Raw genomic sequence first — 230686 nt, 5'->3', positions numbered from 1 at the left:
CGCCCAGCGCGAGATGATCTATGTCGACGCCACCTGTCCGCTAGTGTCTAAGGTGCATGTCGAGGCGCAGCGCCACGCCGATGCCGGGCTGCAGATGATCATGATCGGTCACAAAGGCCACCCCGAAACCATCGGCACCATGGGACAACTGCCTGAAGGCGAGGTGCTGCTGGTTGAAACGGTTGAGGACGTGTCGCAGGTTGCTGTGCGGGATCCCGATAAACTGGCTTTTGTCACCCAAACCACTCTGTCGGTGGATGACACAAAGGATATCATTGCAGCGTTAGAAGCCCGGTTCCCCGCCATCGTTGGGCCGCATAAAGAAGATATCTGCTATGCAACCACCAACCGGCAAGAAGCGGTAAAAGCGGTTGCGCCGAAATCCGATGCGCTGCTGGTGGTCGGAGCGCCGAATTCGTCAAACTCGCGCCGTCTGGTCGAGGTCGCCTCACGTGCGGGCTGCAATTATGCACAGCTTGTCCAACGCGCGACTGAGATCGATTGGCGGGCGCTGGAGGGTATCGCGAGCGTTGCGGTTACTGCAGGGGCCTCGGCCCCCGAAGTATTAGTGAACGAGGTTATCGAAGCCTTCCGCGACCATTATGACGTGACGGTCGAGCTGGTCGAAACCGCGACAGAAAACGTAGAGTTCAAAGTGCCGCGTGTTCTGCGGGTGCCTGCATGACTCAGGACAAACGCACGATTGACGCCTACACTGCGCGGGTCGCCGATTATCTGAAAATCCCCCTGCCCCCCGAACAGCTTGAGGCCCGGCAGGCCTTTGCGGATGCGGTCGAGGCGGGCGGATATGTATTGGATCTGGGCTCGGGGCCCGGATCGGACAGCGCGTTTTTGATGCGCCAAGGGCTAAAGGTGCGGGCGCTGGATGCCACGCCGACCTTTGTCGAACACGCACGCGACAATGGCGTCGATGCCTATCTGGGCACTTTCGATGACGTCACCGAAGCCAAGGAATATGACGGCGTTTATGCCAGCTTTTCGCTACTGCACGCGCCCCGATCCGATTTCCCGCGTCATCTAAGCGCGATCCACAAGGCACTGAAATCCGGCGGTCAGTTGTTTCTGGGCATGAAGCTTGGAACGGGTGAGCATCGCGACGATATTAACCGCTATTATACCTATTATACTCAGCCCGAGATAGAAGAGGCTCTGACCACGGCCGGGTTCACCATCGACCGCACCGTGCAGGGGATCGGCAAAGGTCTCGCCGGGTCTTATGACGGGTTCATTCTGGTGTTTGCCCATGCCTGATTTGTTTGCCTATACCGATGGCGCCTGTTCCGGCAATCCCGGCCCCGGTGGTTGGGGCGTGCTGCTACGCGCGATGGATGGTGATACCGTTCTGAAAGAGCGCGAATTGAACGGCGGAGAGGCCGAGACCACCAACAACCGGATGGAACTGTTGGCTGCGATCAGCGCGCTGGAAACGCTAGAGCGAGCATCTGTGATCACCATCGTCACCGACAGCGCCTATGTAAAAAATGGCGTCACCGGCTGGATTTTCGGTTGGAAGCGAAACGGCTGGAAGACCTCGAACAAGAAGCCGGTCAAGAATGTTGATCTGTGGCAGCGGTTGGATGAGGCGCAAGAGCGGCATCAGGTGACTTGGGAATGGGTCAAGGGCCACGCAGGCCACCCCGAGAATGAGCGCGCGGATGAACTGGCGCGTGCGGGCATGGCACCGTTTAAACCCAAAAAGGCGCAGGCGTGAGCGGGCTTGCCCTGCTGGATTATGCCTCGGTTCTGGTCTTTGCGCTGACCGGGGCCTTGGTCGCCAGCCGGGCGCAGCTGGATCTGGTGGGGTTTGCCTTCATCGCCTGCCTGACAGCGGTGGGCGGCGGCACGGTGCGCGACCTGCTGCTGGATCGACATCCCGTGTTTTGGGTCGGGCAACCCGACTATATCCTGATTGTCTGCGGCGCCGCAGTGCTGGTGTTCTTTACCGCACATCTGGTTGAAAGCCGGTATAATTGGCTGATTTGGCTGGACAGCTTTGCCCTGTCCATCGCGGTGGCTGCAGGCACGGGCGCGGCCCTGTCGCTGGGACAGGCCGGCGTCATTGTGGTGCTGATGGGTGTGACCACCGGTTGCCTCGGCGGGCTGATGCGCGATGTGGTCTGCAATGAGGTGCCGCTGGTGCTGAAACAGGGTCAGCTTTATGTTTCCTGCGCCTTTGCCGGTGCCCTGACAGCGGTATTGGCGGCTCAGCTTGGGTTAACCGGCCTGCCGGCATTGGGGCTATGCGCCTTGGTCTGCTGGTCGCTGCGGGCCGGATCGCTGCTGTTCGGTTGGCAGTTGCCGGTTTACAAGGCCCGACCGCCTCGGCAATAGGATACAAACAGACACGAGAACGCTATGACCCCCCGACTTTCATTTCTTGCGGCAACGCTGCTGCTGGCGGCTTGTGCAGATCACTACACCCCGGTCACATTCAGGACCGAAGGGGATCAGATCGTGGCGTCTGGCACGATCGACCACACAACGCTCAGCGCATTTGAAGAGGTGATGGACGAAAACCCCGGGATCAAGACACTGGTGCTGCAAAATATCGAAGGCTCGGTCGATGATGACTCAAATGTGGTCTTCAGCCGCGTGGTGCGCGAGGAAGGGTTCAATACGGTCGTTCCATCAAACGGTTTGGTCGCCTCTGGCGGAACTGACCTGTTTCTGGCCGGTAACCGGCGGGTGCTGGAACCCGGCGCCTGTGTGGGGGTTCACAGTTGGGGTGGTGGAGGTTACGTGGCCGCGGAACTGCCCGAAGGTCATCCTGAACATGACCGGTATCTTGATTATTTCGCAGATATCGGCGTCGACCCGGACTTCTACTGGTTCACGCTGGATGCCGCATCCGAGGATGAAATGCACTGGATGACCGCATCCGAGGCGAACCGGTACGACATGACAACGAGCGCGGCCCCAAGACTTGGGACCGCCGCAATCTGCGATGAGCGCTAGCGCGTCAGCAGCCGTGCGCCGATCTCTTTGACGAATTTCGCCGCCACCATGGCGGTCATTCCATAGGGGTCGCGATGCGGGTTTAACTCGACAATATCCGCGCCGACCAGTTGACCCTTGAACCGATGGATCAGGTCGATCACCTCACGCGTGCTAAGACCGCCGGGTTCGTGATGCGAAACGCCCGGAGCAAAGGCCGGGTCCAGCGCATCTAGGTCCAGTGACAGGTAAACCGGTCCGTCAAAGCTGATCTCAAGCTCGGGGTGCCAGTTGCGCATGTCGATCACCTCGACCCCGAACTTATCGGCCTGTTGCTGCTGATGCGCGTTCATTGTGCGGATGCCAACCTGCACCAAACGGTTGATCTTGCCGGTCTCCATCACCCGGGCAAACGGGCAGCCATGGCCCAGCGGACCAATCTGCTGACTGTCATAGAGGTCAGGGTGGCTGTCGATATGCAGGATATTCAACCCCTCATACCGATCCGCATGCGCCTTGATCAGCGGGTACGCAACCGAATGATCGCCGCCCAGTGACAACAACCGCGCGCCGCTTTCGATCCGGGTAGCCGCGCCTGCTTCGATCCTGTCGATAGGCTTCTGCCCCATCATCTCGAACACATCCAGATCGCCGGTGTCTTTGAAGCGGTCGGTTGCGCCCAGATCGGTGCCATCCTCAGCCGTTAGATTCGCCGCACCGGAATGCAACGCCTCGCGGATGCGACCCGGCGCAAAGGCGGGGCCTTGCAGGAACGAGGAATGCAGGTCCAGCGGCACCCCCATTAGGGCGACGTCACCGGTGGTCGGATCATGGGACATGAGGAACCTTTCGACAAAGTGTTGCCGGACACTGGTCGAAGATATGGGTGTGGGTCAAGCGGTCAGCGGCGGATATATATCTGCCAGATCCAGATCACTAAAAGCGCCCCCAGAACGGCCCCGATAAACCCAGAGAGCCATCCCATCACGGTGATGAGCGTGCGTAGGACCAAGCCGCCCACCAAAGCGCCGACGATGCCGATCAGCATGGTGGTTGGAATATCCGCCTCGATCCGCATCAGGCGGGTGGCGAGGAAACCTGCGGCGGCTCCGACGATGATCAGGGCGATGATCGGCATGTCATTTCCTCCAATGGGTGGGCACGATGATCAACGCACCGATCGATGACAACACCGCGTCCAGCCCCGGCGGGCCAAAGCTGATGCCGAACATGATGCGAACGAAATAGAACAGGAACGCACCACCCACGCAGATGATGATCGATTGCAGATAGCCGTTATGTGTAAAGCCGGTCTGTTCAGACAGATAGCCAACAATCCCGGCAATCACGACCGTGCCCATCATGATCATGAACATTTAGGCTTACTCCGATGACAGGCGGGTGCCGACCGGGATGGGCCAGCCCCGCAGAAAGGTTTCCCTATCCTGCGCGCCCTTGCCTGCCCTTTGCAAGCGCAGCAGCTCAACCACGCCTTCACCACAGGCCACGCGCAGGTGGTCATCCAGCACCTCACCCGGTACGCCCTGCCCTTCGGCCAGCCGGGAGGCGAGGAGTTTGATCCGGTCGCCCCCGACCTCGGTCCAAGCGCCCGGGAACGGGGAGAGACCGCGGATTTTTCTGTCGACTTCGGATGCGGGGGCCGACCAATCGATCCGCGCCTCGGCTTTGTCGATCTTGGCGGCGTAGGTCACGCCCTCTTCGGGCTGCGGGTCAGGTGTAAGGCTTGGCAGCTTGTTCAGTGCCTCATCGATCAGCGCCGCACCCATGTCCGACAGACGATCATGCAGCTGGGCCGTGGTTTCCTCGATCCCGATATCGGTGGCTTCGCGCAGCAGAACGGGCCCTGTGTCCAGCCCGGCCTCCATCTGCATGATGCAGATACCGGTCTGCGCGTCACCCGCCATGATCGCGCGATGGATCGGGGCGGCCCCGCGCCAGCGCGGCAGCAGGCTGGCGTGGATGTTCAAGCAGCCGTGGGTGGGTGCATCAAGGATCGGCTGTGGCAGGATCAGGCCATAAGCCACGACTACCGCCACATCAGCGTTCAACGCTGCAAATCTATCCTGTTCTTCGGGCGTTTTCAGCGAGGTCGGATGGCGCACCTCCAGTCCCAGCGCCTCGGCCCTTGCATGGACCGGAGTCGGGCGGTCTTTCTTACCGCGACCAGCGGGGCGTGGCGGTTGGCAATAGACGGCGGCGATTTCGTGTCTTGCCTTGACGAGTGCGTTTAGGACGGGGACCGAGAAATCGGGGGTTCCCATGAAGATTATGCGCATCGTCGGCTCCGGAGGTGTTGGGGTGCCGGGCTGAAGCCCGGCCTACGTTGATTTTCGCGCCTTGCGCAGCAGCATGTCGCGTTTAACCTTGCTGAGCCGGTCGAAATACATCCGCCCGTTCAGGTGGTCGATCTGGTGCTGCACGCTGGTGGCCTCAATGCCGACGAAATCGCGGCGGTCGATCTGGCCCTGTTCGTTGAGGAATTTCACCGTTACCGCGCGGGGGCGTTTCACCTTGGCGGACACGCCGGGCAGGTTCGGGCTGGCCTCGTCATGCTCGCGCAGTTCGACCGAGCTGTGCAGGATCTCGGGATTGGCCAGCCGCACGGCTTTGCCCCGCTGGGTCGAACCATCCACGACTGCCAGACGCAGCATCACCCCGATCTGAGGCGCGGCGAGACCGACACCCGGCATCGCCTCCATCGTGTCGATCATGTCGACCCAGATGGCGCGGATGTCATCGGTGATTTCAGAGACTTCTTCAGCCTTGGTGCGCAGGCGCTTGTCGGGCCACGGTAGGCAGGTCCGCACCGTCATGTGCGGGCCTTTTCGCGCTTGAGCTTCTGCATTTTGCGCGTGATCATCTGGCGTTTGAGCGGCTTGAGATAATCGATGAACAGCTTGCCGTTCAGATGGTCGATCTCGTGCTGAACACAGGTCGCCCAGAGATTATCAAAGGTTTCCTGCTGCAGATTGCCATCGCGATCCAGCCAGGTGACATCCACAGTCTTAGGACGGGTCACTTCGGCATATTGCTCGGGGATCGACAGGCAGCCTTCTTCGTAGACGTTCGTTTCGTCCGAAGACGCAATGACCTCGGGGTTGAACATCACCAGCGGGCGCGGGGCTTCGCCTTCTTCCTTGACGCAATCCACCACGATCAACCGGTCCAACACGCCGATCTGCGGTGCCGCAAGGCCAATACCGGGCGCGTCATACATCGTCTCCAGCATGTCATCAGCCAGTTTGCGCAGTTCGTCGGTGATGTCGGCCACCGGCGCGCAGACCTTTTTCAGGCGGGGATCGGGATGGATCAGGATATTGCGTTTCATGAGGCTGATTTAGGCCATCGCGCCCGCCACCGCAACGGCCCCCTTGCACATGGCGGATTTGAGGTTAGCTTCGCCTCGACAGATGGAGATGACATGACTTTCAACGACCTGATCGACCGCCGGGGCACCAACTCTTCAAAATGGGACAAGATGGAGCAGCTCTATGGTGTCTCGCCCGAGGATGGGCTGGCCATGTGGACGGCTGATTCCGACTATGCCACCGCCCCTTGCGTGATCGAAGCAGTACGCAAGGCCGCCGATCATGGCGCGTTTGGTTATTCGTGGATGCACCCGGAGTATCTGAACGCGATTCAGTGGTGGATGAAGACCCGCCACAATTGGGAGATCGATACCGATTGGGTGCTGACCTCACAGGGTCTGGGCAATGCGATTGCCCTGTGTCTGGATGTCTGGAGCGAGCCGGGTGATGGCGTCGTTATATTCACGCCCGTTTATCATGAGTTTGCCCATAAGGTGAATAAATCCGGCCGTCGCGTGGTTGAATGCCCTCTAGTACGTGACGGCGACAGCTATGCGCTTGATCTGGACGATGCGCAGTCGCGGCTGGACGGTTCGGAAAAGCTGCTGTTGTGGTGCTCGCCGCAGAACCCTTCGGGCCGGGTCTGGACACCGGAGGAACTGCGTGCTGTGGCGGCGTTTGCCGAACGTAATGGACTGATCCTGGTATCGGATGAGATTCACCACGATCTGGTTTATCCGGGCAATACCTTCGTGCCGATGGATGTGGCCGCGCCGGATGCGCGTCCCTGGACCGTGACTCTGACCGCGGCGTCGAAGACATTCAATATCGCGGGCCAGCGCACCGGTAACATGATCATTCCCGACGCCAAGCTGCGGGCAGAGATGCGACACCGGATCACCACTCTGGACTATGATCCAAGTGCGCTGGGGGTGGTGATGATCACCGCCGCTTATTCTCCGGAAGGGGCGAAATGGGTCGATGAACAGGTCGCCCATCTGGATGCCAACAGAAAACTGTTCGATGCCACCATCGCCGAGATTCCGGGCCTGTGGTCGATGCCGCTGCAGGCGACATACCTGGCCTGGGTCGATTTCTCGGGCACCGGGATGAGCCATGATGAATTTGTCCGCCGTCTGCGCGAGGACGCTCGGATCGCGACATCTTCAGGTCCCGGTTTCGGGTCGGGCGGGGAAACCTTTGAACGGTTCAATCTGGCCACCCAACGCGCGCGGGTGGAAGAGGCTTGCGCCCGTCTCAAACGCGCCTTTGGCGATTTGCAATAACCCTGTCTGAAAACAATCGGAGGCAAATCATGCCCAACCAACTCTTTGCGCTTCCGGACATCCCGAGCATCCCGGTAGAAGGGGAGCAGACGACCTATCCGATCGGGCGGATTTTCTGCGTGGGCCGCAATTATGCCGCCCACGCCGCTGAAATGGGGCATGAGGTGGATCGTCAGGCGCCATTCTATTTCACCAAATCCGCGCCCAACGCGGTTTTGACAGGTGCACATGAGCCTTATCCTGCGGGAACCGAGAATTATCATCACGAAATGGAACTGGCCGTTGCAATCGGCAAACCGGTCTTCCAGGCCACGGCTGCACAGGCCCATGCGGCGATCTTTGGCTACGGGTGCGCTTTGGACATGACGCGCCGCGACCTGCAGATCCGAGAGCGCAACAAACAGCGCCCCTGGGATCTGGGCAAGGATGTGGAAAGCGGCGCGGTCTTCGCCGCGCTGACCCGCGCCGATCATTGGAGCCCATCGGATGACAAGCGCATCTATCTCAGCGTCAATGGGCAGGTGAAACAGGACGCCACCTTATCCGAGCTGGTTTGGAAGATTGATGAGCTGATCTGCCATCTATCCGGTTTCTATCATTTGCGCCCCGGCGATCTGATCCTGACCGGCACACCCGCTGGGGTCGGGCCCGTGGCCGCCGGAGACCGAATCGAAGGCGGCATCGATGGTCTGTCCCCCGTGCACCTGACCCTGACGGCCCACGACTAATCGTCCGGCCCGATACCTGAGAATCTTGTGGCACCATTGCCGCCCGAGCGCCGACGGCGCTTCGGTGCCACAGGTCAATTGTTGAGCGTGTCAGTCGCGGTTTTCAAGCAACGCGATCGGAGCATCCGGCGCGCGGTAGAAATCCAGCGGGGCCTTGTCGGCTGCCACAGTGCTGCGCTTGAACTCATAGCGCATCTCACCCACCGCTTCTTCATCTGCGATGATCAGGCACTGATACATGTGATTGGCACCGTCATAGATATCGACGAGCCCACGCAGGCGTGGTGTGGTTTCGGCCTCGACGGTGAAACCATCCTTCCACAATGTGAGAATCTTGAAGCTATTGTCGCCAAACTCCACCCGCAAACGGCTGGATTTCTTCAATGTAGCGATTCGGGCGGCATCCAATTCAGCGCGAATTTCCTTAGAAACATAGGTACTCATAATAAACTTCCCCCAGAACTTTCTTTATTGTGGACCAGCTTGTGTAAAAATCCAGTGAACTGTCTCACTTGGACCCGAGATTTACGATCTGTTGCGCAGGTGTCCCGATGACACTGTGCGCGGATGCAGGTCAGTTGCGCGCGCGGTGAAATAGGAACCTGAGCCGCAACAGCCTATCTTTGTCTCAAACGCAATGCGGAGGAATGACGATGGGCCTGCTTGTCGACGGCGTTTGGCATGACACCTGGTATGACACCAAATCCACTGGCGGGGCGTTCAAACGTTCGGCCGCACAGTTTCGCAACTGGATCACCGCCGATGGGGCACCTGGTCCCTCGGGGCGTGGCGGTTTCGAGGCGGAGAGCGGGCGATATCATCTGTATGTCTCTCACGCCTGCCCCTGGGCGCATCGCACGCTGATCTTTCGCGAGTTGAAGGGGTTGCGAGAACACATCTCAGTCTCGGTGGTACATCCGGATATGCTGGATAAAGGTTGGACCTTTGAAACAGACGACCATGGAGCGACAGGAGACAAACTGTTCGGACATGACTTTGCCCATCAGATCTATACCCGTGCCGACCCCAACTATTCAGGCCGCGTGACGGTGCCGATCCTGTGGGACAAAGTGGAAAAGACCATCGTCTCGAACGAAAGCTCGGAAATAATCCGAATGTTCAATTCGGCTTTCAACGAGATCACCGGCAACACCGACGACTACTGGCCCGAGGCGATGCGGGACGAGATCGAAGAGGTCAACGCGCGCATCTATTCCGATGTAAATAATGGGGTGTACAAATGCGGCTTCGCCACCTCGCAAGAGGCGTATGACGCGGCCATTGACCCTCTGTTCGACACGCTGGATTGGCTTGAGGATCGTCTGTCACGCAACCGCTATCTGATGGGTGACCGCGTGACCGAGGCCGATTGGCGCTTGTTCACCACGCTGATCCGGTTCGACCCGGTTTATCACCTGCATTTCAAATGCAACAAACGGCGGCTGGTGGATTACCCGAACCTCTGGGCCTTTACCCGCGAGCTGTATCAGTGGCCCGGCGTGGCCGAGACGGTGAACATGAACCACATTGTGCGCCACTATCACTACAGCCACGATAGCATCAATCCGCATCGGATCATTCCGGTGAACCCAGAGCTGGATTATTTAGAACCCCATGGACGGGATCAGCGCCCGGCGGCGTAGTGCTCGACCATTGCTGCCAGATCCTCGGGCGGGGTGGAGCTTTGCACATAGGCGCAGGCATTCGCACTATGGGCAAAGATGGACCCGTCCGAGAAGAATGTGGTGTTGGTGACAAAGATCACCCGCGCCTCGGGCCTGCGATAGCTTGCAAAATCGGCAACTGCCAAGGCGCTGCCGGTTTCCAAAACCAGATCCAACACGATGATATCGAAGGCTGTGCCATAGAGCGCCAATATTGCAGCCTCTTGCGTCTCAACCAAAGTGACCTCGGCCTCCTGCCTTTGCAGATGCCGTTGCCAGACCCGACCTAGATCGGGGTTACTCTCAACAATCAGTACTTTCATTTGCAACAACCTCGGCACGTGATAAGGGTGAGTGGTGCCGACCCCTGTTGTCCGTGATCACGCGATTTCCTTAACAAAGTGTTAACAGCGCCCGCACAGGGCCATGAACTGGCGGATTCGCTTGTATGAGCGGCAAAAATCCGCTTGAAGCATACGAAATAGGCGATTCCGGCTGGGGCTGATGGTTGGACAGAATGACAGATTGAACCCTCGGGCCGCGCGCGATCATGGCGGGGGTCTGGATGGCGCGATGGCCCGGTTCGGGGGCGTTCGCACGGACTGGATCGACCTGTCAACGGGGATCAACCCGCACGCTTATCTGGTCTCGGGCCTGCAGCAGTCGGACTGGATGGAACTGCCCGATCATGGCGCGTTCGAACGCCTGTCGGACGCGGCGCGGGAGTTTTGGAACGTGCCGGATGGGGCCGAGATTCTGCCCTCTCCCGGCGCTTCAGCGGTGATTGCCCGCTTGCCCGCGTTGGCCAAAGCGGGCCGCGTGCAGATCACGATGCCAACCTATAACGAACATGCCGCCGCGTTCACCGCGCAGGGCTGGACGGTGCACGAGACCGGCCCCACCGAGGCGCGCGTCATCGTGCACCCCAACAATCCCGATGGGCGCATCTGGCAAGAGACGGATGTCGACGCCCTGCTGACTGTGATTGACGAAAGCTTCTGTGACGTCACCCCCGACGCTTCGCTGATCCATCTGGCTGAACGGCCCGGCATCGTGGTGTTGAAGAGTTTCGGCAAGTTTTGGGGGCTGGCCGGGTTGCGGCTGGGTTTTGCGATCGGCCATCCCGATCTGATTGCACGATTGAATGACCTGACCGGACCCTGGGCGGTTTCCGGCCCGGCGCTGCGGATCGGTACGCAAGCGCTGCGCGATGTAAAATGGGCCGATGAAACCCGCAAGCGTCTGGCAAATGACGCAACCCGGCTGGATCAGCTTGTAACGGCCCAAGGTGCGCGGTTGATCGGTGGGACCAGCCTGTTCCGCCTCTATGAAGTAGACGATGCCACCGCATGGCAGGACCGGCTGGCACGGGCGCATATCTGGAGCCGTATATTCCCCTATTCCAGAACCTACTTGCGCCTTGGATTACCGCCAGCAGACGGCTGGGCCCGTTTGGAAGCAGCGCTGTGAGCACCGCGTTTCTATTGGTCTGCGCCTTGTGTCTGGACGCCGCACTGGGTGAGCCGGATTGGCTGTGGTCGCGGATTCGCCACCCTGCCGTGTTGATGGGCAACGCGATTGGCTGGCTAGACAACCGGCTGAACCTTGGTGCGTATCGCCGCCTCAAAGGGTTTGCGACGGTACTCATCCTGGTTGTGGCGGCACTCATCCTTGGCCGGTTGCTGGCACTGCTTGGTCCGATCGTCGAGATCGTGGTCTGCGCCATCCTTCTGGCACAGAAATCCCTGATCACCCATGTTCGCGCAGTTGGCGAAGGCCTGTTGACCTCGCTTGCCGAAGGGCGCGCTCAGGTCGCCATGATCGTCTCGCGCGATACGCGGGACATGACCGAGGCGCAGGTGGCGCGCTCGGCCATCGAAAGCGCAGCCGAAAACCTGAGCGACGGGGTGATTGCCCCAGCCTTCTGGTTTCTAGTCGGGGGTCTGCCGGGGCTGCTGGTCTACAAGGTCGTCAACACCGCCGACAGTATGATCGGCTATCGCAACGACAAGTACCGCGCCTTCGGTTGGGCAGCGGCGCGGCTGGACGATCTGCTGAACCTTGTCCCGGCACGCCTGACGTTTGTATTGATCGTGGCGCTGTCCGGCCAATGGTCGTGCTGGGGAGAAATGGTAGAGGATGCAAGCCGCCATATCTCACCCAACGCAGGCTGGCCCGAGGCCGCGATGGCGCGCGCGCTGGATATCGCGCTGGCCGGGCCGCGCAGCTATGACGGGCAGATGCGGGATCTCGCCTGGGTGAACGGGAATGCCCGGCAAGATATCGACGCGGCAGAGGTTTTTCGCGCATCCAGCATGCTCTGGCAGGTTTGGGGGCTTGCGCTTGGGCTCGTGTCGGTGTGGGTTGGTTTCAACTTCATATTCTGACGGATCAGCCTTATGCGTTTCCTTTCCGGCCTTATTGCCGCCGCCCTCTTCGCCTCGCCTGCACTCGCCCAATGCGGCGGTGGGTTCAATACCTTCGTCAAAGGGCTGAAAGCCGAAGCCATTCAGCAGGGTTTCGACAAGTCCACCGTTGACAGCTTCTTCAACGGCGTGCGGCAGGACGGAGCCGTTCTGAAAGCCGACCGCGCGCAGGGCGTATTCCAAAAACCCTTCATCGACTTCTCGCGCCGCCTGATCTCGCAAAACCGGATCGACCGGGGCAAGGCCATGTCAGAGAAGTACGATGCCGTATTTGACCGGATTGAGCGTGAATACGGCATTTCGCGAGGTGTGCTGCTAGCGTTCTGGGCTTTTGAGACCGACTACGGCGCGTTTCAGGGTGATTTCAACACCCGAAACGCGCTGGTGACGCTTGCCCATGACTGCCGCCGCCCCGAGCTGTTCCGGCCGCAAATCTTCGCTGCCATCGAGCTGTATCAACAAGGCAATTTCGACCCGACCCGCACCACCGGCGCATGGGCGGGCGAGATTGGCATGGTGCAGATGCTGCCGCGCGACATTTTGGAAAACGGCGTGGATGGGGACGGAGATGGCAAGGTTTCGCTAAAAACCTCGGCGCCGGATGCACTGATGTCCGGGGCCAAGATGCTGTCACACCTGGGTTGGCAACCGGGTCAGCCATGGCTGCAGCAGGTCACCGTGCCCGCGCAAATGGACTGGTCTCTCTCTGGCCTTGGCAAGCCCCGCTCGGTGTCCGAATGGCAGGCGATGGGCGTGCAGGCGCGCAGCGGGTCGTTGGCAAATCTGCCTGCCTCGCTGATCCTGCCACAGGGACACAAAGGTCCTGTGTTCCTCGCTTATCCGAATTTCGATGTCTATTTCGAATGGAACCAGAGCTTCGTTTACGTCCTGACCGCCGCCTACTTCGGCACAAGACTGGAAGGCGCGCAGATCTACGACGCAGGCAACCCCGCACCGGCGCTGACGGGCGCGCAGATGAAGCAGTTGCAGACAAAACTGCAGGCACGGGGGCACGACGTGGGCAAGATCGACGGCATCCTTGGGGCCGGAACACGCGCAGCGGTGCAGGCCGAACAGGTACGACTAGGTCTACCGGCCGATGCCTGGCCAACGACACAGCTGTTGAACCAGCTATGAGGATCAGCGCCTAGGCGACCTTTGCCGGTTCACGTTTCACTGACGGATCAAACGCATGGATCGATACCACAGAGCCTTCTGTGACGATGGCGGTATTGGGTTGTACTTCAACCCAGCCGTCACTGTCTGCATCAAGCGGTTCGGACGATATCACTATCCCGTCTTCGGAGGTCCGGTAGTGCAGACTGGGTGCATAACGATCAGACGCATAGCGCGCCGCAAATACACGCTTGCCATCTGACCAGCACGCCGCAAACCGCATATAGGGCAACGACCCGCATTGTCGGGACAGCGCTTCCACCCGCCCCACGGCCCGTGCCATTGCGCCGATCGGGTTTGAATCCAGACCTTCACCATGAGCAATCAGAAAGATCGCCTCGCTTTCCGTGGCACCCATTCGGTGCCCGTACAAATGTGCCGGGATCATTGAGTCGAGCTCTTGCCGGATTTGGTCATGCCCACCAGCCTGGCCATTATGCATGAAGCTCCATTTGCCAACACCGAACGGGTGGCAATTGTTACGCGAAGTCGCGGTGCCAGTCGACGCTCGCACATGGGCCAGAAACAGTCGTGATCGTGTGTGATGTGCCAGTTGTTTGAGATTTGCATCGGACCATGCGGGATGAATATCCTTGTAGAAACAGGGCGTTTCGCGATCAGAATACCAGGCCAAGCCAAACCCGTCGGCATTGATCGGTGTCTTCCCTATCAATGCGTTGCGGCTTTGAATGACCAGCGATTGCTCCTGCTCTTGAATCAACTCATCCAGATATCGCTGTTCCCCAACCCAAGCTAAAAAACGGCACATTTTGTGAACCCCATAAAATCTATTGATCTGGAGCATTCTACAACTTCAACAGCTAAAAATTATCCCGTTCTTCACCCTATGCGATCATAAATTCTATCGATATGTCGCTTTGGCTGGAAAAAATAGATCATTTACTCGCTCTTGATCGGATAGCGGTCACCTTTCTCGTCGATCAGGATCAACCGTTCCCCACTGCGAACATACAGATCGCAACGGCTGAATCCGTTGCGATAGGCGATGCAGACGCTGCCATCCTGGGCGATGGAATACGTGCCAAAGGCGGAATCTCCGCTGGCGTAGGTGTAGGAATAGGCCCCTCCGGCCGAAAATTTGGACTGGCCGTCGTCGTAGAAAGTTAATGTGCGACCTGCCAGCGCCTCAAGTTCCTGAGGTGACAATGGGATGTCGCCGGGCTTGGTGGGCCAGTCGGCAGCCCAGAGGGGATTTGCCGCCAGCAATGCGAGAATGAAGTATCGGATCATGATGCCAGCCTAACCTGATATGCGGGCGATGGCTCATAACGTTGCGGTGATCGTTCAGGCGACCATCTGCTCGGCCTTTTTCAGATCGACCGAGACCAGCTGACTGACGCCCTGTTCCTGCATCGTCACGCCGAACAGCCGGTCCATCCGTGCCATGGTCACCGCGTGGTGGGTGATGATCAGGAAGCGCGTATCGGTCTGACGGCACATTTCGTCCAGCAAGTCGCAGAAGCGGGTGACGTTAGCGTCATCCAGCGGCGCGTCGACCTCGTCAAGCACACAGATCGGGGCCGGGTTTGCGAGGAAGACGCCAAAAATCAGCGCGGTCGCCGTCAAAGTCTGCTCCCCACCCGATAACAAGCTGAGGGTCGAGAGTTTCTTGCCCGGCGGTTGGCACATGATCTCAAGACCCGCATCCAGCGGGTCGTCGCTTTCAACCATGACCAGATTTGCCTCACCGCCACCGAAGAGGTGCTTGAACAGCATGGCGAAGTTCGAGTTCACCTGTTCAAACGCGGTCAGCAGACGTTCGCGGCCTTCGCGGTTAAGGCTGGCGATGCCGCTGCGCAGGGCTTTGATCGCCTCTTCCAGATCAGCCTTTTCACCGTTCAGCGTGTCAAACTCTTCCTGAACTTCCTTGCTATCCTCTTCGGCACGCAGGTTCACAGCGCCCATGGCGTCGCGCTGGCGTTTGTGGCGATTGACCTCGGCCTCAAGCGCGTCGGCGGCGGGCATCTGATCGGGGTTGGTGTCGAGCTGGTTCAGCAACTGGTTTGGTGTCAGTTGCTGATCCTCGGCAATCCGCTCCGCCGCTGCGACCACACTCTCCTTGGCCGCATCACAACGCGCCTCTGCCGCCGCACGGGTCTCGCGCGCTTCGGAGGCCAGACGTTCGGCCTCGCGCTCGGCAATAACCACCTCGCGCTGCGCTGTCTCGGCTTCCGCCAGCTTGTCAGCGGCCTCGGCCCGGCGAGCTTCGGCAGTTTCGATCAACTCGTTCAATTCTTCCCGAGCCTCGGCGATTTCGCCGGGAGCGGCCATTGCTTCGGACAGCTCCTCTTCCGAGCTTTCCTTGCGCTCGGCCAGTTCGGAAATCCGCTTCTCGGCCGTCTCCAAACGGTGCCGCCAACCGCTGAGGTCCTTGGTGACCTCCTGCGAACGCCGGGTCCGAGCCTCACCTTCACGACGCAACTCGTCATGGGTCGAGCGGTGGGTCAGCATGGTGATCCTTGCCGCCTCGACCGTCTGTTTGATGTCCTCGACCTGCGCGCGGGCGCTGTCTAGGTCACCCAGTCCGGTCAGCGCGCCCTCAGCCTCGCGCAGTTGCGCGCGGGCAGACATTGCATCTTCCTTATGGCGGTCAACAGCCAGTGTTAGTGTTTCCAGCTTGCCCTGTGCCAGATTGCGATCCGCCTCAGCTCGGCTGAGCTGACGTGCGGATTCGGCCATGCGCTGATCAGCGGATCGACGGGCCTCGCGGGCGCGACGGTCGGCTTCGGTGACGTCGGCCAGTTGCTGGGACAGCGCCTCATGCGCGGCACGGGCACCATCGGCTTGCGCCTCGGTGCGGGTCAGTTCCTGCTTCAGCGCTTCCAGCTTGTTCAGCTGTTCCAGCCGCAGGGCGGCGGCGCTTGGCGCGTCCTCGGCCCATGCGCGGAACCCGTCCCAGCGCCACAGATCGCCCGAGCGCGAGACCAGCCGTTGCCCGGGCTTCAGCGAGGCCTGGAGCCGCGCGCCTTGATCAGCATCGACCAGACCGATCTGCGCGATCCGGCGGCTGAGCCGGTCGGGACCGGACACATGCAAGGCCAGAGGCTCTGCTCCGTCCGGCAAGGCTTGATCGCTGTCATAGCCCGCCACCTGCACCCAACCTGAAGGCCCGTCACCTTCGACCAACGGAGCACGCAGATCGTCAGCCAGTGCTGCCCCCAGCGCTTTTTCATATCCCGTTTTCACACGCAACAAATCCAGCACCTGCCCACCTTCAGCCGTGTCGCGTTCGACGAGTTTCGCCAGAGCGGTAGTCTCGGCCCGGATCGCACCCAGCTCACCCTCGGCCTCGGAGCGTTGCGCGCGCGCCTCGGCTTCACGGGCCTGCGTGTCGTTGCGCAGCTCGTCAGCAGCAGCCAGCGCTTCTTCGGCGGCCTCGGCGGCTTCGCGCGCTTCTTCTTCGCCCTCCTGCGCCGTCTCGAATGCCTCACTGGCACGGGTCAGCGCATTGCGTGCCTCGTCCGCGGCGGCGCGGGCCTTTTCCTCTTCACCCTCGGAACGGGCAAGTGTCTTGCGACTGTCCTCGACCAGACGCTGCGCCGATTGGTGGCGGGCCACCAGACGCGCCATGTCTTCGGTTTCCTGCGACAGGTGATCTTCGCGATCCTGCAGAACCGAGGCGGCCTCGCGGGCTATTTCCGCAGCCTCGGCGACCTTCTCGTCATAACCCTCGGCGGCTTTGGCAAGCTCGCGGGCCTCCCATTCCAGCCGTTCGATCATCTCGCCCGCATCGCGGTTCAGGCCGGATTCGCGTTCGATGTCGTTCCCCAACTGCTGGATTCGGTTGGTCAGAGTCTCGATCGTCTGGCGCGCGCGGGTTTCCTGATCCGAGAGCTGATCGCGCTGCACCTGCTGACGTTGCAGGACGGCGGCGGCGATGGCCTCTTCCTCGCGCAGGGGGGGAAGAGTTTCCTCGATTTCGGCGCGTTTCGCGGCGGCTTCGCGGGCGGCAGCCTCGGCGCGGGAGGCTTCAGTGATCCGGTCTCGCAACTTTTCCTCGGCCTGTTGGCGGGCCATGTCGGCCTCTTTCCAGCGACGATAGAGCAGCATCCCTTCGGCTTGACGCAGCTGTTCGCCAATCTCGCGGTAGCGCGCGGCCTGACGGGCCTGCCGGGCGAGTTGCGCCAACTGGCCGCCCAACTGTTCCAGCACGTCATCGACGCGAGTCAGATTAGCCTCAGTGCCTTTGAGTTTCAGCTCGGCCTCGTGGCGACGTTGATAGAGGCCTGAGATGCCCGCAGCCTCTTCCAGAATGCGGCGGCGCGCGCGAGGCTTGGCGTTGATCAGCTCAGCAATACGGTTCTGCCCCACCAGCGCAGGCGAATGCGCCCCGGTCGAAGCGTCGGCGAACAGCATCTGCACGTCGCGGGCGCGGACATCCTTGCCGTTGGTCTTATAGGCGCTGCCCACGTCGCGGGTGATGCGGCGGACAATCTCCAACTGGTCGCTGTCATTGAAGCCGGATGGCGCCAGACGTTCCGAGTTATCCATGGTCAGGATCACCTCGGCAAAGTTCCTTGCGGGCCGGGTCGCCGCGCCCGCAAAGATCACATCCTCCATCGCCCCGCCGCGCATGGATTTGGGGCGGTTTTCGCCCATCACCCAGCGCAGAGCTTCAAGAAGGTTGGATTTGCCACAGCCATTGGGACCGACGACTCCGGTCAACCCGTCCGCGATGATCAGATCGGTCGGGTCCACGAAGCTTTTGAAGCCGGTCAGTTTGAGTTTGCTAAAGCGCAATGGCTGCTCTTGGTGTGATTCCTATGGTTAGGAAGTCTGCGCAACGGATGGGGGAGGTGTCAACGTGATTGCGCAGGATATGGGATGATTGGCCGAGTTATCCACAATATCTTGGCAAGACTACGCAGGGTTTCGCGTATCTCAATACGGCGAGCATTCGAAGACCTGATATCCGTAATCTTCGTAATAGCCATAATCGACGCATTCATAAGGACGGCGAAGGAGCGCTCCGAAAATCAGCTTTTCCCCCAGTTCCTGGTCGCAGCCCAGAACGCCCACAGTGACCGCCGCATCGCCCAGAACGTCCAGAAGCGGACAGCCCGAGACCTGCGCCATCGCCAGCGCGGCCCGATCGCGGATCGGACCAAGGCGCGGGGCGTATTGCGGGTTCACGCGGACGGCTTCGGCCAGTTCGTTGCGGACGCGGACGTCAAACACGCTGCCATTTACCGAGATGCGCGTCGCGGGCAACTCGCGAAAATAAGGCGTGCCGCCCGAACAGGCAGCCAGAAGCAGGAAGGCAAGCAGACGGATCATACACCCGTTCTTGCGGCAATATGGTTAATGATTCCTTTCCCAGATCAGGCGCGCATCACCTCTCCCAACCGGCGAATACCTTCGCGGATCGTATCCTCATCGGAATTGGAAAAGCTCAGCCGGATCGTGTTGGCACCGGTGTCATCAGGGTAGAACGCCTGACCCGGGACAAAGGCCAACTTGACGGTTTCAAGCGCCCGGACCAGCAGGTCGGCCCCGTTCACCTCTTTGGGCAACGTGACCCAGATGAACATACCGCCTTCGGGTCGGGTCCATTCCACACCATCGGGCATATGCTGGGCCAACGCCTCCAACATCGCATCGCGGCGGGCGGCATAGGTGCGGCGCAACATCGGAACGTGGCTTTCGAAACAATCCCGCGCCACCTGATACACAGCCATCTGGTTGATGGTCGAGGAATGCAGATCAGCGGCCTGCTTCAACAACACCAGTTGCGATATTACCGGTTTGGCAGCCACGACCCAACCGACGCGCAATCCGGGCGACAGGGTTTTCGAAAAGCTGCCGCAATAGATCGTTCGGCAGGCCTCAATCGAGCCTTTGCGGGCCTGTTCCAGCGCCATGATTGGGGGGATCGGGTCGCCATCATAGCGCAGCGCCTGATAGGCCCCATCCTCGATCACAGCACAGTCTAATTCCTCGGCCAGATCCAACAGCGCTTCCCTGCCCCGCAGGTCGACGGTCTCACCCGTCGGGTTGGCGAAATCAGCGGAGAGATAAGCGAACTTGATCGGACTGCCATCCGCCGCTTCTCGGTACTCAGCCGCGCCACGATTGCCGTTGACACTGAGCTGGTCGAAGCGCGGCTCATAAGCGTCAAAGGCATTCAGCGCGCCCAGATAGGTGGGCCAGCCGACCAGCGCGGTATCGCCCGGCGATAGAAACAGCTTACCCAGATAATCCAGCGCCTGCTGAGAACCGGAGGTGATCAGGATGTTATCGATGTCGCACTCCACACCTATCCCGCGCATGTAGCCAACCAGCCAATGGCGCAAGGGCGCATAGCCCTCGCTGACAGAGTATTGCAAGGCCTGAGCCTGTTGATCCGGGCCTAGCGCGTTCTGGAACGCCTCGGCAAAGGCCTCAGCCGGGAACAGGTTCGGGTCAGGGATACCACCTGCGAACGAAATGATACCGGGCTCGCCGAGAAGCTTCAGCAATTCGCGGATTTCGGATGCTTTCATTCGGGATGCGCGGGTGGCGTAGAGCTGATCCATCGTTGCGGGCCTCCTCCGCCCTTAGGTCGCAGACTAGGCAATGCACCTCTTATGTCAATAATACTGACCCAATATTTCAGCCTCTGTGAGCGACTTGAACGCGCCCCGTAATCGTGGTCAAGTGAGTTGACCAATTTCAGATGTTAGCCGGATGCCTTTTCAAAAAGTTCAGACCGAAAAACTGTCTCTGGCTGTGGTGCGCCAGATTGAGTTGTTGATCTTGCGCGGCATCCTGCGCCCCGGCGAGCGCCTACCCTCGGAAAGGGAACTGGCCGAGCGAATGGGCGTGTCGCGCCCTTCGCTGCGCGAGGCGATCGCTGATCTGCAGGATCAGGGATTGCTGACCGCCAAGGCCGGGTCAGGCATCTATGTGGCCGAGGTTCTGGGCTCGGCCTTCTCGCCCGCTTTGATCCGGTTGTTCGGCAATCACGACGAGGCGGTGTTCGACTATCTTTCGTTCCGGCGCGATATGGAGGGGCTAGCCGCCGAGCGCGCCGCGCGGATGGGATCGGACAGCGATCTGAAAGTGGTGCAGACCATACTAGACAAGATGGAAACTGCCCACGCGCGTAACGCTGCCGAAGAAGAGGCGCATCTGGACGCCCAGTTTCACATGGCCATCATCGAAGCCAGCCATAACGTGGTGATGCTGCACATGATGCGGTCGATGTTCGATCTGCTGCGACAGGGCGTATTCTACAACCGCCGGATCATGTTCCAGCAGCGCGCCACCCGCGATGCCATTCTGGATCAGCACCGCGCCATCAACGTCGCCCTACAAGACCGCGACCCAAAGGGGGCGCGCCGGGCGGTCGAGGACCATCTGAATTTTGTCAAAGGTTGCATGGCCGATCAGCAGAAGGCCCTGCACAATGAAGAAATCGCGCAGCAGCGACTGAAGCACGAGACCGGCGAGGTCTAATGTTTATAGGACATTTACCGGGCGCCTACTTGATCTTCCGAACGACCGCACCGAACCTGGGCAAGCTTGCATTTACAGCTGCGATGATCGGAGCCGTGGCGCCAGACATAGACATATTCTGGTTTTATCTTATCGATGATCGCGGGCACCATCATCATTCCTACCTGACGCACCGACCAATCATCTGGGCGAGCATTCTGCTTTTAGGTCTCCTGATCCGGCAATGGCGTCTACAAATCGGAACCTTTCTGACCTTCCTGGGCGCAGGCGGGTTAGTTCACATGTTATTGGATTCGATCACGGGTGAGGTTGCGTGGCTCTGGCCGTTCTCCGACGCAACGCATCCGCTGGTCGTAGTGCAAGCGACGCACTCTCATTGGATATTGTCTTTTCTCAACCATTGGACTTTCAAGGTTGAGATCCTGATTACCGTGATCGCTCTAATTGTTTTTGTCGTGACCTGGCGCAGATCAAAGCGCAGTCCCTAGCAACAAAATAAAAAAACCCGAGCGCTACGCGGCCCTCGGGTTTTTCAATTCATATGATCCGGGCGATCAGTGGAGCTTTTCACCCACATCCGCGATGGATGCGTCGATAAGCTTGTTCGCCTGCGTGGCGGTCATTTGCTTGGCTAGAACGGCTTTCGCTGCGGAAACTGCAACGGTGACGGCCTGATCGCGAACTTCCTTGACTGCTGAGGCCTCAGCCGATGCGATCTGATCCTGTGCAGCCGCCAGACGGCGTGCAATGGATTTCTCCAGATCGACCTTGGCTTGCTCAGCGGCCAATGCCGCGTCCTGCTTCGCCGCTTCGACGATGGCGTCGGCCTGTGTCTGCACCTCGCGTTGCTTGCGCTCATACGAGGCTAGCAGGCTACGCGCTTCTTCATGCAGGGCACGTGCTTCGTCCAGTTCGGACTGGATGCCTTCGGCACGTTTGTCCAATGCACCACCGATCATGCCGGGGACCTTGAAGTAGAACAGGACCGCGATGAAAACGATGAAGCCCAGCAGGACCACAAAATCGGTGTTACCAAGCGAAAAGAACGGTCCGCTTGCAGCCAGCGCAGGGCTGGCGGCACCAACGGTCAGGATAAGGGCAAGAGTGTTCCGCATGTCACTTATCCTTTCGTCTGCGCGTCTACTGCACTGTTGATGGCTTTGGCATCCGCCTCGCCGCCCAGTGCGGTGACCAGTTCAGCCGCCGTATCCTTGGCAACCACTTGAATGCTTTCCAGCGCACCGGCACGGATTTCGGCAATCGCCTTTTCCGATTCAGCCGCCTTTGCAGCGATTTCCGCGTCCGCCTTGGCAATCGCATCATCCAAACCAGACTGGATTTCCGCGCGCGCTTCCGCTGCGATACGCTGTGCCTCAGAACGGGCATCGGCCAGCGCCTTGTTATAGGCCTCTTCGGCCTCGACCGCTTTGGCCTTCAGATCTTCGGCCGCAGCCAGGTCATTTGTAATGGTCCCCTGACGCTCCGCCAGGATTGCCGCGATGCGCGGCAGGGCCACGCGGGACAGGACCAGAAAGATGACGACCAGCGTAATGACCAGCCAGAAAATCTGGTTGGGGAACCAATCGAAGCAGAGCTGCGGCATCCCGATGGCAGAGCCATAGGAGTCGACGCACGAGCCGGCTACTTCTTCGGCAATAGGTTCTGTCGCCATGATATCCTCCGTCGGAACGTAGTCTTTACAACAGATGGGCCGCTATGGCTTGGGCCCATCTGCGCGTAAGGATCAGGTTCCGCAGATTATACGGCGAACATCAGCAGCAGCGAGACCAGGAATGCGAAGATCCCCAGGGCTTCTGCGAACGCGATACCGATGAACAGGGTTGCAGTCTGCGATGCAGCTGCCGAAGGATTGCGCAGGGCGCCGGCCAGGAAGTTGCCTGCAACGTTGCCCACCCCGATTGCGGCTGCGCCGGAACCGATTGCTGCCAGGCCTGCGCCGATGTGTGCGAGATCGCCTTCCATGATGTGTCTCCTTACGAATTGGAAGTTTCGATGTTGGGTGTTCGGACCTTAGTGCGACGGATGCAGTGCATCTTTCAGATAAACACAGGTCAGAATGGTGAATACGTAGGCCTGAATGAAGGCCACCAGGACCTCAAGACCATACATTGCTGTAATCGCAAGAACCGACACGGGCGAGATCACGGCAATCGCGGCGAAGCCTGCGAAAACCTTGATAACCGCGTGGCCAGCCATGACGTTACCAGCAAGACGAATAGAGTGGCTGACGGGGCGTACAAAGTACGAAATCAGCTCGATGATCGCCAGGATCGGACGCAGCGCCAAAGGCGCGCTGGAGACCCAGAACAGACCGAGGAACCCTGCACCGTTCTTGACAAAACCCAGAATGGTCACGGTCAGGAACACGGCCAAAGCCAGCGGGATGGTGACTGCAAAATGCGATGTGGTGGTGAACGAGGTCGGGATCAGGCCCAAGAAGTTCGCGGTTACGATGAACATGAACAAGGTCATGACATAGGGGAAGAACTTGACGCCTTCCTTGCCGCAAATGTCTTCAAGCATCTTGTAGATGAAGCCATAGGCCAGTTCTGCAATCGACTGCATGCGGCTTGGGACGATCGCGCGCTTGGACGTTGGCAGAACCAACAGAGCCACCACGGCCAATACGGCAAAGAACAGCCACAGAGTCACATTGGTGACCGTGAACATGCCAACCGCACCGTCGCCGAACAACGGCTTGACGATGAACTGGTCCATCGGGTGGAATACCAGGCTGCTGCCTTCTGCTGCGGTGGTCTCGGTCGCCACGTTCAGTCCCTCTCGTCCTTCTCGGCCGCATTTGCAGCCGTTTGTTTCTCTTGAACCTCTTTCGCGCTGCGGAGCATAACCTTCACGCCCGCGACAAGGCCCAGCAATGTAAATAGCACCAGAAAGATCGGGGTCGTCCCGAGCAGGCTATCAAGCCCGTATCCGATGCCAAATCCGATCCCCAGACCGGATACCATTTCGATGACCATCCTCCAGGCAAGCTCACCCCCGGACACGTCAGCATCTGCGCGAGGCTTGGGCGCTTTGGCCTTTTTTGCCGCGTCGATCTTGGCCTCCAGCTGCGCCATACGCTGCTTTTGGTCATCATCGGTCACGGGCGTTTCCCTCGCACAGTCTTGGGTAGGGTGCTAAGGGTCTGAGGGCGCAGAGTCAACGCTGTTAACCGCCCGCCCAAAACATCGTTAACAAATTGATTTATATAATATTAATCTAACTTCACTCAAATCATCCCATTCGTTAAAACAGGCCAAACGGGCGAATTGGGCGAATTCTGCATATTCAACCTTTCGGTTGATCTTTTCCAACTGCATCCCGCTGCCTGCGCCTGACGATCCGCCCGTCGATAAGCAAAAGCCCGACAAGAATTGCCCCCATGCCCAACAGGTGCTCGGGCCGAAGCGTCTCATTCAGCACCCATGTTCCCAGCACCAGCGCAGAGACCGGAGCGATCAGGGTGACCGTCGATATATTCGTTGGACCCACTTTGGGAAGAAGCCAGTAGAATGCGATAAAGGCTGCGGAGGTCAGTACAAAGCCGATCACGGCCAGCGAAGCCCAGGTTTCGATCCGGGTGATATGGGGCACGCCTTCGCGCCACAAGGCTAGCGGAGCTATTGCCAGTGTCGCGCCCGTCAGGGCCAGCGCGACCAGAACAACCGGCGGCATTTCCCGGAAGGCGCGCGCGATGTTGACCGAAAAGGCATAGCAGACAGGGGCGCACAAGGTGAGAAGAATTGCCCAGAACTCGGATTTTGCGCCTGAGTTTAGCACCGGCAACGACAATACTACGATACCCGCAAAACCACAGACCACGCCCAGGGATTTCAATAGGGTCGCCCGCTCTCCTCCGGGCCAGAAATGCGATACAACAACCGCAAAAGCAGGCGTCGTGGCATTCACGATCCCTGCGACACCCGCGCCAATATGCTGTTGACCCAGGGCATAAAAGGCAAATGGAGCTGCATAGCTGAGCACGCCAAATCCCAGCAACCCGGCTGCACGACCGAAGGTCAGATTGACTTGCAAACGGGCGCCCAACACATAGACCCAGCACCCCAACGCACCAAAACCCACCCTCCCCATCGATACCGACAGTGGCCCAAGCTCGCGCAGCAGAATGGCATTGAACATGAATGACATGCCCCAGCCGATGCCAAGTATGCAAATCACTAACCAGTATTTCAGTGCCATTCCCAAACCTTTTTTGTTTGCTGGCACCTTGTCGTTGCAGCGAAAATTGTCAAACCGGTTCTTGCGCTTTAGGAATGAGCCATGTCCAACGACCTCGACACTGTTTTTGCGGCCCTCGGCGACCCAACCCGCCGCACCATCCTTGCGATGCTGCTGGAGGACGATATGGCCGTCACCGACGTGGCTGAACCGTTCGACATGTCATTGGCTGCGATCTCAAAACACTTGGTGATCCTGACCAAGGCTGGGCTGATTTCTCAGGAAAAACGAGGGCGGGTTAAGTGGTGCAAGCTAGAGCCTGACGCTCTGCGTGCGGCGTCGGTCTGGATGCAGGGTTTCGGACAGTTCGAACCGGTCAATCTGGATGCGTTCGAGCGGTTCCTCGAGGTCGAACTGCCCTCGGACGAGGCCTGAGTTTCAACGCACCACAAAAACAGACATACTGGCGTGTTTGGCCAGATAACCGGCATGACTGGAAAAGATATAGTCTGTGATCCTTGGGGCGTGAGTACCTACCACAATCAGATCAGCACCAATATCTTCTGCCGCGCGGGTCAGATCGCCATCGACTTCGGCAGCGACATCGACCGAGTGTATGTTGCGCGTGGCAACCGGAGCGCCGCTTTGTTCTGCAATCTCACTAGCGCAGTCCTGCAGCTTTTGCTCAATTGCGTCTTTCGACAGATTAACATCCCCGAGCTGGGTGCCCGTGACACTTACGACGGTCACTTTGGCGGCTTGCCAACTGGCCAATTGTGCAGCAACTTCAGTCGCCTTCTTGACCTCGGGTGGCAGGTGCAGGTCGACTGGGACCATAATATGTTTGAACATTGCGTCTTCCTCCTCGCCAAAAAGCATAGAGAAATTCGCATATAACCACTTTGACCTGCCTCAAAGGCGCTGGGAGCTGTTAGCCTAACCTTCTCGGCTGTATTCGACCCCGGTCACGACGCCGGTCGCATCGGCCCGGCAAAGCCATGGCGCCTCTGCCCCTGCCACGAAAACACTGGTGACCGAGCCAGTCGGTCCGGATTGCGTCGAGATTGCTTTGACACCACTTGGCCCGGTCCCGGTTTCAGCACCTACCAGAGCCTCGCAGCTTGCCTGCAGGTCAGCCTGCGCGGCGTCGTTCGCTCCTCCGGTTGCACAAGCGGACAAGGCAAACAGCACAGGAACAAGGAGGGTTGATTTCATAGCGAAACTCCGCACTCAAATAGCTCTTAGTACCGGCCAACTTGCCAGACCCGATTCAGAAGGCAAGATTCAATCCATTGTCAGAACAGGTTTGGAAGAAGTGTCTTCTCCCTTCAGCAGCATCAGCAACGCAACGGCTGTCAAAGCCGCTCCGACCAATACCAAGGCCGTTGGTGCAGGGCGCCCGAGCCCGATCTCCCACAAGATGACCCAGCTGGGAATCAGATACGTATAAGCCATGACCTTGGCTGCAGGCAGACACAGCGCCGTAAACTGAACAAGTACAAAGCTGGCCGCCGTCGCGAATAGCGAAATGTAGAGCAGCGTTACCCAGACAATCCTGGGTAGGTTCGCCCAATCGGTCGCGCGGATATCGGACCAGCCCCACAGCGTCAGGATAAGGCACCCGGCCACCAGTGTTCCAAAGGTAAACACTACCGCAGGCTCTCCCCGGTTCAGGCGACGCACCATCGGGGTATAGACGGCGTGGGCAGCGCATCCCCAGAAATAGATGATCTCTCCGCCTCCGATCTCGAAGGCCTGAAAAGCCTGCCAATCAGCCCGGAAGATTACCCAAAGCGCGCCGACTGCGCCAACGGTCAGGGCCAGCGCCATGCGCGCGGTAGTGATCTGACGCAGCAGCACCCAGCCAGCCAGAGCCGACATGACCGGCGTCAAGGTAAATACCGCAGCCGCACTGACCGGTGGCGCGGTTTTGAGGCCGTAGAACATCAAGACGAAATACGACCCAAACAACCCGCCCAGGACCAGATAGCGCCAGGGGGCCTGTGTTGCGCTGCGCGATATGCCTGTTGTGGCAAGGGCGGCGATGCCGATCACCACTGCCGCAATGGCAAAGCGTGCCGCAGTGATTGCCGAGGGCGCGATTTCATTCGCTGCCATTGAACCCAGCGAAAAACTGCCCGCAACCAGGGCAGAAAATGTCAGCATGGCAAGATGGCCGCGCGCTTGTGGTGTCACGGCAGCCAACCTTTGGATTGTTCTTTCAGGAAGGACAAAAACGCCTGGACTTTAGTTGTGCGGTGCAAATCCACATGGGTCACCAGCCACAGCTTGCCCGACCATTCGGGCAGAGGCTCCATCACCTCAACCAGATCGGGGTCGCGCATGGCCTCCCACCGGGCCATGAAACCGATACCGGCCCCGGCCAGAACCGCCTCTCGCATGCAGAAATTGTTGGTGCAGCGGAAGGTGATCGCCTGTTCCGGTGCATTGGCACGCAGCCAGCGGGAAAACGGCGCGCGGCTGTTTTCGTCGTCATTGCCGACGAAGTGGTGATTGGCGAAATCCTCGACGCTCGAAGGTTTACCGTGTCGTGCGATATAGCCTTTGCTCGCGAACAGCCCGACTTCTTGCGCGATGAAAGGCTGCACCACGTTGTCCGGCTGATCCGGTGCGGCCCCTGCGCGAATAGCCACATGCGCTTCGCCATATTCCAGTCGAAACAGGCGGTCGCCGGTCAGATAGCGCACAATCAGACCCGGATGGGCTTGCTGAAATTCGCTCAAGGTCGGCACGATCAAAGGCGCAAGCGAGGCCAGCGAGGTCACCACCAGTTCGCCCGAGACATCATCTCCGCGCCCCTTCATGCGGCCAACCAACTGGTTGAACTGATCTTCGGTCGCCTGCGCGACACGCAACAGATCCTTACCTGCTTCGGTCGGTGTATAGCCGCGCGCATGACGCTGAAACAGTTTGACGCCCAGCCGCGCCTCGATCGCGTCGATATGGCGGATCACGGTGGCGTGGTGTACGCCCAATACATCCGCCGCGCCGCTGACCGTTCCCATGCGCGCCACCTGATAGGCGGTTCTTACTTCATCCCAATTGTCCATTGCATCTATTCCACTGTGCAAATTCTAACAATGCTTGTTGATATATCCGAGTTTTGTTCACATTCGCAACAGCCATATTGGGGCGGCAGAAGCTAATTCCACAGTTTAGGACCTCCGAAATGACCAAAACCATCCTGCACATCGACGCCTCAGCCCGCCGCACCGGTTCAGCCACCCGCGATCTGTCCGAACGCGTGGTTCGCCACCTGAACGCCGGGCGTATTATCCGCCGCGATCTCGCCTCTCCCCTGCCCCTTATCACCGAAGACTGGATCGCTGCCAATTTCACCCCCGCCGATCAGCGCGACGTTGTCCAGCAGGACGTTCTGTCCTTGTCGGACGAGCTGGTGTCGGAACTGCAAAAGGCGGATACCATCGTCATCGGCTTGCCGATCTACAACTTCTCGGTCCCGGCAGCCTTCAAAGCCTGGATTGATCTGGTCGCCCGCGCGGGTCTGACATTCGCCTATTCCGAGGAAGGTCCGAAAGGCCTGCTGGATGGCAAACGCGCCATCCTCGCCGTAGCCTCGGGTGGTACCGCTGTCGGGTCCGAGATTGACTTTGCCACCACCTATGCGCGCCATGTTCTGGGCTTCATCGGCATCCATGATGTGGAGGTCATCGCCGCTGATCGCATGGCACTGGACCCCGAAACAACCCTGTCCAATGCGCAGAAAGCTGTCACTGAACTGGCGGCCTGATTGACCTGACCCCCCTGAACCGTCCAGTCTGCGCCGAGGCAATTCAGCAGACTGGGCGTTTCACATGAAGAAGATTGGAATATTGGGCGGTGTTGGCTGGGCCTCAACCGTCGACTACTACCGAGCGATTGCTGAAGGCGCGGGTCGATATTTCGCTGAACGCGGCCACGGATCGCCGCTGCCCATCCCACCCATGACCATCGAATCCGTCACCCAAGCCAAAACCCGCGCCTTGCGCGGCGTGGCCGGTGATGAGGAAAGCTGGTCCGCCTTCGACGCGGTGTTCCGTGAGGCCCTGCTGACGTTGCAAAACGCAGGCTGTGATTTCGGCATCATCGCCTCAAATACTCCCCATGCGCGTCTTCATGCGATCCGCGAGGGTGTCTCGATGCCCATTCTCAGCATTTTTGACGCAACTGCCGACGCGACCGCCTCGACCGGAGCGACCAAAGCTTTGGTCCTTGGCACGACAGTCACCATGCAAGCCCGTAACTACGCCGACCGACTGGCCGCCGAAAACATCACCGCAAACGCCCGCCTGCCCGAGCCCGAGATTGCCGAGATGCAGGCGATGATCGACAGTGATTTCTACGGTGGCGCATCTGACACCGCACATGCGCGCCTGCTGGCGTTCTGCAACAAGCATGCCGCGCCTGGAACTGCGATTTTGTTGGCCTGCACTGAGTTGCCTCTGGCGTTCCCCGACCATCTGGACGATCCGGTGTTCGAGGCGGGTGGCCACTTGTTCATCAACCCGTCTGCCGCCCATGTCGCTGCCGCTTTGAAAGAAGCGCTTGAGGGGTGATCAAGGCAGCCAGGTCACCTCGCATCCGATCTTATCAAAGAACGCCATCAGGTCTTCGCGCGACAAAACAACGGTTCGGTCGTTGACCAAAGGGTGCATGTTGATGACGTCGGCATGCTGCGCGGCGGCGTCCATAAAAAACTTAACGTTGTTCTCAACCCCGTTGATCATCGCCAGCGGGCTGACCGCGCCAGGGCGAATGCCGAGGTTCTGAAACAGCCGATCCGCCGAGCCGAAGGATAAGTTGCCAATCCCCAACTCCGCGCCCAGCGCCTTAAGGTCGATCTCGCGGCTCTGTTCCAGCGTCACCAGATAGTTCCGCTTTTTCTTGTCGCGCAGATACAGGTTCTTAAGCCGCAGCGTGTTTTCGCCCGGCACTATGAACTGGCCCTCGACCCCTTTGGCGTCCTCGACCGTGCGCAGTGGGATATGAGTATGCAACCGATAGGACAGCCCCCACTCATCTAGCTGCGCCAAAAGCGCATCCGAGCTAAGCGGTAATGTATCCTGAAATCCGGATGATGCGTCCATGGGAACCTCCTCGTATAGCGCGCTCATCGCTCAACAGACGGATAAATTCAAGACACGACAGGCGCTGTTTTCGGTGCTAGCGTGCCGCCATGAAAGTCACGCGCAACACTCAGAACCAACTGATCCTGTCGAATACGCCATGGTTCATCGGCATCACGCTGATTTTATTCATTCTGGCATTTGTCGGCGCGGGCGTCTTCATGGCCAGTGAAGGTGGCGAGGGTATCTTGTTCGGCATTTTCTTCGCACTATTCGGCGGGGGGCTGGGGTTTGGCGCCTTCTGCGCTTTCGTCCGGCGTGTGCAGGTCATTCTGGACTGCGATAAGAACAGCATCACTATTCGCAGGCAGTCGGTCTTTGGGTACGAACAAGTGGAGCACGTTCTTTCAAACCTTTCGCACGCGGAAACCGAAAGCACGACCTCACGTAGCGACAATGGCACCTCGACCCTTTATCGCCCTGTCCTGATACTGGATGAAGGCATGAGCGCCGGACGCCATCTCATTGTTGAGGCCTATTCCAGCGGGCGCGGTGCGCATCGGTTGGTGGATGCGGTCAATGACTGGCTTCCAGCACGCAAGGTTGACTCTGCCAGCCAATCGGCCTAAATCGCCGCCAACATCCGGAAGCGTTTGATCTTCCGGTCCCTTGAGTCGTTCAGGGATCGCCCCCCACCAGCGAGTTTCGCCCGTGGGGGCGTTTGTGCATTTAACCGACGCGTCCTATCTAGGGCACGCCACCAGATAACCGGCTAAGGAGGCCGAAGGCATGTTTGAAAATCTATCCGAACGCCTCTCTGGCGTCTTTGACCGGCTGACAAAACAAGGCGCTCTGTCCGAAGAAGACGTCAAAACCGCCCTGCGCGAAGTCCGCGTTGCCCTGCTTGAGGCCGACGTTTCGCTGCCGGTGGCCCGCGAATTTGTCAAGAAAGTACAGGAGCAAGCGACCGGTCAGGCAGTCACCAAGTCGATCACCCCCGGCCAGCAGGTCGTCAAGATCGTGCACGACGCTCTGGTCGACACTCTGCGTGGCGAAGAAGACCCCGGCGCGCTGAAGATCGACAACCCGCCTGCCCCGATTCTGATGGTCGGTCTGCAGGGTTCGGGTAAGACGACCACCACCGGTAAGCTGGCGAAACGCCTGAAAGAGAAAGAGGGCAAGAAGGTCCTGATGGCCTCGCTCGATGTCTATCGCCCGGCGGCAATGGATCAGTTGGCCGTTCTGGGCACGCAGGTCGGCGTCGATACGCTGCCGATCGTACCTGGCCAGAAACCGGTCGACATCGCCAAGCGCGCCAAACAGCAGGCAACGCTGGGCGGCTATGACGTCTACATGCTCGACACCGCGGGCCGTCTGCATATCGACGAAGTCCTGATGGACGAGGTCGAGCAGGTCCGCAACGCGGTTGACCCGCGCGAGACCCTGCTGGTGGTTGACGGTCTGACCGGTCAGGTCGCCGTTGAGGTAGCCGAGGAGTTCGACGCCAAGGTCGGCATCTCAGGCGTGGTCTTGACCCGGATGGACGGCGATGGGCGCGGCGGTGCGGCGCTGTCTATGCGCGCGGTCACCGGCAAGCCCATTCGCTTTGTTGGTCTGGGCGAGAAGATGGACGCGCTCGAAACCTTCGAGCCGGACCGGATCGCCGGTCGTATTCTGGGCATGGGCGACATCGTTGCTCTGGTCGAAAAAGCCCAGGAAACGATGGAGATGGAACAGACCGAGCGCATGATGAAGCGCATGGTCAAAGGTCAGTTCAACATGAACGACCTGAAAATGCAGCTTGAACAGATGATCCAGATGGGCGGCATGCAGGGCATGATGGGCATGATGCCGGGCATGGGCAAAATGGCGAAGCAGATGGATCAGGCCGGTCTGGATGACAAGATCCTGCGCCAGCAGATCGCCATGATCCAATCCATGACCAAACGCGAACGCGCGAACCCGCAACTGCTGCAGGCAAGCCGCAAGAAACGCATCGCGGCGGGTTCGGGGATGGAAGTCAGCGACCTCAACAAACTGCTCAAGATGCACCGGCAGATGTCGGACATGATGAAGAAAATGGGCAAGATGGGCAAAGGCAAGATGCTAAAACAGGCCATGAAAGGCATGTTCGGCAAAGGTGGTCCCTCGCCAGAGGAAATGGCTGCAGGTATGGACCCCAAGGCGCTGGAACAGGCCGCCAAGGCAATGGGCGGCAAAATGCCCGGCGGTCTGCCCGGACTGGGTGGCGGCATGGGTCTGCCCCCGGGGCTAAGTGGTTTTGGTAAGAAAAAGTGACGTCAGCACGCTGCACCCAGCCCCCGTCCGGAAAGGCGGCGATGGCAGCAGCGCAATATCGCGCAGCCCTGCCGGTCATTCAGACCCGGCGGCTGGTTCTGCGCGCGCCTATTCTGGACGACCTGCCGGTATGGACGTCGATCTGCAAGGACAGCTTTGGCGATAGCGAACAGGACGCCTGGACTGAGTTTTCCTACTACACATCGGGCTGGCTTTTGCATGGGCATGGCCTGTTCACGGTCTCGCTAAAGGACGACGATCAGGTCATTGGCTTCGTCATTCTGGGCCTCGAATGGGACGACCACGAGCCCGAGCTTGGCTATATGTTCGGAAGCAAGTTCCGCATGCAAGGTTACGCGACTGAAGCGTGCAGCGCTGTTCGCGATTTTGGCTTCGATCTGCTGGGGACCGGCCGGTTCGTAAGCTATGTTTCGCAGTCCAACACACGTTCGAACGCATTGGCGCAGCGTCTGGGTGCGACTCGCGACGCCGTTGCCGAAAGCGCCATTGGTCCAACACAACATGTCTGGCGGCACGGCGAGGTGGAGGCATGAAATTCGCTCTGCCGATCCCGACGCTCGAAACCGAACGCCTGATCATGCGCGCACCGTCCGAGGCTGACCTGGACGCGGATACGGCGTTCTTTGCCACCGACGCCGCGCGGTTCGTCGGCGGACCGTTGCGCCGGGATGAAGTGTGGCGGGTGTTCGCCTCGCTTCTGGGCCATTGGGCCGTGCGCGGCTATGGCTATTGGAGCGTCGATGAAAAAGACACCGGTACCTATGTTGGCCGTATCGGACTGTGGTTCCCCGAAGGCTGGCCCGAGCCCGAGGTCGGCTGGACCCTGCTGAACCACGCCACCGGCAAAGGATATGCGACCGAGGCCGCTTTGACTGCTCGATCCTATGCCTATGATGTTCTGGGGTGGGCGACCTCGATCTCTCTGATCGATCTGGACAATACCGCCAGCAAGGCCGTGGCCAAGCGGATGGGTGCTCAGTTCGAATATCACTATGAGCACCCTAAATATGGCACTTCGGAAATCTGGCGGCATCCTTCGCCAGGTGATCTGGTCAATGGCGGCGTGGAGGCATACGCATGACCACGTTTACCATCCCCACCGTCGAGACCGAACGACTGATCCTGCGCGCGCCGCACCTGGACGATCTGCCCGCGATGACCAAATTCTTCGCGACCGAGCGCAGCCATATGGTCGGCGGCCCCAAGGACGCGCTGGAAAGCTGGAGCTCTCTGTCGAACCGGTTGGGCCATTGGGCGCTGCGTGGTTATGGCCTGTGGCACCTGACCGAAAAGGCCAGCAGCGCATTTGTCGGCTGGGCCGGCATGATCTACGTCCCCGGTTGGGCCGAACCTGAACTAGGTTGGACGCTGATGGCTGAGGCCGAAGGCAAGGGACTTGGTTTTGAGGCAGCCCAAGCTGCGCGCGACTTTGCGGCGCGGCATCAAGGCCTGAACGGTGTGATTTCATACATCGCTCATGCCAATGACCGCTCGCGCGCTTTGGCCGAACGGCTAGGCGCAACGCTGGAGATTGAAAGGGCCGAGCTACTGGGCAAGCATGCTCAGATCTGGCGCCATCCGCAGATTGATTTGACCACCGAGAGGACCGGCCAATGAACAACCCCGTGACACAAGCTGCCGCGCTGTTGAAGGATCACCGCGAAAGCATCGACCGGTTGGATGCGATCCTTGTCTATACGCTGGGCGAGCGGTTCAAGCACACGCAGGCTGTTGGCAAGCTCAAGGCCGCACACGACCTTCCCCCGTCCGATCCTTCGCGCGAGGCTGCGCAGATCGCACGGTTAGAAGACCTGGCGAAAGAGGCCGATCTGGACCCCGATTTCGCCAAGGCTTTCCTGAATTTCATCATTCAGGAAGTCATCCGACACCATAAGAAACATCAGAACTAACCGGTACCTACGCCGGATACGCCATTCAAAGGAGATACCACCATGGCAATGAAAATTCGTCTCGCCCGCGGCGGCTCGAAAAAGCGTCCCTTCTATCGCATTGTTGCGGCTGACAGCCGTATGCCGCGCGATGGCCGTTTCATCGAGAAACTGGGCACCTACAACCCGCTGCTGCCGAAAGACAGCGAAGAGCGCGTGAAAATGAACATGGAGCGCATCCAGTACTGGCTGGATCAGGGCGCACAGCCCACCGACCGTATCGCACGCATGCTGGAAGCTGCTGGCGCACGCGACAAGGCCGAGCGCAACAACCCCAACAAGGGTACTCCGGGCAAGAAAGCTCAGGAACGCGCAGAAGAAAAAGCGGCCAAAGCTGCTGAGGCGGCTGAAGCTGCTGCTGCACCGGCTGAAGAAGCTGCGGCAGAAGAATAAGCAGGCGGGCGCGTGCGGGATCAGGCTTTTACCGACGATTTTCGCACGCAGTTCGATCTGTTGATGCGGCTCCGGCGCGATGTGCGCCGGTTCCGCATGGACGCGGTAGACGAGGCAGTGCTAATGCGCTGCCTCGACGCGTTTCGACTGGCCCCTTCAGTGGGGCTGAGCGAACCCTGGCGTGTGATCCGCGTCGAAACTCAGGCGGCGCGTGACGCGGCGCTGAAGAATTTCCAAACCGCAAACGAACAGGCGCTGACCGGATATTCCGGCGAAAAGGCGCAGCTGTATAGCCAGTTGAAACTGACCGGGATGAAAGAAGCCCCGGTGCAGCTGGCCGTGTTTTGCGACGATGCCACCGACAAAGGCCAAGGTCTGGGCGCGGGTACTATGCCCGAGATGCGGCGCTATTCTGTGGTCTCTGCCATCACCTTGTTCTGGCTTGCCTTGCGGGCAGAAGGGTTGGGTCTAGGCTGGGTCTCGATCCTAGATCCGGACCAGATGGCACGCGATCTGGATGTGCCCGCGGACTGGCGGCTGATCGGTTATTTCTGTGTTGGCCGACCCGAATGCGTTTCGGATACGCCTGAATTGGAACAGGTCGGCTGGGAAAACCGCAATGACACTTTGCCCATCGAGGTGCGCTAGGCATGTTCGGATTGTTACGGCTTCCCATACTGCTGGCGATCGCCTTTATTGTGGGCGTATTCTTCGAACGCTCGAACCAGCGCGAGGCGTGCGAGGTGATCGGGCAATGGCGGGACGGGCTATGTGTGACGGATGGTCAAAATGAGTGATCTGATTTGCGTGGGCAGTATCGCGGGCTCGTATGGGGTGCGCGGGGAGGTGCGGCTGAAAAGCTTCTGCGCCGTCCCTGAGGATATCGAGGGCTATTCGCCGCTGACCGATGAGGCTGGAAAGGAGCGCTATCCGGTGGTCCTGACCCGCGCAATCAAGAATGGTTTCGCCGCACGGCTGGGTGGGATTGAGTCCAAAGAAGAGGCGGATGCGCTGAACGGTCTGCGCCTCTATGCGCGACGCGATCAATTGCCGTCGCTGCCGGATGATGAGTTCTACCACACCGATCTGATCGGGCTTGAGGTCTATGACACCGGCGGCACCTTGTTGGGCCGGGTGAAGTCAGTTCAGAACCACGGCGCGGCGGACCTGTTGGAACTGCACGGTCCTGGTCTGAAAGCCACCGTGCTGCTGCCCTTCACGCTGGAGTCGGTACCTACAGTTGATCTGGACAAAGGCCGCATCGTTGCTGATCCGCCCGAGGGCCTGCTGTAATGCGCCGTGTGCTGCTGCATCTGGGTCTTCACAAGACCGGGACGACGGCGGTACAGTCCTTTCTGTTCGAAAACCGCTCATTGATCTGGCCGCACCATGCGCTGGTTCTGCCCTACAGAACCCGGAAAACCGGCCTGTCCGAGGCCGCTACGCGCTATTCGGTCTATGGCACACCCGGCGCGATGAGTGATTTCAAGGATCAGATGCGGCACTTTCTGAATTCGCTGGAATTCGGCCAGAAACGCGGGCTGGTCTTGAGCGAAGAAAACTTTTCGGGCCTGCGCCCCAGCCGCAATGTAGCGGTGGGATATGAAGCCGCGCCCGAGCTTGCCTCTTGTCTGGTTGGCCTGATCCGAGACCGGTTCGCTGGCAAAGATGTGCATATCACGCTCTACTACTCACTGCGGCAGCGTGGAAGCTGGCTGCGCAGCCTGTGGGCGCATGATCTGCAGCGCTCGCGCCTGATCCAGGATTTTGAAACCTACCGCGCGCGGCTTGAACCCGTGCCCTCACCCCAGATCGCGGCAGAGGCGGTGCGGGATCGCCTGCCCTCAGTGTCAGTCCGAACCGAATGGCTGGAAGACCTGCAGGGCCTGCGCTATGGACCCGGAAATACCTTTGCCGAATTCCTGGACCTACCCAAGGACAAGGCCGCCGAATTGGTCGGCCCGACCCGATCCAACCCACGACTGCCCGAAGATATCCTGCAGCAGATGTTAGAGATGAACCGCTCGGCTCTGGACGACGCGGCGCTGATCGACCAAAAAGCGGCTCTGGTTCAACGCGTCCAAAATGACCTGATCGGCTTAAGATGACAGAAAAACCTGGAAAGTCCCATGGCCGCAAAGCCATCCGCCCGACGCTGAAGCCGCGCGAGTTGATGACGCCGACGCCCGATCTGCATGGGGTGTGGAAGGCCAAGATCATCACCCTTTTCCCTTCGGCCTTTCCCGGAGTGCTGGGCGAAAGCCTGACCGGCAAGGCTCTGCAGGAAGGGCTGTGGCAATTGGAAACCGTCGATCTGCGCCAGTTCGGGGTTGGCAAGCATCGCAATGTGGATGACACCCCTGCAGGTGGCGGTGCGGGCATGGTCCTGCGTGCCGATGTGCTGGGAGAGGCCATCGAGCACACGATGGCAGGCATCCGGGGCAACTGGCCACTGATCTACCTAAGCCCACGCGGGCGACGGATGGACCAGCAGATGATGCAGAGTCTGGCGCGCTGCGATGGCATGACCTTGCTTTGTGGTCGGTTCGAGGGCGTCGATGAGCGGGTGCTTGAGCATTACGGCGTGCAAGAAGTTTCCTTGGGCGATTTCGTCATGACCGGAGGCGAGATCGCGGCGCAAGCCCTGATCGACGCTACGGTGAGGCTGATCCCTGGCGTTCTGGGTAATCAGGCTTCGGCTGAGGAAGAAAGCTTCTCCTCCGGCCTGCTGGAGCATCCGCAATACACCCGCCCCGCAGACTGGAAAGGCCGTCCGATCCCGGACATTCTGATGTCGGGCCACCACGGTCGCATCGCGGACTGGCGTCATGAGATGTCGGAAGAGATCACCCGCGAACGGCGGCCCGATCTTTGGGATGCATATCAGAAATCCAAGGACAACGACTAAGGCTAGCGGGTCGCTTTCCAGAGCGCCCAAGTCTCAGGCGTACCATTAAAGGTGTTGATGTCGACCTTGCCCTGAACCCCCGGCACCAGACCTGTGCCGGTATACTGCCAGAACCGCCAGATCGCGCTTGGATAAACATTGCGAGGATGTCCGGCGACCGAACGCAGCCAGAACTCGGTCTTGGGCAGCCGGCCAATGTCGGTGTCGCGGTAAAAGTCGACCGTTGTATAGACAATCGGGCGGCGCCCATAATGGCGTTCCAGAATATCCAGGAATTTTTTTGCCTCGGCCCGGACGGTTCGCCCATCGGGGCGCAGGGTGCAGGTTTTGGAATGCGGCGTCCATTCCATGTCCAGCACATGCGGCAGATCGGCCCCTTTGGGCACGTTTTGGATGAACCAACGGGCCTGCTCATGAGCTGGGCGGCAGAAATAGTAATAGTGGTAGGCACCCCAAGGCACACCAGCAGCCTGTGCACCGCGCCGATGTTCTTCAAACATCGGATCGGAGAAATCCCCACCCTCGGTGGCCTTGATGAACGCGAAACTGACACCGGATTTCTGGGCGGTGCGCCAGTCAATCGGCCCCTGCCAGCGCGATACATCAAGCCCGTGCACCGGGTAATGGCCGGGGTGGCGACCCTCCCATTCATGCGGGTCGGCGTCACCAAACGCGGGATAGATGATCGAAGGCGGGGTCGTGTCCGCAAAGGCCTGCGGTTCAACCGCCTGAGGCTGGGGGCCGCGGCGGCCACATGAGAAGAGTGCAAGCGCTATGACGGCCAGCAGGAGTGCTTTGCGCATCTTTTGGTCCTGTATCAAATTTCTGCTCTGATAATTGAACCCAGAATGCCTGATCTGGCCGCCAAGGCAACGATGTATTTGACCGATGGCGAAAACACACCGTCATCCGCAGTGAATCGTGCCAGTTTAGGCTTGATCCCTGCACACAAAGCCCTTAAAGCAGCGCAATCCGGTGCCGCATTACGCGACTCCGGTGTTTTGGTTTGCATCCTGACGTGACGCCCGGCTTTCTTCAGCCCCGGCGCGACAGGGCGGACCGGACCAAAAGGAACATTCGATCTGACCTCTGGCGGGCTGTACGCAGGACCCGGTGAAGACCAAGAGCTCTCAGCCCGTGCCCAAACTTCGTGGACCAACCACGAGCAGATAGGAGTAACTGCGATGGACCTAATCGCACAGCTTGAGGCGGAACAGATTGCCGCCCTGGGGAAAGACATCCCCGATTTCAAAGCCGGTGACACCATTCGTGTCGGCTTTAAAGTGACCGAAGGGTCACGTACCCGTGTGCAGAACTACGAAGGCGTCTGCATCGCACGTAAAGGTGGCAACGGCATCGCCGGTTCGTTCACCGTTCGCAAAATCTCGTTTGGCGAAGGTGTGGAACGTGTGTTCCCGCTGCATTCGACCAACATCGACAGCATCACCGTTGTCCGCCGTGGCCGCGTTCGTCGCGCCAAACTGTACTACCTGCGCTCGCGCCGTGGTAAATCCGCGCGTATCGCAGAGGTCACCAACTACAAGCCCAAGGCTGGCGCCGAGGCGTAAGGAGCGGAAAGATGAAAAAAGACATCCATCCCGATTATCACCTCATCGACGTCAAAATGACCGATGGCACCGTGGTTCAGATGAAATCCACCTGGGGTGCCGAAGGCGACCAGCTGGCCTTGGAAATCGACCCCTCCGTGCACCCCGCATGGACTGGTGGTTCGTCGCGCTTGATGGACGCTGGCGGCCGCGTGTCGAAGTTCAAAAAGAAATACGAAGGTCTGGGCTTCTAATCCCAAACCGCTCGAATTCAAAAGACCGTCCCTTGGGGCGGTCTTTTTTTATTGCAACAGATCAAGATAAAGCCAGCGCGCACCATTAAGTTCTGTCAGGTCAACTATGTGCCTGCCATTTTCATATTGATGCGCCATTGGAGGAAGGGCCCGGCCCGGATCAACGGACCTCAGTTTGAGGTCAGCGGAGGCGGTAATCTGCAAAATGCCCGTAACCGGTTCGACCCGGAAGGCAGCTGATTGAGGTTCGACAGGAACACTTCGCCCTGAAATCGAAATCAAAATCTGACGCGATTGTGCAATGTCATTGCCATCCAGACTTTGAACTGCCACCGCCGCCACGGGTGTCGTGATGTCGAATACAACATTTCTGGTCGTAATTACCTCGTCATGGAAAAAGCCTGCCGCAATCTGACTCTTTCCCGTGTCCACCGTGAACCGGGCATTGCCAAAGTCGCGCTGAAACTCGCCCGTATCTGCGGCAACAACGGTGGCATCCTCTGCCAGATATGATCTGTCAAGATCAAGCGGGCCGTATTCGTCGCGGTTAAATTTGGTCGCCGCGAGCCACGGCAATGCACGAGTCTCGGGCATACATGTTACCACCCTGCTTTGTTCAAACACTGTCCGTATGGCAACTGATGTTTCCGGAGACACCGGACGGCCAAAGAACGTGTCCTCATCCAAGCAAATCGCGTACGTATTCTCGGCTTGCTTGACATGGCCTTCCCGGAACAGAAGGGCTGCGGCGGGCATCATCCATATCATCCCGGGATCTTCGGCCATAGTCCAATTGGTTGGCGATGTAGGTCGGTTCAGAGATTGCTGTGAGTAGCCATAGATCATCATGGCATCCCAGCCTTGATGCGCCGCACTTGTCGCCACACGGAGCGGTGTGATGAACCTATCTTCTGCGGGAAACTCCCCAATGTTCCACTCTGAAACGCTAAGCGGCATACCTTCGACCTGCGCGATCGCGATCCATTCCAAAAAACCACTCTGTTGGCGCGGGTCAAAACCGATTTCACCAACTGCTCCATAACTATGCGCGTCGATTATGGACCCAACGGTCAGCGATGGCAGACCCGCGATTGTCATCCCGCCCCAAAGGCTCGTTGTCGAGATCAGACCTTCAAATCCAGTGTCGCGAACAGCGGGGATCAGTTGTTCGTTAAAACGGCGTTCAAGATCGTTCAGAAAAATCTTTGAGTCGCCGTGCTCCCATGTCCGCCAGGTTTCATCGGGATCAAGCCCGTTGCCGCGCGCAAATTCATCTGCCATAGCCATGAATAGTTCACTATGCATAGGTACATTCTTGTTCGGGAGGAGAGCATTGCCGAAGTGATGCGTAAGGTCGTTTTCGTTCGTCAACATCACGGCGACAACTGCCGGGTCCTCGGCATACGTAAGACCCGTCAAAGAATTTTCGTGGCCCAAATAGGCGTTCTGGAATTCGATCATTCGCGCCTCAATACTGGGCGAGATGTAGTTAAAGCCTCTGACATCGGCAATATCGTCATCCCCAGCAATCTCATCGAACCCGGAAATTCCGTCCTGCTGCGTAAACCTTCGACCTACATGGAGATCAAGCCATACGTAAATTCCTTGCCTCTTGAGCGCTGCAATCCAAGCGTCAAGCCTTTGCATCGACGCTGGGTCGAGGTTAAGCGTATCAGAGGGATCTGATCCGAAGACGTTAGGACCCACCCAATGAGAATCGTGGTGGTGAATTCTGACAAGGTTAATCCCCAACCGCGCCATCCTTTGGGCATGCAGTTCGACTGAATTCAGGTTGGTGTGAAATAACGCATATGCCTGTAGATTAACGCCCCAAAAACGGACTGGCGTCCCATCCTCAAACACCAATGCACCGTCTTGCGCTAGAATTTTTCCGTGAAACCCGGCAGGTTTATGATTGAGCCAACTCAGGTCAGGAGTCGGTGCATAGGACAGCACCCTATCTATTGGCCATTTGTCCGAAGCCGAGGATTCTTGTGCCAAAGTGCATACGGGCAAGGTACACAGTGATAAGAGGACATACAGAAACCGTTTCGTGATACCAAATAGACTCATTAACTTTTCCAATACCAATACATCCACATCATAACCTCAGTTCCGGTAGCCGCTATTCACAAAAGTTGTGCTTCCGGGGTACCAGTTGTGTTTTCGCTATGCTCAACTCAGAGCATGAAGCAAGCCCCAAACCCAGAATCGCACTTGAAACCGTGCGCTATCGGGTCAGGTTTACCGCGCTATGCACAGGCGGAACGGGCCCTCTGAGCAGCAGCAATGCCAGCAGCATCCCAACCAGTGCGACACCGGCAGCGATCAGCATCACACTGTCAAAAGCATCATCCTGAAGATCACGCAGAGCACGTGCCAGTGTTGCGCCAGTATCCGGATCAAGCCCAGCGATAAGCTGCTGTACCTGACTGGCTGTACCATGGGTCAACGCATGAGCCAGATCGGCCCGTTGCTCTGATCCAGCGGGTAATGCGGCGATCACTTCGGACAGTCCCCTACGGGTGGTGATCGCCTCGGCCAGCCCACCGACCACGGCACCAAGGGTCGCACCAAAATAGAGGAACGCGTTCACCACACCCGAACCCTGCCCCATGTGCTCTTCTGGCAACAAGCGCAGCCCGAGACGAGGCAGCAATGAAAACCCGATGCCAAGCCCGGTCCCTATGATCAGCAGCTTCCACCAGATCCCGCCCATGCCGGTCGTGTTCGTAGTCATTGTCAACAGCAAAAAACCACACGCCATGAAACCCATGCCAAGTATCACGGGCCATTGGAAGCTATAGGGTGCCAGAAAGCGCGGCGCGATCACGGACACAACGAACATGCTGAGGCTCAACGGCAGGATCGCCACACCTGCACCGACGGCCGATAAGCCAAATGCATCGGGCGACTGCACAAACACGTTGAAATAGACAAAGAAGCTAAACAGCGCGAAGCCGGTGATGAACATCCCCGCCGCTGCCATGAAATAGCGGGGATGACGGAAATAACGCAGCTCGATCAGAGGGTCTGCGCTTCGGCGCGAGGTGATAATCAACGCAATCACCGCAATCGCTGAAACGCAGAGTGGGATTAGTGTCGAACTGGAGGTCCAGCCCTGGCTTTCGCCATTGCTAAGAGCGAAGGACAGCGGACCGAGCAGCAGGACCAAAGCAACGGCACCAGCCAGATCAAACTTCGCACCAGCAAGCCGCGTGTCAGGGACATAATGTTCCTTGCTCACCCGTAACCCAACCAAAAATGCAACCAGCAGCAGCGCGAGATCGGTGGCAAACACGCCCCGCCAACTGAGGTAATGCGCGAACGCGCCGCCCAAGATCGGACCCACACCGATCGCCAACCCAACGATCGCACCCCAGGCGCCGGTTACGCTGGCCCGCTGATCTTCTGGCGTCGCCGCCGTCAACAATGACAGAGAGGTGCCAAACAACGCCGCAGCCCCTGCGCCCTGAGCCCCTCGGCCTATCAACAACATGGCAGCATCCTGCGAAAACAGCACCAGGGCAGAGCCAAGGGCAAACACAATCATCCCGGCAAAGAATACGCCGACCTTGCCGGTAATATCACCCAGCCGGCTAACGATGGTAACAAGTGTGGCGCTCACCACCGTATAGATTGCCATCACCCATTGCAGGCTGGATGGTGACAGATCAAATTCGGTTTTCAGGTTGGGCAGGATCGTCGCAACGGCGGTCGAATTGAACCCAACCACCATCATGCACAGCGCCGTCATTATGAGAACCAGGCGCCCCCCACCGGAGCCTGAATTGTCATCAGTGACGCTTGCTGGCATCTGTGTACTCCTCCCTCGTTCAGGAATAGCCTGCTGGCCTTCGTGGCGCATAGCTTAGCGCTGTGTTGTTCCTATTATTAAACGGTTTTTCGTTGGTGCGTATAGTTTTTCCGCAAGGCGAGCTTTGCCCACTTCAGACCCAGTAAGACAGTGCCACCGGCAACACCAAAATCGTGGTCAGGGTTGAAACCAGAATGAACCCGGCCACGTCGGGCCCGTATTCCGGTACATGTTGATCAATGAATAGATATGTTGCGACGGAAGACGGCATCAGGCAGCACAGGATCACCGCCCCCCGCTCGGCCCCCGTGAAGTCGAAAGCCCAGACCAGCGCGCTTGCAATCACCATGGCCATCACCAGGTGCAACGCGGTCAGCAATACAGCGCGTCTAAGGCTTGATATCCGCAGCGTCGCAAGCGTGTGCCCCAACGTCAGCAGCATCAGCGGAATCGAGAGACCACCCAGTATGTCAAAGGATTTGGCGACCGGTTGTGGAAGGTTATAGCCCGTGGTCATCAGCACCAGAGACAGCGCTACCGCGTAAATGATCGGAGATGTAGCAAGTTTTCTGGGTGAGAACTCCCCAGCCGGAATCCACATACCGATCGTGAAAATACTGATCAGCACAACAACCACAAATCCCATCGTATAAGCCATGCCGGCATCCCCCAACGCCAGTAAGGTTATGGGAAGACCGATATTGCCGACATTGCCGTGCATAAGCGGCGTTAAAAACGCCCGCGCTGGCAACCGCATCAGCTTGAGCGCGACAAACCCCAACACTCCAAATCCTGCGATCGCCAAAGCGGCTGCTGTCATCACGTCAAGAAACGTGCCGACCGCGATTTTGGTGGTCGACAAGTGCGAGATGATCAAGGTTGGATACCCGACCCTCGATACGATTCCACCAATGACCTTATTGTCGAACGGAGCACGGATTAGTGCCAGACAATAACCGATTCCAGCACAAATCAGGACGGGCAGAACCACGTTCAGGACGTTCAAAAACAGATGGTCCAATTGCTGTCCTTAATCACAATTCCTCGATCCCGACAGTGAAATACGGGCGTCTGTTTGGCAAGGAGTTACCCTAAACCCAACCCATCACGCGTTTTTCCAAAATAGAGCCTGATAAAGCTACTCGGGACGGCCCGAGGTTCTTCCCTTCCACGCTCACACAACATATAGTGGCTGCCACAACGTGTAGATAAACACGGCGGGACTTGGGAATACAGGCATGGCACATATCATCGTGGTCGGGAACGAAAAAGGCGGCGCAGGTAAATCGACCGTGTCAATGCATGTTGCCACTGCCCTGGCCCGACTGGGGCATAAGGTCAGCACGCTTGATCTCGACTTGCGGCAGCGCAGTCTGGGCCGGTATTTCGAGAATCGCCTGAACTTCCTCAACGGCTCGGACCTGTCTCTGCCCAGTCCGCGTCATCACGACCTGCCCGAGATTGACGCCAGCGCGCTGAAACCCGGCGAGAATATATATGACCACCGCCTGTCGGCTGCCGTCGCAGAGCTGGAAAGTGACAGCGATTTTATCCTGATCGATTGCCCCGGATCGCATACGCGCCTCAGCCAGGTGGCCCATTCACTGGCCGATACGCTTGTTACGCCGCTGAACGACAGTTTCATCGATTTCGACCTGCTGGCGCGGATCGATTCCAAGGGTGAGAAAATCCTTGGCCCGTCGGTCTATTCCGAAATGGTTTGGAACGCGCGCCAATTGCGTGCTCAGGCCGGCTTGAAACCGATCGACTGGGTGGTGGTGCGTAACCGGGTCGGGACGCAGCGCATGGTCAATAAGGAAAAGATGCAACGCGCCATCGAGATGCTGTCGCAGCGCATCGGTTTCCGGGTGGCATCTGGTTTCTCTGAACGGGTTATCTTTCGCGAACTTTTTCCGCGCGGGCTAACCCTGCTGGACCTCAAGGATATTGGCGTCAAACAGCTCAATATCTCGAACATCGCTGCGCGGCAGGAATTGCGCGACATGATGAAAGAATTGAACCTGCCGGGGGTTGAGATCGATTTTTAGAGGCTCAACGGTGGTGGAGCCTTCAAAGGTCTAGGGTAGTTCTTGTTGGGCGGGGCTGATTGAGCTTTGCCCGTGATCGCTTCAACGTACTCTGTCTTAATCTTGTAGGTGATTTTCTCTGGGAGTTTTCTTAACTTTCTTTTTACTCTATCGGAACAATTGCTGAACCAGGGTGACATATTGCCTTCGGCTTTGATTTTCAGCTCAACACGAACATAGTGTTTACTAGCCGACATTTTCTCAGCGTTTTTTGCGGCTTTGAAAAAATTGTATAAAGAGGTTTCAAACTTCTCCATAACAGCATTTTTGTTGCGATCCAGCGGCACCAAGTTTTCGGATTTTCCAGACCCACCCAGTTTTTGCGCTAATAAGTGGCCACGAACCCACCGCTGCGAGTTCAGTTCCGCGTAATCCGCAAGTTCAAGTATACCCGTGAGCTTGAGCTCTTTGAGTATGGAATCGACTGATCGCATTCGTTCGATCTTTTTGACATCAAGGCTGGAAACAGCGGCGGTAACATCTGATATCTTGATGAAGTCGCGCACATTCCAGTTTGTATTGAATTCATCAACGATCACACAATCGCTTTTGCTTGCACTCTGCCCTCGATTTAGGCAGGTCGATGTAAGAGTAGCGATCGCGGCTCTGCCACCATAAACCTTATCGCTTGGGGCATAATCCACTGAGAATTTTGGAATTTTTATTGCCATCACTCGTACAGGTTCCCAACTGATCAATACCAAAACTAAAGAGTTGCATTTTTCTAAATTGCGATAGTTCAATGTTGTATCAAGAACTGAAGAAAAGCTCCGTTCCGGTACAATGATAGATTTTCGGTTGCCCCAACGTCAACCAACTCCGCATCGGAAGCCTACACCCGCGATATTTTATCGCCTATCACGATCTAGTTCGCTGCATGGTAGACCGTAAACAGCTCTTTCGGCTCTGCCACACCTCGCAGCATATAGCGCCCAACTGAGATCAGATCCTGATCGCAAGGCTGAGCCGCACGGGCCACATCATCCGAGATCAATATTCGCTGCCCCAACGAACGATGCATCCCGGCGATACGGGATGTCTGATTCACGGTCGGGCCGATGACCGTAAAATCAAGACGGCTGTCGGCACCGATATTGCCATAAAGGATCTCGCCCGCATGCAGGGCCAGCGTGTAGTTCGAAACGGGCTGCCCGCGCTCCTTGCGCAGGCTATTCAGCTCGGCCATACGCTCCTGAAGCATTGTCGCGGCAGCCAGAGCGGCACGGGCGTCGGCATCAATTTCGCCCACATCAAACATCGCCATAACCCCGTCGCCCATAAATTTCAGAATATTACCATCACATTGATGAACCACATCCACCACCGCAGCGAGGTAGTCATTCAGCATGTCGATGACTTCAATCCCCGGAAGCTCTTCCGACAGGCTGGTGAAACCTTCGAGATCGAAATTCCAGATCACCGCATCGATTTGCTGCAAAGACCCCCGGCGGATTTCGCCGGACAGGACCCGCCGCCCGGCATCACGTCCCAGGTAGACACGCATCAAGTCCTTAGACACCCGGGCGTTCGAGGCCGACTTCAAGGCTAAACCCAGATGTGGCAGCGCAGTTTCGATCACTTCCAGATCATCGTCGCCGAACCCTTCGGGCGCGTTGCTGGCCCAGGACATCAGCACGCCATCAATTGACATTTTTGCATCGTGCGGGTTGGTTTGGCTGGGCACGTCAAAGCTAATACCAGTCGCGTAATAGTCCGTGGCACCGTTTTCCCGCAATTCATTCAGCAATGGAAATCGGCTGGGTTCATTCTGATCGACCAGACGTTCGCGGATCGCGTCGACGTCCTCGTTCAGAATGACGTAGAGCGGGCTTTTGGTCCAAACCTCGCTGGGCTCCTCGGAGTATTCGAAAGTTTGGAAATCACCGCCCCGATCCTGATACCAGCTGTATCCAGTGCCACCGTAGACCGGATGCAATGCCGGTTGCGCTGCGTGGAACCGCATCAAAGGCACGCCAAGTTCGAGCAGCTGGTTGCAGTAACCGTCCAGCAGCTCTTCTTTGTCGGCCCCTTCCAAACCTCGGGCAACAAGCCAATCGATCAGATTATGGGATTTTGCCGTTGGGGACTCCGGCTTGGTCATTTCACAGTCCTGTGTTTGTTATGGCGTTGATCTGGGGATCATTGCCCCAGATTACCAGAGTGCTATTCCATTCCAGCTAGACGTCGCAGCATCATGCGCAGCAATGCGGCTTCGCCGGTCGTAAAATGGGCTGCAAGCTTGGCGTCATAATCGCGCGCAATTCCGCGTAGCTCACGATACACATTCTGGCCAGAGGTTGTCAGCGTCAGTCTTTCAACTCTGCGGTCGTTTTCGTCCCGCGTCCGTTTCAGATATCGGCGCTGTTCAAGCTTGCGCACAGCGCGGCTGACTTTGGTCTTATGGATCTTCGCGCGCAAGCCGATTTCCTTGGCCGTCATCTCACCATAATTCCCAAGGTGAAAAAGCACCCGCCATTCGGTACGCAACATCCCATATCGATTCTTGTAGACGCGCTGAAATTCGAGCGAGCTTTCCTCGGCCGCCTGATTCAACAGGAATGGCAGGAAATTTCGCAAATCAAACTCATCTTTTTCGTCATTATTCTGTTGTGTCATCCTTGTTAGTTACAAAATCAACTATTATCCGACAAGCACCAACTTGAAGGAGCGCCCGATGAATCGCCCCACCGATCCGCATAAGATGACCCAAGCTAGCACCCCTGTCGGAACCCATCCCGGCTATATGCCCGGCTTTGGCAATGACTTTGAGACCGAAGCCCTGCCCGGCGCGCTGCCGCAGGGCATGAACAGCCCGCAGAAATGTAACTATGGGTTATATGGTGAACAACTGAGCGGCACCGCCTTCACTGCCAACCCGCCCGAACGCACGTGGTGCTATCGCATCCGGCCATCGGTGAAGCATTCGCATCGGTATGTGAAAATCGACCTGCCTTACTGGAAATCAGCTCCCTGCGTTGATCCGGACGTGATCTCTCTGGGCCAATACCGCTGGGATCCAGTGCCACATTCGGATGAAGGCCTGACCTGGTTGACCGGCATGCGCACCATGACCACGGCCGGGGATGTGAATACCCAAGTTGGCATGGCCAGCCACATCTATCTGGTCACAGAATCGATGGTGGACGAGTACTTTTTCTCGGCAGATTCAGAATTGCTAGTCGTCCCGCAGGAGGGTCGGCTTCGATTTGCCACTGAAATGGGTATCATCGATCTGGAACCGAAGGAGATCGCGATTATCCCACGTGGGCTGCTCTATCGCGTCGAGGTGCTGGAAGGCCCCGCGCGCGGTTTTGTTTGCGAGAATTACGGACAGAAGTTCGAACTACCCGGGCGCGGACCGATTGGGGCCAACTGCATGGCGAACCCACGCGACTTCAAAGCTCCGGTGGCAGCGTTTGAGGATCGCGAGGTGCCCTCGACCGTGACGATCAAATGGTGCGGGCAGTTCCACACCACCAAGATCGGTCACAGCCCGCTGGATGTGGTTGCATGGCATGGCAATTACACGCCTTACAAATACGATCTGAGCACCTATTGCCCGGTCGGAGCGATCCTGTTCGACCATCCCGATCCGTCGATCTTTACCGTCCTCACCGCACCCTCAGGCCAGCCGGGCACTGCCAATATCGACTTTGTGCTGTTCCGCGAGCGCTGGATGGTTATGGAAGACACGTTCCGCCCACCCTGGTATCACAAAAACATCATGTCCGAACTGATGGGCAACATCTACGGTCAGTACGACGCCAAACCGCAAGGGTTCATCCCGGGCGGCATGAGCCTGCATAACATGATGATCCCACACGGGCCCGACAAGGAAGCTTTTGAAAAGGCGTCGAATTCGAACCTCGGCCCGGATAAGTTGGAAAACACCATGTCTTTCATGTTCGAAACCCGCTTCCCGCAGCACCTGACCGGTTTTGCCGCAACCGAGGCCCCGCTGCAGGACGATTACATCGATTGCTGGAGCGACATCGAAAAGAAATTCGACGGAACCCCCGGCAAGAAGTAAGTACCGCTCAAGTCCTAAGATTTTTCGTCGAAAAATCTTGGCCTCGAACAAAGGTTTGGAGACAAGATGCCTTTAATCAAATCCTGGGTCTCATCGGCCAATTCCGCCGATCACCCATTTCCACTGAACAACCTGCCTTATGGCGTATTCTCTACAGAAAGCACCGAGCCCCGCTGTGGGGTGGCTATCGGTGACATGATCTTTGACGTCACCGCCGCCGAGGTCGATGGGCTAATCGCACTCTCGGACGAGCCGCTCTTTGATCTGCCGTTTTGGAATCCGTTGATGGAAGAAGGCCCTGCCGTATGGGCCGCCTTGCGCGACCGCCTGATCGCTCTGCTGGCCGAAGGCTCAGACGCGCAGCACAAGATCGAAGGCCTGCTGATCCCGCAGGACGAGGCCGAGATGCATATGCCCTTTGCCGTCAGCGAATACACCGATTTCTACGCGGGACGCCATCACGCCCAGAACGTAGGCACCATGTTCCGTGGCGCTGAAAATGCGCTGCCACCGAACTGGCTGCACATCCCCATCGGCTATAACGGGCGCGCCTCTTCGGTGGTTGTTTCGGGCACCGATATCCGCCGCCCTTGGGGTCAACTGAAATCCCCCGATCAAGACCTGCCCGCCTTCCTGCCCTGCCGCCGCTTTGATATCGAGCTTGAGATGGGTGCGATCGTCGGCACACCGTCTGACGGCCCGATTTCTGTGCAGGAAGCCGATGACAACATCTTTGGATACGTCCTGCTGAATGACTGGTCCGCGCGCGATATTCAGGCGTGGGAATACCAACCGCTGGGGCCGTTTCAGGCCAAGGCGACAGCGACCTCGATCAGCCCGTGGATCGTGACCAAAGCGGCGCTGGAGCCATTTCGCTGCGACACGTCGGATCGTGAGTTTGCCCTGTTGGATCACCTGAAAGATTGTGGACCGATGCTGTATGACATTGATCTGGCCGTGACCATGGCACCCGAAGGCAAAGACGCCACGACCATCGCGCGGACCAATTACCGCGAGATGTACTACTCGGCGGCACAGCAGTTGGCGCATCACTCGACGTCTGGCTGCCCCATGAACACAGGCGACCTGCTGGGATCCGGCACCATCTCGGGCCCGACCAAACCGGAACGCGGCTCATTACTGGAACTCAGCTGGGGCGGGAAAGAACCACTGAGGCTGGACACCGGCGAAACCCGCAATTTTATCGAAGATGGTGACACCATGACTCTGACCGGCGCGGCCAAGGGCGACGGCTACACCATCGGCTTCGGCGATTGCGTGGGCACTGTGCTGCCAGCGTTAAGCGACCCTTATGCGCGCTGATTGATGTTTGGGCTCGACCATATCCAGATCGCGCTTCCCGAAGGTGGCGAATCCACCGCCCGGAAATTCTGGTGCGATGCTCTGGGGTTGAGCGAACTGCAAAAGCCCGAAGCCCTGCACGCGCGTGGTGGCCTCTGGCTGGCGCTGGGTCAGTGTGAACTTCACTTGGGTGTCGAGAAAGACTTCTCGCCAGCCCGCAAAGCCCATCCGGGTTTCGCCGTCGATGATCTGGATGCGATCGCCGCTCAGATCGAATGTTACGGTCAGAAATTGCGCTGGGACACAACACTAAATGACCGCCGCCGGTTTTTCACCGAAGACCCCTTTGGAAACCGGCTCGAGTTTTTGCAAAAGGATTGAGAGATGGCCAAGGCATTCGCGTCCCAGGGGGACATGTCGGAAAAGAAAATCAGCTTCACCGAGGTGGGCGAAGGGCTTTACGCCTTCACCGCCGAAGGCGACCCAAACTCGGGCGTGATCATCGGCGATGACAGCGTGATGATTGTCGAGGCGCAGGCGACCCCGCATCTGGCCAACAAGGTGATCGAATGCGTGCGCTCGGTCACGGACAAGCCGATCACCCATGTGGCGCTAACGCATTACCACGCAGTTCGTGTGCTCGGCGCCAGCGCTTTTGGCGCGCAGCAAATCCTGATGTCGGACATGGCTCGCGCCATGGTTGTTGAACGGGGCCAGGAGGATTGGGACAGCGAATTCCAACGCTTCCCCCGCCTGTTCGAAGGGCATGAGAGCATCCCGGGCCTCACATGGCCCACCACCACATTCAGCGACACCATGACCGTCTATCTGGGCAACCGCCGGATCGACCTGATGCATCTGGGCCGCGCCCATACGGCAGGCGATATCGTCATCCATGTGCCCGATCAGAATGTCATGTTCACCGGAGACATCGTCGAATACCACTCGGCCTGCTATTGCGGCGACGGGCATTTCAGCGACTGGGGAGATACGCTGGATGAGATCAAGTGGTTTGACGTGGACGCTATCGCTCCGGGACGCGGCGACGCATTGGTCGGTAAGGACATGGTCAATGCGGCCATCGAAAACACCCGCAATTTCGTCGAAAGCACCTATCGCCCGGCGGCCAAGGTCGCGGCGCGCGGTGGCAGCCTGAAAGAAGCATGGGACGCAGTTCGCGCCGAATGCGATCCCAAATTCGCCGATTACGCAATCTACGAACATTGCCTGCCGTTCAACGTGGCCCGCGCCTATGACGAGGCGCGCGGCATCGACACACCCCGTATCTGGACCGCCCAGCGCGATCTGGAGATGTGGGAGGCCCTGCAGGGCTAAGATTTCCGGGCCGAATTTGATCCAGATCGTGGCGGCCCGGATTTGACGGTGAAACTCTAACGCGAGACCTCCGGCGCAACTGTGCCGGAGAACAGATGCGGTGCGCCCGATGCGCCAGAAATGGGAGAGAGAGAGTGAACAAGATCTTTGAAGTTCCACTTTATGCTTACGAGGCCAGCCCGGACCAATCCGCGCCCGCGCCCGTGCGCCACAAGGTCATCGTTGTCGGGGCCGGTCCGGTGGGTCTGGCCGCCGCCATTGATCTGGCCCAGCAAGGCGTCGAGGTGCTGGTGCTGGACGACAATGACAAAGTCAGCTTCGGCAGCCGCGCCATTTGCTTTGCCAAACGCCCGCTGGAAATCCTCGACCGTCTGGGCTGCGGACAGCCGATGGTGGACAAGGGTGTTCTTTGGAATAAGGGCAAAGTGTTCTTCGACGAACGTCAGGTCTATGAGTTCGACCTGCAGCCCGACAGCGGCGATCAGCGCCCGGCCTTCATCAACCTGCAGCAATACTATTTCGAGCAGTTTCTGGTCGACCGCGTGCGCGAATTGCAGGCGCAGGGCGCTCCGATCGAAATCCGCGGCCGCAACAAGGTTGAAGCAGTCGGAACCCACCCTGATCACGTCAAGCTTGAGGTCGAAACGCCCGAGGGTTCGTACACCATCGAGGCGGATTGGGTGATCGCCTGCGACGGCGCGGGCTCACCTATGCGCGCCATGATGGGCAAGGATTTCGTGGGCCGCGTGTTCGAGGACAACTTCCTGATCGCCGATGTGATCATGGAGGCCGATTTCCCCTCGGAACGCTGGTTCTGGTTCGATCCGCCCTTCAACAAAGGCCAATCGGCGCTGCTGCACAAGCAACCCGATGGCGTCTGGCGCATTGATCTACAACTGGGTTGGGATATCGACAAAGAGCGCGAAAAGCGCCCGGAAAACGTAATCCCGCGCCTCAAGGCCATGCTGGGTGAGGACGTTAATTTCGAACTGGAATGGGTCAGCATCTACACCTTCCAGTGCCGCCGGATGGAGCAATTCCGCCACGGCCGAGTGATCTTTGCAGGCGACAGCGCGCATCAGGTCAGCCCGTTTGGTGCACGGGGTGCAAATTCTGGCGTTCAGGACACCGACAACCTGTGCTGGAAGCTGAAACTGGTGATTGACGGCAAAGCGCCAGAGTCGCTGCTGGACAGCTACGATCAGGAACGCATTCACGGCGCGGACGAGAATATCCTGAACTCGACCCGCTCGACCGATTTCATCACCCCGAAATCGCAGATGTCCCGCATCCTGCGCGATGCGGTATTGGACCTGAGTGAACATTATGATTTTGCCCGACCGATGGTGAATTCAGGTCGGCTCAGCGTGCCTTGCGTCTATGATGGCTCGCCACTGAATTCGGCGGACGCGTTGAACGGACCATCGCAGACGCGCCCCGGAGCGTCCTGTCCCGATGCGCCTTTGGGTGATGACTTCCTGCTGCCGAAACTGGCCGGACAGTTCACGCTGTTGACCATCGACGCCGATGCGCCGGATGAGATCGAGGTCGATGGGATCACCGTCAAACGCCTGGCACTCTCGGTCAAAGACGACCCGACCCTGACGCTGAAGCGCCGCTATCTGGGCGATGCGACCGGAGCAGTCTACCTGATCCGTCCCGATCAGCACGTGGCCGCCCGCCGCGACACTTACGAAGAAAACGCATTCCGGCACGCGGTGCGCCGCGCCACAGGCAAGGAGTAAGCGACATGGCTGATCTGATCCTCTCATCCAATCTGACCCAGGCAGACGATTTCTATGCCGATCTAGTGGCCGCCCATGAAGGGCTAGAGAAAGCCGAAAGCGATGCGTTAAACGCGCGCCTTGTGCTGGTTCTGGCAAACCACATCGGCGACAACGCGGTGCTGAAACAGGCGCTGGACGCTGCAGCCCTGAAACAGGAGTAAGCCTCATGAAAATCCATCAAATTCACCACGTCGCCTATCGCTGCAAGGATGCGAAAGAGACGGTGGAATGGTACGGCAAGATGCTGAACATGGACTTCATTCTGGCGATTGCCGAAGACCATGTGCCCTCAACCCACGAGCCCGACCCTTACATGCACCTGTTTCTGGATGCTGGAAACGGAAACGTGCTGGCGTTTTTTGAACTGCCAACCAAGCCGGAGATGGGGCGCGATCCCAACACGCCGATTTGGGTGCAGCACATCGCCTTCAAAGTGAAGGACCGCGATGAGTTGATCGCGTTCAAGGACCATCTCGAAGCCAACGGGGTCGAGGTTCTGGGTGTCACGGATCATTCGATCTTCCATTCGATCTATTTCTTCGATCCGAACGGTCACCGGGTGGAACTGGCTTGCCCCGACCCCGAGGAAGAGGCCATGCTGGCCCGGCTAGATTCGGTGAAGTGGGATATGCTCGAAGAATGGTCGCGCACCAAACGAGCCCCTCAGCATGCCGACTGGCTGCATGCCAAGGAACTAAGCAAAGGCTGACCATCATATGTCCGAAGTGGTTCTGTTTGACTACTGGCGCTCGTCCGCCAGTTACCGGGTGCGGATTGCGCTCAATTTAGCCGGGATCACCTATCGCCCGGTCATCGTTGATCTGGTGAACGGGGCGCATCGCGCCTCGGATCATTTGGAACGCAACCCGCAGGGTCTGATCCCGGTGCTGGATATCGATGGGGTTCGATTGACCCAATCGCTGGCGATCATCGATTATCTGGATGAGACCCGCGACCTGGGCCTGCTGCCAACCGATCCGGCCAAGCGAGCCGCGGCGCGGGCATTGGCGCACAGCATCGCGGTGGATATCCATCCGGTCTGCAACCTGTCGGTTGCCAAACATGCCACCGCGCTTAGCAATGGCGCTGGCGACATGCCCGGCGACTGGATGCGCCACTTCATCCGGCCGGGTCTGCTGGCGTTTGAATCGCTGCTGAGCGGCTTTGATCAATCCCCGTTCTGCACCGGAGACACCCCCGGTCTGGCCGATATCTGCCTGATTCCACAGCTTTATAATGCGCGCCGGTGGGAAGTTGATCTATCCGACATGCCACGCCTGACAGCAGTCGAGGCCGTCTGCGCCGAGCATTCCGCCTTTGCCGCGGCCCATCCCGATCTGCACACTCCGCTCTGAACCGGTGCACAGGGTCTGTTTGGCAGTGTGGGTGCACAAATCCTCGCGCCGCCCTTAGGTTTCTGTACAACGTCAGACGGAGACCCCCATGCCCGAGATCACCGGCTACCACGCCCATGTCTATTTCGACGCCAACACACAGGACACGGCACAGCAAGTGTGCGAAGAAGCCGCGCGCCTGTTTCCCGCCGTGCAGATGGGCCGCATGCATGCGCGCAACGTTGGCCCTCATCCGCGTTGGAGTTGCCAGCTGGGCTTTCCCGCCGAAGCCTTTGATCAGGTCTTTCCCTGGCTGATCCTGAACCGGAAAGGGCTGACCATCTTTACCCATCCAGAAACCGGCGATCACTTGGCCGATCACCGGGATCGCGCCATTTGGATGGGCGAGATGCTGGATCTTGATCTGTCGATCTTCGATTAACCCAGCTCCCGCGCCCGGTCGCGCAAGATGAACTTCTGAATTTTCCCCGTCGACGTTTTCGGCAACGCCCCGAAAACAACCGTCTTGGGCGCTTTGAAGTGGGCCATATGCTCCCGGCAGAAAGTGATGATATCCGCCTCATTCGCCTCTGCCTGCGGTTTCAATTCAACAAATGCGCACGGCGTTTCACCCCATTTCTCATCCGGGCGGGCCACCACCGCTGCCTCCATCACGGCCGGGTGTTTATAAAGCGTGTCTTCGACCTCAACGGATGAGATATTCTCGCCGCCCGAGATGATGATATCCTTGGACCGATCCTTCAGCGCGATGTAGCCATCCGGGTGCATCACGCCCAGATCGCCTGAAGCAAACCAACCGCCTTTGAAGGCCTTGTCCGTCGCCTCGGCGTTCTTGAGATATCCCTTCATGACGATATTGCCCTGCATGAATATCTCGCCCATGGTTTCGCCATCCGAAGGCACGGGCTCCATCGTCTCGGGGTCAGCCACCATCAGGCCGGACAGGGCGACATATTTCACCCCCTGACGCACCTTCAGTGCAGCGCGGTCTTCCGCGCCTTTCTCGTTCCATTCGTCCTTCCACGCACAGACAACGGACGGCCCGTAGGTCTCGGTCAGACCATAGACATGGGTAACCTCGACCCCCATCCCTTCCATCGCTTCGATCACCTTGGCGGGCGGCGGAGCACCAGCGGTCATCGCCCTGATCTGCTGCGTGAAATCCTTGAGGTGATCCGGCGCATTGGCCAGCATATTCAGCACAATCGGCGCACCGCAGAAATGGGTTACGCCCTCTTCCCGGAACGCACGATAGATGGGCTCGTCGCGTACGGCGCGCAGGCAAACGGACGTGCCTGCATTGGCCGCCATCGTCCAGGGAAAGCACCAGCCGTTGCAGTGGAACATCGGCAGCGTCCACAGATAGACCGAATGCTGCGGCATGCCCCATGTCAGGATGTTCGACGTCGCATTCAGCGCCGCGCCGCGGTGGTGATAGACCACGCCTTTGGGGTTTCCGGTGGTGCCGGACGTATAGTTCAGCGTGATCGCGTCCCATTCATCTGCGGGCAAAGACCAATCGAACTCCGGATCGCCCTCGGCCAGCAGCCCCTCATAGGTCAAATCACCCAATCGTTCGCCACCGTCAAAGCTGGCATCTTCGATATCGATCACCAGAATGTCATGATCCACCTGCGTCAGCGCCTTTTTCACGACGCCCGAGAATTCGGGATCAACCAGCAGCACCTTGGTTTCGGCATGGTTCAGAATAAAGGTGATGATCGGCGCATCCAGCCGAGTGTTGATCGCATTCAGCACTGCGCCCGCCATGGGCACGCCAAAATGTGCCTCGTAAAGCTCGGGGATATTGGCCGCGATGATCGAAACAGTGTCGCCCACGCCCACGCCACGCGCAGTCAGCGCGCTGGCCAGTCGTCGGCTGTGCTCATAGGTATCAGCCCAGCTATACCGGCGCTCACCATACACCACGGATGGGTAATCCGGATACACTGCCGCCGTCCGCTCAAGATAGCTGAGCGGAGACAGAGGTGTGAAATTCGCAGGGGTTTTTTCCAGATGTTGCTGGTAGATTGGTGTGGCTGTCATCCGGCGATCCTCCCAAACTCGACAGATTGGCGTATTGAGCACAAAGTTTACGTCATAACAAACCCGTATTAATACGCGTTTCTGGTACACTGGAGATATCCTATGGGCTAATCTGGCCCTACTTCACGCGCACCATTCGCGTTGATCTGCAGTATCACGTCACTTTGCGCCCACAGGGATGCTCTGATTCCCGTGCGCCCTATTTTGAAAGGACATGTCATGGACGGCACGTTCAACGAAAACGATCTTTCCCGCGTTGTCGAAGCTGACCGCGCCCACATCTGGCATCACCTGATCCAGCATAAGCCTTTTGAGACCAATGACCCCCGTATCATTGTCGAAGGCAAGGGGATGCGCGTTTGGGACCAGAAGGGCAAGGAGCATCTGGATGCTGTCTCTGGCGGGGTCTGGACTGTCAACGTTGGCTATGGCCGCGAATCCATCTGTAAGGCGGTTTATGACCAGCTGATGAAGCTGTGCTATTTCGCCAATACCGCAGGCTCGATCCCCGGTTCGAATTTCGCGGAAATGCTGATCGACAAGATGCCGGGCATGAGCCGCGTGTACTACACCAACTCGGGCTCCGAGGCGAACGAGAAGGCGTTCAAGATGATCCGCCAGATCGCGCACAAGAAGTACGGCGGCAAGAAGACCAAAATCCTGTATCGAGACCGCGACTACCACGGCTCGACCCTGGCGACGATGTCAGCAGGCGGTCAGGACGAGCGCACCGCGCAATACGGCCCCTTTGCACCCGATTTTGTGCGCGTTCCGCATTGCATGGAATACCGCAAGCACGAGCTGGACGGCGCACCGGAAGAGAACTTTGGTGAATGGGCTGCCAACCAGATCGAAGAGGTCATCCTGCGCGAAGGCCCCGACACCGTTGGCGCCCTGTGCCTTGAGCCGGTGACCGCAGGCGGTGGCGTCATCGAAGCGCCCGAAGGCTATTGGCCCCGCGTGCAGGAAATCTGCAAGAAATACGACGTGCTGCTGCACATTGACGAGGTTGTCTGCGGCGTTGGCCGGACCGGCACTTGGTTCGGGTACCAGCAATACGGCATCAAACCTGACTTCGTGACCATGGCCAAGGGCGTTGCCTCGGGTTATGCCGCGATTGCCTGCATGGTAACCACCGAGGAAGTCTTTGACATGTTCAAGGACGACGCGTCAGACCCGATGAGCTATTTCCGCGATATCTCGACCTTTGGCGGATGCACCGCGGGTCCGGCTGCGGCGGTTGAGAACATGCGCATCATTCAGGACGAAAACCTGCTGCAGAACTGCATCGACATGGGCGACCGCATGATGGGCAACCTGCAGGCACTGATGGAAAAGCACAAGGTTATCGGCGACGTGCGTGGCAAAGGCCTGTTCCTGGGTGCCGAACTGGTCGCGGATCGCGGTTCCAAAGAGCCGGTGGACGAAAAGCAGGCACAGGCCGTCGTGGCTGACTGTATGGCGCAGGGTGTTATCATCGGTGTTACCAACCGTTCGATCCCCAGCCGCAACAACACGCTGTGCTTCTCGCCAGCGCTGATCGCAACAGCGGACGATATCGACCAGATCACAGACGCCGTAGACGGCGCGTTGGGGCGTGTCTTCGGCTGATCCTACAATACAGGCTACCCACTAGAGCACCGAAACCCGCCAAACTTTGGCGGGTTTCTTTTTCGGACATCTCCGTGGGTGAAGGCCGCTTGGGTCGGTGTAGAGCATCGACACAATTCTCGATTTAGCCAATACGTTTTCCGGTAGTATTGATTGAGCGCTTCAAGCCCAACTGAAACTGTCGTCAGACCAACCCGCCTGATTGCCCGCTATCCGGACAAGGTGTGCTTTCAATGCGATTGCGCGAAAGGTTGTTTCTTGAGACTTTACAAACCGGCTGTTCCATCCTATCGCAAACCTACGCAGGGGAGTCCCGCCCAAGGGACTGAGAGGCTGATTGGGTGAGAACCCGGTGATGCGACCCTTTGAACCTGACCCAGTTGACACTGGCGTAGGAAGCTAAGGTCGCACAGCCCATTCTGGCTTGCGCAACCGGAACACAAGGCACGTTTTGCCTTTGCCTCCTCCCAAACTCTTCTGGTGTCTTTTTGAGACCTGAGCTTGAGGAGCGCCAAAGTGAACGTACCAAACCCAAAAATTACCACCGATGAAATGCCCGCATCGCGCAAAATCTACGTCGCTGGCGAGTTGCATTCCGACATCCGCGTACCGATGCGCGAAATTTCGACTCATCCGACAGCCGGTGAAGCTCCGCTGCCTGTCTATGACAGTTCAGGCCCTTACAGCGATCCGAGAGTGCTGACGGACATTAGGCAGGGTCTAGCACCAGTGCGCGCCGAATGGATCAAGGCGCGCGGTGATGTCGAAAAATATGAAGGGCGCGAGATCACTGATGCCGATAACGGCTTTGTTCACAAGGACAAGCTGACACCTGAATTTCCAGTCAAGACACGACCGCTGCGTGGTAAGGATGGGTTGGCTCCGACTCAATTGGCCTATGCACGGGCCGGGATCGTCACCCCAGAAATGGAGTTTGCGGCGATTCGCGAAAACCAGCTGCGCGAAACGTCTCCTTGCCATCGGGACGGGAACGATTTTGGGGCCAATATCCCCGACTATGTGACGCCTGAATTTGTCCGCTCTGAAATTGCCGCAGGGCGTGCGATCATCCCGGCCAATATCAACCACCCAGAAACCGAACCGATGATCATCGGTCGAAACTTTCTGGTAAAGGTGAATGCCAATATGGGAACGTCCGCCGTGACCTCCAGCATGGAGGAAGAGGTCGACAAGATGGTCTGGGCCATCCGCTGGGGTGCCGATACGGTTATGGATCTCTCAACCGGGCGCAACATCCATAACACCCGCGAATGGATCATTCGCAATTCCCCAGTGCCGATCGGGACTGTCCCGATGTATCAGGCGCTGGAAAAGGTGAACGGTATTGCCGAGGATCTGACCTGGGAAGTCTTTCGCGATACTCTGATCGAGCAGGCCGAACAGGGCGTGGACTATTTCACCATCCACGCGGGTGTACGCCTGCATATGGTCCCCATGACGGTCAACCGTGTGACTGGCATTGTCTCGCGCGGCGGCTCGATCATGGCCAAGTGGTGCCTGCATCACCACAAGGAGTCGTTTCTTTATGAACACTTCGAAGAGATTTGCGACATCTGCCGTCAGTATGATGTTGCCTTCAGCTTGGGTGACGGGTTGCGCCCTGGCTCGATCGCCGACGCCAATGATGAGGCGCAATTTGCTGAGCTAGAGACCTTGGGTGAGCTGACGAAAATCGCCTGGGCCAAAGACTGCCAGGTGATGATCGAAGGGCCGGGCCATGTGGCCATGCACAAGATCAAGGAGAACATGGATAAGCAGTTGGAATGCTGCCACGAAGCGCCTTTCTATACGCTTGGGCCGCTTACCACCGATATCGCGCCGGGTTATGATCACATCACGAGCGGTATTGGCGCTGCGATGATCGGTTGGTTCGGTTGCGCCATGCTATGCTACGTCACGCCCAAAGAGCATCTGGGCCTACCAGACCGCGATGACGTCAAAACTGGAGTGATCACATACAAAATCGCCGCGCATGCTGCCGATCTGGCCAAAGGGCTGCCTGGCGCACAGCGACGCGATGATGCGCTAAGCCGGGCGCGGTTCGAATTCCGCTGGGAGGACCAGTTCAACCTGTCGCTTGATCCTGACACTGCACGCGATTTTCATGACCAGACCTTGCCCAAACAGGCCCACAAAGTAGCGCATTTCTGCTCCATGTGCGGGCCTAAGTTCTGCTCGATGCGGATTTCCCATGACATCCGTGCCGAAGCGCAAAGAGAGGGGATGGTGGCCATGGCTGCAAAATACCGCGAGGGGGGCGATCTTTATATGCCCGTCGAGGAACCGAGCGAATGATTACCATCGCGGGGGCCGGTCTCGCCGGCCTCACCTCAGCCTTGGAGCTTGCGCGGGCGGGGGTCCGGGTACGCGTGTACGAAGCCGGTACCGAGATCGGAGATGGGAGCGTTTCTCGGTTCGCCGGTGGCATGTTGGCTCCGTGGTGCGAACGTGAAAATGCCGAGGAAGAAGTAATCACTCTTGGTGCGGGGGCGGCTGATTGGTGGGCGGACATCACAGCCGTCACCCGTCTTGGTACGTTGGTGGTCGCCCCGGCCCGCGACGGGGCAGAGTTGACGCGCTTTGCCCGGCGCACCTTCGGGTATCGTGAGATGGACGTCGCTGACATCAGCGCCTTGGAACCGTCTTTAGCAGGCCGGTTTTCGCGCGGGTTGTTTTATGAATTCGAGGCCCACCTCGATCCGCAACGCGCCCTGCGGGATCTGGCCAAGGCAGCGCAGGCTCTGGGTGTTGAGATCCTCCTTGGAACCAAAGCACCGGGGCATGTCGATCTGGATTGCACAGGTATTCAAGCCGCTCTGTCCGATCTGCGCCCTGTGCGCGGTGAAATGGCGATACTGCATTGCCCGGAGGTCACGATCAGCCGAACCATCCGCCTATTGCATCCGCGCATTCCGCTCTACCTCGTCCCGCGTAGAGACAACCACTATATGATCGGCGGCACAATGATCGAAAGCTCGTCCGAGCGTCCGGTAACCCTGCGTTCGCTTTCCGAACTATTTGCTGCGGCATTTGCCATCCACCCTGGTTTCGCCGAAGCCAGCGTCATAGAGACCGGTAGCGGGTTACGCCCGACCTTTCCCGACAACCTTCCTCGCCTTGTTCAGTGTGGCGACACTCTGCATCTGAACGGTCTTTATCGTCACGGCTTCCTTCTGGCCCCGGCAATGGCGGCCAGGGTGGTCCAACATCTCATTCCGGAGACGACACATGCACATCACAGTGAATGCCAAAGCGCATGAAGTATCGGCCGAAACGCTGGACGCGGCGCTTGTCGAGCTTGGCTTTATCAGTCCCGCCATTGCAACGGCGCTAAATGGCCAGTTTGTACCGGCGTCTGCGCGTAGCGTAACCGTGTTGAACATAGGCGACCGGCTGGAAGTTTTGGCCCCGATGCAAGGGGGCTGACATGAAAATCTACGATGTCGATATTTCGGTGCCTATGTTTCTAGGCACTGCGCAATACCCATCTCCCGCAATTCTGCACCAAGCGATCCGCGCCAGTGGTTGCGAGGTGGTCACTGTCAGCCTGCGTCGCGAAACAGCGGATGGGACAGGTGCAGGGTTCTGGGACATGCTACGCGCAACGGGTGCCCACATCCTGCCCAACACTGCCGGGTGCCATTCGGTGCAAGAGGCCGTGACAACCGCACAAATGGCTCGTGAACTTTTTGCAACCGATTGGATCAAGCTGGAGGTGATTGGCCACGCGGATAATCTTCAGCCGGATGTCTTCGCCTTGGTCGAAGCCGCACGTATTCTGACGACCGATGGTTTCAAAGTTTTCCCATACATGACGGATGACCTGATTGTGGGTGAGAAGCTGCTGGAAGCGGGATGCGAAGTCCTAATGCCTTGGGGAGCGCCCATCGGTTCAGGCCAAGGGTTGCGCACGCCTGATGCTTTGCGGACGATGCGTGCGCATTTTCCGGATGTTCCTCTGATCGTCGATGCCGGAATCGGACGGCCCTCTGATGCGGTACAGGCCATGGAATTGGGTATGGATGCGATCCTGCTCAATACCGCGGTGGCCAAGGCGGGCGATCCCGTCGGCATGGCACGAGCCATGGCCCTGGCGGTCGAGGCCGGGCGTGCGGGTTTTATCTCTGATCCAATTGATCGGAGAGATGTGGCCGTGCCTTCCACTCCCGTACTCGGCCTCGCGGAGTTGATGTGATGGAACGGTTCTATCTGATCACCGGCCATGTGGGGCGGTTGGAACTGTTGGTGCCTCAGGGCGTGAAGCTTGTGCAATTGCGCATCAAGGATATGCCAGAGCCCGAAGTTCGTTGTCAGATCGCCCGAGCCCGCGACATCTGTGCCGTCCATCAAGCCCAACTTGTGGTGAATGACTACTGGCAGGTGGCCTTGGATCTCAATTGTAACTTTGTCCACCTAGGGCAGGAGGATATGGACACTGCCGATTTTGCAGCCCTTCGTCGTGCGGGCGTGCGTATTGGACTCTCCACTCATGACGAAGCCGAACTTGACCGTGCCTTATCCTCCGATCCAGCGTATGTGGCGCTTGGCCCGGTCTATTCGACACTACTGAAAAAAATGAAATGGAAGCCGCAGGGATTGGACCGTGTGACCCGATGGAAAACAAGGGCCGGAACCGTCCCGTTAGTCGCAATTGGCGGGTTGACCCCAGAGCGTGCGCCCGGTGTTTTTGCCGCCGGTGCGGATAGTGCCGCGGTGGTGACAGACATTCAACAGGCCGCCGACCCCGAAGCCCGCACGCGCGAATGGTTGCGGGTGTGCAGCACATGAGCAGGTATGCCCGCCAGATGCAGTTGCCCGAAATCGGCGAGGCCGGTCAGTCCAGATTGGGCAAAGCCCATGTCGCGGTCGTCGGGGCTGGCGGGTTAGGCTGCCCTGTCCTGCAATACTTAGTCGGTGCAGGAATTGAGAAGATTTCGATACTTGACCCGGATGAGGTCGAGGAAAGCAACCTGCACCGCCAACCTCTTTATGGCATGCCGGATATCGGCAAGCCTAAAGCACTTGCCGCACGCGATGCTCTGCGCGCGCTCAATCCACAGGTGGAAGTTTCAGCAAATGTAGAGTCGATCGGCCCAACTAGAGCACCAGAGATCGCAGCCAAGGCGGATCTCGTGATCGACGCGGCGGACAGTTTCGCGGCCTCATATATCTTGTCAGATGCCTGTCTGGCTGAAGATACGCCGCTCGTCTCAGCAAGCGTTCTGGGGCAAACCGGATATGTCGGCGGGTTTTGCGGGGGCGCACCGTCTCTACGTGCCGTGTTCCCTGAATTGCCCGCAACCGGAGCGACCTGCGCAACTGCAGGTGTGCTGGGGCCCGTGGTAGGCGTCATCGGCGCATTGCAGGCACAGATCGCGATCAAAGTCCTTTTGGGTGCACAGCCAGCATTAGGGCAGATGATAACAGCAGATCTTTCTGGAATGCATTTTGGTGGGTTCAGCTTTCTGGGTAACCCAGAACCTGAAACTGCAATCCCTTTCATCGCAGAACCGATGTTGCAATGTTCTGACCTGATCATTGAACTGAGGAGCCATCACGAAGCACCTAAGAAAATCCGCCCAGAAGCTGAGCGCATTTCCGAAGCCGAGTTGCGCAATCAGTTTCCGTTTTCAAGGCAAAGGGTAGTCTTGTGCTGCCAAAGCGGATTGCGAGCTTGGCGGGCGGCAAAAGGCTTGCAGGCGCAGGGTGAAACCAACCTCGCTTTGTTGGCTGCGAGGGCCAGCAAATGAAGCCGATCATGATAATCGGCGGAACCGACAGTAGCGGGGGCGCAGGCCTGATCCGAGATGCCTGGGTGGCCCAAAAACTTGGATGTCAGGTCCTTCCCATTGTCACGGCGGTGACCGCTCAATCAGATGATATGGTGTTCAATACCCAGCTCATATCGACGGAAATGATCGCCAGCCAGATCAAAGCCGCATTGGCCACAACCGCTCCTGCTGCCATCAAGATCGGCATGCTTGGCAATGAAGAAATTGCTGATGCGGTTGGCAACGCCATCCAAAGGCAATCGTGCCCCATAGTCCTGGACCCGGTGCTAAAATCCAGCTCGGGGCGTCAGCTCATGTTGGGTCAGTTTCCCAGAACGTTGCTGTCGCAGGCCCAGCTTGTCACCCCGAACCTACTCGAAGCGGCAGCGCTCTCAGGATATCCCGTGGCGGAGACCGACGACCAGATCGCGGCGCAGGCAGATTGGTTTTTGTCCCAAGGAGCGCAGGCCGTGTTGATCAAGGGAGGCCATGCATCGGGTGAAACCTCCGACGATCATCTGTACACACTTACAGAGCAGAATATACTGACGGCACCGAGGCTAGAAGTAGCAACGATGCGCGGCACAGGCTGCGCAATGGCCACGGCGATCGCCTGCGGCCTGATCCAGTGGAACGATCTTATTTTAGCATGCAAGAGGGCAAAATCTTTCGTCCATAACTACCTCCGCGAGGCAATCAACATCTGATATCGTCGATACCAGTTTTGCCAAAACTGACATTCGGCCTCGACACTGCACCAGTCACTTTGGAGCTCATTCCCAAATTTTGTTGCTGCTGTGTAGGCGGGCTTTCGATCATCTGAAATAAGATAGAAATCGAATCCAGTCGAAGCCCAATAGCTACGCATCTGCTGGACAGGCCCGACCGGCAGAACTACCGTAGCGGCAAAATGATCCAACAGGAGGATTCACTCGGATGTCCAAGACACTCACGATCGCGGCAAGTACGGTTCTGTTTCTCTCGACGGCAGCATATGCGCAGGACCAATGCGCCGCTGGCAAGACACTGACAGACGGCAAATTCACCATCGCAACAGGCAACCCTGCCTATTACCCTTGGGTACTTGATGACGCGCCCGAAAGTGGCGAGGGGTTCGAGGCAGCCGTTGCTTATGCCGTGGCTGAAGAAATGGGGTTCGCAGCTGATGATGTCGTTTGGGTCCGCTCGTCCTTCGACGAGGCGATCCAGCCTGGCGCCAAGGAATTCGACGTCAACATGCAGCAATATTCGATCACGCCCGAACGGGATCAGGTGGTTGATTTCTCTGCCCCTTACTACACCGCCCCGATGGCGGTTCTAGTCAGCCCCAATTCAACCGAAACTGCCCCAACGCTCGAAGCGTTGAAAGGTCTGCAATGGGGGGCTGTTGGGTCCACCACGGCGGTTCCGAAACTGGCCAGCATCATCCAGCCCGACAGCGATCCGCTGCTGTATGGCGACAATGCGGATGTGAACGCCGCGATGACGGCCAACCAGATCGATGCGGCGCTGTTCGATCTGCCCACCGCCCTGTTCCTCAGCGCGGTGATGATCGAAGGCTCGAAAGTCATCGGTCAGTTCCCGGCGGATGAAAATGACAATCCCGATCATTTCGGCATGCTGATGGAAGAAGGCAACCCGCTAAAAGCCTGCGTGGACGAGGCGCTGGCAGCACTCGCAGCAAACGGCAAATTGGCCGAGATCGAAGCCGTATGGCTGCAGGACACCACCGGTGTCCCTCTGATCAAGTAACATGGCAGATCACAAGGCGGCGGGGATGACCCGCCGCGAACGGTACGAGGCGCACCAACGGCGCAGGTCGTTGGTGATCGCCACGATAAGTACGGTCACAGTTGTGGCCGCGATTTACTTTCTGGTGCCGTTGGCGCCGGGCTGGTCGAAGGTTCAGCAGAGCTTTTTCAACGGCGAGACATTGGTCAAAACCTTCCCGAAACTGCTTGAGGCGTTTCGGATCAACGTGATGATCTTTTTGTGGTCCGCACCGGCCATCGCGGTGCTTGGGCTGCTGATCGCATTGGCGCGGGATGCCAAATCCCCCGCCCTGTTTCCTCTGCGCATCTTTGGCGCGGCGTTCACCGACATTTTCCGCGGCGTGCCAGTGATCCTGACGGTCTATCTGATCGGCTTCGGTATTCCGGGGCTAGGCCTGCCGCGTCCATGGAATTCGCCTTACATCTGGGGCTCGCTGGCGCTGATCCTTACCTATTCGGCCTATGTGGCCGAAATCTTCCGTTCCGGCATCGACAGCGTTCATCACAGCCAGCGCGCCGCAGCTTTGTCGCTGGGCCTGTCAGAGCGGCAAGTGATGCGCGACGTGGTGTTGCCGCAGGCCATCCGCAACGTGGTGCCATCACAGATGAACATGCTGATTGCTCTGCAAAAGGACGTCTCGCTGCTCAGCTTCATCGGTCCGGTCGAAATCTTCCGTCAGGCCGGGGTGTTCAAATCACTGCTGGCGAATTTCACCCCTTATGTGGGGGCCGCGATTATCTTCCTGATCGTCACCATTCCGGCCACCCGCTATGCCGATCACCTGATGGCCCGCCAAATGCGAGAGAGGCGCTGATGCCAAAACTGGAACTTCAGGGCGTGGTCAAGCGCTTTGGCGACCGTACAGTCTGTGACGGGATCAACCTGACCGTGGATGAGGGCCAGATGGTCTGCCTGATCGGCGCGTCCGGGTCGGGAAAATCCACCCTGTTGCGCTGCATCAACCTGCTGGAACCCATCGAGGACGGTGCGATCTTTCTGGATGGCGAGGATATCTCGATCCCCGGTCTGAACCCGCAATCGGTTCGCGCCCGCATCGGGATCGTTTTTCAAAGCTTCAACCTGTTTCCGCATATGACCGCGCTGGAAAATGTCATGCTCGCCCCCCGCCGGGTGCGTGGGCTGACGCGCGCCGAATTGCAGCCCGAGGTCGAGACGCTGTTCAGCCGGTTCGGGCTGGCCGACCGGATGCACAACTATCCCGACCAGCTGTCGGGCGGTCAGCAGCAGCGCGTCGCCATCGTGCGCGCCTTGGCCATGCAGCCCGAGGTCATGCTGTTTGATGAGATCACATCGGCCCTCGACCCGCAACTGGTGGGCGAGGTGCTGGATGTTCTGCTGATGCTGAAGAAACAGGGCATGACGATGGTGATGGCCACGCATGAAATGGGCTTTGCCCGCGAGGCCGCCGACAAGATCTGTTTCCTCGACAGCGGTCGGATCATTGAAGAAGGCCCGCCCGAGGCGGTGTTTGACCACCCTTCGCACCAGACCACGCAGGCCTTTCTGGCGCGGGCGCTGAAGTAAGCGCCCCGGCTCTGAAACCCTGACGATCTGGCCCTCAAGGACTCGACTCATTGAGGGTCAAGAACATATAAGAACAAATGTAGAACATTTGGGGGGTTTATATGTTCGGCGGGATGCAGCGCCGCATCGTTTCACTCTGGTTTCCCCGGCTGGCAAGCGACCGGGCTTTGCGCCTGCGCCCGGTCGATGGCCCGTTTGTTCTGACGCTGAAACAGAATAATGCAAACCGGGTGTATTGCCTGAACACGCAGGCACAGCGGCAAGGCCTGCACAGCGGCATGCCCTATTCCGATGCCCGCGCCTTTTGCCCCGATCTGCAAAGTCACCCCGCCGACCCGCAAGGGGATCAGCGGTTTCTGCACGCCCTGCGCCGCTGGGCCACGCGCTATTGCCCCTGGGTCGGGCTCGAGGGTGAGGATGGGTTGGTTCTGGACATCACAGGATCGGCTCATCTTGCGGGCGGGGAAGAGATGATGCTGACCGACATGCGCAGGCGTCTGGCCCGCGCCGGGCTGGCGGTTCAGATCGGTCTGGCCCCAACACGCGGCGCGGCCTGGGCCCTGGCGCATTACGGCGAAGGGGTCGCGATCCAGGATACGCTAAAAGCGATCCGCACCTTGCCGGTGGCGGCGCTGCGGCTGGATGAGGACACCTCGGTCGCGCTGCAACGGCTAGGCCTGCGCCGGATTGGCGAGCTGGCGCAAACCCCGCGCGCGCCACTGACACGCCGCTTTGGCCCCGAGGTGCTGATGCGTCTGGATCAGGCACTGGGGGACCAACCCGAACAGATCACACCGCTGGCCAATCCGCCCCATTACGGCGTGCGCATGACTCTGCCCGAGCCCATTGGGCTGCTGTCCGACATGATGGCCGGGGCGGAACGGCTGCTGGAACGGCTCTGCGACAAGCTGAAAGCGCAGGAAATGGGCGCGCGCAAGCTGTGCATGACCTTGCGCCGGGTGGATCAGGACCACCAGCAGGTCGAGCTGCGGCTGGCCCGCCCTCTGCGTGACCCGTACCGCATCCTGCCCCTGTTCGAACGCGGGCTGGCCGAGGTGGATGCAGGCTTTGGCGTCGATCAGCTGCGGCTCGAGGCCACGCTGGTGGAACCCCTGCCCGTGCGCCAGATCAGCCGCGCCGCAAGCCGGGACAAAGATCAGTTGGACGACCTGATCACCCGCATCGGCACCCGCATCGGGCTGGAACAAATCCACCGCCTGCTGCCCGCGCAAAGCCATATCCCCGAACGCAGCTTTATCATCTCGCCCGCCGCCTATTCCGACCCTGCAGGCGGGTGGGTCGCCCTGCGTCCGCGCCCCCTGCAGCTGTTTCCGCCGGAACCCATCACCGGATCGGGCCCGCACCCGCCGCGCTGCTTTCGCTGGCGGCGGATGTCGCTGACCACAGGCCGCTCAACCGGCCCCGAACGCATCTGCCCTGAATGGTGGCTGGAAGATGAGAACTGGCGCACGGGCTTGCGCGATTACTGGCAGGTTGAAACCCGGCAGGGGCGACGGTTGTGGCTGTATTACACGCCGCAAAATCCGGGATGGTTCGTGCATGGGGAATTCGCATGAGCAAACCGAACCCGCCCAGCTCACACGCGCAGGACCCCGGCTATGCCGAGCTGGGCGTAACCACCAATTTCACCTTCCTGACCGGAGCCTCACACCCAGAAGAGCTGGTGACCCGCGCGGCAGAGCTGGGCCTGAAGGCCATCGCGATCACCGACCGGAACTCTCTGGCCGGGGTGGTCCGGGGCTGGAGCGCATTGAAAGAGCTGCGGCGCGAGGCGGAAGGCGCGGTTCAAATCCGCTCGCAACACCGGCTCGATTCCTCGTCCCGGCAAGAGGTCGGGCATGTGCAGCCGATCGATAAACCGGATGTGCCCGCCCTGCCTAAGCTGATCGTTGGCTGCCGTCTGGTTCTGCGCGACAGCGCGGTGCACTGGCTGGCCCTGCCCCGCGACCGCGCAGCCTATCAGCGACTGACCCGCCTGCTGACGCTGGGCAAACGACGGGCCGAGAAAGGCGACTGTCATCTAGACCTGAAGGACATGCTGGGGGCCTGTCAGGGGATGATCCTGATCGCGCTGCCTCAGGCAGGGTTGAAACAGGCCATCCCAGATATTCAGACCGTCCGGCGGCAATTCCCCAATGCGGTGTTTCTGGGGGCGGTGCCGCGCTATGACGGCAGTGACCGGGCCTATCTGGCGGCCTGTGCGCAGGCAGCTCTGCGAGCCTCGGCCCCGATGGTGGCGGTGGGCGATGTGCTGATGCACCGTGGCTACCGTCGCCAATTGGCCGATGTGCTGACCTGTATGCGCGAGCACATCACGATTGACCAGATCGGCACCCGCGCCCTGCCCAATGCCGAACGGCGGCTGAAAGGCTATGCGGATATGGCCCGGCTGTTTCAGGACCACCCCGGCGCGCTGCGCCGCACGCTGGAAATCGCCGACCGCTGCAGCTTTGACTTAACTGAGTTGTCTTATGAATACCCCGACGAGATCGCCAGTACCGAAACCCCGCTGGCGCGATTGGAACGTTTGGCCCGCGAGGGGCTGAAACGACGCTATCCCGATGGGCCGTCTGAGAGGGCCATCAGCCTGATGAAAAAGGAACTGGCCCTGGTCGCCGATCTGGATTTCCCGGCCTATTTCCTGACCGTGCATGACATTGTGCAATTCGCCCGCTCGCAGGGCATTCTGTGTCAGGGGCGCGGCTCGGCCGCCAATTCGATCCTGTGTTATCTGCTGGGCATCACCGATGTCAGCCCCGACATGATCGCCATGGTGTTCGAGCGTTTTGTCTCGAAATACCGGGGCGAGCCGCCGGATATCGACGTGGATTTCGAACACGAGCGGCGCGAAGAGGTGATCCAGTGGATTTACGAGAAATATGGCCGCCACCGCGCGGGCCTCTGTGCCACGGTCATCCATTTCCGATCCCGCGCGGCAATCCGCGAAGTGGGCAAGGTGATGGGGCTGTCTCAGGACGTCACCGCAGGCCTGTCCGGCCAGATCTGGGGGATGAGCAATGGCGGCGTTGATGCTGAGAGGTTGCAGGAACTGGGTCTCGACCTCAAAGACCGGCGCCTGATGCAGACGGTTCGCCTGATTGGCGAGATCATCGGCTTCCCGCGCCATCTGTCGCAGCATGTGGGCGGGTTTGTCATCACCAAAGGGCGGCTGGATGAGCTCTGCCCGATCGAAAACGCCGCGATGGAAGACCGCACCGTGATCGAGTGGGACAAGGACGACATCGACGCGCTTGGCATTCTAAAGGTGGATATATTGGGGCTGGGGATGCTCAGCTGCATCCGCAAGGCGTTTGACCTGATGCAGCAGCATGACGGCGAAACCCTCAGCATCGCCACCGTCCCGCAAGAGGATACGGCGACCTATGACATGCTCTGCGCCGCTGATGCGGTGGGTGTGTTTCAGGTCGAAAGCCGGGCGCAGATGAATTTCCTGCCCCGGATGAGGCCACGCGAATTCTACGATCTGGTGATCGAGGTTGCCATCGTCCGCCCCGGCCCCATTCAGGGCGATATGGTGCAGCCCTATATCCGGCGGCGCAACGGGCTGGAAAAATCCGAACCCTTCGGCCCCGCTTTGGAAGAGGTGACGCGGCGCACGCTGGGCGTGCCGCTGTTTCAGGAACAGGCCCTGCAAATCGCCGTGGTAGGCGCAGGTTTTTCGGCGGAAGAGGCTGACCATCTGCGCCGCTCCTTGGCCTCGTTCCGGCGCATGGGGACGATTGGCACATATCGTGACAAGTTCATCGCGGGGATGCTGAACAATGGCTATACGCCCGAGGTCGCCGACCGCTGCTTTGGCCAGATCGAAGGCTTTGCCGATTACGGCTTTCCCGAAAGCCACGCGGCGGCTTTTGCCATGCTGGCCTATGTCTCGGCCTGGATGAAATGCCACCACCCGGCGATCTTTGCCTGTGCGTTGCTGAACTCGCAGCCCATGGGGTTTTATGCCCCCGCCCAGATCGTGCGAGACGCGCGCGAGCACGGGGTTGAGATCCGCCCGGTCTGCGTTAACACCTCGACCTGGGACAATCTGCTGGAACGCCGCGCCGACGGGGCGCTGGCCCTGCGGCTGGGTTTTCGCCAGATCAAAGGGTTCAAGCAGGAGGATGCGGATTGGATCGTGGCCGCGCGGGGTAATGGGTATCCGGACCCCGAAACGCTGTGGTTGCGGGCCGGGCTGCGCCCCGATGTTCTGACGCGTCTGGCCGAGGCGGATGCGTTCTCCGGCATGGACCTGACCCGGCGCGACGCCCTGTGGCATGTCAAAGCCATCCGCAGCCGAACCGCTCTGCCGCTGTTCAATGACCCCATCGATGGCGAAAGCATCAACGAGCCACAGGTGAACCTGCCGGTCATGCATCTGGGCGAGGAAGTGGTCGAAGACTATGTCTCGACTCGCCTGACCCTACGTTCACACCCGATGGAGCTGTTGCGCCCGTCCATCCCCGGCCTTGTGCCCCATGCCACGCTGCAGGACATCCCGCTGGGCCGCTACAGCGTGTGCGGGCTGGTGATCACACGCCAACGGCCGGGAACCGCCTCGGGCGTGATCTTTCTGACGCTTGAGGATGAAACCGGCGTCAGCAATGTGGTTGTCTGGCCCAAGGTCTATGAACGGTTTCGCCGCATCGTGATGGGAGGGCGCCTGTTGCAGGTCCGCGGGTATCTGCAGCGCGAGGGGATCGTCGTGCATCTGATCGCGCAAGAGATCACCGATATGTCGCACAAACTGTCCGAGCTTGGGCATCCTCTAGACGAGGCCATCGGCATCACCCAACCGCAAGCTGATGACACCCCGCGCCCCCGGCAGAACGGCCCAAGCGCCCGCCATCCGCGTGAACAGGCCAAACGGCTGTTTCCAAGCCGGGATTTTCACTAGAACCCGCACCGCCATAAGGCCAGTTTCAAAGAAACATCCGGCTAACGTGATCCGACCGCCTCTTTCCCTTGCCCTTGCCCGTAATATGTTGCACCACACACGGGTTCAAACCCGGTGAACGGGCCAAAGGATAAGGACAAGGCGCATGGCTGACGGATCGATCGACATCAACGCAAAACCCACCGAGGACATTTCGGTTCGCGAGGTGTTTGGCATTGACAGCGATATGGCAGTCAAAGGCTTTGCCGAGCGCAGCGACCGCGTGCCGGTCATCGACCCGACCTACAAGTTCGACCCCGAAACCACATTGGCGATTCTTGCCGGCTTTACCCATAACCGCCGGGTGATGATTCAGGGCTATCACGGCACCGGTAAGTCGACCCATATCGAACAGGTCGCCGCGCGTCTGAACTGGCCCGCCGTTCGTGTAAACCTCGACAGCCATATCAGCCGGATCGACCTGATCGGTAAGGATGCGATCAAGCTGCGCGACGGCAAGCAGGTCACCGAGTTCCACGAAGGCATCCTGCCCTGGGCCCTGCGCAACCCGGTTGCCATCGTGTTCGACGAATACGATGCAGGCCGTGCGGATGTGATGTTCGTGATCCAACGCGTGCTCGAGCATGACGGCAAGCTGACTCTGCTGGACCAGAACGAAATCATCACGCCGAACCCGAATTTCCGCCTGTTTGCGACCGCAAACACCGTGGGCTTGGGCGACACCACCGGCCTCTATCACGGTACACAGCAGATCAACCAGGCGCAGATGGACCGCTGGTCGCTGGTCTCGACGCTGAACTACCTCAGCCACGACGCGGAAACGATGATCGTGCTGTCGAAAGCGCCGCATTACAACACTGCCGAAGGCCGCAAGACCGTCAGCCAGATGGTCACCGTCGCCGACCTGACCCGGACTGCCTTCATGAACGGCGATCTGTCCACCGTCATGAGCCCGCGGACCGTGATCAACTGGGCGCAAAACGCCGAGATTTTCCGCGATGTTGGCTACGCCTTCCGCCTGTCATTCCTGAACAAATGCGATGAGCTAGAGCGCCAGACGGTTGCCGAGTTCTATCAACGCTGCTTTGACGAGGAACTGCCGGAAAGCGCGGCGAGCGCCAGCCTGGGGTGACAGGGGGGCCGCCATGCATATCGGATTGATTGGCGGGATCGGTGTTGCTGCAACGGTGGTTTATTATCAGCGGCTGAGTGCGGCGATGGCGACGCGTGGAAAGCCGATGGAACTGACCATCGTGCATGCGGATGTGCAGGAATTGATCCGCAACAATCTGGCGGACGAACGGGATGCACAGGCGCAGGTCTACGCAGGGCTCATTGATCGCCTGAAGGCGGCAGGTGCGGATTGTGCAGCAATCACGTCGCTGGGTGGGCATTTCTGCTATGATGAAACCGTGCCATTGTCTTCGTTGCCCCTTGTTTCGGCTTTAAAGCCTCTGGATGCGCATTTCGCCTCGCAGGGGTTTGGCACTGTTGGGCTGCTGGGAACGCGTGTTGTGATGCAGACCAAACTTTATGGTCAGCTTGGGCAGACCCGGGCGGTTGTGTTGGAAGATGAGATCGAAGTGCTGGGACAAACCTATCAGGATATAGCCGTTGCCGGGGTTTGCTCCGATCAGGATCGCGCGCTGTTTCTGGACGCAGGTCGCCGTATGGTGGATGATTTGAATGCCGATGCCATCGTTTTGGCCGGGACAGATCTGAACCTCGCCTTTGACGGGCGAGATCCCGGCTATAGAGTTGTTGATGCGCTGGATGTGCATGTGGATATGCTGGCGCGTCTGGCAAGTGATGAAATGACGCTTGAAGAAGCAGGGGCGGACAGATGAGTAAACCAAACGACAACCCTGCTGATCCGTTCAAGAAGGCGCTGGCCGAAGCCACTAAAGTCATGGCCGATGACCCCGAATTGTCGGTAAGTTACACGGTCGACCCCTCTGGCCTATCGGGCGAGGCGATGCGGTTGCCGCAGGTGTCGCGCCGGATGACGCGCGAAGAGGTTCTGTTGGCGCGCGGCACGGCAGATGCTCTGGCATTGCAGCGTAAGTACCACGACGACGCGACCCATGCGCGTTATGCGCCTCCGGGCGATATGGCGCGTGATCTCTATGAGGCGATGGAGACCGCCCGCTGCGAAGCGATGGGCGCGCGCGATATGCCCGGTACCGCATCGAATATCGACGTTAAGATCGGGCATGAGGCGATCCGGCGTGGCTATGACCAGTGCAAGCAGCCCGCGGATGCGCCATTGGCTGTGGCGGCGGGCTATCTGATCCGGCATCTGGCCACCGGGCGCGACATGCCGCCTGCCGCCGAGAATGTCATGAACCTATGGCGCGGCTTCATCGAAGAGCAAGCCGGCGGGACGCTGGAGAACCTTGACGAAATCCTCTCGGATCAGGCCGAGTTCGCCAAGTTCGCCCGCCAGATGATCAAGGATCTGGGATATGGCGACCAGCTGGGCGAAGACCCTGATGAGCTGGACGACGAGCAGGAAGATCAGGCCGAAGAAGACGCCGAAGAACAGCCCGATCCCGATAGCACCGGTCAGGACGATCAGGACGAACAGGACGCCGACGCGACGCCTGAGCAAACTCAGGAAGAACAGCAAGATCAGTCTCAGGCCCAGGTCTCGATGGACGAGATGGCCGAAGATGAGATGGGCGATGAGGCTGAAATGCCTGAGGGTGAGGCCCCTTTGGAGCCCCCTGCCCCGCCGCCTGCGTCCGAGGCGGATCCGGACTACAAGGTCTATCTGAACACCCATGATGAAGAAATCGCGGCTGAAGATTTGGCAGAACCAGCCGAACTGGAACGGTTGCGCGCCTATCTGGACCAGCAACTGGAACCGCTGAAGGGCGCGGTGAGCCGTCTGGCCAACAAGTTGCAACGCCGCTTGCAGGCACAGCAGAACCGGTCTTGGGAGTTCGACCGCGAGGAAGGCATTCTGGATGCCGGACGTCTGGCGCGTGTCGTGGCCAACCCGACCACTCCGCTGAGCTTCAAAGTCGAAAAAGATACCGAGTTCCGCGATACCGTGGTGACGCTGCTGCTGGACAATTCGGGCTCGATGCGCGGGCGTCCAATCTCGATCGCCGCCATCTGCGCCGATGTTCTGGCGCGGACGCTGGAGCGTTGCAACGTGAAGGTTGAAATTCTAGGCTTCACCACCCGTGCGTGGAAAGGCGGCCAGGCGCGTGAGGCATGGCTGAACGATGGCCGCCCACAGCAACCGGGGCGACTGAACGATCTGCGCCACATCATCTACAAAGGTGCCGATGCCCCATGGCGGCGTGCGCGGCCCAATCTGGGGCTGATGATGAAAGAAGGCCTGCTGAAGGAAAACATCGACGGTGAAGCTCTGGAATGGGCCCATCGCCGGATGCTGGCGCGGCGCGAGGCCCGCAAGATCCTGATGGTCATCTCGGACGGCGCTCCGGTCGATGATTCCACGCTCAGCGTGAACCCGGCGAACTATCTTGAAAAGCACCTGCGCGACGTGATCGCCATGGTCGAAAAACGCAAGATGGTCGAATTGCTGGCCATCGGCATCGGCCACGACGTGACGCGGTATTACGACCGCGCCGTGACCATCACCGATGTAGAACAACTGGCCGGAGCCATGACCGAGCAATTGGCAGCGCTCTTCGACAGCGATCCCCGCGCACGGGCGCGGGTCATGGGGATGAAGCGGGCCAGCTAAGCCCGCCGCTCCTGCGCCGTCAGGCGAAGCACCAGATTTACCAGCCAATTGGGCATGGATATTGCCCTGCCCGAGGGTTCAGCGCGCGGGCGGGATAGGCTTGGCCGATGGCGGGCAGCCGGGTGGTGCAATAACACGGTATCGAAGGGAAGCATCATCTTGATCTCCTGTCTGTTGCTTCCAATGTGGTCACTATGCCGCGCGCCCGCTTGAAGGCGATCCTGAGAAACCCCCGAGAATTCCTTGGGATAATCATTGAAACTTGAGGCCTGCGCCGAAACAGAGTGTATTCAGCCCATGCGATATGAGTTTGCAGACTGTGTTCTTGATGTGGACCGCCACGTATTGCTGCGGGGCGGCGAGGCCGTGCGGGTCGAACCGCAGGTCTTTGATCTGCTGGAATTGCTGGCTGAAAGCCCCGGTAAACTGGTTGTCCGAGAAGAGATCATCGATCGGGTCTGGAACGGCCGGTTTGTCTCGGATTCAACGATCAGTGCACGCATTGCAGCGGCCCGTCGGGCTGTTGGTGATGATGGCAAGTCACAACGGATCATTCGAACAATCGTCCGACGCGGATTGCAGATGACAGCCGTGGTCAAAAGCGACGCTGGTTCAAACTCGGACGAGAACAGCCCGACCCAGAAACTGCGTTATGCCCAAGGCAGCGATGGCCGGCCAATCCCCTATTCGCTATCGGGCAGTGGTCACCCCGTTCTTCGCATCGGCTCGGTCATTCATGATCTGGAAGCCGAATGGCGCTTGTCTTCTGAACGCACCCGGTTGATGGATATGGCCAAGCAATTCCACCTGCTGCGCTACAACAAGGATCACGGAGTAAGCTCCAACTCGGACCATCAAGCCGTCTTTGACCTCAGGATCCAGGAAATTCTGGCCGTGACCAATGCCGCCGGGTTCGAGCGTTTCTCGATCATCGGCGAGTTTGGGGGAACCTTCCCAGCCCTGCATTTCGCAGCGCGGCATCCGGATCGAGTTGATAAGCTGGTGATCGCTGGCGGCTGGGCCGAAGGGCGAGACCACCGGGCCAATACGAAACAACCCGATTCCATCCGAACACTCATTGCAGAAGGCTGGCAAACACCGGGCGGTGGATACGCGATGGGCTCAACGCTCAGTTACTTTCCCGACGGTCCGCTCGATGATGTTCGGCACATGGTGCAAGCGATGCAGGCGCTTTATTCGCGTGAGCAAAAGCTTTTGTATCGCGACATCGGAAACAGCACATCCGCCCTGCATTTGCTGTCCGAGATCACTTGCCCAACCCTGATCCTGCACGGACGCCACACCGAAGTTCACCCTCTGACCGAGGCACGCAAACTGGCTGCAGGCATTCCAAATGCCTCGCTTGTTATCCTTGAAACCGCCAATCAGATTCCGCTGCCCGGAAACCCCGCCTACGAGATCTACATACAAAGTCTCATCGAATTTCTTGGAGCGCCCTCGGATAGCTGATCTGGCGCTGGACATTCTTTGGCGCAGCCCTCAGGTTTCACCGCATTCAAATCCACCCGAAGAGGCCGCCCATGTTCCAAAGTTTCGAAGTGACCGCCCGCCCGGAACAAGGCCCCCCGCGACTGGCGGCCCTGCGCGAAGAATTGGCGCGCGAAGGTTTGCAAGGTTTTCTGGTCCCCCGCGCAGACGCCCATCAAGGGGAATATGTGGCCACTCGGGATGAACGGTTGGCCTGGCTTACCGGTTTCACAGGGTCTGCGGGGTTCTGCGCGGCACTCGCGGATATTGCCGGGGTTTTCATCGATGGACGCTATCGCACACAGGTAAAGGCGCAGGTCGCCGAAGATTACACACCAGTCCCGTGGCCGGATGTCAGCCTGAGCACGTGGTTGAAAGAGCAACTGCCAGATGGCGGCAAGGTGGGATTTGATCCGTGGCTCCACGCGGCAGGGCAGATTTCTGCAGCACAGAAAGATCTTGAAGGCAGCGGGATCGAACTGGTGCGCTGCGACAATCTTGTGGACCGTGTTTGGGCGGATCAGCCTGCTCCTCCGATGAATCCGGTTAGTGTGAATCCGATTGAATTTGCCGGCGAAAGCGCCGAGAGCAAGATCCATCGCCTCGCCGATGAGCTAAGAACAGCGGATCGCGCGGCTGCAGTGATCACTCTGCCGGATTCGATCATGTGGCTGCTGAACATTCGCGGCTCGGACATCGCGTACAATCCGGTGGCTCATGGATTCGCCATCCTGCACGGCGATGGCCGGGTTGATCTGTTCATGGCCGCTGGCAAGCTGGCCGAGATAAAGGATCATTTGGGCGACAAGGTTACCCAGCACGAGCCCGACACATTCCTGACGGCAGTCGAGGCGCTAGAAGGCAAGGTGCAGGTTGATCCAAATACGGTTCCGCAAATCGTGGCGGATACTTTGGAGGACCGTTTGGTAAACGGTGGCGATCCCTGCGCCTTGCCCAAAGCCCGCAAGAATCCGGCCGAAATCGCTGGCACCGCCGAGGCACATCTGCGCGATGCTGCAGCAGTGGTGGAACTGCTATGCTGGCTGGACGCGCAGACCCCGGGCAGCCTGACCGAGACCCAAGTGGTCACCAAGCTGGAAGAAAGCCGCCGCCGCGATAACGCCCTGCAGGATATCTCGTTCGACACCATCGCGGGCACTGGACCAAACGGTGCCATCATGCATTACCGGGTGACTGAAGAAACAGACAGTCGGTTGGAAAACGGTCACCTGCTGGTGCTGGACAGCGGTGGGCAATATCTGGACGGCACCACCGATATCACCCGTACGATTGCGATCGGCGATGTCGGGGATGAGGAAAAAGCATGCTTCACCCGCGTCCTCAAAGGCATGATCGCCATGTCGATGCTGCGCTGGCCTGTTGGCCTGGCCGGGCGCGATATCGAATGCGTCGCACGGCTGCCTCTGTGGCTGGCCGGGCAGGATTTCAATCACGGGGTTGGACATGGGGTCGGCACCTATCTCAGCGTGCACGAGGGCCCTCAACGCCTGTCACGGGTCAGCCACGTCCCGCTTGAGCCGGGAATGATCCTGTCGAACGAGCCGGGATATTACCGCGAGGGCGCCTTTGGCATCCGTCTGGAAAACCTCGTCGTCGTGGAGGATGCCCCCGCCCTGCCCAGTGGCGATGACGAACGGGCCATGCTGAACTGGCGGACGCTGACATTTGTACCGATCGACCGGCGTCTGATCCTGTTCGACATGCTGACTCGTGAAGAACGCGCCTGGCTGAACACCTATCACAGTGAAGTCGTAGAAAAAGTCAGACCAAGGCTGGGCGACGCCGCTCAACTGTGGTTGGATGCCGCAACTGCGCCGGTCTGACACCGGGATGTTACATAGTTTGGGCAGAGGAGAAGCCCCGAACCGATAAGGGAAGGAACAGGAATGACAGACACCATCACAATTCGCAAAGCGCCGGGTAAATGGAGCGTGCGTTCAGGCGGCGCAATTCTAGGTGAAACCACAGCTGCGCTGGAATTGCTTGAGGGTGATAAAGACCCGGTCATCTATTTTCCGCGCACGGATATCGCTATGGCTTTTCTGGATCGCACCGACAAAGTTACCCAATGCGAAGGCAAGGGGGAGGCCACGCATTTCTCGATCGTGAACAAATCATCGGTCACTAAAAACGCGGCGTGGAGCTATGAGAACCCACTCGATACCATCGCCGAAATTAAGAACCATCTGGCGTTTTATCCCGAAGACTCGGTCAAAGTTGAACGAATTTAGGTTCAAAATTTGCCTCTGCTTTACAATTGATGTGTTCGATGCCCACCAAAGCTGACTGTCCACTCCATCTTGGTGCCAAGATCGGGCGTACTCGAAGATAGCCAGAGCATCGATATTCCTGCTCGTGGAATGTTGGCGGCCGGTTCTACGATCTAGTAGGGAATGCTTTGGTCCGGGTCTGGCCTCGAGGCTCCTGAGGTTTGATGATCCGTAACGAGCAACATAATGCTTGTATTGGTCCGCCGTAATTTGCGGCCCAGAGATCCGACACGCTGCGAAACGGGGAAAATGAATGAAAATCGCAACTGCTGCTTACAACCTGAATTGGCTCGACAGTTGGGCGCAATATGAAGACAAAGTTGAGGCGTGGATTTCCGAAGCCGTAAGTCATGGTTCCAATCTTCTCGTGTTCCCCGAGTATGGTGCGATGGAGTTGTCGACACTCGATGGTCCCAAGGTGGCAGGTAATCTTGAACGTTCTATCCACGCCGTTTCCGACCGGATGGAAGATGTACAAGACATACATTCCCGCCTGGCGATGACGTACAATGCATACATTCTGGGTGCGTCAGCCCCGGTGATCGACGGATCAGGCCGTCCAGTGAACCGCGCAGTACTCTACGCTCCTGATGGTCGCCGCGACCATCAGGACAAGCAGATCATGACACGGTTTGAGCGTGAGGTCTGGGACATCGCCCCAGGTGGTCCGTTGAAACTGTTCGATACCGCTTTGGGTAAAATCGGCGTTCTCATCTGTTATGACAGTGAGTTCCCGCTCTTGGGTCGCGCGCTGAGCGAGGCCGATCTGATCCTCGTTCCATCCTGTACCGAAGCCCTGTCCGGTTATTGGCGCGTGCGGATTGGCGCCATGTCCCGCGCTCTTGAAAATCAATGCGTTACGGTAATGTCATCATTGGTTGGCGGCAATGAATGGTCTGAAGCGGTAGACATGAATACCGGTATGGGCGGCGTGTTTGGCCCGCCCGATATCGGGTTCCCGCCGACGGGTGTGCTTGCCGAAGGCACTCTGAATTCAGCCGGCTGGACCTATGCCGAGGTCGACCGGTCCGCAATCGCAAACGTCCGTGCAGACGGGCGCGTGTTGAACCGCACCCATTGGGCCGAACAAGATGCCCGAGTCGATTCAGTCACAATATCGCCTCTTTAGGTGACTTCGCCCTTGAAATAAGGCCGAAATAGGCTCATTTAAGCGCACGAACTGCAGATTCTGCAGGTGCAACGTAATGATGGAGACAACATGGCCAAGGAAGATACGCTCGAATTTCCCGGTGTCGTGAAGGAACTCCTGCCTAATGCGACGTTTCGGGTCGAGCTGGAAAACGGCCATGAGATCATCGCACATACGGCAGGCAAGATGCGCAAGAACCGCATCCGTGTTCTGGCCGGCGACAAAGTTCAGGTCGAGATGACCCCTTATGATCTGACCAAGGGTCGGATCAATTATCGCTTCAAGTAACGCCTAGCACATGGCGTTTATCCTCGGATCGGGCAGCCCAAGGCGGCTGGACCTGCTGGCGCAGCTTGGCGTTCAGCCCGATGCGATCCGTGCGCCGGATATCGATGAAACGCCGCTGAAAGGCGAACTGCCAGCCCCCTATTGCAGCCGCATCACGCGGCAAAAAGTTCAGGCTGTTCAGGCAGATAGTGATGATATCACCCTATGCGCCGACACAACGGTCGCACTGGGCCGCCGCATTCTTGGCAAACCCGAAGATGCGGGACAGGCTGCAGAATTTCTGCACGCCCTGTCCGGCCGACGCCATCGGGTGATCACCTCGGTCGCGGTGCGGCGCGGCGACAAAATTCTCCAGCGCGACGTGGTTTCTCAGGTCAGGGTGAAGCGGCTGTCAGATACCGAAATCAATGCCTATCTTGCGACGGATGACTGGGAGGGTAAGGCCGGAGCCTATGCTATTCAGGGCCCTGCTGGTGCTTTCATCCCATGGATTTCAGGCTCGTTCACCGGTATCGTCGGCCTGCCCTTGTCCGAAACTGCCGCACTGCTGCAAGGCATCGGCTATCCGCTATATCGCGAGGCATCATGAAGGGCCGTACCATCATTCTGGATCACATTCAGGGACACGAAGCTGCAGCCCTGATGGTAGATGGCATCCTCGACGATTTCCTTATCGCCGCAGATGCCCCGGCACCCGGCACGATCTACCGTGCCCGTGCGGATCGCCCGGTCAAAGGTCAGGGCGGCATGTTTCTGACCACCCCCGATGGCCCGATGTTTCTGAGACAGGTCAAAGGGTTGGTCCCCGGCGCGCTGCTTTTGGTGCAGGTGACTGGGTATGCCGAGCCCGGCAAAGCCATCCCCGTCACAAACCGCATCCTGTTCAAAAGCCGCTATGCAATCGTGACACCCGACACTCCCGGCTTGAACATCTCGCGCCGTATCCGGGATGAAGATGTACGCGACCAACTGCTTGAAATCGCTCATGAACAGATGGGCGACAGCCCGCACGGCCTGATCTTACGCTCATGCTGCCAAGGAGCCGAGCCAGGTGAGATCGCTGAGGATATCTCGGCCATGCTTGCGCTGGCCGAGCAGGTGCTAAGTGACTCAGGCACAGAACCCGAATTGCTCAGTGAGGGCGATGGCCCACATATCCTGGCTTGGCGCGATTGGACGGATCCGGCTGAGATCGTGACCGCATCTGGTGGTTTCGAAGACCATGGCGTGCTGGACGCGCTTGACACCGCACTGGGGATTTCCGAAGCGCTGCCCGGTGGGGGACACCTCTATATCCAACCGACCCGCGCCTTGGTCGCTGTAGATGTGAACACCGGTCCCGACACGTCTCTGGCTGCTGGGACCAAGGCTAACTTCGCCTGCGCCAAAACCCTGCCGCGCGCCCTGCGCGTGCGCGGGCTGGGAGGTCAAATCACGCTGGACCTCGCACCGATGCCCAAGAAAGACCGGAGAGGTTTCGAATCTGCCTTACGGTCGGCATTCAAGTCCGATCCTGACGAGACAATCATGGCCGGTTGGACACCCCTGGGACATTTCGAACTTCAGCGCAAACGTGGTCGTATCCCATTGACGGAGATCCTGAAATGAGCTGCCCCATCTGCGGAGAAAACACGCTGCAAGCCTTTCGCCCATTCTGCTCGAAACGCTGCGCGGATATCGATTTGGCAAAGTGGCTGAACGGCTTCTATGCGGTGCCATCGCAACGTGAAGAAGACGCCGAGACGACTTCGGAACCAACCGAAAGCCCCACGCCACGCCCGCATTGAAAAAATGTCAAAAAGCCTCTGGACACTGCCTGTGGCAAGTCATAGAAGGCCTCCACCCAATGGCAAACGCCATTCCCGTGCCCGGGTAGCTCAGGGGTAGAGCAGTGGATTGAAAATCCTCGTGTCGGTGGTTCGATTCCGCCCCCGGGCACCATAAAAATCACCTAATTATATGATTATAATGCATAAATTATGTATCGAGTTAAATTTATCCACCCAAATATCCACCTAGTGGACGTAGGTAGGCTAGCGACAGTGGAGCCTTGCAACCTGATGCACGGCGAAAGCTAGCGCTCTGGCGATACTACTACAACAACGTGTAGCGCGGCGCGGCTATTGACAGACAGCGGCGCGGCTATTGGCAGCTAATCCGGACAGAAATCAGGGCTGAGAGTTAATCAGGCCGAGCGCTATAGGCTTCGCTTATCACCTGCGCTTCTGTCCTAGAGCGCGCCCAGGTGGTCATGTAGTCAGCAATGAACCCCTCCGCTTGCGTGTTGCAGCGATCATGGTCGGCAAATGCCTAGCCTTCCTCTGGCGGATTTCCTAGCTGGTCGGGATTTCAAAGTATGTCATGGCACCAACACCTGACTTCGTCATCTGACAGGTATGACACGGAGCACAAATTGGATGACTAGCCTCTTTAGAAGGCGTTGATGCTTTGTCTCTACTGGCTTAGTACGCACCTATTCTACTGGCGTCTATTGATGAGGGTTTGCGTGAAAACCATATTCCATACAGGAATGTCGAAGACAGGTTCGACGGCATTGCAGGATTCATTGTTCCTGTCTCGAGACCGCCTTTTGGGCCACGGCATCCTCTACCCCGACAATCCCGAGGGTGTCAGTTTCAACAACCACCGAATTTTGACACAACCTCTTTTTTCATTTGATGACACGACTAGGGATTTGCGGCGTAGCTTCAAAAATGAATCAGCCCTCCGGGCTGGTTTCATAGCATTTAGGAAATATCTCCATCGCCAAGTCGCAGAAACAAGACCCGAGTGCCTGGTTTTGTCCTCTGAACATGTTTGGAAATCGTTCTCGTTGGACCGCACAGTTAAAGCGCGTAAGGACTGGGGCCCACTGATTACCGATCAAACGACAGCCGTTGTCTATATTAGGCGGCCGTCATCGCGGTATCTCTCTGGTTTGCAGCAGAGCTTGAAGCACGGGGTTTTCCTGCAACCCAGTTCGCCAAGTTACGAGCCCAACCTGACGGGTCTAAAATCTCTCTTTGGTCAAGACAACTTGCACCTAGTACTTTTTGACCGCAAAAACTTGAGGGGGCAAAGCGTCGTCAGTGATTTCGTCGATAGATTTCTTGCTGAGTATGGCGTCACAATGGAGACAATGGCCGAGCCACGCAGAGCAAACACGAGTGTAAGTGCACCCTCTCTGAAACTTTTGGAAGAGTTTGCAGGCCTCAGGCGCAAGGGAGAAGTGGGGAATCTTGACGTGGAATCCTTGCGACAGGACATTCGTAGAGCTGAAAAATCTCTAACATTATCTCGCCCCAAAATTAGGCCGGAAGCGGCTGATAGAATAGACTACGCTAGTACCCAACCACTATGGTTGCGCGACACTTATGGTCTTGAGTTCCCTGATTTTGACTACGGTCGGTTGGAAAGAGTGGAGATAGAGAAACCAGATGGTCTTGAAAACATTGAGCGCCTGATCAACGTGGACCCCGACGAGCTCAATAAACTGGTCACATACTTGGGTTCAGAGGGGCGTAACCCCTCTGTCCGTGCCTTCGCCCGACAGTTCTATCGGGCGCGAAAACCATTGAAACATCGCGTTCAACGCTTGTTCAGAACGCGGCACTAGTTCACTTCAATGCCGAGGCTCTTAGCCAGAACAGCAGCCTGCACCTTACCACGTTCAAGGATGGTTTCGTATTTGTGCGGGTCCTCTGTGGCTTCGAGTTGGGTATCCAACGAGACGCGCAGTCCCGCCGCGTGACTAACCGCGGCCTCATAGGAGTCCGCGCGCGTGATAATCACATCTACCAGCTCAGCTTCGGTTCGGTTTGATGTTCCCGCCTCGGCCGCGATCATGGCGGGCTGATCCGGGCGTGCGGCCCCAGATTTGATCGCGCGGGTATAGCCGGACGCCGCCTTCGGGACTCTTTGGTGACACGTCCGAACGGTCGCTCGGCCGGCATAGGTACGCTCGTCCATTACGCGCGTCAGCCCGCTCGTCAGCGCGATCCGCACTGCATCAGCACGGAATTCGTCTGTCCGTTTCATTCCCATAGTTCGTCTCCTTTGCTGCAATAAATGCTATCAAAGGAGCGGCATCAAACCGCGACAGGTCCAAGCCTAATCACTCATTTAATAGCGCTGAAAGTTCATCCGCCCCTTTTTGCAGAATTCCAAGAAACGACATTAGGCTGTTGACGTCATGACGTTGGGTTGGAGCGTGAACTGAGAGTGTGCCAACCAACCTGCCCTGCCCGTCCAGAACGGGCACAGCAAGTGCCGTCATTCCGGCCATAAATTCCTCATCATCCGTGGAAAAACGATTCACGGCGATGTTTTGGATCTCTGCTCGCAAGACGTTGGGATCAGTCAGAGAACGTTCGGTATTTGGTTGCAGGTTTCCTGCTGAAAGGACACCATCCAACGTTTTCTGCCGCAGTGTGGACAGGTACATCTTGCCACTTGCGGTGCAGTGAAAAGGTACTTGTGTACCGACAGGCAGCTGAATTCTTAGCGGCCACTTCGTTTCCACCCGGTCTAGATAGATCATACCTTCTCGGTCAGGGATGGCGAGATTGCAGGTCTCACCAACTTCTTCTGCAACGCTGCGTAAGATTGCCAATCGGGCCGTACGCAGGTGCTCAGAAGACATGGTATTGACCGAAAGCAGTCGTAACCGGCGCCCTGGGCCATAAGAACGCCCATCAAGATCGCGTTGCAGGAAGCCTTCGGTTTCTGCGGTATGCAGGAGGCGGTGGACGGTTGGCTTGGCCAGACCAAGTGCCTCAACCAAGTCTGAGGGTTTGACCGCAACACCACGCCGCGCCACCTCCTCGAGGATCAGAAGGAGGCGCAGGTTGGTCGGGATTTGAGTTTCTTTGTCTTGTGTTTCCGTCTCAGCCATCCCGCAACAGTCTAGCTATTTGGCAGCAGGATCAAGGCCAGATCGGGCACAAGCGACACTAATATCCAGACCGAAAGAAGCGCTACCAGATAGGGCACTGTATACCGAAGCAACCGGAAATAGGGCACACCTGTCACTCCCGAGGCCACATAGAGGTTCAGCCCGTAGGGCGGCGTGATGAACCCGATGGACGCCCCCACAAGGAATATCACTGAGAAATGGATTGGATCGATCCCAACAGAGGCCGCAATCGGCGCAAGGATCGGAGCCAGGATTATCGTGACAGGCAGGCTTTCCAGCACCATGCCCGAGAAGAATACGATCACCATCGATGTAAACAACACCGCGTAGTACCCGCCCATCGAGGTTACAAAATCCCCGATGGTTTGCTGTGCCCCTAGCAGAGACAGGATCTGCTGCATCACCACCGAAATGGCGATCAATGGCGCGAGGATGCCGGTGATCTGGGCCGAGCGGATCACGATGGAGGGTATTTCAGGTATCGTAAAACCTTCGACAACGAACATCTCAGCAAAGCTCTTTTCGGTTGGCGGTATGTCGTTCCGCGCACCCATGATCCGGTTGATCGGATAGCTGACCAACCCTGCGATCACGCAAAAGCCGACCGTCACGCCTGCTGCCTCGGTCGGGGAGAATTTGCCGGTGTAGATGCCCCACAGAACCAAGCCGATGGCGAAAAACCCAAGCCATGCTCCAAATGCGGTCTTCAGCACCCGGTTCAATTGCAGCGGTATCAGATGACCCCAACCGTTCATGCGGCAGATGATCCAGCACGCAAATTGCATACCAAAGACCATCAGCGCGCCCGGAAGGATACCCGCGACGAACAGCTCGGAAATCGGCAGGTTCATCAGGAAGCCATAGACGATGAAGATAATCGACGGAGGGATGATAATCCCCACCGTTCCGCCCGCGGCAGCGGTCGCCGCGCTGAAGCGTTCGTCATAACCACCTTTGACCATCTCGGGATGAAGCATCGACCCAATGGTAGCAGTCGTTGCGGAGTTCGAACCAGAGATTGCGGCGAAAAGTCCACAAGCGCCCAGAGACGCCATGGCCAACCCCCCGCGTATCCAGCCCAAACAGGCATAGGCGAAATCGCTGAGCCTCCGGGCAATGCCGGACTTATTGATCAGATCTCCGGTCAGGATAAAGAGAGGCATCGCCAGCAGGGCAAAGCCTTTATTGAACACATTCAACAGTTCGGCACCCATGTTATCCAGCGTCAACCCAAGGACGAACGAGCAACCGATCACCCAATATCCGATGACCAAAAAAACCGGTACGCCCAGCATGAACAGAAACGTGACCCCAAGCGAGATCAGTGTAACCAAAGTTCCATCTGCCATCAGTCTGCTCCGATCACGGCCTGCTTGATCAGCGGCTCGCCTGTTTTCCAGTTGTGCAGATCGTCAGCGAGGTTCTGAAACACGCGTCCGACCATCAGAAAGAAAGACAGCGGCGCGGCCAGAAGGAACCACCACTGCATGATATTGTCAGTACCGAGTACGATCTGGAAATTGGACGCCGAAAGCGCGACCAGTCGCGTCGTCGTCACGATGACGATAACCGCGAAGATGAACCACAGCACCGCATCGAGGATCAGGCAGGCCAGTTGCCCGCCGCGCGGCATGGCGGTGCGAAACTCGCTAAAGCTCAGATGTGTGCGCAGGCGGACATTGTAGGACGCTCCGAACCACGCCATCACCATGAACAAAAGGGGGGGAATGGTGGTTGACCACGGCTCTTGGTCGTTGAACACAAACCGGTCGATCACGCCCCAGAAGATTATCAACGCAATCGCGAGGTAGGAATACACCATCACCGACCGTTCCAGATGGCGTTCGACAAATGGCACTGCCCGATAAATCAGCATGATCACGAACCCGCCAATTGCCGAGGCTACTGCGCCCAACACCCAAGTGGCGTCGGATTCGAGTGCAGATTGAATCTCGAACGAATCCTGGCTGAGAAAGGCGCTGAAAATCGCGCCGATGTCTGCCCAAAACGACATGAACTCCGTCCTCCCAGTCGGTGTGTATTAGAACCGGCCCGCTTGGGGCCGGTTCGTCTTTTGTATCAGGCTTCGCCCTTCCACCAACGACGAGGTTCAACGTTTTCTGGCAGGGTGCCAGCCGGAATCTCGCGCGCGATGTCGTAGATTTCCTGATAGGTATCGATACCGCCCGCCCATTTGTTCAGACGTTCGCGCCACTGGGCCCAAGGTTCTGGGTTGTAGTTCGGGGCGCACATCTCTTCGGCCAGCTTGATCTGATCGTCAGCCAGGAAGGCCGGGCGTACTCCATTTTCGGCAAAGATAGTATCAGGTAGCTGCGGCTCCGAGAAACCGACCGTGTTCAGCAATGCGGCTTCATTTGCACCCTGAATCAACGCCTGAGTGAAGTAGGAAGACTCCATCACAGCGTCTTGCAGCTCACCACCGAGGCTGTCGAAGACCTTTGCAGACATTGAGGTATGTTCTGTGCCGCAGAAGAACTTCAGGTTGACCGACTGCGAAACCACAGGAGCCATATTGGCGTATGCAACGGCCGACGCCCATGTTTCGGCACCGTCGATCAGGCCAGTTTTTAGCGCATCCAGCGTTTCCTCCCATGCCACCGGCACCGGATTCAGGTTCAGTAACTGCATCGCAATCCGGCCCAGTTGCGTGCCTGTCACGCGGTTCTTGGTGCCAAACAGCTCTTCCAGTTTGGTCACGGTTGGTTTGTCTGCAAAGGTCGAACCCATCTGCAGCCCGCGCAATTCGCAGTGCGTGAACAGGAACTTCAGACCATGACGTTTCTCCAACGGATCACGCAGGATGCGCTGGCTCGCAGGGCTATAAAAGAAGTGATATTGCGCTGCCCGGCTAGGGAACATGTAAGCATAGTCCAGCACATTCAGGTATGGCGCGCCACCTGCCGAATTCTGGGTCGAGGCCGCGTAAATGTCGACGATACCCTGTTGGGTTTTTTCCACGCAGCTCAGCTGACCACAGATCTGATTGTCGCCGATGAACTCGATCCGAATCTCGCCATCAGTGCGTTCTTCCAGATCCCGAGCGAATTCGATCGCGCCAGCGCGCTCGATTAGCAGATTGCGGGTGTTGAAACCTGAAGCACCAAATTTCAACGTGTGCTTCGGCTCCTTAGAAAAGCGCTTTTCATAGGTGGATTCGGCAGCTTGCGCCAGATTCGCCAAGCTCATCGCGCCACCAAACCCGCCTGCCGCCAGCAGTGTCGAACTCATGCCATAACGCCCGGCCACGCGAAAAAAATCTCGCCGGGAAATGCCACTTAGTTTCTTACCGATCTCCATTGCTTACCTCCCTGATCACAATTATTGAGACGTTTTGTATCAAAAAAGGCTAGTATAATTCTTGCATCTTGCATAGAGTTTTTTTCAGCGACGTTGGAAGGAGGCGGTCATGGAGGTGGATTATGCGGTTGTCGGCGCGGGGTCTTCGGGCTGTGTCATTGCTAATCGACTAAGTGCTGATCCCAATACATCGGTCGCGCTTCTTGAAGCCGGCGGTCGCGACACGAACCCGTGGATTCACATCCCCGTCGGTTATTTCAAAACGATGCATAACCCGTCGGTCGATTGGTGTTATCGGACCGAACCCGACCCAGGCCTAAATGGCCGGTCCATCGACTGGCCACGAGGTAAAGTGCTGGGCGGCTCCTCCTCGCTGAACGGGTTGCTTTATGTACGTGGCCAGAAAGAAGATTACGACCGCTGGCGGCAAATGGGCAATGAAGGTTGGGGGTGGGACGATGTCTTGCCCCTGTTCAAACGCTGTGAAGATCAAGAACGCGGTGAAGATGAGTTTCACGGTGTTGGTGGGCCTTTGTCGGTGTCAAACATGCGCATTCAACGCCCAATCTGCGACGCTTGGGTAGCGGCAGCACAGGCCGCAGGCTACCCGTACAACCCCGACTATAACGGCGCTGAACAAGAAGGCGTGGGTTATTTTCAATTAACCACCCGCAACGGCCGTCGCTGCAGCGCGGCTGTGGCATATCTCAAACCTATTCGAAATCGTCAGAATTTGAACATCATCACCAAAGCATTGGTGACACGCGTGGTTTTGGACGGGAAAAAGGCGACTGGGTTGGTTTACCGGGACAGGTCGGGGGTTGAGCAAACTCTGAAGGTCCGGCGTGAGATCATCCTGTCTGGCGGCGCGATCAATTCGCCCCAGATCCTGATGTTGTCGGGGATTGGAGACGCGGACCATCTCAAAGAAAATGGAATAGAACCGCTTCATGTCCTGCGTGGCGTCGGTAAGGGTTTGCAGGATCACTTGCAGGCACGACTTGTGTTCAAATGCAATGAACCAACACTGAATGATGAAGTCCGCAGCCTGCTCAATCAAGCCCGCATCGCGTTGAAATATGCGTTGTTCCGCGCAGGTCCAATGACCATGGCTGCAAGCCTAGCCACAGGATTCATGAAAACCCGGCCCGATGTTGAAACGCCGGACATTCAGTTCCACGTGCAACCCTGGTCCGCCGACAGCCCTGGTGAAGGTGTGCATCCGTTTTCTGCCTTCACGATGTCGGTCTGTCAGCTGCGCCCGGAAAGTCGAGGCGAGCTGCGCCTGAACGGTCCGGATCCGTCCAAACATGTTAAAATCATTCCGAACTACCTTTCTACGGAAACAGATTGCCGAACCATCGTCGACGGTGTGAACATCGCGCGCAGAATTTCTAAACAAAATCCTCTCGCCTCGAAGATTTCAGAGGAGTTTCGACCGACGGCAGATCTTAGCATCGACGATTACGAAGGCACACTGGATTGGGCCAGATCAAACACCACCTCAATCTATCACCCCACCGGCACCTGCGCGATGGGACAATCAGAGAAGTCTGTAGTGGACGCGAAACTGAAGGTCCACGGCATAGCAAACCTACGGGTGGCAGATTGTTCGATCATGCCGGAAATCGTCAGTGGCAACACCAATGCGCCTGCGATCATGATTGGCGAAAAGGCAAGCGATCTAATAATCTCGGATGCTTGACACATTGCGCCGCGGTCTGAACGCCAGTTAGAACTGCGAATACTACTGCCAACCATATTCCGGTGCGCACGCAATACCGGTCTTGAATTAGTCGACTTTGAACGATGGCTAAGCCTTCGATTTTGAGTCATTCAATTTTTCATAGCCGCACAGGTTTTGCCAGTTGCGACGCAAAGATTTTCCTCTCAGCTATCGCTTCCGCAGCTTCAGTCCTATTCTGACTGAAAGTAAACTAGTCTGGAACCCAGCGACTGGCAGCGCGGCGTGCAAAGCAGTCAATTTACGTAAGACCGGGAAAATATGGCTCTTGAAGAACCTTTTACAGACCTCAAAATAAGGACTCAGCGGACCGGCTTTTACAAAGGGTATAGCCTGCCGATTGCGCTGGTAAGCAAACTCTCGGTTTCGCTGCTCGTTCTCTGGGCGCTGATTTGGCCACTATCAGCAAACGATACACTGCGATCTTGGAAGTCAGGAGTGCTGTCTGAGTTCAATACATTCTACAACCTTTCCGTTGGATTATTTGTGCTTTTCCTTTTCCTTATCGCGCTCATTCCTTCGACTGGCCGAATGAGGCTGGGTTTAGAAGATGGGAAACCCGAATTTTCGAACTTCTCTTGGTTTTCGATGATGTTTGGGGCGGGTCTAGGCGTGGGCCTAATGGTCTATGCAACCGCTGAACCACTTGGCCTTTGGGAAACCAATCCATTGACTGTTTCCGGGGAAGTCACACCCAAAAGCGAGGACGCGATTGAAGGAGCCTACCGCTATACTTTTTTGCACACCGGTTTTCACGCCTGGGCAATTTACGTCGTCACTGGCCTTAGCCTTGCGTATTACGCGTTTACAAGAGGCATGCCGCTAACAATCCGCACCGCACTGACCCCATTGCTCGGAGAATACGCAAACGGTGTTGCAGGCCATGTGATCGATATACTCGGCGTCGTGGCGACAATACTCGGCGTGGCAGTCACGATCGGTTATGGCGTTTCTCAATTGGTGGATGGCGCGTTTCTAATTACCGGTGCGAAGTGGCTTGTGGAAAGAGAAGCAACCAAAGTGTTCCCGTCGACCGCCGGCCTGATTGCGGCGTTGATCGTTGTTATGATGATGTCGACACTGTCTGCCGTCTCTGGCGTGGGGCGTGGTGTCAAATACTTGTCAAATATCAATCTTCTTTTTTCACTAGTATTGCTAGCGGTATTCATTATTTATGGCTCATTCGCGTTTGCGGCGACAACCTATGCGACGGCGCTTGTTGACTATATCAAAAACTTTGTCCCTCTGAGTTTCCAAGCTTTTCGACCGGTTTCCGAAGTCGATTTTGCCTCCGTATTGCCTGCAGAGGCGGCGCCCTTTGTCGGCGAGCTTTTTGCGGGTGCAACTGATCCATGGGGAACAAAAGCAACCTTTCTTGAGGGTTTGACCAGCGATACAGCCGGTCTTTCTGGCGCGACAAAAACTGCAGTTTATGACGCGGGCACAAGAAGCAGGTTGTTTGGATGGCAGGCCGGTTGGACTACGTTTTATTGGGCATGGTGGATCGCGTTTTCACCTTTTGTGGGTCTTTTCTTAGCGCGTATCTCCAGAGGGCGAACCGTACGCGAGTTCATACTTGGCGCGGTTATTGCCCCGTCGCTCGTTTGTTTTGCATGGATGGCCATTCTCGGCGGGGCGGCCATCGATCTGGAATTAAATGGGGATGCAAACGGATCAATCCTCGCCGCATCAACAACGGCAACACTGTTCGTCACGTTGGGGGAAATGATATCGGGCAACTTGCTCGCAGTAGTGACTGTCATGTGTGTGCTGTTAACCATGACATTCCTGGTTACTTCCGCCGACTCCGGCATCCTTGTGATGAACACGATCATGTCCGGTGGGTCTGAAGACACCGGTCTGCTTCATCGCATCATCTGGGGCGTTCTTCTGACCCTTGTCATTGGAACCTTGCTTATCGCGGGCGGTGGTGGATTAGAGGCTTTGACCAATTCGATGATTATCGGCGCGCTACCGTTCAGCGTTGTTTTACTGCTCATGTGCATCTCTTTAGCCAAAGCAATGGTCAACGACTTGCGCCGATTGAACCATGAAACACGGACGGGTTCGTGATTGCCCATGGTTAGTTCCTAGTCACTTAGGTCGCCTTCACCCGCAGATCGACTAAGTGCTAAAGTGTCTAGGAAACATTGACTGCAGCACAAACAGGCAGATCTTCAAAGCCTCCGAGGGTTCGAAGATCTCTGAGTGCAAGGCGTATTCAAAGCTTAGGCACAACCGCGAAGCCTGCCCTTCCTTTAGCAGCGCTTACCCAGCGCGCATTACCTCACGGGGCAATTTGATCGGAAACCTAGACCGAACCTCTTCATCCGCCTTGCTACCAAAGTAATTCGGGTAGTGATTGGACAGAATGTCATCCACAACGGATCGGCTACGTTCGAACATGTCCTGACGACCTGCTTTCTCCCAGGTATCAGTTAGCTCTCGGTCCAACAGGGACGGGTAGACATACTCGGTTTCCATGTACTGCAAGGTTTGAGCGTTGCCGAGGAAATGCCCGGGGTCGATTGCACATTCATGGATGACGTCGACCGAAAGCGTGTCGTCGCTCACCTCGATCCCGCGAAGTGTTCGCGAGATCATTCCAGCCGCCTCGTTGTCGATGACCATTGACTCAAAGCTACAGCCCATCAGGCTGCCGAGCATTCCACCAAACTCGCAGAGCCGGTTGGCCCCGGCATGGGCCGCCAAAGCGAAGGTAAGAGCCTTTTCTAGCCCATATTGCGCGTCGGGGATTTTGGAATCGGTCATGCCGCATCCGACGCTGGTCGGGAGGTTGTAGAAATTGCCCATCTGAATAGCAGCGGCTGAAATCAACGCCTGTTCGCCACTGCCGCCTGTAAACGATCCAGTGCGCAGATCAGTGATAAACGGCCAGGCTGCAAAGACCACCGGGGTCCCCGGATTGATCAAATTGGCGATGGCCACACATGACAAGGTCTCTGCCACCGCCTGTGCCAGCGTGCCAGCCAAAGGTGCAGGAGACGTAGCCCCGGCCTGCGGTGGTACGGCCAGATCGCAAACAAGCCCCATCTTCGCTGTATCAATCAGGATCTCCAGATTTTCCCGCCCAAATCTGAGCGGTGACACAATGGGGCACCCACCAAAAATCACCGAGGGTTTTTCAAGGAATTTACCCTCCCCGCCAGACGCCAGATCGAACAGATGGATCGCGTCCTGAATATGCTCGCGCGTACGGAACGTCAGGCAAGATGGCTTCTCGCTACCCGCCAAGATGGCGTAGAGCATGCTCATATCGTGCTCGTAGTCCTGCGGCACATCCGTTGCCAGAACCGTATCACCGGTCATGTGGAGGTTGTCGAGCCGGTCAACCAATCGGGTAAAGTCGTAAATGTCCTTGAGCGTTGACGGCCGGTAACTGCGAGTCTCCGCATCAAACGTTGTCACAGCGGTGCCGGAGTTCGCATAGTACACCTTGTCTTTGGTGCAGTGCATGTCATCCTTACCGGCCCGCGATCCGCGTGCATGGACATAAAACTCGCTGGCTGCCCTGGCCAAAAGGTCTTCCATCAACGCGCGAGGGAAGCACAGCCTACCATGCTCGTTCACCGTCGCCCCTTTGGGCAGCACGAGATCAAGAACTTCCTGCGTTGGATCACCGACACCCGTACGCTCTAGAATGCCGAGGGCGGCTTCATGAATGCGCAACATGTCAGAGTCCGAAAGGGGCTTATATCTGCCACCCGAAATGCCCGGCCAGATTGCTTGCGAAGCGACGTTGCTGGTTCGCACGGCGGCTCGTGCTTCACGTCCACCCCCGCGCCGTCTTGATCTGCGCTTCGTTAACTCTGTCATGGTATTTCTCCGAATTCTGAGCGTGTCAGATCATGCTGAAGTAATTGCGATAGAAGCCTGGAATGCTCCATTCCATCTCGGACAGCGGTCCCGGCACGAAGTGGTGGGAGTTCACGCCTTCCTGATTGTGCCGTATGATCCGCTCATCATCGAGCGAAGTGACATGCCAGAGCCATGTCAACGCGTCCTTATCGTAGTCACGACCCTCTTGAGCGTCCCCGCGCACATACCAGACGATCTGAATATCCGTTTCCTGCAGGGCGCGCGGGACGAATCGGTAACCAACAACGTGATCTGCATAAACAAGGAAGTAGTTCAGTGTCCCGATCCCGAGATCGGTGGCACCGCCATCGTGACCTTTCAGTTCACCCAAAGGTGGCGCCAGAGGCGCTCCATCTTTGCTGCCGGTCACATAGCCGGGAAACAGCGGGTAGCGGCGCCAATAGACATCTGCACCCGGCGCGAGCGCGTTTTCTCCGGTCAGGTCTAGCTCCTCCAAGGGAACTCCGACTTCTCCCATCCGCTCATGAAGAGCCCCGCCGAACTCCAGAACCTGAGCAGGATCCTTCAACGAATGACTGCGCGAATAGTCCTGATGAGACGGGGCGCAGTGATAGCATTCCAGGTAATTCTCCAACGCCAGTTTCCAATTTGCTGGAACCGGGTATGAGGCTTCATGAGCGACCTTCAGGTTTTCAAAGTCGAACGGTTTTGACAGTGGGGCCAACCGCTCCAACGCAGCATCTAGCGGCGGGGCGTCTTCAGCTGCGCAGACAAATATCAGGCCCTGAATTATCTTCACCTGAACCGGGAACAATCCGTATTGGTCCGGGTCGAAATCCGACCCCATTGATCGTCCGTTTCGTAGCTTGCCGTTCAGGTCAAAAGTCCACGCATGATATGGGCAGATGAAATTGCGTGCCTTGCCTTTCCGTTCAATGCAAACCCGCGATCCCCGGTGGCGGCAAACGTTCAGATGCGCGCGCACCTCCCCCTCGCGATCCCGAACGATAATGATGGACTCGGGACCATAATCGAACAGGAAATAGTCGCCCGGTTCAGCGACCTGACTAACATGACCGACCCAGATCCAGTTACGATTCCAGAAGGTACTGATATCGTTCTCGTATACTGCTAGAGACGTATAGAAGTGACGTGGCAAGGCGAAGCCTTCCCGCTGCGCGTCCATCAAGTCGCGCATTACTTGCAAGTCATCTTTTGGCATGGCGCACCTCACACAGGTTCAAGGGAAACAAGTTCCCGGCGGAAAAATTCACGGTCGATGTCGTCTGCGTTGCGTTCGAAATTTCGGGCAGCCATGTGACCCGAATACACTGCATCCGCGATCAAGCCAGGATTGGCGGCATCTCCGATTAATTCCAACGTATTCAGCAAACCCGCATTCGTACCGCACAGCTCGTCGTAAAGGGTGGTTTCTCGCATTCGCTGCGTCACCAGCACGACGGAGCTGCATTCAATGGAATTCTCTCGTCCCGTGTAGACGCACTGCAATGTCACGTGACCGGGCGCGACATTGGCCAAAGTCTGGGACAGGTTCAGGTGAACGCCTTTTTCCAACAGACTTCGTTGCACTTTAGTCTGCTCCAACGTCAATTCGGTAAACGGCGAAACTAGTGAGGCCGGTGTTACAAAGAAAACCTCTCGCCCGGCTTGAGCCAAATGATCGGCCAAGACACCACCGAGATAGGCTTGATCATCATCGTAGACCACAACCGGGCCGTCCTCCGGCACGACCCCGGTCATAATGTCATCTGGAGTAAAAACCTGAGAACCTAAACCGATTGATACACCGTGGAATGCAGATTTCCCGCGCCCGTCTCGTCGCCATTTTGCACCCGTTGCAACAAAGACGTTCGGAATACCCAGTTCGACGACCTCACTGGCTGACAGACGGCTGTCGGTGAATAGATGAACGTTCCCGCGTTGTTGCAGATCGTAGATTCTGTGATCTGTCACGCGCTTCCAGGCGGATAGCCCGGTCAGGCCAGCTTCCTGCAGCACGCGGCCGCCAAACTCTTGCTGTGCTTCCGCCAGAGTTACCTCATAGCCCCGACGCGCCAATTGCATGGCGCATTCAAGTCCGGCTGGTCCGCTGCCGACAACAAGCGCAGCTTCTTCTTTTACCCGACGCTGAATGATCTCAGGATGCCATTTCCTCCGCCACTCTTCGCCCATAGTCGGGTTTTGGGTGCAGCGTATGGGGACGCCGAGAGAGTCGGATGAAACACAGATATTACAACCAATGCATTCGCGGATTTCTTCGATGCGACCTTCCTTGATCTTGTTGGGCAGAAACGGATCAGCGATGGATGGTCGCGCCGCGCCGATAAAATCAAGGATGCCCTTCCTGACCAGTGACGCCATCAAGTCCGGAGACGTAAGACGCCCGACGCCCACAACAGGCTTGGAGGTCACCTGTTTCACGAACTCGATATATGAGGTCTGAAAGCCGTCGCGGGGCTCGAACCGGGTTGTTGCCGAGTCGTTGCTCCAGTCCGCCACGTTAACATCCCAAAGGTCTGGAAGCTCGGCCAACATTTCGACTACAGCACGGCCTTCTTCCTGCGCTTGCATCCCCTCTGACCCGAGCATTTCATCAACCGCAAACCGAAGGGCAATGGCGCAATCATCTCCAACCTCTTCCTTGGTTTCTTCCAGAATCTCCCGGGTCAGACGCACCCGGTTCTCCAACGAACCTCCATATTCATCCGTCCGATCATTGAACTGTGGCAGCAGAAAATGATGCGGCAGGGTCATGTGATGCCCGGCATAAACATACACAATATCGAATCCTGCTTCGAGCGAGCGACGAGCCGCAGCGCGATGCCACTTGCGGAATTCGCGAATGTCCGCCTTGTCCATCGCTCTAGCCTGCTTGGGATAGGCCGTTTGCAAGGCTAGTTCTGACGGCGCCAACAAAGGTGCCCGGCTCAAATGGTTTTGCGCATGATGGCCATTGTGAGCCAATTCAATGGCCGCCAAGGAGCCCTTTCCATGCACCGCCTCCGTCATAAGACGCAGCGCCGGGATATCCCGTTCATCCCAAAGTCGGTTTTCGGCAAAAGGGGACAGGTCGGAAGTCGGGTGAATTTCCGTCTCTTGATTAGAAACGACAGCCCAACCACCCTCGGCCTTCATTGCCCGCATGGCGGCTTCGGCCTGCGGTCGCAGGTGCCCCATGCCGTTGCAGTGGGGCACCTGATAGAACCGGTTTCGAGCCGTCACTGGTCCAATTTGAACCGGTTCGAAGAGTACAGAGTATCCTTCAGCGCCTGACATTGCCGCGCTTCCTCCAAGAAATTCGGAAATAGTTTCGTGGGAATGGAAGGGCTCCTACGTCCCCACCATTCCCGCTATGTTATATAGGCGTCCTTAGAAGCCAGCTTTGATGCGCTCGAACTCCTTCAACATCTTGGCTTCCAGCTCAGGGTTAACCGCGTCAAAAAACAGGCTGCCTTCAAAGAAGCTGTCCACATCCGAGAACCCGTAGGTTTCGATTAGTTCCGGGTCAGCTTGGGCAAACGCGTCCTCGTTAGAGTGGGCGTATCCCCAGCTTTCGATGATGTATTTACCGCTTGCGGCAGAGCTAAGCGCGTTCAGCATGTCATAGACTTGCTCATCCGACTGCTTGGCAGATTTCAGATGCACATAACCGCAAACCCAAGTTGCGATGCCTTTGTCCACATCACGCATCATGACCGCTGGGGTTTCGTTCCAGATCAGATTCAGTTCCGATTGGTTCCATCCCCAACCCAGTGTCACTTCTCCACTGGCAATTGCCTGATCCAGCTGGCCTGCGTCAGACCAATAAAAGCGCACATTTGGATGAATCGCGCGCAGGTAGTCTGCGGCTTTTTGGAATTCCTCGTCGCTCATATCCGTGTAGCTGGAAGCACCGGTTGCCAGTGCCGCCATGGCGAACGCGCTGGAGGCGGCGTCCGGAATGGCAACCTTGCCCTGGTAGGCAGGATCCATCAGCAACTGCAGCGAAACATCGTCCGCCGAAACCATATCGGTTCGGTATATCAGGCCGGTATTTCCCCATTCGAACGGCACCATGTAGGTCTGCCCGTCGATTGTGATGCCATCGACCTCTTTGATCTTGGGCATCAGCTTGTCCCAATTCTCCAGCTTACTGGTGTCGATCGGCTTGATCATGTCCGCCGCTACCCATTTTCTCAGGGCGTCTGTGCAGGGGTGTGCCAAATCGGCTTCAAACCCAGACTGAAGCTTGGTGAACGCTTCTTCCACGCTGCCAAAATAGGTGTAGCTGGGCGCGCCGCCGTACTTTTCGACATAGTCGCCGTAGAAACCCTGATCCTCATATCCGGACCAGTCAAAAACGGTCAGATCAGCGGCATTGGCGAGAGCTTGACTGGCCGTAAAGGTGGCAATCAATGCTGCCGTAAGTGATGCTGTTTTACTCATTTCTCTCCTCCCAAAGATTCACGTTTACCCAAGTCAATCACCGAGGCGCTTTGAACGCCCAGCCAGACGGTATCGCCCCTGCTGTGATCGACTGTGTGAAAGTAGTTCGGTACGGCGACGGCTATGCTGTCCTTCAAACCATCGACCCGCACATAATAGTGGACGCTTTCGCCATAGAAGGCGACGTCCGACACCTCCCCCGGAACAATAGCATCGTAACCATCCGGTTTTTCCGCGCTGATCTCCAATTGCTCGGGCCGTACGCCGACCAGAAGCTCTTTATCGTGCACCTGAACGTTGGGGTTCACCCCGATTGTCATCTGCCCAAATCCTTGAACATTAACCTCCAGCGATTCAGAGTTCTCAGCTGTCACCTCGGCATCCAGAAAGTTCATTCCGCCGATGAAAGAGGCCACTTCACGGTTGCAAGGCTGGGAATAAAGGACCTCGGGCTTGTCGACCTGCTTGAGCTGCCCGGCGAACATGACGCCGATGCGGTCGGACATGGTCATCGCCTCGTACTGGTCATGCGTGACCATGACGAAAGTAATTCCAAGCTTCTGCTGAAGACGGCGCATTTCCAATTGCATCGCTTCGCGCAGATTTTTGTCCAATGCGGATAAAGGCTCATCGAGCAACAACACTTTAGGCCGCATGACTAGCGCTCGGGCAAGCGCTACACGTTGCCTCTGACCTCCCGACAGCTCATTGGCTTTGCGGTCCTGCAAACCGCCAAGTTCAACCATCTCAAGCGCCTCGGCAACGCGTTCCTTGATTTCGTTTCGCGAGAGCTTTGTCTTGCGTAATCCGAAGCCAACATTGTCGCCGACATTCAGGTGCGGGAAGATCGCATAGCTTTGGAACACCATATTAGTGGGACGCTTGTTGGCAGGCACCTCTCCCATCGTTCGACCATCGATCCGGATCTCGCCTTCTTCGTGATCTTGAAAACCCGCGATGATGCGCAAGGCTGTTGTCTTTCCGCAGCCCGAAGGGCCAAGCAGCGAAAAGAACTCACCCTCTTTCAAGGTCAGGTTCAGATCGGACACAGCCACAAAGGAACCAAAGCGTTTTTCGACGCCCTTGATCTCGATGATGTTCTGTTCGCTCATCTTACTTGTTTCCTTTGGCTTCAATCGGAGGATTGGATGGAACGGCGGCGGAAGTATTCGGCAATCAACAACAGCAGAACGGAAGAAAGCAAAAGCAGCGATCCCAGCGCCAACGTGTTGGGCAGCTTTGCCGGAAAGCGAATTTGGCTCCAGATATAGACCGGCAATGTCGGGCTGTTCCCGGATAAGAAAAATGCCAGGACGAACTCGTCAAAAGACACGGTAAACGTGACCAAAAGGCTGGCGATGATACCCGGCGCGACGATTGGCAGAGTGACGCGCCGAAACGTTCCTACAACGCTTTCACCCAGGTCGAACGCGGCCTCCTCCAAGGATTGGTCGAAATCGTCAAATGCAGACTTCATGATCGATACGGAAAAGGGCAACGCCACGAACACATGCCCGAGGATCACGGTGGTCAGCGATGGTTTCAAACCGATGCTGATGAACAGAACCAACATCGAACTGGCCACGATGATGCCGGGAATGACCAGTGGAAGCATGACCAGTCCCTCAGACAACTCACGCCCCGCGAAACGATACCGAACATAGGCGCGAGCTGCGAAGAGGCCCAGAGATGTTGCCATCAGGGCAGTCACGCTGCCGACGATCAGAGAATTCACCATAGCCTGTAGCAGCGTGTCCTGCTGACCCAACTGCGCGTACCATTTCAGCGTAAAACCCTTCAGAGGGAAAGCCACGATGGTTCCGTCATTGAACGAAAACAGCGGCAAGAGCAGAACTGGCAGATACAGAAACACCAGATAGGCGATCGCGTAAACAGCCAACCATGGGATACGAATGACCTTGGTCATCTGATCCTCCGGCCCAATGCGGTAACGACCGCCACGAACAGGATTGCAACGCAGCCAACCGAAAGCATGGCAAGCAGAGACAAGGTTGCACCCAACGGCCAGTTATTGGCGGCGCCGAACTGCACCTGGATCAAGTTCGCTACCATTTTGCCCTGCGAACCTCCGACCAAGGCTGGAGTGACGTAATCACCCACCGTGGGAATGAAAATGATCAGGCAGGCCGCGATGATACCCGGAACTGTGAGGGGCAGAGTCACGCGGACAAACCTTTCGAGTTTGCTGCAACCTAGATCCGTTGCAGCCTCCAACAGGCTGCGATCGATCTTTTGCAGCGACACATAAATCGGCAGGATCGCAAATGGCGCCCAAGCGTGGGCGAGAGTCAGGACGACGGCGAACTCGTTGTAGAGCAGGAATGTCAGTGGTTCTTGTATCAAACCAAGTGAAATCAGCGCTGAGTTCAGCACCCCGTTGAAGCCAAGAATTAGCTTCCAGCTGAACACGCGCAGAAGGTAGCTGCTCCAAAAGGGAATAGTGATCAGCAACAGCCAGAGGGTCTTCTTCTGTGTCCGAAACGCGATGAAGTAGGCAATCGGATAGGCCAGACAAACCGTTGCCAATGTCACCGCACCCGCAATCGCAACCGAGCGGATCATAAGATGCCGAACCAGCGGGTCGGTAAACGCCTCTTGGTAATTCGCCCACGTCAGTGTGCGGTCAATCTCGACATAGGTCTGGGTCCAAAAGCTGTAGGCGACAAGAATGCAAAGCGGAACAGCCACAAGCAGGCCGACATAAAGCGTCGCAGGCGCGCTAAGTGCCAGGCCCTTGCCCGTTTCACTTCTTAGTACTCCGGCCATGCTTCCCTGCTGAACTTCGTTTTCGGTGGCGCGACATGTCGATAACAAAATGGACAATCGTCCATTTAAATCTGGAATTTTTGGACTAGTTGTGTCAACTAATAATTTCGCCACCGGGGCTGGCCAATTTCACACCGGCCACTAAAGGACACCGCAAGAGACTGAAAACAAACAGAGACGCCTGATCAAATGACTGGAAGACGACAAGAAATACGCGAACGAAATCGCCTTTCCTTGATCGAGGCAGTACTCGACTCGGTCGCAGAGAAAGGGATTTCCGAGACCTCAGTCAGCGAAATCATTCAACGCGCCGAGCTATCCCGTGGCATGATTCACCTTCATTTTGGCGGCAAAGACAACTTGGTTAACGAAGCCGCCCGCCACTCTTCCGAACAATATTACAATGGCATTTATGATTTGTTGGAAACGACCGGGCAAACCGGGCAGGAGCATATCGAGATGATTGTTCGGGGCGACTTGAGTGAGACCATTCTCAATAAGAAAAACGTTTCGATTTGGTACGCGTTTCGTGGCGAGGCTCGAAACAGAGCAGCAATCGCTGCGTTTTCAGATACCCGCGATGCTAAGCTTCGTAATCTGGTTTTCAACGCTTTCGCTCGAATTGCGAAAGAAGCTGGAACCGAACACCCTAATCAAGTTGCTAAAGATGCTACGCACGGCACACTCGCAATGCTGGAAGGCATGTGGACCGATTACCTACTCCACCCGGATTCATTTGATCGCGACGAAGCAATGAGAATTGTTTTTCGATTTCTGCGCGCAATGTTCCCGAAGCATTTTGACCTAAACGGCGCTTTGTTGTTTGAGTAGATCTTGCGAAAGGTTTCCTATCTGACTGCTTTAGAAGTGGACAATCCTCATCTTTCAGTCAACATGATGGAAGCACAGTTCGGACGCAAAGAGTTCAATTGAACCACCTGCTATCCGCAACCCAAAGCTGACGAATGTGCCATAACAATCCGCGAACATCGCAGTAGCGGTTTTATGTGAAGCCATCTCCGGTTGAGTGATGGCCGTTCATTGGAACGAGTGCGAAAGGCTGCCTCGCGGACAAAGCGAACTTTCGCCGTGATTTCACCAATGACGGCTATGCGGAAAACGCTCCCATATCCCCGAGCCTTGAACTCACCTTATCAGGACAGTGGCAGGCCTCGCACGCTTGCCCCCACCCGGAAATGCAGAAATTTGGCAATCAAGTATTGTGATCGACACCCTGGATTAAGCATTCATTCTTTTGTTGCCATGCGAATGCTGTGCTTTCTTATGGGGATCAGTAGTTCTTGCCCATTTCCCCTTGGGCGATAACGTTGACACAACTAAGCGAGATCAGAAATTTGGATTGATGAAGAAATCTGCGGACATTTCTATGACAGTCTTGCTTGTCACCGCTATCGGTGGGCTGGTTACTTTGGCGGCAGGCTCTGTCCTGTTGTTGTCGGCCTATGCCAACTTCAAAAACACTTCTGAGCTTGCCCTGAGCCGTGGTCAGATTTTCATGGCAACATTGAAGGAGGATGTGAAGCAGCATGTTGAACCTGTCGCTGATATTGTGGAATTTCTAGTTCGGCAGGCTGCAGATGGCGAATTTGACCCAGCGTTTAAGGATGAAACCGTTTTACAGCTTAAAGGCGTTTTGGGCAGCATCCCCCAAATTTCCGATGTTGCTGTATGGCGCCCAAATGCACGTGAAATCCTTGTCTCGCGAGGCACGGATCAGAAATTGATTGTTCAAACAGACGACAATCAACACGACGAAGGTCTAAAGAACTACCTCAGGATGCTGCACAGCAATCGGGAAATGGTTTGGAACGAACCAATCAGAACTGAAGGAAAGACACTAATTACGGTCGCTGCGCCGCTGTTTTATGACGGCAGATATATTGGAGTCGTGGCAGCCGGTGTATCTGTTGGTGAATTGTCAGAATTGATAGAAGAACTAGGCAATACATACCAAACCAACGGTTTCATCATTTACGGGAATGATCGTCTGCTAGCCCATAGAAAATTGCCAGAGTTATCGGGAGCAAAGCTAAATTTCGAAAATCCCCTTTTCAAAGTGTCTGACTTGGACATGCCTATTATAGGCAAGATTCTGAAAACGCCGATAGATTTTTCCGATCCTGACGGGGTGTTTGATGTTCGAGAGATAGACGTAAGTGGTGATGAATATTTGGTTCTCTCTAACGAGATAAGTGATTTGGGAGATGTGCCCTGGACCTTGGGAGCTTACTCGCCAAGTGCCGATTGGAACTCCCAGATTTACAGGCTTCTTAACTCGATAATAGGTGGCGCTATTCTTCTGGTGCTGGCCGTTATAGGTTCTATATTCCTCTCTCGCTGGGTGGCGGCCCCCATAAGCAAAGCTGCTGACGCAACAAAAAAGGTCGGAAATCTCAATCTTGATGAAATTGATCCCTTACCACCATCGCGCATTACTGAGCTCAACAATCAGGCAATTGCCTTTAATCAAATGTTGGAAGGATTACGCTGGTTTGAAACCTATGTACCCAGAAAATTAGTACGACGCCTGATACAGCAAAAAGAAAATTATTCCATCTCATCACAAGAGTTAGAGCTCACAGTGATGTTCACTGACATCGTGGGGTTCACGGCCAGTTCAGAAGCAAAGAAGCCGGGAGAAATTGCTCAAGAACTCAACCAACACTTCGAGATAATCAATCAATGTATCGAAAAAGAGGGCGGAACCCTAGATAAGTACATCGGGGACGCCGTAATGGCGTTTTGGGGTGCTCCAGAAACACAACCAGATCATGCACGTCGCGCTTGTCGGGCCGCTATAGCCATAGAAAAAGCCTTGTCTGCTGGAGACCATGAACAACGCATAAAGATTGCGGTCCACACAGGGCCTTTGATTGTTGGCAACATTGGAGCAGTCGGCCGCATGAATTACACCGTTATTGGGGACACGGTGAACACTTGCAGCAGGATTGAAAAACTCGCCAGTGATCTCCTTGATGAAGGATCAAGTGCTGTGATTGTTATCAGCGAAGCGACGGCAAATCATCTTGACCAGGAATTTCCCCTGCAAAAGGCTGGAAAATTCTCCGTAAAGGGTAGGAAAGAAGAAATTACCGCATTTCGCTTGCTGACAACTCGCAATATCAATTGAGAGTGGAACCATCCCTTTTTCCAGACGAGTGTTCCAACCAAAGCAGACCTTCGTTCTCGTGGCAGCATCCTCTGGTTTGGGCTCCTTCGAGACATTCGCGGCGTCCCGGCCAAATGTCAGGTTTTGTGTTCTCAGAGGGAAGGCCTCAGCTAAAAGCCATTGGACATTGCTGAACGGTTGTTACGTGAACAACCTTCTGGTTGCATCGTCACCCATCTGGGTCCTCATCACTCCAGCGTCCAATTTCGTAAAAACTGGGCGACGCGATTGTATCTGCCGCTACTGCGAGTGACTTGATTGGTTTTATAGTCTTTCTCCTTTCTCGGATCAGCGGGGTTCATCTGATCATGAGTACTTGCCCTTCAAGGCAGGAGACATCGAACCACGGGATTTCAGAAGAAAATACAGTTTCAATTGAACGTGTTCAAAGGATCAAACCATATCCCGAGCCCAAATTAAGCCAAGTTTTGCGTTTCATTCTTCAATCCTGAAACTAATTTCAAGTATCAGCGCTAGACTGTTACGGCCTGCAACAACTCATCGCGTGTCACGTCTTCCCTGGTGCCGTTGATTAAGACTTCTCCACGTCGCAACGCGACAAATCTGTCGGCAAGGTCATAGGCAAAGTCAAAGTATTGCTCCACTAGAATGATTGCCATTCCGCTCGTGGTTCTGAGGTGCCGGATCACTTCGCCTATCTGTTGGATGATGTTGGGCTGAATACCTTCGGTCGGCTCGTCCAACAGAAGAAGGCGTGGTCGCGTTATCAGTGCCCGCGCGATCGCCAGCTGTTGCTGCTGACCGCCAGAAAGGTCACCTCCGCGACGGTTTTGCATCTGCTTGAGAACCGGGAACATGTCAAAAATTTCATTTGGAATGAAATGCTCGCTGGCTGGCAGACAGGCGTACCCCGTTTCAAGGTTTTCGCGAACTGTGAGCAAAGGAAATATTTCACGACCTTGTGGAACATAAGCCACGCCTTTCCACGCCATTTGATGAGCAGGCAGGACACCCAAAGGTTCTCCGTCCAGTTCCAGATTACCAGCCGAACGCGGATGCGTACCTGATATTGCCTTCATCAGGCTGGTTTTCCCGACACCATTGGTCCCCATGACGCAAGTCACTTCACCTTGTCTGGCTTCCATGGAAATCCCGTTGAGGACTTGCGAATGCCCATAATGTAAAGTCAGATCGGCCAGTTTCAGCATTGCTTAGCGCCCCAGATAAACGTCGATGACGTCCTGATTGGATGTCACGTGATCAAGACTGCCTTCAGCCAAGACAGACCCTTCGTGCAAAACCGTGACCTTGCAATTCAGACGTCGGACAAACTCCATATCATGTTCCACCACGACCACGGCGCGGGTTCTGGCGGCCTGAACCAGCAAATTGGTGGTGTGTTCGCGCTCCTGCGGTGTCATGCCAGCGGCAGGTTCGTCCACCAGCAAGAGTCGTGGCTCTTGCGCCAGCAGCATGCCGATTTCCAGCCACTGCTTTTGACCGTGGCTCAGTTCGCCAGCTTTGCGGCTTAGGTGCTGGTGCAGACCGATCTCGACGCTCAGATCGTCAACTTTCCGCAAATCGTCTTTGGAGGGTCGATAGAAGAGAACGCGAAGCCAGCCGCGTTTGTTCTGAAGCGCCATAAGCAGATTCCCGTGTACGGTCTGGTCTTCGAAAACCGTCGGCTTCTGAAACTTCCGCCCGATGCCAGCCTGCGCGATTTTTGCTTCGGACATTCTTAGCAAAGATACGGATTTCTTGCCCCAGATAACGCGTCCATTATCGGGCCGAGTTTTTCCTGTGATGATATCCATGAATGTGGTCTTGCCTGCCCCGTTCGGGCCGATCACTGCGCGAAGCTCGGCCTCGCCGATCTGGAACGACAAGTTGTTGATAGCACGAAAACCGTCGAAAGTGACCGAAACGCCGCTAACCTCAAGCAAAGTGCTCATTCGATGGCCTCCTTCTCTCGCAGGGCTCCGTCATCCGGTCCCAGATTTGCCCCATGCCTGTCCGGGTGGCGGCGGTCGGTCCGCAAGTCGAACAATCCTCCGATGCCCTGCGGGGCGAACAGCGTAACCAATACAAAAGTTACTCCCAATAGCACCTGCCACCAGTCGACCCATTTGATCGTGTAAAATCCAAGCGAAATATCCGGGGCCTGCCCGCCCGTAAACCACGTGCTCAAAAGGCTGACAAAAGCTGCGCCAATCACCGCGCCGTACAATCGGCCTCGTCCACCGATGGCGACCCAAACGGCCAGATAGATCGAGGCAATGGGAGCCATCTCTTCGGGATTGATGATGCCAGCTTGCGGGTAATAAAGCGCGCCAGCAATGGCCGCGATACAAGCAGTCAGGGTGAAGACGGCCAGTTTGTAGACCTCGACCGAGTAGCCAAGGAACCGCACTCGCGCCTCGTTATCGCGGATGCCACGGATAACCGATCCGAACTTGCCCGACACAAGCCACGCGGCCAGCATATAGCCCAGCCCCAAGGCCAGCGCCGAGGCCCAGAGGAACCAGATCGACACCACGTCCTGCGAGGCGGAGACACCGGGCAGGTTCTGCAGGCCGGACAAGCCGTTATTGCCACGCAAGCCGCTGTCGTTCTGAAACAGGTACAGGGCCAGTGCCAGCGTCATCGCCTGTGTCAAGATCGATAGGTACACACCGGTGACGCGGCTCCGGAAGGCCAACCATCCGAAGATCAGCGCCAGAAGACCGGGGACTAGCACAGTCAGGATCAGTTGCAGTGTCAGGCTATGGGAAAACGCCCAGATCAACGGAAATTCCGACGATCCGACGACGCCAAAGATTTGTGTGCCGATGGCGTCCACCACCTCGGCTGAAGTCGGTGGAATTTCGGCCTGTGCCAGCGAGTCGACCACGATCAGGCGTGTGCGTTCGTACATCAACCACATTCCGATCATGTAGCCCCCCAGCCCGAAGAAGGCGAAGTGACCCAGCGACAAAATACCGGTGAAGCCCCAGACCAGATCCATCGCCACTGCGATCAGGCAGAGGCACAGGGTCTTGCCCAGCGTTTTGACGAAGCTGGTCGAAATTACGCCGATCCCGAACCCTTCGGACAGGATCGTCACGCCCAGGGTAAACAGAGACAGGATCGCCAGAAAGACCAGCACCGAAGGGTTCTTGGCGACAAAGCTACGATCCATGGCTCAATCCCCCGCGGCGCGGCCTTTGAGGGCGATGATGCCCCGCGGCCGGAATTGGATGAAAATGATGATGAAGATGATCATGTAGGTTTGGGCCGCGAGAGTGTTCGACGGGTTCATCCACTCGATCCCTTTTTGCAGAAAGCCGATCATTCCGGCACCCGCCAGCGCACCCCAAATATTGCCGACGCCGCCGACAACCACGGTCATGAAGCTTTGAACGATATAGTCGCTGCCCAAATCCGAGGTGACCTTAGCGAACAGACCAATCGCAACCCCCGCAATCCCGGCGATGCCCGAACCAAGGCCAAAGGTAAGCATATTCACCCGCCCCGGATTGATCCCCATCGACCCCGCCATGCGTGGGTTCTGCGTCACTGCCCGCATCTCAAGCCCCAGCCGGGTCCATTTCATGATGTAGAGGAATAGCCCCAGAAAGATCATCGCCAGCACAAAGATCGCGATGCGGATATAGCTGATCGCGACCACATCGTTCAGCACCCACGCCCCGTCCAGCCAGCCGGGCGCGGTCAGCGGGCGGGCCTGCGTGCCAAAGATGTTTTTGGCCAGTTGTTGCAGCGCAATCGAGATACCGAACGTCGCCAGCAGCGTCTCGAGAGGACGGGCATAAAGCCAGCGGATCACCAGCCGCTCCATCGCGACGCCCATGGCGAAGGTTACGGCAAAGGCCATCGGAATGGCGACGATGACCGACAGCGTATGGTTGAGAATGAACTGCTGCACCACGTAGCCGGTATATGCGCCCATCATGATGAACTCACCATGGGCCATGTTGATGACGCCCATCACGCCGAAGGTGATCGCCAGGCCGATGGCGGCGAGGAAATAGATCGACGCCAGAGAAATCGCGTCCAGCGTCAGGTCGAGGGTCTGGTTCAGGCCGACCTTCAACTCAATCTGCTCCAATGCATGCGCGGCGGCGGCGGTCACGTCGGGCGAAGGCTCCGCGTAGGTATCAAAGAACACATGCGCGGCAAGTGCTGCATCGATGTCGGCTTGCGTGATCAAGGCCGGGACGGCCCCGGCCTCAGCCAATGCCTCATACGCCTGCGCGCGGGCAGCGGCGGAGCTCAGTTGCGCAACCGGAACACCCCCCACGCGACCTCGGTCGATATTGGCGGCCAGAGCGGCGCGAATGTCGTCTGCCGAAGCAAGCGGTGCGGCCAGATCGCTGGCAACCAGCAGATCATAAGCCGCGTCGCGCGACAGGTCATCCGAGTCGGGTTGCAGCACGGCGGCGATATTCATGTCCGAGGGCAGCGTGGCAGCGGTCTGTCGGTTGGTCACGACCAAAGGGTTCAGGGCCGCGCGAACATCGACGCCCAGATCGTCGGACATCTCTTCAATCGCAGCCACACGCGCGCCGGTATCGGTGTCATACCCAATGGTCAACAACCGTTCCAACCGCTGCTTCTGCGCCTTCAAATCCGCATCGGGTTCGTCGTCAATTGACGCGCGAAGTGGTTCCAACAATACCCCCTCGGGATCGCGTTGGATGGATTGCAACGCAGCCTGTCGCCGAGCGCGATCCGGATCGGTCAACTGGAACTGCACCAAAGCCGTTCCGATCATCGCGCGGATACCGCTGTTGGGTTTCAACTGCTTAAGCTCGGTTTTCTCGACCGTGCCGACGACTTCTCCGGTGTCGAAGTCGGTCAATTCATACGACCGCCCCTCACCTTTCTGGCCAGAAAAGAACAGACCGTCAGACTTGCGCATCCACATATTCTTGGCGGCCCACGTCTCAAGCATCACTTGCGCCTGAGGCAAGCCGCTCGATGCAATTGCATCGATCGCTGGTTTGATCGTCTTGCGCGAGCTTTTGGCGATGATCTCCTGATGTTCTTGCAGGATCGGTTGCAGACCGGCCTCTTGCGCGTTGGCGGTCAGGCAGGCGCACAGAATTGCGAGGCCCGCAAGGAATAGTCGTACCATTTGGTGAAACCCGAATGTCTCTTGTGGCAAGGCGGGCGAACAAACCCGCCTTGCGTGTCGGTTAGTAGTTCGACAGGGTCTGAACGCAGGTTTTGGTCTCGGTGTTGTACATACCGCAGCCCAGCTCTTTCCAATCCGAGACCAGCACAGCCGACTCCGGAAGGAAATCAGTCCACGCGTCACCCGGCACGACATCAGTCTCACTGATGATATCGAACTGGCCGTCTTCCTGAATCTCGCCGATCAGAACCGGTTTGGCGAGGTGGTGGTTCGGCAACATCACAGCAGTGCCACCGGTCAGGTTCGGGAACTCCTGCCCGTACATCGCCGCGCGTACAGCATCGACTTCGGTCGAACCGGCCTCGGTCGCGGCGTTTACCCACATGTTGAAGCCGATGTAATGCGCTTCCATCGGATCGTTGGTCACGCGTTCATCACCCATGGTGGCTTTCCATGTCTCAACGAACTCTGCGTTGACGTCAGTGTCGGCCGATTGGAAGTAGTTCCAAGCGGCAAGGTGACCGACGAGGTTCGTGGTATCCAGACCGGACAGTTCTTCCTCACCGACCGAGAAGGCCACGACCGGAATGTCATCTGCCGACACACCAGCCGCTGCCAGTTCCTTGTAAAACCCGATATTGGCGTCACCATTGATGGTCGAGATCACACCGACTTTCTTGCCATCCGCGCCCAGCGCGACCACGTCAGCCACGATCTTGGACCAGTCGGAATGGCCGAAAGGCGTGTAGTTGACGAAGATATCGTCATCAGCAATACCCTTCTGCTTCAGATAGCTTTCAAGGATATTGTTGGTAGTCCTGGGGTAGACATAGTCTGTGCCGAGCAGAGCGAATTTCTCGACCCCCAGTTCCTCCAGGAAATAGTCGGTCGCAGGGATCGCCTGCTGGTTCGGGGCCGCTCCGGTGTAGAAGACGTTTTTCGAGCTTTCTTCACCCTCATACTGTACCGGATAGAATAGAAGGCCGTTCAGTTCTTCGATCACCGGCAGGACTGACTTACGACTGACCGAAGTCCAGTTGCCAAAAATCACATCAACTTCATGCACAGTGAGAAGCTCACGCGCTTTTTCCGCGAACAAAGGCCAGTCCGATGCGGGATCCACTACAACGGCCTCAAGCTGCTTGCCCAACAAACCGCCCTTGGCATTTTGTTGATCGATCAGCATTAGCATCGTGTCTTTCAGCGTCGTTTCCGAGATTGCCATCGTACCCGAGAGCGAATGCAGTACTCCGACCTTAATAGTGTCTTCGGCCGACAGCGCAGCGGTGGCCATGGCAGCAAATACTACTGATCCGGCGAGCGTGGATTTGAGCGATTTCATCTAATCCTCCTGGCGAGGCCAGCAGAGAAGGCTTGCGCAATTGCGCATTCTTCATCTACCTGATCCCCGCAACTGTTGTTGCGTTCCGTGTGGCGGTTGTGATCGAGGTCCAATTCGCGCAGCCGTCACACACCCTACGAATTCTTTCCGCGGTGGCACCCATACGGTTTCTGCATTGCAGCATTCTTGGCAACGTACGTTTGCCTCAATTCTGGAAATCAGTGAGATGTGCCCATTTTTTGATCTCGCGCTGGCACCACTGTCTAAAATTTAGCCACACGACATGGAAATATACAGTTTTCGACACTGTAGATTAGAGTTCCGGCGCCTCAACAGAGAAACAAGTCGCACGATCCGACGCTCTAAAGGTGCCCTATTAAACAAGCTGCAGTCATATTGCCCACGCACAGTGCAGTGCCGCCACGTGCTGCAGGTGCCGTCAGCCTGAGCACCAAGAAACTGGGCAAAAAGACGGTGCTGGACACGTTTCGCCAGTCCGGGTCATTTAAATGCCTGTTTCCCAGAACCACGACGTCTGATCTTGATACGGTTCTTCTAAATACAGCAGGCGGCGTAACCGGAGGGGATTCGTTCCGATTTTCTGGCAAGGCTGCGGAAGGTACGGCGCTGACCTTGACAACTCAAGCCTGCGAGCGGGCCTATAAGGCCCAACCCGCCGAATGTGGCCAGATTACCAATCTTTTGACGGCCGGGGCTGGGGCCCGTTTGAACTGGTTGCCGCAAGAGACCATTCTGTTCAATGGCAGCGCATTGGATCGACGCCTCAGGATTGATATTGCACCGGATGCCGAGATGCTGATGGTCGAGCCGCTGATCTTCGGTCGCGCCGCCATGGGTGAAACGCTGACCAACATTCGTTTGCGCGACCGGATTGAGATTCGGCGCGCAGGGACGCCAGTGTTTTTGGATGCGATTCGATTCTCTGGTGACTGGCACAAGCATTTGTCCCGGCCGCATATTGCGAACGACGCGGGTGCGATGGCGCTGATCGTCTTTGCGTCGAAGGCAGCGGAGGGTCATCTGGATTCTGTTCGCCAATTGCTGCCCGAGGACGCCGGGGCGACCCTGCTCAGCAGTGACCTGCTCGTCACGCGGGTTCTGGCCGAAAACAGCTTTACCCTTCGCCGGACGTTAATTCCGGTTCTTCGCAAACTGAACAAAGACACCCTCCCCCGATGCTGGATGCTCTGACATGAACCTGACACCTCGTGAAAAAGACAAACTGCTGGTCGCCATGGCCGCCGAGGTCGCCCGCAAACGGCTGGACCGCGGCGTCAAACTGAACCACCCCGAGGCTATCGCCCTGATCACCGACGCCGTGGTCGAGGGCGCGCGCGACGGCCGTTCAGTCGCCGACATGATGCAGTCCGGGGCTGAAGTGATCACCCGCGACCAATGCATGGAAGGCGTTCCCGAGATGATCCACGAGGTGCAGGTCGAAGCCACTTTCCCGGACGGCACCAAGCTTGTGACTGTTCATAACCCTATTCGTTAAACTTCAGAGGAGTTTCCCATGTACCGCATGCTGTTTCCCGCACTTATTCTGGCCAGTCCGGCCGTGGCCCATTCGGACACCCATGTTCACGCTCATAGCAGTGACTATGCCCTGCTTGCAGCAGGGCTAACATTGATCGCGGTCATCGCCATCACGGTGATAATGAAGCTGCCAAAATGACCCCCGGTGAGATCATACCCGCCGAGGGTTCACTGACGCTCAACGCAGGACGCAGCAGTCGTCTTGTTGTTGTCGCCAATACCGGTGATCGACCCGTGCAGGTCGGAAGCCATTACCATTTCGCCGAAGCGAACTCCGCCTTGGATTTCGATCGCTATGCAGCCTTGGGGATGCGATTAGACATCCCTGCAGGTACTGCCGTGCGATTTGAGCCGGGTCAGACTCGCGAGGTTATTCTGGTGCCATATGACGGGCGCCGTCACATCTACGGTTTCAATATGCACATCATGGGGGCTTTGAAAGATGCCGGGCAAGATCAGCCGGAGTGACTATGCCTCCATGTTCGGCCCCACGGTCGGCGACAAAGTACGATTGGCAGATACGGATCTGATAATCGAGGTCGAGAAAGATCTGATTGTTGAGCGCGCAACGGCAGCCCGTTTCAGCGAAACCGGCCACCGCGAAGACGTTTACGGGGAAGAGGTCAAGTTCGGCGGTGGCAAAGTCATTCGTGATGGGATGGGGCAATCTCAGTTCACGCGAGCCGAAGGGGCGGTGGACACGGTGATCACCAACGCGCTGATCGTCGATCACTCCGGCATCTACAAAGCGGATGTGGGGTTGAAAGACGGGCGTATCGCCAGGATCGGCAAGGCCGGGAACCCCGACACTCAACCCGGCGTGGAAATCATCATCGGTCCCGGTACCGAGATCATTGCAGGCGAAGGTCGCATTCTGACCGCAGGTGGGTTCGACAGTCATATCCACTTCATTTGCCCGCAACAGATCGAAGACGCGTTGCATTCCGGCTTGACCACTATGCTGGGTGGCGGCACCGGTCCGGCGCATGGAACGTTGGCGACCACCTGCACCCCTGGCCCATGGCATATCGGGCGGATGATGCAAGCGGCTGATGCTTTTCCGATGAATCTAGCGTTTGCAGGCAAGGGCAATGCCTCGCTGCCCGCAGCTCTTGAAGAGCAGGTCAAAGCCGGGGCCTGCGCGCTGAAGCTGCACGAGGACTGGGGCACCACCCCTGCCGCCATCGACTGCTGCCTGTCGGTGGCAGACGCGATGGACGTTCAGGTTATGATCCATACCGACACGCTCAATGAATCAGGCTTTGTCGAAAACACCGTAGCGGCCATGAAGGGTCGCACAATTCACGCCTTCCACACTGAAGGCGCAGGTGGCGGCCATGCTCCGGATATCATCAAGATCTGCGGCGAGAACCACGTTCTGCCGTCCTCGACGAACCCCACACGGCCCTTCACCGTGAACACGGTTGAGGAACATTTGGATATGCTGATGGTCTGTCACCACCTCGACAAATCCATCCCCGAGGACGTGGCCTTTGCCGAAAGCCGCATTCGGCGTGAGACAATCGCAGCCGAGGATATCCTGCATGACATGGGTGCATTCAGCATCATCGCGTCTGACAGTCAGGCCATGGGTCGAGTCGGAGAGGTTTTGATCCGCACATGGCAAACCGCCGACAAGATGAAGAAACAGCGCGGGCGCTTGCCCGAGGAAACCGGTGAGAACGACAATTTTCGCGTTCGCCGCTATATTGCGAAATACACCATCAACCCGGCCATTGCACATGGCCTGAGCCACGAGATTGGTAGTATCGAGGAAGGCAAACGCGCCGACCTCGTCCTTTGGAACCCGGCCTTTTTCGGCGTGAAGCCCGAGATGGTTCTGCTGGGCGGCACCATAGCCTGCGCGCAGATGGGCGATCCCAACGCGTCGATCCCTACACCGCAGCCGGTTTATAGTCGCCCGATGTTTGGCGCTTACGGACGGTCGGTGGAAAACTCGGCGATCACATTTGTCTCGCAGGCGGCCCATGCGGATGGGATCGGTGATACACTGGGACTGGCAAAGCAGACCGTCGCCGTCCAAAACACGCGGGAGATCGGCAAGCAGGATCTTCTGCTGAATAACGCGACGCCGCATGTCGAAGTTGACCCCGAAACCTACGAGGTCCGGGCAGATGGCGAACTGCTAACCTGCCAACCCGCCGAAACGCTGCCCATGGCACAGCGATACTTTTTATTCTGATCAAAAAGTGTGCTCCGTTGCGGCACATGCAAGGCAGAAATGACCAAACACGCTCTACTAAGTGAGGCCGACATGACAAATATTAAACCCCATGGGAGGACCACCGTTTACGAGGGTTCAAATGGCACACTCAGCAACACAGACAAACTCACGCTTTTCGCTGCCCGGTCTGATCGCATCCATCGGGTCATCCGTCTACTCGGCTTTGATCAGCGTGGCCCAAGCCCAATCGCGTGTCAGGCAAGTCGAATTTCTGCAATCGCTCAGCGACGAAGAACTGAAAAACCGTGGTCTGACGCGCGAACGGATCGTGCACCGGGTCTTTGCGGATTCGATCTGGCTCTGATCGTTTACGTTGCAGAGGAGGCGATGGTATGACCGCCCTGCTCTGCACCGCCCGCCAATATTCGGATCACACACACGGCGATCCGACAGACTGCTTGTCTTTGACTTATGATGACCGCTTTTTGCGCCGCAAGGTTCTTACCTGTGAAAGTGGCGAGCAGATCCTCATCGATCTGGCACAAACGACCTCATTGAACCACGGCGGCGCGTTAATCTTGGATGACGGTCGCGAAGTGGAAATACAAGCTGCACCCGAAGCGTTGCTGGAAGTAAAAGCCCCGGACCTGACGCGCATCGCATGGCATATCGGCAATCGCCATACGCCTTGCCAGATCGAAAGGGATCGCCTGTTGATCCAGGTCGATCACGTTATCCGAGACATGCTTCTCAGAATAGGGGCTACCGTGCGAGAGGTGCACGAGCCGTTTACCCCTGAAGGCGGAGCCTATGGCCACGGCAGGACCCATGGCCACACCCACTGACGCCGATGTCCTGACACTGATCCAATGGCTGTCACCCGCCTATCCTGTGGGGGGATTTGCCTACTCTCACGGGCTTGAGGCAGCGATTGACCACGGAGCTGTCGCGAATTCTCAGGACACCGATGCCTGGATTTCAGATGTGCTGGAACATGGCTCTGGGTGGAATGATGTTCTGTTCGTCGTGGCGGCCTACAATGCGCGGGACAAAGATGAACTGATCGACGTCGATGTCACGGCACGGGCCTTTTGCGCGACATCCGAAAGGCTCATGGAAACCGATTTGCTGGGACAGGCCTTCGGAAATATCACCAAAGGTGTCTGGGAATTGGACCTTGGACAGTTCACCTACCCTGTCTCAATTGGACGGGCCGCAAGACTACAAAACCTTCCCTTGCTGCTGACGACCAAGATGTTTCTGCAAGCATTCGCAAGCAACCTTGTCGCATGTGCGACGCGCCTTGTGCCACTGGGACAGACTGATGCTCAAAGGCTGATCCGCCAGCTGACGCCGCTGTGTTCCCAGATTGCTGAAAGAGCACAAAAGGCAAGTTTGGACGAGTTAAGCTCTACCACGTTTTTGGCGGACATCGCGTCCATGAAACACGAAACACAATATTCGAGGATATTCCGCACATGACGAGTATGAACGGCCCGCTTCGCGTAGGTATTGGTGGTCCGGTAGGCGCCGGAAAAACCACTTTAACCGCCGCCTTGTCTGAAGCGTTGCGCGATGTCTGCTCGGTGGGCGTTATTACCAACGACATTTATACGCAGGAAGATGCCGAAGCGCTAATGCGCATGCAGGTCCTGCCGCAGGACAGGATCATCGGCGTCGAAACGGGTGGTTGCCCGCATACAGCAATTCGCGAAGACGCCTCGATCAATTTGGCCGCTGTCGCGGAAATGCAGACACGTCATCCGGATCTCGACGTTGTTTTGATTGAAAGCGGAGGCGACAATCTATCGGCCACGTTCAGCCCGGAACTGGCGGATCTGACCATCTACGTGATTGATGTCGCCGCAGGCGAAGAAATCCCCAGGAAAGGCGGGCCGGCGATTACGAAATCGGACATCCTTGTAATCAACAAGACCGACCTTGCGCCGCACGTTGGCGCTTCGCTGCAAGTTATGGAACGTGATGCGAAAATGATGCGTAAAGGACGGCCTTTCTTGTTCTCGTCACTTCGCCACAGAAGCGGGGTCGACGAAATTGTGGATCTGCTTGTGAAAGGGGGAGGTTTAGAGGTTTCGAAAGCGAGTTAGTCCCTGGGATGAAGAGGCCAAGTTATCGATGCCCAAAGCCGATTGGAGAAACCGAAAGCACTACTATCATTTTCGCATTTGTCTGGATGTTAAATTATGTTTTTGTTTGCAGGCTAACTGAAAACGAAATTCACCACGGCATTTTTGACAAAATTGGCAAGCAAAATCTTTTCCTTGCCCCTCTTGTTGCGTATCCCAGTTATCAATAACCAGCGCATCAATTGGCAGGCTTTCGCAACCATTGGATGACTGGCGGCGCCACAACAAACTGTGGTCATCTTTGAATGGGTTTTATGTGAACCGCATTCTGATTGAGTGCTGGTCGATCAGTGGGATCTTCGCAAATGGTGGCTGTCTCGCAGACAAATCCTGCTTGATTCCTGCAATGACTGGGTGCTCTAGGTGCTTCGGGTTGGCCGCGAGAGTACAATTGGATCGAGAAACCAGTGAATCAACCACACAGCACGCTTCAACCCCGTCCCGAGCAGCGTTAGTCTCTGATCTGAGCAACGCTGAAAGGAGGCGGTCCGTGTCAATCTTTACAAAACTCTTCGGCGGCGGCGAAAAATCGGATCCTGAGCCGGTCGGATACAAAGGATTCGATATCTTCCCCGACCTGATTGCTGAAGGTGGCAAGTATCGCCTTTCGGCCCGTATCGAAAAGACCATCGACGGAGATCGCAAAACTCATGCAGTGATCCGGGCGGATGTCTTTGAAAGCCGAGATCAGGCTGAGAGCTTCAGCATCACCAAGGCAAAGCAGGTGATTGACGAACAAGGCGAACGCATTTTTGATACAGTAATCCGGTAGCTGTTTTGCCCACAATGCGATCGACGATTAGCATTTGATCTGCGTTTGGCGGTCGACACACCCCCGGCTTTGTCCGCAAAGCAGCAATTAACAAAGATCCAATCGAACGTCAGCGCTGAACTGTTTTTGCACCTCTGCTGACAGCGGGACTTTGATATGCTAGCTGAAGTCAGATCAGACGAAACAGTCTGCGTGCGTATGACAAGAGGTTGTTAGGTCAGTTTATGACGCGAAAGTCAAAGTCGCCTGACGTTCAACAAAAGTGTGGAACGTCACTTATATTCGATTCAATCGACAGCCAAAACCTCAATAAATCGGTCAATCACGTCATTCAATTCTGACCCAATCGTCAAGCATTTCCGACCCAGAAGCGACTATCTTCTCAAATGCGTCCTTGAGAAACAAAGGCTCAAGCCATCTGGCTGGCGGCTGAATTGTGCTAAAAAGAGGGACGCAGCGGAGTGACGAATTTGGGGGCTATCGCCGTAAACACAAGATGTAGTAGGTAGAGTTTTTTACCAATACCAATCGTTTTCGACCCCTGAACTTCCGGGAAATTCGATTGGAATATGCGCGTGCAGATTTCCTTCGGAACCGGTAGTTTCATACATCGCTTAGGCTCAAGCACGGATCCAGAGCAGGGTCTAACAGTCGTTTCTTTCTTTAGTCTAGAACGGATTTCGGAAAGTAGAACGACACTGTCCAGTTCGGGATATCCACGATCTCACTGATCCGGAGATCGCCGCACACCGAGCAGAGCATATAGGCGTCGAGCGCAGACATCCCCGTCGTGGCCGCGATCCAATCGACCATTCCCGAGACCGCATCGCGAGCAGCTTGCATCAGGTCCTCGCCGATGCCGGTTGTCGCCTTGTACCCGGCAGCATCGAAATGGCGAGTGACGGGGCCATTGGTTTCAAATCTCGGGAAAGGTAGGTTTTCACCTTTGATTAGGTCGACCTTAAGTGCCACGTCCATTGGGCTTTCGATGGCAGTGCCGCAAATCTCTCCATCACCTTGCGCGGCATGGGTATCTCCCAACGACAGCATCCCACCAGCCACTTCCACCGGCAGGTATAGCGTTGTGCCGACGCAATTGTCGCGGATGTCCAGATTGCCGCCCACCCGACGCGGTGGGACGACAGAATGTAGACCCGGCTCAGCCAGCGCCAACCCGATTGTGCCGACGAAAGGCTTCAGCGGCACCTTCCCGCCCGGGCCAAACAGGGTGGGTGTCATCGCATTGGCGTCATAATTCCAGATATGCAGGGCCGCCTCGGGAAACTGATCGGTCAGCAGGCCAAAGCCGGGGATGTTGGCGGTCCAACCCCAGCCCGAGGGTTTGAAATCCAGGAAGGTCACGGCAACCGTATCGCCGGGCTGAGCCCCTTCGATGTGGATCGGCCCTGTGACCGGGTTGACCGCGTCGAAGGACAGCGTACCCAGGTCGGCCACTGTCGAGGAAGCGTTCAACTGCCCGCCCGAGCTGTCGATGGTTTCGACCTCGACGGTCTCGCCGGGGTCGACGCTCAGAACGGGTTCGATAGAGTTGTCCCAGCCGAAATGATGGTTGTGTTTGTGAATAGTGTGGTTGCAACCCATGACTTACTCCTGTTTTTTGAGAACCAGGTCTTCGATTTCTTGATCACCCATGATCCCTCCGGGGCGCAGGGCCATAGTCAGTACGATGACCGTTCCCAACGCAATGCCTGACAGGCCCAACACTTCGGGCAGGTCGATGCCCAAAAGGACTGGGCCGGTTTCCAGCCAGCGCACGCATTCCAACCCGAACGAGATCAGAAGCGTGCCCAGAACCGCACCTGTGACCGTTCTCATTCCCCCAAGGATCAGCATGGCGAGTGTCAGGAAGACGTGGTTGAAATAGAAAGGCCGCGCGCTGATCGTGCCAAGGAAATAGGCGTAAGCAATCCCGGCGATCGCAAGCAGGATGGCCGACAGAACCCAGGCAATCAGGCGCAACCTGCGAATGTTCACACCCATTGCGGCGGCTCCGACCTCATCATCGGCGCAGGCACGCAGCTGGATACCCCAACGGCTTTCGCGAAACAGGCGCACGATGAACACAACGAACACGGACAAGATCACGATAGACGTCAGTGAAAACACCTGTGGAATGCCGAAAAACGCCTGATTCCCTTTGAAAATGTCGGTGCGGTACAGGAATACCGAATGCACGATGACCAGTACGGCAAGGGAAAAGATGGTCACGCCGGACCCTGTCAGGCGCACGACGAACAGCCCGACGATTAAGGCCAGAACGGCGGTGATCGCAATGGCAAGCAAGGCCGAACTGACCGGGTCCAGCGAAAAGGCATTCAACCCCCATGGCGCATCCGGCAAAGAGATGGATTTGACTGTTACCGGCGTTACGCAAATTGCGGCCACATAGGCACCGATCCCCATGAAGGCACTGTGGCTGAGGTTGGTTAGGCGCGCATTGCCCATGAACACCTGCATGGCCAGAACAACCAATAGGTTCACGTAGGCGCTGTAGACCAGCCGAAGCTGATAGCGAGAGCCGAAATAGGTCACGACCAGCCCAATCGCGATCAATACTGCGGCCAGGATCGCAGCGCCCACCAGTCCGCGTTTCTGACTGGGATTAAGGATCATATCTTGTCCCCTTTCTCAGTCGGGGGCGACAGGATGCCATCAGGCCTCCAGACCAGGACAAGGGCGATGATTCCAAACACAAAAGCGTCTTTCATACCGCCATATTCCTGCGGTAGCAGGACCAGCATGGCAACCTCGATCGCGCCGAGAAGAAAGCCGCCCAGCACGGCTCCGGGCAGGCTGCCGAATCCTCCGACGACGCAGGCCACGAAGGCCTTGAGGACTGGGTTAAACCCCAGATGCGGATCAACCGACCCACGCCGCGCCATGATGAAAATACAGGCCAGCCCAGCCAGAAGGCCCGACACCATGAAGGCCACCGCAAACACCCTGTTGGATCTGACGCCGACCATGCGGACCATCTCAAAATCCAGCGAGGCGGCACGCATTGCCAGACCCAGTGTCGTGCGCTTGAGAAACAGCATCAGCCCGACGATCACCAGCACCGTTGTCACCGCCTCGAACACCTGAAGCGAAGATACCTGAACGCCCAAAAGCTGCACGGGCCAGTCTAAGAAATACAGCGACGTCACGGCCACTGGGCGAGGTGAGACGGCAAGCAGAAACACATTCTGCAGAACGATCGAGACACCAAAGGCGGTCAGTAGGCCGGTTGTCGGATCTGCGTATCGCACGGGCCGGAACGCCACGCGTTCCAGCAACAGGGACATCAGGATCGCAGCCGCGATAGCTCCGCCTATGACGATAAAGGGGTTGTTCAGCGCCAGCGCAGCAAAGGCCACCATCGTGTAACCGCCAACCGCGATCACCTCACCATGGGCAAAGTTCACCAGCCCCATGATCGAAAAGACAATCGCCAGTCCGAGTGCAATCAGCGCATATTCCGCACCAAAGGCAAGCGCGTTCATCATCTGCTGGGCCACGTATTCCATGTCAGGCGATCCCCGTCAGTTCCGCCATAAGCGCGCTACTTTGGCCCAGTGTTTCCTTCGTCCCCTCGGCCACGATCCGTCCGTTGTTCAGAAGGTAGGCGTAGTCCGACAGGCGCAGCGCTTGCGTTGCGTTCTGTTCGACCAGAAGGATCGTCATCCCCTGCGCTTTCAGCTGTTCGATCATCTGGAAAATCTGGCTTACGATCTTGGGGGCCAGACCCAGGCTGGGTTCATCCAGCAACAGGATCTTGGGGCGTGTCATCAAGGCGCGGGAAATGGCCAGCATCTGCTGCTCACCGCCCGACAAGGTGCCTGCGGGTTGGTCTTTGCGTTCGCCAAGGATAGGAAAGATCTCAAGCCAGTGGGTGATGTCGGCGTCTTTGGCCGCGCGGTCAGAACGCGTGGCACCGCCCAGAACCAGGTTTTCCTCGACGCTCAGGTTCGAGAAGATCCGGCGTCCTTCGGGGGCCACGGACATGCCCGCCTGCACGCGTGCTTCCACAGGCAGCGAAGAGATATCGGCCCCGTCAAAGGTGATCCGGCCCGAGGACTTGACCACACCCATCAGCGCCGAGATGGTCGAGGTCTTGCCCGCGCCATTGGGCCCCAGCAAGGACACGCAGCGGCCCTTCTCCACGGCGAAAGAGATGCCGTGCACGGCCTCGATCGGACCGTGAGAAACTATCAGGTTTTCAACATTCAGCATGGGATTGGAAACGGGGGCTGGAACCGCCCCCGTCTTTTGGCTCAGTTCCAGTCTTTCGGCGTGTTTTCGGGAATTTCGTTCGAGATCAGAACCCGCTTGCCATCTTTGTAGCCAATCACAGGGATCGTGCGTTGGGCATAGGTTTTCGTGTCCTTGAACGAAATGCTGTCGACTGTCAGAACGGGGATCGACTCCGCTGTGCGGATCGTTTCTGCAATCACCGCCGGGTCACTGCTGCCCGAGGTTTCAACCGCCCAGGCAACGGCCTTGACCGTGTCGGCACCGGTGGCCGGGAACAAACCGGGGACGTCGTGGCCCAACTCCTTGCAATCGGCCATGAACTTAACCACGGCGCTTTCGTTATGGCTGGGGGCCAGCGTGGCAAAGAAAACCTTGTCGAGGATCGCAGGATCATCAGCCGCGACTGCATCCAGGGATGGATCGTCAAACCCATCCGAGCCGACCACCCAGGCGTCGATACCAGCGCTGCGCAGCTGCCGCACGAGTACACCGATATCAGGCATGATCGACGAAATATAAACGGCATCGATCTCTTCACCCAGTGCTTTCATGTCCGCGATTTGAGGCGACCAGTCCGATGTGCCAAAGCTGAAATTCATCTTGGCCAGCACCTTGCCGCCGCCCTCTTCGATCACTTGACCGAACCACAGCGGGGTACGCGCGGACCATGACCCGCCTTCATCCGAGGTCAGCAGAACCACGTTCTTGACCCCTTCGCCGAGCGCGTGGTTTGCAGCCGCCGTTGCCGTGAATGGATCAGGCGAGACGCCAGTAAAGAAGTTGTCGACGATACCCGCGTGCATCTCGACCTGCGTGGATTGCGGCTGGAAGATGGAAACGCCGTAAGGTTGGGCGATCTGAGCCACCGGGATCATCGTGTCCGAGAACGGCGTGGTGCCCAGCATAACGACCCCTTCGTCCAGAAACTTCTGCGCCAACGAAATGGCGGCCTGCGTGTCGCCTGCGGAATCCTGCACCAGAACTTCGATCTTCTTGCCACCAGCGCCGCCTTCGGCGTTGATCATATCCGCCATGCAGCGCGCGCCCAGGTATTCGGAATAGATAGCCAGATCACCAGTCATCGGTACACCCAGTCCGATCTTGATCGTATCTTCGGCGACCGCGGGTAGGGCCAGGCTCATGGCGGTCAGAGTCGTAAGGGTCAACTTTTTCATACTTGTTCTCCTGTTGAAAGCCGCCTGCGTCACGCGGCACGTTCATCGGTTTCGCCAAGATAAGCGTCGATAACCTCTTGGTTCTTGGTTATTTCTTCGGGTGCGCCTTCGGCAATGATGGCGCCCATATTCAAAACGGTAATCTTGTCACAAAGTGACATGATGAATTTCAGATCGTGGTCGATTACCAAAATCGCGCTGTCCGAATGTGTTCGAACCCATGTCAGAGACCTGCCTAAAGCTTCCGTTTCCTGTTCGTTCATCCCCGCGGCGGGTTCGTCCAACATCAGGACACGTGGGTTCAGCGCCAGCGCGCGAACGATCTCTAACCGCCGGAGTTGACCATATGCCAACGACCCGGCGTTCTGGTTGAGCTTGTCCGAAAGACCGAACTCCGGGATCGCGGCCTCGACGATTTCAGCGCCCCGGCCGGAATAGCGGGCGACGTCGATGTTCTGCGCGACGCTGAGGCTTGGAAAGACCCGCAGGTTCTGAAACGTCCGCGCCACGCCGCGCGCCGCGCGTTCGTGGGCGCGGAGGTGGTCCAGCGGCTCGCCATCCAGCAACAGGCTTCCTGCCGAATGGGTCAGCAGACCAGAGATCAGGTTGACCAGCGTTGTCTTGCCCGCACCATTGGGGCCGATCAGACCACGCACCTCGCCTGGTGCGACGGACATGGTCACATCCTCGACGGCGTGGACCCCCCCAAAAGTCTTGGTGATGCCGTTCAGTTCAAGCACCGGTCAGTTCCTCGACCAGTTCCTTTGTGGTGATCTGTCGGCAATAGCCCTTGATCGCACGCAGAGAATTATCGTGCCGATCCTGCGTGTGGGTTAGGCAGGCATCTTCGACCTGAGTGACAAGGTAGCCCAGATCACACGCGTCCCTGATGGCGCTTTCCACGCATTGGTCCGTCAAAAGACCGGACAAAACGATCTGACGGACTCCAAGGTTGCGCAGGATATAGTCAACATGCGTGGACACAAAAACCGACGAGGACGTCTTCGGCAGCACAATCTCATCCCTTTGGGGCGCGATCTGGTCAATGACCTTTCCATCCCAGCTGCCCTTGGGAACATGAAACCCCGTAATTTTGTAGTCCAACGACCGGTCGCGCCCGTCGAGTGTCAGGCTTTCGATATTGGTATACATGACCTCGACACCGGCGGCGCGGCAGGCAGTTTGTATGGCCTGCATGTTCGGGATCACGCGGGCGTCCAGTTGGTCGAAGAACCAGCCGAATTTCTCGTTGAATTCAGCTTCGGGAAGGTCCTTGAATTCGGCACCTTCGCGATGTGCCGAATAATTCTGCACGTCAATGAACAACAGCGCGGATTGCGATGGGATCAGTGGAACATTGCGGGTCAAGGTCACGTCTTGGTCTCCAATATCCGGGTAAAGGCCTCGGCGAGAAGCTGCGCCCAATCCTCGACGCCTTTTGCATCGCGGATCAGGTCATTGCGGATTTCGACCAGCGAATGCGCCAGTCCGCGCGGTTCGGCGAAATGCGGTATGAACCAGTCGCTTTCACTGTCGATTTGATATGGCTGGTTTAACGCCATGTGCAGATCGGGACGTAGGGCCGAGATATGGTCGATAGCGGCTTGTCCCGTGGTCGAGTCAACGCGGGTCAGAAATCCAGCGTGCCAAGGTCGAGTCTCACCATCGACCTGTGCGGCGAAGGAGTGGATCGACACCGCAAGCACGCGCGGTGCCCGGTCCAGCATATGTTCAATGGCACCGTTCAGAGGAGCCATGATCTCGCGCTGGCGCGCAGCGCGATCCGCAGCCGTCAAGTTCAGATTGGCTGGGATCTGCTCTCCAAAGCTGTTTGGTGGAATTGAATCCGGGGCCTCGATGGGGCGGTTGCAATCAATCACAAGCCGGGAATAGCGCTGCAAGATCAATGGGGCCCGTAGACGGTCAGCCAATTGCCGGGCCACGGCCTCGGCCCCGATGTCCCAACCGCGATGGCTTGCTTGCACCTCTTCCGAGACACCCAGATCGCCTAGCTTTTGCGGGATCGCGCGCCCGGCGTGTTCGCAGAGCAGCGCGATCTTCGCATCACTGTCACGATTCACCCATTCTACCGGGGCCGGATCCCCGGTGACCAGCAGTTCTTGGGTTGCGACTGATGTCTTCATGCGGCCTACGTTAGAGAACAAGTTTTTTCAGAGTCAATAAAAAATAGATTGACTGAAATTTTTATTCCATGCGATCCATTCAGATCAGGAGGTGCCGCTTGCTTGTTAGGCAGAGAATTGAAGCGAAGGCTGAACGCATGACCGCGAGCGAGCGCAAGCTGGCCGCTGCATTGCTGAGCGACTACCCCTATGCGGGTCTGGTCACGATCCAGGAACTCGCCCGGCGCGCCGAAGTCTCGGCCCCGTCGATCTCTCGGTTTGTTACCAAGATCGGATTGGGGGGCTATCAGGAATTCCAGCGAGCTCTGTTGTCTGAATTGAAAGAAGGCCAACGCTCACCTACCGATCTGCACGGCGAAGGGCGCAGTGTCGATGGTGGATTCTTACGCGACTTCATCGCGCGGGCCTCGTCCCAGATGGCGCTGTCGGCAGAAGGTATCACCGAGGCGCAGTTTCAGCGTATATGCTCGGTACTGAGCCAACCTAAGAGCGATGTCTATATATTGGGCGGTCGGATCAGTGACACAATCGCGCAGCATTTGTCTTTTCACCTGCGCCAAACCCGCAGCGGCGTGTATCATCTTCCGGCCAACAATGAGGTCTGGCCGGAATACCTGCTACGGATGAAGCCTGCGGATATCCTGTTTCTGGTCGATTTTCGCCGTTACCAACCTGCGTTGGCGCGATTGGCCGCGACAGCCGCGCAGGATCGAGGGGTTCGCGTTGTCCTCATGACAGACAAATGGTTGTCGCCCATATCCCGACATGCGGCAGAAATCTTGCCAGTTCCGATCGAAAGCGGCACGCTCTGGGATACGTACACAGCGGCCCTTGCCGTCACCGAGGCGCTGGTGACCCGCGTCGCCGAAGACAACTGGGATCAGACGAAATCCCGCATCGAAGCCTGGGATGCCATGCGATCCCACAATCAGGACCCTAACCCATGATGCCCAAAACCCCCTTGATGTTTGTCGCCACCTCAGACCTTGCCGGGAAATTGCGGGGCAAGGCCTTTCCGGCGGATCAACTGAACAAGCGGTTGCAGCGCGGGGTCGGGTGGACACCCACCAACGTTCAGATCAACTGTTTTGACGGAATTGCTGAAAGCCCATTTGGCGCGCTGGGCGATCTTCTTCTGATCCCGGACGCCACGGCCGAGGCAAAGGTCGAATTCGGCGAAGACGCTGGTCTGCACTTTCTTATGGGCGATATCGTCACGCTGGACGGAGACCCGTGGGACTTCTGCACGCGCAGTCTCTTGAGGGCGGCGCTGGAGCGGCTGCACGAGGTCTCAGGCGCAAATTTACTGGCCGCCTTCGAGCATGAGTTCCAGTTGAAAGATCCGCCAACTCAGGCCAACGAAGCCTATGGCCACCGGGGCTTTGGCCTGCAGCGTGATCTGTGTGAGACTTTGATCAACGCGATTTCTCAGGTCGGTCTGAAACCGGATTCGATCATGAAAGAATATGGCCCAAACCAATATGAGGTCGTCATCGGCCCCGAACTGGGGGTGCGCGCGGCGGACGCGGCCGTCATGGTGCGCGAACTGACCTATGCGACTGCGCAGGTCTATGGCGAGCGGGCCACCTATACCCCTATTCGCGATGTCGCGAGTGTTGGCAACGGAGTCCATATCCACATGAGCTTTGTGGATGATCAGGGCGCGCCACTGACCTACGCCAAAGATGGGCCGTGCGGCATGTCGGACCTGACGAGTGCTTTCGCTGCCGGAGTTCTGAAGTATCTGGATGCGATTTTGGCCCTGACTGCGCCTTCGGTGATCTCGTATGAACGCCTGACACCGCATCGTTGGTCTGCTGCTTTCAACAATCTGGGATTCCGCGACCGCGAGGCGTCGTTGCGGATTTGCCCTGTGACGGCCAAGGATCCGACCTCAATCGCTCGGCAATTCAATATCGAATACCGTGCTGCCGACGCGGCAGCCTCGCCCCACCTGGCATTGGCAGCTATTGTTTTCGCCGGAGCACAAGGCATCGAAGAAGGCTTGGCTGCGCCGACCCCGACAGAAGATGATTTATCGTTGCTGAACGCCTCTGAATTGACCGAAATGGGCATCGTGCGGCTGCCGCAAACCTTAGAAGAGGCGCTGGACCGGTACGTGAGCAACCCAGTGGCAACAGGTTGGTTCCCGGACGGTTTTGCGCAGGTCTATCGCACACATAAACAGTCTGAGATTGCAAGAACTGCAGAATTGGAAACGGATGCTCGCTGCCGTTTGTATGAGGAGACGTATTGAGGAAAAAAGGAGAACCTTAGTTTAGTATTTTCCGTATTTTAGGGCGTACTGGGTTTAGGGTCGACAGTCCTTCACTATCACCGCATATACTTCTTCATCGATCAAACCTTTGGGATTAAACATTGGCATGGCAACGCACATGTAGTCGAAAATAGAGGTCGCGTAGAAAACACTCTTGATCTAGACGGTGCTGTCAGACGAATTCGAACCAGTCTCAGTTTGCCAGGGAAACCGCGAACCTATCCGGAACAAAGTTGACGCCATTCGCTAAGAGCGGCGGTGCGAGCCAGCTTGAAGGTGTCTCGGCTTGCTAGCGATCTGTCCTGGTTGAAGCGGTTGTAGACAGAGGAGTGGGCGAAAGCGAACTTCTGCAAACTTCGCATCCGCCTGAAACGTTGTATCGCGCGCTCGGAGGTCTCCGGAATTCGGTCAAATATCGAATATCCAGTTTTTCATGATCACCTTGAACAAATACTTTTCCCTGGAATTTCGTTGGTGCTGGCCAATATGAGCGAACGAATGCCACTAACGTTCACCGCGTCGGTAGGGTGCCATCAACGCTGCGGGTACTTCGGCTCTGCGGGCGACAAGGACGAGCGCAACGATCGAAAGTACATACGGCGCCATTAGGAACAACTGATATGGCACACCCTCAACCGTTGTCTGCAATCGCAGTTGGAATGCATCGAAGAAAGCGAACAACATCGCGCCAATCAGAGCCTTACCGGGCCGCCAGCCAGCGAAGACTACCAATGCAATGCAGATCCAACCGCGTCCCTGCACCATGCCCGGGAAAAAGCTGTTGAACGCCGTTGTGGTCAGGAAGGCCCCGCCCACCGCCATCAAAGCCGACCCGACAACAACTGCGCCGATACGGATACGGATCGGGTTCAGCCCCTGCGCCTCAACCGCATGAGGGTTCTCACCGGTCATACGAATGGCCAACCCCAACGGCGTGCGGGCAAGAACATAGGCCATCGCAGCCACAGCACTGAGCGCCAGATAGGTTGGCAAAGCTTGGGAAAACAGGATCGGTCCCAAAACGGGAATATCTGACAGGACCGGAATATCGAGCGGCTTAAAAGCTTCGATCGTAGGGGGAAGATCTCCTACCTCAACAAGCAACCTGTACAGGTAATAGGCTAAAGCGGATGCAAACAACGTTATGCCCAGCCCTGAGACGTGTTGTGAAAGCCCAAGTGGAACTGTCAGTATGGCATGAAGCAATCCCATCATCGAGCCGCAAAGCGCTGCAAAAATGAGGCCTACAAGCAATGGTGCGCCCATGTAGACGACAAGCCAACCGCTCATCGCCCCCATGGTCATGATCCCCTCTATTCCCAGATTGAGCACGCCCGAACGTTCGCAAAGCAACGCGCCAAGAACACCAAATATGAGCGGTGTCGCAATACGCAGCACGGAAGCCCAAAGACTGGTATTCAGCAGCAGATCAATTGCATCACTCATCGGCGCACCCGGTAGGTTGTGAAAAGAAGGGCCACGATCATGGTGAGCAGGCACAGCGCCACAATCACATCGGCAATGAAACTGGGAACACCCGTCGCACGGCTCATGGCGTCGGCCCCGACAAAGACGGTGGCGACGAAAACAGCGGCAGCGACCACTCCAGCCGGATGCAAAGCGGCGAGCATCGCGACAACAATGCCTGCATAACCAAATCCGGGGCTCATAGTGGTGGTGACACCCGCAGTGACCCCCATGACTTCGACAGACCCGGCAAGCCCTGCCAAAGCGCCTGAAAGCAGGGCTACACCCATGATCGTTTGGGGCAAAGAAATTCCGGCAAAGGCAGCGGCACTGGCGTTTAAGCCTGCGGCGCGTGTTTCAGCACCAAAAACAGTACGCGCAAGGATCAGCCAAACAGCACCTGCTGCAGCGATAGCAACAAGCAACCCGATATGAAGACGTGTACGGGGGATCAGATCCGGAAGGCGGTAATCCCCGTCTACGGGCACCGAAGAGGGCCACCCAAAGGCCAGCGGATCGCGCATAGGACCCTCAATCATGAGGCCAACGAAAAGGATAACGATGAAGTTGAGCAGCAGGGTTGTCACCACCTCATCTACGCCGAAACGCAAGCGTAAAAAGGCAGGTCCAGCCAACAGGGCCGCTCCCGCCGCCATGCCTGCCAACATCAAGATCGGAACACCGATCCACCCTGGAACCCCGAGTGAATGACCGATCCAAGCGGTGATCAGCGCCCCAACAAAGAACTGTCCCTCGCCCCCGATGTTCCAAAGCCGCGCTCGGAAGGCGACAGCAGCGGCGAGCCCCGTAAAGACAAGCGGAGTAGCGCGGGTCAGCATCTCGGCGATGGAAAGGCGCGAGCCGAATGCGCCATTCACCATTTCGCCATAAGCCGTTAGCGGATTTACATCAGCAGCAGCGATGAGACCTGCGGCCAAAAGCAATGCCGTTAAGATCGCGGCCAGTGGCGCAATGATCGCAATGTGCAGCGGCACATGCGAGCGTCGTTCAAGCCGCATCATCATTTTCCTTCCAGACACCTGCCATCATTAGGCCAAGGCGTTGTGGGTCGGCTTCATCAGCCGATATCGGTTCTGACAAGCGACCTTTTACGATAGCCTGTATTCGGTCTGACAGGGCCACAGCTTCTTCCAGTTCTTCCGAGATGAGCAGGATCGCGGCACTTTCGGCCCGTGCTGCCAAAAGCTCGGCATGAACCGAAGCAATTGCCCCTTCATCAAGACCTCGCGTCGGCTGGTTTGCGAGCACAAAGCGCGGCCCGTTGGTCAGGACCCGACCAAGGATCAGCTTTTGCATATTACCCCCGGACAATAGCCGCGTTCGCGTATCAGGAGCGGCCCCTCGGATATCGAAACGTTCGATCAAGCCCGAAGTGTATTCGCGGGCCGCGCGTTGCCGAACGAAGCCCCTACGCGAAAATTCCGGTGTGCGCAGCCGTTCAAGCACCGCGTTTTCCCACAGGCTCAACTCACCCACGACACCTTCTGCGTGCCGGTCTTCCGGCACCCGACCTGCGCCAGCGCGGATCATGCCGCGCGGCCCCAGATGGCCGATATCTTCGTCCAGCAGTGTCAATCTTCCGGCAATTGGGTGAACCAACCCAGACAGCAATCCACCAAGCGAGGCCTGCCCATTGCCTGAAACACCAACGATACCAAGGATCTCACCAGCATGGACGGTGAATGACACTTCATCCAGCCGTACCTCACCGCCCTCTTCCACGCGCACATTGTTAGCAACCAGAACCGGCGCGCCGATTTCGTGGTCATGACGTACAGGCCGTTCCACCTTGCGGCCAACCATCAGTTCCGCCAATTCTTCAGGTGTGGTTTCAGGTGTATTGCGTTCTGCGACCATCTTACCGCCACGAAGCACCGCCACACGGTCAGAGGCTGCCATGACCTCATGCAGCTTGTGGCTAATGAAGATAAGCGAGAGGCCCTCTTTCGTCATATCGCGCAGCGTCTCGAACAGGCGCATCGCCTCGGGCCGGGCCAGAACGGCAGTAGGTTCATCCAAGATCAGTATGCGCGCGTCGCGATAGAGCGCTTTGAGAATTTCGACGCGCTGGCGCTCACCCACGGACAGTGACCTGACCTTGGCTTCGGGGTTCACGGGCAGGCCGAACCGCTCTGCGATTTGCAACAATTTCTTACGCGCCTCACTCCGGGCAGAACGCGCGCGTGTCAGGGGTTCAGAACCAAGCATGACGTTTTCCAAAACCGTAAGGTTGCCCGCAAGCGTGAAGTGCTGGTGTACCATCCCCACACCCACCTCGATCGCTGCGCGCGGCATGCCCGGGGGCAGCTCTTTTCCAAATACCCTGACCGAGCCTTCGTCGGCTGCGTAATGGCCGAACAGGATATTCATCAGCGTCGTCTTACCCGCACCATTTTCACCCAACAGCGCAAGGATTTCCCCTTCATCCAGTGTGAGTGTCACATCGTCATTTGCGGTAAGCGCTCCGAAATGCTTGGTAATGCCGTGTAGTTCCAGAACTTTAGTCATGCGGGCAACCCTGCGATTGGGTGCGGAAAAGGAATTGCGGGCGCGCGGGCCTCGATCAAAGCACCAAGTTTCAGCAACGCGAAATCAGCACCGGGTGGACCGAGCAGCTGAACACCAAGCGGTAAGCCGTTAGCCATGCCAAAAGGCAACGCCAAAGCAGGCAGGCCCGCGACATTGGCAATTGCCGCGTTCGGGGCAAAAGCCTCCAGCTGCGCCATGTGTTTATCGGTAGCAGTGCCAGACAGGTCCAAAGCACCAACTACGGGCGGCGCAGACGAAAGGACCGGCATCAGGATGGCATCAGCAGACCTGAAAAGATTGTTAGCGCGATTTGTCAGACGTGCGAGCTGTCGTGAGGCCGCAAAAAGCGCTGTGGCGGGTGTTGCCCGACCCTCGGCAGCCATGGCCGCGGCAAGCGGTGGAACCTTATCATCGGGGATCCTGAGCGCTGTCAGCCACTCGGCCAACGAAACAGCCAGTATGGTTCGTGCAATTGCATGAGCTTCGGCCCCCAGCCGGTCGGGGGCGCGAACTTCATATACCTCACAGCCTGTATCGCGCAGCGCGTCTGCAGCAGCTTTCGCGGCCTGGCACTGGACTGCTCCGCAACGCTCTGGCAATGCCACTGCGACACGGGGGCGTTCCGGCAGACGGGTTGGGGTCATCGGCTGGGCTACCGCCTCAAAGGCGGTCTTCACATCGCGTACTGACCGCGCCAGGACCAATTCAGATGCGATTCCCATCAGGTGATTGGCAAAATCAGGGCCACTGGGCACCGCGTCACGAGAAGGCTTGAGCCCAGTCAAACCACAGCAAGCAGCGGGTACCCTGATAGATCCGGCTGCATCCGTGGCATGCGCAATGGCAACGATTCCCGCAGCAACTGCCGCCGCGGCACCACCGGATGAACCACCGGGCGTCAGCGTGGAATTCCATGGGTTGCGAGTCGCAGCCATGCCATCAGGCTCGCATGTCAGGGATAGGCCAAACGGAGGTGTTGCAGTCAGGCCGAAAGGGATGAGTCCGGTCTGGCGAAGAACTTGCAGCAGATGGCTGTCATTCTCGGGTTTGCGCCCCTGTACACGGATTGCCGAGGACCCCGCCGTCGCAGGAAGATCTTTGGCAAAACCACCAAGATCTTTTACCAAGAACGGAACACCGTGAAATGGTCCGCGTTGGTCTGGCGGCAATTCGTCTGCCGCCTTTGCCCCGGCACGCGCCATATCTTCGTCCAGATAAACCACGGCCCCCAAATCCGCGCGTTCATAGCAGGCGGCAAGACTGGCTTCTATCACGTCGTAGGCAGCGATCTGCCCCGCCGAAATGGCAGCTGCAAGAGCCGTGGCATCGGTCACGTCAAAACCCTCGGGATCAGGAGGGTTCACTTTCGTCAATCGGCACGTCCCATTCGCCGGATTGGATCGCGGCTTGTTTGGCCTCCATCCCAGGAATGGCGTCGGCAGGTACTTCGTCGGCGACATAAATCAACTCATTGCCGCCATGGGCCATAAAGGAATATTCCGTGTAATTGCGGCCGGTTGGATTGCCGGCCTGAACATCAGCCACGATTGCCTCAATGGTAGGACCGTAGTTCCAGATCGCATTGGCAAAGACTGTGCCCGGGTATCGCGGTGTATAATCGATAAGCGAACCGATGGCCTTCACACCTCGCGCTTGGGCCGCATCCGCGGTACCAATGCGTTCGCCAAACAGGATATCCGCACCCGCATCGATCTGGGCAATCGCAGCTTCCTGCGCACGGGCCGGATCAAACCACGCACCTATGAAGCCGTTGACGAATGTGGCGTCCGGGTTCACTTCACTCACGCCCATGCGGAAAGCGTTAATCAGCAGGTTCACCTCGGGGATCGGATAGCCACCGACCGAGCCATAAACGTTGCTTTCTGACATTTGGCCCGCGAGCATCCCGGCAAGATAGGCTGCCTCGTGATTGCGGGTCCCAAAGACACCAAAGTTGTCACCTTCCGGCCCGCCGGAAGACCCCATCAGAAACGCAGTGTCGGGGTAATCACCCGCCACTTCGCGTGCTTCGCGTTCCACGGCGTAGGACTCACCCCAAATGATTTGCGCACCACCTTCGGCATATTCACGCATCGCGCGGGGATAGTCAGTCGGAGCCACACCCTCTGAGAACTCATACTCGATCAGACCAGCATCGGCAGCCTCCTGCATCGCCACATGGATACGGCTGTTCCATGCGTTTTCAACCGGAGACATATGCACGCCGGCGACTCGGGTCGCTGATTGTGCATTCACGCGGCGGACATAAGCCGGCAGGGCCAGCGTGGCCGCAGCGCCGACCATCAGTTGACGGCGGGTTGTGGTGAGTTTCATTGGTAGATCCTCTTCTGTTGGTGGCAATTGTTCTTGTTATTAAGCTTCCTGAGTATTGGGCCTTGGCGCATAATCGGCGGGGTCCAGGGTCGTGGGGCGACCGGGCAACGAAAGCGCGGCCATTCGGGGTTCTGTGCGGGCCAGCACCTTTCCGTTTTTGATGACGGCAAGGCGGGTGGCTTTCATGCGAACAGCTTCAATCGGGTCACGCGCTTGCAGTACAATCAAATTGGCAGGGCCGCCCTTGCGGATTGTGGGATTAGGCAGGCCCATAACCTTGGCGCCGTTCTGGGTGACGGATGTAAAAGCCCACTCCATCGCCTCTCGGGATGTCATGGGCACTGCATGTACGCCCATATGGGCCACTTCCAGCATGTCGGCAGACCCAAGCGAATACCATGGATCCATTGTGCAATCTTGCCCGAAGGCGACGTTTACACCTGCCGCGCGCAGCTCTGGCACTCGGGTCAGCCCCCGACGGCGCGGATAGGTGTCCGAGCGACCTTGCAACGTTATGTTGATGAGCGGGTTGGGCACCACGTTCATGCCGCTTTCCGCAATCAGAGGAATAAGCTTCGAGGCATAATAATTATCATAGGAATGCATTGCCGTGACATGGCTTGCTGTAACTCGCCCGCCAAGCCCAAGGCGCGTGGTCTCATAGGCCAAGGATTCCACGTGTCGTGACATTGGATCGTCGCTTTCATCGCAATGCAAATCCAGCATCAGGCCACGGTCCACCGCTATCTCGGCCAGTCTCCTGACCGACCGGGCACCTTCCGACATCGTACGCTCAAAATGCGGGATGCCACCTACCACGTCGACACCCATATCAAGGGCTTGGATCAAGTTTTCTTCCGCATTTAGTGTTCGGTAAAGACCATCTTGCGGGAATGCTACCAGTTGCAGATCAATATAGGGGGCGACCTGCTTGCGGACCTCCAACAGTGCTTCAACGCCAACCAAAGGTGCGGATGAAACATCCACATGCGAACGGATAGCCAATAACCCTTGCGATACGGCAAGGTCGCAATATCGCATGGCGCGGTCAATCACTGCTTCAGGTGTCAGCAGGGGCTTCAGCTCACCCCAAAGCGCAATGCCTTCCAATAGTGTCCCCGAGACGTTCATGCGAGGCGATCCAAGGCTCAGGGTCGCATCCATATGGAAGTGTGGGTCGGTAAAGGGGGGTGAAACCAAGCGCCCAGCCGCATCGATTTCTTCGCCCGCGTTAGCCTCGATCTTGGTGGCAATTTCTGCGACGCGGTCACCCTTGATCGCAATATCCAGCGGCCCTCGGCCATCTGGCAGGTGGGCTTGTCTGATGATAATGTCGAGCATTCATCCTCCCCCAAATTTGACCACATGGTAAAAGCATTCTGATAAAATGCTATATATTTTTGAGTTTTTCAGAAGCCAGCGCATCGGATAGTCTGACGCAATTCGGATGCCTGTGGACGCGAGACCGTGAGGCGTCGATCGAATACAAACAACTGCAAGGCGGAATACGGACGCAGCAATTCATCATATCGATGGATGACGGCTATGGGCCGTTTGGATAAGTCGTGGAGAACTGGGCAGGCACTTGTGCTGCTTCAGCACCGAGGTCTGCAGTGAGCCCAAAACAGACAACTTGAAAAGGCAATTTCAGGTTTGAAAACCAATCACCCAGAGCTAGCCTACATTGAATTAGGTAAGAAGAGTACAAGCCAAGGAAAAATGACGATTATCAGCAGTCGAAGGATATCCACTAGCCAGAAAGGGGTGACGCCTCGAAAAATTATTGATGTAGGGACGTCCTTAACGACACCTTTTAGTACAAAGACATTCAAACCGACGGGCGGGGTGATCAGGCTGATCTCGGTGACTACGACGACGACAATACCAAACCAAACCGGATCAAACCCGAGACTGGTCACTACCGGAAAGAAGATGGGCACCGTAAGCAGCAGCATCGACAAGCTTTCAAAAACGCAACCAAGAAGAACGTAGACCAGCAGGATCAACACAATGACCAGTGTCGGCGATAGCCCCTGGGAAAGAACGAAGTTGCTAAGTGCCTCGGGCAGCCCCGCAAGATTGACAAAGTTCGAGAATATCCACGCCCCGATCAAGACCGCAAATAGCGTGGCGGCTGTCTGCACAGTTTCGATCAATACCTCCATGGTCGATGAAAAACTCAAGGCTCTTCTGGACAATGCAATCAGGAAAGCGCCAGCGGCCCCCATTCCTGCAGCCTCGGTCGGGGAAAACGTTATGAAGAAGGGCCAGACATCCAACACTCCGTAGAGCCCGCCAATCACAAGGAAGAACAGTAGCAGCACTGCCCAGATATCCCTGAGCGACAAAAGCCGCTCTCGCCAGGAAACCCATTCGCCCGCTGGTCCGGCGTCAGGGTCCCGGGTCACCGAGAACCTGACGGCCACAAGATAAAGCAAAACGCCTAGCAACCCTGGAACAACACCGGCGATAAAGAGCTTTCCGATGCTTGTTTCCGTCAGCAGGCCATAGATGACCAGGATTACCGAGGGTGGTATCAGGATGCCCAAGGTGCCGCCCGCCGCGATTGAGGCTGTCGCCAAACTGTCTGAATACCTGTATTTTCGCATCTCGGGCATAGCAACCTTCGACATTGTCGCCGCCGTGGCGAGGGAAGAACCGCAGATAGCCGAGAAGCCAGCGCAGGCCACGATCGTCGCCATAGCCAATCCACCGCGCATATGGCCGAGAAATGCGTAGGACGCGCGATATAGCTCTTTGGAAAGGCCGCCCTTGTTCACGAAGAGACCCATCAGGATAAAGAGAGGCACCACCGACAACCCGTAATCCTGAGCCGTGTCAATTATCAGTCGGCCCACCATCGAGATAGCAGCGCGAAACCCGCGTAGCTCCACAAAACCCAGGAAACCGACAAGCCCCATGGCTATGGCAATGGGCATGCGTAAGAAAACGAGAACTAAGACCGCTCCGAGCCCCAATAGCGACAGAGTCATTCGGAGACCTCTGTTTTAAGGAACAGGCGCACAACACTGCGCGCAAGAAAGGCAATTGCGGTCAGCGCAACAAAGATCGAGATAAACCACCCGACATAAAATTGTGGCAGCTTTAGGTATTCTGTAACGTCACCATACTGACGCGACCGTTCCGCAAGTTCCCAAACCCGTATTGCTGGCCATATCAGAACGATCCCGCAGATTGCATCGATCAGACTATCGCGCAACTGGGCCATTCGTGCGCTGAAGAAAGGGTCAAGCAGGTCCACAACAATGTTCTCACCCTTCCAAGACACCAGAGGTAATGCAGAAAATACGATGACCGCCATAAAAAGCCGGGTCAGTTCGGTCGCACTTTCGATAGGATTGTTGAAAGCGCTCCGAAAAACCACGTCCAGAAATGTCATGCACATCAGCACGAATAAGGTGCCCGCTGCGATCCATGTAGGCAGATTGAGAACAACGTACCAGGGATCGCGCAGCTTCAGTTTCTGAATGTCAGCCATGCCTGCCTCGCAAAATTGCGGGCCCTAAGCCAGGGCCCGCAGAGTTTCTTATTGTGGTTCAGTTGCCTGTCATCTGCTCGGCAATAAAGGCTTGCACCGTCGCCGCGTCAATTCCCTTGTCAGACACCTCGGCCAGAACGCTTTCGATGATTGGACCCGTCATTTCGTTCCAGGCTGCGACGTCAGCTTCGCTGGCTTCCGTCCAGGAATTGCCCTCGTTGCCGTCAATGGTTTCGATGCCGATCTGGTCAATCTCGTCCCACATGCGCCCGGCCACCTGAGAAAGCGCTTCGCCTGCTATTGTATCCAAAGCAGCACGATCTTCATCTGACAAGCTGTCGTATTTGTCCTGGTTCATCACGATTGCAAACGAACCGCGATAAAAACCGCCGGGTACAGAATAACTGTGCGGGGCAACCTCAAACAGTTTGAAGCCTGCGCGGGCTTCCATGGGCATCATGACACCGTCGGCCGCCTTGGATGCCAATGTTTCATAAACTTTCGGTGCTGGTACCCGGATGCCGGTGGCACCGAGCGCTGCGCCCACGTCCCCAGAAACCCCGCCACCAAGTCGCAGCTTCATGCCAGAGATATCATCCAGCGATGTCACCTTAGTTTCGGAATGCAGGATGCCAGGACCGTGGGTCATCATGGCGAGAACCTTTACCCCGTCATGCTCGTTTGCCGTGGCAAGATACTCTTCGTATGCCCGCCAATAAGCCACCGATGCGGCCTCGGCGTTGCCTTCGTAGCCAGGCAGTTCGATCATTTTGGATGCCACAAAGCGCCCGGGATTGTAGCCGTGAAAAATCCACGTGACATCGGCCACCCCGTCGAGAATAAGGTCGAACTGCGCTGGCGGCGCCCCCAATCCGTATTTCACCTCTGCGCTCACACGACCATCTGAGGCTTCTTCGAGCATTTTCGTGAATTCAGGCCAGAGCTTGGCGTTCATGCCATGCGTTGGCGGCGCCCATGATGAGATTGTAAGGACAGTATCTGCAGCCCAAGCTGCGCCGACCGTCAACGAAATTCCAAAGCTCAGCACCGTTGATCTGATGAGATGTTTCATGATTCCTCCCGGTTTTTCCTAAACCTACCGCTTCCGAGGAATTGCTTACTGTGCTTTAGATCTTTTTGTCCGCTTGGCGGACAGGTGCACCTTTTACCATCTGCGCCGCGATCTGATTGGCCAATTCCTTCATCGGGCTCGCATAACGGTTGATTGCTTCTGTCATGGAAAACGCACTGGCGATCCAAATGATCGACAGGCATCCCAGAACGCGATCCTCACAGATGATTGGAACCGCCAGGCTGGATGTGTCGGGTCTAAAAGTGCGCGAACTGCGCGTAGCGTATCCTTGTTTGCGATATTGAACCAGACGCGAGGCGATCCAGCTTTCCAGCAAAAACCGCTCGTCCTCGGGGTCGTTATTGTTGCGCAGCAGGTCCAGAATGATGCTTCTTTCCTTGTCTTCCAGAAAGGCCAAAAAGGCGCGCCCGGCCGACGACCTTAGTATAGGCAGGGACAGTCCGGCCATGTTCCGATCAATCGAGAACGGGCTGCGCCAGTGCGTTGTTTCTTCGATGACCATGTGCAGATCTCGATAAACCGAAAGATCAAGCGGCCATGAATGCACATCGGTGAATTCCGCAATGCCTGGGGCCGCGACACGGCAAATGTGCGAGTGCGCAGCATAGTTGTCGCCCAAGCCGGAGGCGCGCGGCGAAACTCTGACCCGAGTGTCGGACGCCGACATCAGAATGTACCCTGCTTCCTCAAGAGTGTGGAGCAACCGATAGACAGTTGGTCTCGGCACGCCAATCGCGGTAGCGATTTCGGCAGGCTTTGCCGAACCCTGACTGTTCACGAACCGCAACAAGTCCAGACCGCGTAGCAAGGCACGAATGTTGGGTTGGTTGTCTGCCACCATCCTCATCCTTCAGACCGTCCTATTGCATATTCTCAGGCGGCGACGACCTTTTGGTCAATAGCCCCAAAAACTGACTGCCCTGAGGGGTCGTGCATCTCGAATCTGACGGTATCTCCAGGCTCCATGAAACGCGTCTCCGCCCTGCCATCGGCAATGATTTCGATCATCCGCTTTTCGGCCAGACATGACGACCCGACACGCTCGTGATCAGTGTTCGACACCGTGCCCGATCCGATGATAGTGCCTGCGCGCAATTCTCTGGTCTTTGCGGCATGCGCAATCAACTGGGCGAAATCAAAATTCAGGTCATTGCCAGCCGGCACCCTGCCAAAGGTTCTGCCGTTGTAAACGGTTTCGAGCGGCAGAGTAACTTTTGCTCCAGTCCAGTATTCACCCAGTTCATCCGGAGTTACGCAAACAGGCGAAAACGCACTTGCAGGTTTCGACTGGTAAAAGCCAAATCCCTTGACCAGTTCAGGTTTCATAACATTGCGCAACGAGACATCATTGCACAGCATGATCAGTTTGATATGGCCAACCGCCGCCTCGGTAGAACATCCGATAGGCACGTCATCGGTAACCACGGCAATCTCGCCCTCAAAATCCAGTCCCCAGTCCACGTCAATGCAAGGAATGTCATCGGTCGGTGCCAAAAAATAGTCACCGCCCCCCTGATACATCAGTGGATCCGTCTCAGCTCCGGGGGGCATGTCAGCCCCGCGGGCTTTGCGTACCAGGCGCATATGGCTGAGATATGCACTTCCGTCGGCCCATTGATACGATCTCGGCAACGGACTGGCCAATTGGTCCACGTCATAGGCCATAGTCTCGATCTCATTTTGTTCGACCAAGTCCGAGATCTTTTTCAGCGCGCTGGCTGAACTTTCCCAGGTTTCGATCGCTTGCTGTAACGTTTGCGCAACTGATGCCGCAGATGCCATTCTGGTCAGGTCTTTTGACACGACGACAAGTGATCCATCACGACCACCGGATTTAAGTGATGCCAGTTTCATATCTATCTTTCTTTTTTTTCGGCTTAAAAAGGGACAAGGCTTGTTCTGGAAGTTCCAGAAGGGTTTCCGCGACAGCCGCGACGTACCGGTCGGGTCGCACCCAGACGGCATTTGTTCCAATATCTGTCAGCATGGCGTCCAGCTGGGAATGATCGCGCGCATTCAGTGCGACAGCATCATCGCTGCATTCCGGCAATGAGGCGCGACTGACAAGAAGGTGCTTTTGTCCAACAGCATCGTCCAGCCTCTGTCCGTCGGTATCAAGATGCACTTGGGGAAAGGGACGCCCGACATAAGGGTTGTTTGTCTGCACCTGCATCAGTGCGCTCTGACCAAGCTTGGGCGCAATAGATCGCATGGCACCTGAACGCGAACCGTCTGCAAGTTGCAGGGCACTTTCCCGATCAAGCGAGTTGATCAGGCCGCCCAGACGAACCGCAGTTTCAATATAGCTGTGTGCGTGGGGCTGTCGTTCATCCTGATAGCTGTCAAAGAGTATCTCTTCATCGCCGCCGTTGAGTGCTTTGACGAGCTTCCATGCCAAATTCGCAGCGTCTCGAATGCCAGTGCACATTCCTTGGCCCATGAAGGGTGGCGTCAGGTGGGCGGCATCTCCTGCAATCAGAACCGGTCCCTTTCGCCAGATTTTCGCGACCTGTGAACGGAACGTATAGACAGCACTGCGCTCAATCTCGGCATCATCAGGCGTAATCCACCGCGATAACAGATCCCAGAGACGCGAATGTTCCATTATTTCGGCGTCGGTTTCACCGTCCAAAACCATGATTTCCCAGCGGCGGCGAATACCGGGGGCCCGGCAATAAGTCATCGGTCGGTCTGGGTTGCAGAATTGAATGGAATGATCGCCAAGCTCTGGCATTGGATGTTTGAGACGCAAATCGACAACCAGCCAGCGTTCTTCAAACCCCAGATCTTCCATTTCGCCGCCGATCCAGCGACGCACGGACGAATTGGCCCCGTCGCAGCCAACAACGTATCGAGCTTCAAATGTGGACTTGCAGTCGTTTATCTTATCCAGTGCGGTTAACTCTACGCCATTCCCTGTGGCTTCAAGATTTATTACGTTGTGAAGTTCCAGCGTGGTGGCCGTCGGGGAACGCGCCAGTTCGGCTCTCAACAGTGTTTCGAGATCAGGCTGATGCAACCTGTAGCTTGCGTGCCACCCATGTTTCGTAACGCTCTGTGGTCTTGGCCAGTCCAGCAGCAACTCATTGTTTTCATCGACGAACTTCATGCCCGGGTTGATGTGCACGAGCTTGTAAAGCGCGTCAGCTATCCCGACGGTCTGGAAAACGCGCATCACTTCGTCATCGAAGTGCACGGCGCGGGGCAGATGGTACATCTGGGCCTCGCGGTCCAGAACCACAACCGAAACACCGCTTTTGGTCAGGAGGTTGGCAAGTGTCGCTCCGGTAGGACCGAACCCGATAATCGCAACGTCATACATCGTTCAGACCTCGGGGACTTGTCCGTAGAGCCACGGGCAATTCACAACGCTAGGTGCCCGGTGCCCCGCGGCTGCGGTTGCCAGTCGCTTATCCCGAAATGCGGCGCGTTCCTGTTCGTTCAGGTACAGCCGTTCGTGGCCCCAAAAGCTGGGCCCGACATTTGTTTCGCAAGGCTCCCAGGTGGATGGGTCGATGATCCTCCCGCCCCAACCGCTTTCCACGAAAAAGCCCGACGGCGTATGGGCATAAAAGCTTGTCATGTAATCATTTGTGTGCCGCCCCAATGTATAGGCGATTTCGGCAAGACCATTCTGTGCCAGATCATACCCCTGACCCACGTCGTCTAGATTGTCGTATTCCACCATGAAGTGATGAAACCCTGCCTGCCCCGACCCGACGATTGCAAAACTATGATGCCGGCCGTTGACATGAAAAAAATAGAGAGGAATGGGCCGCAACCCATAATCGCTTAAATGAAAGCCAAGTACGTCGCGGTAAAAAGGTACAAGCGCTTCGGCGTTGGACACGTGCAAAACAGCGTGCCCCATGCCATATGGGCCGGTCTTGAATCCTTCGATGGGTCGACCTGGGATAAAGGGATCGGTTGTTTTCTCCGGCTTCCAGACGAACTCAAGCCGATTCCCGGCAGGATCGACACATGTAATGATTTCAGTCACATAGCGGCGATCGGCCAGTCCGCGATCCCCCGGGGTCACATTGTGCCCCGCCGCCTCCAGTTTAGTGGCAAGCCTTTCCAGGTCAGACTTCTCGCCAACCTCCCATCCGATATAGGCCAGGGTATCGCCGGGCTCGTCTGATATGATCAACCGCTGGCACTGATCATCCATCCGAAACGCCGTATTGCGACCCCCGTGATCCAAAACCTGCATGCCCAGCATATTGCCGGCGAACTGCCGCCATTCGTCTGACTTGTTGGAACGAATACCGATGTAGCTTAGCGCGGTGATCATACTAATCTTCTCCCGAAGATATTGCTTCCTCAATTCATGGTAATAGGCATGCCACAAAATACTTTTGTCCATCAGGCGGACAAGAGGGACAGCAACGTTCTACCTAGCTGGCTCGGTTAGTTTGGATGCTCGTTTTAGACTACCAATAAATTACAGCTCAGGAGAGGCAAACCGTGCTCTGACGTAGTGGAGTAAGGCTCTTCTAACTTGGAGCGAATATCGCTGACGGCCACTGCAATTAGAGATGGATAAATAATTTTCCCGCCGCCCAAAAAAGTTCGAACGCCTTCGGCGATGATGTTCCCTTCATTTCACCCGAAGCACACGGCGGCTTTGTCCCGCGCCTCTCCCATTCACGGACCTCGAGATCTCGCTATCGCGGCGAATGGCCGCAAAGCGGCCTGCGACCCCAGAAATTTAGGCGGGTGGCGAATGTCTCTTATGGGCCGCTCCTAATCGGTTCAAAACGGCCCGAACGGCAGGATGCCGCGGTCGCTCCGATGGCGGCATAGAGTCCACTTTGGCCGATGCTGCGCGATGCCCCAATTGCAGCAATGCGCAGAAAGCGGACTTTGCGAAGTTTGACAATATCTAGTCTCCAATCACTGAGCCACATATGAAAATCATCGGGCGAAAAGCAAAGCCACAAGCGCAACTACACCCAGTGTAGATGCGCTTACCAGGTTGCATGAATGGTCATAGCGCATGGATATCGAACGGATCGGAGAAACCCTTGATCATTGTTCTACCAAATGTCTCCAACACATTTGCCCCTTCCAACAGATCGAAGGTTTCTTGATCAATCAATATACGGCTTCCGGTTTTCTGCGTTTCTGCCTCGAGGCGAGCAGCAAGGTTTACGGTCGATCCTATGCAAGTATACGTCGCTCGATTGTCCGTACCGGCATAGCCGGCGACGACTTCGCCAGTCGCAATTCCGATGCCGATTTTCAGGTCACTTTTCGCTTCTGAGCGCCTTTCGAGATTTAACATCTCGATCATGTTGTGCATTTCATGCCCTGCCGCCACTGCACTTTGCGCAGTATTAGGCAGTGGTTGCGGAACTCCAAAAAGAGCCATCAAACCGTCACCCAGCATCAGGCTGACAATTCCGCCATTGCTGGTAACAGCCTCGAACATCAACGTGTAGAACGTATTGAGCAGGTCAATTGTTTCCTCTGGTGCGAGATTTTCAGACAAGGTCGTGAAACCGCGAATGTCACAGAAGAGGACCGAAGCATTGGCACGCTTGCCACCTATCGCAAAGCCAGACTCTTGCAGGTCTTGTGCAACCTCCGTTGTTGCAAAGCGCTCTAGCAGACGTTTCTGCTCGTCCCTGAGTCTTTTCTTTTCAAGACCGCTGGCGACGCGCGCACCGAGTAGTGTCTTATTGACCGGTTTTGGCAGGTAGTCTTCCGCACCCAATTCGATACAGCGCACGACATTGTCGAGCCCCTCAACAGATGACGTCACGATCACCGGCAGATCACGCAGGTCGGTGTCTGATTTGATGGCTTCGAGAACCTGAAAGCCGTCCATTTCAGGCATTTCGATATCCAGCAGAAGCAAATCAAACGGCTGGTTAGACAGCATCTCCATTGCGACCCGGCCGTTTTCCGCGACCGATGCCTGGTGACCCAAAAGCTCTACGCTGCGCGACAAAAGCAAGCGGTTCACCTTGTTGTCATCAACGATGAGCAAATGACCCGGGGCGTCAGACATCAATCAGGCTCCGTAAAGCAGCTGCAGCAATGGTAAGGTCGGTTTCCAGCGCCGTCGCGTCTGTAAGGTCCCCGGCTTCAGGCAGCTCTCCGAGCTCGATTTTCCTGGCCCGTTCGGCGAGAGCAATCGCCCCAAAGGTATTGGCATTCGACTTAATGGAGTGCGCAGCACGGCGGTATCGGTCGGCATCAGCCGCGCCCGCAGCCGCTTTCAATTCGTCAACCATGCCAGGCGCTTCGTCGAGAAAGGTGTTCACAAGCTCGGCTGCAAAATCTTCGCCTGTAGCGTCTTTAAGCTCCATGAAGATTTCATGATCAATCGGGCTGTCTGTCATGGATCACCTTCTTATTCTGGGGGAATTTAACAGGGCTTCAATTAGGACCGATACGCGGATCGGTTTAGTGATGTAGTCGTCCATCCCTGCTTTCAGGCACATCTCACGGTCGCCCTGCATGGCGTTCGCGGTCATCGCGACTATGCGAGGACGACTGCCATCCGGATGCGCTTTGTTCATACGACGAGATGCTTCAAGCCCGTCCATCTCGGGCATTTGCACATCCATGAAAACGACATCATATGTTTGCCGGTTGACGCTTTCGACCGCTTCAACACCATTGCTGGCCAAATCAGCGCGATAGCCCATCTGTTCCAGCAGTCGCAGCGCAAGTTTCTGGTTCACCAAATTATCCTCGGCCAGCAAAATCCGCAGTGGATGTCGTGTGGCCATATCCGGATCTGTTTGTGGTTTGCCCTGAGGTTTGGACGGCTCTACGCGCACCTTTTCAGTCGCGAACAATGTGACCAGGGTATCGAACAGGTGGGATTGGCGCAGAGGTTTGGCAAGGTTGGCGGCGAAGAGCCCATCCTCAAGGTCTATATCGCGCGGGCCAAGTGAACTGAAAAGGATGAGTGGCAAGCCCGGTTTCTTGGCGCGAACCCTTTTTGCGAGCTCTTCTCCATCCATGTCAGGCATATGCATGTCGAGAATGGCCAAATCGAACTCGACGCCTTCTTCAAGTATGCTCAGCGCCTCTGACGGAGATCCATACGTCGTTGTCTGCGTGCCCCATTTCTCAGTTTGCAGAGAAAGGATTTTACGATTGGTGGCATTGTCATCCACCATCAAAATTCGCTTGCCTTCGAGTTCAGGCTGAACACCAACAAGATTGCGAGAAGACGATTTAACTGGCTTTGCAGGTTTGGCCTGGATCTTGAAAACAAAGGTGGAACCGCTCCCCTCGCCATCGCTTTCAGCCCACATGGTCCCGCCCATGAGTTCTGCTAGGCGTTTCGAGATCGCAAGACCCAGACCAGTGCCGCCATATTTTCTGGTCGTTGAACTATCTGCCTGACTGAAAGACTGAAATAATCGGCTCATGCCCTTTTGGGATAGGCCGATTCCAGTGTCTCGGACTTTGAACGTTAGTTCGAGCGATCCCTGTACCTTGGCGGATTGTTCAACAGACAGAACCACTTCGCCGCTTTCGGTGAACTTCACTGCGTTAGAAAGCAGGTTCAGCAGAATTTGCCGCAATCTGGTCAGATCCGCGCTAATTGCCAGTGGTAGCGCGTCATCGAACTCATAGGCTAAATCCAGTTGTTTCTCGGCGGCTTTGCCGCTGACTAAGTCGAGAGCGTTTTCTATGCATTCGCGCAGGTCGAACGGATGGTTTTCGATATCCATCTGCCCGGCTTCAATTTTCGAGAAGTCGAGGATCTCGTTGATGATACCCAACAGCGCGTCACCACTATCGCGGATGGTGTTTGCATAGTCGCTTTGCTCTGCATCCAACTCTGTGTCCATCAACAGGCCGCTCATCCCGATCACCGCGTTCATGGGCGTGCGTATCTCATGTGACATGGTGGCCAGGAATGCGCTTTTTGCTTCGTTGGCAGTTTCAGCAGCCTCGCGCGCTTCTTCAGCTTCGCGGAAAAGGCGTACGTTCTCGATCGCAATAACAGATTGATCGGCAAAGGACTCGGCCATTGCAATATCGTCATCCGAGAAGGGTGTTTTGGATTTTCTGATGAAATAGAGGCCGCCCAGACATTTGCCTCCGCGCATCAATGGCACGCCAAGGAAAGCTTCAAACCCGCTTTCTTCGTGAAGCTTCTTTGCCAACCGCGGCAAGTCACCCGACGACAAATCATGCACATGCATGGTTTTTCCAGACAGCAATACCGACGACAGAAAATTGTCTTGCGTATCCAGCGGGTGCCGAGTTCTTCCGAAATCACGTATCAGCCCTTTGGGCGAGGCCAAAGCCACTTGCCACCAGAAACTCTCATCCGACAACGCCGCACCGGCCATGTCGCACGAAACGAGCCGTGTCGCGGAATCTACGATCACCTCAAAAACAGGCGTTGTATCCGTGGGCGATTGGCTGATCACCCGCAATACATCAGCACTCGCAGTCTGCCGGGCCAAGGAAGACTGAGTTTCATTGAACAGGCGTACATTTTCCAGCGCGATTATGGCCTGAGCGGCAAATGACTCTGCAATGGACACTTCGTCTTTGGTAAAAACCTTGGACGTCTTTCGAATAAAGACCAAGTTGCCGAAACAGTCTTTTCCGCGCATCAAGGGCACCATCAAAAACGATTTAAAGCCCTTCTCGCGAAATATCTTCTTGTCGCGCCGCGGTAGTTCATCGTAGCGCCAATTTGGCATGTGTAGCGTCTTGCCGCTTTTGATTGCCCAGGACGGCAGGTTGTCTTCGGGGTCAATCGGAAGTCGATCCGTCCACTCGACTTTTTCCACACCTGCTGGCGTTGCGACAGCAACCTGCCAAATTTCGGTTTTGTTTGCTTGAATAGCAATTGCCAAGTCGCAATCTATCAGCGTGGTTGCCAGACCAACAATCTTCTCGAACACGGGTTTGGTATCGGTTGGGGATTCAGATATTACCCGCAGCACATCTGCACTGGCGGTTTGGCGGGCAAGCGCGGTTTGCGTGTCATTGAAAAGCTGCGAGTTCTGAATAGCGATGATTGCCTGTGACGCAAATGTCTCCATCTGCTTGATTTGCTTCTCGTCGAAAGCCGCAGTTATTCGGCTGCCCATGCTGATGACACCGATTGTGACACCATCGCGGATCAGTGGCACGGAAAGGACGGATCGATAGCCCTCGAGATTGGATTTGAGCAGCGGATCGTAATTAGGGTCAGCTTGCGTATCTTCAACATAGTCGGCCCGTCCATGCAGAAGCGCACGTGCCGTGGCCGATGTTTCCCCGGGCTCAAAAGGATGCGCCTTTAAAAAATCCGCGAATTTGCCCGACAAATTGTGCCCGGCAAAATAATGGTACTTCCCATCTTCGGGTGCCTTAAGCGCCACGAAGGCATCCTGCAGGCGACAAATGCGAGACGAAACGGCCAGCAACGCCTCCAGTACAGGCTCCAATGCATCAGGAGATCGGGAAATAACTTCGAGCACCTCGCTTGTGGCTTTCTGGTAGGCTAAGGATTCCTCAACTTCCTCAGTTCGGGCTGTTACCTCGTCGAAAAGGTGCGCATTTCCAAGCGCAATTACCGCTTGCGAAGCGAACGTTTCAACCAAAGCTATCTGCTTGTCCGAGAACGCCCCAACTTTCGAATGAGCAAGTGAAATCACGCCGAGCGTGACCCCATCCTTTACCAGTGGGACCCCCAAAGCCGAACGAAATCCGGCACCCAGTGCTTCTTCTTTCCAAGCATAGTCCGGGTCGTACTCAAAATCTTCAATGTACACCGTTTTGCCTGTCAGCGCGGCGCGCCCCGTGGTCGTGCCCTTGTCTGGAACAAGCACCTGACGGGTTATGACGTCGTAATGAGCTGCGGCGGAATTATGGGTCGCAGCAATGTCGTATACTCCGGTTTCTTCATTCAGTAGTGCGACGTAAGACGCCTCGGGTTTGCAGATGCGAACCGCCACTTGCAAAATAGCTTTGAGTACGGGATCGAGTTCATTTGGCGAGCGCGAGATCACTCCCAGCACTTCAGACGTGGCTGTTTGATAGTCGAGCGCTTCTTCAACTTCTGCTGTACGGGCCTGCACTTCTTTGAACAACCGGGTGTTGTTGATGGCGATCACAGCCTGGGAGGCGAATGTCTCTAACAGGTTGACCTGTTTTTCGCTAAACGCCCCGGGCTTCCGGTGCGCCATGACGATAACACCAACGGTCACGCCTTCGCTGACTAAGGGGACGCCGAGGGTGGTAAGGTAATCACCGATCTCCGCCGCCACCTTCCATGTGTAAGATGGATCCTTACTTGTATCTTTTATGTAAACAGTCTTGCCGTGAAGGGCCGTGCGGCCGATGCACGAGCCTTCCTCTGGGGCAATTGGGTTGTCTGACAAATAGTCAAGAAACGCATCACTCACGTTGTGGGAGATGGCCACACGGTACAACCCATCGTCAGCATCCCGCATTGCAAAGAATGCATATTCTGGGTCGCAGATGCGTGAGGAAACTTCCAGGATTGCATCTAGCACCCGTGGAAGATCGTTAGGCGAACGAGAGATGACATCTAAAACCTCTGACGTGGCAGTCTGGTATTCTAGTGACTGCACGACCTCGGCAGTGCGTTCCTCCACTTCCCGGAACAGGTTGGCATTTGTAATGGCGATAATCGCTTGGTCGGCGAAGGTTTCTAACAACTGAATCTGCTTGGTGGAAAATCCCGAAACCTCGGTTGACCCGACCGAAATTACACCCACAACCTCGCCATTTTTGACCAACGGGACCCCGAGCACGGACCGATATTCCCCGACGCCGCTATCCTCTATCCAAGTATAAGACGTCTCGGTTTCGACATCTTCGATATAGATGGTGCGTTTCGACAGTATGGCACGCCCGCTTACACCGCTTTCATCAGGCGAAATAGGATGCGCTTTGACATATTCCGCAAAGGTCGTGTCCTGCGTAAGTATGGCAAGAACATGAAAAAGCTGATCGTCGGGGTTCAACATTGCAACATAGGCATCCTGCAATTCGCAGATGCGCGACGCTTCTTTGAGGATAGCATCGAGAACAGGCGCCAACTCATTTGGTGACGCCGAAATAACCCGTAGCACTTCGGATGTAGAGGTCTGATATTCCAAAGCTTGCGTAACTTCCGCTGTGCGATCCTGAACTTCGCGAAACTGTCGGACGTTTTCCATTGCGATAACGGCTTGAGCCGCGAAGGTTTGGACCAGTGCCACGTCGTCGTCTGAGAATGGCGCAACTTCACGACGATAGAGTACGATCACCCCTAGACCGTTGCCATCCTTCATCAACGGAACGGCCAGAACCGAGCGGGCTCCTTCAATCTCAACCATCTGAACCCGCTTCGGATCACGATCCCTGAGGTAAAGGGGATCGTCCGCGATATCGTCCTGGCGAATGACCTCGCCATCGATCATTGGTTTGATCGCAATTAATTCAGTGCGTGTAAGTGGCTCCATAAAATTTTTGAGCGCTTCGTCAAAATCGATTCTCGCACCAATATTGGCTGGGATCGTTGCGATCCCGCGTTCGTGATCAGCGATACACAAGAAGGCGAGTGGCGCTTTGCACAGACGGCTGGAGTTTTCGAGAATGCTCTGGAATACAGGTCTTTCGTCGTCGCGGCTACGGCTTATGACTTCGAGGATTTCTCGCGATGCTTTTTCGCGCTCAAGTCGTTCCTGAACTTCGCGAAACTGGCGCGTATTTTCTATCGCTATGACTGCGTGTTTGGCAAACTCTTCAATGAATTGCACGTCGGGATCAGAAAACGGGCGGACTTCGCGGCGGCTAAGCGCAATAGCACCTATCGCCTGTTCCCCCTGCATCAATGGCACAACAACCCGTGACCTGATGCCTTCGACCTCGACCATTGTAACAGCAGTAGGATCACCCGAGCGGTAGAACTCAGTGTCGGCGATGTCCTCGACGCGTACAACCTTGCAATTTCGTATCGCCGCCGCCGCCGTGACTGAACCATCAAGAGGCCACTCTTCTCCCAATTCGACGTCGGTTCTATCGTGCCCCCATGCACCGGCCAATTGAATATGGGTTCCTGCAGCGTTGACCAAAACCAGTGCCGCCTGATCCGCGTCACAGATTTCCGTGGCCTGCTGCAGCACCGCTTCAAAGACGCGCGCATCGTTGTCCCGGCTTTTGCTGATAACACTCAGAACCTCCTGCGTCGCCGTTTGGCGTTCTAACTGAGTGTGCAGTTCCTTCATTTGACGGGTGTTATCTATTGCGATCACAGCCTGCGCCGCAAAGCCCTCGACCAAAGAGATTTCATCTTCAGTAAATGGCCGCACTTCACGCCGGTAAATCCCAATGACACCGACGGGGTCACCATTTGCCGACATCAAAGGAACCGTTAGAAACGAACGGACACCTTCCTCATCAACCAGTTGCCGGCGCCAAGGATCCCCGTTGATGTAGTGGTCTGTCTCGCGCAAATCGACGTTGTGAATAACGCGCGCTTCCCGCACGGACTCGGCAATTTGTAAATTTGACTCCAAAGACCAGCGATCCACGCCGACCTTGTACGTAGCCAATTGATCACCAAAATGGGCCGCGTATTCCAAATGAGTTCCTGCCTCATTTAGCAGGCTCAACGTGGCTACATCTGTTTCGCAAAGCCGGGCCGTGTTTTCCAGGATCGTCTGAAAGACTGGCGCTTCATCTTCCCGAGATCGACTGATCGTCTCCAGCACATCGCGCGTTGCCCCTTCACGAGCCAGACGGACCTGCAGCTTGCTAAACTGGCGAACATTTTCAATTGCAATGACCGCCTGCGCGGCGAAAGTTTCTACCAGCTGGACCTGATCGTCGGAGTACGGTCGCACCTCATCCCGTGCCAGCATCAGGCATCCGATTGCACTGCCACCCACTTTCAAAGGAACAAACAGATTGCTTCTGCACCCATGCGTGTCGACAATGAGTTTAAAGCGCTCATCGCCCGATTTGTGGAAATCGGTGTCGCCCATGTCGACAACACGCCTGGTCTTACCGCTGAGAATAGTGTCCGTCACGATGGAGTTGCCTGGCTCCATCGTGTATTTGCCGTCGAGCCACAGCTGCTGAATATCCGGGTGCAGATTGACGCTGGCAATCAGTTGCTGACGCGCATCCCCTTCTTGCCCGAGAACCAGACCAGCAAAAATGGCATCGCAGAGATCTTTTGCCAGCGTTAAAATCAAGTCGCATACTGGTTGGATGTCATCCTTGGTCTCAGAAATCGCCTGCATAACCCGCGCAGTAGCTTCGAACCGCGCCTGCTGATCATCCGCGCTGAGCCCCGAACTTTGCGCAGTCGACGACGCTGAACTTTCCGTCTCTTCCGATGTCCTCTTTCCACCCACCTGCGTTCGCAGCTCCCGCACCAACTAATGAAACACACACAACACCGGAGTTTACTGGGCATAAGATATAAGTCACAGAGTTTCTTTGCAGACAGTATTCAATGCGCTTCGAGCGATGCCGGTATGGTGTGGCCTTGGGAAGATCCTCAGAGTCATAAAGAAAGCCGCCCTATTTGCTAAAAAGGTATCCTAAATAGGAGCTGTGTTAAACTTCCCAGAATACTCAAACATCGCTGTTGTATATCATCTTTGGGTTGCGAGCGGCCCACCGGGCCAAAAATGCGGATGGCCGCAAGGTCCGCATGTCGAATGTTCAGGCAGCCTTTGATTTTGCGCTCGCAGCGAACGGCAGGTTCGACGGGCCGCGCCGCAGCATGGAGTCAACGGGCTGCGGGTCCGGTTGGGTCCGTTTGGCACATTTGAGTGTCTGGTTTGGGCTACTATTTTCATTTCTATAGCAATCAATGCGCGAAACTTGTTTAAAAGCCGGCACTTAGGTTGCAGCCATGTTGATGGTCTATTCTTGGCGGATAAAAATTGAACTCCAACAAAATACTGACTGCACTTAGAACTGCTCAAACATTGCGATTTTCACCAGTTGCTTATGTGAGCAACGGCCTGACGAACATCTAGCGGCAAAGCTCCGCCGTATTGTTCGATTGTACACAACTTTTTAACTAATCCCTCTAGCGTACGCTACCTTGGGTTGTGTAGCGGCGAGTCTCTCGTAGGCCGCTGCCTTTTTTCTTATCTATAAAGAGGTACTGACATGACGACCGTTTTAGCTGCTGGCGATATTGCGTTTACCGGTTTCAATTCTGACAACCCTGATGAGTTCACTTTCGTTGCCCTGACTGACATCGAAGCCGGGACTGAGATCAGATTTACTGACAATGGCTGGCTCGCAGCGGGCGGTTTTCGCAGTACTGAGGGTGTTTTTATCTGGACGGCACCTGCAAATATCGCGGCGGGAACCGTAATAAATCCAGCTTTCTCGGGGCCATCCTTCTCTGCAAGCGGGGATCAGATACATGCCTACCAGGGGAACGAGACCGCGCCGTCTTTTGTTGCGTCTGTTCATTTCAACGGCACTGGTTATGAAGCTGACGCAACTTCTTCAAACACTTCGGCCCTGCCCGCGGGTCTGACTGTGGGCACCAGCGCTGTGGCTATTCCCGAGACCGACAACGGAGTCTATAATGGTCCGCTTACAGGCAATAAGGCAGAGCTACAGGCAGCCATCAACAACGCGGCAAACTGGGTGACCGATAATTCACGGATCGACGATATCGAACCGGCGAGTTTCACTGTCACTGATGCCACACCGTCGCCCTCAGTTATAATCAACGATTTGGACCTTGCCACCGATGAAGGTGGCATGGCGGATACATACGAAGTCACATTGTCTGTCGCACCTACGCAACCGGTCACAATCACCATCGCGGTGGGCGCTGATCTGGATGTCGTACCGGCCGAGCTTGTATTTGATGCGACAAATTTTGATCAGCCGCAGCAAGTTGCAGTGACAGCGGTTGATGACGATTTGCCTGAGGCGGCCGAGTTCGCGGAAATACAGCATTCTGTCACATCCAATGACCCGGCATATGACGGCATCCTCGCCCCTATCGTGGAAGTGTCTGTCTCGGCCAGCGACATCGAAATCGTTGCAATCTACGAGATCCAGGGCGCGGGTCATGTGTCTGATTTTGTTCTGGCCGAAGGGCAGACCGTTGCCGAGTTTTATGAGACCCTCCCCGCCGGCACATCGAACGTTTTTGGCGACTTGGTTTCGACCAGCGGTATTGTTACAGCGGTGGATTCCAACGGGTTTTACTTGCAGGACCCGGATGGTGACGGTGATGATACCACCTCAGACGCGATATTCGTGTTCACTGGTTCCAGCCCGACTGTCTCTGTCGGAGACGCAGTTTCAGTGGGTGGAACAGTTGCTGAATTTTTCCCTGGCGGTACAGGCAGCGGAAACCTGTCGAGTACGCAGCTGACGAATGTGTTCGATCTTGAAGTCCAGTCTTCAGGCAATACCCTGCCAGATGCGGTTACGATCGGCAATGATCCGGGTGAACGGGCAGTTCCGAACCAGAGCATCGACGATGATGCTTTCGCCTCATTCGAACCCATTCAGGACGGCATCGACTTCTTCGAAAGCCTCGAAGGCATGCGCGTGACGGCGACCGATCTGCAACCCGTCAGCGGAACCAGCCGGTTTGGCGAGATTTTTGCCGTTACCGATCAGGGCAGCGGTGCCACGGGTCTTTCCGAGCGCGGCACGCTGAATATCTCGCCAGATGACTTTAACCCCGAAAAAATCCAGATCGACGAAGACAGCGGGATTTTCGACTTTGACTTCCCGTCGGTAAACGTCGGTGATCTTCTCGGCGACGTCACAGGCGTGGTTGGATACAGTTTCGGAAACTTCGAAATCCTGCCGACCGAGGATTTTACCCGGGACATTCAATCCGCCGGATTGGAACCGGAATCGACCGACATTGCCGGTTCGGCCAATGAACTGACAATTGCGACGTACAATGTGCTTAACCTCGATCCAAATGATGACGACGGTGATCAGGATGTGGCCGATGGGCGGTTTGACGCCATTGCCGCGCAGATCACCAACAACCTGGGCAGCCCCGACATAATTGGCCTGCAAGAGGTGCAGGACAATTCCGGTTCGGTCAATGACGGAACCGTTTCGGCGGCGGAAACCCTTGCGGAGCTGGCCGCGGCCATCGTTGCCGCAGGTGGTCCGGCCTATGAGGTGATCGACAATACCTTCATCGGCGACGGAACATCTGGCGGTCAGCCCGGCGGCAATATCCGCACGGCTTTCCTGTACAATCCCGAGCGTGTCACGCTGGTTGAAGGATCGGTGCAAACCATCGGTGGGCAAGGTCCCGGCGAAGCGTTCGAAGGCGCGCGCCTGCCGCTGGTCGCTGATTTCGTCTTCAACGGCGAGACGGTGACGGTGGTCAACAACCACTTCTCCTCTAAAGGCGGATCCGCGCCCATTCTGGGGACCGAACAGGATTTTGCAGCGCGTCAAGAGGACGTTACAGTGAATGGCAGTCTAGATGAACGTCAGGCTCAGAGTCAGGCGGTGCAGGACTTCGTCAATGGTCTTGGTGCTGAGGCCAATGCGGTTGTATTGGGTGACTTCAACGAATTCGAATTTGTCTCACCTGTGGCCGATCTTGAAAACAACACCAGCCTTGTAAACCTGACAAACGATATCCCGGAAGACGAGCGCTATACCTTCGAGTTTCAGGGAAACAGCCAATCGTTAGACCATATTCTGGTCTCCGAGGGATTGTATGCCGGCGCATTGGTGGACATTATCCATGTCAATTCGGAATTTGCTGCAACCAGCGCACGAGCGTCGGATCATGACCCGATGCTGACCAGCTTGTTTCTGCCCGACACACAGACACTGGCGATCGAGTTCGAGGCAGATGGGTGGTTCAGAACCACAGCATTCGAGAGCATCGATGGCGAAGTTGTGGATGTCGACCGGCTTGGTCCCGTGCGCAAAAGTCTCAAATTTTCGGATGTTGGTATTAAGGTGGATGCGATTGACCCGACCAATTTCGAGTTTGTCGCCACCAAGCATGGCGCGATAGGTGTCTATTCCTTCGACGATCCGATCTTCGGACGCGAAGCCAGGTCAGTCGACGGTGATGAAAGCTTGATGATCTCGTTGGAGGACGCGGATCTTGAGGCGGTAGAGTTTATGTTTAGCTTCGACGAAAGTCATGGAAACGGCGAAGTGGAGGTTGCGTTCTACGATGACGGAGAGCTTGTGGGCACGCTGATCGCGGATGCCGCCGAAGGTGATTTCCAAGGTTCGTTGGGCCGCACGAGTTTTGACGCGGTGGAGTTGGCCGCAAGCGGTGATACTATGTTTACGGTTGATGAATTTTCCTTTGATGTGATTGATCACAACCTGATCGCGTAGTGTGAAATCGCACAAGCTTCTTGTGTACTATGAAAACAGCAGCTTCGGCGGCCGCATTGCTGTATCGCGATGCAGCCTAAGCGGTGTGTTAATGGCTCCTGTAGAGCTAGAGATTTATGTCACTGCGATGGGCTGTGGGCGAAGTCATTTGTTCGACCTGTTAGCGTCCGAGATTCGAAGCGCAGGAAGGTACGCATTTTGTGAGTTTGCCTGTCTTGCGATTTCTCTCCCGCGTTGAATGGCAAGTTTGACGGGCCGCGCCGCAGCATTACCGGTAGCGGTTGAATGTCTCCTTTGGGCCGGCTTTTCCAAGTTTTCTCTCGACGATGAGTTACTTGAGGTCGGTGCCGCCATGGAGATTGGCGGGCATCCTTTGTGCTTGTTTCGAAAGCCGCGTCCTAGTCAGGGCTCAAAATCGAATAAATCAGCTACTACGAAGCGGAGGTGTTAATTTCAAACGTGGCCCACGGTACGGACGCGCAGCGTAGTTTTTGCGACCTGGTTGGGCCTTGCGTTTCTGGCGCTTTGCCGGTTTCGGGGTACAGTGAACCATGTGGCGCAGATCCTAGCCGGAATCCCGGCTCTCGCCTCCACCTTGGTTTACCTAAGCCCCGAGAGAGCAACCTGATACCGGAGGTATGAATTCTATTCACATTCCTGTGTCAGCCCTATGCAGGCAGATGTCCAGCCGTCAGGATTGCGCATCCACCGACCGGAGATGCCAATGCGCCGTATTGTCCTGTTCGCCTTTCTCTTCGTCGCCGGTACAGCGCTCGCCAGCCCCGAACGCTGGGAACTTGAGTGGCCGCAGACCAATTTCAGCCGCAGTGCGGTCACGGATTGGTCCGAGATTCAGTCCGGCGGCCCGCCCAAGGACGGAATCCCTGCGATCAATGATCCCAATTTCTTGCGCACCTCTGACGAAACGAGGCTGGGTAAACGCGAGCCGGTGATCACGCTTGAGATCGACGGGGCCGAGCCTCGGGCCTATCCAATACGCTATCTAATATGGCACGAGATTGTGAATGATAGGGTCGGCGGAATCCCGGTGGCCGTCACCTATTGCCCATTGTGCAATTCCGGCATGAGCTTCGATCGGCGCACCGCTGCGGGCACACTCACATTCGGCGTCTCAGGCAAGCTGCGCCATTCCGACATGGTGATGTATGACCGCGAAACTGAAAGCTGGTGGCAGCAGGCCATCGGCCGTGCCATCGTCGGCGATCTGACAGGCACCGAACTGAAGACCCTGCCCACTTGGATGGAAAGCTGGGAAGAGTTCAGCAACCGTAACCCAGATGGGCTGGTGATGAACGAACCGGCCTATAATCGCGACTATGGGCGCAACCCTTATCGCGGCTACGACACCCTGTCGAGGCCTTTTCTCTATTCCGGTGAAAACCCGCCCCATGGTATCAGCCCACTGGCGCGCTTGGTCCGCGTCGGCGACAAAGCCTGGACTCTGGAGAGATTGAGCGCAGAGGGCGAGATCTCTGAGGCCGGGATAACGCTCTCCTGGCGCGCGGGGCAGGCCTCGGCGCTCGACACCGGGCGCATCGCCAAGGGGCGCGATGTAGGTTCCGTCCGGGTGCGTAACGCATCGGGACAGGATATCGCCCATGATGTCATGTTCGCCTTTGCATTCCACGCCTTCTGGCCGGAAGGCAGATGGATGCTGGCCGACGGGGGATGAACGTACCGGGCCCTGCATCGCCAGCGACTTCCCGGTCACTCTTCGCTGGGGGATTGTTAGATAAATCCATCTGATACCAACTGGGAGGGTGTTTTAGAACCAGCCGCCTCCATTAGATTGGCAAGATTAAATAAAACCAAAGAGTTTTGGATCTATATGTAGCAGTCGGACGAAGTTCAGGAATCAAATCCGCCCTTTTTCGGTGGGTTTCGCCGCCGCAAGAATCGAAAATCCGAGACGTTTCACACTTTTTGCAGCTAGAGCGTCGGGCGATTTCATTGAGCCTTGTCTAGCCGTAGTATTTGGCGATAGAGGTCCATGATGTCCAAGTTCATTGCGACGATCCATCAGCATATTTGGCGTTGAAGTGAACGACAGGAAAGCAGGCTGCAACCTCAGAAACAGAGTGAAGTGAGTAACGGTGGGAAAGGGCCGTCCCCACGCTGCAAGGCTAATCAAAAGGATGAATTGCTGCGTTGCATCCGAGGTCCGTAACGAGCCCAAGCTAACCAATGCTGCAATAAGTACGAAAGACCGCTTTCGTGAGACTAAGTTTGACTTTGGCTTAAAAGGAAAATTGCAGATTGGCATGACGCAAGGCGTACCTGCTTCGCAAGTCCTGAATCGGGTAGAGCTCTGGAAATCACCATCCCACCAATGCAAAGGGCGCTGATGGCTTGCGCCCATTGGCGGTTGGTCGCGTCGTCATGGTTCATGTTGGTTTCGAACAATGAAACCATTGCTTCCAGCAGGATTTGAAATGACATCTGTGCTTCAACCCCGCCTCTTGATATATCAGACGGCAAGGCGATCATTGGGCATTGACCATCCAGATCTCCAAGATGTTCTGGAGACAGATAGGCATTGATCATGTGCTCGGCCATCTCGGGTTTCAGGTTGGAAACATCTACACCGGCCTCTTCTCGCCACTCAGCTCCCCGTCCCATCAGAAAGCTCTTAACAGCTTCGCTGAACAGTTCCTCCTTGTTTTTGAAATGGTTGTAAAAGCCGCCGCGTGTTAGCCCGGCTTCCTTCATCACCATATCAATTGATACACCGTTAAAACCGTGCCTATTGAACAGAATACGGGCGGCCTCAACAATCTTCTTGCGTGTTTTCTGTTTATGTTCAGCGCTGTATGGCATCACTCTCTCCGAGTTTAGCTTACCTTAGCACCGCACCAAAAAATGTTCTTTATCATATTTAGATTTATGTCATTCGTCATATCGTTGAAGAAAACAGGAGATTACAACATGCCCGAATATCTACTCGCACATCACGGCAGCCCGACATAATGTCAGTAATGCTCCTTCCCGTGACCTTCACCTTCGTCAGTGTGCTGGCAATAATACTCATTCCTATGACTGGTTGGGTCGGTCTGCGGCGGGACAAGATCGGTGGCGTTTTGCGAGGGGATGGAGAAGACGAGGTGCTCTTTAAACGCATTCGCATACACGGCAACTTAATGGAGAATGCACCACTTTTTGCTCTAGTTCTTGGCGCCTCGGAATATGCAGGTCTCGACACGCACTGGCTCTGGCTCGCGGTCGCAGTATTTCTAGCTGGACGAATACTGCATTACGCGCTCTACGACAGCGCCAAACGCGGTTTGGCGATGCTTGTTAACTTGTTACCTGGCCTAATGATGGGATTCTGGCTGTTGAGGCAAATTTGGTCCTGAGCAGAAACATAAGAAGAATGGTAAAAGTGTCCGCTGAGCGATTGTGCCACCTTAAGGGGCTGGACATCCACCATCCTGCGACCAGCCACTGATCCGAAAAGCAATGAACGGCGACAACGAGCCCATTCCGAACCTTTGCTGAGGTAAGAATGTGCGGTTGGTTTGGTCAAAAGAGCCGCCGCTTGCCGCTTTAACTGAGCATGAATAGCTTATTGCTCATACATTAATGTGTGCTCATTTATTCTGATAGTCAGATGTATTGGTGGGGGCTTCAATTCGGAGATAGGTAATATGCACGCAAAACGTTTGGATCGAATTCTGTTTGACGATTTTTTTGATGCAATTGATGAATTTAACTTGGAGCAGGTTGACGCTCCCAACGCACCCGAACCGGGTACACCCGCAGATGGCCCAGCATTGTACGCGCTCCTTCAGTCTACCGCTCTCGAAAATCATGCTAGTAAGAACTCCGACAAATCCGTCGATGACTACCAAGTGTTAAACACGGGCAATCCGGTCAGCGGATCTGATGGTGAAGGCGGAGATGGCCTTGATCCAACTATTGAATTTTCCTTGGAGCAGGTTGGCGCTCTCTACGGATCCGAACCGGTTACACCAGTCGATGGCCAGGCATTACGTACACTCCTTCAGCCAACCGCCTTCGAAAACCAACCCAGCGTGAGCTCCGATGCAACCTTCGTTGACTACCAAGAGTTCAACATGGGCAATCCCTTCGGCGGCGGTGGTGGCGGCGGCGGTGGAGGTCGACCGGGCGGCGGCGATGATGGCGGTGGTGATGGAGGCGGCGGCAGCACTGTGGAAGCTACCTACACTTCGGGCACTCTCGATGCCGGGTTCGACGATACTATCACCGTAGATACCAATCGCGGCACAAGTGACCCGTTTAATTTTCAGATTGAATTTGTAGGAAGCGGAACAGATTGGGACACTGCGATTGCAACAACCATCAAAGGCTACGTTGAAGCGGCGGCGGAGTTTCTTTCTTCAGTCATTGCTTATGGCTTCACGGATGATGACAACGGTTTGAAGTCAGACGGTACGGAGTTTGTACTCGATGACCTCTATGTTGAAGTTAAACTTGAATCGGGAGCGCTGGGCGGAGAGGTAGCATCGGCAGACATATACGCAGCAAACGATTGGGACGGTAACGGCACCGCTGAAACACCAGCGGGAGCGACCCTTACGATCGACCTCACTGACGCAGCTTCACTTGATGCGCTCGGCGTATTGGATGACACCATACTTCACGAGATGATGCATACGCTGGGATTTGGTATCCTTTGGGATGTTGCTGGCAACGATCTGACAACGAAATCCAAAGGTAATCTTGTCTACACTGGGGCAGCAGCTACGGCTTTGTATGGTGATAACATTCCGGTGGAAGGCGGTGGCGGGCGCGGCACTTCCGGAGGTCATTGGGACGAGGCAGCCCTGGATGCCGAGCTAATGACAGGGATCGTTGAGCAGACCGATACCATGTATCTGGCAGACTTTTCGCTCGCGTCTCTAGAAGACCTTGGGATCTATGAACTTGCGGCCGGATGGGAAGACGAATTGGCTGATCTGAATGGTTCAAACGCTTCTGGCGATGGAATTGACCTGATGGCCTGGTACGACGGTTTTCTAACTGCATGAACAACACCAAGCCGACTCGCAGTGGCGTTGGCCAGTTCTGACACCTCTGTTTTCTTTTAAGACACGTTCACAGTACATGATGATTGCCATATAGGCCAAATCCACAACGCGGGCCGTATTGAGCAGATCGAAACATCCGGCGACAATGTTCGCGTCGTCAATTCGGGCCGGATCGGCCGTGGCGGCGCAGAAGATGGGATAACATTTCAGGGGGACAACGTTGCTCCGGAACTGCATCGTGGAACGTTGATCCAAGGGGATATCTCGTTTCTGGGCGGCGGCACACGAACGCTTGAAATCGACGATCTGGGAGAAGTGAATTACACCTTCTCAAACGCGCCCAACCGCATTGTCACCAATGGCGCTAACTTTGTGCTGTCGGGCAATCAGCTGGCCGTCTTTAACACCACGGCACTTTCCACCCAGGACGAGCAGCTGTTTAACCTGACTGGCGGTATCTCCTCGGTATTGGAGGACCGATTCCAAACGCGGAGGCGCAGTGGGGCCGAAGTCGAGCCTTCGTTGTCATTCTTGCAGCCTGAAGAGGAACAGCAGGTTTGGCTCGATACGTTCGGATCCTACCGCAATCAGGATGAGGACGGACAGATCGCCGCAAACACACAGTGAGTCGGCGGCCTGATGATCGGTACCGACCCAGTTGATATCGGTCCGCTCAGCGCCGGGTTCTTTCTGGGCGCGTCGCGCAGCAGTTCCCGACTATGACGGATGGTTTATTTCCCCGGCCATCACCTTCACCAAACCAGCGCAAATCGCGGGGTATTATGTCGAGGGAAGCGTTGACTTGCGCTATGCCGGGCTTTTCCTGGACAGCTATTCAGAAAGTGCGACAAGCGCACCGCAAAGCTTTGACAGTCGTGATGTCCATGTCGGCGTCGCTCGGCTTCAGGTTGCGCTACCTGCTCGGAAAGTGACGGCCAACGGGTCGCTCATGCGATACCGAATTGAAGCGAGGCTTGAGGCGCGAACAAATTTCGGCGGCGACAGCGTCGATGGGAACCTGTTGGGCCAGAACATCAGTTTCAACACAGGCGAGGACAAGGCGCTGGGGAGCGCCCTTCGCCTGGCAGGAGAATATCAAGCCCAATCCGGCTTGATCATCAGCGCTGGGACCGAGGCAATCTACGAAACGTCTGGATCGTATCAAATGTCGGCCCGAGCAGGTGTGGAGTTCAAGTTCTGAAAAACCATGTCGAGGTTAATTTTTGAAGTCGCGGTACAAAGCCAAGCTCCTAATTTGACTTAGTAGCAAAAGCCAAATTTTAGTATCGTGCATTTTTTCCGGTTTAATCCTGTCCTTAGCTTATTGCCATAGATTGTCCCGCAACCAACTGGCTAGAATTGCAGGTTTGACCGCACCGCACACTGAGTATCTATGACACCAATCCAATTGCAGGGGCATCGATCAAAAGGAATATTACAGACCTGTTTGACATCGCCATTGCTCGTCTTGAATCGCAAGATGCGAAGGCGTTCAACCCAAAGTATGGCGGCGGTGCGTACCGACATGAGGGCACAAGCTGCTTGTTTGGCGGGATGATCGGAGACAAATTCTATGAACCCACATTGGATGCGCATCAAGACGAATGCGGTAACTTCGTCACCAGAGCGCCTGTTCATAAGAACACTATATTGGAGGCGATCCGAGCCACTTCCGGCGTAAATCTACTTGACCGCCTGACGGTCGAAGATATCCAAGCAATTCATGAAATACACGAAGTGAAATGGCAAACCGGGCAATCTTCCAAATCGCTTCTCCCGGTTGAAGTATCAGACAAAATTTGGCCCTCGACCGTCGTTCAATAAACTCCGTTGGCGGAACCTGATACATTCGTTTTGACGACATTGCCAACTTGTTGCGCGCTCCGAACTGGTAGCCGTCATTTTCCCAAGCTTCGGCTGATATCTCCCGGTGGTCTGACCAGGTCGCAGTGATGGCGCAGTTTTGGGCGGTACTAAATCAACATTCTCGAACTACCAGGTTCGGGCCTATTGGATCTTTGCTCCGGTCTGGCCCGTACTCTACATCGTGATCGTCTGGATAGGTCGGTAGCCGCAGGAGGCAGGCAAAATGTCTGTAGCGGTGAAGCTTGCTTGGACGCAACTTGAATTGAATGTCCAGTAATCGCCACCTTTCATGCCTAGATCCGCAATCACTTTAACTAAGAGCGATCACTCTCTAGCCAGGACATTTTCGTGCAGACACGTTCCGGCGCTGCTGCCGAATGGCGCGAACTCGGTGCCGGACACAAGACAGCTTTGCAAGCCTCACTGAGACCGGTTCGAATTCCTCTGCGCGTGCTGCTGCAGTCCGGCCAGAGTAGATTGTGCCGGGAATTTCAGTTTGCTAACGTCAGACACGCGCTGGGGAGGGCGGGTACACCTATATGCTGGACTATTCGCACAACGCCTGGCTTGTGGCGGCCTCTTTGGCCGTGTCGCTGATGGCGGGATTTACCGGGCTGTATCTGACCCATGGTGCATCCCAGCTTGACAGTCAGCGGCGTAAGCTTGTGGTTGCTCTGGCGGCAGTCATTCTGGGTGGCGGCATCTGGTCGATGCATTTTGTCGCCATGCTGGGTCTGCAACTGCCGATCCTGTTTTACTATGACGCTCTGATCACACTGATTTCTGCTCTGGTCGCGATCCTGATGGTTGGACTGGCGCTTTTGCTGCTGCATTTTCGCCCGCGCACGCCCCAGATCATGATCGGGTCTGGGGTGATCGTGGGCCTGGGGATCGTGGTGATGCACTATATCGGAATGGCTGGAATGCAGCTGTGCCGTCCCGTCTATAATGCATTGGATGTGGTGTTGGCGACGTTGGCTTCGGTGATACTGTCGGTTGCGGCCATCTGGGTCGCCTATGGTAATCGCACGCAGCGCAATATTCTTTTGGGTACGGTCTGCTTTGGGCTGGCCGTGTTTACCATGCATTTTGTGGCCACCGGGCTGACCGATTTTGTCGCCAGCGATAGCGCCGGTGGCGCGGGACCTGCGCTGGACAATCAGGTTCTGGCGATGGGTGTCACCGTTTCGGTGTTTCTGATTTGCGGAGCGTTCCTGCTGACAGGAATCTCGTTCATCGAACCAAAGGAGGCGCCTACACCCGAACGCACTGCTGAACCAGCAGCCCTGCGTGCCGGTGTTCCATTCGAGCGCGAGGGTCAGACTTTTTTCGCCGAACCCAACCTTATCGCCGCCATTCGGGCCGAGGGGCATTATACCGTTCTCTATATGGGTGCTGAAAAACTGTTCTGCCCTTGGTCGATCACCGAGGCCGAGAACCGCCTGAAACCAGACGGGTTTTTGCGTGCCCATCGCAGCTATCTGGTGAACCCCAAACACGTCTCTAGCTTTGAACGTCACAAAGACAACGGCACCTGTTATTTTGACGGTGTCGACGCGTTGACCAAAGTGCCGGTCAGCCGGTCCCGTCTGACGGACATTCGCGAGGCTCTCGGCCTCTGATCGCAGTTCGTGCAACCTATTCGCATTTCGTGAAACAAGCAGCGCGACCTGTTCCCGATCGCTGGAAGCCTTAAGTAACACGTTCTTTCCTACCTCGCAGGATCCCCAAGGCACACCGCTTGGACCCAGGGAGGAAAAATATGATACCAGCCGGTTTTGAGTATCACCGGCCAGGCGATATCGCCTCGGCCATTGGCATTCTACAGGAACACGGAGATGAAGCGCGCGTGATCGCGGGCGGGCACAGCCTGATCCCCATGATGAAGCTACGCATGGCCGAGATGGGCCATCTGGTTGATCTGCAGGCCATTGAGGAATTGAAAGGCATCCAGATTGGGTCGGAAACCGTCTCGCTTGGCGCGATGGTTACGCAGCATGAATTGATCACCCATGATGGTCTGGCTACCGCCATTCCGCTGATCCGCGAGGCTGCTTTGCAGATTGCGGACCCTCAGGTGCGTTACATGGGGACCGTCGGCGGCAATGTCGCCAATGGCGATCCCGGCAACGACATGCCCGGGCTGATGCAGTGCATGAACGCGACATTCGAGCTTTCCGGCCCTGACGGCACCCGCCGCGTGGCGGCACGAGAGTTCTACGAGGCGGCGTACTTTACCGCTCGTGAGGATGAGGAAATCCTCACCCGGATTTCAATCCCCGTGCCGGGCGCGGGCGTTGGTCAGGCCTATGAAAAACAGAAACGCAAGATCGGCGACTATGCGACCGCTGCGGCTGCTGTGATGGTTGGCAACGGTCAGGCCTCGGTTGCGATGACCAATCTGGCAGACACCCCCATCTGGTCCGAGAGCGCAAGCAATGCGCTGGCCGACGGAGACATCAGCGGCTGTGTCGCCGCGATGCTCGACGCGATCGACCCGGTCGCTGACAACCGCGGCCCCGTCGAATTCAAGAAACACGTGGCTGCTGTGATGCTGCGCCGCGCCATCGACCGTGCTCAAAGCCGTGCGGTCTGAGGGGAGAAACACTCATGTCGAAAATGCACGTCAAACTCACCGTGAACGGCAAGCAGGTCGAAGGTCTGGCTGAGCCGCGCACGCTGTTGATCCACTTCCTGCGGGAAGATCTGAAAATCACCGGTCCTCATATTGGGTGCGAGACCAGCCATTGCGGCGCCTGCACCGTGGATATCGACGGTAAATCCGTCAAATCCTGCACGACCTTTGTCGCGCAAGTAAACGGTGCTGATATTACCACTGTCGAAGGCCTGACCAATGACGATGGCAGCCTGGGTGTTCTGCAGGAAATGTTCCGCGAACATCACGGGCTACAGTGCGGCTTCTGCACGCCGGGCATGATCACCCGCGCGCATCGCCTGCTACAGGAAAACCCGAATCCGACTGAGGAAGAAATCCGCTTTGGCATGGCGGGGAACCTCTGCCGCTGTACCGGGTATCAGAACATCGTCAAGGCGATCTCAGCCTCGGCTGACATGCTCAATGCTCAGAAGGAGGCTGCGGAATGAACGATCAAACAATGACCCCAGAAGAACGCGCCGCCAATCTCAAAGGGATGGGCAGTTCGCGCAAACGCGTCGAGGATGTGCGTTTTACCCAAGGTAAAGGTAACTATGTCGATGACATCAAACTGGATGGAATGCTGTTCGGTGCCTTTGTACGTTCGCCCTATGCACATGCCCGCGTTGTCAGTGTGAACAAAGACGCCGCAATGGCCGTGCCTGGCGTTGTTGCTGTGTTGACAGCCGAGGATCTGGCACCGTTGGGCCTGCATTGGATGCCGACGCTGGCCGGTGACAAGCAGATGGTGTTGGCCGATGGCAAGGTTCTGTTCCAGGGCCAGGAAGTCGCCTATGTCGTCGCCGAAAACCGCTACATCGCGGCGGATGCCGCGGAACTTGTCGAGGTCGAGTACGAAGAACTGCCTGTTCTAACCGATCCTTTCGAGGCTCTGAAATCCGATGTTGTCCTGCGCGAAGACCTCGCGGGTCAGACCGAGGGTGCCCATGGCCCGCGCAAGCATCACAACCACATCTTCACGTGGGAACAGGGCGACAAAGACGCGACCGAAGCCGTTCTGGGCGAGGCCGATGTTGTGGCCGAAGAGATGGTTTATTACCATCGGACCCATCCCTGCCCGCTGGAGACCTGCGGCTGTGTTGCCTCGATGGATAAGGTGACCGGCAAGTTGACGCTGTATGGCACCTTCCAGGCCCCCCACGCGATCCGGACTGTTGTGTCGCTAATCTCGGGTCTGGCCGAGCACAATATCCGGGTGATCAGCCCTGATATCGGTGGCGGCTTTGGTAACAAAGTTGGTGCCTATGCGGGCTATGTCTGCTCGGTTGTCGCCTCGATAGTCACCGGCCAGCCGGTGAAATGGGTCGAGAATCGGATGGAAAACCTTATGTCCACCGCGTTTGCCCGCGATTACTGGATGCAGGGCAAGATCGCCGCGACCAAGGATGGCAAGATCACCGGTCTCTGGTGCCACACCACAGCGGATCATGGTGGATTTGACGCTTGTGCAGACCCGACCAAATTCCCGGCCGGTTTCATGAACATCTGCACCGGGTCCTACGACATTCCTACGGCTTATCTGGCTGTGGATGGGGTTTACACCAACAAGGCACCGGGCGGTGTCGCCTATCGTTGCTCGTTCCGGGTGACCGAGGCCGCCTATTTCATCGAGCGGATGATCGAGGTTCTGGCCATCAAGCTGAACATGGACGCGGCCGAGCTACGCCGGATCAACTTCATCAAGGCCGATCAGTTCCCTTATCAGTCCGCGCTGGGCTGGGAGTACGACTCGGGCGATTATCACACCGCTTGGGACAAGGCGCTGAAAGCTGTCGACTACGAAGATCTGCGGGCGGAACAGGCGCAACGGATCGAGGACTTCAAAGCCGGAAAGACCCGCAAACTGCTGGGCATCGGCCTGACGCATTTCACCGAAATTGTCGGGGCTGGACCGGTCAAGAACTGCGATATCCTTGGGTTGGGAATGTTCGACTCATGCGAAATCCGGATTCACCCAACCGGTTCCGCCATCGCACGGCTCGGGACGATCAGTCAGGGTCAGGGTCATGCAACGACCTTCGCCCAGATTATCGCCAGCGAGATCGGCCTGCCTGCCGATGACATCACGCTGGAAGAAGGCGACACTGATACCGCGCCTTATGGGCTTGGCACCTATGGGTCTCGGTCGACACCTGTGGCCGGTGCGGCAACGGCGATGGCCGCCCGCAAAATCCGCGCCAAGGCACAGATGATCGCGGCTTACTTGCTTGAGGTCCACGATGACGATGTCGAATGGGACGTGGATCAGTTCTCGGTCAAAGGTGCGCCTGAGCGGTTCAAGACGATGAAAGAAATCGCCTTTGCCGCATATAATCAGGCAATTCCGGGGCTGGAACCCGGTCTGGAGGCCGTAAGCTACTATGACCCGCCGAACATGACCTACCCGTTCGGGGCCTATATCTGCGTCATGGAGATCGACGTCGATACCGGCGAATGGGAGGTCCGGCAGTTCTATGCGCTGGACGATTGCGGGACCCGGATCAACCCCATGATCATCGAAGGTCAGGTCCATGGCGGCGTGACCGAGGCTCTGGCAATCGCTATGGGTCAGGAAATCGCTTATGATGAGATGGGTAACGTCAAGACCGGTACGTTGATGGACTTCTTCTTGCCCACCGCGTGGGAGACGCCCAACTACACCACCGATCACACGGTGACGCCGTCTCCGCACCACCCGATCGGTGCAAAAGGCGTTGGCGAAAGCCCGAATGTCGGTGGCGTTCCTGCGTTCTCGAACGCGGTGCATGATGCCTTCCGTCCGTTTGGCCTTGTCCAAAGCCACATGCCGCATGACCACTGGCGTATCTGGAAGATCGCCAACGGTCTGGGAATGCACGGCTAAAAGGAAAAGCTGCCGCGCTGGAATACGGCGCGGCGGCAATCCGGGAGAATTGCATGAGCTTGCAGCACATTCAGCAAGGCTTGGCCGAGGTGGGCTACGTTGCCGATGACCGATTGGCGATGGCGCTTCATCTGGCGCAGTTGCTTGGGCGTCCGCTGCTGTTGGAAGGGCCAGCAGGGGTCGGGAAAACCGAGGTCGCAAAGGCGTTGGCAGCACAGCGCGCGGCGCGGTTGATCCGGTTGCAATGCTACGAAGGGTTGGATGCCAGCCACGCGATATATGAATGGAATTACCAGCGCCAGTTGCTGGCTATTCGTGCAAGCGAGGCACAGGGTGGCACCAGGGAGGCCCAGCTATTCACTGATGACTATTTGCTGAAGCGACCTTTACTAGAAGCGATCAGCGAAGAAGAACCACCTGTTCTTCTGATCGATGAAATCGACCGGGCGGATGAGGAGTTTGAGGCCTATCTGCTTGAGATTTTGTCGGACTTTCAGATCACCATCCCCGAGCTTGGCACCATCAAGGCGCGTTCGCGGCCCATCGTGATCCTGACGGCGAATGGGACGCGGGATCTTTCGGACGCGCTGCGGCGTCGTTGCCTGTATAGTTTCCTTGACTACCCATCGCGTGAAACGGAAATGGCGATCCTGAAAGCCCGCATGCCCGAAGTTGAAGGGCTGTTGGCGCGCCAGATTGTTGGCGTTGTGCAGGCGCTGCGCAAAGAAGACTTGGAGAAGACCCCCGGCATTGCCGAAATGTTGGACTGGGCGGCGGCCCTTTCGGGGCTGGGTGTAAACGACATGGCGCAGTCCCGCGAAGAGGTTCAAGCCACGTTGGTTTGCCTTCTGAAAACCGCCGCCGATTACGACGCTGCTCCGCCCGAGGTGACGGATCGTTTGATCGGAAAGGTGGCGTGATGCAGGTCACCCGGTTCCCCGCTCGCGCATCTGGTTTGTCGGAACGAATGTCCGGCTTCATCGCGCATTTGCGTATGAACGGACTACGCGTCGGGCCAGCTGAAACGGGGGATGCATTGGCTGCGCTGGCGGCGGTCGAGGCGATGGATGTCAGACAGGCCCAGCAGGCGCTTTGCGTGTTGCTGGCCGGTGACGCCGACGATTGGCGGCGGTTCGATGACCTGTTCGAAGCCTATTGGTTCAACACCGGCAAGCAACGCACGGGAACCGCCCAAACCGCGCATGTGCGGGTCCAATCCGCCAAGCCGATGATCTGGCAGCAAGAGAGCCAGGATAGCCAGGAATCCGAGACCTGTGCGGATCAGGCCGCCGCACCCGATCCCGGTCATGGGGAGGCCGAGGGGAGAGACGGGAAGCTGATTGCAACCCGTACGACCAACCTGTCGCGCCGGGATTTGCGCGAGCTAATGGATGAAGACGCCCTGAGGCAGGCGGAACAGGCCGCGACCGCGATCGCGCGTGCGATCCGCGACCGGCGCTCGCGTCGGCAGAAACAAGCGTTACGTGGACCGGCTCTGGATATGCGTCGGATACAACGCGCCAGCCTCGCACGAGGAGGAGAGCCGATGGATCTGTATCGCCGGGCTCGCCCATCACGCCCAATGCGGATTGTGGCCTTGTGTGATGTCAGCGGATCGATGACGGTCTATTCCCGGGTTTTTCTGGCCTTCCTCAAGGGTCTGATCGGCAGTGGAACAGAGGCGGACGCCTATCTCTTCCATACCCGCCTGATGCGCGTCACGGATGCGCTGCGCGACCACGACTCGTTACGCGCGGCAGGGCGGTTATCGCTGATGGCCGAAGGGTTCGGCGGTGGGACCGACATCTCGGGAAGCCTTGAGAGGTTTCTGAACGGATATGGTGCTCGCGCATTGAACGGGCGGACGATCGTATTGATCCTCTCAGACGGTTATTGCAGCGAGTCACCTGAGGCCCTGGGAGATGCTCTGGCTCGGATACGGCGCAAGGCGCGGCGGATTGTTTGGCTGAATCCTCTCAAAGGATGGAAAGACTATCAGCCCATTGCCGCCGCTATGCAGGCAGCAGAACCTTATCTGGATGCGCACCTGCCGGCCAACACGCTCGACGCGCTGGCGGCGTTGGAACCCGAATTCCGAAAACTGTGAAAGGACACGTCGATGGCAGGTTTCGACATTTTCGACACGATTGAGGAGTTGCGCAAAAAGGGCGATGCCTTTTGCGTGGCAACGGTCCTTCGCACTGCCGACGCAACTTCGGCCAAGGCAGGTGGAAAGGCCGTGATCATGCGGGACGGCTGTATTTTGGGGCATCTGGGCGGAGCGTGCGTGCAGCGCGTTGTACGCGCATCGGCGCAGGAGGCACTTGCGGGTGGAACTCCGAAAATGATCCGCGTGAAACCTTCAGACAAGGTAGTGGCGATGACAGACCCGGATGGTGTTGAGACCTTCAAAAGCGGTTGTCCTTCGGGCGGAACGGTCGATTTGCTGATCGAACCCTATCAGCACGCCCCGCGCTTGATCATTTTCGGAGAGTCTCCGATTGCACACGCGCTTGCCGCGCACGCGGCGCTGATCGGGTTGCGTGTTTGTTTGCCTGAAGGTTCCGAAAGCTCGGTGGAATTCATCGGTTTTGATCCAAATGACCTAAACGCATTGGGGGTTGAACCACGCGATTTCGCGGTGGTCGCCTCACAAGGGAAGGGCGATGGCGCAGCGCTGAAATCTGCGCTTCAATCACCAGCACGACGCGTTTCGATGGTCGCGAGCCACCGCAAGGCCAAGGTGTTATGCGAGAGGTTGGAAGCGCAGGGATTGACCGCTGAGCAAACCAGTCGGCTCAAGTCACCGGCCGGTCTGGATATCCATGGAATCGACCCGCACGAAATCGCCCTGTCGATCCTCGCCGAGATCATCCTCTGGCGGAATTCAGACAATTCCGAGGAGACGTCGCATGATGAAAAAATGGCGTAGATGGTTGCAATCCCTTCGGACTGTGAAGCCTGAACAGACCCCGGAAGAGGCGACCGAGACCGCACTTCGCGTTTTCCCAAGATGCTGTTGAGTAAAGGACTCTCAAATGGAACTAAATGACGAAATCCGTATCTCTGCTCCGCGTGACGTCGTGTACCGAGCGCTGAATGATCCGGATGTGTTGCGTGAGTGCATTCCTGGGTGTGAGGAACTGATCCAGCATTCTCCCGAGCAGTTGGAGGCCAAAGTCGTGCTCAAAATCGGCCCCGTCAAGGCTCGGTTCAGCGGCGAAGTGACGTTGGACAACTCCAAAGCTCCGGATGAGTTTTCCCTGACCGGTGAAGGAAAAGGTGGCGCTGCGGGCTTTGCCAAAGGGGGTGCGGATGTCAATCTTAGCACGGAGGGCGAGGAAACAGTTTTATCCTATACTGCCAAGGTCACAATCGGCGGAAAAATAGCGCAATTGGGCAGCCGGTTGATTGCTGGGACTGCAAAAAAACTTTCAGCCAAGTTTTTCGACAAGTTTGGGGAAATCGTCGCCGAGCAACGCGTCGGCTAGGGTTTGGACTTCGGTAACGGGGCCTTCCCAATCAAGCGGTTTTGCGCAAAATTGTTGATCCGCTGAAGCGGTGTTGTCAGGTCTATACTTGTCAGCCCTTCTATGGAAGTCGAACATGGATACTTTGAATCAAAGCGGAGCGGTTCCTCACAACCTGCATATGATCGACAGCACCGTGATCCGCGCCCATCATCCACTGCCCGGCAGGGGGCTACGGCAGCAATTTCCCAAGAGGGAGGCAGCGGGCGCCAAACCATGGCCGTGATGAAAATTTACACCTTGGCACACACTTTTTGCTGATCAAGCGCTGGCTGCATTGTTTGCAGTGCGTGAACGTGCACAATTACGAAAAATGCAGTTGCAGCGAATGTCAGCAATACGGGTTACGGACGCAGCATCGCCACTATCGATTCAAGGGCCGCTTTGGGCCGCAAGTGACGGCAACGAAACCGTTCAAGCAACACTCAGTTTGCGTCATTCGCAAGAAAGCGTACGCCCTATAAGACGGCATCGATTCCGGGTTTTCCCCTCTGCATCTATTGCGTCCATCGACCAGCTGCCATCTGTTTCCAGGGTCAACATCAAGAAGCCGAAATCGCTGTTGCTGACTAATATACTTGCCAGGCTGCCAGCAACTTCAACGTTGGTAGCAGTATCGGTGGGCATAGGATCAAGCTGCGTTCCTCCGTTGCCGCTTAGCCAACATTGATCAAATGAAGTTCAAATGCAGCTTCGTCCGCGGTCCAGAACTCGTTTTGCCTTACGGCTTTGCGCTTGCAGCGAATGTCTCCTCTGACGGGCCGCACTGCAGCATCTCTAATCCTCGAGCAATGGCAGCAATGGGCCGTCCTCGAAAGCTTCGGCACGACCCAATATCGCCAATGCTGCAATTGTTCCCGCGGCAATAGCGAGCCCTTAGCCGCCGTTCCGCCTTGCCGAGAGTTTAAACCGAGGCAATACGTCGTGAAACGATTAAAAAATTCGAGCTCTGCTTTGAAAGCCTATTGTGCTTTTGATCTGATCTTACGGCCACTGCGTATCAAAAATGTATATGTCGAGTTATTGCTGGGATGGTATTTTGATTGGCAACAAGCGAAGCTTTGGTAGCAAAATGGGGGAAGAGTTAATCGCCCTTATTCTTGGCAGCGCTCCAGACGCAATGCGAGCGGTTACTTGGCCGAAACGAGACGAGTGCAAAATTGTCAGCATAAACAATGCATGGAGAATTCGGGATGACTGGGACTACAGTGTGTATCCTGATGACTTTCCCACACAGTATCGACCTAACCGGAAGAGTCACGCCCAGAGGCTGATTGACTCATCAATTTATGTCCCGGCAAACAATCAGTTTGGCGGCGTTGTATATGCTGGTGCGACAATGGCATTCACGGCTGGATATTGGGCTCTCAGCGCCCTGAAACCTACAGTCCTAGCCTACTTGGGCTGTGACATGGTCTACACGGGACGAAACACGCATTTCTATGGGCAAGGCAAACCTGATCCTCTTCGTGAAGACATTACTTTGTTGTCTTTGGAAGCCAAATCGGCAAGGCTTATGACGATCGCTGCCCAACAGCACTGCGCGTGCGTCAATCTCTCGGAAGAATTGGAAAGTCGTCTGCTTTTCCCAAGAGTTAGCCACACGGCGCTAAGCGGTGATTTGCCGCTAACCAACTATAGCGCGGAACTTTCCCGCAAAGCCCTGAGCCTGGAAAACGAGGCTGGTTACTTGATCCAAGATGGTAAGTATTGGGAGCACTACGCCTCCATTAATCAAGACGTACTGGCGGAAATAGATCGACTGTGGCTGTCTGCTGTAGGAGTGTAATCGAGTCGTCAGTTGCCCTTTTGGCGAAGTGAATTTTGATTTTTCGATATTAGCTTACCATTGCAACAAAACTGCACTGTTATCTAGTCACCTGATCTCCACCTCTGACACATAGCCGAAGTCGAAATAGATTTGCTGGCTGATAACTTTCTTTCATATTTAGGTGACCGCTTGGTCCGCAATGTGGACATCCGTTGCGATTTGCCGAATGACCACTTCGAGCCCGGAGCAGCGGTTCAATTGCCAGTTTCAGTGGCTGGTGCTTCTACCTCTTCGTCGCCGCTGGTGCCGGAAAGGTAAGATATGCCGACGACCACAACTACCAAGACTACAATTGCGGTTATGATATTTTTCGAGTTCATTTCCATTTCAATACTCCGAGGTTAAGGAGCGGCGGGCTGTCTTCGAGAGCCGCAGGGAAACGCCCTAACGAAACATATCGCAAAATGCCGAATTTGTCAGTGACCCGACACTTCGTAGGGGTGAGCGCGAGAGGCCGCTTGCGGGTGGCTGCTGTCGGCTACGGAATGGGCAACTAGGCCGCCAGTCGGCGTCGCGCCCGCATTGGGCGGTTGTGCCCGCGAAATGTGAGTTTGAATAATCCCAAAGATGACGCTTGCAGCGAATGTCCGCAAAGCAGGCTGCTGGCGCAGCATTGAGAATGCAGGGCGAAGGTCAGCTATGGGCCGGAGCAACGCCAAAACAAACCATTGATCCTAAAAAGAGCATATCGCCAGGTCCCAAGGGGCCGTCAGATGCTCTTAAACATTCGCCACATTTTTGCTGTCTTTTACCATGCTTACCCCTAACCGATATGCCTTTTGCAAGATGACGTCGGCTGATCTTGCGATGATCTCGCAATTGCAATCGCACCCAAATGTTCGCGAATGGTGGGATTCCAATGAGCCAAGCACGAACAAAGAACTGGAAGACGTGCGAGTCCGAAGATGGATCGTTTCACTTGCGGAACGCCCGCTTGCATATATCCAGGATTACACTGTTCACGGTTGGGAGGATCTCCATTTCTATTCCCTTCCGCAGGGATCTCGGGGCATCGACCAGTTTATTGGTGAGCCAGATATGATCGGGCGCGGGCACGGCCCGGCCTTTATCTCTGAGCATCTTAAACGGGTGTTTTCCGCAGGAGTCCGGGTTATCGCAACAGATCCGCACCCGGAAAATGCGCGGGCGATCGCGGCCTATCACAACGCGGGATTCTCTGCCTTTGGTGAAGCGCGGCAAACGCCCTGGGGGCCGATCCTGCCGATGAAGGTCAGCCGTTAAACAATCTGGCTACGGCAGCCTGTACGTCTGGCACAAGAACTTCGAACCTTAGACGACTCCGTGTTCCGAGACTTGCAGGGGATGCGCTTCCGCCCAGTCAGCAAGAAAGGCGGACATCTCGGGAACCGTTGCAAATTGCGAGGCCTTTCGCGGAAGCGCCACACCGGTCTCCAGCGCCAGACGCGCGCATTCGATGTGATGGCGATGCGCCTTTTGTGGGCAGTTTTCGGACCCGTGAACAATCGTTGACAGCAGTGTCCCTCCGTAGGCATTTGTGTGGTTCAGGTCCGGGTTTTGGTTCAGGAAATACGACATGACGTCGGGCATTCCTTCCCAACCGGCAAGGTGCAGGGGCGGCATTCCCAATTCGTCCGGCAGATTTGGGTCAAAGCCAATTTCGACCAGTCGATGCATGTGAGGCAGGGTTCCTTCGCGCCAGACGAGGCGGCAAAGAAGAAACCTCATCTCCTGCGACAGGCTATTCATGTCGATCTGGTCGTCCTCCTTAGACGTCGCGTCCGCTGCCCGCACGAGTTGCTCTTCGGTCGACGTCAACTGCGTGGATACACCAGCGCGTTCTAGAACCGACGCGACATCCCTGTTTCCGAAGACGCGGGCAAAGGCATAGGGAGAGTGGCCGCGGCTAATAGCACTTGGGTTCGCGCCGTGCTCCAACAAAAGCCGAGCGATTTCGCCCGAAGCCAAACGCCGGGCCGCCTGATGCAAGGCTGGGATCACCAAGGAAGGTTCACCCGACGGATGAGGATTGATGCCTTCATTGGGATCAGCGCCGTGGTCCAGCAACAGCCGGACTGCATCGGTGCTGTTGAAGTCAATCGCCCTCGGCAACGCATTTGTTCCTTTCGGATTTGCCCCATGTTCCAGCGACAAACGAAGACCTTTGGTATGGCCCAGTTCAGTGGAATGGTAGAGGGATTCATTGTCGTCGGGATTTGCCCCATGCTCCAACAGCCACCTGGCCAAAGGCATGTTGTCTGCATGGCCGATGGCGCCATAGAGCGCGGACAGGCGGTGGTCTGTCTCGGAATCGAATGCAAAACTGTCATTTACGTCAGCGCCGTGTTCGACAAGCAATTCCGCCATGGCGAGCATCTCGGGTTCTTTCTCAGGCGCAGTCTTGATGTATTTCGAAAACGCCAGATGGCACATTGGCCGCCGTGACGGGTATTCGCGTGTCGCAGCACCGGCATCCTGAACAAGGATCTTGCGCATCGCGGCTACGTCATAGAGAGCGACGAGAAGAGGCACCTGATCGTCTGCAAGATCCGGCTCATCTGCAAGCAGATGCACGATCGTCTCTTTTGAGCCGTTGTAAAGCGCCCAACGCAGCCGTCCCTGCTTTTGTGCGCGATCCATCCCTTGTGTTTCAACCGCGAGTTTCAATGCTGGCCACGAAGCGTATCCGGTCTCTCGCGCTATGACATGCAGACAATCCGCGTGTTTGTAGACCCCGTCTTTGGGCATGATAACAATGCCATGGATGCGCAGCATTGCACCTTTGTCGCCCTCAGCAAGAGCATTACCCAAGGCCTTTGCGTCACGGCGCAGTTGGTCGAGTGATTTGGTCATCGGTCTTCCCTCCGTTGCCCGAAGGTCCGCTAAACCGGGCAGAGAAACCGATGTGGTTTTCACACATTCGTTGTGAGGTGCCGATGACAGCTTTCCGCGGACCGGGTGGCCGCCTCAAACGGCCTAGAGGTAGATTATCGCGTGCCATCGCGTGTCGCAAGCAGGATGCGATACGCCAGGCGCCCTAGCAGCTATAGCGCAGCGAATGGTTGTAATGTGGCTTGCGACCGCAGCAATTCGGTTAGCTAGTAGACGTCGGCATTGGGCTGTCGTGGCGGGCAGTAGCAATGCTCCGAACTGAGTTGCTGCAACCAACCCCAGCGGCGGCAATGAGCCTCGAAGTAACTGATGCTGTGGTCTGCAGGAAGGTCCGATTTCTAAACCATTAAGGCTAACTGGGATGCCCTACATCTTCCCATGCAGACAAGCCCGCGCGAGCAACTTGTTCGCCGTTGGTCTCCTGAACGAAGTGTCCTGCGTCTGGCAACATCAGAGGTGGGCGAACTACGCCCAATATTTCGTGCATGCGTTTCATCAGCCTCGGCGGGATCAGAACATCTGCTTCTCCTATCGCCATGAAGCTGTCGCCAGACCAGTCAGTTTTCCACCATGCCGCTGCACGTCGTGATACATCAACGCCCTCCATGTCGGGTTCGGTCATCACCAGCGACGGGAACTTCCGCACCCCGCCCCGATAACGCGCGTCCGGGAAAGGGGCGGCGTAAGCGGCCGCAACTTCATCGCTCATGCCGGGCACGTACTTTTGAAACAATGCGGCCACGTCATAGTCCGGGTGGGTTCGGTGGAAATCCCTCCATGCATCGAACCCTTCGCTGCTACCGCCACCCAAGCCAAGAACTGTGTTCATAACCAATAGCCGATTGAAGCGATCAGGCATGTCTGGTGGAATGGTAAGACCAAGAAGCCCACCCCAATCCTGTACAACGAGTGTAATTCCTTTGAGATCGAGCGTTTCAATCAACTCGATCAAGCTCTGTCTGTGAAATGTGAAAGTGTAGCAATTGTCTTGGATAGGTTTGTCAGACCGGCCGAAACCGAACAGGTCAGGAACGACAACTCGGGCGCCAGTCTCGAGAAAGACCGGGATCATATGCCGATACAAAAAACCCCATGAAGGCTGTCCATGAAGGCACAAGAACACCCGCTCTGCGTCCTGTGGACCTTCGTCTATTCTTGCCATCCGCAGGCCTTCATACCCGGCCAACTGATCTTCGAACAGAGGATGCCATGCGAAATCGGGCAGGTTCAGAAAACGGTCGTCAGGCGTACGTACAGCATCTATAGGTGACAATCCTGCCCCCTGCATTTCTGTTTCTATTGGCTAAACTTGCATCTTTCAGAGTTTTCTCACAAGCGGACATTCGCAATTCACGACTGAATGGCAACTTCGTCTGCGAACTTCCGGTTCGCAGAGTGCTCAACTTCGCGCTTGCGGCGAATGTCTCCTCTGACGGGTCGCACCGCAGCGACAGCTACCGTAGTCGGGAGACCGCTTCGGGCCGAGTTGTCACGACTGAGTTCTAGCTAAAAAAGCGGCACCAAATTCCTCTTTCAGCAACTGATTTGCAGCTCTGGGTCTACTTCGTGCTCAACGAGTTATTAATTTGGGGGTGCCATCCGATGTCGATCGTTCACCTCGTTTCTGGTCCAACTGTGACGGTTGGGTCAGGTTCGTGTGACGTTCAACAAGTAATGTGGAACGTCACTGATACTTGACTCAATCGACATCCAAAACCTCTACAAATCGGCCGATCACGTCATCCATTTCTGACCCAAACGTCAAGCAATTCTCGCCCAGAGCGAGCAGAACCCCCTCATCGGCACTGCTAACGATAGTCGCCGAACCAGCTTGCCAAATAGCCGATTCCCGGGCTTTAAACACAAACGCTTTAGTAAGGCGACTTGGACAGCGTCATCAAAAACGCAACTAAGTCTGCAATCTCTTGCTCAGAAAAATTCAATTGCGAGAGAATGGCTTCACCGTCGGCGTGCAGCCTTTCCGTATCAATCTTACTGTAATGCCGGATCACTGCGTTCAGATCACTTAGGCTGCCGTCATGCATGTACGGAGCAGTTTCAGCCACTCCGCGCAGGCTGGGCGTGCGGAAGGTTCCAAAATCAGCGTGGCTCCGGCGTACATTTCGAACGGCCCAAGCACCTTGCTTGTCCGGATCGTCATTCCAGACGCCGTCCAGTGTATAGGGGCTTGAGAGCAAAAAGTTCAATCCACCAAACCGACCTTCGTCAACCTCGGTTTCATTCAGAAAATATGGTACACCGGCATCGTGGAACTCATTGTTGGAAAACCTCGGGCCGTTGTGGCAAAACACGCAATTCCCGCGCCCTAAAAACAGCTGAATACCTCGCTGGGCTGCTTCGGGGTAGTACGCGGCCGCTGCAAAATCTTGATCCTCCAAGGCATCGCGAAAATCGTCGAACTGAGTCCGGTCGGTAACTAAAGTTTCCAAGTAAGCCGAAAGGACTTTTGCAGTGTTTACCAGAACATGTTCTAGACCTTGATCCTGGATATCGCCAAATATTGCTTCAAAGTCATCAATGTAAGCACTTTCTGAGATTGCTGTTTTCAGACTTTCGGGACTATGCGCCATCTCATGCTCTTCGATGATCGGATGCAGGCTTGCCGCCCAAAAATTGTCGCTCTTTCCACCCCACCCATACCAACGGAGTCCGGCAAGGTTCCGTAGTGATGGTGTGTTTCGATCTAACAGAACACGGCCGAGCGCTCGGGCTTCCGGCGTTGTAAAGGCCTGTTCAGGATCATGACAACTGGCGCACGAAAATGCACCGTCGACCGACAACACCGGATCGTTGAAAAAAGCCTGTCCGAGCTGGATCGATCGGGTGTCTTTGGAAACCCTATTGCTTGGGTCCGACTGGAAGGATGGTGGCCACGGTCCAAAAGTCAGCGTTTGTTCAATTTCGTCAGCAGACAGCAAGACTTCGGCACGCACTGCGCCGGTCAGGACCATTAGCGCCGCTGTCATCCACAGCTTCATTTCAACGCAATTTTTGACGTGTAGAAAATTGATTGATCATTGATGTCGACATCAACCTGCAGCTCCCACAAACCCGGCATGTGAAACAGCATATCATCAACGCGGAACGTTCTACCGTCCAACGCGGTAACCTTGGGGGTATAGTTCATACCGTGTTGATGAGCGGGCATGATTGCATCAACGCGCATTTGGCCCACGGCAGTTTCACTACAAACTGAAATCAGCAAGGAAAACGGTTGAGCCAATGGAATTTCATCAACAGACAGATAAACCTCGGGTGCGTTTTGAACTTCCGAATTCATACGTTTCCCAGTTACGTCACAAGCAAAAGCCGCGCTGGACCAAATCAGAAACCAGACAGCGCAGCGGATCATTCTGATGCCAGCAAACGTTCGGCATTGGCATAGGCGATGTTGTCCGCAATCTGGTCCGGCAGCAAATCCAACCATTCACGCGAAAAATCGGCATGAGGTCCTACGTAATACCAACGTTCCGGCGCAAATGTATCCGTACCGACCATGAAACGATCCGGATGGGCTTCGAAAGCCGCCTTCCAATCCGGGTCGATACGGCCTCGTGAGGCCATGTCCGAACGAAATGCCAAGTCGGCCCAAAGCCTTGGATAGGTGTCCAGCGCGTCAACAACACTCGCCGGATCATCAAAGCCAGAGTGCGCCCACAGTACCCGAGCTTCAGGCCAGGTTTCGAAGATCAGGTCAACTGCCTCTCGATCACCATGGTGATGCAGGATGAGGTTCCGCTCTTTGGCTAGTGCAATCATGCGCTGGATAACCGGCGTCTTAATGTCGTCTCCGTAAGCGTGAAACTCGCCGATGGCTTCGTAGTCGTTCTTGGCCAGATTTGCTTCCAAATAGTCGATTACGGTTTCATCGTGCATCCAGGTGTTGATTTCACCGCGACGCCGGTAAGGGCGCAGTGCCGGAACAACGATATCTGGTGCTGCGGCCAACAACAGCTGAGTACCATTGTCATCCGAGCTGGAAACCAGGGCTTTACGCACGCCCGCATCCCGAAGGATATTAGCCACCTGTTCGGGAGGAACCAGTTTGACGGCATCGTGGCTGTAATGAATATGCGCGTCAAAGATCGGGCGCTCTTCTGCGATAGCACTACTGCAAATCAGCGCGGCACCTAATATGAAGATATGTTTCAGCACCTCAAGCCTCCTCAATATCGTTCAGACTTTGGCAAGCTTCACATCGAACTTCACGTGCAAGAAAGGTTCAGTGATCTTACCAGAAAGCTCCATGCCATCAGGAAATTCTGAAACTGGCCTTTCAACATAGGTCATTACCAGATCATCCCGAACACCAAACACTGTATCCTGATCCAAATAAGGATCGTCGTCGGGGAAAATCTCAGTGACCAAAGAACGGTAGCCAGGAGCTTTGACGATATAGTGCAGGTGCGAAGGTCGCCAGGGATGGCGACCGCAGGCGCGCAGGATATCTCCGACAGGCCCATCTGACGGCACCGTGTATTCAACTGGCTTGACGGTCGTGAATGCATACTTACCGTCGTCACCGGTAGTCATCAGGCCGTGAAAAGAATAGGTGTCCTGTTCTTCGTCCTGGCTTGCATACATTCCATTCGGTGCGGTTTGCCAGATATCCAAATCTGCACCGGAAATCGGATTACCATCTGTATCCCGGATCACGCCTTCAGCAAGCAGCACAGGTCCACCGTAGTGGCGCTTCATATCCCCGCCGAATGGCAGAGGCGGCGCGCCAGAGACATGGAAAGGGCCAAGCACGGATGAACTTGTTGCATCAGAACTAGAATGCAACATGTCCACCAATGACGACAGGCCCAGCACATCTGAGGCGAGTACGAATTCATGCCTGTCCTCGGTTTCCACCGCAGCGCAGCCCTCCAGAAACGCAATCCCGGCGCGCCATTCGTCATGCGTCAGGTTGGTTTCTCTCGCGAAATCGTGGAGGTGTTTGACCAGAGACCCCATGATTTCTCTCATCCGCGGATCGGTGTCCTTGGACAGGTATCCCATGAACACGTCGGTGATATTGTCTTTGGTGACAGAGCGCATCTGGGCCTCCTTAAATCAGGGCAAGGCTGAGGATCGGGAATTCGATCAGAATGAGCAGAACGATCAGCATCACGAACGCAAAGGGAAGTGCGCCCATGAACACATCCTTGAGCGATATTCGGTCATCGTTGATCGTGGATTTGATGACGAAGCAAGATATGCCCAAAGGCGGGGTCAAGAGTCCGATTTCGGCGCCGACAACAGTGATAATGCCAAACCAGATCAACGACATATCTAGTGCTTCGGCCATAGGCAGAAACAGCGGGACAACGATCAGAATGATGGACGCCGTATCGAGTAATGTTCCCAGAAAAAGCATCAAGAGGACGTAGAGCAGCATGATCGACCAAAAGGACGCTGAATTCCCCGCAAGCAAGTCCTGCAACTGATTGGGCAGCCCGGCCAGTCCCAGCATGCGGCTGTAAATCGAAGCCGCCGTAATCAGGAACAAAATCGCCGCTGTAATGTGACCGGTTTCCAGCAACGCGTCCCAGAACGCTCTTGGTGTCATGGACTTGCGCACGACTGCGATAACGAGCGCAACCAGTGCCCCGGCGGCACCCGCCTCGACAGCGGTTAGCCACCCTGTGTAAATGCCACCGAGCACTACCGTGATAATGAACAATGTGGGCAGGGTCTTGGATGCGATCTCGCGTCTGGACATCCATTCGGTGTCTTCGACGACCCTGCCACCTACGAATGATGGTGTGAAACGTCCCATGACCCAAATCGCGCCGACATAGGCGATGGCCAGCATGATGCCCGGTATAACTCCCGCAAGGAACATGTCCCCAACGGATTGTTCGGCGACAAACGAGTATATGATCAACATGGCCGAAGGCGGGATGATCATGCCCAGCACTGAAGACCCGGCCACCACGCCAACAGCAAAACGTGGATTATATGCCTGCGCCATCATCTGCGGGACCGAGACCTTGGTGAACACTGATGCGGACGCAATGGACGACCCGGTAACGGCCGCAAACACGGCATTTGCTCCGACGGTCGCCATTCCGATACCGCCTTTGACCTTGCGAAATCGCATGGTCATGACCTCGTAAATATCCCTGCCTAGTCCCGCTTTTGAAACGATGAGGCCCATAAAGGTAAACAGCGGGATTGTCGCGAAACTGTATTCCATCGCGCTGTCGCCCACCGCTACCTTCAGCAGGTTGAGCGCAAGCGTGAAGTTATCCCGCATCAGCCAGATCGACACGAACGAGACCACACCCAGAGCAATCGGAATGTAGACGCCTGCGTAGATCAAAAAGACGATGGCAACGACCGAGAGCAGGCCAATCTCAATCGGCGTCATTCTGCGGCCTCGTCATGTTCAGGGGTGCGGACAAGCTGCGGGCGGTCCTGCGCCGTGACGACCTTAAGCAGGAAGATCACGCAGGCGAGCGCAGTACCGCACGCGATGACCAGTTTGACCGGCCACCATGGCAATGTGAAAAGACCGGGTACTCCGAAGTAGTCCTGTGTCTCCCACATATGAAGAAATTCTGGGAAGGTTACATACGCAATCAAAGCCATAAAGATGGCAGATATGGCGTTGATGATGCGCCTCAGGCTGGCTGTCAGACCCGGGCTGCGATGGTGCAGCAGGTTCAGGAACCCGTCTGAGCGCGTCAGCCGATCCACTCTGACCACGTCGGCCAATTGCAGGAAAACGATCATCACGACCGAGAATTGCACCATTTCATAGGTGCCACGCAGAGGTGCTGAAAACAGACCACGCGCAATGACGTCGACATTCAGAATCACCACCAACGCAAGGACGACAAGCGTTCCCAATGCGTTGGCGGCGATAGCAAGCGAATTGGCAACCCGCGACAAGCCAGCAACTGCGGTCTTCAGCATGAAAGGCCCCTTTCGTGGATCGCCAGACTGTTACTCGGCCGTCCAGTCACGAACTCCGGTGAATCCGGCATCCTGAAGCTTGCCGAGGTAAGCGGCCAGCATCTCTGTGCCCTGCTCGCCGTTATCGTTCAGCGTCGCGGCCCATTCCTGCGCGACATTTGGCATTGCATTTGCCCAGGCGGCACGGTCTTCGTCCGAAACCTCAACGATTGTTCCACCCGCTTCAACATACGCATCCCGCGAAGCAGCGGCGCGGTCCATCGCGATGCCGGCGACATGGTCACGGTAGTCGATGGCGACGGCCTTCAACACGTCTTTGACTTCGTCCGGGAGGCTAGCCCAGTAGTCGGCATTGACGGTGATGGTCTTGGAATTCACTGCTCCCAGATCAGCCTTGAGCATGTACGGCGCTACTTCCGCGATCTTAAACGTCTTTGCGGCTTCGGGCCAAAGCATGCCGCAATCGACCAGGCCGGTTTGAAGCATGTTGTAGAAATCGGTTAGTCCCCCGCGTACACCAGCGGCATCTTTGATCCCTTCAAGATAACGCAGGTTCAGGCCTGCTCCCGCGATTTTGCGGCCCTCAAGATCGGCAACCGAAGAAACAGGTTCCGTGCAGAAGATTTGATAGGTGTCGAGCACAACGCCGGTAGCAAGATAAACTTGGTTCTGTGCGGCGAACTCGTTTTGCATCGCCGGGTATTCACGAGCGATTTCATCAACAGCCTTGGCGACGGCGCGGGAATCCGATGCCACAAAAGGTGTCGAGCCCGATATTCCTTGGCTGGGAAGCTTCGAAGAATGGAAGATTGTAGTAACGATGCCAATGTCCCCTAAGCCCAGCTGAATACCTTCCAGAACGCCCTTGGGCTTGACGATCGAACCGCCGTAGTTCTCTTGCCAGCTCATCTTGTAGTTGCCGGAATCGGCCAACCGCTTGTCCACTTCTGGAATGAAGAAGTTGGTGAATTCTTTCACCCACAACGCGCGGTCGGGATAGCCATCAATTACGACAGCAGAGATGGTCTCTTCTGCCGCGAGGGGCATCGCCATGGCGCCCGCCAGAGCAGCGCCCACTAGGCTGCGTTTGGTCCAGTTTTTCATTTCTCTCCTCCCAGAAAGTCGGGTCTTTTGTCTCTAATTGTTTGTTTTGACCCAGTTGACGGTCAGGTCCGTGCCTGCCGCTTCAAACAGTTTTGCGATGGCGCAATACTTGGCTGTCTCCTCACCCACGCGCGCCAGTTCCTCCTGACTGGCGGGTGTCTCACAATTCACGGTGAGTTCGATTTCCGGAAACGGAACATCGATCTCCTCTTCCATCAGCACACCACGCCGGTCCAACCTGCATTTCGCGTCGATTGTCACCGTGCCGAGTTCAACTCCCAACCGATGTGCGTTCTTGTGCCCGATGACATTCGTACAGGCGATCAGGGCTGCCATTGCGGTTTCGGTTGGAGACGGACCAAGATTTGTCCCGCCGCGTTCGACGGGTTCATCGACAACAACATCAAGATCGCGAATTGGTATCTCAGTCCGCGCATGAGTCGGGCATTGAGCTGTCGTGCGGTACGTCACGACAGGTTTTACTTTCATAGCCAAAGCGTCACCTCCTCATGCATAAGAGCAAACCTTTTCGAATGGAAAACGTGGAAGCTTCTGGAACAATCCGGTCTCGTCCGCGTAGCCCAGATTGCATAGAAAATTGGACTTGAGCGTCGTGCCCGCGAAGAACTCCTCGTCGACGATCTTGTTCGAAAAACCTGACATGGCGCCGACGTCCAACCCGACAGCCCGGGCCGCAATCATGAAGTAAGCGCCCTGAAGCGTGCCATTTCGAAAGGCCGTGTCTGCCACGTAGTCGGGCTTGTTTTCGAACAATGGCCGACGGTCTTCGTGCGGGAAAAGAAAGGGCAGTTCCTTCCAGAAGTCCATGTCATAGGCAATGATCGCCGTGACCGGAGCATCCATCATCTTTGGCACATTCTTCGGCTTTAAAGACTTTGCAAGCCGCTCTTTCCCTTCGAGACTCTTTACGAAAACGAAGCGCGCGGGCAACGTATTCATGCTGGTCGCGCCGTTGATCGTGATGTCGTAGATCTCTTCAAGTATGTCGTCAGAAACAGGCTTGTTGGTCCACGCGTAGTGCGATCTGGATTCGCGCAAGATCAAGGCGATCGCGTCATCCGACAAGCGTGGAATGCGCTCGCGCAGATCGCGGTGATCTTGCTGCGCCTTGGCGCGAAGTGCCTCCAGCTCTGCTCCGGTTGGTGCGCTCATGCTGCAGCCACCTTGGACTTGGCATCCTTTTCGTCAATGATTGGGCTGGCGCAGATTCCGATGCCTTCAATCTCGACCTCAACGGTTTCGCCGGGCTTCAACCAACGGGGATTGGGCTTTTTGGCGTGTCCGACACCAGGAGGCGTACCTAGCGCAATCAGATCCCCCGGCTCCAAAGTAGTATATTCCGAAATCGTCGCGATGACCTGACGAACCCCCCAAATCATGTTGGCGGTATTCGAGCTTTGAAGGATTTCATCACCCACACGGCTTTCGATCTTCAGACCTGATGCCCCTTCGGGCAACTCATCCGGAGTCACGGTGAAAGGACCGATCGCGCCCGTGTCATCAAAATTTTTGCCAGGCGTCCACTGAACGGTTTTGCGCTGATAGTCCCGCAGCGAACCATCGTTGAATACAGTGTAGCCAAAGACATAATCCAGTGCGTCCTGCTCCGAGATATGGCGTCCGCGCTTTCCAACGATCAGCATAAGTTCGGCTTCGTAGTCGAGCTTCTCGGAACAGGCAGGCCGCACCATAGGTTGCCCTGCCGCCATGATCGAGTTCTTCCCGCGCATGAACAGCGTCGGATATTCCGGGATGTCATACCCGCCTTCCTTGATGTGGTCCGTGTAGTTCAACCCCATGCAAATGATCGTTCCGGGAGCGGCAACGGGCAATGCCGGAGTGATGGAAGGCACGGGCACAGTGTCTGCGGCGTCAATTTTGCTGGCAAGTGAGTCGGCCAGTTCAGGCTTGGCTATCAAACCCATCAAATCCGAACCGACGGCAGGGTCCAAAGCCGTTAGATTCACTGCGTTTTCGCCGTTTACAGAAAAAACCGCTGTGCCTTCCGAAGTCACTCCCACCAGGTATTTCATTTTCACCATCCATGTCAGTTCGCTTGATTTTTGCCGACTATTTTGCCATATGTCAAATAATATCGATATTTTTGGAGACAGCAAATGGTTGCTTGGGCAGACTACAAATCAGAAGCAAAAAGCCGCGGTGCGCTTGCTTTGGAGCTTTACGTCGCGCTGAGCACGCCAGCCAAAGCGCCGGGTGATGTAAAGGCGTCACTGCCTGATCACTTGGCGTATCAGACGCAGCTGGAACGTTTGGGGCAGCTGGCTTTTGCAGGCCCCATGTCGGATGAAACCGGCGAGCATATGCAGGGGATGGGGCTGATCATCTATCGCGCCGACAGCCTTGAATCCGCCCGGAAGCTGGCCGAAGACGATCCTATGCACAAAAGTGGGGCACGTAGTTTTGTACTTCGGCGCTGGTTGATCAACGAAGGCTCGCTGAACATTTCAGTTGGTCTATCGACTGGAACGAGTGCCTTCAGTTAAGTGCACTCAAGAGTATTTGCCGCGAAATAGGAACAGTCGGATATGGACGCCATGCTTGATACTGAGGGCAAAGAGACATCAGCCACTCATGGAGCGTATCGAAAGCTGCGCGAATTAATCCTGACCGGCGAATTACCTCCGGGTCAAAAACTCAAGATCGAACAGCTTCGCGGGCTTTTGGACACTGGCGCTAGTCCAGTTCGGGAAGCGCTTAGCCTTTTGACTTCGGACATGTTGGTCGAGCGGATTGATCAGCGCGGATTTCGGGCAGCGCCAGTCAGCAAGTGTAACTTTGAGGAAATCCTTCTGCTTCGATGCAACCTTGAAGAAACCGCATTGCGCGCTTCCATCGCCAATGCGGATGCGGCCTGGGAAGACCGGCTTGTCTTGCGTCACCATCATATGAAAAAGGCCAGCCAGAACGGGGCACAAGACTTTGAGGACGCTCACAAGGCGTTTCATATGGCCTTGTTGGACAATTCGAAACTGCCGTTGCTGCTGCGGTATTGCTCGCAGCTTTACGACCTGAACATTCGCTACCGCTATCTGGCGGCCGGCGGGTCGAGTTACAAAAAACGAGACATCGCCGCCGAACATCAGCAAATCTTGGACGCCGCATTAAATCACGACGCAGACGGCGCAACTCGGCACCTAATCGATCACTACCGCCGAACAGGTGAGTACCTTAGCAGCCAGATGGAGCCCTGAAATGCAGCAGAACTGGTTTCTGGGTGATCTACTAAACCAATTGCTGGACCGTCCCGACAAAAGGCGTGGCAAGGATGACAAACGGTCCATTTCCGAACTATGTGAGGCGCTTTTATCTGCGGAAGGTGAAGTTTCAGGATTCACGCTCGCGTCTACGATCCTTGAGCGCTACCACACTCTGAATGATGCGGAGAAACTAGACTTTTTTGTCTATTTGAATGACCAACTTGAGTTGGACGCAAATCAGCTTTCTGAAGCAGCCCGCCTCTACGCCAGCGACAAAAGTGTCATACTTTATCAGAGGCTTAGTGAAGCTTCAGAGCCACGACGGCAAGAGTTATTGCGACGGCTGAACCAGCCGTCTGGTGCGACGCAGGAACTTGTAGCCATGCGCGTTGATCTGCTGCGCTTTCTCAAATCCAAACCGGAACTCAAGCGAACGGATATCGATTTCGTCCATTTATTGCGCAGCTGGTTCAACCGAGGCTTTCTGGTCCTCAAGCAAATTAGCTGGGACACCCCTGCCCGCGTTCTGGATAAGATCGTCGCCTATGAAGCGGTGCACCAGATCAACGATCTGGACGACTTACGGCGACGGCTCTACCCACCGGACCGTCGATGTTTTGCGTTCTTCCACCCCTCGATGCCAGATGAGCCACTGATTTTTGTTGAGGTCGCTCTGACCGCTGAAATCCCGAATGCAATAGATACGCTTCTATCCGAAGCACGAGAACCGATCGAAACCGAGCAGGCAAAGGTCGCGGCGTTCTATTCCATTTCAAACTGCCAAAAGGGTTTGGCGGGCATCAGCTTTGGGAATCTATTGATAAAGCAGGTTGTGACCGAACTTTCGCGGGAGCTTCGCGGGCTTGATACCTTTGTGACATTGTCGCCGATACCGGGGTTAAACCGGTGGCTGTCTGGTGAAACAAACAACCCGGAACACGGGCATGCCGCCGAGGCCGTGCTTGCAGAAACAGCAACACCGCAGGACGTGCGCGCGATGGCCGCCCGGTACTTGATGTTCGCCAAGCGCGAAGATGGAATGCCGCTTGACCCTGTGGCGCGCTTTCACTTGGGAAATGGTGCCGAGCTTCATGAACTGCATGCCCAGGCAGATCAGTCGCCAAACGGACGCGCCCAGTCCGGAGGTGCGATGGTCAATTACCTTTACGATTTGAACAAAACAGAACGTTACCACGAAGAATTCGCGACACGTGCCACGATCCAAGCCTCGCGTTCAATTCGCGCGGCTTCAACTGCGACGCTTGCGGTAAAGCCTAGGGAAAATACAGCGTGACTAATACACTTTACGACAGTTTGTTTGCCCGCCATGAGGGCAACACGGCTCCATTCCTGCAACTCGATAATGGCCAGGTGGTCACTTATGATGCGTTTCTGCAGCGCACCGCGCAAATCGCGCATGTCTTGCAGAACAGCGGAGTTTCCCCCGGCGACCGCATCGTTGTGCAAGCGCCCAAGCAGGCCGACACGATTGCGCTCTATGCCGCTTCGGTTCAGGCAGGTGCTGTCTACCTGCCCCTAAACACCGCCTATACCATGGCAGAGTTGGACTATTTCATCTCTGATGCGCAACCTGCGTTAGTCGTTTGCGACAGCCACGACAAAGTTGAATTCGAACAATTGGCAACCCGGTCTGGTGCAAAGCTGCTGACCTTGGGTGGCGAAATTCCAAGCTTGAGCCGCGAAGCGGACGCACAGCCTTGTGTATTCGAAACCGTGGATCGCGCGCCGGACGACCTCGCGGCGCTTCTTTACACATCAGGTACCACGGGCCGGTCCAAGGGCGCGATGCTCAGCCACCGAAACCTGCTGTCCAATGCCCAAGCCCTTGTGGATTTGTGGGGTATCACCGACGCTGATCGCTTGATTCACGCGTTGCCCATCTTTCACACGCACGGGCTTTTCGTGGCGATGAACACATCACTACTCGCCGGTTCCAAAGTGCGGCTGATGAAAAAATTCGACACTGGTATGATCTTGGAGGAATTGCCCCACTCGACCCTTCTAATGGGAGTTCCCACTTTCTATACCCGATTGCTGGCGGATGACGGTTTCACCGATGAGATCACAGAGAACATGCGTCTGTTTGTTTCCGGCTCAGCCCCCTTGCTGGCAGAAACCCATGTGGCGTTCGAAACGCGCACCGGCCACCGCATCCTTGAGCGCTACGGTATGACCGAGACGAACATGAACACCTCTAACCCTTATGGCGGTGAGCGTCGCGCGGGAACTGTTGGTATGGCCATACCCGGCACCGAGGTGATCGTAACCAACCCTGAAACTGGAGAACCGCTGCCCCAGGGCGAGGTCGGAATGATCGAAGTGCGTGGCCCCAATGTTTTTCAGGGCTATTGGCAAATGCCCGAAAAAACGGCTGAAGAGCTTCGAGAAAATGGATTTTTCCTCACCGGAGATCTGGGCCAATACAGCGAGGATGGCTACCTGTCGATTGTAGGTCGGTCAAAAGACCTGATCATCACTGGTGGTTACAACGTCTACCCCAAAGAAATTGAAGACGTTTTGAACGATGTCGATGGCGTTCAGGAATCGGCGGTCTTCGGGGTCCCCGACAACGAATTTGGAGAAGCAATTATTGCTGCTTTGGTTGCCGAGCCTGGAGCACAGCTTCAGGTGGAACAGTTCGACTCGATCATCAGAAACATACTGTCGCGATTCAAACATCCTCGCCGCTACGAACTCGTCCAGGAGTTGCCGCGAAACACTATGGGAAAAGTTCAAAAGAACGTGCTGCGCGAACGGTACGCGAACAAGGAACTGTCACCGGCGGTTTCTTAGGAAGCCCATCCAGACGCCCAATCAAATCAAGACTTTCAGATCGGATACTACCCACCCTTCAGACTGCCAAACTCATCAGGAGATCCACAATGACTCGCATGACGGCAAAAGACTTCGACCAAGAACTTCTGGACCTGTATGACTTTTACGCGCACGGCAAGATCACCAAGCGCCAATTCCTGGACCGCGCAGGCAAGTTCACGGTCGGCGGCGTGACAGCGGTCGCGCTGCTGAAAATGCTCAGCCCGAACTACGCGATGGCTCAGCAAGTGTCGTTCAATGATCCCGATATCCACGCGGACTACATCACCTACCCTTCACCGAATGGAACCGGTGATGTTCGCGGCTACCTTGTCCGACCCGCCGGCGTTGAAGAGCCCCTGCCCGCGGTATTGGTAATCCACGAAAACCGCGGCCTTAACCCCTACATCGAAGATGTGGCGCGCCGATTGGCGAAGGCCGGGTTTATGGCACTGGCCCCCGACGGTCTGACGTCAGTGGGAGGATACCCAGGTAACGACGCGGATGGGCGCGAGCTGCAAAAGACAGTGGACCGGGTCGAATTGATGAACGATTTCTTCAATGGATTTGAATACCTATTGAACCGAGATGATTGCACTGGAAAGGTCGGCGCTGTTGGTTTCTGCTACGGCGGCGGTGTGGTCAGCGCAATTGCTGTGGCCTATCCCGAACTGGCCGCTGGTGTCCCGTTCTACGGGCGCCAGCCAGCAGTTGAGGATGTGGCCAAAATTCAGGCGCCGTTGCTTGTTCAGATGGGTGAGCTTGACGAACGCATCAACGCGGGCTGGCCAGATTTTGAGACCGCCCTGCAGGCCAACAACAAGGTATACGAGGCCTATATCTACGAAAACGCCAACCACGGTTTTCATAATGACAGCACGCCACGCTATGACGAGGAGATGGCAAACCTGGCCTGGGACCGCACAATTGAATGGTTCAAAACCTATCTGGAGTAATTGGGGTTTGCTGCGAAGCCATTCTTGCGTTGATATCGCTTTACCGACGCCCACAATGCACCGAGAGTATTTCCCGGGAAGCCCAAGCATTCTAACTTACTTAGTAAGATAGAACGCTATGAGCCCTTGGCCCTTACAGTCCGATGGATGCCTTTGAGACAGGGGCTATCAACCGCCAAATGACTGTCGACGATGACGACCATCCGCCGCTCATTGGATACTATCGTGGCCACTAGTGCTTCTCTTCGCGGCATTCGCGACCACGTTTGAGTGACCGCCAAGAGCAGTACTTGCTAGTTGTGGTGGGGCTATCGGCCATAGTTTCTTAGGGCCAACGGGATTTGGACAAGCCAAACGCCCCTGACCGTCAGGGTGAGGGCGCTGCCCTCCCCCTCGGGCAACCCTATTAGACAGCGCCGTGTCCTCGGCTGCGCCTGCGGGCCGCACTCCCCCTGTCGAATAGCATTGCCTCGCCGCCTCCCGCGTTCGCCACGTGTCAGATCAGCAAGAACAGGCGACTTCGGCGTCTGATCTCCAAATCAGCCCTGATTTCCGGAAAGGAAGTCAGATCAAACGAAACTGTCTGCGGGTTAATGACATGGAGTTGTTGGGTCAGCTTATGACGCAAAGGTCAAATTCGTCTGACGTCCAACAAGTACTGTGGAACGTCACTGATACTTGACTCAATCAGCGGCCAAAACCTCAATAAACTGGTAGATCACGTCATTCAATTCTGACCCAAACGTCAAGCATTTCTGGCCCAATAGTGATAGCCGCCATTCATCGACGCAGCGGCTAAGATGGGCAGCGAGCCCAATCTTTCGGGAATGCTGCGCGCTGGCGAATGTCTGGTTCGCTGACGGTGCCCAAAAACGGGCCAGAATCAAGCGAGGTTTTGCCAAGGGTTTGTGGCACAAGATTTTTCAGAGGTTTCGGTTGCCAGGCTGTTTGTGACAAAAACGACCGTTTTAGGCGAGCAGGTTATTGCAAGGCGCTTGTTACCGGTGTTCAAGAAAGAGCTGCTTATCCTCGTGTTCAATAAGGCTGTCGTGAAAACGCTGAAACGGCGGCCCTAACTTGTCCTTTGAAAACACAACCATGCATCTGCAAGTTGTAGTCACCCTAAACACGAAAGGAATACAGTATGTCTACTGGCGCAGTCGGACGCGCGACTGCGGATCGTTTCCAAATGGGCTCCAATTTGCCCAAAATTAGACGTCTTTTACGATTAGCCAAATGGCAACGGGCCGGTGGATATGAAACTCGGAGTAAGACATAGATGGAAATGATGGTGGCTTCGGTGTCAATCGTGATGCCGTGTCTGAACGAGGCGGCAACAGTGCGGCAATGTGTTACCCGTGCCCGCGAGGCGCTGGACATTCTGGCCGAAAAACACAGGCTTCACGGTGAGGTCATTGTGGTCGACAAAGGCTACGGCGCAGCGCTCCTCGGCGGGTTTAAGGCGGCTAGAGGCCGCTATCTCGTTATGGGTGACAGCGATTGTTCCTATAACTTCGTCGAAGCCGTACCGATGATCGAAAGACTAATGGCGGGCGCGGATGTCTGTATGGGTTCACGCTTTAAAGGCGAGATTCGTGAGGGCGCAATGCCGTGGAAGAACCGGAATATCGGGAATCCGGCGCTCTCTGGCATCCTGCGGATGATGGTTCGGACAAATGTGAGCGATGCGCATTGCGGCCTTCGTGCGCTGACGCGCGGCGCTTTCGAAGAGATGCGGCTGACTTCCACGGGAATGGAATTCGCCTCGGAGATTGTGCTTAAGGCTGCGATAATGGACATGAAGATTGTCGAAGTACCTGTCACGCTTTCGCCCGATGGGCGCGGACGGCCACCGCATCTGAATTCATGGCGTGACGGCTTTCGGCACCTCTTTTTTATGCTGATGCTTTGCCCGTCATGGCTGTTCATAGGACCTGCCGCCGTGCTCTTCACCGTGGGGCTTGCGCTGATGGTTGCTCTGATCGCGGGCGATAGCGAGATGGTGACAATCGGGGCGCTCGCGATCGGTGACCACTGGGCGGTGGTGGCGAGCGGCTTCCTCATCCTCTCAGTCCAGATCGGGGGGCTCGACGCCATGCGTGACCTGATTGCGGCATTCAGTGCAATCGTGATCGGATTTCAGATCGCATTCAAGGGGTGCCTTCTGTCGATCGTGTCGGGCAACCGGCTAAATCAGGCAACGGTGTGATAGGAGGATGACCATGGGTGGGGCCAACGAATTGCTGCCGAAAATCTCCGTCTGCATCCCAGTTTTGAACGGTGCGTCGCGATTACCAGATTGCCTGACCTCACTCCGCGCACTCGACTATCCACAGGATCTAATCGAGATCGTGATCGCCGACGGCGGATCTACCGACGGCACATGTGAGGTTGCTCTCTCTTTTGGCGCGCATGTACTCGACAACCCCGGCAAGACAGTGGCGGCCGGTCGCAACGTAGCCTTCGCCGCCGCCACCGGAGAGTTCATTGCATCCACGGACGACGATTGCGTTGTCCCCTCCGATTGGGTTCAGCGAGCTCTTGCCGCCTTCGAAGCGCCGGAAGTGGCCGCTGTGGGTGGCATCTCGCTTTTGCCGGAAGGCTCTGGGCCATGGCCGGAGGCCGCAAACTATATCTTTCGGCTGGCAAGCATGGGCGGACATTCGGTGCAGGCAGATCATCTGGATGACGGTGATGTCGAGGATCTGCCGGGCTGCAACGTAATCTACCGAAAGGAAGCTGTGCGAAAAATCGGCATCTTCGACGAGCGACTGATCACAGCGGAGGACGTCGATTTCCACCTGCGCTTACGCTCGGAAGGCCAGCGGCTGAGATCTGCACCAGGCCTATTTGTCTGGCACCACAAGAGACCGACAGTCCAGAGCTTGTTCAAACAGCTTCGCCGCTATGCCGCGGGGCGTGTGCAGTTGGGCCGGAAATGGCCTAGCGCAGTCACAATCGCCCATCGCGGGCTAGGCTGGTTCCTGCCAGCCCTTTTTGCATTGACAGTGCTGGGGCTGGTCTTTGCTCCCATACTCTTCGCCGCGACGACGCTGATCGGTGCTATGCTTCTGATCGGCTTCGCGCTTCGCGGCGGCTTGACTTTGAAAGGCGCGTTCTTGACGCCCGCGGCGGCGCTGGTTGTCGCTGTAGGCTGGAGCACTGGCTACCTGAAAGAGCGATTCCGCCCAATGGGGAGTGCTTACGGACTTTAGCCGTTCTGGCGGCTGACAAGGAAACGAACGATCCAATCGGTCAGAACATTCGACCGCTCGGTTCGCCAACTTGAAAAAAGTTCGTCGGCGGCATCTACCAACTTTACGACCTCAACCAACTCCTCCGTCGACCCTTTGCCCGCGGCGCAGGCGGTGAGCGCGCTGTAGACACGGGCGGCGAGCATGTTCGAGGGCAGCTCGGACGTGGCCGGGTGGGTTCTGAGGCCCGTCGAAACTCGGGAAACGGCGGCGGCACGCGACGCGTCCGTGATCTCGATTGTTTCGCCGAGGACGCTGACCATTCGTTCGACGGTGGCGTCGGGATTGTTCACCAACTGATCGAAGTCGACGACTAAGGACACGCGGTCGCCAATATGGCGGAGAGCTTCGACATTGTGCTGAAGCCAGACAAGGAGGCCGCGCGAGGGAGAAATTCCGTTGTGTTTCGCAAGCGAACGGATAACGGCGTCGGGATGGCGGACCATGACAACCGGTATCGGCGCGATGGCAAGCTTTTCCCAGATGCGTTCCCAAAGCGGCCAGAGTCGCATGGTGCGCGGATCCTTGTAACCCCAAACACGGCCGGAATGCGAGGCTATCTCGCGAATCACGACCTCGGTCAGGGCGGCTTCGGCCTCTCGCGCGGGCCTGCTGTCGAGCCAGCCCTCGGGCAGAGGGAAGGTTCCGCGCGGCCCGTGCCAGACCCGATCAAGGCGGGCCAGAAGTTTCTCCTGAATGGCGACGATCTCAACGTGCTCCCAGAAACCGGCGCGGTTCGAGCGACCGGCGGGAATCAGGTCCTCGCCGCAAGCAACCCCGAGGGCAGAGAGAACGTTCATGCCGGCAGACGTGCCGCTTCGATGCATTCCAAGGACGGAAACGACCGGCGTTTTGGGACTGGCGTGGGTCATGATGCGCGGCGCCCGTCAATAACAGCAAGCGGGATTGACAGCGCGAGGGCTGCAAGGGTTGAAAGCACGTTGAGGCTACGATTGAGAAGGACGAATCCGGCTGTGACGGTGAGTGGCACCTCGAAAAGCGCAAGAACACCTGCCCATGTCCAGTCGGCAATACCGAGGCCCATGGGAGTGACCGCGATCAGGCGCGAAACCTGAACGAGGCTGAAGCTTGCGAAGAAGTCTGCAGGCATGAGCGCCAAACCGGCAGGTACCGCGATAACGCCTGCGCGAAGTGCGTTCAGGAGGTAGAGAACAAGCGAGATCGTGGCAAGGCGTGGTGCCACTGGGCTGCGCAGGAGACGCGTAAGGTCTTCAATGTGTAGTCGCTTGGTCAAGAGTTGTGGGCGATTAAGAAGAAAGACAATGGCAGCGAAACAGATCAATAGAGCAACGGCCAAGACCGGCGCCGTTCGCGGAACCAGAAGTACGACACCGAAAGCCGCGAACAGGACAATCATAATGAAGTCGAAGACCTGTTCAAAGATAGAGGCCGCGACGCTTTTGCCTACGGGCTGCGCCCCGTAGAGCCGCGCGCCCAACGCCCGGCCTGCGGGCTTGGCCGCGTGTGGCATCAGGACGAGGCCGAGCACGGCACCAATGCAGGTGTAGAACACCGATGCGGAAAGGGAGGGTACCGGCGTGGGCGACGCGCGGAGATGTGCCATCACAAGCCGCCATTTGATAGCGCTGAGCCCCAACGTCACGAATGAAATGGCAATAAAAGCCGCGATATGAAGGGTAGATAACGCATTGAGCATCGCCTTTAATTGCGCAAGCGTTAAATCCGACGACGCGATCAGGAGAGTGAGGAGTAGAAGGGCCGTAATAATAGGAAAAACGTGCCAGAAAAGCACCACCGCCCAGCATTTTGTCCTGCCCCGGGAAGTGTTTTGTCGACCAACGGTGCCTGATGTGCGCACGGTTTGTTCAACGTCCTCAGTAATTCCGTCGCCCCTTGTCATAGAACATGTTTTTGACCAGAACGCAGTCTGCAACAACGCTCACGACTAACAATCGCAACCTGATGTGGCTGGCTTGTGTCATTTTTGCAGCAAAACTCGTGATGCTCGTGGTCCTGGCCGTGAACACTCGTTTCGTGATGGACGAGTTTTGGCAGTTTGGTCAGTCAAAATACCTTTGGGCGGGGTTCTACGACACCATCTGGCCGGTGAAATCCGTGGGTTATGCGCTCTGGTACTGGCCGGCACACTGGCTGGGTTGGGACGCGACTTCTACGCTGATGGCCGGCCGCATACTGGCTGTGGGAACGGTGATGGCGACGCTTGGCGTTGTATTCGCCACGTCCCGAGCACTCGGGTTTTCGCGAGTGGCGGCGCTCGTGTCGCTTGTCCTCTTGCTGTCCGTCTCGACGTACATGGAGCGTTCGTTCCGGCTCCGCTCAGAGACACCTGCAATTCTGTTCGCCGCCCTAGCATTATGGTTGCTGGTAGCAGTGGAGGGATTGCCACGCCTTGTTCGAATCGCGTGGGCTGGGTTGATGACTGGCTGCGCGTTTCTTTGTACTCAGAAGGCTATATATTTCAATGGCGCATTGGGGCTCGGGCTGGTAACGGCCTTTTGGCTTCACGCGAGTCTACCCCGAGCCTTTGTGGCTGGCGCGACCCTTCTCGGCGGTTGGGCGGTGGCAGTCTTCGGCTACGGGCTGGTTTTCGGAGGGTTCGATGCGCTAGCGGTCTTACGGCATCTGGCGGTTGGACCTGCAGATCTCGCGATTAATGGTGGCTCGCTTTATAAGGGGCTGGGGCAGTTCGTCGGGCAGACATTGGGGCGAAACATCGTTGCTTATGTCTTTTTCTTCTCCGGTCTCCTGTTGGCGCTGACCGACCTCCGGCGGAACGCGCCTGGGTTCACAATCGCCGCAGTATTCACCGCCGTTCTGGCCACTCTGGTCTTCACGCACAATCAGACTTGGCCTTATGTCTTCACCATGGCATTGCCGTTCCTCGCACTATGGGGGCCAGTTCTCTACGCACATTACGTTTCGCGACCAGTATGGCGGACTGTTGCGCTTGTCGCTGTAGTGTTCGTTGTCCTGTCAAGCTTCGGTCGGAACATCGCCTATCTCGACCATGACAACCGCAAACAGTTTGAGGTGATCCGGTCCGCCGAGATGATCGTTGGCCCGAATGGCACCTATTTTGACGGTATTGGAATTCTACCCACACATTTCGAGTCACCACGCCGCTGGCTTGACGCTCCAGCAATCGCACGGATCAATTCGCGTCGAGACTACGTAGTTGATGCGCTCGCCGCCACACCTCCGGACCTGATCATCGAGACGAACCGAACGGATCGGCTGCCAGAGACCTTTGCGACATGGGTGTCGGCACGATACGTAATGTTGGCGCCGGGCCTGCTCGCGCCAGGCAAAACCCTCCTGCCTGATATGCCCGCGACGCTCATCGTCGCTGCACCAGGCCGGTTCGTTCTCGAGGATCCGTCACAAAACCTTTTGATCGACGGCGCGCACGTTCGTCTGCCAGTAGAGCTTGCGCCGGGCACCTATACGCTCGCAACGGTTAGCGCCGACGCGCCCACCCGCCTGATCCCCGAGGGCGTCGCAATCCCAGCCCTACAGACACCGCGCGTGCCCCTTTTTTCAGAAATCTACACACGATAACTATGACCTCGAGAAACACTCTCTTTAAGCCCCTTCGCAGAACTGCAGTCCGCACCGTCAAAGCAGCGGTTGAGCGCTTGCGTCCCGCTGACATGCGCCAGCTTTGCTATATCCATATCGGCAAATGTGGTGGCGCGACGGTCAGCGCGTCGATCGAATCGAGTCCTGTGATCGCCAAGGCCTTTGACCGAGTATCGACCACCCACGTGGCGCGACCTGTTTACAAACCGCTCAATCGATACCTCTTCGTCGTTCGAAACCCGATCGACCGGGCCATATCGGCGTTCAACTGGCGCTATCGGTTGGTCCATGAAGAGACAACGCCAGACCACCGCTTCCCGAATGAGGCGGAGATTCTTAAGCGGTATGGCACACTCGAGGCGCTCGCGCTTGCACTTTACGACGGAGACCGGCTTGACCCGGAAGTGTCAGAGGATTTCCGAAGTATTCATCATCTGAAGGAGGACATTGCCTTCTACCTTGAACCCGCATGGGAGGTCATCGACGCTGAGCAGGTGTTCGCCGTTCTCTGCCAAGAGACCCTCAACGTCGACATCGAGAGGTATCTCGGTAGCCCGACATTTGGGCGCATCCATAACAACCGTTCTACCATGCCCGATGACCGGACAAAGCTGAGTGATGAGGCGCGCACCAACCTCGCACGTTTCCTCGCACGAGACTTTGCTGCGCTCGAACGGTTGATGACGCTTTTTCCCCTAAGCGAAGACCGTCGCGCATCTCTTCTGAAGATCTGAGGATCAAGAAACTCGCTGAGGCGTCCGTCAGATCAAGCCTGAAGTTTCACATCTTATCAGATTACACGGCGGACCGCGCGATGTGCATTCTTCTCCATTCGACCTACGACAACCTTATTGACCACACAGTCGCAAGGCCAAATTGCAGACCTGAGGCAGAAATTTATAGGCTGTGACCCTCTCCACGACCCCTGTCTCTGTCGATTTCCCGTTCCAGTTCATGCTCGTCGTCACGATCCCGTTCTGCATCATGGCCTTCACCCCGCTCCAACGTCTCACGCGGCTTGTTCAGTACGCTTTCCAACCGATCCCGGATCGACGGCTTGTCCGCACTGTCGTCATCCCAATCCGCCTCGGCACGCGTTAGCTATATGGAGAGCACACGCGCCAAGGCGCAGCAGCACTCAACCGAAGTGGACCCTTTTTACTCCGGTACCTGGACCCTTTTTGCTCCGGGATTGACACCGCTGAGACAGTGCTTGGTCTTTGGAGCCAAGCTCGTTGGCTGCTCAATTCGGTGGACAGCCGCGGTTGAATAGGAACTGCACCAATGTCGGGATTGGGCCGCGAGAAACAGCAAACCGACACCCAAAAAGTTGGAACTAAGTTCTAGCTCCAGCAACTGATCTGCAGCTCAGGATCTAATTTCGTTTCTAATAGGAGTATTTTGGGGGTGCCTTCCAGTGTCGAACGTCCACCTCGTTTCTGGTCCAACTATGACGGTTGGGTCAGGTTCGTGTGACGTTCAACAGGATGTCGGGCGACACATAGTTTTGCCATTTGGCGACATCTAAGTAATTGATTTTATGTAAACTTGGTTTTCTGAAGCGCGCAAACTTTGCCATTTGCGACTCAAAGGGTTTCCATCAAATCAGAATGGTCAAAATGCTGCCACTAGTCTTCAGTGCTATTTCTGTAACTGAGCCTCCTATGTTTGATTGACACCAACCAAATCAGAATAAGAACGCTCACCGCGAGTGATTTGACGTTTGAGGGTGTTCGTTGCTGCTTTTACTTTACCCTCGCCCAATAGCGATGTGATCGCTTGATGTTCCTTGTAAGATTTCTTCGTTCGATTGGAACGCTTGGACAGATGTGTCCGCATAGTTTGGACGATATCACTGACGTTTTGATATCCATCCCGCAGGTAACTGTTTCCGCAGGACCTGAAAAACGCGTCGTGAAACTCGGCGTCAAGTTCCAAGTACTGCTCGAATTCATCCGCTTCCTGCACTTCCGACATCTTCGAAACAATTGTAGCCAGCTCATTGATCAGAACCGACGGGTTCTTTTCAAGCGCCTGCTCCAAAGCTGCAGATTCTAGGATGAGCCGATACTGGCAAAGCTGCACCACGTCCTCTTGAGAAAGAGAGAATACAAAGGCTCCTCGATGAGGAAAGATCTGAACGAGCCCCTGAAGATTCAAAGCCGATAGCGCTTCGCGAATCGGAGTTTTGCTGATGCCCATGGCATTTGACAGCTTCACTTCCGGCAGCGATTCACCCAATTGAAACGTGCCATTGATAATGCCTTTTCGTATGTGCTCTTCAGCAGTTTTACTCAACGAATTCGGGCGCTTAATCTGCAAAATCTCGGTCATTTTCACTTCGTCCTATTTCGTCTCTCTAACACAATAGCACATGTAAGCTTGATTTCTATATTATATCTGATATCTCAGATAATAGATCGAAAATTTACTAAATCCGTGGGAGGATACCTTGTTCAAGAAATCAACATTGGCGCTTGGCGTCGTCATGTCAGCCGGGCTTGCTTTTGCAGCATCCGCTGAAACAGTCATTAAGGTTGGGCATGGCGCAGCAGAAGCGTTTCATATGCATCGCGCGCTACTGAAATTTGAAGAACTGGTCGAAGCTGGCTCGAATGGTGAGATCGACGTACAGATATTCCCCTCGTCGCAGATGGGCCCTGATCGCGAGATGATCGAAGGTGTTCAAACCGGCGTTCTCGAGATGGCCATTCCTCCTTCCTCTTTTTTCGCGGGCTGGGATCCGGCCTTTGCAGTAATTGAACTGCCTTACATGTATTCCTCCAAGGACATCGCCTTTGATGTTCTTGATGGTGATGCTGGTGATGGCATGCTTGCACGGGTCGAAAACCAGGGATTGGTAGGTCTTGGCTGGCTTGAATTGGGTGTACGCAATGTGACCAACAATGTTCGTCCGGTTGCAACCCCCGCAGATCTCGAGGGTGTCAAGCTGCGTACCATGAAGGTTCCGGCGCATGTGGCGACATTCGAAACGCTCGGGGCGAACCCGACGCCAATGAACTTTGGTGAGGTCTATTCTGCTCTCCAGCAAGGCGTGATCGACGGCCAGGAAAACCCACTGGCGATCATTACCTCACAGCGTTTCTACGAGGTGCAGAAATACCTTTCAACCACGGGCCATGTCTTTGCGGTCTATATGCCCGTCATCTCCAAACCGTTCTTTGACTCGCTGTCCGCAGAGCATCAGCAACTGGTCCGGGACTCGATGGCCGCCGCACGTGACTATCAGGCGGAACTGGTCGCAAACGAAGATGCGGAACAGTTGGAACAGATCCGTGCTGCCGGTGTCGAGGTTCTGGAGCTGACTGCAGAGCAGCGACAGGCCTTTGCTGACAAAACCGAAAGCGTCCGCCTGCAGTATCGCGACGAGGTTGGCGCCGAAGCCTATGACGACTGGGTAGCAGCGGTATCCGCAGCGAGCGGAAGCTGACCCTCGGACTACTCAGCCAATACGGGCACCCGTGCCATGAAGGTTCGGGTGCCCCTTTCGTTCAAGGGGAGGTGAACGGTGTCGGTTATCAAATGGATCGATATGAATGCCGAAAAGGTCTTAGCCAGCGCACTTCTGGCCGCGATTGTCTTGTTGATCTTTGGCAATGTGTTCATGCGCTACATTCTGAATGCCTCTCTTTCATGGGGCGAAGAGCTAACGCTTTGGCTGTTTGTATGGTTTGTCTGGATTGGCGTCAGCTATGCATTCCATACAGGCGATCATGTGCGTATCACGGTCCTGCGTGATGTCCTAAGCGAGCGCGCAAGGCTTTACGCGGATGTTGTGATCGCGCTTCTTGTCCTTGGATTTCTGGTCGTTCTGACAATTGAATGCATCAAGCTTATCCGACAGCCTTTTGTAGCCAGCCAGACGTCGGTCGTTTTAGGACTACCGATTCCGATCCTTTATGCTTCGGCGCCGATTGGCGCTGGCCTGTCCGCGATCCGCGTCACTCAACATCTGATCCGAACCCTGCGTCTGATCGCAGGAACCAAAGCGTGAGGAACCCGGCATGCTTGCAACAACGCTCTTCCTGACGCTTTTCGCCCTTCTGCTCTTCAGCGTGCCAATTGGCATCTGTCTGGGCCTAGCCACCATGATCGTGATGGTCTTTGTGGACGGCACCCCACCCATGGTTCTTTTGGCACGGTCCGTGGTAACAGGCGCGGACTCGTTTCCTCTAATTGCCGTCCCTCTGTTCATTTTGGCAGGCGACCTGATGCAGCACGGCGGAATGTCTCGTAGACTGGTTGGGTTCGCCAATGCACTGATCGGGCATATCCGGGGTGGGCTTGCTTACGTGAACGTACTCGCCTGTGTGTTTTTTGCCGCCATATCCGGCTCATCTCCTGCGACCGTAGCCGCCATCGGGTCGAACATGATCCCAGAGATGGAAAAGGTCGGCTATACGCGCAAATTCAGCGGCGCATTGACAGCATCCTCAGGAATGATCGGTGTAATGATCCCGCCAAGTATTCCCTTCATCATCTATGGTGTTACTGCCGAGGTTTCGATCGGCAAACTGTTTCTTGCAGGCGTTGTTCCTGGCATCCTTTTTGCCCTCATGTTCATGTTGGTCGCTCGTGTTCTGCTGCGAAAGGACGAGGTTGTTCAGCAATCGACGACTACGTTCTCAGGCCCGGGCGTCTGGCAGAGCTTCCGGTCTTCCATCTGGGCGCTATTGGTGCCGGTAATTATCCTTGGGGGCATCTACAGCGGTATCTTCACCCCAACCGAAGCCGGTGCCGTGGCCGTAGTCTATGCCGCTTTCATCGGCATATTCGTCTATGGCGACATCACCCTCAAGGACCTGCCAGAGGTTTTGGCGGGCAGTGCAAAGACCAGCGGGACCATTCTGATATTGGTGATCATGGCGACCGCCTTTGGCAGGTTGATCACGCTCGCAAGAATCCCGACAGAGCTCGCAACAACGATCACCAGCCTGTCCGACAACCCAATCATCATCCTGTTGCTGATCAATCTGCTGTTGTTGGTGATCGGAATGTTCATGGAGACGATTTCGTCGATCATCATCATGACGCCGATCCTGCTGCCGGTTGCAACCGCGCTGGGTGTCGATCCGATCGTTTTTGGTGTCATCTTGACGGTCAACCTGGCCATTGGGTTCTGCACACCGCCATTGGGTGTGAACCTGTTCGTGGCCAGTAGCATTTCGAAGGTTTCCATCGAAAGTCTCAGCCGGGCGATCCTGCCATTCTTTGTCGGCATGCTGATCTTGTTGATGTTCATCACCTATGTGCCCGCAATTTCCTTGGCCCTGCCATCCCTTTGGTGACCGACTGAGGAGCTTCAAACGTTAGACAACGAACAGAGGACCCGGATGGATCTGGACCTTTCCCACCCGTCGATAGAAGACCTTCGGAAAACCGCACAAAAGCGCATTCCGAAGTTTGCCTTCGAATACCTCGACAGCGCGACCGGCCGGGAGCTGGGGTTGAAGGTCAACCGGGACGCACTTGACGCCATCGGATTCATGCCGCGTGTACTATGCGGCCGAACAAAGGCCGACCTACAGACTACATTGATGGGTAAAACTTACGATCTGCCATTCGGGATAGCACCGGTAGGTATGTCCGGCCTGATGTGGGCAGGAGCAGAGCGGATGCTTGCAAAGGCTGCGGTCGCTCACAATATTCCGTTTTCGTTGTCCAGCGTGGCGGTTGCTTCACCGGAAGATGTGGCACCTTACATTGGAAAAAACGGATGGTTTCAGCATTACCCGGTGAACTCCGGCGATCTGCGTCGCGCCATGCTGCCGAGGATTAAGGCAGCGGGATTTCATACGCTGATTGTCACGGTGGACGTTCCAGAAGAGAGTCGGCGCGAACGACAACGCCGCGCCAATCTGACGGTGCCTCCAAAAGCTGACCTGCGCACGCTGACAGAAATGGCGTCACGACCCGCCTGGTGCCTTGCACATCTTCGCGAGGGCATCATGCCACGTATGCGGTTCTTTGACGATTACGTCCCGACCCGCGGACGAGAAAGTTTTACCCATGCAGGCGCTCTGATCCGTGGGATTCCGGATTGGGACTACCTGCGTGACCTGCGACAGGAATGGGAGGGTCGCCTGATCGTCAAGGGTGTCCTGCGGCCGGAGGACGCGCAAAAAATGGTGGCCGAGGGCGTGGATTGCATCTGGGTCTCAAACCACTCCGGGCGTCAATTCGAAGCCGGGCCCGCCGTGATTGACCAACTCCCGAACATCCGCGAGGCGGTCGGAATAGATGTGCCACTAATCTACGACTCTGGCGTTGCCTGGGGATTGGACATCATGCGTGCCCTGGCGAAAGGTGCAGATTTCGTCATGGTCGGGCGCGCCTTTCAATATGCTGTTGCAGCGTTCGGAGCACGAGGGATCGACCATCTCGTTCACATCCTGAAAGCTGACATTGAGGCCAACATGAGCCAGCTTGGCAGCGAAAACCTCGGCAGTCTGGCAGAGCACCTTCTGAGAACAGGCTGATCGGCGCTTGCGGCGCGTGGCGTATCACCCAGGCGCGTTGTCATCCTCGTCAATTAGGCCCTTGACGATCAGATCCGCGGTTGAGCGCGAACATGCCATTGGCAGATTATAAACCGTTGCGAGACGGGTCAGAGCCTTAACGTCGACGTCATGTGGCATGGGTGAGAGAGGGTCGACTAAGAAAATCAATGCATCCAGTTTCTCTTCGCAGATCATGGCGCCTATCTGTTGGTCGCCTCCGAGTGGCCCGCTTTTAAGGCAGGTCACATCCAGTTCTGGATAGGCTTGCTTAATGCGACTACCGGTAGTCCCAGTCGAAAAGATTTGTACTCTGGACAGACGGGCCAATTGCAGACCCACCCATTCAACGATTTCGTCCTTTCGCGCATCATGCGCTACAAGCGCGAAACGCGGCGCATCACCGGATGAATTGTTCAACGTAATCTTCTCCAAGACCGACTTCCCCGAAATGTTTTCGGCACAGATCAATCTTGGTAAAGACATCTTCGTAGCCAGTGACCTTGCCCCACGGATCAACATAGCACATCACGCCATTGACCTGGAAATAGGTGACCATCTCTTCAACATCGTCGGGAACGACCAAAGTATGAGTCTCACCCGGCGGCTCAAAGACATATCCCCCCTCTTCCGCAACCCAATCATGTTCCAGATAATGCCAGCGCCCTTTCAGGACAAAACCGTGGACTGGCTGTGGATGGCGGTGCCGCGAAAGGACACCAGCTTTGCGCACTTTGAGAAGGTTCATCCAATAACCTTGCGAGCGGTTCAAGCAGAGCGGTCGGAACCAGACGTTCTCTGCCTGCGGAACCCATAGCCTGTCGTCTTCGCTCATGGCATTCGGGATCACGATCTCGTCTTGCGCATCCTTGGGAAACGGCAACTGATATGGCATTCGGGCGGTGTCATCGTCATTCATTGATTTTCCTCACATAGCGAGATAGCCGCCATCGACCGGATAGATTGATCCGGTCACAAAGCTGGCGTTTTCACTCAAAAGCCATTGCACAAGCGCACCGACTTCTTCGGGTTTCCCCCAGCGTTTCATAGGCGTACGCGCCATGATCCCCGCTGTTCTTTCAGGGTCTTCCCGAAGGCCCTGGGTCATCTCTGTCTCAATCCAACCCGGCGCGATGGCATTGACCCGGATACCGTCTTCGGCCCAGCGACCTGCGAGCGCCTTGGTCAACTGTGCCACGCCGCCCTTAGAAGCGGAATACGCCGGAACCAAAGGCCCACCAAAGGTACTGAGCATAGAGGCGGTGTTGACGATGGCCCCACCTGTTTCCGCTAAGAAAGGATGCGCGGCGAGGCAGCAGCGCATAGTACCAGTCAGGTTCACATCAAGCACCTTAGCGAAAACGTCAATGTCGTATTCTTCGCCACGCAGAAGAATACCTGCGCAGTTCACCAAGGCATTCAGACCCGTGAGTCCACTGAATACATCACTAATTGACGCCTGGTCGGTGACATCCAAGAGCTGCACGTTGATCCCGTCCTGAGGCTCGAATGCATCCATTTCGGATCGGGAGGCGGATGCGGCAATGACGGACCAACCTGCGTCTGCCAACGACCGTGCAACACCCGCACCAATCCCTCGCGTACCGCCCGTTACAAGGGCCTGTTTCATCCAAGTTCCTCCAATACACTGGTGAAGGCGCGCGCGCGCCTGCCGATATCATCCAATGTATAGCTCGGTTTGAACAGAGCGGAGCCCAGCCCATATCCATCTGCACCCGCGGCATGATACGACGCCATCGTATCCGGCGTTATGCCCCCTACCGCAGCGACGACTGCGTCTGCAGGCAATACGGCGCGCATGGCAGCAATGGCAGCTGGCGGCACCATTTCCGCCGGAAAGAACTTGAGGACCGATGCTCCGATATCCAACGCCGTAAAGGCCTCGGAGGGGGTCATGACTCCTGGACACCAATAAAGATCCCGCGCGACAGCCGCGCGCCCGACGTCCGGGTTCATATTGGGCGACACGATGATCCGCCCGCCTGCATCAGCAACCGCCGCGACCTGTTCCGTAGTCAACACGGTGCCAGCGCCGACTATGGCTTGTGCGCCATGTTTCGCAACGATCTGCCCTATCGATTCCAGCGGGTCCGGTGAGTTGAGTGGCACTTCGATTATCCGAAACCCGGTATCGAAGAGTACATCAGAAACCGGGCGCGCATTTTCTGGTGCCAGCCCCCGCAAAATCGCAATCAGCGGGTTCTCGGCAAGAGCTGCGGTGAGGTCAATCATCCGACCAACCCCGCAGCGCGAGCAATCAGAAAATGCCCTTTCGCAACGATATCATCTGGCGCGCGACGGCTGTCGAAACCAGCAGTTCGGAGCGCTATTTCGTATCGGTCGGACAAGTCGCTTCGTCCAACAACAGTGATCGTGCCGACGTCTCTTTCTTCACCGTTCGCAGCGGCAACCTCGGTCCCGATCAACAAGCCCGACAAGTAATCGGCCGTGGCAACCTTTGGGATTTTGCCCATGAGAGGAAGCGTCCGAACATGAAACAGGCTGTGCAGCAGGTTCGACTCACCACTGAGGCCCGCCTTTACGCCCATCACGAATGCGTCTTCGCTGAAGGCGTCCTCCTTCATCAAGGTGCCAAGGATCGTGTGTTCTTTCAGCGCCGAAAAGATCTCACCTGTCATGTAGGTTGAGAAATCCACGATCTTCCCATCCGCAACCTGAACCCATTTGCTGTGCGTTCCCGGCATCACGAACATACCTTCGCTCAAGCCTAGCGAAGATGCCCCGATGATCTGGGTCTCCTCGCCGCGCATCACGTCGGGTCCCCCGGCATGTTCTGTCGAAGCACCCGTCACAAAATGAATACGCGCTCCGTTGGCCGCTTCGTGCGGGACCAATGCTCGCGCAAGACCGCCAGCACCCAGCGGCATTTCGGCATATTGCGTTTCTACCCAGCCATTGCGGCTGGTGATCATGCCAGATGCCAGGATCGGCAGGTTGGCCTTGGCAACCCAAGGGCCGATGAGACGATCAAGGACCGCGTCAAAGGTTTGTCCTGCAACTTGCATGATACCTTCTGGCGACGAGACCCCATCGATCACGTCGCCCTCCGCACCAATTAGAAATGCACGAAACGATGAAGTGCCCCAATCTACGCCGATCAGCGCTGGCTCAGATGCGACCGAATTCATTCAGCAGATCCTCAACGGTTTTGCCTTGGGCCACCCATTTACGGGTTTCCTCCTCACGGTCAGCTTGCTCTTGAGCAAGGCGCACGGTTTCTTCGGCGATTTCTTGTGGAATAACGACGACGCCCATTAGATCAGCTACAATGAAATCGCCGGGGTTTACGACGACGCCACCACAGGCAATTGGCACATTGATCGAAAGTTCTTCTTTACGTTCCGAGAACATCGTGTGCGTTCCACGCGGTGTGATCGCGCGCGTCCAAATTGGCCAATTGATGTCTTCCAGCTCATCTGTGTCGCGCCCGGTGCCATCAACGATCATACCGCGTATGCCACGATTCTTGGCCAGACCGCCCATTAAACCGCCGCAGACTGACGTTTGACGATCACCACCCGCGTCCACGACGATCACGTCCCCGGGTTGTCCCATTTCAAGCGCTCTCAAAGGATCGACCAGATCACCTTTTGAAAGCTGAACCGTCACGGCCTGGCCTGTAACCTTGGCACGGAAAGCGGGCTTGATGGCGCTGTCCATCACGCCTGTTCGGTACTGCACATCCGCAAAAATGGCAGCAGCAGAGTACGCCTCCAACACCTTGTCGAATTTTTTGAGAAGTTCCGGGTTTCTTTCAAAATCATTGAAAACCCTGAGGTCCGTGCTGACGTCTGGCATTCTTGTCTCCTGTTATGCGGTAGATACGGCCAACGCGTCGGCATTGACTGTGTAGTCGGGGTTTTGTCCTGTCAGGACCTTGGCCACCTGAGTGGCCGCAGTGACCCGCGCTGCGTGTATGGATTCCTCGGAATAGTAGGCCGCATGTGGCGTTACGAGGACGTTGGGCAGTTTGAACAACGGGTTGTCATCAGGCGTCCAGTTGGCGCGCTTGGCCGGTTCTTCTTCGGGGTCGTCGAGCCCTGCGGCTGCCAGATGGCCTTCGGTCAGCGCCCGGAACAGGGCTTTATTGTCGACCGTTGGTCCGCGTCCAGTGTTCACGAGTATCGCACCGGGTTTCATGACCGAAAATTCGGCATCCGACAAAAAGTGATGCGTGTTCGGCGTCATCGGCGCCTGCATCAGGATATAGTCGGACCTTGCCAGCAATTCAGGCTTGCTCACCAGCTCGACCCCAATCTTTGCCGCGACTTCTCTTGGCAAATACGGATCGTAGGCGATGACCGTAACTCCGAAAGATTGCGCCCGCGCTACGATGGCTTGCCCTATTTTTCCCAGCGAGACGACACCCATCGTCCGCCCGCGCAACCGGTAGACCGGCTGCCCGCTTTGCCACATCCAGACCCCTGCATGAGTGGCCCGATCATAGTCGGGCAACTTGCGCGCCAGGGTCAGCCAAAGGGCAATCGCGTGATCGGCGACTTCCTCGGTGCAATAGTTTTGCACGTTGGTAACGAGGATGCCTTTTTCCGTTGCCGTGCCGACATCCACGATATCTACGCCTACGCCATAACGCGCGATGACCTCGCAGTTCCGCATCCGCGTAATCGTTTCCTTCCCGATCCGGGCATATTGATTCATCATCGCTGCGCAATGCGGCGCGACATCAAACAGGTCTTCCTGGCGCTTGGCCTGAAGCGCAATCACCTCGGCTCCTGCGGCTTCCAGGATTTCCGTCTCAACGGCAACATCACCAAAGTCGTAATCGGTTATCACGACCTTGGGTTTGTCCGTTCTGGGGGGAAAGTCGGCGCGATCAGTCATAAGCACCCGCCGAATAGGTCAATTCGTACGAGTGGCTGTAGAGCTCGAAGATGTTGCCAAACGGATCTTCCATATAGACCATGCGATAGGGTTTCTCACCCGGGTAATACTTGCGCACTTGGCTCATGCGCTGGCGCCCGCCCAAGTCTTCGATAACCTTGATGCGGCCTTCCAGATCCTCGTCCTGTACGCAGAAATGAAACAAGCCACGCCGCCAATATTCAAACGGGCGTTCTTCTTCGACGGTCTTCGGGAACTCAAACAATTCAATGCCAACACCGTCGCCCATTGACAAGTGCGCGATGCGGAAGCTTCCCCAACCTTCCCCAAACACATCGTCGCACATCTGACCGATGGCGCTTTCGTCATGCAGGATTTCAGTTGGTTCCATCAGCACGTACAGGCCGAATGCCTTGGAATAAAACTCCACGGCTTTTTCCAGATCGGGAACTGTGATGCCAATGTGAGAGAAAGTAAGAGCGGCCATAGCAGGCTCCTCCAGTTAGCAGTTAAAGAATATTGCGAACGATGCCGCCTTCGATCCGATGCGCAGAACCATTGGAGGCTGTGCTTGCAGAGATCGTGACGATCATGCGGGCGACTTCGTCTGGTTGGACAAAGCGTTGTATGAGTGATGTGGGCTCATCTGATTTGAAGTAGTTGTCCACGATCGTGTCGAGCGGCTCACCCTTTTGATCGGCGAGGCCGTCAAAATAGGCTTCGACACCTTCGGTCCAGGTTGGACCAGGCAGGATCGAGTTGACCCGGACTTTTGTCCCCTTTGTCAATTCTGCCATGCCACGTGTCAGACCTAACATGGCAGTTTTAGTGACAGAATAATGCACCATCTGAGGTAGTGGTTTCACTGCCGCTTCGCTGGCCATGTTGATGATGGATCCCTTATCCCGGCCAAGCATGTCAGGCAGGAAAATTCGGCTCATCCGAACGGCGGACAGGACGTTGATGTTGAAATAGTGCATCCAGTCGTCATCCGTGAGATCCTCAAACGGCTTAACCGAAAAGATGCCGACATTATTCACCAGAACGTCTACGGCACCGCGAGCTCGCGCAAAATCCGCCAGTGTTTCTGCATCTGAGGTCTTGGTTAGGTCGGCCGCAATGCCCTCAACGTCGCCCAGAGATGATAGGTCGTTGACGCAGTCGGACACTTCCGCCTCGGTCAGGCCATGCACGATGACCCGCGCGCCCTCTTCCAGGTAGACCTGGGCAGTGGCTTTGCCGATGCCGGAACCTGAGCCAGTCACCAGGACAAGTTTATTTTTGAGCCCCAGATCCATCTCAGGCCTCCTTCTTGACGTTAGATGACTGCTGCGATGAAGTGCGGCCGAACATTCGACCCATCAAGCCCGAAATCTCCGCGCGCCACATGTCTATGCCGACGGCCAACAGAATGATCAGGCCCAACACGATGTTCTGAACCGAAGATGGCGCAGCGTTCAGGTTCAAACCATTCTGGACGATAACGATTGTCATCGCCCCCATCAGCGTGGCGAGGATGTTGCCACGACCGCCTGCAAGGCTGGCTCCGCCAACTACAGCAGCGGCAATGGCCTGCAGTTCCAGCGTCTGGCCATAGTTGGGTGAACCAGAGTTGAGGCGCGCTGACATCAGGATCGCACCAACCGCAGTCATGAAACCTGCGATGACAAATGTCGTCGTCTGAACTTTACGTACGTTGATACCCGTAAGAACGGCAGCGGCTGGGTTGCCACCCACGGCATAGATCTCACGGCCGAGTTTCGTGAAGTTCATAGTGAACGCGGCAAGGACGTAGAAGAACACGAGGTAGAAGAAAGGCATCGGAACGCCGAACAGCTTGCCGTAAAATATTGGCTCCAGCGCCGGATCCAGCGAAAAGATCGGCGATCCATTGTTGAAGGTTAGGGCAAGGCCCCTGAAGGCAATCAACGCTGCCAATGTTGTGATGAAAGACGGGATACGCCCGTAGGCTGTTATCAGCCCAATGAACAGACCAAGCAATCCGCCCATGAGAAGAATGAGTGGCAATGCCAGTACCAGTGGAATGCCAACAAATTTCAACATCTGCGCAAGGATCATGGTCAGCAAAGCCACCATAGACCCGGAACTCAGATCGATGCCCGCAGCGAAGATCACGATAGTAGACCCGATTGCGATCAAGGCCACGATGCTTACCTGTAGCGACAAGTTAGAAAGGTTGCCCGGGTTCAGGAAGCGTTCCGTCGTAAGTGCCACGATCAGTGCGACGATCACCATTGCTGCAAATGGTCCGATCAACTGGGTGTCAAAGATCCGCTTCATGCGAAAGCCTCCTTAGGCTTGAATTGAGGAGTGTCGGCGGACGCGCGCACAAGGTCGTCATGAGTAAGGTCGGATGCATCGACCGTGCGCACTATCGTTCCGTGCTGCACGACGGCAATCCGATCGCTCATCGCAAGCAACTCATCATGGTCTGAACTGATCAGAATGATCGATTTTCCCGCCCGCGTGAGCCTGTTAATCAGCTTGTAAACAGCGATCTTGGCGCCGATATCGATCCCCTGCGTCGGCTCATCAAGGATCAGGATGTCAGAGGCTGAGAACAGCCAGCGTGCAATCACAATCTTCTGCTGGTTACCACCAGACAAGAAGTTGACCGTCTTTTCCTCAGCCTGGGTCGAGATTTCCAGATCGCGGATCAGGTCATGGGTAGCTTGCTCTTCCGCCTTAAGATTCAACACGCCGAACCGGCTAAGCCCGCCGAGGGAGGCTGCGGTTACGTTCCCGCTTGCGCGGAAATTGAAGAACAACCCGTCAAACTTACGGTTCTCCGGAACAAGGGCCAATCCAGCACGGATCGCATCGATTTCCCGGCGGAAGCGAACCGGCTTGCCGTTAAGTGTTATCTGTCCGCCCGTCAGCTCGTCTGTCCCGAACAGGGCGCGAGCGATTTCTGTGCGGCCACTGCCCAATACGCCACCCAAGCCCAGAACTTCACCGCGGTGCAACGAAAACGATACATCTTTCACGCCCGAATTGGTGGCCAGACCCGCCGCCTCCAGCACAATATCCTTGGTCGCGTTTTGCTCCTTGGGATAATGCTCACCAATGTCCTCACCGACCATTGCGCTGACAATCTCAGAGACGTTGATCTTGGTCTCGCCACTTGCGCGCACAACACAGCCGTTGCGCAAGATCGTCACCTCATCAACGATCCGTTCAACCTCATCCAGCCTGTGCGAAACATAGAGAATAGCGGTTCCGCGTTCACGCATATTGCGCAGTAACTGGTGCAGGCGTTCAATTTCATCTTCACCCAATGCCGCCGTCGGCTCATCCAGGATGATCATGCGAGCGTCCATCGCGACGGCTTTCGCGATCTCGACCAGTTGTTGCTCGCCTACCGATAGCGAGCCGGTGATTGTTTCGGGAGAAACATCGACATCCATTTCCGCCAAAACGCGCGCGGCTTCGTTGTGGACCTTGGCCCAGTCGATCACGCCAAAGCGGGACCGAGGCATATTGCCAAGGAAGATGTTTTCGCCAACCGACAAGGTGGGCACGATAGAGAATTCCTGAAAAACTGTTGCGACGCCCAGTTCACGTGCCGCCTGCGGGTCGCTGATCGTGACCGGCTTGCCATTGTGCAGGATTTGACCGCTATCGGGTTGCTGCACGCCGGACAGTGTCTTGATCATAGTCGACTTGCCACAGCCGTTTTCACCCAGCAGCCCATGAATGGAACCGGGCATAAGCCGGATGCTGACCTTGTCATTCGCCAAAACCCCAGGATAGGCCTTGGTAATATCGACAAACTCCCAAAGGGGCGTTGCGGGTGTCATCGCGATTGCCTCGACAAAAGTGAAACTCGGTTGGTTTGCGACCCGGCAGCACGCGCACGCGCCACCGGGAAGCGGGGAGAAAACTCAGTACTCTTTGGACGGCTGCGGGAAGAGCTTTTCTGGCTCTTGCAGCACGCTGATCGCACCATCTTTGTCTTCAATTGATGTGGGCGTTTCGATCCAGCCGCCGGGATAGGACCCGTTGAGCGCATCAATGGTTGCGTGCATAGCCGCCTTACCCATCAGGAATGGTGAGGTGTTGACGGTTGCCGTGATGTTGCCAGCCGCAATTTCTTCAAGGCCGGACGTGTCGCCATCATTGCCCAAAAGGACGATGTCACTGCGGCCAAGCGCTTTCGCCGCAAAAGATGCCCCGATGATCATGTAGTCGTTCGCCGCAAAGATCATGTCGAGATCGGGGTTCGACTGCAGGATATCCATGCCAGCTGTGTTGCCGCCTTCAACGTTCCATTTACCGTCAATCGACACCACAACGTCGAAGTTTTCGTTGCCCTCGATACCGTCGAGGAAGCCGCCCACCCGCTCGGTCGAGTGATAGCCAGGCTGCCCTTCGATGATGCCTACTTTCAACGGTTGATCACCATAAGTCTCAATGGCCCAATCAGCGATAGCATGCGTACCGTTCCGCTGAGAGTACCCGACAACGCCATGAATGGGTGTCGGGAAGTTCGGGATGTCCGAGTTGATCATCAAAACTGCCATGCCCTTGTCGACGGCCTGCTTAAGCAGTGGTGCGGCAGCAAATTCATCGTGTGTACCAAAGATGATCGCATCCACATCCTGCGTCAGCACATCCTGGATCATACCCATCTGGCCGTTGATGTCCGCACCGGACTGGGGCGCAAGCATGAAGACTTCGACCCCGGCCTCAGCAGCAACCGCTTTGATACCTTCACCGATGGCGATGTAGTAGTTGAACTCGGTCGCCGGCGGCATATACGCGATCCGGAACGTATCGTTCTTGGGTTCTATTGCATCGATTGGCGCTTGTGCCCCGTCCTCAAGTGGAACCGGTGTTGGATAATTTTCCGCCAGAGCGACCGTTGCCAGCGTGGCGAACCCCGCGGCAAGCGTAGTGGTCATAAGCGTTTTCAACATAGTTTTCTCCTCCAGAATTTCGTTGGTTATCCTTTGAATGGCGCGTCGATCACGCCACGAACGCCGGGTTTCACAGCAAAGAGGCCGCCGGATTCCGGTTCTTTTGTTAAAGCTGCTTCGTCACTCATCAGCCTTGAGGTCGTGATGAACAGCGTGTCGAGATCAGGGCCACCGAAAGCGCAACAGGTTGGCTTCCAGACCGGCACCTCGATCACGCGATCTATCGTGCCATCAGGTGCGACGCGAACAACGCGATGGCCTTCCCATTCGGCGTTCCAGACGCCCCCTTCGGCATCGACACAGGACCCATCAGGCAAGCCGGGCTCATCATTGAAAGAAGCGTGCCGCCGACGGTTCGAAACGGTTCCATTGCGGGTGTCGTAATCAAATGCGACGATTTCCCGATCCGGAGTATCCGCGAAGAACATCGTCTCACCGTCGGATGTAAAGCAAGTCGAATTGGCGCAAGACACTCCTTCGATAATCGTCCGCACACTCAAGTCTTTATCGACGAGGATGACTGACGAATCGGCCTTACCAGAAACTTCGTTCATGCCTCCAACAATCAATCGCCCCTGGCGATCGGTTCGCCCGTCGTTCAGCCGTGTCTCCGGATTGTTCGGCTCGAATCGTGCCACGAGGGTGTCCTCGCTATTGGGCGAATCGAACAAGACAACTCGATCAGCATAAGCAACAATCAGACCGCCAGACGCGCGCGGCGCGAAGCAACACACACGCTCCGGCATCTCATGAGAGGCAGTTTCTGACGTTGCAGCATCAAATGACCAAAGCGCACAACCTTCAATGTCGGTCCACCAGACAAGACCATCGGCGGGATTCCAGAAAATCCCTTCCCCGTGCTGGTTCTTACAATCGACGACCAACTCTGCGCGCACTTTTTGATCTCCTAAGTACATTCTGATATCTGATATACCAGCTTGCCTAATCTGGTGTATCAGATATCTTGCATCTGGCAACACCTTTTTTTGGAGATATCCTCAGATGGCGCTTGAGAGACCCAAGTCTTTGCGTGAACTCGCACTGGAACATTTGCGGAATAGTATTATCGATGGCTCCCTGAAAATGGGTCAGGTTTTGTCGGAGCGAAAAATCTCCGAAGAGCTGGGCGTATCGAAATCGCCAGTCCGCGAAGCACTCGCTCAATTACGTGACGAAGGGTTGGTCAGTATCGAGCCTCAAAAGGGCGCACGCGTTTTTTCGCTGTCTGAGCCGGAAGTGACTCAGATCTGCGATTTCAGACAGGCTATCGAAACTGCCGCCTTTGAACTTGCGTTGTTGCGGAACCCGGAAGGTCTTGCCGGCGACATGCAGCGTGTCGTGAAGGACATGGAGAAAGAACGCAGGCGAGGTAATGAAAAGGGCTACCTTTCACTGGATACCGCATTTCATCAATTGATTTTTGAACATGCAGGTAACGACTACCTGACGGCCAGCTATACACGCTACATCGGCAAGATTGCCGCATTGCGAACCCATTTGGCGAAGCTTCCACAGCACACTGAGCTCTCCTTCGATGAGCATTCGAAAATCGCTATTGCCGTTCGCGAAGGCGACATGGCCAAAATCAAATCTCTTCTCACTGCGCATATTGACCGCACCAGACAAGCCTACAAAAGCGCCGCCATCGTCCTCGAAGGAGCGACCGCATCCTAGCAAAAACGTAGCTTCGCTGTGACGGGGGCGGGCCAAAACAGCGCCGCCCCTTTCTCTTGGGCACCTCCCGGTCTTTTCTTTTTCAGTTGACATCTGAGATATCAGATGCCAATCAAAAGGCGGGAGGAAGCTTGTATGACGCCAGTAATGAAGCCTGATTCACCAGGGCTACAGCCACTGATCCAGCTGGATCGGGTTGGCAAAAGTTTCGGCACGAACATTGTTTTGGATGGCGTCGACTTTGAATTGAGACCCGGCGAAGTTCACGCGCTTTGTGGGGAAAACGGCGCCGGAAAATCCACCTGTCTCGGCCTGCTTTATGGGCTTCACCAACCCTCTGCTGGGCGTATCCTGTGCGACGGCAAGGAACAGCGAGTCGAAAGCCCATCGCACGCGCAATCCCTGGGCATCGGCTGTGTTTTCCAAGAGCTCAGCCTCGCTGGCGCGCTCTCTGTTGCGGAAAACATCTACGCGGGCCGCGTACCCACCCGGTTCGGCGTAGTTGACTGGCCCGAACTGCGCCGCCGAGCGGAGGCGTTGCTGGCGGAATTCGGTCTGGATATCGACGTCTCAACACCCGTGGAAAACTTGCCGATCAGCTCCCGCCAGATTGTTGAAATCGCCAAGGCTCTGTCGTTGAATTCCCGCGTCCTTTTGCTGGATGAACCGACATCTGCATTGGCACCCGACGAAGTAGAGGCACTATTTGAAGTCCTAAAGTCCCTGACAAAAAAAGGGATTGGCATCGTCTATGTCAGCCACCATATGGCCGAGATTTTCCAGATCTCGGATCGCATTACCGTTTTGCGAGATGGGCGACACATCAGCACTTTACCGGTTTCGGAAACTTCTCAGGAACAAGTCGTTGCCGAGATGATCGGCGGCGCTCACCCCGGTGATGTCACGCGGTCAGGCAAGATTAACGGCGAAGAGGTTTTGCATGTCCAACACCTAACCCATCCAGGTGAATTCGAAGACATTTCCTTCTCCATTAAAGCCGGAGAGATTGTAGGCATGGCGGGGTTGATGGGCGCTCGCCGTAGCGAGATTGTTCGATCGATTGTCGGGCTGATGCATGGCGCGACCGGGGAGATCAGACTTCACGGCAAGCCTGTTAACTTTGCGTCCTTGCGGCAGGCGATGCGTGCTGGGGTCGGGTTTGTTCCCGAAGAACGCAAGACTGAAGGCCTCTTTCTGGAACAATCACTCAGCGACAACCTGATCGCGGCCAGTCTTTCCGATCATGCGTCTGCTGGGTTCATGCGTTCGGGCTCGATCAAAGCAGCCAGCCAAAAAGCCATTGACGCCTTCAGTGTCAAAACCAGCGGGATTAACGAACTTGTTGGTGATCTCTCAGGGGGCAATCAGCAAAAGATTATGTTGGCCAAGTGGCTCAAACGCGCGCCAGCTCTTCTGATCATTGAGGAGCCCACAAAAGGGGTCGATGTCGGAGCCAAATTCCAAATTCACACGGAACTTTTGCGTCGAGCAGCCGAGGGAATGGCCATCCTCGTCGTGTCATCCGATTTTCCCGAACTTGTCTCTCTCTCGACCCGCATCCTTGTCGTCCACGACGGTCGCCTCATGGGAGACATCGCAGCCGCTGAGGCAACCGAAACCACGCTTCTTCAAATGGCCGCCGGAAATTCCGCCCCAATTGTTGATGCGCCCCAATCCAATCAATCAGGAGTCGCGACGTGACCATGACCGCTCAAGCCAACTTGCCCATGAAGCGTCCGCTGCTGCGCCGTGTTTTGCAAGCTTTTGTCGATATTCGTGAACTGACGCTGATCGTTCTGATCGCCGCCATCATCATCGTGATGTCCAACGTTAATCCCTATTTCCTCAGCTTCTCGAACTTTCGAGCCGTGGCCGTGGGCATGGCCCCCACCGCGATCATCGTGATCGGTATGGCGATCCTACTTGCATCCGGCGGGTTCGATCTTTCCGTTGGATCGGTTATGGCTTTGTCTTCTACCGTCGTAGCCATGCTGCTTTTGACTGGCATGCCAATTCCGCTCGCTGTGGTATGCGGATTAGTGTTGGGTGGAATTGTCGGGGTAGTGAACGGTTTGCTCGTGACCGGCCTCGGGATCAATCCGCTTATCGCGACCCTCGGCACGATGTCGATCGCGCGAGGCATCGCTCTTGTCCTGACCGAAGGTTTTTCTGTCTCAAGCCTGCCGGCATCATTTGCCTGGATCGGCAAAGCTGACATAGGCGGCTTTCCGGTAATCGTCTTGTTCACCATTCTGCTCGTCGTTCTGTTTGACCTGGCCGTCCGCCATACGCGCTTTTTCCGTCAGGTCTATTTCATCGGCGCCAATGAAAAGGCCGCGATGTTGTCAGGCATCCATGTCACACGCGTGCGTATCATTCTGTACGCACTGACCGGTATTCTGGCTGCTTTGGCAGGTGTATTGCTGGCCTCCCGTCTGATGAGCGGCACGCCCACGGCAGGAAACGGTATCGAACTTCAGGTTCTGGCAGCGGCTGTCATCGGTGGCGCATCCCTACGCGGCGGCGAAGGTACTATTCTTGGTGCTTTCCTCGGCGTCGTTTTCGTCGCGTTGATCAACAACACTATGACGATGCTGGCCGTATCGATCTACTGGCAGATGATCGTCATCGGCGGTGTACTCGTTACAGCGGTCGCCTTGGACATGCTGATCCGAAGCAAACGGGGCTGAGCCCGAAGCTTTCCAAAACTCAACAACAACCAAAGATCCAAAACAGGGAGACTACGATGACTGAATTGAATGTGAATCGGCGCAGGCTGCTGACAGCGGGCACCACCGCTGGATTGGCCGCAGCGTTCGGACTGCCCATGCTGTCCAAAGAAGCCATGGCGCAAGCGGCCGGCAAGGAGTATGTGTTCCTGTCCATCGTCACGCAGGTGCCGTTCTGGGTGGACTATCGAAATGCGATGGAAGACCTTGAGGAACTGATGGGCATCAAGGCCACATTCACGGGCCCGTTGGATTTCGACACGGCCGCACAAGCACGCCAATTGGATGAACTGATCGCAAGACGTCCCGCAGGCATCCTTATCTTCCCCGGTGATCCAGCCACTCTGGCCCCCGGAGTCGAACGTGCGGTAGAGGCTGGCATTCCAGTCACATGTTGTATTGGCGATATTCCCGACAGTCCCCGGTCCACATTCCTTGGTATCAACGGCGTTCAAGCAGGACGTGTCGGCGGCGAAATGCTTGCGCAAGCGATTGGCGGGAAAGGCAAGGTTATCCTCGGCACTTTCCCTGCCCCTTCCACATTGGAGCGTGTCGAAGGGTACAAACAAATCTTTGCCGAGAAATACCCGGATATCGAGGTCGTCGACGTCGTCAATGATAAGGCCGACCCGTCCTATGCGCCGACAGCCTACCTTCAGGCAATTCAGGCGAACCCGGATATTGTTGGCATTGGCGGCACGGACGGCGACAGCGGCAAAGGCGCTGCAATTGCCGTCAATGAGGCGGGACGCAAGGACATCAAGATCGTCGCGATGGACCGAAATGATGATATGCTTCCCTATATCGAAGACGGCACAATTCACGGCGCTGTGGCTCAGAAATCCTATCTGGAGATCTTTCTCGCCTTCCACATGATGCATTGGCAGAACACTGACGCGCTGAAGGTCTTGCCCGATTGGAAGGCGGCTGGCATCAATCCTTTGCCAGAGCGTGTTGAAACCGGGGTTATGCCGATCACTGCCGAGAACGTCGTCCAGTTCAAGCACACCTAAGGGATTGTCCCGGTGCATTCTATCGCGCCGGGAAACCGATAGGAGGGGGTTAAATGTCGGACAGATGGAGCGTTCTTCACCTGCAGCAAAACGATCTGCAGCTGACACTCCTGCCCGGCATCGGGGGCCGCTTATGGGATATAAACTTCCAAGGTCGCTCCCTCCTGTTTCAAAACGCAGATCTCGACGGTTTGGAAGTCGATGACACACGGCTTACTGATCTGCCCACACGCTCTCCACAATTTGGTTTTCCACTCTGGGGCGGCGAGAAGACGTGGATTGCCCCAGATGCATCCTGGGTAAACGGCGCTCCGTTTCCCGTGTTGGACAGCGGCTCTTACCAGATCACTTCAAGAAGCAGCACTCGTATCGACATGACCAGCGCATTATGCCCGACCTCGCACTTGTCAGTGTCGCGCCGCATCACGCTGACCTCGGCGGAAAGCTGGGAAATAGAACACATCGTGGTCAACCATGGGACCTCCTCGCGCCTGACCGGCATTTGGTCAGTCATGATGCTTAACACCCCCACCAAGGTCGGTGTCGAATTGGAAGACCCTGCATTTTATCCTGTTTTTGGCTCTGCCGAAGGGATGATAGCTACGCACGGCAACGGCATTGTCGTGGATTGCAACAGACAGCAGGAATTCAAGGTCGGGCTACCGAACCCCAACGGTCGTACATTGATACGGTGCGGCGCTGATACCCCGTTGCTAATGTGCTCGGTACCAGAACCTCAAAAGGGCGATCAATTTGCACACGACTATCCGTTTGAGGTCTTTAATTCAGCCGATTACGCCTATTGCGAAGCGGAGTGGCACTCCCCGGCACGCAAGCTCGCACCGAATGAAACGCTGAGTTTTCGGCAGACGTTCCGCGTCTTGACGGATGAGGATGCAACCCAAATGCCATTAGGGCTCACAAACAACAAGGAGTTCCTGTCATGCATGTCTTGATTACAGGCGCAGGCGGGCATCTCGGTCGCAAGCTCTTCAACGCGCTAGAAAACGACCCCGATTACACCGTCTCTGGCATCGACATCCGTCCCGTTGATCATCCCGACATTCACACAGCAGACCTGTCCGACGACAGCAGTTGGGTCAGTTTGCTAAAGGGAGTGGACGTTATCGTGCATCTTGCCGGAGACCGAGAGCCCACCGCCACTTGGGCCTCCGCGATCAAACACAATATGGATGCAACGCTTTCCCTCTATCACCATGCGGCAGCCATGGGTGTCAGCCGAGTGGTTCTTGCCAGTTCCAACTGGGTCCACGGCGACAAAAGATTCACGCACGACGTTCTCAACAGCACGACACCACCAGGGCCAGTAAACGCTTACGGCATGTCAAAGCTGTTCTGTGAACGGACAGGGGCCTACTTCGCCGAGCATCACGGACTGTCGGTCATCTGCTTGCGCATCGGCTGGACACAATGGACCCACGACAACCAACCCGGCACACACATGGCGATGGGCCGGTGGGGTCAGGAAATGTGGTTGAGTGATCGGGACTTTCTAAGCGGAATGCGCGCCGCAATAGATGCCAAGGGTATTTCCTTCGCAGCCCTGAACCTAATGTCAGATAACCCAGGTATGCGCTGGGATATCACCGAAACACGGCAAGCGATTGGCTACGCTCCAGAGGATGGAAGCCCCGCAAAAATAACAGTGGGCATTTCCTTGAGATCCATGCTGCAGCGGTTGTTTACAGTCCGACTCCCCAGCTTTTTCGCGACACGTTTCCCGGATTGGTAGAGTACAAGATCCGAGCATTGTTGTTGCGTTGCGCAACCAGTTTACGAAACCTCGCGTCGAAGTAAGCGCTGAAAAGGTCAGCTTTGTCTGCTTCGCGGTAGACGGAGAGCGACATAACGAGCGCCAGATTCCGCAAAGGTGAAGTCAGGATCATTGAAATCAGTCTAGGTGCCGGATGAAGGAAGTGAGGCGAAAATGGCAAAGTTCTGTCGCTGGTGGCAGAACTATGTGTCGCCTGACAAAAGCACTGTGGAACGTCACTGATATTTGACTCAAACGACTTCGAAAACCTCAACAAATGGGTAAATCGCTTCACGCAATTCCGACCCAAACGTCAAGCATTTCTGACCCAAAACGAGGAGCTAACTGTCATCGAAGGTGCAGGAATACTCCCAAAGACGCTGTATTACACGTTCGTACCAGTCTCACTTATCCGCCTCAAGCAATGCTCTCTTTGCAAGGCCGACAAAGACTCTAGTAAAGACCTGCGACCTTTGCCCTCAGTTTGATCAGTGATGCTACGGTGTCGATTTTGGGCGTTGAGATCCCTGTAATTTGCCCCAGTTCTTGCACCGAAGTGACCAAAGCATCAATTTCCATCGGTCGGCGCAACTCCAGATCCTGCCACATTGAGGTTTTGTGCGCACCGACAGCCGCTCCGCCGTCGAGGCGTTTTTCAACATCTATCGGGAACTTTACACCAAGTTTTTCACCGACTTCCTGAGCCTCGAGCATCATTCCGCGTGCCACGGAGCGTGTGCCTTCGTCGGCACACAGGACATCAAGTGTTGAGTGGGTAAGAGCGGAAATCGGGTTGAACGACAAGTTACCCCACAGTTTCAACCAAATTTCATCCCGGATTCTTGGTCTGACGGGCGCACGCAGTCCGGCGGCGGATAGCGCAGCCGAAAGCTTGGTAGCACGGTCTGATTTAGCACCATCGGGCTCGCCCAATGAAAAACGATTGCCTTCGATATGCTTGATTGATCCTGGGGCAATGGCCTCGGCGGCAGGATAAACAACACATCCGAGAACGCGATCTGGTCCAAAACCGTCCCACTGCACATTTCCCGGATCGACTGAAGCCAACCTCGTTCCCTCGTAAGGACCGCCTAGTTTGTGGAAGTACCACCAGGGCACCCCGTTCACTCCACTAACTACGGTTGTCTCGTCTGCAATCAACGGCTGCATTGAGTCTACGACTGCTGGGACGGAATGCGCTTTCAGTGTGATGAAGACATAGTCTTGTGGGCCGAGATCGGCAGCATTGCCTGAAGCGCGTATTGGAACGCTGACCGGATCCTGCCCTTCCTCAAGAAGGGTTAGTCCTTTTTCCTGCATTGCCGCCAAGTGGGGGCCACGCGCGACGACACTGACTTCTGTATCAGTCTGTGCAAGTTTCGCGGCAACGTAACCTCCGATAGCTCCGGCACCAAAGATACAAACTTTCATGTGTCTAAGCCTTTGCCAGTCCCAATTTAGCAGCTAGTCCGATCCTTTGTATCTTGCCAGTCGCGCCTTTTGGAATTTCTTCAAGAACAACCACCGAAGTCGGCACCTTGAATTTTGCGAGCCGCGCGCCGACAAAAGCCCTGACCTCCTGACCTTGGATCGTCGCTCCTTCTGAAAGCACCACAGCTGCCGCTATGTCTTCACCCAGTTTTTCGTGGGGAACGGCAAAACAAACTGCCTGAGCGACTTCTGGGTGGCTTAAGAGTACAGCGTCAACCTCAAGTGGACTGATTTTCTCTCCACCGCGATTGATAAGCTCCTTAAGACGACCGGTCAGTCGCAGATAATTCTCTTCGTCGAACGACCCTTGGTCACCAGTGCGAAACCAAGTTTTTCCGTCCACTTCAAAGAAATTTTCAGCATTTGCCTGCGGGTTGCTTTCGTATCCCGGCGTCACGTTCGGACCGCTGATAACGATTTCTCCGACGTCCCTCGAAGAGATCAGAACATTTTCGTTCTCGTCTGCAATTCTGACTTCGGGGCCTGCTGCTATTCCAACAGATCCGGGTTTTTGAGTTTGGGGAGAAAGCGGGTTGCAACACATTTGATGTGTCGCCTCAGTCATGCCGTAGGCTTCGATGACGGGCGCATTAAAAGTTGCCACCAACTCTTCCATTACCGGGCCCGGCAACGAAGCAGAAGAAGATCGAAGAAAGCGCAACCGCGATTGCTCAATGATCGTTTGGTTTCGTGCAGCGCGGGTGAGAATGGCTTGGTGCATCGTCGGAACTGCGGTGTACCAGGTCGGATCAACTTCAGCGACCTGTGAGAAAAAACTAAGAGCGTTGAATCCGGGGGCGCAGCTAATTTGAGATCCAGCACCTAAAGACGCGGCAACAGCCGCAATCAACCCGTGGATATGAAACAGCGGCATAATACTCAGACAGCGATCGTCGATTGTCAGTTTCAAAGACGACGCCACATTTCGCGCGGATGCGTAGATATTAGCCTGCGTCAGAGGAACGATTTTGGGACGCGACGTAGTTCCCGACGTGTGCAGTATCAGGGCGACATCATCTTCACCCGGTGCGGATGTGTCCGCCGTGCCAATTGGGTCACAGGACAATATGGAGAACTGTCCGGCCGAATGTAAGCTATCGTGAGAAGCCCTCAAGATTGCGATGCCAAGGTCCCCAGCAGCTATTACGGCAGGTCCATCGTCGTTTTCATTTACAAGAAGGGCCTTGGCCTTCAGATCCTTGAGGTAGAAAACGTATTCTTCGTAAGTGTACGCCGGGTTCAAAGGTGCCGTCGTCGCCACTTGGGCAACAGATATGAAGGCCGTTGCCATTTCGGGGCCATTGGGCAACACAATTGCCACTCGGTCGCCACGACCTACTCCGATCTGATGGAGATCTTTTTTGACCTTTGCGCAAAGCTCTCGCAGCCCGAGGTAGTTCAACCAGGATCGACCTGGGGCACCGATAGCATTTGCGGTACCAGAATGGGGTGCGATCAATTCGGCAACTAAGTGGGGCATCTGGAATCCGTTTACAAAAGCGTTGGCCTATTTCGCGGAGAGGGTTTGGTGTGCTTGCTAAGTTACCTTGACAGTTAGGCTACCCAATTTGTCGACCGACAGCACCAATACATCGCCGCGGTTTACTGGACCAACTCCAGAGGGCGTGCCAGACAGGATAACATCGCCAGCGGCAAGTTCGAAGTAATCGCTTAAGTAAGAGATCATTTCAGGGACTTTCCAGATCATCTGGTTCAAATCACCTTGCTGCCGAGTTTCTCCGTTTACCGATAGGCGAATTACGCCTTCGTCGAGTGGCCCAACATCTTCTGCTTTGTGCACCGGTCCGCATGGAGCTGAGCGCTCAAATGCCTTCCCAATTTCCCAAGGACGACCCATTTTCTTCATTTCGCCCTGTAGATCTCGACGGGTCATATCCAGTGAAAGCCCGTAGCCGTAGACATGATCCAGAGCATCTTCGACAGGAATATTCGTGCCGCCGGATTTAAGCGCCACATACATTTCAGCTTCATGATGTACGTCCGAACTGTGAGCCGGATATGGAAATTCTCCAGATGGATCGAGGTTGTCAGGGTTCTTTTGGAAGAAAAATGGGGGTTCACGATTTGGATCGTGGCCCATTTCTATGGCGTGCGCCGCGTAGTTTCGACCAATGCAATAAACCCGACGCACCGGGAACATACCTTCGCCTTCTACCGGTATTTCGTGAACCTTCACCGCGGGAATTACATGATCGTGCATCGCTTTACTCCTGAACATTTCATTGCCAAAGATCGGTTTGCCAATCTATGGCGTTGTTCCGATCGATGCTGTGCCACGCTCGCAAAGACGTAGCTCTTGTCTCAGTCATCGCCAATGTGACCGCCGATTTGCAAGAGGTTCAGCCGCAGCTTAGCCCAACCATTTCCCAAATTGGTCGGGCGCTGGTTTAGTGGTCGGCCTCAAGACTAGCTGGCAACACGCGGGAGTAAACGGATCTCAGATGAGCCAACATGGCCTGCGCCGCCTCTTCTCCGTCTCCACTCGATATCGCCGACAGGATCAAGTCATGCTCTCGAAAACTGGAATAATCATGGGGGGGTTTGTAGGTTTTACGGGGTTGTCCCCACACAATAGACCTTCGGACAGAATTTAGAGTCTCGAAGAAATACAGGAAAAGCTGATTACGCGTAGCCCGGGCTATCGCGTGATGCAAATTATTGTCCCATGCTTCATATGTGCGCCAGTCTTCTGCGGCTCGGCACCTCTCAACGCAAAGCCTCATTTGCTCGCGATCCGAACGCGTAGAATGAAGCGCGGCAAGACGGCTGAGCTGCGGCTCGATGGTAAACCGAACACCCACAACCTGTTCAGGCTTGATCTGAGCACCCAAATAGGTCACGTCCGTCAGATTGAGAACCGGTCGGGCACCAACGAACGTGCCCCGACCCACATGCCGCCAGATAAGGCCCTGAGCCTCAAGTTCAGCCAATACGCGCCTCAGCTGATTTCGGGATGTGCCTAGCCATTGGCACAGTTCCCTTTCAGGCGGAAGCCTATCGTTGTGCCGGTATCCCGCATTGTCGATCAGGTCCCGGACACGTTGCGAAAGTTCTGTAGGCTCACTCACATCGCCACCCAATTTGCTGATTGGTTGATTGATTGAAACGCCAAGTCGGCAAAAACTCAAGGGCAAGTGACAACCAAATCTGAGTCGCCTGCCAAGATCGGTGACCAAAGTTGGCGCCAGCATGTAGGAGGAGAGCCGAGTGCGTTTAGCGACTGTTTCAGTAGATAGCCACGCCGTTTGCGTCGCATTGCTTGCTAACGGAAGCATGGTGGATGTTTCGCATGCGATTAAGATGCTCATGCCGGATACGTCTCTTGATGTAAGCACAATGCAGCTGATTATCGAAGGCGGTCAGACCTCACTTGAAGCGTTGCACGCCATTGTTGCCGCGGGTGAGGCTGGCGAACTCAAGGACTTGCTCGTCCCCGAAGACGCGCCTCTTCTGTCGCCCATTCCCACGCCACGTAAGAACGTGTTCTGTGTGGGGCGAAACTACGCTGAGCACATCGCAGAAGGTGAACGGGCGCAAAAAGAGAAAATCGGCATCACGGAACATCCGGTTTTCTTTACCAAGCCGCCGACCTCGGTCGTTGCACCAGACGCCGACATCCTACTTTTCCCTTCGGTTTCGCAGTCCATCGACTACGAAGTCGAGTTGGCGGTCGTGATTGGGGAGCGCGGGCGTAACATCACCAAGGCAGATGCGTTTAATCATGTCTTTGGGTATTCAATTCTGAACGACATAACCGCCCGTGACATACAGCGCCGCCATGGCGGCCAGTACTTCAAAGGCAAAGGGCTTGATGGATCTTGCCCAATTGGTCCTTACATCGTGACCGCCGATGCCATCAGCGATCCGCAAGCTCTGTCAATCGGACTGACAGTTAACGGTGAGCAGCGCCAAAACGGGATGACTTCGGACATGATATTCGACATTCCAACGTTAATCGCATCCTTGTCAGAAGGCCTGACACTAGAACCGGGAGATATCATTGCGACAGGTACGCCATCAGGCGTCGGATACGCAATGGAACCGCCGCAGTTTTTGAAAAACGGGGACGTCGTAGTTTGCGAGGTTTCCGAAATCGGCACGCTAAGGAACACAGTGCGCGCCGTATAATGGCTCCTACGCAGCAATCGCTGTGAGGCGTCAACATTCAAGGGAGGAAGACTACAATGATGAACAGAAGGACTTTCACAGCGTCCCTGCTTACTGCTGTTCCGGTAGCAGGAGCAATTGGAACAATGGGTTTTGCGCAAGACTTGCGTGAAATCACCTTCGTGCAACCCAGCCCTTCGGCAATCAACTCATTTCCTGTGTTTGTCGCCATTGGAGAAGGGTACTTCGCAGATGAAGGATTGAACGTGACCGTCGAGGCTATCAACGGCTCAGGCGCCGTGCTTCAGGCATTGTCTGCTGGGCAAGCGCATTTCGGTCGCCCAGGACCCGGGCCTTTGATTGCAGCGCGGTCGCGCGATGTCGATGCCGTACATATCTACAACGTTGCGGCACGCAGCAACTTCGGCATCGCGGTGCCGGAAGACTCTGAAGTCCAAAGCGTTGAGGAACTACGCGGAAAGGTCATCGGAACCGGCACCGCAGACGGTGCCGAAGTGGGTTTTGCACGAAACGTCTTGACCGGTGCAGGTATGAAAGAAGGTGAGGATTTCACATTTCTTACCGTTGGCGACGGCGGACCGGCGACAGCAGCTTTCTTGAACGGCGAAATCGACGCCTATTCTGCTTCGACGGCTGATACAGCAATCCTGAACCAGCGCGGAATGAAGGTGCGCGACATTACGCCTGCGGAATTCGGGCGTTTCTTCGGAAACGGTATCGCCACAATGGCTGACACAATCGCCAACGATCGCGAATTGGTTGAGGCCTGGAGCCGCGCGTTCGCACGTGGCCATGCCTTTGCTCTTGATGATGCCAACCGAGAAGCTGTGCTGAAGCATCTGGCGGACGGCAATCCGCAGGAAGGCGAAGACAAGGAATTCCAGGCAGCGCTGTTCGATGCCGTACGTTCGAAGACCATAGCAGCGGATCCAAGCAATGGTCTGGGATGGTACCCCGCCGAGGTTTGGCAAGAATGGCAAGACGCGCTTGTCGCAGGAGGAGAAATTCCGGGACCGCTTGATGACTTAAGCGCGGCCTGGACCAATGAATTTGCCGCCATTGGCAACGAGGCCGCCAGCAAATGAACGCTGCAGCCGCACAAGAGTTTTCCGGCGCGCCCTTGGGCACGCCGGTCTACGAATTGACCCATTTAAGCAAGACCTATGCACGCAACCTTGTTGTTGCGCTTGACGACATTAATCTGACGTTACGGAAAGGGAGCTTCACTTCTGTCATTGGGTCCAGCGGGTGCGGGAAATCCACTCTGCTCAAGATCATGGCGGGTCTGATCCCTCCCACCAAAGGGCGTGTGATCCTACAGGGCCTGCCAGTGACCGGTCCCCGTCGAGACATTGGTATGATGTTTCAACAGGCGACACTATTTCCCTGGAAAACAGCGGTGGAAAACATCGTGTTGCCAATCGAGATCCGCGACGGAAAGGCAGCCGCCAAGCAAGCAATGGGCAAGGCTCACGAACTATTGGACATCGTGGGCTTGAAGGGATTC

General features: G+C 56.3%; 228 protein-coding genes, 1 tRNA gene, 1 pseudogene and 1 riboswitch (2 of these 231 running past the window's edge). Of the genes and pseudogenes, 122 read left to right on the top strand and 108 right to left on the bottom strand.

Annotation, left to right across the window (positions count from 1 at the left end; translation table 11 throughout):
• The 5 genes in view from ispH to ACRZ91_RS08050 are tightly spaced (at most 24 nt apart) and all read left to right on the top strand, a layout consistent with a single transcriptional unit that may run on beyond the window.
• On the top strand, window positions 1–685 hold the 3' portion of the coding sequence (gene ispH, locus ACRZ91_RS08070; protein WP_170475826.1) for a 4-hydroxy-3-methylbut-2-enyl diphosphate reductase. 266 nt of this gene lie to the left of the window's left edge; 685 of the gene's 951 nt are visible here — the last part of the coding sequence; the start codon falls outside the window, past its left edge; its stop codon occupies window positions 683–685.
• Window positions 682–1272, top strand: a complete 591-nt coding sequence (locus ACRZ91_RS08065; RefSeq protein WP_170475824.1) for a class I SAM-dependent methyltransferase — start codon at window positions 682–684, stop codon at window positions 1270–1272. Before ispH ends, ACRZ91_RS08065 begins: the two co-directional genes overlap by 4 nt.
• Window positions 1265–1732 (top strand): ribonuclease HI, encoded by a 468-nt coding sequence (gene rnhA / locus ACRZ91_RS08060; RefSeq protein ID WP_170475822.1) that lies wholly within the window; start codon window positions 1265–1267, stop codon window positions 1730–1732. Before ACRZ91_RS08065 ends, rnhA begins: the two co-directional genes overlap by 8 nt.
• On the top strand, window positions 1729–2352 hold the full coding sequence (locus ACRZ91_RS08055) for a trimeric intracellular cation channel family protein (RefSeq protein WP_480904048.1): 624 nt from the start codon (window positions 1729–1731) through the stop codon (window positions 2350–2352). Before rnhA ends, ACRZ91_RS08055 begins: the two co-directional genes overlap by 4 nt.
• 24 nt (window positions 2353–2376) lie before the next feature.
• A complete protein-coding gene (locus ACRZ91_RS08050; protein ID WP_170475818.1) occupies window positions 2377–2976 on the top strand; it encodes a Clp protease/crotonase-like domain-containing protein in 600 nt (199 codons plus the stop codon).
• Here ACRZ91_RS08050 and speB read toward each other — a convergent pair.
• The 6 genes from speB to def (ACRZ91_RS08020) form a co-directional block, all read right to left on the bottom strand.
• Entirely contained in the window at window positions 2973–3794 is an 822-nt protein-coding gene (gene speB, locus ACRZ91_RS08045) for an agmatinase (RefSeq protein WP_480904045.1), read from the bottom strand. The genes ACRZ91_RS08050 and speB overlap by 4 nt on opposite strands.
• Before the next feature lie 62 nt (window positions 3795–3856).
• A complete protein-coding gene (locus ACRZ91_RS08040) occupies window positions 3857–4093 on the bottom strand; it encodes a GlsB/YeaQ/YmgE family stress response membrane protein (protein ID WP_480904042.1) in 237 nt (78 codons plus the stop codon).
• Window position 4094: 1 nt separating this feature from the next.
• The gene (locus ACRZ91_RS08035; protein WP_010437665.1) at window positions 4095–4331 is read right to left on the bottom strand and encodes a hypothetical protein; all 237 of its coding nucleotides are present in this window, start codon (window positions 4329–4331) and stop codon (window positions 4095–4097) included.
• 6 nt (window positions 4332–4337) lie between these two features.
• A complete protein-coding gene (fmt, locus tag ACRZ91_RS08030; RefSeq protein ID WP_480904039.1) occupies window positions 4338–5252 on the bottom strand; it encodes a methionyl-tRNA formyltransferase in 915 nt (304 codons plus the stop codon).
• Window positions 5253–5294: 42 nt separating this feature from the next.
• Window positions 5295–5789 (bottom strand): peptide deformylase, encoded by a 495-nt coding sequence (gene def / locus ACRZ91_RS08025; protein WP_170475810.1) that lies wholly within the window; start codon window positions 5787–5789, stop codon window positions 5295–5297.
• On the bottom strand, window positions 5786–6304 hold the full coding sequence (gene def, locus ACRZ91_RS08020) for a peptide deformylase (RefSeq protein ID WP_170475808.1): 519 nt from the start codon (window positions 6302–6304) through the stop codon (window positions 5786–5788). Before def (ACRZ91_RS08020) ends, def (ACRZ91_RS08025) begins: the two co-directional genes overlap by 4 nt.
• A 93-nt stretch (window positions 6305–6397) precedes the next feature.
• On the opposite strand from def (ACRZ91_RS08020), the gene ACRZ91_RS08015 reads away from it, so the two are divergent.
• Together ACRZ91_RS08015 and ACRZ91_RS08010 are read left to right on the top strand one after the other, a co-directional pair.
• The gene (locus ACRZ91_RS08015; RefSeq protein ID WP_480904126.1) at window positions 6398–7570 is read left to right on the top strand and encodes a MalY/PatB family protein; all 1173 of its coding nucleotides are present in this window, start codon (window positions 6398–6400) and stop codon (window positions 7568–7570) included.
• Window positions 7571–7599: 29 nt separating this feature from the next.
• On the top strand, window positions 7600–8298 hold the full coding sequence (locus tag ACRZ91_RS08010) for a fumarylacetoacetate hydrolase family protein (RefSeq protein ID WP_480904036.1): 699 nt from the start codon (window positions 7600–7602) through the stop codon (window positions 8296–8298).
• Window positions 8299–8388: 90 nt separating this feature from the next.
• On the opposite strand, the gene ACRZ91_RS08005 is transcribed toward ACRZ91_RS08010, so the two are convergent.
• Complete coding sequence (locus ACRZ91_RS08005) at window positions 8389–8742, bottom strand: hypothetical protein (protein WP_010437652.1); 354 nt, start codon at window positions 8740–8742, stop codon at window positions 8389–8391.
• 209 nt (window positions 8743–8951) lie between these two features.
• Between ACRZ91_RS08005 and ACRZ91_RS08000 the strand changes: the two genes are divergently transcribed.
• Window positions 8952–9941, top strand: coding sequence for a glutathione S-transferase family protein (locus tag ACRZ91_RS08000; RefSeq protein ID WP_480904033.1), 990 nt, complete (start codon window positions 8952–8954; stop codon window positions 9939–9941).
• Here ACRZ91_RS08000 and ACRZ91_RS07995 read toward each other — a convergent pair.
• Window positions 9923–10285 (bottom strand): response regulator transcription factor, encoded by a 363-nt coding sequence (locus tag ACRZ91_RS07995; protein WP_008756687.1) that lies wholly within the window; start codon window positions 10283–10285, stop codon window positions 9923–9925. The genes ACRZ91_RS08000 and ACRZ91_RS07995 overlap by 19 nt on opposite strands.
• A 181-nt stretch (window positions 10286–10466) precedes the next feature.
• Here ACRZ91_RS07995 and cobD point away from each other — a divergent pair, with 181 nt between their 5' ends.
• The 3 genes from cobD to ACRZ91_RS07980 are packed head-to-tail and all read left to right on the top strand — an operon-like array spanning window position 10467 to window position 13525.
• Window positions 10467–11432 (top strand): threonine-phosphate decarboxylase CobD, encoded by a 966-nt coding sequence (cobD, locus tag ACRZ91_RS07990; RefSeq protein ID WP_480904030.1) that lies wholly within the window; start codon window positions 10467–10469, stop codon window positions 11430–11432.
• On the top strand, window positions 11429–12349 hold the full coding sequence (gene cbiB / locus ACRZ91_RS07985; protein WP_480904027.1) for an adenosylcobinamide-phosphate synthase CbiB: 921 nt from the start codon (window positions 11429–11431) through the stop codon (window positions 12347–12349). Before cobD ends, cbiB begins: the two co-directional genes overlap by 4 nt.
• Window positions 12350–12361: 12 nt before the next feature.
• On the top strand, window positions 12362–13525 hold the full coding sequence (locus ACRZ91_RS07980; protein ID WP_480904025.1) for a lytic murein transglycosylase: 1164 nt from the start codon (window positions 12362–12364) through the stop codon (window positions 13523–13525).
• 10 nt (window positions 13526–13535) lie between these two features.
• Here ACRZ91_RS07980 and ACRZ91_RS07975 read toward each other — a convergent pair whose 3' ends face one another.
• From ACRZ91_RS07975 to ACRZ91_RS07955, 5 genes are all read right to left on the bottom strand, one after another.
• Entirely contained in the window at window positions 13536–14333 is a 798-nt protein-coding gene (locus ACRZ91_RS07975) for a class II glutamine amidotransferase (RefSeq protein WP_480904022.1), read from the bottom strand.
• Between the two features lie 131 nt (window positions 14334–14464).
• Window positions 14465–14815 (bottom strand): hypothetical protein, encoded by a 351-nt coding sequence (locus tag ACRZ91_RS07970; RefSeq protein ID WP_010437640.1) that lies wholly within the window; start codon window positions 14813–14815, stop codon window positions 14465–14467.
• A 54-nt stretch (window positions 14816–14869) separates the two neighbouring features.
• Entirely contained in the window at window positions 14870–18325 is a 3456-nt protein-coding gene (locus ACRZ91_RS07965) for a chromosome segregation SMC family protein (protein ID WP_480904019.1), read from the bottom strand.
• A gap of 141 nt (window positions 18326–18466) precedes the next feature.
• Window positions 18467–18862: a hypothetical protein gene (locus ACRZ91_RS07960; RefSeq protein WP_480652011.1), complete on the bottom strand. Its 396-nt coding sequence runs from the start codon at window positions 18860–18862 to the stop codon at window positions 18467–18469.
• 44 nt (window positions 18863–18906) lie between these two features.
• Entirely contained in the window at window positions 18907–20100 is a 1194-nt protein-coding gene (locus ACRZ91_RS07955; RefSeq protein ID WP_480904016.1) for an aminotransferase-like domain-containing protein, read from the bottom strand.
• A 151-nt stretch (window positions 20101–20251) separates the two neighbouring features.
• Here ACRZ91_RS07955 and ACRZ91_RS07950 point away from each other — a divergent pair, with 151 nt between their 5' ends.
• Together ACRZ91_RS07950 and ACRZ91_RS07945 are read left to right on the top strand one after the other, a co-directional pair.
• The gene (locus ACRZ91_RS07950; RefSeq protein ID WP_480904013.1) at window positions 20252–21022 is read left to right on the top strand and encodes a FadR/GntR family transcriptional regulator; all 771 of its coding nucleotides are present in this window, start codon (window positions 20252–20254) and stop codon (window positions 21020–21022) included.
• Window positions 21022–21510 carry a metal-dependent hydrolase gene (locus ACRZ91_RS07945; protein ID WP_480717352.1) on the top strand — a complete coding sequence of 163 codons (489 nt, stop codon included), beginning with the start codon at window positions 21022–21024 and terminating at the stop codon, window positions 21508–21510. The genes ACRZ91_RS07950 and ACRZ91_RS07945 overlap by 1 nt, the downstream gene beginning before the upstream one ends.
• Before the next feature lie 66 nt (window positions 21511–21576).
• Here the strand turns inward: ACRZ91_RS07945 and ACRZ91_RS07940 are convergent, their stop codons facing one another.
• The 6 genes from ACRZ91_RS07940 to ACRZ91_RS07915 all read right to left on the bottom strand — a co-directional run bounded on the left by ACRZ91_RS07940 (window position 21577) and on the right by ACRZ91_RS07915 (window position 25243).
• Window positions 21577–22137: a F0F1 ATP synthase subunit B gene (locus ACRZ91_RS07940; protein WP_170475783.1), complete on the bottom strand. Its 561-nt coding sequence runs from the start codon at window positions 22135–22137 to the stop codon at window positions 21577–21579.
• A gap of 5 nt (window positions 22138–22142) precedes the next feature.
• A complete protein-coding gene (locus tag ACRZ91_RS07935; RefSeq protein WP_170475781.1) occupies window positions 22143–22694 on the bottom strand; it encodes a F0F1 ATP synthase subunit B' in 552 nt (183 codons plus the stop codon).
• A gap of 86 nt (window positions 22695–22780) precedes the next feature.
• Entirely contained in the window at window positions 22781–23005 is a 225-nt protein-coding gene (locus ACRZ91_RS07930) for a F0F1 ATP synthase subunit C (protein ID WP_005981269.1), read from the bottom strand.
• Between the two features lie 48 nt (window positions 23006–23053).
• The gene (locus ACRZ91_RS07925) at window positions 23054–23812 is read right to left on the bottom strand and encodes a F0F1 ATP synthase subunit A (RefSeq protein WP_010437618.1); all 759 of its coding nucleotides are present in this window, start codon (window positions 23810–23812) and stop codon (window positions 23054–23056) included.
• Window positions 23813–23814: 2 nt separating this feature from the next.
• On the bottom strand, window positions 23815–24147 hold the full coding sequence (locus tag ACRZ91_RS07920; RefSeq protein ID WP_480652017.1) for an AtpZ/AtpI family protein: 333 nt from the start codon (window positions 24145–24147) through the stop codon (window positions 23815–23817).
• Window positions 24148–24331: 184 nt separating this feature from the next.
• Complete coding sequence (locus ACRZ91_RS07915) at window positions 24332–25243, bottom strand: DMT family transporter (RefSeq protein WP_480904008.1); 912 nt, start codon at window positions 25241–25243, stop codon at window positions 24332–24334.
• 81 nt (window positions 25244–25324) lie between these two features.
• Here ACRZ91_RS07915 and ACRZ91_RS07910 point away from each other — a divergent pair, with 81 nt between their 5' ends.
• Window positions 25325–25657, top strand: coding sequence for an ArsR/SmtB family transcription factor (locus tag ACRZ91_RS07910; RefSeq protein ID WP_010437612.1), 333 nt, complete (start codon window positions 25325–25327; stop codon window positions 25655–25657).
• Window positions 25658–25660: 3 nt separating this feature from the next.
• Here ACRZ91_RS07910 and ACRZ91_RS07905 read toward each other — a convergent pair whose 3' ends face one another.
• The 4 genes from ACRZ91_RS07905 to ACRZ91_RS07890 all read right to left on the bottom strand — a co-directional run bounded on the left by ACRZ91_RS07905 (window position 25661) and on the right by ACRZ91_RS07890 (window position 28293).
• Window positions 25661–26074 (bottom strand): universal stress protein, encoded by a 414-nt coding sequence (locus ACRZ91_RS07905; protein ID WP_480904003.1) that lies wholly within the window; start codon window positions 26072–26074, stop codon window positions 25661–25663.
• Between the two features lie 84 nt (window positions 26075–26158).
• Window positions 26159–26437, bottom strand: a complete 279-nt coding sequence (locus ACRZ91_RS07900; RefSeq protein WP_170475771.1) for a hypothetical protein — start codon at window positions 26435–26437, stop codon at window positions 26159–26161.
• Window positions 26438–26506: 69 nt separating this feature from the next.
• Window positions 26507–27418, bottom strand: coding sequence for a DMT family transporter (locus tag ACRZ91_RS07895; protein WP_480904000.1), 912 nt, complete (start codon window positions 27416–27418; stop codon window positions 26507–26509).
• Window positions 27415–28293 carry a LysR family transcriptional regulator gene (locus tag ACRZ91_RS07890; RefSeq protein WP_260024630.1) on the bottom strand — a complete coding sequence of 293 codons (879 nt, stop codon included), beginning with the start codon at window positions 28291–28293 and terminating at the stop codon, window positions 27415–27417. Before ACRZ91_RS07890 ends, ACRZ91_RS07895 begins: the two co-directional genes overlap by 4 nt.
• 119 nt (window positions 28294–28412) lie before the next feature.
• On the opposite strand from ACRZ91_RS07890, the gene ACRZ91_RS07885 reads away from it, so the two are divergent.
• On the top strand, window positions 28413–28994 hold the full coding sequence (locus ACRZ91_RS07885; protein WP_480457301.1) for an FMN-dependent NADH-azoreductase: 582 nt from the start codon (window positions 28413–28415) through the stop codon (window positions 28992–28994).
• A 64-nt stretch (window positions 28995–29058) separates the two neighbouring features.
• Window positions 29059–29799 carry an aspartate/glutamate racemase family protein gene (locus ACRZ91_RS07880; RefSeq protein WP_480903996.1) on the top strand — a complete coding sequence of 247 codons (741 nt, stop codon included), beginning with the start codon at window positions 29059–29061 and terminating at the stop codon, window positions 29797–29799.
• Here ACRZ91_RS07880 and ACRZ91_RS07875 read toward each other — a convergent pair whose 3' ends face one another.
• The gene (locus ACRZ91_RS07875) at window positions 29800–30330 is read right to left on the bottom strand and encodes a prolyl-tRNA synthetase associated domain-containing protein (RefSeq protein WP_480903993.1); all 531 of its coding nucleotides are present in this window, start codon (window positions 30328–30330) and stop codon (window positions 29800–29802) included.
• Between the two features lie 89 nt (window positions 30331–30419).
• Here ACRZ91_RS07875 and ACRZ91_RS07870 point away from each other — a divergent pair, with 89 nt between their 5' ends.
• The 12 genes from ACRZ91_RS07870 (at window position 30420) to trmD (ending at window position 37878) form a co-directional block, all read left to right on the top strand.
• Entirely contained in the window at window positions 30420–30938 is a 519-nt protein-coding gene (locus ACRZ91_RS07870) for a hypothetical protein (protein ID WP_480903990.1), read from the top strand.
• Window positions 30939–31098: 160 nt separating this feature from the next.
• A complete protein-coding gene (gene ffh, locus ACRZ91_RS07865; RefSeq protein ID WP_170475757.1) occupies window positions 31099–32607 on the top strand; it encodes a signal recognition particle protein in 1509 nt (502 codons plus the stop codon).
• 41 nt (window positions 32608–32648) lie between these two features.
• On the top strand, window positions 32649–33161 hold the full coding sequence (locus ACRZ91_RS07860; protein ID WP_480903987.1) for a GNAT family N-acetyltransferase: 513 nt from the start codon (window positions 32649–32651) through the stop codon (window positions 33159–33161).
• Window positions 33158–33709 (top strand): GNAT family N-acetyltransferase, encoded by a 552-nt coding sequence (locus ACRZ91_RS07855; RefSeq protein WP_480875375.1) that lies wholly within the window; start codon window positions 33158–33160, stop codon window positions 33707–33709. Before ACRZ91_RS07860 ends, ACRZ91_RS07855 begins: the two co-directional genes overlap by 4 nt.
• Window positions 33706–34245 (top strand): GNAT family N-acetyltransferase, encoded by a 540-nt coding sequence (locus ACRZ91_RS07850; RefSeq protein ID WP_480903984.1) that lies wholly within the window; start codon window positions 33706–33708, stop codon window positions 34243–34245. Before ACRZ91_RS07855 ends, ACRZ91_RS07850 begins: the two co-directional genes overlap by 4 nt.
• Window positions 34242–34538 carry a chorismate mutase gene (locus ACRZ91_RS07845; RefSeq protein WP_170392662.1) on the top strand — a complete coding sequence of 99 codons (297 nt, stop codon included), beginning with the start codon at window positions 34242–34244 and terminating at the stop codon, window positions 34536–34538. The genes ACRZ91_RS07850 and ACRZ91_RS07845 overlap by 4 nt, the downstream gene beginning before the upstream one ends.
• 42 nt (window positions 34539–34580) lie before the next feature.
• On the top strand, window positions 34581–34970 hold the full coding sequence (rpsP, locus tag ACRZ91_RS07840) for a 30S ribosomal protein S16 (RefSeq protein WP_010437590.1): 390 nt from the start codon (window positions 34581–34583) through the stop codon (window positions 34968–34970).
• Between the two features lie 12 nt (window positions 34971–34982).
• The gene (bluB, locus tag ACRZ91_RS07835) at window positions 34983–35618 is read left to right on the top strand and encodes a 5,6-dimethylbenzimidazole synthase (protein WP_480903981.1); all 636 of its coding nucleotides are present in this window, start codon (window positions 34983–34985) and stop codon (window positions 35616–35618) included.
• A gap of 2 nt (window positions 35619–35620) precedes the next feature.
• Window positions 35621–35767 carry a hypothetical protein gene (locus ACRZ91_RS07830; RefSeq protein WP_010437588.1) on the top strand — a complete coding sequence of 49 codons (147 nt, stop codon included), beginning with the start codon at window positions 35621–35623 and terminating at the stop codon, window positions 35765–35767.
• Window positions 35760–36263, top strand: a complete 504-nt coding sequence (gene rimM, locus ACRZ91_RS07825; protein ID WP_480903977.1) for a ribosome maturation factor RimM — start codon at window positions 35760–35762, stop codon at window positions 36261–36263. Before ACRZ91_RS07830 ends, rimM begins: the two co-directional genes overlap by 8 nt.
• Window positions 36263–37078, top strand: a complete 816-nt coding sequence (locus ACRZ91_RS07820; protein ID WP_480903974.1) for a hypothetical protein — start codon at window positions 36263–36265, stop codon at window positions 37076–37078. The genes rimM and ACRZ91_RS07820 overlap by 1 nt, the downstream gene beginning before the upstream one ends.
• The gene (gene trmD / locus ACRZ91_RS07815; protein WP_480903971.1) at window positions 37075–37878 is read left to right on the top strand and encodes a tRNA (guanosine(37)-N1)-methyltransferase TrmD; all 804 of its coding nucleotides are present in this window, start codon (window positions 37075–37077) and stop codon (window positions 37876–37878) included. Before ACRZ91_RS07820 ends, trmD begins: the two co-directional genes overlap by 4 nt.
• Window positions 37879–37880: 2 nt before the next feature.
• Here trmD and ACRZ91_RS07810 read toward each other — a convergent pair whose 3' ends face one another.
• Window positions 37881–38681, bottom strand: coding sequence for a glycoside hydrolase family 25 protein (locus ACRZ91_RS07810; protein ID WP_170475741.1), 801 nt, complete (start codon window positions 38679–38681; stop codon window positions 37881–37883).
• 45 nt (window positions 38682–38726) lie between these two features.
• Here ACRZ91_RS07810 and ACRZ91_RS07805 point away from each other — a divergent pair, with 45 nt between their 5' ends.
• The 3 genes from ACRZ91_RS07805 (at window position 38727) to rpmE (ending at window position 39679) form a co-directional block, all read left to right on the top strand.
• Window positions 38727–38900 (top strand): hypothetical protein, encoded by a 174-nt coding sequence (locus tag ACRZ91_RS07805; protein ID WP_480903968.1) that lies wholly within the window; start codon window positions 38727–38729, stop codon window positions 38898–38900.
• A 162-nt stretch (window positions 38901–39062) separates the two neighbouring features.
• Window positions 39063–39446 (top strand): 50S ribosomal protein L19, encoded by a 384-nt coding sequence (gene rplS / locus ACRZ91_RS07800; RefSeq protein WP_010437578.1) that lies wholly within the window; start codon window positions 39063–39065, stop codon window positions 39444–39446.
• An 11-nt stretch (window positions 39447–39457) separates the two neighbouring features.
• The gene (rpmE, locus tag ACRZ91_RS07795; protein WP_170542971.1) at window positions 39458–39679 is read left to right on the top strand and encodes a 50S ribosomal protein L31; all 222 of its coding nucleotides are present in this window, start codon (window positions 39458–39460) and stop codon (window positions 39677–39679) included.
• Between the two features lie 48 nt (window positions 39680–39727).
• Here the strand turns inward: rpmE and ACRZ91_RS07790 are convergent, their stop codons facing one another.
• From ACRZ91_RS07790 to ACRZ91_RS07780, 3 genes are all read right to left on the bottom strand, one after another.
• Window positions 39728–41752: a cellulase family glycosylhydrolase gene (locus tag ACRZ91_RS07790; protein ID WP_480903965.1), complete on the bottom strand. Its 2025-nt coding sequence runs from the start codon at window positions 41750–41752 to the stop codon at window positions 39728–39730.
• A 157-nt stretch (window positions 41753–41909) separates the two neighbouring features.
• Window positions 41910–43496 (bottom strand): MFS transporter, encoded by a 1587-nt coding sequence (locus ACRZ91_RS07785; protein WP_480903962.1) that lies wholly within the window; start codon window positions 43494–43496, stop codon window positions 41910–41912.
• Window positions 43497–43629: 133 nt separating this feature from the next.
• Window positions 43630–44517 (bottom strand): AEC family transporter, encoded by an 888-nt coding sequence (locus tag ACRZ91_RS07780; RefSeq protein ID WP_480903959.1) that lies wholly within the window; start codon window positions 44515–44517, stop codon window positions 43630–43632.
• A 217-nt stretch (window positions 44518–44734) separates the two neighbouring features.
• Here ACRZ91_RS07780 and ACRZ91_RS07775 point away from each other — a divergent pair, with 217 nt between their 5' ends.
• Entirely contained in the window at window positions 44735–45544 is an 810-nt protein-coding gene (locus ACRZ91_RS07775) for a division plane positioning ATPase MipZ (RefSeq protein WP_010437571.1), read from the top strand.
• On the opposite strand, the gene ACRZ91_RS07770 is transcribed toward ACRZ91_RS07775, so the two are convergent.
• The 3 genes from ACRZ91_RS07770 to ACRZ91_RS07760 all read right to left on the bottom strand — a co-directional run bounded on the left by ACRZ91_RS07770 (window position 45541) and on the right by ACRZ91_RS07760 (window position 48199).
• Window positions 45541–46326: a DNA/RNA non-specific endonuclease gene (locus tag ACRZ91_RS07770; protein WP_480903956.1), complete on the bottom strand. Its 786-nt coding sequence runs from the start codon at window positions 46324–46326 to the stop codon at window positions 45541–45543. The two genes, ACRZ91_RS07775 and ACRZ91_RS07770, sit on opposite strands and share 4 nt — an antisense overlap.
• A 122-nt stretch (window positions 46327–46448) precedes the next feature.
• Window positions 46449–47684 carry an adenylate/guanylate cyclase domain-containing protein gene (locus ACRZ91_RS07765; RefSeq protein WP_480903953.1) on the bottom strand — a complete coding sequence of 412 codons (1236 nt, stop codon included), beginning with the start codon at window positions 47682–47684 and terminating at the stop codon, window positions 46449–46451.
• 62 nt (window positions 47685–47746) lie between these two features.
• A complete protein-coding gene (locus ACRZ91_RS07760) occupies window positions 47747–48199 on the bottom strand; it encodes a MarR family transcriptional regulator (protein ID WP_170542960.1) in 453 nt (150 codons plus the stop codon).
• 58 nt (window positions 48200–48257) lie between these two features.
• On the opposite strand from ACRZ91_RS07760, the gene hmgA reads away from it, so the two are divergent.
• The 9 genes from hmgA (at window position 48258) to ACRZ91_RS07715 (ending at window position 55813) form a co-directional block, all read left to right on the top strand.
• Window positions 48258–49613 (top strand): homogentisate 1,2-dioxygenase, encoded by a 1356-nt coding sequence (gene hmgA, locus ACRZ91_RS07755; protein ID WP_170475725.1) that lies wholly within the window; start codon window positions 48258–48260, stop codon window positions 49611–49613.
• 66 nt (window positions 49614–49679) lie between these two features.
• Window positions 49680–50936, top strand: coding sequence for a fumarylacetoacetase (gene fahA / locus ACRZ91_RS07750; protein ID WP_480903950.1), 1257 nt, complete (start codon window positions 49680–49682; stop codon window positions 50934–50936).
• Window positions 50937–50939: 3 nt separating this feature from the next.
• Window positions 50940–51296, top strand: a complete 357-nt coding sequence (locus tag ACRZ91_RS07745) for a VOC family protein (protein WP_480903947.1) — start codon at window positions 50940–50942, stop codon at window positions 51294–51296.
• Between the two features lie 3 nt (window positions 51297–51299).
• On the top strand, window positions 51300–52250 hold the full coding sequence (locus ACRZ91_RS07740; protein ID WP_480903944.1) for an MBL fold metallo-hydrolase: 951 nt from the start codon (window positions 51300–51302) through the stop codon (window positions 52248–52250).
• A 134-nt stretch (window positions 52251–52384) separates the two neighbouring features.
• Window positions 52385–53995, top strand: a complete 1611-nt coding sequence (locus ACRZ91_RS07735) for an FAD-dependent oxidoreductase (RefSeq protein WP_170542951.1) — start codon at window positions 52385–52387, stop codon at window positions 53993–53995.
• 5 nt (window positions 53996–54000) lie between these two features.
• Window positions 54001–54198, top strand: coding sequence for a DUF2783 domain-containing protein (locus tag ACRZ91_RS07730; RefSeq protein ID WP_319546425.1), 198 nt, complete (start codon window positions 54001–54003; stop codon window positions 54196–54198).
• A gap of 5 nt (window positions 54199–54203) precedes the next feature.
• Window positions 54204–54746 (top strand): VOC family protein, encoded by a 543-nt coding sequence (locus ACRZ91_RS07725; protein ID WP_480903939.1) that lies wholly within the window; start codon window positions 54204–54206, stop codon window positions 54744–54746.
• 7 nt (window positions 54747–54753) lie between these two features.
• Window positions 54754–55392, top strand: coding sequence for a maleylacetoacetate isomerase (maiA, locus tag ACRZ91_RS07720; RefSeq protein ID WP_480903936.1), 639 nt, complete (start codon window positions 54754–54756; stop codon window positions 55390–55392).
• Window positions 55393–55480: 88 nt separating this feature from the next.
• Window positions 55481–55813, top strand: a complete 333-nt coding sequence (locus ACRZ91_RS07715) for a DOPA 4,5-dioxygenase family protein (protein ID WP_480903933.1) — start codon at window positions 55481–55483, stop codon at window positions 55811–55813.
• Here the strand turns inward: ACRZ91_RS07715 and ACRZ91_RS07710 are convergent.
• Window positions 55810–57438 carry an acyl-CoA synthetase gene (locus ACRZ91_RS07710; RefSeq protein WP_480903931.1) on the bottom strand — a complete coding sequence of 543 codons (1629 nt, stop codon included), beginning with the start codon at window positions 57436–57438 and terminating at the stop codon, window positions 55810–55812. The two genes, ACRZ91_RS07715 and ACRZ91_RS07710, sit on opposite strands and share 4 nt — an antisense overlap.
• A 219-nt stretch (window positions 57439–57657) precedes the next feature.
• Here ACRZ91_RS07710 and ACRZ91_RS07705 point away from each other — a divergent pair, with 219 nt between their 5' ends.
• From ACRZ91_RS07705 to cobT, 16 genes are all read left to right on the top strand, one after another.
• Entirely contained in the window at window positions 57658–59049 is a 1392-nt protein-coding gene (locus ACRZ91_RS07705) for an aminotransferase family protein (protein WP_480903928.1), read from the top strand.
• 294 nt (window positions 59050–59343) lie between these two features.
• Window positions 59344–59464: riboswitch (TPP riboswitch) on the top strand.
• Between the two features lie 101 nt (window positions 59465–59565).
• Window positions 59566–61365 carry a phosphomethylpyrimidine synthase ThiC gene (thiC, locus tag ACRZ91_RS07700; RefSeq protein ID WP_480903925.1) on the top strand — a complete coding sequence of 600 codons (1800 nt, stop codon included), beginning with the start codon at window positions 59566–59568 and terminating at the stop codon, window positions 61363–61365.
• Entirely contained in the window at window positions 61362–62330 is a 969-nt protein-coding gene (locus tag ACRZ91_RS07695; protein WP_480903922.1) for an FAD-dependent oxidoreductase, read from the top strand. Before thiC ends, ACRZ91_RS07695 begins: the two co-directional genes overlap by 4 nt.
• Window positions 62299–62496, top strand: a complete 198-nt coding sequence (thiS, locus tag ACRZ91_RS07690; protein ID WP_010437546.1) for a sulfur carrier protein ThiS — start codon at window positions 62299–62301, stop codon at window positions 62494–62496. Before ACRZ91_RS07695 ends, thiS begins: the two co-directional genes overlap by 32 nt.
• 1 nt (window position 62497) lies before the next feature.
• Window positions 62498–63265 carry a thiazole synthase gene (locus ACRZ91_RS07685; protein WP_480903918.1) on the top strand — a complete coding sequence of 256 codons (768 nt, stop codon included), beginning with the start codon at window positions 62498–62500 and terminating at the stop codon, window positions 63263–63265.
• Window positions 63265–63858: a thiamine phosphate synthase gene (locus ACRZ91_RS07680; RefSeq protein WP_480903915.1), complete on the top strand. Its 594-nt coding sequence runs from the start codon at window positions 63265–63267 to the stop codon at window positions 63856–63858. Before ACRZ91_RS07685 ends, ACRZ91_RS07680 begins: the two co-directional genes overlap by 1 nt.
• Window positions 63855–64820, top strand: a complete 966-nt coding sequence (locus ACRZ91_RS07675; protein ID WP_480903912.1) for a ThiF family adenylyltransferase — start codon at window positions 63855–63857, stop codon at window positions 64818–64820. Before ACRZ91_RS07680 ends, ACRZ91_RS07675 begins: the two co-directional genes overlap by 4 nt.
• Window positions 64817–65548 (top strand): bifunctional hydroxymethylpyrimidine kinase/phosphomethylpyrimidine kinase, encoded by a 732-nt coding sequence (gene thiD / locus ACRZ91_RS07670; protein ID WP_480903909.1) that lies wholly within the window; start codon window positions 64817–64819, stop codon window positions 65546–65548. The genes ACRZ91_RS07675 and thiD overlap by 4 nt, the downstream gene beginning before the upstream one ends.
• Before the next feature lie 229 nt (window positions 65549–65777).
• Window positions 65778–66593, top strand: a complete 816-nt coding sequence (locus ACRZ91_RS07665) for an ABC transporter substrate-binding protein (RefSeq protein ID WP_170771154.1) — start codon at window positions 65778–65780, stop codon at window positions 66591–66593.
• Window position 66594: 1 nt separating this feature from the next.
• Window positions 66595–67428, top strand: a complete 834-nt coding sequence (locus tag ACRZ91_RS07660) for an amino acid ABC transporter permease (RefSeq protein ID WP_010437538.1) — start codon at window positions 66595–66597, stop codon at window positions 67426–67428.
• Entirely contained in the window at window positions 67428–68159 is a 732-nt protein-coding gene (locus ACRZ91_RS07655) for an amino acid ABC transporter ATP-binding protein (protein WP_170542924.1), read from the top strand. Before ACRZ91_RS07660 ends, ACRZ91_RS07655 begins: the two co-directional genes overlap by 1 nt.
• A gap of 101 nt (window positions 68160–68260) precedes the next feature.
• Entirely contained in the window at window positions 68261–69736 is a 1476-nt protein-coding gene (locus tag ACRZ91_RS07650) for a Y-family DNA polymerase (protein ID WP_480903904.1), read from the top strand.
• Entirely contained in the window at window positions 69733–73080 is a 3348-nt protein-coding gene (locus tag ACRZ91_RS07645; RefSeq protein WP_480903901.1) for an error-prone DNA polymerase, read from the top strand. The genes ACRZ91_RS07650 and ACRZ91_RS07645 overlap by 4 nt, the downstream gene beginning before the upstream one ends.
• Window positions 73081–73225: 145 nt before the next feature.
• A complete protein-coding gene (gene cobS, locus ACRZ91_RS07640; protein WP_480903898.1) occupies window positions 73226–74212 on the top strand; it encodes a cobaltochelatase subunit CobS in 987 nt (328 codons plus the stop codon).
• A gap of 13 nt (window positions 74213–74225) precedes the next feature.
• Window positions 74226–74927 (top strand): aspartate/glutamate racemase family protein, encoded by a 702-nt coding sequence (locus tag ACRZ91_RS07635; RefSeq protein ID WP_480903895.1) that lies wholly within the window; start codon window positions 74226–74228, stop codon window positions 74925–74927.
• Window positions 74924–76801 (top strand): cobaltochelatase subunit CobT, encoded by a 1878-nt coding sequence (gene cobT / locus ACRZ91_RS07630; protein WP_480903893.1) that lies wholly within the window; start codon window positions 74924–74926, stop codon window positions 76799–76801. The genes ACRZ91_RS07635 and cobT overlap by 4 nt, the downstream gene beginning before the upstream one ends.
• On the opposite strand, the gene ACRZ91_RS07625 is transcribed toward cobT, so the two are convergent.
• Window positions 76798–76959 (bottom strand): hypothetical protein, encoded by a 162-nt coding sequence (locus ACRZ91_RS07625; protein WP_480652098.1) that lies wholly within the window; start codon window positions 76957–76959, stop codon window positions 76798–76800. The two genes, cobT and ACRZ91_RS07625, sit on opposite strands and share 4 nt — an antisense overlap.
• A gap of 139 nt (window positions 76960–77098) precedes the next feature.
• On the opposite strand from ACRZ91_RS07625, the gene ACRZ91_RS07620 reads away from it, so the two are divergent.
• The 10 genes from ACRZ91_RS07620 (at window position 77099) to ACRZ91_RS07575 (ending at window position 85634) form a co-directional block, all read left to right on the top strand.
• The gene (locus ACRZ91_RS07620; RefSeq protein WP_480903890.1) at window positions 77099–78271 is read left to right on the top strand and encodes an alpha/beta hydrolase; all 1173 of its coding nucleotides are present in this window, start codon (window positions 77099–77101) and stop codon (window positions 78269–78271) included.
• 71 nt (window positions 78272–78342) lie between these two features.
• Complete coding sequence (locus tag ACRZ91_RS07615; protein ID WP_480903887.1) at window positions 78343–80133, top strand: aminopeptidase P family protein; 1791 nt, start codon at window positions 78343–78345, stop codon at window positions 80131–80133.
• A gap of 63 nt (window positions 80134–80196) precedes the next feature.
• Window positions 80197–80541 (top strand): DUF427 domain-containing protein, encoded by a 345-nt coding sequence (locus tag ACRZ91_RS07610; RefSeq protein ID WP_170542909.1) that lies wholly within the window; start codon window positions 80197–80199, stop codon window positions 80539–80541.
• A gap of 292 nt (window positions 80542–80833) precedes the next feature.
• On the top strand, window positions 80834–81709 hold the full coding sequence (locus ACRZ91_RS07605; RefSeq protein ID WP_480903883.1) for a carbon-nitrogen hydrolase family protein: 876 nt from the start codon (window positions 80834–80836) through the stop codon (window positions 81707–81709).
• Between the two features lie 90 nt (window positions 81710–81799).
• Window positions 81800–82018, top strand: a complete 219-nt coding sequence (gene infA, locus ACRZ91_RS07600) for a translation initiation factor IF-1 (RefSeq protein ID WP_005978431.1) — start codon at window positions 81800–81802, stop codon at window positions 82016–82018.
• 10 nt (window positions 82019–82028) lie between these two features.
• Window positions 82029–82607 carry a Maf family protein gene (locus tag ACRZ91_RS07595; RefSeq protein WP_480903880.1) on the top strand — a complete coding sequence of 193 codons (579 nt, stop codon included), beginning with the start codon at window positions 82029–82031 and terminating at the stop codon, window positions 82605–82607.
• Entirely contained in the window at window positions 82604–83626 is a 1023-nt protein-coding gene (locus ACRZ91_RS07590) for a ribonuclease E/G (protein ID WP_480903877.1), read from the top strand. The genes ACRZ91_RS07595 and ACRZ91_RS07590 overlap by 4 nt, the downstream gene beginning before the upstream one ends.
• Entirely contained in the window at window positions 83623–83805 is a 183-nt protein-coding gene (locus ACRZ91_RS07585) for a DNA gyrase inhibitor YacG (RefSeq protein ID WP_480903874.1), read from the top strand. Before ACRZ91_RS07590 ends, ACRZ91_RS07585 begins: the two co-directional genes overlap by 4 nt.
• A gap of 79 nt (window positions 83806–83884) precedes the next feature.
• A tRNA-Phe gene (locus tag ACRZ91_RS07580) sits at window positions 83885–83959 on the top strand.
• Between the two features lie 565 nt (window positions 83960–84524).
• Entirely contained in the window at window positions 84525–85634 is a 1110-nt protein-coding gene (locus tag ACRZ91_RS07575; protein ID WP_480903871.1) for a hypothetical protein, read from the top strand.
• On the opposite strand, the gene ACRZ91_RS07570 is transcribed toward ACRZ91_RS07575, so the two are convergent.
• The 5 genes from ACRZ91_RS07570 to ACRZ91_RS07550 all read right to left on the bottom strand — a co-directional run bounded on the left by ACRZ91_RS07570 (window position 85631) and on the right by ACRZ91_RS07550 (window position 90251).
• The gene (locus tag ACRZ91_RS07570) at window positions 85631–86062 is read right to left on the bottom strand and encodes a hypothetical protein (protein WP_480904134.1); all 432 of its coding nucleotides are present in this window, start codon (window positions 86060–86062) and stop codon (window positions 85631–85633) included. The genes ACRZ91_RS07575 and ACRZ91_RS07570 overlap by 4 nt on opposite strands.
• A 70-nt stretch (window positions 86063–86132) precedes the next feature.
• Window positions 86133–86912: an IclR family transcriptional regulator gene (locus ACRZ91_RS07565; RefSeq protein ID WP_480903869.1), complete on the bottom strand. Its 780-nt coding sequence runs from the start codon at window positions 86910–86912 to the stop codon at window positions 86133–86135.
• A gap of 11 nt (window positions 86913–86923) precedes the next feature.
• On the bottom strand, window positions 86924–88282 hold the full coding sequence (locus ACRZ91_RS07560) for a TRAP transporter large permease (RefSeq protein WP_170475616.1): 1359 nt from the start codon (window positions 88280–88282) through the stop codon (window positions 86924–86926).
• Window positions 88282–88947, bottom strand: a complete 666-nt coding sequence (locus tag ACRZ91_RS07555; protein WP_170542805.1) for a TRAP transporter small permease — start codon at window positions 88945–88947, stop codon at window positions 88282–88284. Before ACRZ91_RS07555 ends, ACRZ91_RS07560 begins: the two co-directional genes overlap by 1 nt.
• Window positions 88948–89012: 65 nt before the next feature.
• Complete coding sequence (locus ACRZ91_RS07550; protein WP_480903865.1) at window positions 89013–90251, bottom strand: TRAP transporter substrate-binding protein; 1239 nt, start codon at window positions 90249–90251, stop codon at window positions 89013–89015.
• Between the two features lie 109 nt (window positions 90252–90360).
• Between ACRZ91_RS07550 and ACRZ91_RS07545 the strand changes: the two genes are divergently transcribed.
• The gene (locus ACRZ91_RS07545) at window positions 90361–91956 is read left to right on the top strand and encodes a GMC family oxidoreductase (RefSeq protein WP_480903862.1); all 1596 of its coding nucleotides are present in this window, start codon (window positions 90361–90363) and stop codon (window positions 91954–91956) included.
• Window positions 91957–92256: 300 nt separating this feature from the next.
• Window positions 92257–94068, top strand: a complete 1812-nt coding sequence (locus ACRZ91_RS07540) for a BCCT family transporter (RefSeq protein WP_480903859.1) — start codon at window positions 92257–92259, stop codon at window positions 94066–94068.
• A 195-nt stretch (window positions 94069–94263) separates the two neighbouring features.
• On the opposite strand, the gene ACRZ91_RS07535 is transcribed toward ACRZ91_RS07540, so the two are convergent.
• The 7 genes from ACRZ91_RS07535 to ACRZ91_RS07505 form a co-directional block, all read right to left on the bottom strand.
• Window positions 94264–95832, bottom strand: coding sequence for a trimethylamine methyltransferase family protein (locus ACRZ91_RS07535; protein ID WP_170771210.1), 1569 nt, complete (start codon window positions 95830–95832; stop codon window positions 94264–94266).
• Between the two features lie 25 nt (window positions 95833–95857).
• Window positions 95858–97057: an aromatic ring-hydroxylating oxygenase subunit alpha gene (locus ACRZ91_RS07530; protein WP_480903856.1), complete on the bottom strand. Its 1200-nt coding sequence runs from the start codon at window positions 97055–97057 to the stop codon at window positions 95858–95860.
• Window positions 97058–97065: 8 nt separating this feature from the next.
• The gene (locus tag ACRZ91_RS07525) at window positions 97066–99132 is read right to left on the bottom strand and encodes an oxidoreductase (RefSeq protein ID WP_480903854.1); all 2067 of its coding nucleotides are present in this window, start codon (window positions 99130–99132) and stop codon (window positions 97066–97068) included.
• Window positions 99133–99225: 93 nt separating this feature from the next.
• Window positions 99226–100281, bottom strand: a complete 1056-nt coding sequence (locus ACRZ91_RS07520) for an ABC transporter substrate-binding protein (protein ID WP_480903851.1) — start codon at window positions 100279–100281, stop codon at window positions 99226–99228.
• Window positions 100278–101393 (bottom strand): ABC transporter ATP-binding protein, encoded by a 1116-nt coding sequence (locus ACRZ91_RS07515; protein ID WP_170475599.1) that lies wholly within the window; start codon window positions 101391–101393, stop codon window positions 100278–100280. The genes ACRZ91_RS07520 and ACRZ91_RS07515 overlap by 4 nt, the downstream gene beginning before the upstream one ends.
• Window positions 101394–101413: 20 nt before the next feature.
• The gene (locus ACRZ91_RS07510; protein WP_010437472.1) at window positions 101414–102208 is read right to left on the bottom strand and encodes an ABC transporter permease; all 795 of its coding nucleotides are present in this window, start codon (window positions 102206–102208) and stop codon (window positions 101414–101416) included.
• Complete coding sequence (locus ACRZ91_RS07505; protein ID WP_480903847.1) at window positions 102205–103068, bottom strand: ABC transporter permease; 864 nt, start codon at window positions 103066–103068, stop codon at window positions 102205–102207. The genes ACRZ91_RS07510 and ACRZ91_RS07505 overlap by 4 nt, the downstream gene beginning before the upstream one ends.
• A 189-nt stretch (window positions 103069–103257) precedes the next feature.
• Between ACRZ91_RS07505 and ACRZ91_RS07500 the strand changes: the two genes are divergently transcribed.
• Entirely contained in the window at window positions 103258–103899 is a 642-nt protein-coding gene (locus tag ACRZ91_RS07500; RefSeq protein WP_480903844.1) for a TetR family transcriptional regulator C-terminal domain-containing protein, read from the top strand.
• A 556-nt stretch (window positions 103900–104455) separates the two neighbouring features.
• Window positions 104456–106219 (top strand): adenylate/guanylate cyclase domain-containing protein, encoded by a 1764-nt coding sequence (locus ACRZ91_RS07495; RefSeq protein WP_480903841.1) that lies wholly within the window; start codon window positions 104456–104458, stop codon window positions 106217–106219.
• A gap of 512 nt (window positions 106220–106731) precedes the next feature.
• On the opposite strand, the gene urtE is transcribed toward ACRZ91_RS07495, so the two are convergent.
• From urtE to urtA, 5 genes are all read right to left on the bottom strand, one after another.
• Window positions 106732–107427: an urea ABC transporter ATP-binding subunit UrtE gene (gene urtE / locus ACRZ91_RS07490; protein ID WP_480903838.1), complete on the bottom strand. Its 696-nt coding sequence runs from the start codon at window positions 107425–107427 to the stop codon at window positions 106732–106734.
• 3 nt (window positions 107428–107430) lie between these two features.
• Window positions 107431–108171: an urea ABC transporter ATP-binding protein UrtD gene (gene urtD, locus ACRZ91_RS07485; RefSeq protein WP_480875465.1), complete on the bottom strand. Its 741-nt coding sequence runs from the start codon at window positions 108169–108171 to the stop codon at window positions 107431–107433.
• A complete protein-coding gene (urtC, locus tag ACRZ91_RS07480) occupies window positions 108168–109397 on the bottom strand; it encodes an urea ABC transporter permease subunit UrtC (protein WP_480903835.1) in 1230 nt (409 codons plus the stop codon). Before urtC ends, urtD begins: the two co-directional genes overlap by 4 nt.
• Window positions 109398–109400: 3 nt before the next feature.
• Window positions 109401–111353: an urea ABC transporter permease subunit UrtB gene (gene urtB / locus ACRZ91_RS07475; RefSeq protein ID WP_480903832.1), complete on the bottom strand. Its 1953-nt coding sequence runs from the start codon at window positions 111351–111353 to the stop codon at window positions 109401–109403.
• Between the two features lie 61 nt (window positions 111354–111414).
• The gene (gene urtA / locus ACRZ91_RS07470; RefSeq protein WP_480903829.1) at window positions 111415–112695 is read right to left on the bottom strand and encodes an urea ABC transporter substrate-binding protein; all 1281 of its coding nucleotides are present in this window, start codon (window positions 112693–112695) and stop codon (window positions 111415–111417) included.
• Between the two features lie 414 nt (window positions 112696–113109).
• Here urtA and ACRZ91_RS07465 point away from each other — a divergent pair, with 414 nt between their 5' ends.
• The 10 genes from ACRZ91_RS07465 (at window position 113110) to ACRZ91_RS07420 (ending at window position 119356) form a co-directional block, all read left to right on the top strand.
• On the top strand, window positions 113110–113907 hold the full coding sequence (locus ACRZ91_RS07465) for an urease accessory protein UreD (protein ID WP_480903826.1): 798 nt from the start codon (window positions 113110–113112) through the stop codon (window positions 113905–113907).
• Between the two features lies 1 nt (window position 113908).
• Window positions 113909–114211, top strand: a complete 303-nt coding sequence (locus tag ACRZ91_RS07460; RefSeq protein WP_010437457.1) for an urease subunit gamma — start codon at window positions 113909–113911, stop codon at window positions 114209–114211.
• Between the two features lie 18 nt (window positions 114212–114229).
• Window positions 114230–114391, top strand: a complete 162-nt coding sequence (locus tag ACRZ91_RS07455) for a hypothetical protein (protein ID WP_480903823.1) — start codon at window positions 114230–114232, stop codon at window positions 114389–114391.
• A complete protein-coding gene (locus ACRZ91_RS07450) occupies window positions 114388–114720 on the top strand; it encodes an urease subunit beta (RefSeq protein WP_010437454.1) in 333 nt (110 codons plus the stop codon). Before ACRZ91_RS07455 ends, ACRZ91_RS07450 begins: the two co-directional genes overlap by 4 nt.
• A complete protein-coding gene (gene ureC, locus ACRZ91_RS07445; protein ID WP_480903819.1) occupies window positions 114695–116455 on the top strand; it encodes an urease subunit alpha in 1761 nt (586 codons plus the stop codon). The genes ACRZ91_RS07450 and ureC overlap by 26 nt, the downstream gene beginning before the upstream one ends.
• 121 nt (window positions 116456–116576) lie before the next feature.
• The gene (locus ACRZ91_RS07440; protein WP_480903816.1) at window positions 116577–116801 is read left to right on the top strand and encodes a hypothetical protein; all 225 of its coding nucleotides are present in this window, start codon (window positions 116577–116579) and stop codon (window positions 116799–116801) included.
• A 28-nt stretch (window positions 116802–116829) separates the two neighbouring features.
• On the top strand, window positions 116830–117282 hold the full coding sequence (gene ureE, locus ACRZ91_RS07435) for an urease accessory protein UreE (RefSeq protein ID WP_480903813.1): 453 nt from the start codon (window positions 116830–116832) through the stop codon (window positions 117280–117282).
• Complete coding sequence (locus ACRZ91_RS07430) at window positions 117266–117919, top strand: urease accessory protein UreF (RefSeq protein WP_480903810.1); 654 nt, start codon at window positions 117266–117268, stop codon at window positions 117917–117919. The genes ureE and ACRZ91_RS07430 overlap by 17 nt, the downstream gene beginning before the upstream one ends.
• Entirely contained in the window at window positions 117916–118545 is a 630-nt protein-coding gene (gene ureG / locus ACRZ91_RS07425) for an urease accessory protein UreG (RefSeq protein WP_480610085.1), read from the top strand. Before ACRZ91_RS07430 ends, ureG begins: the two co-directional genes overlap by 4 nt.
• A gap of 529 nt (window positions 118546–119074) precedes the next feature.
• A complete protein-coding gene (locus ACRZ91_RS07420) occupies window positions 119075–119356 on the top strand; it encodes an HlyU family transcriptional regulator (protein ID WP_170542760.1) in 282 nt (93 codons plus the stop codon).
• Window positions 119357–120019: 663 nt separating this feature from the next.
• Here the strand turns inward: ACRZ91_RS07420 and ACRZ91_RS07415 are convergent.
• Genes ACRZ91_RS07415 through ACRZ91_RS07380 form a run of 8 tightly spaced genes read right to left on the bottom strand, consistent with a single transcriptional unit; the run spans window position 120020 to window position 126929 of the window.
• Complete coding sequence (locus tag ACRZ91_RS07415) at window positions 120020–120958, bottom strand: acetamidase/formamidase family protein (RefSeq protein WP_170771359.1); 939 nt, start codon at window positions 120956–120958, stop codon at window positions 120020–120022.
• Window positions 120959–120961: 3 nt separating this feature from the next.
• Window positions 120962–121990: a branched-chain amino acid ABC transporter permease gene (locus tag ACRZ91_RS07410; protein WP_480903805.1), complete on the bottom strand. Its 1029-nt coding sequence runs from the start codon at window positions 121988–121990 to the stop codon at window positions 120962–120964.
• Window positions 121987–122883: a branched-chain amino acid ABC transporter permease gene (locus ACRZ91_RS07405; protein WP_480903802.1), complete on the bottom strand. Its 897-nt coding sequence runs from the start codon at window positions 122881–122883 to the stop codon at window positions 121987–121989. The genes ACRZ91_RS07410 and ACRZ91_RS07405 overlap by 4 nt, the downstream gene beginning before the upstream one ends.
• Before the next feature lies 1 nt (window position 122884).
• Window positions 122885–123589 carry an ABC transporter ATP-binding protein gene (locus tag ACRZ91_RS07400; RefSeq protein WP_480903799.1) on the bottom strand — a complete coding sequence of 235 codons (705 nt, stop codon included), beginning with the start codon at window positions 123587–123589 and terminating at the stop codon, window positions 122885–122887.
• Between the two features lie 41 nt (window positions 123590–123630).
• Window positions 123631–124785 carry an ABC transporter substrate-binding protein gene (locus ACRZ91_RS07395; protein ID WP_170475434.1) on the bottom strand — a complete coding sequence of 385 codons (1155 nt, stop codon included), beginning with the start codon at window positions 124783–124785 and terminating at the stop codon, window positions 123631–123633.
• Window positions 124786–124814: 29 nt separating this feature from the next.
• The gene (locus tag ACRZ91_RS07390; RefSeq protein ID WP_170542749.1) at window positions 124815–125525 is read right to left on the bottom strand and encodes an ABC transporter ATP-binding protein; all 711 of its coding nucleotides are present in this window, start codon (window positions 125523–125525) and stop codon (window positions 124815–124817) included.
• On the bottom strand, window positions 125518–126159 hold the full coding sequence (locus ACRZ91_RS07385) for a cysteine hydrolase family protein (RefSeq protein ID WP_480903795.1): 642 nt from the start codon (window positions 126157–126159) through the stop codon (window positions 125518–125520). Before ACRZ91_RS07385 ends, ACRZ91_RS07390 begins: the two co-directional genes overlap by 8 nt.
• A complete protein-coding gene (locus tag ACRZ91_RS07380; RefSeq protein WP_480903792.1) occupies window positions 126156–126929 on the bottom strand; it encodes an N-formylglutamate amidohydrolase in 774 nt (257 codons plus the stop codon). Before ACRZ91_RS07380 ends, ACRZ91_RS07385 begins: the two co-directional genes overlap by 4 nt.
• A 68-nt stretch (window positions 126930–126997) precedes the next feature.
• Between ACRZ91_RS07380 and ACRZ91_RS07375 the strand changes: the two genes are divergently transcribed.
• Both ACRZ91_RS07375 and ACRZ91_RS07370 read left to right on the top strand, forming a co-directional pair.
• Window positions 126998–127876: a MurR/RpiR family transcriptional regulator gene (locus ACRZ91_RS07375; RefSeq protein ID WP_170542747.1), complete on the top strand. Its 879-nt coding sequence runs from the start codon at window positions 126998–127000 to the stop codon at window positions 127874–127876.
• Window positions 127876–129186, top strand: coding sequence for a type I glutamate--ammonia ligase (locus ACRZ91_RS07370; protein WP_480904123.1), 1311 nt, complete (start codon window positions 127876–127878; stop codon window positions 129184–129186). The genes ACRZ91_RS07375 and ACRZ91_RS07370 overlap by 1 nt, the downstream gene beginning before the upstream one ends.
• A gap of 239 nt (window positions 129187–129425) precedes the next feature.
• Here the strand turns inward: ACRZ91_RS07370 and ACRZ91_RS07365 are convergent.
• The 17 genes and pseudogenes from ACRZ91_RS07365 to ACRZ91_RS07285 all read right to left on the bottom strand — a co-directional run.
• Window positions 129426–129596: pseudogene (locus ACRZ91_RS07365) on the bottom strand (IS6 family transposase); the annotation flags it as partial.
• 115 nt (window positions 129597–129711) lie between these two features.
• Complete coding sequence (locus ACRZ91_RS07360; RefSeq protein ID WP_480903789.1) at window positions 129712–130653, bottom strand: ABC transporter permease; 942 nt, start codon at window positions 130651–130653, stop codon at window positions 129712–129714.
• A complete protein-coding gene (locus ACRZ91_RS07355; RefSeq protein ID WP_480903786.1) occupies window positions 130650–131693 on the bottom strand; it encodes an ABC transporter permease in 1044 nt (347 codons plus the stop codon). Before ACRZ91_RS07355 ends, ACRZ91_RS07360 begins: the two co-directional genes overlap by 4 nt.
• Window positions 131683–133203 carry an ABC transporter ATP-binding protein gene (locus tag ACRZ91_RS07350; RefSeq protein ID WP_480903783.1) on the bottom strand — a complete coding sequence of 507 codons (1521 nt, stop codon included), beginning with the start codon at window positions 133201–133203 and terminating at the stop codon, window positions 131683–131685. The genes ACRZ91_RS07355 and ACRZ91_RS07350 overlap by 11 nt, the downstream gene beginning before the upstream one ends.
• Window positions 133200–134588: an amidase gene (locus tag ACRZ91_RS07345; RefSeq protein WP_480904120.1), complete on the bottom strand. Its 1389-nt coding sequence runs from the start codon at window positions 134586–134588 to the stop codon at window positions 133200–133202. The genes ACRZ91_RS07350 and ACRZ91_RS07345 overlap by 4 nt, the downstream gene beginning before the upstream one ends.
• Window positions 134575–135558 carry a BMP family protein gene (locus ACRZ91_RS07340; RefSeq protein WP_170472737.1) on the bottom strand — a complete coding sequence of 328 codons (984 nt, stop codon included), beginning with the start codon at window positions 135556–135558 and terminating at the stop codon, window positions 134575–134577. Before ACRZ91_RS07340 ends, ACRZ91_RS07345 begins: the two co-directional genes overlap by 14 nt.
• Before the next feature lie 39 nt (window positions 135559–135597).
• Window positions 135598–136899 (bottom strand): amidohydrolase family protein, encoded by a 1302-nt coding sequence (locus ACRZ91_RS07335; RefSeq protein WP_480903779.1) that lies wholly within the window; start codon window positions 136897–136899, stop codon window positions 135598–135600.
• A gap of 338 nt (window positions 136900–137237) precedes the next feature.
• Complete coding sequence (locus tag ACRZ91_RS07330) at window positions 137238–138551, bottom strand: TRAP transporter large permease (RefSeq protein WP_170472731.1); 1314 nt, start codon at window positions 138549–138551, stop codon at window positions 137238–137240.
• On the bottom strand, window positions 138548–139057 hold the full coding sequence (locus ACRZ91_RS07325; protein ID WP_170542738.1) for a TRAP transporter small permease: 510 nt from the start codon (window positions 139055–139057) through the stop codon (window positions 138548–138550). Before ACRZ91_RS07325 ends, ACRZ91_RS07330 begins: the two co-directional genes overlap by 4 nt.
• Before the next feature lie 58 nt (window positions 139058–139115).
• Window positions 139116–140129, bottom strand: coding sequence for a TRAP transporter substrate-binding protein (locus ACRZ91_RS07320; RefSeq protein WP_170542737.1), 1014 nt, complete (start codon window positions 140127–140129; stop codon window positions 139116–139118).
• A gap of 55 nt (window positions 140130–140184) precedes the next feature.
• On the bottom strand, window positions 140185–140991 hold the full coding sequence (locus ACRZ91_RS07315) for a DNA-binding transcriptional regulator (RefSeq protein WP_170780971.1): 807 nt from the start codon (window positions 140989–140991) through the stop codon (window positions 140185–140187).
• Window positions 140992–141023: 32 nt separating this feature from the next.
• Window positions 141024–142004 (bottom strand): fumarylacetoacetate hydrolase family protein, encoded by a 981-nt coding sequence (locus ACRZ91_RS07310; RefSeq protein WP_480903774.1) that lies wholly within the window; start codon window positions 142002–142004, stop codon window positions 141024–141026.
• Window positions 141985–143472 (bottom strand): bifunctional 3-(3-hydroxy-phenyl)propionate/3-hydroxycinnamic acid hydroxylase MhpA, encoded by a 1488-nt coding sequence (gene mhpA, locus ACRZ91_RS07305; protein ID WP_480903771.1) that lies wholly within the window; start codon window positions 143470–143472, stop codon window positions 141985–141987. The genes ACRZ91_RS07310 and mhpA overlap by 20 nt, the downstream gene beginning before the upstream one ends.
• A 3-nt stretch (window positions 143473–143475) precedes the next feature.
• Window positions 143476–144444 (bottom strand): VOC family protein, encoded by a 969-nt coding sequence (locus ACRZ91_RS07300; protein ID WP_480903768.1) that lies wholly within the window; start codon window positions 144442–144444, stop codon window positions 143476–143478.
• Between the two features lie 696 nt (window positions 144445–145140).
• Window positions 145141–146166 (bottom strand): adenylate/guanylate cyclase domain-containing protein, encoded by a 1026-nt coding sequence (locus ACRZ91_RS07295; protein ID WP_480457037.1) that lies wholly within the window; start codon window positions 146164–146166, stop codon window positions 145141–145143.
• A complete protein-coding gene (locus tag ACRZ91_RS07290; protein WP_480903765.1) occupies window positions 146159–146500 on the bottom strand; it encodes an Hpt domain-containing protein in 342 nt (113 codons plus the stop codon). Before ACRZ91_RS07290 ends, ACRZ91_RS07295 begins: the two co-directional genes overlap by 8 nt.
• A 3-nt stretch (window positions 146501–146503) precedes the next feature.
• Complete coding sequence (locus ACRZ91_RS07285) at window positions 146504–153493, bottom strand: GAF domain-containing protein (RefSeq protein WP_480903762.1); 6990 nt, start codon at window positions 153491–153493, stop codon at window positions 146504–146506.
• Between the two features lie 769 nt (window positions 153494–154262).
• Here ACRZ91_RS07285 and ACRZ91_RS07280 point away from each other — a divergent pair.
• Both ACRZ91_RS07280 and ACRZ91_RS07275 read left to right on the top strand, forming a co-directional pair.
• Window positions 154263–157463 (top strand): endonuclease/exonuclease/phosphatase family protein, encoded by a 3201-nt coding sequence (locus ACRZ91_RS07280; RefSeq protein WP_480903759.1) that lies wholly within the window; start codon window positions 154263–154265, stop codon window positions 157461–157463.
• A gap of 724 nt (window positions 157464–158187) precedes the next feature.
• Entirely contained in the window at window positions 158188–159156 is a 969-nt protein-coding gene (locus tag ACRZ91_RS07275) for a DUF3179 domain-containing protein (protein WP_170780961.1), read from the top strand.
• Between the two features lie 548 nt (window positions 159157–159704).
• Here ACRZ91_RS07275 and ACRZ91_RS07270 read toward each other — a convergent pair.
• Window positions 159705–160301: a TetR/AcrR family transcriptional regulator gene (locus ACRZ91_RS07270; protein ID WP_480903756.1), complete on the bottom strand. Its 597-nt coding sequence runs from the start codon at window positions 160299–160301 to the stop codon at window positions 159705–159707.
• Between the two features lie 170 nt (window positions 160302–160471).
• On the opposite strand from ACRZ91_RS07270, the gene ACRZ91_RS07265 reads away from it, so the two are divergent.
• The 14 genes from ACRZ91_RS07265 (at window position 160472) to ACRZ91_RS07200 (ending at window position 176481) form a co-directional block, all read left to right on the top strand.
• A complete protein-coding gene (locus ACRZ91_RS07265; RefSeq protein WP_480903753.1) occupies window positions 160472–160837 on the top strand; it encodes an MAPEG family protein in 366 nt (121 codons plus the stop codon).
• Window positions 160838–161128: 291 nt separating this feature from the next.
• Window positions 161129–162493: a leishmanolysin-related zinc metalloendopeptidase gene (locus ACRZ91_RS07260; protein WP_480903750.1), complete on the top strand. Its 1365-nt coding sequence runs from the start codon at window positions 161129–161131 to the stop codon at window positions 162491–162493.
• Window positions 162494–162739: 246 nt separating this feature from the next.
• Window positions 162740–163120, top strand: a complete 381-nt coding sequence (locus tag ACRZ91_RS07255; protein WP_480903747.1) for a hypothetical protein — start codon at window positions 162740–162742, stop codon at window positions 163118–163120.
• Window positions 163121–163151: 31 nt separating this feature from the next.
• Window positions 163152–163694: an autotransporter outer membrane beta-barrel domain-containing protein gene (locus ACRZ91_RS07250; protein WP_480903744.1), complete on the top strand. Its 543-nt coding sequence runs from the start codon at window positions 163152–163154 to the stop codon at window positions 163692–163694.
• Window positions 163695–164898: 1204 nt separating this feature from the next.
• Window positions 164899–165981, top strand: a complete 1083-nt coding sequence (locus ACRZ91_RS07245) for an MHYT domain-containing protein (protein ID WP_480903741.1) — start codon at window positions 164899–164901, stop codon at window positions 165979–165981.
• A gap of 140 nt (window positions 165982–166121) precedes the next feature.
• Window positions 166122–166955, top strand: a complete 834-nt coding sequence (locus ACRZ91_RS07240) for an FAD binding domain-containing protein (RefSeq protein WP_480903738.1) — start codon at window positions 166122–166124, stop codon at window positions 166953–166955.
• 14 nt (window positions 166956–166969) lie between these two features.
• The gene (locus ACRZ91_RS07235; protein ID WP_093963851.1) at window positions 166970–167464 is read left to right on the top strand and encodes a (2Fe-2S)-binding protein; all 495 of its coding nucleotides are present in this window, start codon (window positions 166970–166972) and stop codon (window positions 167462–167464) included.
• A complete protein-coding gene (locus ACRZ91_RS07230; RefSeq protein WP_480903736.1) occupies window positions 167461–169878 on the top strand; it encodes an aerobic carbon-monoxide dehydrogenase large subunit in 2418 nt (805 codons plus the stop codon). The genes ACRZ91_RS07235 and ACRZ91_RS07230 overlap by 4 nt, the downstream gene beginning before the upstream one ends.
• Window positions 169879–169931: 53 nt before the next feature.
• Complete coding sequence (locus tag ACRZ91_RS07225) at window positions 169932–170798, top strand: AAA family ATPase (protein ID WP_010437395.1); 867 nt, start codon at window positions 169932–169934, stop codon at window positions 170796–170798.
• Entirely contained in the window at window positions 170798–171985 is a 1188-nt protein-coding gene (locus ACRZ91_RS07220; RefSeq protein WP_480904117.1) for a vWA domain-containing protein, read from the top strand. The genes ACRZ91_RS07225 and ACRZ91_RS07220 overlap by 1 nt, the downstream gene beginning before the upstream one ends.
• A 12-nt stretch (window positions 171986–171997) precedes the next feature.
• Window positions 171998–172810: an XdhC family protein gene (locus tag ACRZ91_RS07215; protein WP_480903733.1), complete on the top strand. Its 813-nt coding sequence runs from the start codon at window positions 171998–172000 to the stop codon at window positions 172808–172810.
• 106 nt (window positions 172811–172916) lie between these two features.
• A complete protein-coding gene (locus tag ACRZ91_RS07210) occupies window positions 172917–173369 on the top strand; it encodes an SRPBCC family protein (RefSeq protein WP_480903730.1) in 453 nt (150 codons plus the stop codon).
• A 1078-nt stretch (window positions 173370–174447) separates the two neighbouring features.
• Complete coding sequence (locus tag ACRZ91_RS07205; RefSeq protein ID WP_480903727.1) at window positions 174448–175197, top strand: hypothetical protein; 750 nt, start codon at window positions 174448–174450, stop codon at window positions 175195–175197.
• An 828-nt stretch (window positions 175198–176025) separates the two neighbouring features.
• Entirely contained in the window at window positions 176026–176481 is a 456-nt protein-coding gene (locus ACRZ91_RS07200; protein ID WP_480903724.1) for a GNAT family N-acetyltransferase, read from the top strand.
• Window positions 176482–176529: 48 nt separating this feature from the next.
• Here the strand turns inward: ACRZ91_RS07200 and ACRZ91_RS07195 are convergent, their stop codons facing one another.
• From ACRZ91_RS07195 to ACRZ91_RS07140, 12 genes are all read right to left on the bottom strand, one after another.
• Entirely contained in the window at window positions 176530–178071 is a 1542-nt protein-coding gene (locus ACRZ91_RS07195; protein WP_480903721.1) for an ankyrin repeat domain-containing protein, read from the bottom strand.
• Between the two features lie 391 nt (window positions 178072–178462).
• Complete coding sequence (locus ACRZ91_RS07190) at window positions 178463–179383, bottom strand: haloalkane dehalogenase (protein ID WP_480903718.1); 921 nt, start codon at window positions 179381–179383, stop codon at window positions 178463–178465.
• 598 nt (window positions 179384–179981) lie between these two features.
• Complete coding sequence (locus ACRZ91_RS07185) at window positions 179982–181097, bottom strand: cytochrome-c peroxidase (protein WP_480903715.1); 1116 nt, start codon at window positions 181095–181097, stop codon at window positions 179982–179984.
• A gap of 8 nt (window positions 181098–181105) precedes the next feature.
• Entirely contained in the window at window positions 181106–181411 is a 306-nt protein-coding gene (locus ACRZ91_RS07180) for a hypothetical protein (RefSeq protein WP_480903712.1), read from the bottom strand.
• A 68-nt stretch (window positions 181412–181479) separates the two neighbouring features.
• Window positions 181480–182286 carry an amidohydrolase family protein gene (locus ACRZ91_RS07175; RefSeq protein ID WP_480903709.1) on the bottom strand — a complete coding sequence of 269 codons (807 nt, stop codon included), beginning with the start codon at window positions 182284–182286 and terminating at the stop codon, window positions 181480–181482.
• A 21-nt stretch (window positions 182287–182307) separates the two neighbouring features.
• Complete coding sequence (locus ACRZ91_RS07170; protein ID WP_480903706.1) at window positions 182308–183174, bottom strand: dioxygenase family protein; 867 nt, start codon at window positions 183172–183174, stop codon at window positions 182308–182310.
• Between the two features lie 10 nt (window positions 183175–183184).
• On the bottom strand, window positions 183185–184489 hold the full coding sequence (locus ACRZ91_RS07165) for a TRAP transporter large permease (protein WP_480903703.1): 1305 nt from the start codon (window positions 184487–184489) through the stop codon (window positions 183185–183187).
• Window positions 184486–185037, bottom strand: coding sequence for a TRAP transporter small permease subunit (locus ACRZ91_RS07160; RefSeq protein WP_480903700.1), 552 nt, complete (start codon window positions 185035–185037; stop codon window positions 184486–184488). The genes ACRZ91_RS07165 and ACRZ91_RS07160 overlap by 4 nt, the downstream gene beginning before the upstream one ends.
• 30 nt (window positions 185038–185067) lie before the next feature.
• Entirely contained in the window at window positions 185068–186141 is a 1074-nt protein-coding gene (locus tag ACRZ91_RS07155) for a C4-dicarboxylate TRAP transporter substrate-binding protein (RefSeq protein WP_319546336.1), read from the bottom strand.
• A gap of 33 nt (window positions 186142–186174) precedes the next feature.
• Complete coding sequence (locus ACRZ91_RS07150; RefSeq protein WP_480903697.1) at window positions 186175–186630, bottom strand: OsmC family protein; 456 nt, start codon at window positions 186628–186630, stop codon at window positions 186175–186177.
• A gap of 18 nt (window positions 186631–186648) precedes the next feature.
• Complete coding sequence (locus ACRZ91_RS07145; protein WP_170475498.1) at window positions 186649–187314, bottom strand: malonic semialdehyde reductase; 666 nt, start codon at window positions 187312–187314, stop codon at window positions 186649–186651.
• Entirely contained in the window at window positions 187311–188195 is an 885-nt protein-coding gene (locus tag ACRZ91_RS07140) for a fumarylacetoacetate hydrolase family protein (protein ID WP_480903694.1), read from the bottom strand. Before ACRZ91_RS07140 ends, ACRZ91_RS07145 begins: the two co-directional genes overlap by 4 nt.
• An 84-nt stretch (window positions 188196–188279) precedes the next feature.
• Between ACRZ91_RS07140 and ACRZ91_RS07135 the strand changes: the two genes are divergently transcribed.
• The 7 genes from ACRZ91_RS07135 to ACRZ91_RS07105 all read left to right on the top strand — a co-directional run bounded on the left by ACRZ91_RS07135 (window position 188280) and on the right by ACRZ91_RS07105 (window position 196386).
• On the top strand, window positions 188280–188666 hold the full coding sequence (locus ACRZ91_RS07135) for a YciI family protein (protein WP_480903691.1): 387 nt from the start codon (window positions 188280–188282) through the stop codon (window positions 188664–188666).
• Window positions 188667–188717: 51 nt separating this feature from the next.
• A complete protein-coding gene (locus tag ACRZ91_RS07130; protein WP_480903688.1) occupies window positions 188718–189374 on the top strand; it encodes a GntR family transcriptional regulator in 657 nt (218 codons plus the stop codon).
• Window position 189375: 1 nt separating this feature from the next.
• Window positions 189376–190674, top strand: coding sequence for a malonyl-CoA decarboxylase (locus tag ACRZ91_RS07125; protein WP_480903686.1), 1299 nt, complete (start codon window positions 189376–189378; stop codon window positions 190672–190674).
• Window positions 190671–192194 carry a malonate--CoA ligase gene (locus ACRZ91_RS07120; protein WP_480903683.1) on the top strand — a complete coding sequence of 508 codons (1524 nt, stop codon included), beginning with the start codon at window positions 190671–190673 and terminating at the stop codon, window positions 192192–192194. Before ACRZ91_RS07125 ends, ACRZ91_RS07120 begins: the two co-directional genes overlap by 4 nt.
• A gap of 89 nt (window positions 192195–192283) precedes the next feature.
• Window positions 192284–193171 (top strand): YghX family hydrolase, encoded by an 888-nt coding sequence (gene yghX, locus ACRZ91_RS07115; RefSeq protein WP_480903680.1) that lies wholly within the window; start codon window positions 192284–192286, stop codon window positions 193169–193171.
• A 1279-nt stretch (window positions 193172–194450) separates the two neighbouring features.
• On the top strand, window positions 194451–195380 hold the full coding sequence (locus tag ACRZ91_RS07110) for a glycosyltransferase family 2 protein (protein WP_480903677.1): 930 nt from the start codon (window positions 194451–194453) through the stop codon (window positions 195378–195380).
• 13 nt (window positions 195381–195393) lie between these two features.
• Window positions 195394–196386 (top strand): glycosyltransferase, encoded by a 993-nt coding sequence (locus ACRZ91_RS07105; RefSeq protein ID WP_480903675.1) that lies wholly within the window; start codon window positions 195394–195396, stop codon window positions 196384–196386.
• On the opposite strand, the gene ACRZ91_RS07100 is transcribed toward ACRZ91_RS07105, so the two are convergent.
• Together ACRZ91_RS07100 and ACRZ91_RS07095 are read right to left on the bottom strand one after the other, a co-directional pair.
• Window positions 196383–197297 carry a sulfotransferase family protein gene (locus tag ACRZ91_RS07100; RefSeq protein ID WP_480903672.1) on the bottom strand — a complete coding sequence of 305 codons (915 nt, stop codon included), beginning with the start codon at window positions 197295–197297 and terminating at the stop codon, window positions 196383–196385. The genes ACRZ91_RS07105 and ACRZ91_RS07100 overlap by 4 nt on opposite strands.
• Window positions 197294–198307 (bottom strand): hypothetical protein, encoded by a 1014-nt coding sequence (locus tag ACRZ91_RS07095; protein WP_480903669.1) that lies wholly within the window; start codon window positions 198305–198307, stop codon window positions 197294–197296. Before ACRZ91_RS07095 ends, ACRZ91_RS07100 begins: the two co-directional genes overlap by 4 nt.
• A gap of 11 nt (window positions 198308–198318) precedes the next feature.
• Between ACRZ91_RS07095 and ACRZ91_RS07090 the strand changes: the two genes are divergently transcribed.
• The 3 genes from ACRZ91_RS07090 (at window position 198319) to ACRZ91_RS07080 (ending at window position 201108) form a co-directional block, all read left to right on the top strand.
• Window positions 198319–199986: a DUF7056 domain-containing protein gene (locus ACRZ91_RS07090; protein WP_480903666.1), complete on the top strand. Its 1668-nt coding sequence runs from the start codon at window positions 198319–198321 to the stop codon at window positions 199984–199986.
• Window positions 199987–200063: 77 nt separating this feature from the next.
• Window positions 200064–200741 carry a hypothetical protein gene (locus tag ACRZ91_RS07085; protein WP_480903663.1) on the top strand — a complete coding sequence of 226 codons (678 nt, stop codon included), beginning with the start codon at window positions 200064–200066 and terminating at the stop codon, window positions 200739–200741.
• A 172-nt stretch (window positions 200742–200913) separates the two neighbouring features.
• The gene (locus ACRZ91_RS07080; protein ID WP_480903660.1) at window positions 200914–201108 is read left to right on the top strand and encodes a hypothetical protein; all 195 of its coding nucleotides are present in this window, start codon (window positions 200914–200916) and stop codon (window positions 201106–201108) included.
• A 561-nt stretch (window positions 201109–201669) separates the two neighbouring features.
• Here ACRZ91_RS07080 and ACRZ91_RS07075 read toward each other — a convergent pair.
• Window positions 201670–202341: a GntR family transcriptional regulator gene (locus tag ACRZ91_RS07075; protein WP_480903657.1), complete on the bottom strand. Its 672-nt coding sequence runs from the start codon at window positions 202339–202341 to the stop codon at window positions 201670–201672.
• A gap of 118 nt (window positions 202342–202459) precedes the next feature.
• On the opposite strand from ACRZ91_RS07075, the gene ACRZ91_RS07070 reads away from it, so the two are divergent.
• From ACRZ91_RS07070 to ACRZ91_RS07055, 4 genes are all read left to right on the top strand, one after another.
• Complete coding sequence (locus ACRZ91_RS07070; protein ID WP_170411654.1) at window positions 202460–203458, top strand: TRAP transporter substrate-binding protein; 999 nt, start codon at window positions 202460–202462, stop codon at window positions 203456–203458.
• Between the two features lie 78 nt (window positions 203459–203536).
• Window positions 203537–204022 carry a TRAP transporter small permease gene (locus ACRZ91_RS07065; RefSeq protein WP_480903653.1) on the top strand — a complete coding sequence of 162 codons (486 nt, stop codon included), beginning with the start codon at window positions 203537–203539 and terminating at the stop codon, window positions 204020–204022.
• Window positions 204023–204032: 10 nt separating this feature from the next.
• Entirely contained in the window at window positions 204033–205316 is a 1284-nt protein-coding gene (locus tag ACRZ91_RS07060) for a TRAP transporter large permease (RefSeq protein ID WP_010437263.1), read from the top strand.
• A 45-nt stretch (window positions 205317–205361) separates the two neighbouring features.
• Window positions 205362–206507: an alpha-hydroxy acid oxidase gene (locus ACRZ91_RS07055; protein WP_480903650.1), complete on the top strand. Its 1146-nt coding sequence runs from the start codon at window positions 205362–205364 to the stop codon at window positions 206505–206507.
• Between the two features lie 24 nt (window positions 206508–206531).
• Here ACRZ91_RS07055 and ACRZ91_RS07050 read toward each other — a convergent pair whose 3' ends face one another.
• From ACRZ91_RS07050 to ACRZ91_RS06990, 13 genes are all read right to left on the bottom strand, one after another.
• Window positions 206532–206945, bottom strand: coding sequence for a methylglyoxal synthase (locus tag ACRZ91_RS07050; protein WP_480903647.1), 414 nt, complete (start codon window positions 206943–206945; stop codon window positions 206532–206534).
• The gene (locus ACRZ91_RS07045) at window positions 206926–207444 is read right to left on the bottom strand and encodes a 2,4'-dihydroxyacetophenone dioxygenase family protein (protein WP_010437260.1); all 519 of its coding nucleotides are present in this window, start codon (window positions 207442–207444) and stop codon (window positions 206926–206928) included. Before ACRZ91_RS07045 ends, ACRZ91_RS07050 begins: the two co-directional genes overlap by 20 nt.
• 9 nt (window positions 207445–207453) lie before the next feature.
• Window positions 207454–208155, bottom strand: a complete 702-nt coding sequence (locus ACRZ91_RS07040; RefSeq protein WP_480903644.1) for an SDR family NAD(P)-dependent oxidoreductase — start codon at window positions 208153–208155, stop codon at window positions 207454–207456.
• Window positions 208152–208778: a 2-dehydro-3-deoxy-6-phosphogalactonate aldolase gene (locus tag ACRZ91_RS07035; RefSeq protein ID WP_480903642.1), complete on the bottom strand. Its 627-nt coding sequence runs from the start codon at window positions 208776–208778 to the stop codon at window positions 208152–208154. Before ACRZ91_RS07035 ends, ACRZ91_RS07040 begins: the two co-directional genes overlap by 4 nt.
• Window positions 208775–209695 (bottom strand): 2-dehydro-3-deoxygalactonokinase, encoded by a 921-nt coding sequence (locus ACRZ91_RS07030; protein ID WP_480903639.1) that lies wholly within the window; start codon window positions 209693–209695, stop codon window positions 208775–208777. The genes ACRZ91_RS07035 and ACRZ91_RS07030 overlap by 4 nt, the downstream gene beginning before the upstream one ends.
• Window positions 209676–210365, bottom strand: coding sequence for an RraA family protein (locus ACRZ91_RS07025; RefSeq protein WP_480492536.1), 690 nt, complete (start codon window positions 210363–210365; stop codon window positions 209676–209678). The genes ACRZ91_RS07030 and ACRZ91_RS07025 overlap by 20 nt, the downstream gene beginning before the upstream one ends.
• 12 nt (window positions 210366–210377) lie before the next feature.
• The gene (locus ACRZ91_RS07020; protein WP_480903636.1) at window positions 210378–211409 is read right to left on the bottom strand and encodes a C-terminal binding protein; all 1032 of its coding nucleotides are present in this window, start codon (window positions 211407–211409) and stop codon (window positions 210378–210380) included.
• The gene (locus ACRZ91_RS07015; protein WP_108861949.1) at window positions 211402–211896 is read right to left on the bottom strand and encodes a lactoylglutathione lyase family protein; all 495 of its coding nucleotides are present in this window, start codon (window positions 211894–211896) and stop codon (window positions 211402–211404) included. Before ACRZ91_RS07015 ends, ACRZ91_RS07020 begins: the two co-directional genes overlap by 8 nt.
• A 22-nt stretch (window positions 211897–211918) precedes the next feature.
• Entirely contained in the window at window positions 211919–212707 is a 789-nt protein-coding gene (locus ACRZ91_RS07010) for an SDR family NAD(P)-dependent oxidoreductase (protein WP_480903633.1), read from the bottom strand.
• 1 nt (window position 212708) lies between these two features.
• A complete protein-coding gene (locus ACRZ91_RS07005; RefSeq protein ID WP_170675551.1) occupies window positions 212709–213710 on the bottom strand; it encodes an ABC transporter permease in 1002 nt (333 codons plus the stop codon).
• On the bottom strand, window positions 213707–215230 hold the full coding sequence (locus tag ACRZ91_RS07000) for a sugar ABC transporter ATP-binding protein (protein WP_480903630.1): 1524 nt from the start codon (window positions 215228–215230) through the stop codon (window positions 213707–213709). Before ACRZ91_RS07000 ends, ACRZ91_RS07005 begins: the two co-directional genes overlap by 4 nt.
• 84 nt (window positions 215231–215314) lie before the next feature.
• Window positions 215315–216349 carry a sugar ABC transporter substrate-binding protein gene (locus ACRZ91_RS06995; protein WP_010437249.1) on the bottom strand — a complete coding sequence of 345 codons (1035 nt, stop codon included), beginning with the start codon at window positions 216347–216349 and terminating at the stop codon, window positions 215315–215317.
• Between the two features lie 26 nt (window positions 216350–216375).
• On the bottom strand, window positions 216376–217245 hold the full coding sequence (locus ACRZ91_RS06990) for an SMP-30/gluconolactonase/LRE family protein (protein ID WP_480903627.1): 870 nt from the start codon (window positions 217243–217245) through the stop codon (window positions 216376–216378).
• 106 nt (window positions 217246–217351) lie between these two features.
• Here ACRZ91_RS06990 and ACRZ91_RS06985 point away from each other — a divergent pair, with 106 nt between their 5' ends.
• The 6 genes from ACRZ91_RS06985 to ACRZ91_RS06960 all read left to right on the top strand — a co-directional run bounded on the left by ACRZ91_RS06985 (window position 217352) and on the right by ACRZ91_RS06960 (window position 223518).
• Complete coding sequence (locus ACRZ91_RS06985; protein WP_170546594.1) at window positions 217352–218023, top strand: GntR family transcriptional regulator; 672 nt, start codon at window positions 217352–217354, stop codon at window positions 218021–218023.
• A 135-nt stretch (window positions 218024–218158) separates the two neighbouring features.
• Window positions 218159–219724: a sugar ABC transporter ATP-binding protein gene (locus tag ACRZ91_RS06980; protein WP_480903623.1), complete on the top strand. Its 1566-nt coding sequence runs from the start codon at window positions 218159–218161 to the stop codon at window positions 219722–219724.
• A gap of 2 nt (window positions 219725–219726) precedes the next feature.
• Complete coding sequence (locus ACRZ91_RS06975; protein ID WP_174818509.1) at window positions 219727–220713, top strand: ABC transporter permease; 987 nt, start codon at window positions 219727–219729, stop codon at window positions 220711–220713.
• Between the two features lie 56 nt (window positions 220714–220769).
• The gene (locus ACRZ91_RS06970; RefSeq protein WP_010437236.1) at window positions 220770–221765 is read left to right on the top strand and encodes a substrate-binding domain-containing protein; all 996 of its coding nucleotides are present in this window, start codon (window positions 220770–220772) and stop codon (window positions 221763–221765) included.
• A 53-nt stretch (window positions 221766–221818) separates the two neighbouring features.
• Window positions 221819–222721, top strand: coding sequence for a hypothetical protein (locus tag ACRZ91_RS06965; RefSeq protein ID WP_480903620.1), 903 nt, complete (start codon window positions 221819–221821; stop codon window positions 222719–222721).
• Window positions 222709–223518 carry an NAD-dependent epimerase/dehydratase family protein gene (locus ACRZ91_RS06960; protein WP_480903617.1) on the top strand — a complete coding sequence of 270 codons (810 nt, stop codon included), beginning with the start codon at window positions 222709–222711 and terminating at the stop codon, window positions 223516–223518. Before ACRZ91_RS06965 ends, ACRZ91_RS06960 begins: the two co-directional genes overlap by 13 nt.
• A 474-nt stretch (window positions 223519–223992) precedes the next feature.
• Here ACRZ91_RS06960 and ACRZ91_RS06955 read toward each other — a convergent pair whose 3' ends face one another.
• From ACRZ91_RS06955 to ACRZ91_RS06940, 4 genes are all read right to left on the bottom strand, one after another.
• On the bottom strand, window positions 223993–224970 hold the full coding sequence (locus tag ACRZ91_RS06955; protein WP_480903615.1) for a 2-dehydropantoate 2-reductase: 978 nt from the start codon (window positions 224968–224970) through the stop codon (window positions 223993–223995).
• A 4-nt stretch (window positions 224971–224974) separates the two neighbouring features.
• Entirely contained in the window at window positions 224975–226510 is a 1536-nt protein-coding gene (locus tag ACRZ91_RS06950; RefSeq protein WP_480903613.1) for an acyl--CoA ligase, read from the bottom strand.
• 57 nt (window positions 226511–226567) lie between these two features.
• On the bottom strand, window positions 226568–227251 hold the full coding sequence (locus ACRZ91_RS06945; protein WP_480903611.1) for a fumarylacetoacetate hydrolase family protein: 684 nt from the start codon (window positions 227249–227251) through the stop codon (window positions 226568–226570).
• Window positions 227252–227438: 187 nt separating this feature from the next.
• Window positions 227439–228119: a FadR/GntR family transcriptional regulator gene (locus ACRZ91_RS06940; RefSeq protein WP_480903608.1), complete on the bottom strand. Its 681-nt coding sequence runs from the start codon at window positions 228117–228119 to the stop codon at window positions 227439–227441.
• Window positions 228120–228258: 139 nt separating this feature from the next.
• Here ACRZ91_RS06940 and ACRZ91_RS06935 point away from each other — a divergent pair, with 139 nt between their 5' ends.
• The 3 genes from ACRZ91_RS06935 to ACRZ91_RS06925 form a co-directional block, all read left to right on the top strand.
• Window positions 228259–229179: a fumarylacetoacetate hydrolase family protein gene (locus ACRZ91_RS06935; RefSeq protein ID WP_480903605.1), complete on the top strand. Its 921-nt coding sequence runs from the start codon at window positions 228259–228261 to the stop codon at window positions 229177–229179.
• Between the two features lie 125 nt (window positions 229180–229304).
• Window positions 229305–230264: an ABC transporter substrate-binding protein gene (locus tag ACRZ91_RS06930; protein ID WP_234416594.1), complete on the top strand. Its 960-nt coding sequence runs from the start codon at window positions 229305–229307 to the stop codon at window positions 230262–230264.
• Window positions 230261–230686: the 5' portion of an ABC transporter ATP-binding protein gene (locus tag ACRZ91_RS06925; protein ID WP_170519487.1), read on the top strand. Its footprint extends 384 nt past the window's final position; 426 of the gene's 810 nt are visible here — the first part of the coding sequence; it begins with the start codon at window positions 230261–230263; its stop codon lies beyond the right edge, outside the window. Before ACRZ91_RS06930 ends, ACRZ91_RS06925 begins: the two co-directional genes overlap by 4 nt.

The sequence above is a fragment of the Ruegeria sp. O11 genome (assembly GCF_056535285.1).
This window is presented reverse-complemented; position numbering and strand designations above follow the sequence as displayed.

Coding starts and splice junctions, on each gene's coding strand:
- ACRZ91_RS07330 (WP_170472731.1), bottom strand. CDS start 138,551: ATGACTCTGTCGCTATTGGGGCTCGGAGCGGTCTTAGTTCTCGTTTTC.
- urtA (WP_480903829.1), bottom strand. CDS start 112,695: ATGAAATCGCTCAAATCCACGCTCGCCGGATCAGTAGTATTTGCTGCC.
- ACRZ91_RS07495 (WP_480903841.1), top strand. CDS start 104,456: ATGACAGTCTTGCTTGTCACCGCTATCGGTGGGCTGGTTACTTTGGCG.
- ACRZ91_RS07705 (WP_480903928.1), top strand. CDS start 57,658: ATGGACGGCACGTTCAACGAAAACGATCTTTCCCGCGTTGTCGAAGCT.
- ACRZ91_RS07235 (WP_093963851.1), top strand. CDS start 166,970: ATGTCGAAAATGCACGTCAAACTCACCGTGAACGGCAAGCAGGTCGAA.
- ACRZ91_RS07180 (WP_480903712.1), bottom strand. CDS start 181,411: ATGAATTCGGAAGTTCAAAACGCACCCGAGGTTTATCTGTCTGTTGAT.
- ACRZ91_RS07395 (WP_170475434.1), bottom strand. CDS start 124,785: ATGAAAAAGTTGACCCTTACGACTCTGACCGCCATGAGCCTGGCCCTA.
- ACRZ91_RS07855 (WP_480875375.1), top strand. CDS start 33,158: ATGAAATTCGCTCTGCCGATCCCGACGCTCGAAACCGAACGCCTGATC.
- ACRZ91_RS06945 (WP_480903611.1), bottom strand. CDS start 227,251: ATGCACGATCATGTAATTCCCGCGGTGAAGGTTCACGAAATACCGGTA.
- rplS (WP_010437578.1), top strand. CDS start 39,063: ATGGACCTAATCGCACAGCTTGAGGCGGAACAGATTGCCGCCCTGGGG.
- ACRZ91_RS08015 (WP_480904126.1), top strand. CDS start 6,398: ATGACTTTCAACGACCTGATCGACCGCCGGGGCACCAACTCTTCAAAA.
- ACRZ91_RS07950 (WP_480904013.1), top strand. CDS start 20,252: ATGCCTTTTCAAAAAGTTCAGACCGAAAAACTGTCTCTGGCTGTGGTG.
- ACRZ91_RS07625 (WP_480652098.1), bottom strand. CDS start 76,959: ATGATGCTTCCCTTCGATACCGTGTTATTGCACCACCCGGCTGCCCGC.
- ACRZ91_RS07675 (WP_480903912.1), top strand. CDS start 63,855: ATGAGCAGGTATGCCCGCCAGATGCAGTTGCCCGAAATCGGCGAGGCC.
- ACRZ91_RS08035 (WP_010437665.1), bottom strand. CDS start 4,331: ATGTTCATGATCATGATGGGCACGGTCGTGATTGCCGGGATTGTTGGC.
- ACRZ91_RS07230 (WP_480903736.1), top strand. CDS start 167,461: ATGAACGATCAAACAATGACCCCAGAAGAACGCGCCGCCAATCTCAAA.
- ACRZ91_RS07440 (WP_480903816.1), top strand. CDS start 116,577: ATGGCACACTCAGCAACACAGACAAACTCACGCTTTTCGCTGCCCGGT.
- ACRZ91_RS07545 (WP_480903862.1), top strand. CDS start 90,361: ATGGAGGTGGATTATGCGGTTGTCGGCGCGGGGTCTTCGGGCTGTGTC.
- ACRZ91_RS07000 (WP_480903630.1), bottom strand. CDS start 215,230: ATGACACCCGCAACGCCCCTTTGGGAGTTTGTCGATATTACCAAGGCC.
- ACRZ91_RS07830 (WP_010437588.1), top strand. CDS start 35,621: ATGTTCGGATTGTTACGGCTTCCCATACTGCTGGCGATCGCCTTTATT.
- ACRZ91_RS07300 (WP_480903768.1), bottom strand. CDS start 144,444: ATGATCACCGCGCTAAGCTACATCGGTATTCGTTCCAACAAGTCAGAC.
- ACRZ91_RS07565 (WP_480903869.1), bottom strand. CDS start 86,912: ATGGCTGAGACGGAAACACAAGACAAAGAAACTCAAATCCCGACCAAC.
- def (WP_170475810.1), bottom strand. CDS start 5,789: ATGACGGTGCGGACCTGCCTACCGTGGCCCGACAAGCGCCTGCGCACC.
- speB (WP_480904045.1), bottom strand. CDS start 3,794: ATGTCCCATGATCCGACCACCGGTGACGTCGCCCTAATGGGGGTGCCG.
- ACRZ91_RS07005 (WP_170675551.1), bottom strand. CDS start 213,710: ATGAAGCGGATCTTTGACACCCAGTTGATCGGACCATTTGCAGCAATG.
- ACRZ91_RS07430 (WP_480903810.1), top strand. CDS start 117,266: ATGGCCACACCCACTGACGCCGATGTCCTGACACTGATCCAATGGCTG.
- ACRZ91_RS07360 (WP_480903789.1), bottom strand. CDS start 130,653: ATGAGTGATGCAATTGATCTGCTGCTGAATACCAGTCTTTGGGCTTCC.
- ACRZ91_RS07805 (WP_480903968.1), top strand. CDS start 38,727: ATGCCTGATCTGGCCGCCAAGGCAACGATGTATTTGACCGATGGCGAA.
- ACRZ91_RS06930 (WP_234416594.1), top strand. CDS start 229,305: ATGGGTTTTGCGCAAGACTTGCGTGAAATCACCTTCGTGCAACCCAGC.
- ACRZ91_RS07055 (WP_480903650.1), top strand. CDS start 205,362: ATGGATCTGGACCTTTCCCACCCGTCGATAGAAGACCTTCGGAAAACC.
- ACRZ91_RS07530 (WP_480903856.1), bottom strand. CDS start 97,057: ATGCCAAAAGATGACTTGCAAGTAATGCGCGACTTGATGGACGCGCAG.
- ACRZ91_RS07860 (WP_480903987.1), top strand. CDS start 32,649: ATGGCAGCAGCGCAATATCGCGCAGCCCTGCCGGTCATTCAGACCCGG.
- ACRZ91_RS07130 (WP_480903688.1), top strand. CDS start 188,718: ATGCTTGATACTGAGGGCAAAGAGACATCAGCCACTCATGGAGCGTAT.
- fahA (WP_480903950.1), top strand. CDS start 49,680: ATGCCTTTAATCAAATCCTGGGTCTCATCGGCCAATTCCGCCGATCAC.
- ACRZ91_RS06960 (WP_480903617.1), top strand. CDS start 222,709: ATGCATGTCTTGATTACAGGCGCAGGCGGGCATCTCGGTCGCAAGCTC.
- ACRZ91_RS07975 (WP_480904022.1), bottom strand. CDS start 14,333: ATGTGCCGTTTTTTAGCTTGGGTTGGGGAACAGCGATATCTGGATGAG.
- ACRZ91_RS07380 (WP_480903792.1), bottom strand. CDS start 126,929: ATGAAGACATCAGTCGCAACCCAAGAACTGCTGGTCACCGGGGATCCG.
- ACRZ91_RS08050 (WP_170475818.1), top strand. CDS start 2,377: ATGACCCCCCGACTTTCATTTCTTGCGGCAACGCTGCTGCTGGCGGCT.
- ACRZ91_RS07515 (WP_170475599.1), bottom strand. CDS start 101,393: ATGAGCGAACAGAACATCATCGAGATCAAGGGCGTCGAAAAACGCTTT.
- ACRZ91_RS07060 (WP_010437263.1), top strand. CDS start 204,033: ATGCTTGCAACAACGCTCTTCCTGACGCTTTTCGCCCTTCTGCTCTTC.
- ACRZ91_RS07970 (WP_010437640.1), bottom strand. CDS start 14,815: ATGATCCGATACTTCATTCTCGCATTGCTGGCGGCAAATCCCCTCTGG.
- ACRZ91_RS07535 (WP_170771210.1), bottom strand. CDS start 95,832: ATGACAGAGTTAACGAAGCGCAGATCAAGACGGCGCGGGGGTGGACGT.
- ACRZ91_RS07525 (WP_480903854.1), bottom strand. CDS start 99,132: ATGTCAGGCGCTGAAGGATACTCTGTACTCTTCGAACCGGTTCAAATT.
- ACRZ91_RS07105 (WP_480903675.1), top strand. CDS start 195,394: ATGGGTGGGGCCAACGAATTGCTGCCGAAAATCTCCGTCTGCATCCCA.
- yghX (WP_480903680.1), top strand. CDS start 192,284: ATGACTCGCATGACGGCAAAAGACTTCGACCAAGAACTTCTGGACCTG.
- ACRZ91_RS07160 (WP_480903700.1), bottom strand. CDS start 185,037: ATGCTGAAGACCGCAGTTGCTGGCTTGTCGCGGGTTGCCAATTCGCTT.
- ACRZ91_RS07410 (WP_480903805.1), bottom strand. CDS start 121,990: ATGATCCTTAATCCCAGTCAGAAACGCGGACTGGTGGGCGCTGCGATC.
- ACRZ91_RS07025 (WP_480492536.1), bottom strand. CDS start 210,365: ATGCCAGACGTCAGCACGGACCTCAGGGTTTTCAATGATTTTGAAAGA.
- ACRZ91_RS06995 (WP_010437249.1), bottom strand. CDS start 216,349: ATGTTGAAAACGCTTATGACCACTACGCTTGCCGCGGGGTTCGCCACG.
- maiA (WP_480903936.1), top strand. CDS start 54,754: ATGTCCGAAGTGGTTCTGTTTGACTACTGGCGCTCGTCCGCCAGTTAC.
- ACRZ91_RS07785 (WP_480903962.1), bottom strand. CDS start 43,496: ATGCCAGCAAGCGTCACTGATGACAATTCAGGCTCCGGTGGGGGGCGC.
- ACRZ91_RS07595 (WP_480903880.1), top strand. CDS start 82,029: ATGGCGTTTATCCTCGGATCGGGCAGCCCAAGGCGGCTGGACCTGCTG.
- ACRZ91_RS07935 (WP_170475781.1), bottom strand. CDS start 22,694: ATGGCGACAGAACCTATTGCCGAAGAAGTAGCCGGCTCGTGCGTCGAC.
- ACRZ91_RS07900 (WP_170475771.1), bottom strand. CDS start 26,437: ATGAAATCAACCCTCCTTGTTCCTGTGCTGTTTGCCTTGTCCGCTTGT.
- ACRZ91_RS07145 (WP_170475498.1), bottom strand. CDS start 187,314: ATGAGCGCACCAACCGGAGCAGAGCTGGAGGCACTTCGCGCCAAGGCG.
- ACRZ91_RS07685 (WP_480903918.1), top strand. CDS start 62,498: ATGAAAATCTACGATGTCGATATTTCGGTGCCTATGTTTCTAGGCACT.
- ACRZ91_RS06985 (WP_170546594.1), top strand. CDS start 217,352: ATGGCGCTTGAGAGACCCAAGTCTTTGCGTGAACTCGCACTGGAACAT.
- ACRZ91_RS07520 (WP_480903851.1), bottom strand. CDS start 100,281: ATGAGTAAAACAGCATCACTTACGGCAGCATTGATTGCCACCTTTACG.
- ACRZ91_RS07220 (WP_480904117.1), top strand. CDS start 170,798: ATGCAGGTCACCCGGTTCCCCGCTCGCGCATCTGGTTTGTCGGAACGA.
- ACRZ91_RS07845 (WP_170392662.1), top strand. CDS start 34,242: ATGAACAACCCCGTGACACAAGCTGCCGCGCTGTTGAAGGATCACCGC.
- ACRZ91_RS07405 (WP_480903802.1), bottom strand. CDS start 122,883: ATGGAATACGTGGCCCAGCAGATGATGAACGCGCTTGCCTTTGGTGCG.
- ACRZ91_RS07650 (WP_480903904.1), top strand. CDS start 68,261: ATGTTCGGCGGGATGCAGCGCCGCATCGTTTCACTCTGGTTTCCCCGG.
- ACRZ91_RS07820 (WP_480903974.1), top strand. CDS start 36,263: ATGCGCCGTGTGCTGCTGCATCTGGGTCTTCACAAGACCGGGACGACG.
- ACRZ91_RS07015 (WP_108861949.1), bottom strand. CDS start 211,896: ATGGCCGCTCTTACTTTCTCTCACATTGGCATCACAGTTCCCGATCTG.
- ACRZ91_RS07020 (WP_480903636.1), bottom strand. CDS start 211,409: ATGACTGATCGCGCCGACTTTCCCCCCAGAACGGACAAACCCAAGGTC.
- ACRZ91_RS07325 (WP_170542738.1), bottom strand. CDS start 139,057: ATGGCTGACATTCAGAAACTGAAGCTGCGCGATCCCTGGTACGTTGTT.
- cobD (WP_480904030.1), top strand. CDS start 10,467: ATGGTTGGACAGAATGACAGATTGAACCCTCGGGCCGCGCGCGATCAT.
- ACRZ91_RS08000 (WP_480904033.1), top strand. CDS start 8,952: ATGGGCCTGCTTGTCGACGGCGTTTGGCATGACACCTGGTATGACACC.
- ACRZ91_RS07760 (WP_170542960.1), bottom strand. CDS start 48,199: ATGACACAACAGAATAATGACGAAAAAGATGAGTTTGATTTGCGAAAT.
- ACRZ91_RS07415 (WP_170771359.1), bottom strand. CDS start 120,958: ATGGGTTGCAACCACACTATTCACAAACACAACCATCATTTCGGCTGG.
- urtD (WP_480875465.1), bottom strand. CDS start 108,171: ATGAGCACTTTGCTTGAGGTTAGCGGCGTTTCGGTCACTTTCGACGGT.
- ACRZ91_RS07270 (WP_480903756.1), bottom strand. CDS start 160,301: ATGCCATACAGCGCTGAACATAAACAGAAAACACGCAAGAAGATTGTT.
- ACRZ91_RS07740 (WP_480903944.1), top strand. CDS start 51,300: ATGGCCAAGGCATTCGCGTCCCAGGGGGACATGTCGGAAAAGAAAATC.
- urtB (WP_480903832.1), bottom strand. CDS start 111,353: ATGGTACGACTATTCCTTGCGGGCCTCGCAATTCTGTGCGCCTGCCTG.
- ACRZ91_RS07810 (WP_170475741.1), bottom strand. CDS start 38,681: ATGCGCAAAGCACTCCTGCTGGCCGTCATAGCGCTTGCACTCTTCTCA.
- ACRZ91_RS07590 (WP_480903877.1), top strand. CDS start 82,604: ATGAAGGGCCGTACCATCATTCTGGATCACATTCAGGGACACGAAGCT.
- ACRZ91_RS07980 (WP_480904025.1), top strand. CDS start 12,362: ATGCGTTTCCTTTCCGGCCTTATTGCCGCCGCCCTCTTCGCCTCGCCT.
- ACRZ91_RS07540 (WP_480903859.1), top strand. CDS start 92,257: ATGGCTCTTGAAGAACCTTTTACAGACCTCAAAATAAGGACTCAGCGG.
- ACRZ91_RS07100 (WP_480903672.1), bottom strand. CDS start 197,297: ATGACCCACGCCAGTCCCAAAACGCCGGTCGTTTCCGTCCTTGGAATG.
- ACRZ91_RS07570 (WP_480904134.1), bottom strand. CDS start 86,062: ATGGGAATGAAACGGACAGACGAATTCCGTGCTGATGCAGTGCGGATC.
- ACRZ91_RS06950 (WP_480903613.1), bottom strand. CDS start 226,510: ATGCCCCACTTAGTTGCCGAATTGATCGCACCCCATTCTGGTACCGCA.
- ACRZ91_RS07375 (WP_170542747.1), top strand. CDS start 126,998: ATGCGATCCATTCAGATCAGGAGGTGCCGCTTGCTTGTTAGGCAGAGA.
- ACRZ91_RS07140 (WP_480903694.1), bottom strand. CDS start 188,195: ATGAAATACCTGGTGGGAGTGACTTCGGAAGGCACAGCGGTTTTTTCT.
- ACRZ91_RS07110 (WP_480903677.1), top strand. CDS start 194,451: ATGGAAATGATGGTGGCTTCGGTGTCAATCGTGATGCCGTGTCTGAAC.
- ACRZ91_RS07875 (WP_480903993.1), bottom strand. CDS start 30,330: ATGGACGCATCATCCGGATTTCAGGATACATTACCGCTTAGCTCGGAT.
- trmD (WP_480903971.1), top strand. CDS start 37,075: ATGACAGAAAAACCTGGAAAGTCCCATGGCCGCAAAGCCATCCGCCCG.
- ureC (WP_480903819.1), top strand. CDS start 114,695: ATGCCGGGCAAGATCAGCCGGAGTGACTATGCCTCCATGTTCGGCCCC.
- ACRZ91_RS07775 (WP_010437571.1), top strand. CDS start 44,735: ATGGCACATATCATCGTGGTCGGGAACGAAAAAGGCGGCGCAGGTAAA.
- ACRZ91_RS07370 (WP_480904123.1), top strand. CDS start 127,876: ATGCCCAAAACCCCCTTGATGTTTGTCGCCACCTCAGACCTTGCCGGG.
- ACRZ91_RS07290 (WP_480903765.1), bottom strand. CDS start 146,500: ATGACAGACAGCCCGATTGATCATGAAATCTTCATGGAGCTTAAAGAC.
- ACRZ91_RS06970 (WP_010437236.1), top strand. CDS start 220,770: ATGACTGAATTGAATGTGAATCGGCGCAGGCTGCTGACAGCGGGCACC.
- urtE (WP_480903838.1), bottom strand. CDS start 107,427: ATGCTGAAACTGGCCGATCTGACTTTACATTATGGGCATTCGCAAGTC.
- ACRZ91_RS07620 (WP_480903890.1), top strand. CDS start 77,099: ATGCGATATGAGTTTGCAGACTGTGTTCTTGATGTGGACCGCCACGTA.
- ACRZ91_RS07995 (WP_008756687.1), bottom strand. CDS start 10,285: ATGAAAGTACTGATTGTTGAGAGTAACCCCGATCTAGGTCGGGTCTGG.
- ACRZ91_RS07680 (WP_480903915.1), top strand. CDS start 63,265: ATGGAACGGTTCTATCTGATCACCGGCCATGTGGGGCGGTTGGAACTG.
- ACRZ91_RS07075 (WP_480903657.1), bottom strand. CDS start 202,341: ATGACCGAGATTTTGCAGATTAAGCGCCCGAATTCGTTGAGTAAAACT.
- ACRZ91_RS07745 (WP_480903947.1), top strand. CDS start 50,940: ATGTTTGGGCTCGACCATATCCAGATCGCGCTTCCCGAAGGTGGCGAA.
- ACRZ91_RS07460 (WP_010437457.1), top strand. CDS start 113,909: ATGAACCTGACACCTCGTGAAAAAGACAAACTGCTGGTCGCCATGGCC.
- ACRZ91_RS07245 (WP_480903741.1), top strand. CDS start 164,899: ATGCTGGACTATTCGCACAACGCCTGGCTTGTGGCGGCCTCTTTGGCC.
- ACRZ91_RS08040 (WP_480904042.1), bottom strand. CDS start 4,093: ATGCCGATCATCGCCCTGATCATCGTCGGAGCCGCCGCAGGTTTCCTC.
- ACRZ91_RS07275 (WP_170780961.1), top strand. CDS start 158,188: ATGCGCCGTATTGTCCTGTTCGCCTTTCTCTTCGTCGCCGGTACAGCG.
- ACRZ91_RS07585 (WP_480903874.1), top strand. CDS start 83,623: ATGAGCTGCCCCATCTGCGGAGAAAACACGCTGCAAGCCTTTCGCCCA.
- ACRZ91_RS07500 (WP_480903844.1), top strand. CDS start 103,258: ATGACTGGAAGACGACAAGAAATACGCGAACGAAATCGCCTTTCCTTG.
- ACRZ91_RS08010 (WP_480904036.1), top strand. CDS start 7,600: ATGCCCAACCAACTCTTTGCGCTTCCGGACATCCCGAGCATCCCGGTA.
- ACRZ91_RS07195 (WP_480903721.1), bottom strand. CDS start 178,071: ATGACCAAATCACTCGACCAACTGCGCCGTGACGCAAAGGCCTTGGGT.
- ACRZ91_RS07150 (WP_480903697.1), bottom strand. CDS start 186,630: ATGAAAGTAAAACCTGTCGTGACGTACCGCACGACAGCTCAATGCCCG.
- rimM (WP_480903977.1), top strand. CDS start 35,760: ATGAGTGATCTGATTTGCGTGGGCAGTATCGCGGGCTCGTATGGGGTG.
- ACRZ91_RS07555 (WP_170542805.1), bottom strand. CDS start 88,947: ATGTCGTTTTGGGCAGACATCGGCGCGATTTTCAGCGCCTTTCTCAGC.
- ACRZ91_RS07960 (WP_480652011.1), bottom strand. CDS start 18,862: ATGATCCGTCTGCTTGCCTTCCTGCTTCTGGCTGCCTGTTCGGGCGGC.
- ACRZ91_RS07890 (WP_260024630.1), bottom strand. CDS start 28,293: ATGGACAATTGGGATGAAGTAAGAACCGCCTATCAGGTGGCGCGCATG.
- ACRZ91_RS07880 (WP_480903996.1), top strand. CDS start 29,059: ATGAAGAAGATTGGAATATTGGGCGGTGTTGGCTGGGCCTCAACCGTC.
- ACRZ91_RS07295 (WP_480457037.1), bottom strand. CDS start 146,166: ATGTCTGACGCCCCGGGTCATTTGCTCATCGTTGATGACAACAAGGTG.
- ACRZ91_RS07635 (WP_480903895.1), top strand. CDS start 74,226: ATGCATATCGGATTGATTGGCGGGATCGGTGTTGCTGCAACGGTGGTT.
- ACRZ91_RS07260 (WP_480903750.1), top strand. CDS start 161,129: ATGCACGCAAAACGTTTGGATCGAATTCTGTTTGACGATTTTTTTGAT.
- ACRZ91_RS07355 (WP_480903786.1), bottom strand. CDS start 131,693: ATGCGGCTTGAACGACGCTCGCATGTGCCGCTGCACATTGCGATCATT.
- ACRZ91_RS07335 (WP_480903779.1), bottom strand. CDS start 136,899: ATGCTCGACATTATCATCAGACAAGCCCACCTGCCAGATGGCCGAGGG.
- urtC (WP_480903835.1), bottom strand. CDS start 109,397: ATGGATCGTAGCTTTGTCGCCAAGAACCCTTCGGTGCTGGTCTTTCTG.
- ACRZ91_RS07655 (WP_170542924.1), top strand. CDS start 67,428: ATGCCAAAACTGGAACTTCAGGGCGTGGTCAAGCGCTTTGGCGACCGT.
- ACRZ91_RS07715 (WP_480903933.1), top strand. CDS start 55,481: ATGCCCGAGATCACCGGCTACCACGCCCATGTCTATTTCGACGCCAAC.
- ACRZ91_RS07450 (WP_010437454.1), top strand. CDS start 114,388: ATGACCCCCGGTGAGATCATACCCGCCGAGGGTTCACTGACGCTCAAC.
- ACRZ91_RS07710 (WP_480903931.1), bottom strand. CDS start 57,438: ATGACAGCCACACCAATCTACCAGCAACATCTGGAAAAAACCCCTGCG.
- cobS (WP_480903898.1), top strand. CDS start 73,226: ATGGCTGACGGATCGATCGACATCAACGCAAAACCCACCGAGGACATT.
- ACRZ91_RS07615 (WP_480903887.1), top strand. CDS start 78,343: ATGTTCCAAAGTTTCGAAGTGACCGCCCGCCCGGAACAAGGCCCCCCG.
- ACRZ91_RS07725 (WP_480903939.1), top strand. CDS start 54,204: ATGAAAATCCATCAAATTCACCACGTCGCCTATCGCTGCAAGGATGCG.
- ureE (WP_480903813.1), top strand. CDS start 116,830: ATGACCGCCCTGCTCTGCACCGCCCGCCAATATTCGGATCACACACAC.
- ACRZ91_RS07225 (WP_010437395.1), top strand. CDS start 169,932: ATGAGCTTGCAGCACATTCAGCAAGGCTTGGCCGAGGTGGGCTACGTT.
- ffh (WP_170475757.1), top strand. CDS start 31,099: ATGTTTGAAAATCTATCCGAACGCCTCTCTGGCGTCTTTGACCGGCTG.
- rpsP (WP_010437590.1), top strand. CDS start 34,581: ATGGCAATGAAAATTCGTCTCGCCCGCGGCGGCTCGAAAAAGCGTCCC.
- ACRZ91_RS07310 (WP_480903774.1), bottom strand. CDS start 142,004: ATGAAACTGGCATCACTTAAATCCGGTGGTCGTGATGGATCACTTGTC.
- ACRZ91_RS07165 (WP_480903703.1), bottom strand. CDS start 184,489: ATGACGCCGATTGAGATTGGCCTGCTCTCGGTCGTTGCCATCGTCTTT.
- ACRZ91_RS08065 (WP_170475824.1), top strand. CDS start 682: ATGACTCAGGACAAACGCACGATTGACGCCTACACTGCGCGGGTCGCC.
- ACRZ91_RS07915 (WP_480904008.1), bottom strand. CDS start 25,243: ATGGCACTGAAATACTGGTTAGTGATTTGCATACTTGGCATCGGCTGG.
- ACRZ91_RS07560 (WP_170475616.1), bottom strand. CDS start 88,282: ATGGCAGATGGAACTTTGGTTACACTGATCTCGCTTGGGGTCACGTTT.
- ACRZ91_RS07320 (WP_170542737.1), bottom strand. CDS start 140,129: ATGAAACATCTCATCAGATCAACGGTGCTGAGCTTTGGAATTTCGTTG.
- ACRZ91_RS08005 (WP_010437652.1), bottom strand. CDS start 8,742: ATGAGTACCTATGTTTCTAAGGAAATTCGCGCTGAATTGGATGCCGCC.
- ACRZ91_RS07155 (WP_319546336.1), bottom strand. CDS start 186,141: ATGAAAAACTGGACCAAACGCAGCCTAGTGGGCGCTGCTCTGGCGGGC.
- ACRZ91_RS07280 (WP_480903759.1), top strand. CDS start 154,263: ATGACGACCGTTTTAGCTGCTGGCGATATTGCGTTTACCGGTTTCAAT.
- ACRZ91_RS07095 (WP_480903669.1), bottom strand. CDS start 198,307: ATGACAAGGGGCGACGGAATTACTGAGGACGTTGAACAAACCGTGCGC.
- thiD (WP_480903909.1), top strand. CDS start 64,817: ATGAAGCCGATCATGATAATCGGCGGAACCGACAGTAGCGGGGGCGCA.
- ACRZ91_RS07510 (WP_010437472.1), bottom strand. CDS start 102,208: ATGACCAAGGTCATTCGTATCCCATGGTTGGCTGTTTACGCGATCGCC.
- ACRZ91_RS07605 (WP_480903883.1), top strand. CDS start 80,834: ATGAAAATCGCAACTGCTGCTTACAACCTGAATTGGCTCGACAGTTGG.
- ACRZ91_RS07730 (WP_319546425.1), top strand. CDS start 54,001: ATGGCTGATCTGATCCTCTCATCCAATCTGACCCAGGCAGACGATTTC.
- ACRZ91_RS07040 (WP_480903644.1), bottom strand. CDS start 208,155: ATGAAACAGGCCCTTGTAACGGGCGGTACGCGAGGGATTGGTGCGGGT.
- ACRZ91_RS06980 (WP_480903623.1), top strand. CDS start 218,159: ATGACGCCAGTAATGAAGCCTGATTCACCAGGGCTACAGCCACTGATC.
- rpmE (WP_170542971.1), top strand. CDS start 39,458: ATGAAAAAAGACATCCATCCCGATTATCACCTCATCGACGTCAAAATG.
- ACRZ91_RS07645 (WP_480903901.1), top strand. CDS start 69,733: ATGAGCAAACCGAACCCGCCCAGCTCACACGCGCAGGACCCCGGCTAT.
- ACRZ91_RS07135 (WP_480903691.1), top strand. CDS start 188,280: ATGGTTGCTTGGGCAGACTACAAATCAGAAGCAAAAAGCCGCGGTGCG.
- ACRZ91_RS06965 (WP_480903620.1), top strand. CDS start 221,819: ATGTCGGACAGATGGAGCGTTCTTCACCTGCAGCAAAACGATCTGCAG.
- ACRZ91_RS07030 (WP_480903639.1), bottom strand. CDS start 209,695: ATGAATTCGGTCGCATCTGAGCCAGCGCTGATCGGCGTAGATTGGGGC.
- ACRZ91_RS07660 (WP_010437538.1), top strand. CDS start 66,595: ATGGCAGATCACAAGGCGGCGGGGATGACCCGCCGCGAACGGTACGAG.
- ACRZ91_RS07940 (WP_170475783.1), bottom strand. CDS start 22,137: ATGCGGAACACTCTTGCCCTTATCCTGACCGTTGGTGCCGCCAGCCCT.
- ACRZ91_RS07200 (WP_480903724.1), top strand. CDS start 176,026: ATGACGTCGGCTGATCTTGCGATGATCTCGCAATTGCAATCGCACCCA.
- ACRZ91_RS06975 (WP_174818509.1), top strand. CDS start 219,727: ATGACCGCTCAAGCCAACTTGCCCATGAAGCGTCCGCTGCTGCGCCGT.
- ACRZ91_RS07045 (WP_010437260.1), bottom strand. CDS start 207,444: ATGAATGACGATGACACCGCCCGAATGCCATATCAGTTGCCGTTTCCC.
- ACRZ91_RS07170 (WP_480903706.1), bottom strand. CDS start 183,174: ATGCGCTCTGTCACCAAAGACAATATCACCGACGTGTTCATGGGATAC.
- ACRZ91_RS07910 (WP_010437612.1), top strand. CDS start 25,325: ATGTCCAACGACCTCGACACTGTTTTTGCGGCCCTCGGCGACCCAACC.
- infA (WP_005978431.1), top strand. CDS start 81,800: ATGGCCAAGGAAGATACGCTCGAATTTCCCGGTGTCGTGAAGGAACTC.
- ACRZ91_RS07550 (WP_480903865.1), bottom strand. CDS start 90,251: ATGGAGATCGGTAAGAAACTAAGTGGCATTTCCCGGCGAGATTTTTTT.
- def (WP_170475808.1), bottom strand. CDS start 6,304: ATGAAACGCAATATCCTGATCCATCCCGATCCCCGCCTGAAAAAGGTC.
- fmt (WP_480904039.1), bottom strand. CDS start 5,252: ATGCGCATAATCTTCATGGGAACCCCCGATTTCTCGGTCCCCGTCCTA.
- ACRZ91_RS06955 (WP_480903615.1), bottom strand. CDS start 224,970: ATGAAAGTTTGTATCTTTGGTGCCGGAGCTATCGGAGGTTACGTTGCC.
- ACRZ91_RS07125 (WP_480903686.1), top strand. CDS start 189,376: ATGCAGCAGAACTGGTTTCTGGGTGATCTACTAAACCAATTGCTGGAC.
- ACRZ91_RS07870 (WP_480903990.1), top strand. CDS start 30,420: ATGAAAGTCACGCGCAACACTCAGAACCAACTGATCCTGTCGAATACG.
- ACRZ91_RS07955 (WP_480904016.1), bottom strand. CDS start 20,100: ATGGATCAGCTCTACGCCACCCGCGCATCCCGAATGAAAGCATCCGAA.
- rnhA (WP_170475822.1), top strand. CDS start 1,265: ATGCCTGATTTGTTTGCCTATACCGATGGCGCCTGTTCCGGCAATCCC.
- cobT (WP_480903893.1), top strand. CDS start 74,924: ATGAGTAAACCAAACGACAACCCTGCTGATCCGTTCAAGAAGGCGCTG.
- ACRZ91_RS07315 (WP_170780971.1), bottom strand. CDS start 140,991: ATGGTGGCAGACAACCAACCCAACATTCGTGCCTTGCTACGCGGTCTG.
- ACRZ91_RS07695 (WP_480903922.1), top strand. CDS start 61,362: ATGATTACCATCGCGGGGGCCGGTCTCGCCGGCCTCACCTCAGCCTTG.
- ACRZ91_RS07400 (WP_480903799.1), bottom strand. CDS start 123,589: ATGCTGAATGTTGAAAACCTGATAGTTTCTCACGGTCCGATCGAGGCC.
- ACRZ91_RS07905 (WP_480904003.1), bottom strand. CDS start 26,074: ATGTTCAAACATATTATGGTCCCAGTCGACCTGCACCTGCCACCCGAG.
- ACRZ91_RS07885 (WP_480457301.1), top strand. CDS start 28,413: ATGACCAAAACCATCCTGCACATCGACGCCTCAGCCCGCCGCACCGGT.
- ACRZ91_RS07505 (WP_480903847.1), bottom strand. CDS start 103,068: ATGGCCGGAGTACTAAGAAGTGAAACGGGCAAGGGCCTGGCACTTAGC.
- ACRZ91_RS07240 (WP_480903738.1), top strand. CDS start 166,122: ATGATACCAGCCGGTTTTGAGTATCACCGGCCAGGCGATATCGCCTCG.
- ACRZ91_RS07765 (WP_480903953.1), bottom strand. CDS start 47,684: ATGACCAAGCCGGAGTCCCCAACGGCAAAATCCCATAATCTGATCGAT.
- ACRZ91_RS07210 (WP_480903730.1), top strand. CDS start 172,917: ATGGAACTAAATGACGAAATCCGTATCTCTGCTCCGCGTGACGTCGTG.
- ureG (WP_480610085.1), top strand. CDS start 117,916: ATGACGAGTATGAACGGCCCGCTTCGCGTAGGTATTGGTGGTCCGGTA.
- ACRZ91_RS07850 (WP_480903984.1), top strand. CDS start 33,706: ATGACCACGTTTACCATCCCCACCGTCGAGACCGAACGACTGATCCTG.
- ACRZ91_RS07035 (WP_480903642.1), bottom strand. CDS start 208,778: ATGATTGACCTCACCGCAGCTCTTGCCGAGAACCCGCTGATTGCGATT.
- ACRZ91_RS07340 (WP_170472737.1), bottom strand. CDS start 135,558: ATGAAACTCACCACAACCCGCCGTCAACTGATGGTCGGCGCTGCGGCC.
- ACRZ91_RS07455 (WP_480903823.1), top strand. CDS start 114,230: ATGTACCGCATGCTGTTTCCCGCACTTATTCTGGCCAGTCCGGCCGTG.
- ACRZ91_RS07010 (WP_480903633.1), bottom strand. CDS start 212,707: ATGGATCTGGGGCTCAAAAATAAACTTGTCCTGGTGACTGGCTCAGGT.
- ACRZ91_RS07665 (WP_170771154.1), top strand. CDS start 65,778: ATGTCCAAGACACTCACGATCGCGGCAAGTACGGTTCTGTTTCTCTCG.
- ACRZ91_RS07215 (WP_480903733.1), top strand. CDS start 171,998: ATGGCAGGTTTCGACATTTTCGACACGATTGAGGAGTTGCGCAAAAAG.
- ACRZ91_RS07930 (WP_005981269.1), bottom strand. CDS start 23,005: ATGGAAGGCGATCTCGCACACATCGGCGCAGGCCTGGCAGCAATCGGT.
- ACRZ91_RS07945 (WP_480717352.1), top strand. CDS start 21,022: ATGTTTATAGGACATTTACCGGGCGCCTACTTGATCTTCCGAACGACC.
- ACRZ91_RS07610 (WP_170542909.1), top strand. CDS start 80,197: ATGACAGACACCATCACAATTCGCAAAGCGCCGGGTAAATGGAGCGTG.
- mhpA (WP_480903771.1), bottom strand. CDS start 143,472: ATGTATGACGTTGCGATTATCGGGTTCGGTCCTACCGGAGCGACACTT.
- thiS (WP_010437546.1), top strand. CDS start 62,299: ATGCACATCACAGTGAATGCCAAAGCGCATGAAGTATCGGCCGAAACG.
- hmgA (WP_170475725.1), top strand. CDS start 48,258: ATGAATCGCCCCACCGATCCGCATAAGATGACCCAAGCTAGCACCCCT.
- ACRZ91_RS07350 (WP_480903783.1), bottom strand. CDS start 133,203: ATGACTAAAGTTCTGGAACTACACGGCATTACCAAGCATTTCGGAGCG.
- ACRZ91_RS07790 (WP_480903965.1), bottom strand. CDS start 41,752: ATGAGTCTATTTGGTATCACGAAACGGTTTCTGTATGTCCTCTTATCA.
- ACRZ91_RS07185 (WP_480903715.1), bottom strand. CDS start 181,097: ATGACAGCGGCGCTAATGGTCCTGACCGGCGCAGTGCGTGCCGAAGTC.